Source organism: Grimontia celer, from assembly GCF_900055185.1.
In the GTDB taxonomy this organism is placed as follows: Bacteria; Pseudomonadota; Gammaproteobacteria; order Enterobacterales; family Vibrionaceae; genus Enterovibrio; species Enterovibrio celer.
On the sequence record NZ_FIZX01000001.1, the window covers coordinates 230,687 to 461,372 of the forward strand.

Genomic DNA, 230,686 nt, shown 5'->3' on the forward strand with positions numbered 1-230,686 from the left:
CAGGAACTGAAAGACACCTTCGGCGTGAAAATCATCACTGACGTTCATACCGAAGCTCAGGCGCAGCCAGTGTCTGAAGTGGTTGATGTTATCCAACTTCCAGCGTTCCTTGCTCGCCAAACCGATTTGGTTGAAGCGATGGCAAAAACCGGCGCAGTGATCAACGTGAAGAAGCCTCAGTTCATGAGTCCAGGTCAGGTAGGCAACATCGTTGATAAGTTCGCTGAGTGTGGCAACGAAAACATCATCCTGTGTGAGCGTGGATCATGCATGGGTTACGACAATCTGGTCGTCGATATGCTGGGCTTCGACGTGATGAAGAAGGCGAGCAATGGCAGCCCAATCATCTTTGACGTGACTCACTCACTGCAATGCCGCGACCCTCTGGGCGCTGCATCTGGCGGTCGTCGAGAGCAAACCGTTGATTTGGCGCGCGCTGGTCTAGGTACCAAGATTGCAGGCCTGTTCATTGAAGCGCACCCGGATCCGGACAACGCACGTTGTGATGGCCCTTCTGCGTTGCCTTTGGACAAGCTGGAGCCATTCCTGAAGCAAATGAAAGCACTGGACGATCTGGTGAAAAGCTTTGACGATCTGAACATCCGTTAAGGATTGACTGCCAGAGAGAAAAAGAAAGCCGGCGTATGCGCCGGCTTTTTCGTGTCTGCGATTGAGTGTCCGAAGGTTATAACCTGAATCTGGCCAGCTCGTCATTGAGCTGACGAGACAGGCTCGAAAGCGCCGTCGCCTGCTCTGTTGCATGATTGGCTTCGTCAGCCAGCTCATCCGACGCATTGCGCACGGCTTCTGTGTTGCGGGTGATTTCTGCCGTGACCAAAGATTGTTCTTCAGCGGCAGAGGCAATCTGAGTCGCCATGTCGCTAATTGTCGATACCGAAGTGGTGATTTGCGACAAACTATTGGTCGCAAAGTTAGCGTCTTCCACGCTGGTCGTCGCCAAATGACGGCTGTCTTCCATGATTTTCACTGCTGACTGGGTAGTGTTTTGCAGCGTTTCAATTGTTGCCTGAATTTCGCGGGTCGAGTTGTGTGTACGCTGGCTCAATACGCGGACTTCGTCGGCAACCACAGCAAAGCCTCTACCTTGTTCACCGGCGCGGGCCGCTTCAATCGCCGCATTCAGTGCCAGCAGGTTGGTTTGCTCGGCAATATCTTGAATCGTGGAAAGAATAGAGTTGATGCTCTGAGTGTGGGAGTCCAGCTCCGCTATCACGCTGGTGGCAGATTCCACTTCTGTCGACAGGTTACCGATTGATTGCTGGCTTTGGTTCACTTGAGTAGCACCTTCCTCTGAACAACCAACAGCTTGCTTGGAAAGTTCAGCGGTATTTTCTGCACTGCCTGCGATTTCTTGGGTTGCCGCCGCCATTTGGTTAATCGCCGTCGCCACCATATTGATTTCATCCTGCTGACCGCGGATGCGGGTGCTGCGGATATTCGCTTGTTCGGCGGCATGGGTTGCCTGCTCAGAGAGCGATTCACCGACACTCTTCAAGTGCGTCATCATGGTGTGCATGTTGGCAACGAAGGTGTTGAAGTTATGCGCCAGTTGGCCGACTTCGTCGTTGCTGTGTGGTGTCAGACGCTGGGTGAGATCAGCATCGCCGCTGGCAATCTCTTCCATGGCCTTTGACACACGAATGAGGTCTCGGAAAAGCACGTTCACCAACCACGCTGACAGTGCCAGCACGACAAGTGTCACAGCAAAGCTTGTCAGGATCAGGGTCGTGACTGCTGAGTTATGTGATGAAAGCTCCGTGTCCATATCCACTTCAATACCAATAATCCAATTGGCTTCCGGCAGCTCAGTAAAGAAGTAAGCCTTTTCCGTACCATTGAGAGAACTATTTAGCAGAGTACCTTGTGTCATGGCTTCGCGGACGTCTGTCATTGTCAGCGCGGCATTGTATTGTGTTAGCGGTTTGCCGTTCAGTGACGCATTGTTGTGGGCAATCAAGGTGCCATCTGCTGCGAACAGCATACCAAAGGCATTTTTCCCAAAATTGAATTGAGACAGGTCACCGACAATCTTGCGGAGACTGATGTCGCCGCCCAGTACACCGCTCAGCTTGCCATTTTGGTAGACAGGGGTTGCCAGCGTCACCATGGTTTCGCCAGTCAGGGCGTCGCGATACGGAGCGGTACAGATTGTTTTGTTCTCTCGCACTGCTTCGATGTACCAAGGACGCTGACGGGGATCGATATCAACGCTGGCGCCGTTTGCGAGTGCCAGTGAACCGTTAGTCTGAGCGAAAAAAGTCATCGCAAAGTCGCCGGAAACCTGAAGCATCGCCAGTGCATTAATTTCATCATCGTGGGGAAGCGTTTCCACATAGCCTTCCATCGCTACATCGTGGGCTTCCAACCAGTTGGCAAAGCCCACACGAGCGACTTGAGACATACTTTCTACGCGGTTTTCTAAGCCTCGATGAGTTTGGGTAGATAATTGGTTAGCAGCCAAGAAAGATAGAATAGTTGCCATCGCGACCACGGCGATAAGGCAGGTGCCTATCAGCTTCTGCTTGAGAGTCAGCGTCATGTTACATTCCTTGCATCGAACTCTTTGAAAAATAGAGGTGGGTTGTGCTGAGATTTTTTATTTTTCGCACAACATTCCGTATCGGCCTGATAAGAGGTTGCTTTAGAGGAAATGCGTAGTTTTTTACTGTCTTAAGCTAAGAAAATGTGAGTTTGCTTTAGCGGTGATTTTGGAGAGAAAAACAAATAGGAAAAGCGCACTGGATGGGCAGCTGACAGAAGAGTATTTTCACCTGTTACAAATTAGCTTGGACGTTTAGACGTCTATATGTTGACGCCCTATCGCTTTGGGATTACCCTGCGTTTCACTTCACAAAAAATATGCAACACAACATGACACAGAAGCAAACGAATATCGCGCCATCGGCGTTAGCACTTTTGCCCTTCGGGCTTTTCCTGTGCCTGTTTATAGGTACGGGCATTTACTTTTCGACTCAGAATGTCGATTTCGCCTTTTACCAACTTCCTGCACCGATAGCGGTGTTACCTGCCATCATGCTGGCCGTGCTGATGAGCAAAGAAAAGCTCAACAGTGCAATTGGTCAATTTATTGAAGGTGTTTCCCATCGCGACATTACCGCGATGTGTCTGATTTACTTGCTGGCGGGGGCTTTCTCAGCAGTAGCAAAAGCAACTGGCGGTGTGGATGCTACCGTCAACTTAGGTCTGGCCATTCTTCCTTCCAGCTTTATTTTGCCGGGCCTGTTTTTGATTTCTGCATTTATCGCAACAGCAATGGGCACCTCAATGGGCACCATTGCTGCGGTTGCCCCTGTGGCTTTGGGCATTGCTGACACGACAGGTATCGATGCGGCTCTGATGGCGGGTGTGGTGCTGAGCGGTGCGATGTTTGGTGACAATCTCTCTATTATTTCAGATACCACAATCGCCGCGACACGCTCTCAGGGCTGTCACATGAAAGACAAGTTCCGTGAGAACGTGAAAATTGCAGTACCTGCGGCTCTGGTGGCGCTGGTGATTTTCTTCTTTGCCAATGAAGTGACCCAAGCACCGGTCGCGGGTGAAATCGACTGGCTGGCAGTGTTGCCTTACCTGACCATTCTTGTATTGGCAGTATATGGCATGAATGTGTTTGTTGTTCTGACCATCGGCATCTTGTTTGCAGGTATTGTTGGCATGGCACAGACGGCTGATTACAGCGTGATGGCATTCAGTCAGGACATCTACAAAGGCTTTGGCAACATGCAGGAGATCTTCCTGTTATCGCTGCTGATTGGTGGTTTGGCCGAGCTGATGCGTCAGCAGGGCGGCTTGGCGTTTGTAACAGATAAACTGAGCAAACTGATCCTGTCCCGTGCCGATAAAGAGACTGACAAAGGCTCTCCTCGCGCAAGTGAAGCGGGTATTGCTGCGCTGGTCAGCATGACTAACCTGTGTACCGCGAACAACACCGTTGCAATTATCGTGGCTGGTGGCGTGGCAAAAGAGCTGGCTACCCAGCATGATGTTGAACCAAAACGCAGCGCCAGCTTACTGGATATCTTCTCTTGTGTGATTCAGGGCATTCTGCCTTACGGTGCGCAGGCGTTACTGCTTGGCTCTATTTTTGGGCTGTCTCCATTGAGTGTTGTGAGTCAGTCGTATTACTGCTTTTTACTGGCTGTATCGGCGGCATTCGCTATATTACGAAGCAGAAAACAGCAAGCTTAAGACACTTTCCTGAGTCGTCATACACCTCAATTGTGGTCGATTTGTCTGCAGTTGAGGTGTTATTCGGTGATCCATGCGTCACTTTGCCTCTACCTATCTTTGATACCCAAACGAACTATTTAAACTACCCTGTGAAAAAAGCGGTTTTGTGTTCGCGCTGACATCAATTCGGCGCGGCTTTCGCTTCGTAGTAATCACGAATAAAGGTATCACCATGAAAGAACGCCTCTCTCTAAAACTGGCCATTAGTGCTGCGTTACTTGCCTCAGTGGCAGGCTGTTCAACCACCACTGAAACAACGGAAGTTGTACCAGGTTGGCAACCAGATACCACTTACAAAGTGACCATTCTTCATACCAACGATAACCACGGTCGCTTTTGGCACAACCGCCACGGCGAGTACGGCATGGCTGCGCGTAAAACGCTGATCGATAATCTACGCGATGATGCCGAAGCTCAAGGTGCAGCAGTGCTGCTTCTGTCTGGTGGTGATATCAATACCGGTGTTCCTGAGTCTGATCTGCAAGATGCAGAACCCGACTTCAAAGGCATGACCATGATCGGCTATGACGCAATGGCTTTGGGTAACCATGAATTCGATAACCCGTTGGATGTGCTTGAGCAGCAAATGGAGTGGGCTGATTTCCCAATGTTGTCAGCAAACATCTATGACAAAGCCACTGGCGACCGTAAATATCAGGCTTACCAAATGTTTGAGCGCAACGGCCTGCGTATTGCGGTTATTGGTCTGACAACAGAAGACACCGCGAAAATCGGTAACCCTGAGTTCATCGGTGAGTTGGACTTCCGTGATCCTAAAGAAGAAGCGAAAAAGCTGATTGCTGAACTGGAAGAAACCGAGAACCCTGACATCATCATCGCTGCAACGCACATGGGCCACTACGAAGATGGCCGACGTGGTATCAATGCTCCCGGTGATGTGGCACTGGCTCGCTACCTGAATGGAGGCTCGCTGGACATGATTGTGGGTGGTCACTCACAAGAGCCTGTTTGTATGGAAGGCCCGAACATGTACAACAAGTCGTTCAAGCCGGGCGACGAGTGTAAGCCGGACAACCAAAACGGCACCTGGATTGTTCAGGCGCACGAGTGGGGCAAGTATGTAGGTAAAGCGGACTTTGAATTCCGCAACGGCGAGTTGAATCTGGTGTCTTACGACCTGATCCCTGTGAACCTTAAGAAGAAAATCAAGGTGAACGGTGAGAAGAAACGAGTCTTCATCCAGAACGAAATTCCTAAGGACAAAGCGCTTTATGACTTCCTGAAGCCTTATCAGGACAAAGGTCAGGAGCAACTGAACGTGAAAATTGCAGAAACCAATGGCCATCTGCAAGGTGATCGCAATGTTGTTCGCTTCCAGCAAACTAATCTGGGTCGTCTGATTGCAGCAGCGCACAAAGACCGTGCAAAAGCAGACTTCTCGGTAATGAACTCCGGTGGGGTCCGTGCCTCAATCGAAGAAGGTGACGTGACCTACAAAGATGTGTTGACGGTTCAGCCATTTGCGAACATGGTGACATACACCGACATGAGTGGTGCAGAAGTGCTGGATTACCTGAACGAAGTGGCAACCAAACCAGTTGACTCAGGTGCTTACGCACAGTTCTACGGCATCTCAATGACAGTGTCACCTGATGGCGTGAGTGATGTTGTGATTGGCGGTGAGCCGCTGGATGCAAACAAAACTTACCGCTTTACTGTACCTAGCTACAACGCAGCCGGCGGCGATGGTTACCCGAAACTGACTGACCACCCTGGCAACGTGAACACTGGCTTTGTGGATGCAGAAGTACTGAAGGATTACCTGGAGAAAAATTCTCCAATTGATGTGAACAAGTACGCGCCAAATGGCGAAATTACTTACAAGTAATCACATTATTCCCTCGCGAGGAAACTCGCGATAGAGACAACAAGGCACTGGTGACAGTGCCTTTTTTTGTGTCATTATCAGCGGGATAAAGCCCTGAACTCTTGATGGTTTATTTCAAGAGCAGAATCAGAGAGAAAGGATATGACACCGGCAATTACACTGGCGGAAAAATCAGGCATTCATTTTCACGTTCATAGTTATGAACATGACCCGAATAACACCAACTTCGGGTTAGAAGCGGCAAGTGTGATGGGGCAAGATCCGGCGCGCGTTTTTAAAACCCTGCTGTTTGCGATGAACGGAGACCCGAAAAAGCTGGCTGTTGCCATTGTGCCGGTTTCTGGTCAGTTGGATTTAAAAGCGGCGGCGAAAGCTGCGGGTGCAAAGAAAACCGAAATGGCGAATCCAACCATCGCAGAAAAGACGACAGGTTATGTCGTAGGTGGCATCAGTCCGCTAGGTCAAAAAAGGCGTTTACTGACGCTTTTGGATGATACGGCTCAAGCCTTTGAAACCATTTACGTCAGCGCGGGCAAACGTGGCCTTGAAATTGAACTTTCTCCCTCAGATTTACTCTCACTGACACAAGGAAAATTTGCCGCGATCGGCAAGGAGGGGTAGTTCATGCGCAAGAGTTGGTGGGTATTCGTTATGTTGGGTTTACCTCTGACGGCCTTTGCTGGAAAAGAACATTCTGCATTGATGGCATGCTACAAAGCATCTGAGACAAACGTTGAAGTCACTGCGTGCTTGGATAACCACTGGAAGGTGGCACAGGATGCATTGAACAAGACAGAAACCGCGCTTAGAGCACACTTTAAAAAGTTGGATGAAGTATCATCGGCGTCCGACGCGCTCCCCATTTTGACGAGCTCAATGGAAGGGTTCCAATACTGGCGTGAAAACCAATGTAAAATGGTGGAGGCGAGCTATGCCTCAGGCTCCGGCAGTGGGCAGGGATACCTTAACTGTATGATTGAACTGACGAATGAACAGATCATTCGCCTGAATAGCCTGATGGGCGTTAAAGGAGGCGCTAAGTGACATTTTCCGTGTGGCTTGGTCTGGCATTGGTGTGTATTTTAGGGGCAGTTTCCCCGGGACCGAGCCTTGTGGTGATGATGCGACACAGTCTGGCAGGAGGCCGCTTACACGGCATTGTTGCTGCTTGGTCACATGCGTTGGGTGTTGGTTTCTATGCGTTGCTAACACTTCTTGGTCTAGCCGTTATTCTCAAAGAATCCCCCACGCTTTTTACCGCTATCGCCTATGCGGGTGCCGCTTATCTTGCCTGGCTCGGCATTAAATCTCTACGCGCGAAAGGCGGAGTCGCAGCCAAACTGGAAAAAGGGGAAAAAACCACCCTATGGGAAGCGGCACGAGATGGCGCCATGATCTCCGTTCTCAATCCTAAACTGGCACTTTTCTTCCTTGCCCTGTTCAGTCAGTTTGTTGCCATCGGCACCGATACGTTCAGTCGTTCGGTGATTGTGATAACACCGTTTGCCATTGATGGCCTTTGGTACACCTTAGTGACCTTGGCGCTCTCGTCTCCGCTTATGCTGGAAAAACTGAAGCAAAAAGCGGTGCTCATTGATCGTCTGTGTGGCGTCGTGCTCATTGGCCTCGCAGTTCGGGTTGTAGTGACGCTATAGGTAGACAATATCCAGAACAAAAAACAGGAGCCGACGGCTCCTGTTTTCGTTTGGGTATAAGACATTAACTGCGGCGGTTGAGGTGTCGCTCCCGCGTCTCCAGTTTCTTTTCCTGACTCTTTTTAATCATCACATAGACTGCGCCGGTACCACCTTGATGACGCTGGGCTGAGTGGAAACATTGCACGTCAGTGATCTGTTCCAGCCACTGGCAGACATAGCTTTTCATCATAGCGGGAGGATTAGAGCGTTCGCCTTTTCCGTGCACAATGATCACCGTGCGAATGTCCATGCGTTGACATTGCTTTAGAAAGCGCAGGATTTCATCTCTAGCATCTTTCAGCGTGTATTTGTGCAGGTCCAGTCGGGCATGAATGTCATATTTACCCAGACGGAGTTTTCTGAACACACCATCCTGTACACCAGGACGCTTGAAAGCCACGATATCGTCAGGCTTAAGTATCTTGGCATAATCAATAGATAGATACTCTGGATCACCCTCAGAGAGGCTTTGAGCCGCAAGCTGACGCGCCAGCTGGGCTTCAGTCGGTTTGTGTGATTGTTGGGAGTTATCGACCGTATCGTGCTTGATAGGCGCGACGTCTGCCATCATCTCCCGAAATAAATCGAACTCGTTGTTGCCGTTCATAGTCGTAGCGGGTTGTTGGAGCATAGTTTGAGTATAACGGCAAACAATTCTGAGGTCTCGTAGGAAGTGAATAACGCAGTAGAGCAAAGAGTTACAACGGAAAATAATACGAAAAAGTCCCCTATGAATACGAGGTTTTGAATATTAGTCTGTGAGGAGTGATTCGATGGGATTTGCCGTCGAGCGGGGCGGCCTTCCGTACCCGACCCATCATGCGAAACGCATGAACATCCGCAGACCTAAAATGAAACAGATAAGAAAAAGCCCCGCATTGCTGCGAGGCTTCAAAGAGTGGTCGGTGAAGAGGGATTCGATGGGACTTGCCGTCGAGCGGGGCGGCCTTCCGTACCCGACCCATCATGCGGGACGCATGAACATCCGCAGACGTAAAATGAAACAGATAAGAAAAAGCCTCGCATTGCTGCGAGGCTTCGAAGAGTGGTCGGTGAAGAGGGATTCGAACCCCCGACCCTCTGGTCCCAAACCAGATGCGCTACCAAACTGCGCTATTCACCGAACATATATTTTGTATCTTGAGATTCCGTTTTTAGAGGGTGACCCTCTGGTCCGCTATTCTCAAGAGCCGGATGCGCCATCAAATTGCGCTATTCACCGACAATGTTGCTCAAGCTTATCGCTCAAGTCTTGATAAGTGGTCGGTGAAGAGGGATTCGAACCCCCGACCCTCTGGTCCCAAACCAGATGCGCTACCAAACTGCGCTATTCACCGAACATATGTTTTGTATCTTGAGATTTCGTTATTAGAGGGTGACCCTCTGGTCCGCTATTCTCAAGAGCCGGATGCGCCATCAAACTGCGCTATTCACCGACAATGTTGCTCAAGCTTATCGCTCAAGTCTTGAAAAGTGGTCGGTGAAGAGGGATTCGAACCCCCGACCCTCTGGTCCCAAACCAGATGCGCTACCAAACTGCGCTATTCACCGACAATGCTGATTCGCTGTGCGTCTCAGAGGTTGGTTATATTACTCATCCACGCTTAAGACTCAAGTGTTTTATCAGGATTTTTGCGTGGTACGAACCGTTCGCTCAAAGGATCACCAATCCCAAATAAATTGCGACAACACACACACTTGAATTATCACGTGCTACTAACACGAGCTTCACTTGATCTGGATCATCGTTGATTCTTTCACCAATTGGCAACCTAGTCTTAACGTTCACAGACATAGGAAGCACAAAAATGGAATTCTGGTTAGACCTACTTTTCGGCAACGCAATTGGCCTCTCCTCAATGATCGTCATTTTTGTTGCCTTGGGCATGATTAGCTTTATGGCTGGGTTCTTTGTCTACAAGGCGATGAAAGAGCCAGGAACACAATAATTCCCTTAAACCAGTTAAATTTAGACTTGGTTGCTTACGCCGAAGGCAGCAACGCACTTCGGCTTCTTTTTATTCCTCTAATAAGAGCAGCAATTCGCTGCTCTTATTGTTTGTAACAAACCTTCCAATTGTGCTCTTTTCCTCATCGTGTATGCGGTAAACTACTCCCAGATTCTGGCTTTACCGCAGTAAGGAAAAGGGTATGAGAAAGTCTATTGTCATCTGGTTTATTTTGTTGTTTCTGGTCTCAATGATTGTTACTCAGGTGCTGGTGAGCGGCTGATTGAGTCGATCATGGAATTGCCGGAATTTCGCAATCAACCTTTTTACCCTGCGTTAAGAGTTTTACGTCGAAACCGGCTTTTTCCAGCAGCGTCAGCACACCTTCTTTGCCGTAAAGATGCAGTGCTCCGACAACCATGACGTAATTTCCTTTGTTAAATCGCGATTTGTCAGTGAGCGCGTCCAGCCAGTTGTGGTTACGCTCATCTATAAGCTGACGCTCGAATTCTCCTGCGCCACTCATTACAGCCACCATTTCTTCCATTTTCGCACCGTCACCATACTGCCAAGCATCAATTAGGCAGGGCATAAACTCTTTGGAAAGTTCCCAGTAATCCAGGGTATCTGTCAGTAACTCCAAACCATCCTTGTTTGCATTGGCCAGTAAGTCGACTTGCTGCTGTACGGTCTCCAATGGGATTACAGGTACAGAATGCTTCTGACTTCGTGAGAGGAAGTAAAGGTCAATGCCCAGCAGTTGTTGGAGTTCCAACTGATTGATTTGGTAAAGCTGGAGTGCCATGGCTGCTTGCCAGGGAGGAAGATTAAGCAGCACGTTTGATAGTGTACCAGTCTCTGCTGCGATTTGCTCAAACGTCTCTTTCTGGGCGTCAGTCAGGTAAGAAGCTGAAGGTTTACCTTTGGGGATGGAAATCGATTTATCGTTAATGATGTCAGCTTCTACGATTAGCCCGTCGGCAGACTCAAAACGCTCGACCATGACACTGGGAAGAGGGTAAAACTCTGGTTTGCCGGCGTGCACGGAACCCATGATGGTAAAGAAAAGGTCACCTTTTTGCGCTTGCCAGACTTGAGGGGCGGCAAAAGATAACGTGCTAAAAAGTAGTGAAAAAAGCAGGGTAGTAATGCGGTACATGAAACCTCCATACTGTTGAAGAACCAGTATGGAGGCACAGGAATGAAATGTCAGTCTTTGTTGTGGCTGTTAAAGACGACAGTCATACCGCTTTTCGAGAAGCCAACGACATCATATGGGTCTTTCTGATCGCCATATTCCATGCCTGGAGAACCCACTGGCATGCCCGGTACTGCAAGACCAGCTAGCTTTGGTTTCTGCTCCAGGAAGGCTTTTACATCGCTTGCTGGGATGTGCCCTTCAAACAGGTAACCGTCGATAACAGTGGTGTGGCACGAAGCAAGCTCTGGCTTGATACCAAGCTTCATCTTAATTGGGTTCATGTTCACATGGTCTTCAGACTTCATTTCAAAGCCGTTATCTTCCATGTGCTTTACCCACTCTTTACAACAGCCGCAGTAAGGGGATTTGTAAGTGATGCCAGAAGCAGCGAATACGCTGGTGGACAGCAGTGCAAACGACAGTGCAGCAAGTTTAGATTTCATCATTTTCTCCTCGATGTTATCCCCGGACGATGAAACTAACCCGGGGAAATGCCTGTTGCTAAGTGGCAAAAGGCGTTAAATCACTCAAATAAAGCGGCAATTAGTTTTTCTTTTCCGCGAGCCAGAACCACCAGATAATGGCTCCTATCAGTCCCAATCCAATGAAATTAACCAGCATGGTTTTCTCCTTTGGGTGGCTTAAACCAGCGCAGTCGGTTGGCATTACTCACAACGGTAATTGACGACAATGCCATGGCTGCACCGGCAACAACTGGGCTCAGCAGTGCGCCGGTGAGGGGATATAGCACACCCGCCGCAATCGGAATACCCAGAGAATTGTAAACAAATGCACCAAAGAGGTTTTCCTTCATGTTTCGAAGGGTTGCTTTGGATAAGGTGAGGCCATCAGTGGCGGCATTGATTGAGTGACGCATCAACGTCATCTGGGCGCTTTCAATCGCAACATCGCTGCCGCTGCCTATGGCAATACCAACTTCAGCTTTGGCCAACGCTGGTGCATCATTGATGCCATCACCAATCATGGCGACTTTCTTTCCTTCGCTTTGCAGGCGAGTGATCACATTCGCTTTACCGTCTGGCAAAACCCCCGCAATCACATTCTCAACCCCTGCCAGCTTGGCAATGGCATTGGCAGTATCAGGGTGATCACCAGTGAGCATTACTACCTGATAGCCTAGAGCTTTAAGCCGTTTCACTGCGCTGGCAGAGTCTGAACGCAATGGGTCGCTGATGCCGATAAGACCGAGAAGCTCAGTGCGTGTTGCCAGATACACAGCGGTTTCCCCGCGATCCGCCTGCTGCTTGGCGGCATCTTGGCTTGTTTCCAGTGCGATCCCTTTTTCCTTCATCAATCGGGCGTTACCCAAGAAATAAGTGTCGCCATCAATATTGGCACTCAGACCTTTTCCTGGAATGCCTTCAAAGTTCGATACCGAAGCAAGGGCAATGTCTTTACTTTTCGCCGCCTCCAGCACTGCTTTTGCCAGTGGGTGCTCAGAGCCCTGTTCAAGGCTTGCAGCGATACGTAGCAATTCCTCATCGGGCAATGCAAGGCTGATAATCGACGTTACTTGCGGTTTGCCTTCGGTCAGTGTGCCGGTTTTATCCAAAACGACAGTGTCTACGGAAGCTGCATGTTGCAATGCCTCTGCATCACGAATAAGTACACCAAGCTCGGCCGCACGGCCAACGCCAGTAGTCACAGACATTGGCGTTGCCAAACCAAGCGCGCAAGGACAGGCGATGATCAGCACAGTGGTCGCGGTAACCAGCATAAAGCTGAGCTTCGGATCAGGGCCAAAGTTGTACCAGCCAAGTGCTGTCAGAATGGCAATGATCATGACGGTAGGAACGAAAATCGCCGAAATAGAATCCGCCATGCGCGCCAGCGCCGGTTTGCTGCTTTGTGCCTGACGAACCAACTGAATAATGCGTGACAGCATAGTGTCGCTACCGATACCGGTGGCTTTAAACAGCAGACTACCGTTTTGGTTCACGGTACCGGCATGCAGCGTTTCCCCTGCGGTTTTGCGAACGGCAAGCGGCTCGCCAGTCAGCATGGATTCATCGACAAAGCTCTCGCCGTCTTGAACCACACCATCAACCGGAATTTTTGAGCCAGGTTTCACGCGAAGCATCATGCCTGCTTGCACGGCAGCCAGAGGGACTTCTCGCTCCTGCCCATTCTCGACAACCAGCGCAGTTGGTGGTTGCAGGTCGAGTAAGCGATCAAGTGCTTTAGATGTCGAGGCCCGCGCTTTGGCTTCAATAGCGTGACCGAGCGTCACCAGGCCCAGAATCATGGCTGTGGCTTCAAAGTACACATGACGTGCCTGTGCAGGAAAAAGATCCGGCGCAAACACCACGGCAACAGAGTACAGCCAAGCCGAACCCGTACCCAAAGCGACTAAGGTATCCATGGTCGCGCGGTGATGGCGTGCGGCTTTCACTGCATTTACGAAGAAATGTTTACCCGCAGTACACAATAGTACAAAGGTTAACAGGCCAATGATGCCCCAGCCGATTTGGCTAGCGGTACTGTCAATGGTCATTGAGCCACCAAACAGTCCCCATGCCATCAAAGGTGCACCTAAGCCCAGAGATAACCAGGTGTGGCGTTTGTGCTCTGCCAACTGCTCTGAATGCATTGCTGCCTGGCGTTCACGGCGCGTCTCTTCGCTTTCACTGACTTCTGCGCCATAGCCTGCCGCTTCAACAGCTTTGATGATGGCATCGGTATCTGCGTCGCCCGACACCAGGGCAGTGCGTTCAGCAAGGTTCACGTTGACGCTAATGACTCCTTGCACGCTCTTAATTGCACCTTCAACGGAGGACACACAACTTGCGCAAGTCATGCCGGAGAGAATCAGTTGCTGGGAAGCACTTTCTGAAATTGGTAACTGCGGCGTTGAAGCCTCGTCTTTCGTTTCTTCAGGCTTCAATGCGGCTTCCGGGAGGATTGTTTCATCATCTTGTGTTGCTGCCACCTGATAGCCTGCCGTTTCGACAATGGCTGCCAATTCTTCTTTTGTTAATGCGCTTTTTATGGTGGCTTCGGTTTTACTCAAATCAGCGAGAAAAACCTTCGGGGAAGCTTCAAAAGCGGCTTTCAGTTTGGCAACACAACGTCCACAGCTTAGCCCAATCAGTGGCAATGTTGTCGTCGTTCCAGCTTGATAACCAAGCGACTCCACGGCATTGATAACCTCACGCAAAGGCGCATCAGCGTTGATAGTCAGGGAGGTGGTATCAACGTCCAGTATCGACACACCATCGATAGTTTCGACGGCATTTTTTACTTTGCGTGCACAGCCCATGCAGCTCAAACCGGACAAAGGAAGCGTAACAGGCGTCGCCGCTTCAGTACTTTGTTGAGTAATGTTCAATTCTGTATCTGTCATTTCGATACCTATAAATTTACTTGCAGTCCCACAGGCGGACTGGTCATAATCCACAGAATAAACCTTCCATCAACTGTAAGGTCAAGCGTGAAGTTCGGACCGAGGATCGTGGTATGAAAATAAATGAAATTGCCAAGGCGACTGGGCTTACTCCTAAGACAATTCGTTTCTACGAACAAAAGGGCATCATTAGCGAACCTGCACGTTTAGAGAATGGTTACCGCGCGTACGGCCAGCAACACATTAATGAGTTACAGATGATTCGCCGCTCGCGTTTGGTCGGCTTTAGTCTAGATGAATGTCAGGCCTTGCTGGATATGTCGCGTAACCCAAACCGCCGAAGTGCCGATGTGAAACAAAAGGCCTTGGAGAAAATCGCGGAGATCGACGACAAAATCAAAGAGCTTCAGGCGATGAAGAAATCACTAAAATCACTGGCTAGCACCTGCCCCGGCGATGACAGCGCCTGCTGCCCAATTATCGAGGCATTATCCTCTGATTCTGAGAGTTCTCCGATAGAAAATTGAAAACCTATGGAACGGCATACGGCTAACTTCGATCAAGATCTGTGTATTCAATTATTGCTCTCACTTTGTTATTGCGACGCTTGCACTTGGTGAGACCATGGCCCGCAGTATAAAAATAAGTGGGTTATTCGATGAAATTTCTAAAGTACATTGGTCTAGGTTTTCTCTCTTTGGTTGTGGTGCTCGCGGTGGCATTTTTCATACTGCCGCCTCCTGAAAAGCCTTCCCCATCCGGTGAACACGCCGTTGGTGTCACTGAGTTTGAAGTGACAGAAGGGGAGCGGTGGGTGTTGGTGACGGCTTGGTATCCTGCCGTGCTGTCAGAAGGGGAATCTCTTCCTTACATGGAGGCCTATCTGGCAGAAGCAATCGGCGAGCAGCAAGGGCTGCCGCCTGCGTTATTAGAAGATCCACGTCCTTCTCATGCTGTTATCAATGCCGCCGCCCTGCCGGGCGATCATCCTATTCTGTTGTTCAACCATGGTTTTGGCTCTCATGCTTACCAAAACCTGACACAAATGGAAGAGTTGGCGAGCCATGGTTATATCGTGTTGTCTATCAGCCACCCTGGTCATAGCCTAGTAACCCGTCGCATGAGCGGAGAGCTCATTCACCAGGATAATCCTTTGGATATGGACAACATCGCCATCTTAACGGGGGCGATGGATAAAGCTTCTGTCGATATGAGAGAGAGCGAATCGTTTCATGATTGGGCAAAGGCTGCGTCGGCGCTTGAACAAGGACAGTTTGTTGAGATGCCGAGCTTTGTGATCGAATGGGCGGCGAACAACATCGCCGTTCTGAATGCACAAGGTAGATTGGATACAGGCGTAATTGAAACGCCGTTGAAAGGCCATTTTGGCACTGATGCAATTGGCGTATTTGGTCACTCCTTTGGCGGCAGTGTAGCAGCTCACTTGGCCTACAACGATGCTCGTGTCAAAGCGGCCATGAGTTTAGACAGCTATATCTATGCCGCATCGTTGAGTGAATCACTGAATACGCCGCTATGTGTGGCGTATGGTGATTTAGCGACGGCTCCTTCCAATGAAAGCATGGCTTGGGTTAATCAGACTTTGCTCGAGGAGCATGCGCCAAAGGGCAGTTGCGAAGCGCTTTTCACAGGGGCGACGCATATGAACTTCTCTGACCTGAATCACTTGCCGGGTGTGTCGTTCATGGGGCTGACAGGTACTATTGATTCGTCCTTGATGCACAACGCATCTAACCAATTGTTACTGGGTTATTTCGGCCAGCACCTTACCGGTAAACGAACGTTGGGTGACATCAAAGGTGTTGACTTGGTGTTGTACTGAGGATTAACACACAGACACACAAAGGCCGCTTCTGGAAGCGGCCTTTTTTGTATTTAATATATTGATATTAGTAGAGTAAAGAGTAGAGTTGGCGACGATAACGGCTGGCCAGTTCATTGCCTTGCCCCAAAGCGGCGAGAATATCCATCATGGTCTTTTTCGCGTCGCCATCTGCAAAGTTCAGGTCTTTGCGCAGTAAGCCAATCAACAACTCCAATGCTTCTTCCTGACGATTAACCTGACTGTATTGGATAGCCAGTTCATAGGCGAGTTCTTTGTTCTCAGGATCCGCTTCAAATGCAGCTTGTAGCTCACGAATCTCTGGTGTGTCTGCTGCCTGTTTATGAAGTTCGACTTTTGCCATCAGCGCTTTGTATTGCGCATCTTGATCTTGCATCAACACTTTCGATAGCAGCGCTTCCGCATCATCAAATTGCTGCGCTTCAACGTAACACTCGGCGACTGCCAGTTTGTGCGCGCCAGTCTCACCCAAGGCAGATTCAACAGATTTTAGCAATGGCAGTGCTTCGGTGTGTTTGCCCTCGGCGATTAACGCCAGTGCTTGTTTAAAGGTCATTTCATCCTGGCTTGGAAGATGACGAACCAGCATTTCACGCACTGTGTCTTCAGTCTGTGGCCCTGCAATGCCATCGACAGGTTGGCCGTTGCTGAACAGAGCGATGGTAGGCAAAGCACGCACACCAAATTGTGAAGCCAGCATCTGCTGTTGCTCGCAGTTGAGCAAAGCCAGCGTAAATGCGCCTGCATATTCGTGTGCCAGTTTTTCCAGTGCCGGAACAATTTCAGTGCTCTCGGGGCTCATTTGTGCCCAAAAGTGGATGAGGACTGGAGTTTCAACCGAGCCTTCCAGGATTTGCTGAAAGTTCTGCTCGTTAAGTTCAACAATATAATTTGGTTGCATAGCGTCGCCTGAGCGTTAGAAGTTCTTTGCTGTAAAGGTGGGGGGGACGATATGAAAATTCAAGGCATTATCCGCTAAAGCGCCGATAAATATTGAATATTGCTGGATCAAATCACTGATCTTTATCGTGAGTCCAATAACGAAAAAGGCCACTGGATTTCCAGTGGCCTTCATTCTTTTGTGCTCGTCGATGTGAAACGCTGACTTAAAACACAAGCAAAATTGCCAGCGTTACACTCAAACAGAGCCAGTTCAATTGACTTAAGGACATAGTCCGGCTCCTTTTGGGGTATTTGTTCTTTTTGTATCCCTGTTCACGGCCTGATCCGACACGCATCACATCGAAGTGGAAGTTGGGGGCAGGTGTTTCACGGTACATGAGAGAGGTTAACGCGGTTTTGTGACAGAAAGATGAACATAGAAAGATAGTTTTGATGTCACGATTCTGAGAGCAACCGGGCAAAAACTGCCCGGTATGTTTCTTTCTGCGGCAGAGGTTGGGTTTTTATCCGCCCTTTGCAAGAATTTTATCGAGTGTTTTGGATGGAAGAAGTCGCTTACACCAAGCCATGTAATGGGTCGGCTTGGTCACACGGTAACGGACTTTAGGATCTTCTGCGGTCAGCGCGTGGATCAGAGGCGCGATGATCGACTCCGACGGCAGGGTGTATTTGTTGGTCGAGTTTTCGCTTTCCATGCGATCTTGCTGGGCGAGATAATCGCTTCTGAATCGGCTGTTTTCGATATCAATGAACCGGTAAAACGCTTCCAGTGCATTGGCTCGGAATCGGGTTTCTATCGGGCCAGGTTCGATTAAGCTGATTTTTACCGGTGAGCCTGCGAGTTCCAAACGTAAGGTATCTGTCCAGCCTTCGACCGCAAACTTACTGGCGTTGTAAGCGCCGCGGAATTTCAGTGCGACAAAACCCAGCACAGAGCTGTTTTGAACAATGCGGCCTTTGCCGTTAGCCATCATCATTGGGATCACAGCTTGGGTCAGCGTGTGCCAGCCAAAGAAGTTGGTCTCAAACTGCTTTCTCAAAGCGTCGGTGGGCAAATCTTCCAGCGCGCCAGGTTGGCCATAAGCGCCATTGTTAAAAAGCCCCATCAACTTTCCGTCCGTCATGACCCTGACTTCTTCCACAGCATTGAGAATGCTGTCGTTGTCAGCAAGGTCAAGGTGAATGCAGGTCAGTCCTTCCTCTCTCAGGCGCTCAACATCTTCTAATTTTCGGCATGATGCAATCACATCAAACCCTTGCTTTGCGAGGGCGTGGGCACAGACATAGCCGATGCCGGTTGAACATCCGGTCATCAATACTGCGTTTTTCATTCTTGTTTTATCCTTGCTCTTTGATGTGTGGCAGCATCTGCTCTGCCATAAATTCTGCAATCCAAGGCTGCGCGATGTCTTTAGGGTGCAGACCATCTGACATCATCCAGCCTTCGGTCAAAACCACCTTCTCCATGAAGAACGGAATGAGTGGAATTTGCATTTCTTTACTTAATTCCGGATAGATATCAGCAAAAGCCTTGCTGTATCTTTGACCATAGTTAGGTGGGATCTGGATCTGCATTAACATCACCTGCGCGCCATTTTCCTGGCTTAAACTGATCAATTCGGACAGGTTATTGCGTATCTGCTTGGGTGGGAATCCTCGCAGTCCATCGTTAGCACCCAGTTCAATTAGCACATAGTCAGGTGAATGCTGTTCAAGCAGGGCTGGTAGTCTGTCGAGACTGTTCCCAGAGGTATCGCCGGAAATGCTGGCATTGACGACGGAAGTGATCTTGCTGGTTTCCGTCAGCTTAGGTTCAATGAGGCTGGGCCAGCTTTTCTCAATCGCCATTTGGTAGCCGGCGCTGAGGCTATCGCCAAGTACAAGAAGCGTCTGCGCCGCGGCGCTATGACTGATAATCAAAAGACAAAAAGAAAGGATGCGAATCATGACAACTCCAGTGATCAGGGCCAGTAACGTCTCTAAAACAGTGACGACGAATGCACAGTCTCTGACCATTCTGCAGGATGTTTCCCTTCAGGTCGAGCAGGGCGAAAGTATTGCTTTAGTTGGGGTTTCCGGCGCAGGAAAATCCACGCTTATGACATTGCTTGCTGGTTTAGATACACCGTCGGCCGGCGAAATTGAGCTTTTGGGCAAGCCTTTAAGCCAGCTCGATGATGATGCGAGAGCAGCCCTTCGGGCCGAGTCTATCGGTTTCGTTTTCCAAAGTTTCCTGCTTGTACCTTCCCTGACCGCGCTGGAGAATGTGCTTCTTCCTTGTACCATTCGCGGTGATGATGAAGATGAAGAAAGGGCGCTGGAGCTTCTTACGTCGGTCGGGCTCAAAGGGCGTGAAACCCACTTACCTTCGCAGCTTTCTGGTGGTGAGCAACAACGCGTAGCGATTGCCCGCGCCTTTATGACCCGCCCAAATGTTCTGTTCGCAGACGAACCGACAGGTAATCTCGACCAGCACACCGCAGCAACGGTTATCGACCTGCTTTTCTCACTCAACCGTGACCACGGTACCACCCTGATCCTTGTTACTCATGACCCGGCACTGGCTGAGAAATGCCACCGTACTTTGCACCTTAACGCAGGCGAATTGGCGGGGGCAGCATGAGGAAAACTCTTGTTTGGCGCTGGGCTTGGCGCGAACTCTTCCACGGACAGCTTTGGCCTGTCGTTGCGGCATTGGCGCTGATTATTGCCTGTGTCTTCGCCCTTTCTGCACTGGCAGGGCGCATTGAATCCGTTCTCACCCAGCAAGGCCGTTCCATGCTGGCCGCTGACTTGGTGCTGCGAAGCAATCAGCCTCTGGCACCGCAAACACTGCAGAATTTTGACAGCATTGATGTCGAACGCTCTGACCAAACGCGCTTTGGCACCATGGCATTCAGCGACAATGAAATGCAGCTCATCAGCGTGAAAGCGGTAGAAAGTAACTACCCGCTCCGTGGCGCTTTGGAGCTGGAAAGTGCGGATGCGATGCAAGACAGCGTCAAACCTGGCGAACTTTGGCTGGAAGAACGTCTGTTCACGCTGCTAGATGTGGGCTTGGGAGACAAAGTCGATGTGGGTGATTTAACCCTGACAGTCAGCGGTAAAATCATTTCTGAGCCTGAGCTGTCCTTTAATCCGTTCAGCCAAATGCCGGCGGCGATGATGCACCTGAGCGATGTCTCTGCAGCAGGTGTCGTGCGTCCGGGAAGCCGGGTGAGTTATCGCTATTTCTTCCGTGGTGACAGCAGTGACCTTGAAGCAGTAAAGACCGCTTATACGCCGATCGACGGACAACGCTGGATCGATGAAAATACGGGGGATCGCACAGGAGACATGCTGGATAGGAGCCGCGGTTACCTCTCTTTAACCGTTGTGTTGGTCATCATCATGGCAGCGGCCACCTTACTCCTGACTTGTCAGCATTATGTAGATAGCCGCACCCAGACGCTTGCCATGGTGAAAAGCCTTGGTGCCCAGCGCAGTTGGGTGAGACGTTGGCTTGGTAGACAGCTTCTGATGCTGATGTTGATGGCAACTGTGCTTGGCTTGGGACTCGGTGCAGCGCTTGAATATCTGCTGCGGTTGCCGCTGGCAGATGTGCTGCCTTCACCCTTGCCGAGCTATGGTTATCTGCCCTGGGTGCTCGGTCCTATGGTGGCTTTATTGGTGGCACTTCCCGCATTGGGTATTCCACTGATCCGGTTGATTGAAGCGCCTGCCATGAGTGTGTTGCAGGAGCAAAGCGCAGTGCGCGCGAGGAAGAATCCTTGGAGTTGGTTGTTGGCAGCAGTGCCAATCCTTGCGCTGGTGGCATGGTCATACGATAACCGTTTGCTTTGGCTGGTATTGGCGGCCTTGGTGGTGATGCTCAGCCTTCTGGCGGCGATTGGCGTAATGGTGCTGAAAGTCGCGCAGAAACGCGTTAAACAGCCTGCATTCAAACTGGCGCTCAGTCGAATAACACGAAATCCGGCATCAAGTGGTGCGCAGCTTGGCGCGCTGGCAACGTCATTCATGCTGCTTTCGATTATCTGGTTGCTTCGTACTGATCTGCTTGATGATTGGCAGCAAACACTGCCACAAAATGCACCAAACGTGTTCGCGTTGAATATCGCGAAAAGTGAACTGGATGATTACGTTGGCAGGCTGGACACGAACAATTTGGAACGTTCGGAAGCCTATCCGATTATCCGAGGTCGTTTGGTTGGTCTGAATGGGCAGCGTTATGCTGAGCTTACGCCAGACAGGGAAGAGCGGGATGAAGCGCTTCGTCGTGAGCTCAATTTCACATGGCGCGACACCTTGCCAACCCATAACGAAGTGTTGGAAGGCTCATGGCCAAGCGATGGTGGAGTTTCAGTTGAATCTGGCATTGCAGAAAGGTTGGGACTTCGCCTTGGTGATGAGCTGACGTTTAACGTCAACAGTCAGGAATTTACGGCGGAAGTAAACTCGATTCGTGATGTGGAATGGCGCAACATGAAGCCCAACTTCTACTTCATTTTCGACCCGGCTTTAGTGGATAACTTACCTGCTAACTGGTTGGTCAGTTTCCGACTGGAAGACAGTCAGAGCGACATCCTCAATCAGCTTGGGCGTGACTACCAGACAGTGACATTGCTGGATCTACGCACCATGAGCGGAAGAATTCAGGTGATCCTCAAACAAGTGAGCCTGTCGCTGTCAGTATTGGCGGGGTTGGCGGTAGCCAGTGGTTTATTGCTCTTGCTGACACTGCTTCGAATCACCTTGGCCGAACGCCAGCGTGAAATCATGTTGTACCGAACGCTGGGGGCGAGTAAGAAACGCATCAACACCACGCTTTGGGCGGAATACGGCATTATGGCGCTGGTATCCGGCTGTATGGCTGTTGGTGGGGCAGAACTTGCGATGGCAGGTTTGTTGAAGTGGGGCGTTGAGCTACCGGTTCGCTTGCACCCTGAGGTCTGGCTGAGCTTGCCGACATTGGCTGTCGGACTGGTCTTCCTGACAGTAGCCTGGATGCTTCGGGGCTTGTTAGAACCGTTGAAGCGTTGATGGTTTCAGCGACCGAAAAGAGCACGCTTCATGCGTGCTCTTTTTTCATCGCTATTGCACCAAATTCTCCAGTGCAGGCTGGAGTGTTTGGTAAGAGAAGTTAAACCCGCTTTCCTGAAGGGCTACAGGTATCACTTTTTGGCTGTCTAGCAAGAGTTGAGATGCCTCACCCAAAGCCAGTTTTATGGCTATCTCTGGCGTGAAAAGAAAGTGTGGGCGTTGAAGGGCGGTTGCCAACGCCGAGCTGAATTCTTTATTGGTTACCGGTGTCGGTGCAGTGAAGTTGAAGTCTCCTTTCAAATCTTCACTGTTGAGCAAATGCACGATACCGCTAGTCATGTCGTCGATATGAATCCATGGAAAGAACTGTTGTCCTTTTCCAATCGGACCACCAAGCCCTAACTTATAAGGCAGCAACATCTTTTTGAGTGCACCACCTGTTGGGCTAAGAACAACGCCAGTCCGAAGAACACAGACTCGCGTAGAGCCGGTTGCTGATGCGCGTCGGGCAATTTTCTCCCAGTTTGCACAAACCAAGTGAGCGAAATCTGTGGAGTCAACCGTGAGTGACTCATCAATTTCTTTGTCTCCCTGATCGCTGTAATAGCCCACCGCAGAGCCGCTGATAAAGGTGTGCGGTGGTGAGTCGGATTCAAGGATTTTCTTTACGATTTGTTCTGTTATACCCCAGCGACTGGAGCAAATGAGTCCTTTCTGTTTTTCCGACCAGCGCTTGTCGACGATAGGCTCCCCAGCCAAATTAATAATGGCGTCTATGTCATCAAAGCTATCCAGTGCATCAAGAGATTCGATGTATTGAACACGACCGGGTAACAGTGACGCTGCTTTTTGAGCAGAACGCGTTAAAACGGTGATCTCATGGTCTTCCAGTTTATCGATGAGTGCCCGCCCGATAAGGCCAGTCCCGCCAGTAATCAGAATTTTCATAAAGCGCAATCTTCTTTCCAGAACCAAAGGGTATAGATTCAGTATGCATTCAAATGGTTAATTGATCAGCCTGATAGCGATCACGATGCTGAAATTCACAAAAACCTTGTTAGCTTTATCACCCTATAGACATTGTGGATTGGTAAATTTCTATACACTGGCTCAGGGTTAAATTGGCTATACCCAAACAACCTGAAGATGCAGGATTCAGCGAGATTGACTGGCGTTGTGATCGCGGCGTTCCTTTGCAGGTGTAGTCACCTCCATCAAAAAGGAACAACAAAGAGCACGGCGTCAGCCAACTCGCCCGGAGGGAGGGCTTCAATGCGCCCACTTCTTCGTTAAATTCCACGGAAATAGAACCACTATTCCTCGTGAAATTTGCCTTGAATTGAACGCATTGATGACCTCTGAATACGGGCATCTTCAGGCTATTTGGGTATAACACCTCACCAAAAAATCATCTGTTTGCTTTTATACAGTGCCGGACTTTTGGGTCGGGACATTTTCTCTGGAGAGAGTGTGAAGGGACTTACCGCATTGCTGACCTCAATGCTAGGGAGCTTGAAGGATCTACTTCCTATCATTCTTGTGATCGGCTTTTTTCAAATCATTGTTTTACAACAGCCTTTGCCTGATTCACTGTCCATCCTAATTGGACTGGTGTTGGTCGTGATGGGGCTGACTTTCTTTGTATTCGGTCTGGAAATGGGATTGTTTCCCATCGGCGAATCCATGGCGCACTCGCTGGCTCGAAAAGGCAGTGTTTTCTGGCTGGTGGTGTTTGCCTTTTTGCTGGGGTTTGGCACCACAATCGCTGAACCCGCTTTGACTGCAGTGGCTGCTGAAGCGGCTGAAGTCGCTGCGGAAGGCGGCATGATTGCGATGACCGAAGACGCGCAATCTTCCTATGCTAATGGACTTCGTATCACGGTCGCACTCTCGGTAGGATTTGCCATTGTGCTTGGTGTGCTGCGTATTCTGAAAGGCTGGCCCATTCATCGCATCATCATCGGCGGCTACATTCTGGTGGTGACCATGACGGCATTCGCGCCGCGCTACATCATTGGTATTGCCTATGACTCAGGTGGCGTGACGACATCGACCATCACTGTGCCTTTGGTGACAGCGTTAGGCGTTGGTCTTGCGACTGTGATTAAAGGACGCAACCCCATGGTAGATGGTTTTGGTCTGATAGCGTTTGCGTCGCTCTCGCCAATGATTTTCGTCATGGTGTACGGGATGGTGGCGACATGAATGTATTGTCCATGCTCATTCCGACCTTCATTGAGACCTTACTCTCGACCATTCGGGACGTGATTCCGATTGTCTGCATCATTTTCGGTTTTCAGTTTGCCGTGCTCAGAAAGCCGATAGTGAATTTGAAGAAAATCGTCTTTGGCTTTGTCTACGTGATTCTCGGTTTGTCGTTGTTCCTGATGGGATTGGAGATGGCGCTCTTCCCATTGGGTGAATCGATGGCTGTTCAGCTGACTGCGCCCGCTTTTTTGTTTGGCGAAGGAGAGAGCATTCCCGAGAACTTCTCCTGGAAGCACTATTACTGGGTTTACATTTTCGCCGCAGCCATTGGTTTCAGTACCACAGTTGCTGAGCCCTCATTGATTGCTGTTGCTATCAAAGCGGAGCAGGTCTCTGGTGGGGCAATCAGTGTGAATGGTTTACGTTTCTCTGTGGCTATTGGGGTAGCGATAGGAATTTCCCTTGGCTGTTATCGCATTGTCGCGGGCGACCCGATTCATTACTACATCATTGCCGGATACGTGGTGGTGGTGATTCAAACCTTCTATGCCCCGAAATTTATTGTGCCGCTGGCTTATGATTCCGGCGGTGTGACGACGTCGACGGTGACCGTACCTTTGGTTACCGCACTTGGTCTGGGACTGGCTTCAACGGTTCCGGGCAGAAGCCCTTTAATTGATGGTTTTGGCCTCATTGCCTTTGCCAGCCTGTTCCCGATGATTACTGTCATGGGATACGCGCAGTTAACAGAGTGGGCGGCGAAACGCAGCACCACCGAAGAAAATACGAGGGAATCATAATGCGATTCAAACTGATAGTAGCCTTCATTGAGGACTCCAAAACCGACGCGGTTTTGGATGCCGCCAGAACGGCTGGAGCCACAGGTGCGACGGTGATAAACAATGCGCGTGGGGAAGGGCTGACTAAGAAGAAAACCTTCTTTGGTCTGACACTGGATGTGCAGCGTGACGTCGTATTATTTTTGGTGGAAGAACATCTCGCCCGTTCAATCCTCGAAACCGTCAATGAGGTGGGAGAGTTTGATGCGACGTCTGGTAAAGGCATTGCGGTGCAGCTGGATGTGGAAGATGCCGTTGGGGTGGCGCATCAAGTGCAAGAATTAAGCAGCAAGATTGAGGATGAGTTATGAAAGTGACCAAAAGAGTCCGCGACGTCATGAAAGACGACTATGCGCTAATCGATGGCTTGACGACCGTAGCAGAAGCGATTCGTATTGCCCGAGATAAGGAAGTGAAGGCTCTGATCGTCAAAAAGCGCGATGAAGATGATGAATTTGGTTTGGTTTTGATGAATGACATTGCCAAGAAAGTACTGTCACAAAACCGCTCGCCAGAGCGTGTGAATATCTACGAAATCATGACCAAACCAGCTCTGCATGTGGCACCGGACATGAACGTTAAATATTGTGCTCGTCTGTTTGAGCGATTTGGTATCAGTCGTGCGCCAGTGATTGAAGGTGCTGAAGTACTGGGCGTAGTCAGCTACAACAGCATTGTGATGTACGGTATGCTGGCTGACTAAAATGTCAGCTGGCATACTCGTCAGAAGCGCAGGTTAACGGTCGACATGCCCCAGATCTCGGTCTGGATCGAATACATCGCGGACGCGTTGTTTCAGCACTTTTGCGTCAGGAAAGCCGCCATCCCGCTTGCGCTCCCAAATCAATTCGCCATTGCAGTGAATTTCAAACCTGCCACCTGTGTCTGGGTATAAGGTTAAACTCTCCACTTCCTCGCTAAAGGTGGAAAGCAACTCCTGAGACATCCAGGTTGCGCGCAACATCCAGTTGCACTGGCGGCAGTAATAAATCTCGATATTTACTTTGTTCATAACACGCCCCACAAAAGCTTGATACCAACAGCAAAGGTCAGCAGCTCAAACGCAATTTTTATCATCTTGTTGCTGTACTTGTCGGCGAGATACGCGCCGAGGTAACCACCCAAGATAGAACCTACCAGGAGTGCAGGGATCCACGGCCAGTAAATCTCTGCGCCGGCAATAGCCAGTGTTGCCGCACCCAATCCGTTCCAGAATATACCTACGCTCACCAAAGTCAGTGCGACAGCCTGCTTGTAATCGAAACCAAACCAGCGAACCAAAAACAGCGTGACGAACAGGCCTGTGCCTGCAGTGAGGGAGCCGTTCAGCAAGCCGATCGCGCTGAGCCCTAAGCAACCCAGAAGCATGCCCGTCGTCTCGCGGTGTTTTGGCTCTGCTTCCTGTCCGAGTGTTTTTCGCATCCGTGAGTAAACACCCAGCAAAATGATAAACCCGCCCAGTAACCCTTCGGCTAAAGGACCCGGCACAAAAAGAATGAGGTTGGCACCACCAATCACCCCGGCAGCACCAGCCAATGTCACGTAAAGGGTGAGTTTGCGGTCGAGGTTGCCACTACGCCAATGCTTGAGTGCCGCGCCCAGTCCAAGCGCTACAGAGGCCACTTTGTGGGTTGCCAGTGCAACAGAAAAGCCGAGACCGAGAAATAACAACAGGGGAAGTTGTAAAAGCCCCGCACCGCCGCCAGCCAAAGAGGCGAGGGTATTGGCAATCAGGGAGCCAATGAAAAGGCCAATGGTAGAGAGAAAGTCCATGTTCACTCAAGATCGATAGTATTGGGAAGGCAGTGTATCAGGTTGTTAGAGCCAACAGGCCCCAATAGATAGAAAAAGCCTGCGAAATTCACAGGCTTCTTAACGTCATTTAATGGGTATAGGTTGGCAAATTACCAGCCTTTTACCGCGCCGCCATCAAAGATTTCAGATGCTGCGTTGTACACTTCGTCAGTCTGGTAAGACTGAACGAATTGCTGAACGTTTTGTGCAGTTACATTGTTAGCACGGGCAACAATCAGGTTCACGTATGGAGACTCTTTGTCTTCAACGAAGATGCCGTCTTTCTCAGGTGACAGGTTGATTTCGCTAGCGAAAGTAGTGTTGATGATTGCCAGTGAAACATCTTCCAGAGAGCGCGGCAGTTGAGCGGCTTCCAGCTCAACGATTTTCAGGTTTTTAGGGTTCGCCGTGATATCCAGAACCGTTGCTTTCAGACCCGCTTCGTCTTTTACTTCAATCAGACCTTGTTGCTCAAGCAGTAGCAGTGAACGGCCAAGGTTGGTTGGGTCGTTTGGTACTGCGATCTGTGCGCCGTCTTCCAGTTGTTCAACAGAAGTCACTTTGGTTGAGTAACCTGCAATTGGATAAACCAGCGTGTTACCCGCGATTTCAAACTTGTAACCGCGGTCAGAAATCTGCTGGTCAAGGTATGGCTTGTGCTGGAATGCGTTTGCATCGATTGAGCCTTCATCCAGCGCGGCGTTTGGCGTGACGTAGTCTGAGAAAGTCACCAGTTCAACATCCAGGCCGTATTTCTCTTTCGCAACTTTTGCTGCGACTTCCGCCACTTGCTCTTCAGCACCAGCAATAACGCCAATTTTTACTTTCGTCAGATCAACGGTCTCTTCCTGACCACAACCGGTCAAAACCAGAGTAGAAGCGAGGCCAACAGCTGCAGCAATTTTCTTGAGTGTAAAAGTCATCACGTATCTCCTTAAAATTCAGAATTTCCATTTATCCGGATGGTGTCACCATCCGTTTTTTATCTGTGGTCAACCCGCTTTACGAAGTAGTCGCCGGCTGACTGAATCATTTGCACCAATATCACCAGCATCACTACGGTGATCAGCATGACGGTGCCGTCAAAACGTTGGTAGCCGTATCGGATACCTACATCACCCAGACCACCGCCGCCTACGGCACCTGCCATGGCGGAGTAGCTCACCAGCGTTACCAAGGTAATCGTCGCGCCGTTCAAAATGCCTGGCAGTGCTTCTGGCAGAAGGACTTTGCGGATAATTTGTAGTGGTGTCGCGCCCATCGCCTGAGCTGCCTCGACCAAGCCTGACGGCACTTCCAGCAGTGCACCTTCAACCAGACGGGCAATAAACGGAATTGCACCGACAGTGAGGGGGACAATCGCCGCACCTGTGCCGATGGAAGTACCCATGATGAAGCGGGTGAATGGGATAATGGCGACCAGCAAAATAATGAAAGGGATTGAGCGGCCAATATTGACGATGATGCCAATAGATTTGTTCAGTGCCGCGTTTTCTAACAAGCCGCGGGGCTTGGTGAGGTGCAGCAGCACACCCAAAGGAATACCAAACAGGAAACCAATTGCACCGGAGACAAAGACCATGGTCAGGGTCTGACCCAGTGCGTCAATCAACAGGCCAACAAGACGCTCGTTTTCTGCAAACCAGCCTGAAACGGCAGCGATATTAAGCGACATAGCCCAGCACCTCGATGTTGATGTTGTGATCTTTCAGGTAAGTCAGCGCGAGGTTGACGTTCTCTTCGTCGCCAAAGAATTCGGCCAGCATCAGGCCAAATTTCACGCCACCCGCATAGTCCATGTCAGAGCTCAGAATGCTGATGTCGATATTGAACTTTCGTGATACCTGGCTGATAAGCGGGGCATCGACACTGGCGCCAGTAAACTCAAGGCGAACCAGTGGCGGTAAATGACCTTCACTCTGAGGTTGCAGTCGTTCTTCGTAGTCCTGTGGAATGGAAAGATCCAGCGTTGCGCGGATAAAGGTGCGCGCCAGTTCTGTTTTCGGATGGGCAAAGATATCGCCCACAGGCCCTTTCTCTACCAACTCACCACCACCAATAATCGCCACTTCGTGACAGATGCGCTTCACTACGTCCATTTCGTGGGTGATCAACAAAATGGTCAAGCCCAGCTTCTGGTTGATGGTCTGCAATAGGTTCAGGATGGAGTGGGTCGTCGCCGGATCCAATGCGCTGGTGGCTTCGTCACACAGTAGAACTTTTGGATCGCTCGCCAATGCGCGCGCAATGGCTACACGCTGCTTTTGACCACCGCTGAGGTTAGAAGGATAACTCTGGTGTTTATCACTTAGGCCGACCAAATCCAGCAGCTCAGTCACTTTGTGTTGAATGTGTTGTTTGTCTTTGCCTGCCAATTCCAGAGGAAGTGCCACGTTGTCAAACACAGTGCGTGAGGAAAGCAGGTTGAAGTGCTGGAAAATCATGCCGATTTTCTGGCGTTCGCGGGTCAGTTCTGATTGAGACAAAGCGGTGAGCTCAACGCCGTCGACAACGACTTTCCCGGAGGTTGGGCGTTCCAGCAGGTTGACGATGCGGATCAGCGTACTTTTACCAGCACCTGATGCACCAATAACACCAAAAATTCTGCCCTGAGGAATCTGGAGGTCAATGTCTCGCAGGGCATGGATCGTCTGATCACCCTGTTTGAACTCCTTGTTAACCTGTTTTATTTCGATCATAGGCCTTCCTGGGCAAAAATCGTGTTAATAAAAAGTAAAAAAGATAGCGATTGTTATGGGGTTTTTGTGGCTATCTGGTGTTTGATGCTATTTATTGTCTCAAAATAAGTCAATAGATATTTTTACGTCTAGACGTCTAAACGTATATTGCAGGGCTAAGTGATTGATAAGGGATTTGAGAGTGGCTTGAGCTGGTAGGGAAGCAAAGACTATGAGATAGGAATACCCAAACTTTGCGGGTTTGTAACCTATTTTTTAACGTACCTCACATCAATCGCTCCCTTTTTGTACTGGCTCACTGCATCAATACACCTAGTGATATATATTGCGTCGTTTGTATTCACAGACGGGATGGGTATGTGAGGACGTCATTTAAACGAATGATGTTGTTGGCAAGCGCCTTAAGTTGGGTGCTGGTCTCACTGATGCCTGTGATAAATGCCCATGGCAGCAATGCTGGCGTCTGGGAAACACTCTGTACTATTAATGGCTTCAAGCTGGTTCAGGTTGAAGGGGAGGAAACCAGCGGTGAAGGAAAGCACCATGGAAAGCCTTGTCCGTTCAGCCACTTCTCTTTTAGTCATCACCTTACACTCACCACGACAGACACTCATACTCACGTAAAATTCGTGGGGAATCAGCACTACTCTTTATTGGCTCAAAGGGTAAGGTTTGAATCTCCCATCGCCCGTGCCCCACCTTTCTCAATCTCATAATCTCCAAGCTTTTATACATCGGCTTTTGATGAGGCTTGGAGTGTTCAAAAACAAAAACAATTAGGGCGCTAAGCCCACTGAGTAAAGTCATCTATAAAAATGCACTGCGTGTTTGCGGTGTGTTTGCTTATGAGAAAGGAAAACTAACCATGGTTAGTGAGAGCAAAACAGCGGCTGCGCCTGCCCAAAAAGCGCGATATTTCACTGCTTGGCGATGGCACTTCTATGCCGGACTTTTCGTTATTCCCTTTATGTTGATGCTGAGCGCTACCGGTCTTGTCATGCTGTTTGATGATGAGATTGAATCTGCCCGCTACGGAGACATGTTAACGGTCCAGGCCAGCGGACAAACGATGCAACCTTCTGAACAGCTCAATGCGGTTAACAAGGCGTTTCCAGAAGCAACGGTGACGCAATTTATTCCAGCGCGCACGGCAGATACTGTCAGCCGTTTTTCTATTCAATTGCCAAGCGGTGAAACCCGTTTTGCCTTAGTGAACCCTTATTCAGCGGAAGTCACGGGGACAATCGACCGCAGCGACAGTTGGTATGAACTGGCGAACAATATCCATGGCACTTTGTTGATTGGCGATTTAGGTGATCGGCTGATTGAGACCGCAGCAAGTTTTATGATTCTGCTTCTGGTGTCAGGGATTTACCTCTGGTGGCCGAAAGACGCGGCAAGCCGAGCCGGTTTTCTTAAGATTCGAACCGACAGCGGTTCGCGCCTTTTCATGCGGGATTTGCATGCCAATCTAGGTGGCGCGTTATCTGTGGTATTACTGCTGTTTGTATTGTCTGGTCTTGCCTGGGCAGGTATCTGGGGCGGAAAAATTGTTCAGCCTTGGGGAAGCTTCCCAGCTGAACGTTCTAAAAACGCGCCGGAATCAGTGATTACCCATAAGATGCTTAACCATGGCTCTGAAGAGGAAATGCCTTGGAACCTTGAGCAAACGCCAGTGCCAACCTCTCATCACGGTGGTCATGGCGCACCTGAACCCAACGTGGAGCGCAAGCACTCTGCGGATGTGAGCATCGATCAGGTTGTGACCATGGCTAAGGAAGTGGGTTTTACCCACTATAAGCTGAAGTTTCCGAAGTCGGATACTGGGGTATATACCTTGTCGGCGAACACCATGAGTGGGGATATCACCGACCCAACGCAAGACAGAACCATGCACATAGACCAATACAGTGGTGAAGTGTTAGCAGATATTACCTTTGCAGATTACAACTGGATGGCAAAAGCGATGGCTGCAGGCATTGCATTGCATCAGGGGGATATCAGCATCATCAATAAAGCGCTGAATGTATTTTTCTGTGTTGCCTTTATCGCCATATCTATCACAGGTGGTGTCATGTGGTGGAAGCGGCGCCCGAATGGTTCACGCAAACTGGGTGCGCCACCCGTTGTGGCAGGAAATGGTTTTTGGGTGGTTGGAGCGATAACCCTGATTGCAATCTGTTTGCTGTTCCCGCTTGCTGGCTTGTCAGTGGCTGCAATTTTATGCATCGATTGGCTTATCTTCCGACGCGTGCAGAGTTTGAAGCAAGCTTTCAGTTAACAAAATTGAGCCCCTGAGAATAGGGGCTTTTTTGTGCATTTTAAACAAGGTGAAAGCCCCAGAAACAGTGCGTGGTAGCACGCAATTAGGAGGCTACATAGGGAGTTATCTATCAGAAGGTTAAATAAAACCTGATCATTGTTTGACCGACTTCAAACTACCTTGTGATGAAGCTATTTGCCTAGGCTCATAATGAGTAAAGTTATTGCAACATCTCATTAACTGCATAGTTAGTGAGATAGCCACGGATTGAACAGGCAGCCTGCACCTATCTTTTGCAACTTTCCGCGTTGCCTGTTGTTACCGCCATTTCGAGCAAGGAGACTGAAATCATGTTGAAACGTCGTTCGTTCCTCGCCACCGCCGCAGTAGCACTCAGTGTGTTCATGGCCGGCTGTGGTGAGCAAAAGCAGGAAGCGGCAGCTGAAGCTGCACCCGCTGCGCAAGAAAAAGTAACCTGGAAAATGGTCACCACCTGGCCGAAGAACTTCCCTGGTTTGGGAACGGGCGCAAACAACCTTGCTGAGCTGATCACTGAAATGAGTGACGGTCGCCTGGAAGTAAAAGTGTACGGTGCCGGCGAACTGGTGGGTGCACTGGATGTGTTTGATGCAGTATCTCGTGGTACTGCCGAAATGGGTCATGGCGCTGGCTACTACTGGAAAGGTAAAGCGCCGGCAGGTCAATTTTTCGCAGCAGTACCATTTGGTCTGACCGCGCAGGAAATGAACGGCTGGATCTACAACGGTGGTGGTCTGGAACTGTGGGCGGAAGCTTACGAACCATTCGGCATCATCCCAATGCCAGCGGGTAACACTGGCGTACAAATGGGTGGTTGGTTCAACAAAGAAATCAACCAAATCAGTGACCTTGAAGGCCTGAAAATGCGTATCCCTGGTTTGGGCGGTGAGGTGCTGAAGCGTGTAGGCGGTACGCCTGTACTGCTGCCGGGCGGCGAAATCTTCCCATCTCTGCAATCTGGCGCGATTGACGCGACTGAGTGGGTAGGTCCATACAACGATTTGGCATTTGGTCTGCACAAAGCGGCGAAATACTACTACTACCCAGGATGGCACGAGCCAGGTACAACGCTGGAAGCGCTGATCAACAAGCAAGCATTCGAGAAGCTGCCTAAAGATCTGCAATCTATCGTTCTGGCGGCAACACGTGTAGCGAATGCCGACATGCTGGCTGAGTTCACTGCGCGCAACAACGCAGCGCTGGAAAGCCTGGTGAACGAGCACAAAGTAGAGCTCCGTCCGTACCCACAAGAAGTACTGACTCAACTGCAAGCAGTAGCTGATGAAGTGGTTGCTGAGCAGGCAGAAGTGGATGAAATCAGTAAGAAGGTTTACGACTCTTACAAATCATTCCGCGATCAGGCAATTGACTGGCATGCCATTTCTGAGCAAGCCATGCTGAACGCCCGTAATCCGCAATAATGTTGAACAGGCAGTGCCCCGGGCACTGCCTTTTTCAATACCCTCATAAAAACAAAAAGTAAGAGTTGTTGTATGGAAACCGCTTCTCCTTTTCTGATTTCCCTGATCAAAAGGATCAATCGATTCAGTGATTGGACGGGTCGCTTCGTTTCCTGGTTCGTGTTGGCAATTGTGCTTATCACCTTCGTGGTGGTTGTGATGCGTTATGTGTTTAACACGGGCTCAGTGTTTATGCAGGAGTCCGTTCTCTATTTTCATAATTACGTGATTATGCTTGGCGCAGCTTACGCGCTGTTGAAAGGTGCTCACGTACGCGTGGATATTTTCTATCGCCCAATGAGTGAAAAGAAAAAAGCCTTGGTTGACCTGTTTGGCTTTCTCTTTTTACTGCTACCAACCTGTGTGTTTATCTTTTATATCGCGTGGGATTATGTCTCCGCTTCGTGGGCTATTATGGAAGGCTCGCAGGAAGCAGGTGGTGTAGACGCACGTTATATCTTTAAAACCAGTATATTGCTGATGCCCGCGCTAGTGATCCTGCAGGGTATCGCGGAGTCATTGAGAGCCGTGTTAACCCTTACCGGCCACCAAGACTTGGCTAAGCAATTAGAAGATCACGATGAGGAGCACGCACTATGACCGAGTTCCTCGCACTGTTTCTATTCTTGTTTACCTTCGGCGTATTGCTGGTGGGTTATCCGGTGGCGTTTTCGCTAGGTGGCTCTGCATTGTTGTTTGCCTTCATTGGTTCGGCAACGGGAGCGTTTGACCCAGCTTTCCTTGAAGCTATTCCTAACCGTATCTCTGGCACGCTCTCCAATGAGCTGCTGGTGGCAATCCCGCTGTTCGTCTTTATGGGCGTGATGCTGGAGAAATCCAAAATCGCAGAAGACTTGCTCGATACCATGGGGCAGGTGTTTGGCGGCTTAGCGGGTGGATTGGGTATTTCGGTGACCATCGTCGGTATGCTGTTGGCAGCGAGTACCGGTATCGTTGGTGCGACCGTGGTAACCATGGGTTTGCTGTCTCTGCCTTCTATGATGAAGCGCGGCTATTGTCCTCGTATCGCGACGGGCACGATTTGTGCCTCAGGTACCTTGGGGCAGATCATCCCTCCATCTATCGTACTTGTACTGCTGGGAGATGTGATTTCCTCGGCATATCAGCAGGCGCAGCTTGATCAGGGTATTTACTCTCCGGAGAGTGTCACTGTTGGTGACTTGTTCCTCGGCGCGCTAATACCCGGCTTTGTGCTGGTGGGGCTGTACATTGTGTACTTGATTGGCGTTGCGATTTTCCAACCGCATCGAGTGCCGCCTATTCCAGAAGAAGATCGTAAGGTCAGCAAAGAGCTTTTTGTTCAGGTGTTGACCGTACTGATCCCGCCTGTGATGCTGATTGTATTGGTTCTTGGCTCAATTCTGACAGGGGTTGCAACACCCACAGAGGCGGCCTCTGTAGGTTCCGTTGGTGCAATTGTCCTTGCGGCCAGCAAGCGCATGTTTAACATCGCAATACTAAAAGAAGTCATGCGCACCACCACAGAAGTCACCGCTATGGTCTTTATGATCCTGATTGGTGCATCGCTGTTTGCGCTGGTGTTCCGTGGTTTTGGCGGTGACGATATTGTTCGCGACTTCCTCACCAGCTTGCCGGGTGGTGTGTTTGGCGCGATGCTTTTAGTTATGCTGGTGTTGTTCCTGCTGGGCTTCTTCCTGGACTTCATCGAAATCACCTTCGTGGTGATCCCGATTGTTGCGCCGATACTTCTGACCATGGGCGTTGACCCGGTATGGCTTGGCATCATGATTGCCCTTAACTTGCAGACGTCATTCCTGACACCGCCATTTGGTTTCTCGTTGTTCTACCTGCGTGGTGTAGCACCGGACTCCATTTCAACCATGGATATCTATCGTGGTGTGATGCCGTTTATAGCTATTCAGATTCTGGTGTTGATGATGCTGGCTTACTGGCCGTCACTGGCCACCTGGCTGCCGGATTTGGTTTACGGCTAAAAGTGAATCCCACAGTTTTAAAGGCCTCCAGAATCGGAGGCCTTTTTGTCTCAGCAATACCGCTTGACGCTAACCAAGACTCGGTTTCTACTACGCTTCTTTATGCTTGTTATGTCCGGAGATTAAGTGGCATCTGCAGTTGATATCGCCATGTTAGCGGTGTTTATTCCAACATTCTTTTTTGTATCGGTAACGCCCGGTATGTGCATGACCCTGGCAATGACGCTAGGCATGAGCATTGGTGTGCGCCGCAGCCTTCACATGATGTGGGGTGAGCTGATTGGTGTAGGTTTGGTCTCGCTGGCATCTGTTGCTGGTGTGGCGGCGATCATGCTCAATTACCCAGAGTTGTTTGCGATTCTGAAGTATCTGGGTGGCGCATATCTGTTTTACCTTGGTGTTCAGATGTGGCTATCTAAAGGGAAAATGGCAATTCCTCAGGACTTCACGTCAAACTCGGATACGTCTCCGCTGACTCTAGCGATGCAAGGCTTCGTGACTGCCATTGCCAACCCGAAAGGCTGGGCATTTATGATTTCGCTGTTGCCACCGTTTATTAACCCTTCACTTGCGTTGCCACCTCAGCTATCGGTGCTTATTGGAATCATCTTACTGACGGAGTTTGGTTGCCTGCTGCTTTATGCATCTGGTGGCCGTACGCTGCGTCACTTCCTGCAAAAAAGCGGTAATGTGCGAATGATGAACCGCATCGCGGGCTCATTGATGATGGGCGTAGGCGTTTGGTTGGCTGTGGGCTGATTATCCCGGTGGTCAGTCTTTGTAAGTCTCTGCGATCTTTATGAAGTCTGTTTGCATTTCAAACATGATATCGACTAACAGAGGGTCGAAGTGCGATCCTCTGCCTTCCCGAATAATGTCAAACGCTTCGTCATTGGTCATCGCTGCTTTATAAACACGTTTGCTGACCAAGGCGTCAAACACATCGGCGACAGCCATTAAACGTGCGCTGAGTGGGATATCTTCGCCTGACAACCCTTGTGGGTAGCCTGAACCATCCCACTTCTCATGGTGACCGTAAGCGATTTCCTTCGCCGCACTCAGGAACGGATAGTGCGCGCCGACTTCCTCTTCGGCTTTCACAATGGCGTCATAACCCAGCTTGGCGTGGGTTTTCATGATGTCGAACTCTTCGGCTGTCAGTTTGCCGGGTTTCAGCAAGATGGCGTCTGGAATACCCACTTTACCAATGTCATGAAGCGGCGCGGTTTTGAACACCATGGTGATGTATTCTGGCGTGACAATGTCAGGATATTTGCCACGCAGATAGAGTTGGTCTGCTATGATTTTCACATAGTACTGGGTGCGGACGATGTGATTACCGGTTTCCTGATCACGCGTCTCAGCAAGGCTTGCTAGCGCATTGATCGTCACATCCTGAATGACGCTAAGTTCCTCAACCCTGCGCTGAACTTCAGCCTCCAGAAATTCGTTTTGATCATGCAGAAAATCTTTCGATGCTTTGTTTTCAAGGTGGATACGAATGCGCGCCATAGTGATGGGCGGACTCAATGGTTTCTTGATGTAATCTGCCGCGCCGACAGAAAATCCGAACTCCTGGTCTTCGGCTTTTGATTTGGAAGTCAGGAAGATAACCGGAATATCGCCACCGCCTTTTTTGGCCTTGATCTGGCGACACACTTCGTAGCCGTCCATGCCCGGCATGACGACATCTAACAAAATTAAGTCGATGGAAAATTTTTCAACGATGGCAAGTGCGGTTTGGCCATTGGTAGCTGCTTTTACCTCGTAATCCTCTTTGAGCATTTCACTCACGAAGACAAGGTTCTCGGGAGTATCATCGACGACCAATATGGTTGCGCGCTTCTTTGAGTTGTTTTCCGGTGACACCATTAACGGGTTCCTGAATCACTTTCCACTTATTCAATCCTAGGTCTACTCTTAATAATGTTCCAATTGTGAGTCACATTATTTTAATTGAGACATGCAGTTACAGAGCGCCGAGGTGTGAAAGTAAAAGCACCTGTTTCGCGCCACATACGAGCAGACCAAAACCTATGAACAAAAGCAGTTTTTTGGGCGTAGAAGCGTTCAGCGGAAAGCTTTTCTCAGGACTTATCGCAAAGGCGGGCGGCGTGTTGAACACAGCACAAGCCCGCGCTTTCATTATGGCGGCTTCTACACTCTTGCCAAATTCCCTGAGGGCGGAAGAAGAGCATGGCTACTTGTCTTCTACCTCTCTGCCGCCAACTGGAGACGGAGTGAGCCTGTTGCCCCTTCTTACGGGCATTGTCCTCATACTCTTAGTGATTCTGGTCCGTGGGGCTGTCACCATCAAAGGCCTTCAAGCGCAAATAAAAGATCAACGGCAGCTAATCCGGCAGACAGAGAAAGACCTTTCTATCGCTAAACGTTCAGCGCGCGTGGCACATCAGGCGAAGAGAGACTTCCTGTCGAACATGTCCCACGAGCTCAGAACGCCTCTGAATGCGATTCTGGGAATGTCCCAACTTGCGATGGACAGTGGTCTTGAAGGGAAGCAGCAGCGCTATATTAAAAGGGTGATCAGTTCAGCAAATTCACTGCTTGATGCAGTGAATGACGTACTTGATTTCACCAATGTTAAAGCCGGAAACCTCCATATCGAATGGGTAGAGTGCAACCTGGAAACGATTCTGACGCCCGTTGCCGATGCATTAGGCGAACGCGCGCAGGAAAAGGATGTGCTGTTTTGCGTCAACCTTGATATGGCAATACCGAAAATTATCGATGCCGATTCGGTGCGTCTGACTCAAGTGCTGATGGCGCTGGGTGATAATGCTGTAAAATTCACTGAGGAAGGAGAAGTTACTCTCTCGGTGACGCTTGAGTCCTGTCGCGAATCTGACGTGAAAATCCGCTTTACCATCCGTGATACAGGCATCGGTATCCGCCGCAAAGAACTGGATTCGCTGTTTCAACCTTTCTCCCAGTCAGATACATCAACGTCGCGCGAGCATGGCGGTCGGGGCCTTGGGTTAACCCTTGCACGCGAATTGGTTTCGCTTATGGGGGGCGAGCTTCAGGCGGATAGTCGACTGGGTGATGGCAGTGTGTTCTCGTTCACCTTACCGTGTCAGTCAGGCCTTCGCGAAACGTCGAGACTCGGCGGAGCTTGGGCGAGGGCGTTGACCGCCAAGAGTGTCTTGATCGTGTCGCCAAATGCCACCCTGCGAAACAACATGAAAGAGCCTTTGGTTTTTGCGGGCGCAAATGTCAGCCAATGCCGTGATGTGAATGACATCGAACACAGCAAACATAGCATCGAACGAGGTGCCTACGAGCATGTGGTGGTAGATTGGGATTCCATCACGCCGGATATGAAATCCAGCATTTCGACCATTTTCAACAGCCTGTCGCGGGAGCAGTCTGTGCTTCTTCTGTGTGGGAAAAAACACTGTCTGGATATCCCGGATGCCAGACCGAACTTTGCCTTCAATTGGACCACCATGCCGGTGCTCCCTTCTAAATTTATGCGTGCTCTGACCGAAGAAGTACGCAAGATCAAACCCATAAAAAATGGGCGCTCTGAGTTACCAGAGCTAGAACTGGAAGACATCCCGGAAGAAGAAATCGCCATCATGGATAAGGTGGTGCTGCTGGTTGAAGATAACCTTATCAATCAGGAAGTCGCGCTGGGAGCTATGGAAACCCTGCCAGTGAGCGTGCTGGTGGCAGATAACGGTGCAGAAGCCATCGATATGGTGAAAGAGCATCATGTCGATATCATCCTGATGGACATGCAAATGCCAGTGGTCGACGGGGTAACGGCTACTCGGACTATTCGTCAGGAACTCGGCATGAAGTCCTTGCCAATACTTGCTATGACGGCGAATACCGACGCCCACGATGTGGCTGCTTGTCGCGAAGCTGGCATGAATGAGCATTTGGCGAAACCGATTAACTTTGAGTTGCTTCGTGCAAAGCTGATTGAATGGCTATCAAAAGATGCATCGGAAGAAGCGAAATCTGAGACACAGATTGAACAGACTGTGGTTCCATCACTTGCAGAACCAGAACCAGAACCAGAACCAGAACCAGAACCAGAACCAGAACCAGAACCAGAACCAGAACCAGAACCAGAACCAGAACCAGAACCAGAACCAGAACCAGAACCAGAAAAAGCCGAAGACACCACGGAAGTAGCGGCAGAGGCGGAAGAGGCAGATATTGAAACGACGACGGAAGTGGTCGATACCGTTGCCGAAACACCGGAATCAAAAGGGGAATCAACCGTTGATGCAGAAGCTGAGGACGCTGAACGGACCCGAAGGAGAGTCAACATGGAATACGACGATACAATGTTTGATCTGATGGTTGATAACGTACCCGGCATCAATCTTGGAGAAGGCGTGCAGCGATTAGGTGGCAACAAAGCCAAATACCTTAAAATTCTGTCGCTGTTTCTCACATCCCAGCAATCGGCAATGGAGCAATTGCTATCCGATGCTGACAACAGTGAGAAAGCCATTCTCGCACATTCCTGTAAAGGGGCAGGAAGTAATATTGGCGCGGATGAAATCGCCAAAATAGCTTCTGGGCTGGAGGATAAATATAACGCAGGCGAAGTCGTCACTGAAGCTGAAGTGAATGAGCTGAAAGACCTTATCACCGCGGCCATAGATAAGTTTGATGAAATCGCGTTGAGTGCCGCTTCGGTGGAAGTCGAGCCTGCCGTGCAGGAAGAAATTAAGCCACTGGATGCGTACCTTGTAGAACAAATCAATGCATTGCAGACTAGCCTGCAAGAGTTTGATATTGGTGTGCAGGATAAGCTTTCTTCGCTCTCGAAGGATCTTCCACAGTGGTGTAATCAACTCGACGAATTTAAACGCTTGCAAGAGTCTATCAATCAGTTCGACTTCCTGACTGCAGAGGAACATCTCAAGGCGCTGAAGAAGAAAACGGGATAAACATCTGTCAGCCCAAGGGAAACAAAAAAGCCGACGCGATTGCGTCGGCTTTTCTTCTAGAAGTCAGAGAGCTTATTCAGTTGCTGCTTCTGCATCTTCCGCTTGTTTTGCCTGAATCGCAGTCAGTGCAACGGTGTAAACGATATCGTCTACCAGTGCACCACGAGACAGGTCGTTAACAGGCTTGCGCATGCCTTGCAGCATTGGACCGATTGAAACCAGATCCGCTGAACGCTGTACCGCTTTGTAAGTGGTGTTACCGGTGTTCAGGTCTGGGAATACGAATACGGTCGCTTTACCTGCTACTGGAGAGTTTGGCGCTTTAGAAGCAGCCACGTTTTCCATGATAGCGGCGTCGTACTGCAGAGGGCCGTCGATCATAAGATCAGGACGTTTCTGCTGGGCAATCAGCGTTGCTTCACGTACTTTCTCAACGTCTGCACCCTGACCAGAAGTACCGGTAGAGTAAGAGATCATTGCTACGCGAGGCTCGATGCCGAATGCCGCTGCAGAATCTGCAGACTGAATAGCGATTTCAGCCAGTTGCTCAGCGTTTGGATCTGGGTTGATCGCACAGTCACCGTAAACCAGAACCTGGTCAGGCAGCAGCATGAAGAACACAGAAGACACCAAAGATGCGCTTGGCGCAGTTTTGATGATTTGCAGCGGTGGACGGATGGTGTTTGCTGTGGTGTGAACCGCACCAGATACCAGACCGTGTACTTCGTTCGCTTCCAACATCATAGTACCCAGTACTACGGTGTCTTCCAGTTGCTCACGCGCTACAACTTCGGTCATGCCTTTGTTCTTACGCAGCTCAACCAGACGTGCAACGTACTGCTCACGAACCGCTTCTGGGTCGATGATAGTTACACCAGAACCCAGAACCACGCCTTGCTGGTCAGCAACACGCTTGATTTCTTCTGGGTTACCCAGCAGCACACATTCCGCAATTTTACGCTCAGCACAGATGGCTGCCGCTTTAACGGTACGTGGCTCGTCACCTTCTGGCAGAACGATACGCTTAGCCGCTTTACGAGCCAGCTCAGTCAGCTGGTAACGGAATGCTGGTGGGCTCAGGCGACGTGCACGTGCAGCGCCTTCAGACAGAGACTCAATCCAGTTGCCGTCAACGTGTGCTGCAACGTGGTTTTGAACGAACTCTACACGCTCTTTATCGTCAGCTGGAACTTCCAGGCTGAAGCTTTGCAGGTTCAGAGACGTCTGCCAGGTGTTACCCGCAGTGGTGAACACTGGCAGGCCAGCTTGGAATGCGCGCTCGCATAGACCGTTCAGCTGTTCTGGGATGCTGTAACCGCCAGTCAGCAGCAGGGCACCGATTTCCAGACCATTCATCGCTGCCAGACACGCTGCAACGATAACGTCAGGACGGTCAGCAGAAGTCACCAGCAGAGAGCCTGCGCGGAAGTGTTCAACCATGTTAGGGATTGAACGCGCACAGAAAGTGATGCTCTTGATACGACGGGTGTTGATTTCACCTTCGTTGATAATTTCTGCATTCAGGTGCTTCGCCAGATCGCTCGCACGTGTTGCAATCAGATCGATGCTCCAAGGCACACAACCCAGAACGCGGATTGGGCTGGAGTTAAAGATCTCCATCACTTCAACATTGCTGCTTTTCGCTGCATTGTTGTCGTCGAAGATGTCAGACAGATCAGGACGGGTACGACCTTGCTCATCAACCGGTGCGCCGTGTTTGTTGATCACAACGCCTGCGATGTTTGAATTCTTGCTACCACCGAAGTTAGATACAGCAACTTCAATGCGCTCTTTCAGTTGCGCAGGGTTGTCAGTACCCGGAGTGGTGATGAACACGATTTCCGCATCCAGCGTTTTCGCGATTTCGTAGTTAACCTGGTTCGCGAAAGGATGGTTACGGGTAGGTACCAGACCTTCAATCAGCGCCACTTCTGCTTCAGCAGTTGCTTCTTTAAAGCGGGCGATGATTTCTTCCATCAGCACGTCAGTCTGATCGGTACGGATCAGCGCTTCAGCGTTTGCCATGGTCAGCGGCTCTGCCACTTTCATGTCGCTGTTTGCTTCGATGATGGTTGTTGTCAGGTCAGGCTGGTTATCGCCATGGCGAGGCTGGGCGATAGGCTTGAAAAATGAGACGCGAAGGCCCTTTTGTTCCATCGCACGCAGTACGCCCAGGCTAACGCTGGTCAGACCGACACCTGTGCCGATTGGAATGAGCATAATAGTACGGGACACGCTTGATTCCTCTTTACTATGTAGGGAGCAAAACCCACAGACGCGGGTTTTGTTAATAATTCAATTTGGCAGATAGTCAGATAACTTTGCCAAATTGAAACGGCTGACCACATTGATCAGCCGCATGTTTGCATCAAATGGCGATTAGATTTCAGCCAGACGTGCAGTGTCTTGTGCGATAACCAGCTCTTCGTTGGTAGAGATAACCATTGCTGGAACACGGCTGCTATCAGTAGTGATAACGCCTTCGCCGCCGAAGCGAGCTTTCAGGTTGCGCTCTTGGTCAACTTCAACACCCAGCAGAGCCAGACGGTTCAGAACCAGCTCACGGATTGGGCCAGAGTTCTCACCGATACCGCCAGTGAACACGATCGCGTCCAGACGGCCGTCCAGGCATGCAGTGTAGCTAGCAACGTATTTCGCCAGACGGTGACAGAACACGTCCATTGCGCGAGTTGCTTCTTCTTTCGCGCCGTAGTTGTCTTCAACGAAACGGCAGTCAGAAGTCACTTCGGTCAGACCCATCAGGCCAGACTCTTTGGTCAGCATGCTGTTGATTTGCTCAACGCTGTAACCCAGTGCATCGTGCAGGTGGAAGATGATTGCTGGATCCAGGTCACCTGAACGGGTACCCATTACCAGACCTTCAAGAGGAGTCATACCCATAGAAGTGTCTACAGATTTACCGTTCTTGATTGCACACACAGATGCGCCGTTACCCAGGTGACAGTTGATGATGTTCAGTTCTTCAACTGGCTTATCAAGCTGTGCAGCTGCTTCTTGAGCGATGAAGTAGTGGGAAGTACCGTGCATGCCGTAACGACGGATACCGTGCTCTTTGTACAGCTTGTATGGCAGCGCGTACAGGAACGCTTCTTCAGGCATAGTCTGGTGGAACGCAGTGTCGAATACCGCTACGTTTTTCAGAGTAGGGAATGCTGCTTTCGCCGCTTCAATACCTACCAGGTGCGCAGGGTTGTGAAGAGGTGCGAAGCTAGAAGCATCTTCGATACCTTTCAGTACTGAATCACAGATCAGTGCAGACTTAGTGAACTGCTCGCCGCCGTGAACAACACGGTGACCGATTGCGCCCAGGTTTTCAGCCAGTTCTGGTTTAGAAGCCAGAATGGTTTCAACGATGAAGCTCAGTGCTTCTTTGTGTGCAGCACCTTCGCCCAGTTGAGCTTCGTGTTTGCCGTCCAATTTCCACTTAATGCGTGCTTCTGGCAGGTGCAGACATTCAGCCAGACCTGACAGGTGCTCATCACCTGATTGTGCGTCGATGATTGCGAATTTCAGCGAAGAGCTGCCGCAGTTAAGAACAAGAACCAGCTTAGACATTTGAGACTACCTATTCGTGTAAAGTAGATGGTGTTTACTAATCGGAGAAGGATAGTTGATTAACGTCACACTAACCGTCCCAGAAAAACTTTTAGCAAAATTTGTCGCGGAATAGATACATCGCTCATCAGTCCTTTGATAGATACCCACTGAGCCGCGCCCATCCTTGTTTTGCGTCACATGACTGGCCAATTCGATTTTCTGTCACATCAGTGATTGATGTTCGAAGAATTCACGTATTGAACCTTATGACTCAACAAGGTTTGAGCTTCGAGGTGTGACTGCTTCACTTTCTGAAACAGTTTTTTGCCACACCGGTCAACATATCCGGGTACGCAACGAAAAACGCCAGACAGATTGTCCTACAGGCCCACCATCTTTGGTGATTTGTTGCGCTGCCGGTCATCCATTTGGCGTTTCAGTGGTTGCGAGATAATCAAATCCGAGCAACAATTGATTTAGGTCGGCTAAGTCTAGCGATACTTGCGCCAGATAACAAAAATTTTTGAGTCTTAATTGATTTGAATTAATGTTTATCAACTTTATTTTAAAGCTTGCAGCAAGTTTTTAGCCGATGATACAGAGACATCGCTTGAGAGGTATGCGCCATATGAGTAATAAATCAATGTGGAACGCGTTCCGTGATGGTCAGAAGTACATGACGGAATGGCCGGTTCGAAAAGAGCTGGCACCTATGTTCCCGGAAAACAGAGTAATCCGTGCAACCCAGTTTGCGATTAAAGTGATGCCTGCTGTTGCCGTCATCAGCGTTTTGATGCAAATGGCCTTCAATAACTACTCAGGTTTGCCGCAAGCCATGATCATGGCTTTGTTTGCACTGAGTTTGCCGCTACAAGGTATGTGGTGGCTGGGGAAACGCCGCGAAACACAACTGCCTCCTGCGCTGGCAGGTTGGTATCGCGAATTGCATGAGAAGATTGTCAGCGAAGGTGGGGCCGTGCAGCCAATGAAAAGCCGCCCACGGTACAAAGAGCTGGCTCAAACCCTGAACCGCGCATTTAAACAGCTAGATAAGTCCTCGCTGGAACGCTGGTTCTAACTTTGCCCGAAAGAAAAAACGCCTCGGCTTGCGCTGGGGCGTTTTTGTTTTTGTGTATTGTGCTTAGTTGGCATCCAATCGCGTGAAAGCTTGCTCGCTCGCGCTGATAAGCGTGGCTTCGTCAGCGATCCAACCTACGCCGTTTCGGGTGAGAAGGTGGTAAACACCATCCGGCATTTGAAAAATACCTTCAACGCCATCTTGGGTCTTTGTCAGGCTGCCAGCAGGTTTGCCATTACTATCAACGAATACCCAGTTGGTAGCGCCATGTTCCCAATACTCCTGTTGCATGACGATTACCTGCTGACGGCTTTCTCCCAACTTGGGCAAGGTAAAGCGCTGCCCAACCTCCAGTGTTTCAAGCAAGGACTCATCAAACTCGATGAAGTGCTCTTCGCTTAGCGACAAGACTGCCCCATAGTTCTCAAACACGGACTTGGCAGAAGATACAGGTTGCCAAAGGGTTATCTCAGCATCAAAAAACACCGGGGTGATTTCTTTTTGTGCTTGTGCGTTGCTGCTTGCTGGTGGAAGGGTCGCTACATCTGCCAGATATTCATCCACGGAGTCGGATTCTGGGGCCATGATGTGAATGCTGGCTGCTTCATGACTTTGTGTTGAAGAGGCAGCAGCAGAAACGGAATGTTCTGCTTCGTTTGCTGGTATCGATACACGCGAAGATTCAGGGACAGAGGCCCCCGAATCTTCAACGATAATGGCGACACTTTCATCAGGCGCGGCAGGCTCAAACAGCCTGATAGCGAAGAAAATCAGGGTTCCAGCCAGTGCCAGATAAATCAGTGACGTTTTCACTGAGCACCTTTCTCTACGTCAAGCTTGAAGGTCAACAGCTTGTTAAAGCCAGAGTGCCAACCGCGTGCACGGATGTTAAACAAGGTTTCATAATCACCAACAGGGAGTGTGGCATTGTCTTCTGGATGGTAAGAGACGCGTAACTGCCCGTAATTTGCACCATTGGAGCAATAAACACCATTGTTCATCACGCTCCAGCCACAGCCAACATAACGGGATGCGCGCAGTGTAACAGTGGCCGATTCTTTGGTTTTTTTGTTGATGGCAGGCACGTCCAGTGATGTCCAGGTGTTGAAGTGTCCGCTCCAAACCCTGCCGCTTGCATTACTTTGAACGTTACCTTCAGGCAAGTAATAGACCGAGCCGTTGACCGTGCTGTCATAGCGAATAGTTGTTGCAGCAGAAGATGCGGTGACGGTGCCTTCCAACGCTGAATCACTACCGACAAGGATATTGGCTTTCAGCGCAATGTCAGCGTTGTAGCTGTGATCATGCCAGCCTTTTGCTGCGAGAGAGAAATCGGCTTGATACAAGCCAGCAGGCGCAGCAGCGTTGTCGTTGGCATCAAACCAAACTTTTAAGCCGCCTTTGCTTGCATCCGGTGAACAGTAGACGCCATTGTTAATTTCACCCCAGCCACACCAAGTCTGACGTTGGGCACGGAGTTTGATGTTATGGGTTTGACCTGTCGTTTGGTTCACCATAGGCACGGAAAGTGCCGAAAAGCCTCTTGGGTAAACCCACTTGCGGGAGGTGGGGCCAGAAACATTGTTGCCAGCCAGATAATAGACAGTACCTTTTACCCGCGCTTCCACATCATTCAGAACCACATTCTCGGTTTCGGTCAATGTGCGGGTGCGGGTGATCGTGCTGATCTCCGGGTAGGTTTTCTTCATCCAGTCTTGATACGGCGCGACGCGGCCATGGCCTGACTGACGGCCATTCCATCCCGCCCACCATGAAGTGACCCCCACACCGACAAACTGGCCTTCACGCCATTGCCAGGTGGTGGAACCGCTATCACCTGGCGCACCAAACGCCCAGGCTTCTTCTGTGTTGGCTGGATTTCGCAGACAGCCACCAACATCGCGTGAAATATGCCCTAAACCATACGCACGGCCGCTGGACACTTTCCCAAGGCTAGGGGTGCCCTGAATACCGTAGCCTGCAAGCGTCATAGGTTTACCCACGTATTGATTGAAATCTGGTGCGTCAGCGATCACGGGTTGGGGAACTGCACCACCTTTCGCATTTATCGGTGAAGTGAGCAGAGGAGCCTTAACTATCGCAATGTCAGAGTGGCAGCCCGTGTAGCCGATAAAGTGGGTCGTCGCAGTGCCTGAAGCTATCAGCCTGCCGTCTCCGGTGCGAAAGGAGACATTCTGTCCGGTGTAGACTGACTCCTGAGCTTTGTTATCACCCTGCACACAGTGAGCGGCGGTGAGGATGACGGCTTTGTCTCCTTCATTACCCAGCCAGGTGGCAGTGCAAAGCGCGCCGCCTGCAATGATGCGGCCCACGGCGTCGAATCTTTGTTCACGCGAGATTTGATTTAAGTGGTCGTAAACTTTTCTGACGGTGGCTTGATCGTTTGAGAGTGAACCACCAAGTTCAATGAACTTGGCGTCACTGATACCAACAGCGAAAACCTGAGAGGAAAGGGTCGCCGCACCGAGTGAGAAAAAGAGTGCCTTAGATGTACTTGTGCTTACTGCTTCTATTAGTTTTTTCTTAATAAACATTATATTGCCTTGAGTGTCCCTACATTAAACAAGGCAATATTGGACGCAGTTAATCCACTTCGTATATTGAATAAAGTATGAAGTGTTTAGCTTCTAACTCGCGGTCAAGTTTTCACAACAAGCGCGTGTAAAACTAGCCTTCAATGAAGCGAGTGTCATGAAATTGAGGCAGATAAGTGTTGTCGAATGATTCAGCAACACAAGAGACTGACCTAATCGCAGGCGATATCCTTTCCTGAGTAACTGTGTCGCATCTCTTTCATTGCTGCATTCATTTCGTCGTCAGAGAGCCACTGAGGTGGCAGCGGATTGACCACTAACCGGAAATCTTTCACCTCTTTCCCTAGAGGCTGTTCTTCAGACTGAGGCGAAACAATAGCTACTTTTAACTCTGGATTTCTGGCGGTAATACGCGCCGCAATACCAAGTCCATTTTCAACGTGGAACGCACCGGCAATGTGCATGACTTTGTTATTTGGGTGTTTGGCCAGGTAGTTCACAATGCTCTCGGCCATGGTGTCGTCCCACGCCAATTGCGCCAGATACTGATTCTCGGTTTTTTCCTCATCGCCATGGAACATGGCAGCAAGGAATTTCTCTTTGTATGGTGAATCACCGTCGCTGAGTGTAGCTGCCACTAAACTGCGTTTTTCTGGTGTTAGCTGGTCTAGGTACCCTTTCCCTTCCTTGGCGATACAACGAACGATTTCAATCGGCGCATTAGATGCAATCACTGGGACCGAGTGGGCTTTGGCGTATTCCACCAATGGGCGATAACTACCTTCATAGTTTGACCATTTACTGGTATTGCTAAGGAGACTGTTTTCACCGAACTTGCCTGCGAGGTAATCATCAAGTACGGCCTGATCATTCCGCGTGAACTGCTCCATGGAGAGCGCGACATTTGGGTATGCTGAATTCAACATGGCGAGGAGTTGAGCTTGAAAGAGATGAACACCGGAGTGGGTGTGCCATTCGCCAACCAGAATAACATCAGCGTCTTTGACCTCTTTAGAGAAGGCTTCCAGTGTCAGAGGGGCGTTATCAGCCGTGGTGAGTTGATAATCATAGAGAGAACCTGAAAGCGGCTCGGATGACAATCCATGCAATTGTTGGCTGCATCCAGCGAGCAAGCTGCAGAGTAGCCATGTGCCTATTGATTTCTTCACCGTCATCGCTTTCCCGCCTGATTAAATTACACCTAAAACTCAAGACTTTAATTCTAGTTCCAAGTCAGCTCAACCGAGCAGCAGAATTTTCTGCAGCGACTAGAGTTTCAGACGGGAAAATTTTTTAAGAGGAGAGCAGTGCGTGCAAAAGCGTGTTTGGGTAACGGGTGGTAGTCGTGGAATTGGTTTTGCGTTGGCACAACACTTTGTGGAAGGTGGACACAAGGTATTGGTGATAGCCAAAAACGAGAACAGTCTGGATAGCGCGAGACAGCGCATTGAAGGGCAGAACCCCGAGGCTGACTTCGTATCTGTTCAGTTAGATTTCTCTGATGCTAAAGCGGTAGATAGCAAAGTGCAGAAACTGCTTCAAGAGTTCGGCACTCCAGACATTCTCGTCAGCAATGCGGGTATCTTGGCATTTGGGAACACGTCTGCCTCTGCATCGACCATTCATGATGTCTTTATGGTGAATGTGGTGTCATCGCTGGTTTTCACCAACAAGGTGGCAGAAGCTATGAAAGAAAAAGGCGCTGGGAGGATTTTCATTTTAGGGTCAACGGCAGGGATGACGCCCGTCAGCAAACTGGGTGTGTATTCAGCATCCAAGGCAGCAGTGGTGAGCTATGGCCAGAGTTTGTATGAAGAGATGCTTCCGCATGGTGTGGATGTGACCTGCTTATGCCCAAGTGTGGTGGATACAGATATGACGGATGATGGCCGAATAGACAAGATGCTGAAAATACAGCAGGAAGACATTGTGAAAGCAGTGGACTACATCATGTCATTGTCGCCGGGGTGCGCGGTGCCGTTACAGAAAATTGCCTGTAAGGTGATAGATTTAGAAAACCTTTGAAAAAGCCAGCACTGTCGCTGGCTTACCATTCAAATTAAGATATTTTGCGATACACCCGGAGCGTGAAATCAGCTTCACAGTCAAACTGCTCAGCATCTTTCAGAGTTTGCCATAGGCTTTCCGGTGCGCGCCAAGCGAAGGGTGTCATTTGCAACAGGGTGGTCGCATCGGCGCTGTTAAGCGTCATTGGGTAAGCGACGGTTTGCTCGGCTTCCAGTTCAAAACCCGGCAAATCTTCCACTGGCACATCATGCAAGCGCACTTCATCGTAAATGCCCGCTTTCAGTTGATAAAGGTGACGAGACCCCGGTGTGACTGTAACCACCACGCCGTTGTCTTTCACTGCACGCGCAAGCTCTTCGCCATTGCATGGCGCGTAGATGCGCACCACAGCATCCAGCTGGTTGTCCGCAAAAGGCAGGCGCTGGCTGGAAGCCACGAGAAAATCTACATTCGGGTAGCGTTTGGCACCATAGCGAACCATGACTTTGGAAATGTCGAGACCAAACACCTTGATGCCTGCCAGTTGATCCGCAAAGTAGCTGGTGTAATAACCTTCACCACAACCGATATCCAAAAGCTCCGCACTGTCTTTTCCAGCGAGCAGTGAGGTGAGCAATTTACTGACTGCATCTCGCATTGGCTGGTAATGACCACCATCCAGAAACTGGCGGCGAGCCTGCATCATCTCTTTGTTGTCACCCGGATCTTTTGAACGCTTATGCTGCACAGGGAGCAGGTTTACATAGCCTTCTTTCGCCAGATCGAACTGGTGATTGTTGGCGCATTTGTACGTGCGGTCAGAAAGGTTCAGCGGCTCTTGGCACAGCGGACAAAGATAAGATGACATAGCGAAGTTTCGACAAGGGTGAATGAGCGGCAAGGATACGGTGTGGGGCTGTAGGGTTCAAGCAAAGTAGCGATAATAGCGCGATAGAAGAGTGTAGATAGAGGATGTTTTTCTTCGCTACTTTTGGCTTAACAGGAATTTTCGAAGATCTCTTTCTACACGCATGACAAATAAAACAAACACCTTATCGCCTTCGTGCTTGTAAAAAACGCGGCAAGGATTCACAACAACTTCACGATAGCTGAGGTTTTCGAGTTCTGGTGGCGTGCGTCCTGACTCAGGGAATTCCTCTAATCGTTCAACACTAGCGAACACTGTCTGAACAAGGTGCTTTGCCGCTACGACGTTTTCAAGTGCGATGTATTCAGCGATATCATTGAGATCTGACAGCGCTGATTCCGTCCAGATTACTTCAGCCATTTCGACATCTTATCCTTGGCTTCTTGCTGGCTAACCGTTTTACCTTCAGCTAAAGCGCGCTCTCCCCGAGCAATTCCCTCAAGAATGGCTAAACGGTTCTGCATAAACTCGTAATCCTCAACGTCTACAAGGTAGGCTGACGGCTTACCGTGTTCTGTAATCAATACTGGCTCTTTTGTATCGTGAAGATCAGCAAGGATTTTGGTTGCTTGACGTTTAAGTGATGTAACAAGTTCGACTTTCATAACAGCAGCTCCGAAGTGATACTTTAGTGATACTATTCTATCGCATTGGGCATAGCAACCTGTGCTGAAAACAAAAACACCCGCTTAAGCGGGTGTTTCTAGTCAGCAAAGCAACAATCACTTCGCTTTGCGATTCGCTGCCCACACATACAACAGGTCGGTCGCGATCGTCGCTGCCGCCAGAGAGGTCAGGTCTGCATGGTCGTAGGCGGGTGCCACTTCCACCACATCCATACCAATCAGGTTGATGCCTTGCAGTGAGCGAATCACTTTCAAGATCTTGTCTGTGCTCAGACCGCCGCAAACCGGAGTGCCTGTACCCGGCGCGTAAGCGGGATCCAGACAGTCGATGTCGAAGGTCAGGTAAACCGGACGGTCGCCAACACGGGTTTTAATTGCCTCAACGATTTGTTCAACAGACCAATCATTCGCCGTCGCTGCATCTACCACCTGGAAGCCCAGCTCGTCGCTATGCTCAGTACGGATGCCGATCTGGATAGATGCATGTGGGTTAATTAGACCTTCTTTTGGCGCGGTGTAGAACATGGTGCCATGGTCGAACTCGCTGCCTTGATCGTAGGTGTCGGTGTGGGCATCAAAGTGAACCAGTGCCATTTCACCGAACTGCTTCGCGTGAGCGCGCAGCAGTGGCAGGGTCACGAAGTGGTCGCCGCCAAATGTCAGCAGGGTTTTGCCTTCTGCTAACAGGCTGGTGGCGTGCGCTTCCAGACGCTCACTCATGTTGCGTGCATCGCCACAATCAAACACCAAATCACCACAGTCAGCGATTTTGATTTCTTTGGTCAGGGAGAAATCCCAAGGCCATTTTTTGCTTTCCCAAGCCAAATTGGTAGATGCCTGACGAATCGCCCCCGGGCCCATGCGTGCGCCAGAGCGGCCCGTGGTTGCCATATCAAAAGGAACACCAGTGATCACCACGTCAGCGTCGCAACCTTGTGGGTTAAACACCAGTGGTTGGCGCAGGAAACCGAACGCGTTGGCGTACAGGGAGTAGTCTGGGTAGTTGGCCAATGTTGCCATTGATAAATCCTTGAAAAAGAGGCTGCCCGCGATGCAGGCAGCCGAAATCATTAACGGTTGTGGTGAATGTCTTCGAGGTAGGTGTAGCCTTTCAGGCCTTCAGAAAGCTCAGAAAGAATCGCGTCTTGCTCCTGCTCTGGCAGGGTTTTCACCATTTCTTCGTATTGGCTCAGGAACTCGTCTGCTTCCAAGTGCACGTAACGCAGCACATCACCCACGGTGTCGCCATGGTGAATAGATTCAATCTCGTATCCGCCATCTTTATTGCAGCGAACAACAGCAGAATCGGTATCACCGAACAGGTTGTGCATGTCGCCCAGAATTTCCTGATACGCACCCACAAGGAAGAAACCAATGCGGTATGGCGATTCATCGCTCCACGTTGGTACAGCCAACGTGCTTTCAATGCCTTGGCCTTCGACGTATTGCTCAACCGCACCGTCAGAGTCACAGGTGATATCCAGCAGCACAGCGCGGCTTTCCGGCTCTTTATCCAGCTTTGACAGCGGCAGGATAGGGAACACTTGCTCAATACCCCATGCATCCGGCAGTGACTGGAACAGGGAGAAGTTCACGAAGAACTTGTCTGCCAAGCGGCTGTTCAGCTCATCCAGTACCGGGCGGTGTGCGCGGTTTTTCTGGGACATCTTGCAAGACAGCTCGTAACAAATACGCAGGCTGATTTGTTCTGCCCAAGCGCGTTCGGCAAAGTTCACCAAGCCCATGGCAAACTGCATGTGCACTTCTGCCAGATCGTTCTGGTTATCGTGGTAAATCTCTACCAGCGAGCGCTGGTCAGTCGACTGGCTCAGGTCTTTGAATGAGCGCCACATGTTATGAAGGATCTGCGAAGCATCTTCTGCAGGCGCAAACACTTCCTCACGCTGGTAGCTTTCAACGCCCATTACGTCAGTGATCAGCACTGCGTGATGCGCAGTCAGGTTACGGCCTGACTCAGAGATAATGCGCGGCATCTTGATGTCGAAGGCTTTACACACATCCCCAATGGTGAACACGACATTGTTGGCGTACTCGCGCTGGCTGTAGTTCATCGAACAACTGCTTTGGCTGCGTGTGCCTTCGTAGTCGATTGCCAGACCGCCGCCCACGTCCAGCGTGGTGATTCCCGCACCCATTTGGTAGAGCTCAGCAAATACACGCGCCGCTTCGTTCACACCCGAGCGTACGTCGCGAATGTTGGCGATTTGCGAACCGAGGTGGAAATGCAGTAATTGCAGTGTATCCAGCATCTCCAGTTCACGCAGGCGGTTCATCACAGTCATTACCTGAGACGCAGACAGACCGAATTTAGACTTCTCGCCGCCGCTTGCCTGCCATTTACCTTTGCCCTGTGAAGCCAGACGCGCACGCAGCCCCAGGCGCGGTTTAACGCCCAGCGCTTTCGCTTCTGCCAGCACGGTATCCAGCTCAGAAAGCTTTTCCAACACGATGTACACTTCGTGGCCCAGCTTTTCGCCAATCAGTGCGAGACGGATATATTCGCGGTCTTTGTAGCCGTTACACACGATGACAGAGCTTGCCTGACGCGCCATGGCCAGAACAGCCATCAGTTCTGGCTTACTACCCGCTTCCAGACCCAGTTGACGTTCCTGGCTGGCGTATTGGCTTTTCAGGATTTCGCCAACCACTTCTTTTTGCTGGTTCACTTTAATCGGGTAAACCAGCAGGTATTCGCCTTCATAGCCATAGTCAGCAATGGCATCGTTGAAGTGGGTGCATAGGCTGTCTACACGGTGATGCAGGATCTCTGGGAAACGCACCAGCACAGGCAAAGAAGCGCCTTTGGCAATCAGTTCATCAGCCAGCGTTGAAAGCGCGATGTTGTTGTCCGGTTGTTGGGTATCCGGACGGGCAATCACCTCGCCTTGTGAATTAATATCGAAGTAACCCTGACCCCAGTAAGGCGTGTTGTAGACATCGCGGGCGTCATTGATAGACCAATCACTCATGTTCATTCCTCAGTGGTGATTGGGTACAGGAAACGCCGCTGACGGCAGATAATAGGTGGCCGTCACCGGTGCTGTGTACCAGATAAAAATAATGGGTAACGCTGGCAGACCTTACTCAGGCATCTGAAGCGACAGTTCGAAAAGCACAGTTTCTGCGCTACGTGTTCGCTTTAACGATGCCCGCTTCCTGCGTACATGAGTCGACAGGCTCTGGGGTTTGTTTTGCGGGTGGATGTTAGCTGCGGTGTCGCAAAGAGTACTCAGGCCTTCTGCCTGAACAGCGTGGTTTGCGATAGATTTCATTGCCATTCCTAAAAAGGGCGTGCTTACTGCTGCACGGTATGACAGAGAAAACGGCTGGTCTGCGTGGAAACTGCAACTTGAGGTTGTTCCAGCACATTGCAATCAATCTTGAGTTGCTCGACCTAGCCCGTATACACCTCGACGGCATCATCAAAACCGGTTGGGTGCGTGGCGATTAGACAACCGATTTAGCTTGGGCGCAAATAAATTAATTTGTCACTGACAATCAAAATTGTTTATCAATTCTCCCATCCAAGTGATGTGAGATAAGTTTAATTTAAACAGTGGGTTAGGGTAGGGTTTTAAATGCCGGAAAGCCGCTGAAAACAGCGGCTTTTGATTGAGGTTTTTTGAGCTTACGCGCCCACGATTTGACAAAGCTCGTTGCCACATAGGTGGTACTGACGAGGGCAGTTGCGCCATACCTGCAGCATGCGTTGGTATTTCGCCAGCATTGGCGTTTGGCTGTTGAAGTGGTGTGAACCCTTGTCGAATTGTGGGTACAAACCATCCACATCGGTCAGGAAGCGCACGTAGTTGACCAGATGCGCTTCAGTCGCGGCATCAAAGCCCCAGAACTGAAGGCGACGTGCATCAACATCACATTCGCAACGGGTGCCGTCTTCCAGCATGCGGTAAGATTCCTGAAGTGCGTGGTGCATCTCCATGATATCAACCACCTGGCGGCACAGATCCTCTGACATTTCGCCAAAGTCTTTATCCAATTCACGCATTTGCAGGGCATATCCGCGCTCTACAATAGTTTGTAGGCGACGATATTTTTCTGCATTTTGTGGATCAAGTTGGGACATTAGCGTGTATTGATTAGATAGGATAAGACGTTGAGCGTGTGTCATTTCCATAATAGTGGCCTCGAAAGATAAAAATTCTTCATCCAAACAGCCTCTTAGTTGTGATTTGAAGTGAGCAAGTTTGGCAATTCATGTGCCACAGATTAACAGTTGAAGCAGGCTACTTTTTTGATCTGGATACAGGTTAGTTACGCTTTTTTAACTTGAAAATTGCACCATTTTTGTAGCTCAAAGCCCAAGGATAACGGAGCAAGGATGATTTATTGGCAGGTGTTTGGTTGGACGTGTTTTCTGGTGTCGCTTTGGCTATGCCGGTCGCCGCTTGGTTGGCAGAAAATGCGCACGGAAAAGGACTACCAGCACTTGGTGTTTGCCAGCGGGATCATTCTCTTTTGTTTGTGGGCATTGAAGGCAGGGATCAGCGAAGGGTTGGATATCCACTTTCTGGGAATGACAGTGCTCACGCTGTGTCACGGCCCGAGAATCGCTATTTGGATTTCAGTGATTCCGTTGACCCTGATGGTAGGATTTGGCCTGCTGCCATTTGCTGATGTCGGGCTATACGCGTTTACCACGGCGGTGCTTCCAGCCTTGGTCAGCTATGCGGTTTTCCTGCTGTCCTACCGCTATCTCAGTCATCACCTGTTTATCTATATTTTCATCGCCGGTTTTCTTAATGCGGCGTTTACCATTGTGTTCCATCTTTGCACTGTGTCGACAGGGTATTGGGTGTCTGGCCTTCATGGCTGGGAGACAATTCTCGATAATTACCTGACACTGGCGCTGTTGATCTGGTTCCCCGAAGGGCTGCTCAACGGCATGGCTGTGACCTTGCTGGCAGTGTATCGCCCGCATTGGTTACGTACATTCTATGACAGGGAATACTTGTCGCCTGACAGGTGACAATCGGCGAATAAAGAAAAACCGGCGCGAGGCCGGTCTTCGTTAAATTCGTTCGAGATTAGTAAACCACTTTGTGGCCGTAACCTTCCAGAATTGCTTTCAGCGCTTCCATGGTTTCTTTCTTTGGTGGGCTGACATCTTTGAGTTCATACTCGTAGCCCAGCGCTTCCCATTTGTGCGCGCCAAGCTGGTGGTATGGCAGCATTTCCACTTTCTCGATGTTGTCCATGTCTCTGATGAACTCACCCAGACGGTGTGCAGATTCTTCATCGTCAGTGTAGCCTGGAACCACGACGTAACGAATCCAGGTTTTCTGGCCGCGCTGGTGCAGGTAACGTGCGAAATCCAGTGTACGACGGTTGGACACGCCAATCAGGTCTTTGTGGATGTCATCATTCATTTGTTTCAGGTCGAGCATCACAAGATCGGTAGCATCCAACACTTCATCAACCACGTCAGTGTGCTTGCGGATGTAACCATTGGTATCCAGACAGGTATGAATGCCTTCCGCTTTTGCTGCACGGAAGAAATCACGCACGAATTCAGGTTGAAGCATGGCTTCACCACCCGAAGCGGTCACACCGCCACCGGAGGCGTTGATGAAGTGACGGTAGGTCACCACTTCTTTCATGATTTCTTCGACGGTGACTTCTCGGCCATCGTCCAGATCCCACGTATCGCGGTTGTGGCAGTACTTGCAGCGCATCAGGCATCCTTGCATGAAAACGATAAATCGAATGCCAGGACCATCAACGGTTCCACAAGACTCAAAAGAGTGAATACGGCCAATCACCGACATGAGCATCTCCAAAACTACTGTAAAAAGTAAGGTGTTATTTTATTACAGAAACGTGGTGACCTAAAGGAAATATGACCCTGCGACGGCGATATGAGACGGGAAATTGTAAGGAAAGGAGAAAGGCGCGAAAACCGCGCCTAAAACGCTTATGCTAGAACAAAATTTAACCACCAAAGGTCAACAGGCCCTAGGGTTAGATTTCGATGGTATTGATGGCGATAGGGGGGCAAAGCGTGCGGCTTTCAAGCACAGATTCCCAGATATTCTGCCAGTCGTGCAGTTGGTCAGCCGGCATGGCTCTGGCGATGAAAAAGCCCTGTCCGTAGTCGCAACCCATATCGCGAAGCGAATGCCACACTTCAATGCACTCAATACCCTCCGCAACCGATGCCACGCCAATACGATTGGCGACCAAAGCACTTGCTTCCACCAAAGCGCAAGCCGTGCGGGAGCTCAGCATAGGAAGCACAAGATTCAGGCCGATTTTCAAAGAATCCAGCGGCAGGAACTCCACCTGTTGAAGGGTGCCGTAGCCAGAACCGAAATCATCAATCGCGATGCGAAATCCGTTGAGCAACAGCCGGGAAGCCGCTTCTTGCAATTGGGCAATCTGAGAAAAGTCCTCGGGTTCGTGCAACTCAAAATAAATCAGTTGGTTGAGGTTAGGGTACTGGTGACCCATTTCAATGATTTCATCGACAAAGTTAAGTTTGATGAGGTTGGTCACTGAAACATTAATGCCAACAGGATGACCATCCAGATATGTCTGGTTAGCGATAACGCTATTGATCACTGAGAAAGTGAGTTCCGCTTCCAGATTCAGGTTAGTAATTTGCGGGAGAAAGGATATCGGTGTCAGTGTTCCTCTGATGGGATGCTTCATTCGCTGCAATGCTTCGCAAGCCACCCATTCACCGGTATCAAAACGGACAATTGGTTGGAACCAGGTCTCGAACAGGTTGGCTTTCCATCCTTCCAGTACTTCGTCATCAGAAAGAGGAAGTAAATCCTGCGGGTAATCGGTGTCGTGTTCCTGCGCGAGCGTCAGGTAAAACTTGAGCAAGGGAATGGAAGCGGGCTTGGGCAACACACCCAGCACGTTGAGGCTCATGTTTTCACACATGCTTTTGACGGTATCCAACACTTTTTGCGAAGCGGCACTAGTGATGACGATACACCCCATAAATCCGCGTTCTGCAGCGTTGCTGAGGAGCTTGATGCCATCCATATCTGGCAGTTCTAAATCGCAGAAAATCAGATCAGGTTTTTCCTGGATTATTTTCTCCAATGCAGCGTTCCCGGATTCTGCAAAAACCAGCGAGTCGTCACCTGATATGAGTTGCATTAACTGCCCGGCAATCACATCTCGTTGGAAGGGATGGTCTTCCACTAGCAAGATATTCATGGCGTTCCCCTAAAGCGCACATGGTGGCATCGAACGGCGATGCGAAAGTTGTTGTGATAGAACAGCTTGCTTCCAGTATGGTCGTTAATTTTATGAGCGTCGACAGAACGTCATGCGGTTAGAGGGAGGGGCTAGAGCGCCATTTACTTTTGAAACAGGCATAAAAAAACACCTCCCGGAGGAGGTGTTTTTCAATTCAATGAATACTCAGATTACAGAGATTCAGTGAAAGTACGTGCGATAACGTCTTTCTGCTGTTCCGCAGTCAGAGAGTTAAAGCGAACTGCGTAACCCGATACACGGATAGTCAGCTGTGGGTACTTCTCTGGGTGCTTAACTGCGTCTTCCAGAGTGTCACGGTTCAGAACGTTAACGTTCAGGTGCTGACCGCCTTCGATACCAGACTCGTGGTGGAAGTAACCATCCATCAGACCAGCAAGGTTAGCTTTCTGCGTGTCACCGTCTTTACCCAGTGCGTTAGGCACGATAGAGAAAGTGTAAGAGATACCGTCTTTCGCGTGAGCGAATGGCAGTTTACCTACAGAAGTCAGAGATGCTACTGCACCTTTCTCGTCACGACCGTGCATTGGGTTTGCACCCGGTGCGAATGGCGCGCCTGCACGACGACCGTCTGGCGTGTTACCTGTCTTCTTACCGTACACAACGTTTGAAGTGATGGTCAGGATAGACTGAGTAGGTACTGCATCGCGGTAAGTTTTCAGCTTACGAATCTTGTTCATAAACTTCTCAACCATTTCACATGCGATGTCATCAACGCGTGAATCGTTGTTACCGAACTTCGGATAGTCGCCTTCGATTTCGAAGTCGATAGCGATGCCGTCTTCGTCACGAACTGGTTTCACTTTCGCGTACTTGATAGCAGACAGTGAGTCAGCTGCTACAGACAGACCAGCGATACCACAAGCCATAGTACGGTAAACGTCACGGTCCATCAGAGCCATCAGAGACGCTTCGTAGCTGTACTTGTCGTGTGAGTAGTGGATTGCGTTCAGCGCAGTGACGTACTGCTTCGCCAGCCAATCCATGAAGTTGTCCAGACCGTTCCAAACTTTATCGAAGTCCAGAACTTCGTCAGTCATTGGATCTTGCTTAGGACCAACCTGCATCTTCAGTTTTTCGTCAACACCGCCGTTGATTACGTACAGCAGCGTTTTCGCCAGGTTCGCACGTGCGCCGAAGAACTGCATGTGTTTACCAACAACCTGTGGAGATACACAACAAGCGATGGCGTAGTCATCGTTGTCGAAGTCTGGACGCATCAGGTCATCGTTTTCGTACTGGATAGAAGAAGTATCGATAGATACTTTCGCACAGAAACGCTTGAAGCCGTCAGGCAGTTGCTCAGACCACAGTACAGTGATGTTTGGCTCTGGGCTTGGACCCATAGTGTACAGGGTATTCAGGAAGCGGAAGTTAGTACGAGTTACCAGCGTACGACCGTCACAGCCCATACCACCCATAGATTCTGTTGCCCAGATTGGGTCACCAGAGAACAGCTCATCGTACTCTGGAGTACGCAGGAAGCGAACCATACGCAGCTTCATCACGAAGTGGTCGATGATTTCTTGCGCTTCAACTTCAGTGATCTTGCCTTCAGCGATGTCACGCTCAAGGTAAACGTCAAGGAACGTAGAAGTACGACCCAGTGACATTGCTGCACCGTTCTGAGACTTAACAGCCGCCAGGTAACCGAAGTACAGCCACTGAACCGCTTCTTGTGCGTTAGTCGCAGGACCAGAGATGTCGTAGCCGTATTTCGCAGCCATTTCTTTCATCTGGTTCAGAGCGCGGTATTGCTCTTGGATTTCTTCGCGAAGCTGCATGGTCATTTGCAGATCGTCGCCCGCTTCCAGTTTCTCTTGCAGAGAGTGGAATTGCTTCGCTTTGTCTTTCAGCAGGAAGTCTACACCGTACAGTGCTACGCGACGGTAGTCACCGATGATACGACCACGGCCGTATGCGTCAGGCAGACCAGTTAGAACACCAGACTTACGGCATTTCAGGATATCTGGGGTGTAGATATCGAAAACGCTTTGGTTGTGAGTCTTGCGGTACTCTGAGTAAATTTTTGAAACCATTGGGTCCAGCTCACGGCCGTAAGCCTTGCAAGAACCCTCGATCATGCGAACGCCGCCGTTTGGCATGATGGCACGTTTCAGAGGTGCTTCAGTTTGCAGACCAACGATCTTTTCCAGATCTTTGCTGATGTAGCCTGCGTCGTGAGCAGTAATGGTAGAGATTACAGAAGTGTCGAAGTCTACAGGCGCGTGAGTTGAGTTCTCAAGCTTGATGCCTTCCATCACTTTTTCCCAAAGCTTGTTAGTTGCTTCAGTACCTTCAGTTACCAGGAAAGACTCGTCGCCCTCGTAAGGGGTGTAGTTCTTCTGAATGAAGTCACGAACGTTAACTTCGTTCTGCCATTCGCCGTCAGCGAAACCTTCCCATGCTTTAGCAAATTGCTCAGACATGTTGTACCTACCTTTTTAGTAGAAGAAAACAAGTACTTAGCGACTTTGATGTCGCTCCACTGTTGAGCCAGTGGTAGTACACGATCATTAAAAAACTGTAAAAGCAAAAACGGTCTTTCAAAACGCGTTTGATTTTACGCTTTCTAGCCAAATTATGAATAGTAATTTGGGCAGCCAGTTAAGGCTGCCCAAACCGTCATTACATCAGAGCAGGGATACCGAACTGATCTTCAAGCATGCCAACCGCGAGCATAGCAACCAGACAGATAATCAATACTGAACCTGGAATCACGATACGGTCTACGAAAGACAGTTTTTTCGAACGCTCTTTGTCACCAATGAGACCATTGTTGTCGAGTAGCATTGCCAGCGCCCAAGCCAGTACTGGGTTAGCAACCATTGATGCGAAGATACAGATACCTGCTGATTGTGAATCCTTCGTTTCACGAACCATCTGAACACCTGCTTCAAGCAGTGGCAGGAATACACCTACCAGCAGCGCGATGCGCATTACCGGTGGCCATACTGCTACGTCCATTGGGAAACCAAGGATAGCGATGAACATCACCAAACAGCCCAGCAGAATCGCACCAGCAGGGATTGGACGCTTCGCAATCGCTGCAGGGATCATGTAAGTACCCCAAGAAGACGTGATGTTACCACCACCTACCGCAGTACCGACCATCTGGCGGATAGAACACATAGTCATTGTGTCATCCACGTCCATCAGCACTTTTTCGGTTTTCTTTGGATAGTTCAATTCTTGGAAGATACGGTGGCCCAGGAAGTCTGGAGACCACATGGCTACTGCCAGAATCGCAAATGGCAGAGAGGCGATGAAGTGCTGCAGATTTGGCAGACCCAACATCCAACCTTGCTCAGTGCTACCCCACCAGTAAACAGGGTTCAGGTTAGGCAGACCCATTTCAGTGGTGAAAGTCAGGTCGAAACCAGCGCCCAGCGCCAGTGCCGCAATCAGACCAGTGAACGCACAGGCAGGGATCGCCAACCAGCGTTTTCCGATGCGAGCCAGCAGAGCGTAAAGCACCACGTTCACGGCCAGAACCACCAGGCCAACATAACCCATGCTGCCTTTCGCGACGGTTGCAGACTCAAGGCCTTTTGCCCAAGTCTGAATGTCTGCGATTTGACTCATTGCACCGGTGAAACCGAGGAAGATAAGAAGACCGCCGGCAACCCCTTCACTGGTGAGGTTCACCAGTTTCGAGCCACCTTTGAAGTAACTCAGCATCAAGCCGAACATACCCAGCAGCAATGCAAGCGCAAGAGGGTGAGCACCAGCTAACGCAATGGTACCGATCAGTGGGATCATTGGACCATGGTTACCGGCAAGGTTAGCGCGTGGGTTGATAAAGCCAGAGGCAAGCACACAGAACAGCAGTGCAGGGATAAGCATCTCAACACGTGCTACTTCGATTGCGAACTCTTTGCCCAGATTGATGTGATCCCAAGCTTGGGTCAGGCCATCAGCCCAAGACATCATCACTGCTGAGTACATCGCGATAATGCCGATGGTACCCGCCAATGCAGGAACGAGGTCTTCGAGTTCGAAACGGAAATCACGGCCAGGGAGGTTTAGCTTCCAGCGGCGCGGGTTCATGATTTGAAGTTCGTGGTCCAGGTAATCTGAACGTGTCGCGAACTCTGAGGCAGGTCGGTGCTTAGCTTGATACTCGCTTTGCGCCTTATCGCCGATGTGCTCTGATGGAGCTTGAGTTGACATAAAGTCCTCTTCGTACAAAAGCAAACAGAACTGGTTACGCTCCCCGCGGGTTTTAGCTTTTATTCAGCAATGAACGCGCTGCTGATTGAGGTGAGGCCGGGAGCCAAAATTCGTTACAAACATACTAACAAACCTCCCCTAAGCAAATTTGATCTAAATCATTTTCGTGAAAATAAATTACAGGATTTGAAAGTAGGGAGAAACGAAAAACGCTATAAATGATAAGGATATTGTCGGTTTTGCCGAATTTATTATGATTTCTGAAATAAAATTACCAAAAGTGGTGCGGGAGATGTGCCACAAAAATGCACTAAATTGCAGTGAAATGGAGGGGTTAATCACTTTTTCCGCATGGTGTACTTGAAGAAACAGAAGAAGCCTGTGTCCGTTTCCCGGCGCAGGCTTCTTCAGTACAAAATCGTAAAAAGTTATTACGCAGCGTTGGCTTTTGCTTGTTGCAGCTTTTCGTAGGAGGCCAGAAGTTTTTGATGCGTACCAAATGAGGTCAAATCTGCACTTTCTAGCTCAAGGCCAAAGAAGCGGATGTCACCACAGATTGAGCTCCAAACCGCTTCGGTGATGCTTTCACCGTACACAAAACCAAATGCGCGACGGTATTCAGCGGCATCACGGGCTTCATCCTGAGCCAATTCGAGGCTTGCGATCAGGCAGCGCATGAACATGGTACGCTCCTGACTGTAGATGGTGGCATTGTATTCCAAACTCCAGGTCGCGAAATCCTGTGCTGTTTCCAAATCACCCATTGCCAGCGTCAGCAAACATTTCAGTTCGCCAATGGTGAGTGATTTCCAAGCGATACCTGTATCAGGCAGCACGCCCATTAATTCACATACCATGTAGCTGTCATCAAAGTCTGACATTTCCAGCACATCAAACAGAGACTCAACGGATTCATCACTGAAGCCCGTTGCGAGCAGCATGGACATAGCATCACGCAGATCGGTACCGCGGTTGTTATTACAAAGCTGTACTTCTTCAGGTGGGTAGATTTCAGACCAACCCGGCACAATCACTCGGCAACAGTTCACGCCAAGGTGGCTGTAATCGGCAATGTAGGCATCCGCACCTTCTGCATGAAGTTTACCGAGGAGCCAGGAGACTTCTTCTTCTGAAGTGCCTTCGAAGTTCCACTCAGTGAATTCATAATCTGGCGTGGATTTGAACATATCCCACGAGACTGTGCCTGATGAGTCGATAAAGTGGGTTTCGAGGTTGTGGTGGTCCGCCACGTCTTCATCATGGAAAGATGGCGCTTCGAAAACGTCCAGATCTTTCAGGCTGCGGCCTTGCAAAAGTTCTGTCACAGTGCGCTCGAAAGCCACCTGGAAGCGAGGGTGTGCGCCCCACGAGGTGAAGCAAGTGCCATTGTTGGGGTTAAACAATGTCACGCAAACAACCGGATACTGACCGCCCATGGAAGCGTCATAAACTGCAATCGGGAAACCTTCTGCCTGCATGGCTTCAATAGAAGCCTGAATAGTAGGGAAGCGAGCAATAACTTCTGCAGGAATTTCCGGCATGCTGATGCGCTCAGCAATGATGCGGTTTTTAATGGCACGCTCAAATACTTCAGACAGCGCCTGGCTGCGCGCTTCGGTCGCAGTATTACCCGCTGACATGCCGTTAGAGACATAGAGATTACCGACGATGTTCATTGGCACATAAACGGTCTGCTGGTCTTTCTGGCGGATAAACGGTAGCGCGCAAATCCCACGCTCTTCGTTACCGGATTGAAGATCGACCAGATCGCTCGCCATCAGGGTTTCTTCCTGATCGTAGAAGGCGCGCATGTCATTATCGAGCAGACCTTCCGGCAGCATGTCGTCATCGGTGAGAGGAAACCATTTCTCGTCTGGGTAATGAACGAAAGGTGCTTGTGCTATCTCTTCACCCAGATAGAAATCCGCATAGAAATAGTTGCATGAAAGACGCTCGAAATACTCCCCGAGCGCAGAGGCCAGAGCGGCTTTCTTGCTGGCGCCTTTTCCGTTGGTAAAGTTCATTGGTGCATCCACATCACGGATGTGAACTGACCAGACATTCGGTACAGGGTTAAGCCAGGAAACAGGCTCAACGTTGAAACCGGCAGCTGTCAATTTAGCTTCAAAGTTGTTGATGGACTCTTCGAGCGCAGCGTCTTTACCAGGGATATAGGTTTTCATGGAATTCTCAGTCTCTATATGAAGGCGCGGAGTATATACCCAAACAACCTGAATACGAGCATCTTCAAATTGCTTGGGTATACAGAGCCCGCCTCGGAAGATATGTTGCGTCCCTGCAAAAAATAGACGTTTTTACAGGCGCAGTGTGTCTAATCTAAGTTATATTCGAGATATCAAATCGTTATTGGCTGAGGGATATGAAACTTTTTGGCGTTGGCATACTTCTTTTCTGTGCGGGTTTACCGGCATATGCCAGTGATCCGGACTTTGCCCGTCATCTTAATCGTATCGAAACTCTTCTTTCTAACGATGATGTCGATAAAGCCGCTGATCTTGCAAAAGCGCTAGTTGCAGACAATGAGGAGCAAGAAGCCCTTCATCAACGTCTTCTCGGCTATATCTATTTGCATGAGGGCGACTACGACCGCGCCTATGTGGCGTACACCAAAGCGTTGGAATACCGGAAGTTGCCAGAAAGTTTAAGGCAAGACGTGCTGGGCGCGCTGGTGTCGCTCTCAATGAAACGCGGTAGACCTGAAGTCGCCATCCAATACGGCAAAACCTATCTCGATGAATTTCCGCCATTCCAGCCTGTCGAAAATCTCTACACAAGGGCGCTATTCAGTGAGCAAAAATATGGCGATGCCTTAACTCAGGCGAATGCCATTATTGCCCGTTACGGCAATGTGCCGGAGTTTATCTGGCAGATTAAACTTTTGAGTGAAGAGCAGCTGCAACAGCATCGTGCGTTGATTAACACCACACGAGTGATTCAGGACAAATATGGTCATGATGTTCGCTGGCAACGTAAAAAGGCGGCATCCTATGCAGCTTTGGGTGAGGTCCGTGCAGCGCTGAAAACCTTACAGGCGGAAGCCAAAGCAGGTGCTGAGCTGACAGAGGCGGATTACCTCAATATGTCTCAATACGCGAGTATGCTTGGGGATATCGATCAGGCCAAGCGCTTGTTGAACCAAGGCATCAGTTCAGAAGCGGTTACGATCAACCGCGACGTTCTGAAACGAAAGCTTCAGTACCATATTCAGGCTAAGGAATGGGCCGAAGCCTGGGAAGTGGTTTCTGTGCTGAACAAAGAACCAGAGCTTTATTTGGTTAAAGCACAAACACGAATCGCTTCCCAACTACAGCGATGGGACGATACGGTAAAGGTGGCACAACTCGGCATCGACATGGGTGGACATACAGACCCGTTCTTGTGGGAAATCCTCGGCTACAGCGCGATGAAAACCAACCAGCTGGAACTTGCACGTTCGGCCTACGAGCGCTTGAAGCTCCTTGAACCTAACGGTGACGCTGATGTGTGGCTTAAAACCCTGGATTTGATGGGTAAAGAGTAACGTATATCCGATAAAGAAAAGCCCGACTATTAGCTCGGGCTTTTCTGTTTATACTTAAAATTCAATGGGTTCCAGTTCCAAGAGCTGGATCAGCCTGGGCCTCTCTGTGTACCAAATGGGTGGAACATTAGGAGTGCCATCAATATGCTTTCTCCAGCCCTTGTAGCGGGTCGTGGTGAATTCAACGGTTTCCAGTTTATAGTAAAGCGGCACGGTAACTTGCTGTTCAGCAACAAGAAGGTGCAGTTTTCTGATAACCTCGCGCTGCTTCTGAGGCTCGGTTTGAAGCAGGAAATCCGCTAGCAACCCATCGATCTCATCATCTTTATAGTAGTGCTGAGCAAAGCGCGGAGAGGCTGGGGTTTGATAGGCGCTGTTAAACGCTGAGTTAAAATACTTGAACGGTGTTAGGCCGGAAAAGTAATTGGTGATGCTAAGGTCATAGTTCGCATCCGCCATCCGGGCTTCATACTCCGGAAAAGGTAAAACTTCCGTTTTTACACGAAGTCCCACTGCCGCGAACATCTCGGCAGCGACATTGGCGGCAGAGATAAAATCACTCCAACCGCTAGGAGCGATGACCCGCAGTGTCAGCGGCTCGCCGGAGGGCAATTCGCGGAATCTGTCACCATCAATATCTTCCAAACCCAGCTCATCAAGCAGGCGCGAAGCGGCCTTAGGATGAAAGCGAATGTAGTAAAGATGCTGCTCTGCTGCCGAATTCGGTACCCAGTCCTCAAATTTCGACTCCATACCACTGGCAAAAGCCGCTTTTTCACCCTGCCCAAAAACCGCCACATCAGTCAAAAGATCTCGGGCAAGGCTCATTGAGACGGCACGTCGAAAACGCACGTCCTGAATAACCTTGCGCATTTCGTCATTCGGATGTTTGAAGTTAAAGATGAGGCTGACGATGGTGGAGGGTTTGTGGTGATAATGGTAATCACGCGAATAGGAGGCGTAATTACGTTCAATATCTGGAATAAAGGCGCTCGCCCAGTCAAATTCTCCGTTACTTAGGCGGCTGATAAGCTCATCGTTACTTTTGACCTGAGGGTAGCGAATACAGTCAACCTTGAGCTTATCCTGTTGCCAGTAATAAGGGTTGCGGCATTGAACGATGTTGTTGCTGCTAAAGGCTTTTATGTCAGTGAAAGGGCCAGTGCCGACAGGCTGGGCATTAAGGTAAAAACGCTTGTCAGAAATATCTTCCCACTGGTGTTTGGGGACAATGATGGCGTCTTGCAAACGGTGGGCGATTTGGGCATTCGGACGGCTTAACGAGACGTATACCTCATTTTCATTACGTTTTTCGATGCGCTCAATCCAGTCACCGAGTGAATTGTAATCCAGTTTGGGCTCATTTTTGAGCAGCGTGAGACTGTACACCACATCGTCAGCGCTGAATGGCGTACCGTCTGACCACTTAATGTCGTCGCGAAGGGTAAGAAGAATGCCTTTCAGATCGGGGGATAAGGTGTAGCTTTTGGCTAGACGGAAATGTGCGACGCCCTCCTCAAAAACCATCAGGGGCTCGAAGATGAAGTCTCTCGTCGTCGCCAGTGTATCGGCGCGGAAAGGGTTGTAGTTTCTGACAAAGCCGTTCGACAGCTCGGGAATTATTGTAAGTGTATTGGTCGTGGCTGAGCTGGCGAAAGAGATGAGCGCGAAACACAGAGTCAGCAAGCGTGGCAACATAGCTCTCTCAATATTGATCTACAAGCAAATTTTTATCGAAATACACCCTACACTAACCACTTAAAACCATCAATCGATTCAAACTCTTGATAAAGCACTCATTGTGTTTAATTATGCATTGAAAATGACTTATTTTTTATTCACTTAAAGGTTAACAAATTGTTGCTGTTGAAACTGATGGATGTTATTTTCAGATAAACGAGCCTCAGTAGTGAAATGTGTTGTGGCACGGCAGAAAATGACAATTTACGCCATAGTTACGCTGAACTCGTACCACTCAGCCATATAAAAAAGAGTGCCTACACAAATTTGGAATAAAGGGTGGCACTCAAATTAAGCTCGGCGTGCAAACAGAAAGACAGGAGTCAAGCGCATGACGGAAGCAGTAGCGCTACAAGTCAAAGACCTTCATAAGACCTTTGGTCAACACGAAGTATTAAAAGGGATTTCACTGGACGCACACCGTGGCGATGTCATCTCTATTATCGGATCTTCCGGTTCAGGTAAAAGTACCTTCCTTCGCTGTATCAATTTGCTGGAAACCCCAACCGCAGGCGAGATTTGGGTCAACGGCGAACTCATCGAAATGAAAAATGGCCGCCATGGCGAAGCCGTCCCCGTCAGTGAGAAGCAAGTTCAACGTATTCGTTCGCGTTTGGCCATGGTATTTCAGGGGTTCAATCTGTGGTCGCACATGACTGTTCTTGAAAACGTCATTGAAGCACCGATACATGTTCTTGGTGTACCAAAAGCGGAAGCGATGGAGCGGGCAGAAGCCTTCCTGCAACGTGTTGGCCTGTGGGAACGGCGCGATTACTACCCAGGGCACCTTTCAGGCGGTCAACAACAGCGTGCAGCGATTGCGCGCGCTCTGGCGGTAGAGCCAGAAGTGCTGCTGTTTGATGAGCCGACCTCAGCGCTCGACCCGGAATTGGTGGGTGAAGTCCTCAATGTCATGAAAATCCTTGCTGAAGAAGGCCGCACCATGTTGGTCGTGACTCACGAAATGGCTTTCGCACGTGACGTTTCCAACCATGTGATGTTCTTACACCAAGGTTTAGTGGAAGAGCAGGGCGACCCAGCTAAGCTATTTACTAATCCTGAGTCGGAGCGATTACAACAGTTTATCTCTTCGATTTACTAAGCAAATTTTTAATACGAAAGCCCCAACGCGTTAAAACGCACAAGGCAGATGGCAAAGGAGTTACGCCATCTGGACAATATTTCCATAAGGAGACAGAAAGATGAAAAAATGGTTAGTTGCTGCTGCTGTTACGGCTGCACTGGGCGCGACAGCGGTTCAGGCAAAAGACTGGAAAGACGTACGCATCGCTGTGGATGTACCTTATGAACCATTCGAATACAAAGCACCAGACGGCACGCTGACTGGTTTCGAAGTGGATCTGGGTAACGCTGTATGTGAAAACGCGAAACTGAACTGTAGCTGGGTTATCCAAGCATGGGACGGCATCATTCCAGGTCTGCAAGCACGTAAGTACGACGTAATTTTCTCGTCAATGTCTATTACTGAAGAGCGTGCCAAGCAGGTACTGTTCTCAGAACCATACTACAACACCCCAAGTGGCTTCTTTGCGCCAAAAGGTTCAGCTCTGAACCCAGCAGATGTAGCATCACTCAAAGGTAAACGTATCGGCGTTCAGCGCGGTACCATCCAAGACAACTATGCGACTGATACTTTCGGCAAAGTAGCCGAAGTGAAGCGTTATACCACAGGTGATGATCTGGTTCTGGATCTGCAGGGTGGTCGTCTGGACATCGTTCTTATCGACTTCCCAGTAGGTGAATCTTCAATTCTGGGTGGTAAAGATGGTGACACCTTCGAAGCAGTGGGCGACAACGTTCAACTGGGTAACGGTGTAGCAGCAGCATTCCGTAAGCGTGATAAAGACCTGGCAGCGATCTTTAACAAGTCTCTGGCAGAAGTGAAAGCTGACGGTACGTATGACGAGATTCGTAAGAAGTATTTCGCCTACGATATCAAAATGTAATCCTGCTTCTTAGTTGGAACGATAGCTGTGTTGCTTGCGCGCGCTCACCCCAATCACATAGGAAACCTATGCTCATGGGGATTCAGGTGCTCGGCGCCTTGCTCTAGCTCCAACTAATTTGCAGGAACTCTGCTAGCTAGAACACATAGCAGATTCATCAGCCCTCTGATTTAGGGAGCTGATAAAGCTCTAGGGGGAGCGGGATTCGCTCCCTTTCGACTGATAAGCGAAAACTGAATACAAGATCCATAAAGCGGTAGTTTCGCTATCGGTTTATTCGTGCAGGAGGAAAGGATGTTAGATCTGCATGGTTATGGCCCTTCCATTTTCATGGGCGCAATATTAACCGTCGAATTGGCGGTGCTTTCTGCTGTGATTGCGGTGTTACTGGGATTGGTGACCGCATTAGCTCGTCTTTCTAAGAACCGTTTTGCCCGTGGTGTGGCGACGGTTTATTCCACCGTGGTTCGGGGTGTACCCGATCTGGTGTTGATGCTGCTGATTTTCTTCGGCGCACAAATCATGATGAACAACTTCTCCGACTGGCTTTACGAAAAGTACGACATCGATATGTTCTTCAATATCGATGAGTTCACAGCCGGTGTTTCGACGATTGGTTTTATCTTCGGTGCCTATATGGCTGAAACCTTCCGCGGTGCATTCCTGGCGGTTGACCGTGGTCAGTTGGAAGCAGGGACTGCATACGGCATGAGCCCTTGGATGATCTTCCGTCGCATCATGTTCCCGCAAATGATGCGCCATGCGCTTCCGGGGATAGGTAACAACTGGCTGGTGCTGGTGAAGACAACAGCACTGGTTTCAGTGATTGGTTTGGCGGACATGACGCGCCTTGCTAAAGAAGCCGCTGGTGCGGTTAACGAACCGTTCAAATTCTTTATTCCGGTAGCAATGGTCTACCTGCTGATCACCTCCATCTCTGAGCTTGGACTCAAGCGTTTGGAGCGTAAGTTCAGTGCTGGTGTAGTAAGAGGCTAAGGAGACACGGAATGTTAGAATCAATTTACGCTTACCTCGACCAAAACGATATCTTCACGTCGACCACCATTCTCCACTATTGGAGTGGTCTGACAGTGACAGTCCAATTGGTGTTTCTGTCCTTGGTGCTGGGTCTTATCCTTTCGGTACCACTGGCGGTAGCGAGAACCTCAAAGAACCCTTGGATTAACCGTCCGGTTTGGATTTACGTTTACATCTTCCGTGGCACACCGCTGCTTATCCAGCTTTACCTGATTTATTACGGTGTGGCGACCATTGAAGGTATTCAACAAAGTATGTTCTGGGCCGTTGTTGAAGATGCTTTCTATCCATGTCTGTTTGCTTTTGTGCTGAACACTGCGGCATACACAACGGAAATTCTGCGTGGTGCCATGGTAGCAACACCTGCGGGTGAAATCGAAGCAGGCAAGGCGTACGGCATGTCGCGCTTTACGATTCTGCGCCGCATCATCTTGCCATCTTCATTCCGTCGCGCACTGCCAGCCTACAGCAACGAAGTTATCTTCATGCTGCATGCAAGCTCGATTGCGTCAGTCGTGACTATCATCGACCTCACAGGCGCAGCAAGGGACATCTACGCACGTTTCTATGCGCCATTTGATGCTTTCCTGTTTGTGGCGGCTATCTACCTGTGTCTGACTTTCGCCATTGTTTATGGCTTTAAACGCCTAGAGCACCGCTGGCATCGACATTTGAGACCGTTGGAGTCGTAGTAAGAGCAGATCCTAGGAAGAGCAGGGTCCTAGGTCCTAGGGAAGAGCCAAAGCGCTCTGTGCAAAGTTCTAGATAATAAAAAACCGCCTATATCGGCGGTTTTTTACTTGCTCCAAAGCTTTTGCTCTTCCTAGGCCCTTTCTTTTCCTAGGACCTAGGTCCTTATCTACTTAAACTCCGCCCAGATCGGGGCGTGGTCGGAAGGTTTCTCGATACCACGCAGCTCGTAATCGATACCCGTATCCGTGCAGTCTGCTGCCAGTGAAGGGGTTGCCAGAATCACGTCGATTCGCAGGCCACGGTTGTCGTCAAAACCGCGGGAGCGGTAATCGAACCACGAGAATTTGTCGTCGACATCTGGGAACTGCTGGCGGAAGGTATCCACAAAGCCCCAGTTCATCAAGGTCGCCAGCATTTCGCGTTCTTCTGGCTGGAAGGAACACTTACCGGTTTTCAGCCAGCGCTTACGGTTCACTTCACCAATACCGATATCCAAATCAATCGGGCTGATGTTGATATCACCCATCACAATCAGTTTCTCGTCATTGCTGTGTGAGGTATTGAGATAGCTCATTAGATCTTTGTAGAACTTGCGCTTGGCAGGGTACTTGGTTTCGTGGGCGATGTTTTCACCCTGAGGGAAGTAACCGTTCAACACTGTCACTTCACTGCCATCAACATTTTTGAACGTTGCCATGATCATACGACGCTGCGCATCTTCCTCGTCGGTCGGAAAGCCTTTTTGCACTTTCAGTGGCTCTTGCTTACAGAGCATTGCAACCCCGTAATGCGCCTTTTGACCATGGAAATAGACTTTGTAGCCCATCGCTTCGACGTCTTCGACAGGAAAGGCTTCATCATGAACCTTGATTTCCTGTAGACCAATCACGTCGGGTTGGTGCTTTTCAATCAGCGCCTGAAGTTGGTGAAGGCGGGCGCGCAATCCATTGATATTAAAAGAAATGACTTTCATGCTGATTTACTTCTCTTTGTCTGAAGTCCGTTGAGTGCTGATCAGTTTATCTGAAATTACAACCGCTCGCAGAACATTAGTGTCTTATTAACGATGCAATTTCGTCCCATTAGTAAAGCGATATCTATTTATTGCAACTATGATTGTAAAGAAAAGAATCTTCGGACACTCAAGGTGTTATCTGTTTTTGAGCGAAGGGAGCGCAGATGATGAACACAGTTTCATTGGTGAAAGTGTCGGTGGCTTCACTGACAATGACTTTGGTAGCAGGGTGCAGTGAGTACGGCGATTTTACACAAGAACAAATTTGTCGGGCGAGTTTGGCTGCTATCAAAGGCAAAAGTCCTTCTATCATGATGGTTGATAAAAAGGTCGTAGAGCCAGAAACGGAAAAGGATGTTTTTCATATCTCCTACAAGCGGCCAGATGATGGCAAGAAATGGCATTATCGCTGCAAAATCGATAAAAAACGTGCGGTTTGGGCGCAAGGGAAAGACGGCCGTTGGCGCGATCAGGCGCAGGATCCCACTATCAGGTTCAAGATAGAAGGTGAAGATATCATGATCAATGAAACCTTCCCTGATGGCAGTACTGCCATGGATATTAGCTTCAGCATTTACATGCTCGGTGGTAAATCCTAACCTCTCCCCCTGATCCCGGTAGCAGTCCCGCCGGGGTCATTTTACTCTTGTTCCAATTTTTCGAACGACTCTGACGAAACCCTCCTGCCGACATCTCCTTATCCTTCTCATATACTCTTCTCAACAAAACAAGGAGATTGGATATGGGCAAATTAGTGGAAGGTGTTTGGCATGACGTCTGGTACGACACCAAATCATCTGGTGGTAAATTCGTGCGTGAGGATGCAGGTTTCCGCTCTTGGGTGACGGCAACCGGTGAAGCGGGTCCAACGGGAGAGAGTGGTTTTAAGGCTGAATCTGGCCGCTATCACCTGTACGTTTCGCTCGCTTGTCCATGGGCACACCGAACGCTGATTTTCCGTAAACTAAAAGGCCTTGAAGAGCACATTACCGTGTCTGTGGTGAGTCCAGACATGATGGAGAAAGGCTGGCAGTTTGATGAGCCTGAGTCACTCTATGGGTTTAACTACATGCATCAGGTTTATACCAAAGCAAAATCAGATTACACCGGACGCGTCACTGTGCCTGTGCTGTGGGATAAGAAAACCGAAACCATTGTCAGTAACGAATCGTCTGAAATCATCCGCATGCTCAACACGGCATTCAACGAGGTGACAGGTATCACGGAGGATTTTTACCCAGAAACGCTGCGTAGTGTGATTGATGAGTGGAACGATTATGTTTACCCAAATATCAACAACGGCGTGTACCGCTGTGGTTTTGCCACCACGCAAGAAGCTTATGAAGAAGCGTTCGACAATCTTTTTGCTGCATTGGACAAATTGGATGCGCATTTGGCGACCAACCGTTACTTGGCGGGCGATCAAATTACCGAGGCAGACTGGCGCGCCTTTACCACGTTGGTGCGTTTTGACCCGGTGTACGTGGGACATTTCAAATGTAACCGTCAGCAGATAGCCCAATATGAGCACATCTTCGGCTATTTGAAAGAGTTATATCAGGTCGCGGGTGTGGCAGAGACAGTGGATATGTACCACATCAAACGTCACTACTATTACAGCCACGCTAACATCAACCCAACCCGTGTTGTGCCAAAAGGCCCGGAGCAGGATTTGATGGCTCCGCATGGTCGCGAAAGCGTTTAGTTCGCAGAAAAGCAAAAAGCCAGCTCGATGAGCTGGCTTTTTTAATGATGGTGGTGGGAGAAGGATTCGAACCTTCGAAGGCGGAGCCGTCAGATTTACAGTCTGATCCCTTTGGCCACTCGGGAATCCCACCACGAGTTATTCTGATTGTGTGCTGCGCTGCGGAAATCAAAAGAACATCGCGACGAAGCTGAAAGATGGTGGTGGGAGAAGGATTCGAACCTTCGAAGGCGGAGCCGTCAGATTTACAGTCTGATCCCTTTGGCCACTCGGGAATCCCACCACGAGTTATTCTGATTGTGTGCTGCGCTGCGGAAATCAAAAGAACATCGCGACGAAGCTGAAAGATGGTGGTGGGAGAAGGATTCGAACCTTCGAAGGCGGAGCCGTCAGATTTACAGTCTGATCCCTTTGGCCACTCGGGAATCCCACCACGAGTTATTCTAGTTGTATGCTGCACCGCGGAAATCAAACGAACATCGCGATGAAGCGCAGTAAATGGTGGTGGGAGAAGGATTCGAACCTTCGAAGGCGGAGCCGTCAGATTTACAGTCTGATCCCTTTGGCCACTCGGGAATCCCACCACGCTGTGCGGGGCGCATATTATCAAACGAAGCATGTCTGTAAAGCACTTTTCTCGAAAATGCTGTGCGTTTGCTGGTTTTTTCGGCGTTGAAACAACCGATTGACAGGAAACCGGGAATTTTACCGAGTTTTGGGAATCCAACCGGGGTTTTATGAGGTACTCAGATGGAATTCAGAGTGCCTCTTTCCGCCAATTGCTTGTAGGCAAATCTTTTACTGAATTTACATTTCTTTACCGCACGCAGGATAGGCATAGAGTAGACTATCGCGAGTTGTTATTTACGGTTAATAAAATGAAAAATAAAGTCCTTTTCGCTGCCGTTGTGTTGCTTGGCTCCGCCGGATATTTTGCCTGGCAGGGTAAAACCGAAGCCGCAGACAAACCTTCAGCGCGTCCTGCAAGACCCGCTATTGCAGTCGCTACTGCCAAAGTTGAATCGCGCCCGGTTGCGCGAAGCCTCTCTTTGATTGGTAACCTAAAGTCCGAAAACTCTGTGGTGATTGCCCCTGAAGTGGCAGGCAAGATTGAAGCGGTTTACGTGAAAGCTGGCCAACAGGTGAAAGAAGGCGACCCGCTGCTGACTCTGGATACGGCCAAATCAGAAGCCGCAGTGGCCGAGGCGCAGGCATTCCACAAAGATGAGCTGCGTAAGCTGAGCGAGTTCTCCAAACTTCACAAGCGCGGTGCGCTGACCAAAACAGAACTGGACGCGCAACAAGCCAGTGTGGACGTTGCCAAAGCGCGTTTGGATGCTGCGAAAGCCGATCTGGATGATCGCTTCATCAAAGCGCCGTTCAGCGGCACTGTTGGTCTCGTGGATATCACCCGTGGCCAGCTAGTGTCAGTAGGCGAGTCGCTGCTGCATCTCGACGATCTTTCCCAAATGCAATTAGACGTGAATGTGCCTGAACAATACCTGTCTGAGCTCAGCAAAGACATCGAAGTCGTAGCTAATTCCAAAGCTTGGCGTAGCAAAACATTTGAAGGTCAACTCTCTGCCGTAGACTCACGCGTGAACAACGACTCCTTAAACCTGCGTGCGCGCATCGACATCAACAATGACGACCGTCTGCTACGCCCGGGTATGATGATGGAAGCGACCATGGGTTTTGCACCTATGGTGAGCGCGGTGATCCCTGTGCAGGCTATTGAGTACTCAGGCACCAAACGCTTTGTGTATTTGGTCGATGAAAAAGGTATTGCGCATCGCACAGAAGTCAAACTTGGTGCGCGTATCGACAACCTGGTGACCGTCGAAAATGGTCTCGAGATTGGCGATCGCATCGTGGTGCAAGGTCTGGTGAGTATGCGAGATGGCACCAAGGTGAATGATTTGACGGCGAAGGGTGAGGGCAAGTAAATGTGGCTCTCAGATGTCTCCGTTAAACGACCTGTTGTCGCGATTGTTCTGAGCCTGCTGCTCCTCGTTTTCGGTATCGTATCCTTCAGCAAGCTTGCCGTGCGTGAATATCCGGATATCGACAGCCCTGTCGTGTCTGTGATGACCCGTTATGCTGGGGCATCCGCCAGCATCATGGAAAGCCAGATCACCCAGGTGCTGGAAGATGAATTGTCTGGCATCAGTGGCATCGAAGAAATTACCTCTGTCAGCCGCAACGGCATGTCGCGTATTACTGTCGAGTTCAACATCGACTGGAATCTGACCGAAGGGGTCAGCGATGTTCGTGATGCAGTCGCACGGGCGCAGCGACGGCTGCCGGATGAAGCCGATGAACCGATAGTGTCCAAGTCCAACGGTTCTGGTGAAGCTTCCATTTACATCAACCTTGCATCACCGGAAATGGACCGCACTCAGCTCACCGAATACGCGCAGCGTGTGCTGGAAGACAAATTCAGCCTGTTGACGGGCGTGAGTTCGGTGGAGCTTTACGGCGCGCTGTACAAAGTGATGTATGTGCGACTCGACCCAGTGCTGATGGCAGGTCGTGGTGTCACAACCTCAGATATTACTTCGACGCTTCGCCGCGAAAACCTTGAAAGTCCGGGCGGTGAAATCCGCAACGATGTCACCAAGATGACCGTGCGTACAGAACGCTTGTATCAGACACCGGAAGATTTCGATTATCTGGTGGTTCGCACTGCTAACGATGGCAGCCCGATCTACCTCAAGGACGTCGCAGACGTTTATATTGGCTCCCAAAACGAAAACGCTACCTATAAAAACAACGGCGTGAATAACCTCAGCCTCGGTATTGTGCCGCAGTCTGATGCCAACCCATTGAACGTAGCCATTGCCGTTCGTGAACTGGTGGATGAGTTCCAGCCTTTCTTACCAGAAGGGGCGAAGCTTTGGGTCGACTATGACTCCACCGTCTTTATCGAACGTTCGATTGATGAGGTATACAGCACCCTGTTTGTCACAGGCGCGCTGGTGGTTCTGGTGCTCTACATCTTCATCGGTCAGGCGAGGGCGACGCTGATCCCGGCGGTAACGGTTCCGGTTTCCCTGATTTCTGCTTTTATCGCCGCTTACTTCTTTGGCTTCTCAATTAACCTGTTGACCTTGATGGCGCTGATTCTGGCTATCGGTCTGGTGGTCGACGACGCCATCGTGGTCGTGGAAAACATGTTCCACCACATTGAAAAGGGGGAAACCCCGCTGGTGGCGGCATTTAAAGGGACCCGCGAAGTTGGCTTTGCTGTGGTGGCGACCACTGCAGTACTGGTGATGGTATTCCTGCCAATTTCCTTTATGGAAGGTATGGTCGGCAAGCTGTTTACTGAGTTTTCTGTGCTGTTGGCGATGTCAGTGATTTTCTCATCAATCGTCGCACTGACGCTCACCCCAGTACTCGGCAGCAAAATTCTGAAAGCCAACGTGAAACGTGGCGCTTTTAACCGCATGGTCGATAACTTCTTTGAGAAGTTTGAGAACGGCTATCGCTCAGCGGTGACGATGGCAGTGAAAGCTCGCTTTGTTGCGCCACTGATCATCCTCGCCTGTATCGGCGGCAGTGCTTACTTAATGAAAAACCTGCCAGCGCAACTGGTTCCGCAGGAAGACCGCGGAGTCCTGATGGCGTTTGTGAAAGGGGCTGAAGGTACTGCATACAACCGTATGGTCGGTAACATGGAAGAGGTTGAACGTCGTTTGATGCCATTGGTAGAAAAAGGCCTTTTGACTTCTATCAGTATGCAGGCGCCAGCGTTTGGCGGAATGGCTGGCGACCAGACAGGTTTCGTAATTATGCAGCTCGAAGACTGGGATAACCGTGACCAGACTGCAGCACAAGCGCTGGGCGAAGTACGTAAAGCGCTGGGCGGTATCCCGGATATTTTCGTGCGCGCCTTTATGCCCGGTTTCCGTGGTGGTTCGAGCGAGCCTGTTCAGTTCATTCTAGGCGGCCCTGACTATCAGGAGTTGAACAAGTGGGCGCAAGTGTTGCTGGATGAAGCCAAAGCAAGCCCTATCCTTCAGGGCGCAGATCTGGATTACGCGGAAACCACGCCAGAGCTGCTAGTCAGCATTGATCGCAAGCGTGCGGCTGAACTGGGCATCAGTGCAGATGAAGTCTCCAACACCATGGAAATCATGCTGGGTGGCAAGAGCGAAACCACTTTTGTTGACCGTGGTGAAGAGTTCGACGTTTATCTACGTGGTGACGAAGCTCGTTTCAACAGTAAGGATGACATTAGCCAAATCTACATGCGCACCCGCAATGGCGATCTGGTGAGCCTTGATACCTTGGCAGACGTGGAAGAGGTGGCCTCTGCTCAAACGCTACGCCACTTCAATAAACAAAAGTCGATCACCTTAAAAGCCAACCTTGGCGATGGTTATACCCTGGGCAATGCGTTGGACTTTCTTGATGCTAAGGCGATTGAGTTGCTGCCAGCGGATATCACCATCAGTTATGCAGGTGAATCGGCAGAGTTTAAAGATAACCAAAGCAGCATTCTGATCGTATTCGGCTTGGCTCTGTTGGTGGCTTATCTGGTTCTGGCGGCGCAATTTGAAAGCTTTGTAAACCCGCTGGTGGTCATGTTGACAGTACCTATGGGTATCTTTGGTGGTTTTGTTGGCCTTTGGCTGACTAATCAGGGACTCAACATCTACTCGCAGATCGGCATGATCATGTTGATCGGTATGGTGACCAAAAACGGTATTCTTATCGTCGAATTTGCCAACCAGCTTCGTGACCGCGGCGAACCGTTTGAGAAAGCGATTATCGACGCTTCCGTGCGCCGTCTTCGCCCTATTATGATGACAGCATTTACCACCATTATCGGTGCTATCCCGCTGATCATTTCGACAGGGGCAGGCTACGAAAGCCGTGTGGCGGTAGGTACGGTCATTTTTGCAGGTATGGCATTTGCGACAGCGGTTACCCTATTCGTTATCCCAGCGATGTATCGCTTGTTGTCTGTTAAGACACATTCGCCGGGCTATGTGGAAGCACAGCTCAATGCTGAGCTTGAGAAATTCAAGCCACACCGTCCTGGTCATGGAGACTTTGAGCCGCACTGATGAATACAAAGGAAGAGCAGGCCCTAGAATCCTAGGTCTGCTCTTTTGTTTTCCAGCGTCCGTTGGTATGTTTTACAACCATAGACCTCGAATAAATAACGAAGATAAAGGAAGCCAGTCATGTCGGATAAACTGACCCAAGAACAACAAGATCAGTTGGATGCAGCAACGTTTCGTCGTTTCCTGTCTCATCTGGATAATCATAAAGAAGTGCAGAACATTGATCTGATGATCCTGGCTGACTTCTGTCGTAACTGTCTGGGCAAATGGTACAAAGCCGAAGCTGATAACGCTGGCATTGAAGTGAGTGACGAAGAAGCGCGTGAGCGCGTTTATGGTATGCCTTACAGCGAGTGGAAAGCCAACCACCAACTGCCGGCGACGGATGAGCAAATGGCGGCATTCAACGCACGCCAGAAAGCCAAAGAAGGTAAGTAAGCCTCGACCTAAAAGAGAAAAGCGCCGCTAGGGCGCTTTTTTTATGCAGTTTCGCCGGAAAGGTAGGCGAATGCATTACGGCTTAGTAACTGCGGATAGAGCTCTTTCAACACATCCATTTTGGGTGCAATTACGCGACGACAAAAGGGCTTTGCGGGATTACGCCAGAAGTAGTTCTGTTGGCGCGCTGGTGTAGGATAAAACGCCACCATAGGCGCAACTTGGGTGACCACAGGTTTCACATAATCAGAAGCGGCGCTTTCCAGTGCTTTCGAGCATTTGTCTATGTGCGCCGTATTGGTCGGATAGACTGCACTCGGGTAGCTTTCCCGAAATGAATGATTTGATGTGCAAGCGTGTGAGTCCAAATGCACACGAATCACATCCTCCAGCGAGATCTCTTCCTCATCGATACGGAATAATACCGCCTCAACATGCTTACGATCTTCCGTGACTAAAAATCCCTGTTCGACATTCGACACGCCTTTTAACGCGTTGAAGATGGCTTCCATGCACCAGTAACAAGTACCACTGACAGCAAGATACATATCGCCTCCCATTGAACAGAACAAAATAGGTATAGAGTAGAACCGGAGATAAGGCGTTATTCTTTCACGTAGGGTTATTAGGGGATAAGAAGAGATATAAAAATGCCTCCCACAGATGGAGAGGCATTAAGCATTTAGAGAGGTATTTTATTAGGCGCTTTTGCTATCCAGCGACGCCATCACGTTTTCTTTGTCTTCGAGGTAGCTGTCCAGACCTTTCTGGCGAAGGTCACAGGCAGGGCAATCGCCACAGCCTTTACCAATCACGCCGTTGTAGCAGGTTAAGGTATGGTCACGTACAAATTCCAGCTTGCCGTATTTGTCTGCCAGTGCCCAGGTCTCTGCCTTGTTCAACCACATCAGCGGCGTGCGGATTTCAAGCTCGCGATCCATCCCCAGAACCAATGACTTATTCATTGCCTGTACAAAGTCATTGCGGCAATCAGGGTAGCCAGAGAAGTCTGTTTCACACACACCGGTGATCACGGTTTGTGCGCCCAATTGATAGGCGTAAATCCCTGCCAGTGTCAGAAACAGAATATTGCGACCCGGCACGAAGGAGTTTGGCAGGCCATTTTCCTGAAGCTCGTGAGAAACCGGAATGTTGTCACGGGTCAGCGAACTGATCGCCAGTTCATTCAGCAGGCCAACGTCCATCACTTTGTGCGAAGTGGCACCCAGCGCGTTGGCAACGTCGCGCGCGACGTCGATTTCCTGCTTGTGGCGTTGGTTGTAGTCGAAGGTAATACAATGCACTTCGTCAAACTCAGACAACGCTTGGATTAAGCAGGTGGTTGAATCCTGTCCGCCACTAAAGACGACAACAGCTTTTTTCATGGCTACATCCTTTACCGGAAAGATGGTTTGTTGGAGCAGGAGTTTAGCTTAACTGTTTGTCGAGCTCTATGGCCGCGTGATAATTGCCTGTGTGTTCATACGCTGAGGAAGTAGTGAGAGTAGGTCTCATCCTTAACGTAACCCAAGGACTCATAAAGCCTTTGTGCGCCAGTGTTGTCCGGTGCAGTTTCCAGAGCCAACCCATTCGCACCTGTTTCAATCGCCAGTGCTTTAGCTTCGTCTAACAGTGCTTTCCCTATGCCTTTACCTCGCTGGGAGTCCAGCACAAATAGGTCATTTAGAATCCAGCTTTTAGTCGCGGAGACCGATGAGAAAGTAGGGTATAGCTGAGTGAATCCGACAGCATGTCCGGCTTCATCTCTGGCAATAAAAATGGTTGAATCCCGGTTTTCAAGGCGGGAATGAATGAAGCTGCACGCGAGGTCGATGTCACTTTCTTTACCATAGAACATACGGTAGAGGTTAAAAAGATAGGCGACGGCATTGACGTCTTCGAGTGTTGCTTTGGAGATGGTCATAACAAAAAGTGCTGGTGGAGGAATCAGCGTGCCAGAATGGCATGTGGAATCGATGAGGGTCAGTGCATTTACACCTTTGTTGAATGGCTTTCGAGAGAGATCCCGTCGGATTGAAAAATGAAAGCGCACCGAAGTGCGCTCTTACTCATGTTTATTTCAATCACCCTAACTTCTTAAGGTATTCCAGCGTTGGTGCAATATCACCAATGTTCGTGTTCACCCACTCTTCATTGAAATAGGTATCCAGATAGCGTTCGCCACTGTCGCAAAGCAGAGTGACGATAGACCCTTTTTCACCGCGTGATTGCATTTCTTCTGCCAGCATCAAAGCGCCATAAAGGTTGGTGCCTGTTGATGCCCCCGCTTTGCGGCCAAGAATGTTCTCCAGCCAATGCACCGTGCCAACACTGTCTACGTCTTTGATGGTTTCCATACGGTCAATCACGCCTGGGATGAAGCTTGGTTCAACGCGAGGGCGGCCGATGCCTTCGATTTTGCCGCCGCGATCCAGAGTCAGTGACTGATCGCCTGTTTTATAGAAATCATGGAAAACCGAGTTTTCTGGGTCAACCGCCATCAATTGTGTGTGTTGGCAACGGTAGCGGATGAAACGTCCAATGGTGGCTGAAGTACCGCCGGTGCCCGGGCTCATCACAATCCAGTTTGGCACAGGGTAACGCTCGTACTTCATCTGACTAAAAATGCTGTTGGCGATATTGTTGTTACTGCGCCAGTCGGTGGCGCGCTCAGCGTAGGTGAATTGGTCCATGTAGTGGCCATTCAGTTCCTGCGCAAGGCGGCGTGACTCTGCATAGATTTCGTCAGAGCGATCCACAAAGTGCGCTTCGCCGCCGTAGAACTGAATTTGTTCGATTTTCTTTTTCGCTGTCGTTCGCGGTACTACAGCGATAAAGCGAAGGCCAAGCAAGCGGGCGAAGTAAGCCTCAGAGATCGCGGTGCTGCCAGAGGACGATTCAATGATCGTGGTGTCTTCTTTGATCCAGCCGTTACACAAAGCGTAAAGGAAAAGGGAGCGTGCAAGGCGGTGTTTCAGGCTGCCTGTTGGATGGGTGCTTTCATCTTTCAGGTAGATGTCGATCTCCGGGAAGTACGGCAGATCCAGCTTGATCAGGTGGGTATCCGCTGAACGTTGGAAATCCGCTTCGATTTTACGAATTGCGTCGCAAACCCAGTGTGAGGAATTAGCAGGGACGTTTACTTCAGTCATCATTGGCTTACTTCATAATAATCAAGGTTATACCAACAATATAATCCTAGATGCGAAGTAAAGTTTTGCCATTTTTCGTCTAAATGTCGCTCGTTATAGAAATTTATTCTATCATTGGCATAGAAAAAGAAAATATTTCTCTCTACTGTCTTAAGAGGGGATTTTTTGCCTCTTATCGCGGAAATGGTAAAGCAGTCATGACAATTTCACTGGATAATGTAGATCGCCAATTGTTAGATTGGTTACAACGCGACGCGTCATTGTCGCTGTCAGATCTGGCCGAACGGGTAAACCTCACTACCACGCCTTGTTGGAAACGTCTCAAACGTCTTGAAGAAAGTGGCATCTTGCAAAAGCGTGTCGCCCTTCTAGACCCCGAAGCGTTGGGGCTCTCGTTCACGGCTTTTGTCCAAATAAAAACCTCAAACCACTCTGAAACCTGGTACCGCAAGTTTGCGGATGTCGTTACCCCATTTGCCGAAGTGATGGAATGCTATCGCATGGCGGGTGAATACGACTACATGTTAAAGGTGCAGGTGGCAGACATGGCGGCGTTTGACCGCTTCTATAAAAAGCTGGTGAACAGTATTGATGGCTTGACCAACGTGACGTCGACGTTCGCGATGGAGCCATTGAAATACACCACCGCGTTACCGCTCTAAAAAGACTCAGCATACAAAAGCTTGAGCAATAAAAGTCAGGCAAGTCAGAGACCTGAAAAGTAAGTTGGCTCGCGCAGGGGAGGATGAATGCGCATATTTTTGGAACTCGGGTGGTTTTTCCGAATGGCGTGGAAACGCTATGTCGGCGCCATTGTACTCTTATTTTTCGTCGCCGGTTTTGAACTGATCCCGCCGAAAGCCATTGGTTGGCTGGTGGACGGTGTCATGGCAGGCGATATCAGCAAAAACCAAATGTTTATTGCGCTTGGGGCGATCGTTGCGCTTTGGGTCGTGGTGTATTTCATGCGCGTTGTCTGGCGCGTGTGGCTGTTTGGCGCTGCGGCGCAACTCGGCACCGTGCTTCGAGACAAGCTCTATCAGCACTTTACCCGCCATGCGCCTCGCTTCTTTGAGCGCTACCGCACGGGCGATTTGATGGCGCGATCCACCAATGATGTGAAGGCCGTAGTGATGACGGCGGGCGAAGGCGTATTAACGCTGGCGGACTCGTTGATCATGGGGATTGCGGTGTTGATAGTCATGACCACCACCATCAGCTGGGAACTCACCCTGCTGGCGCTGGCACCTATGCCTGTGATGGCAATCATGGTGAACCGCTTTGGTCGACAACTCCACCATAGATTCAGTGCCTCACAGGAGGCATTTTCATCGCTGTCGGAAGAAACCCAATCGTCGCTCAATGGTATTCGGATGATCCGTGCGTTTGGGTTGGAGTCCCAGCAGGTTGACCGCTTTAACGCGGTAGCGGATGACACGGGCGAAAAGAACATGGCTGTTGCAAAAGTCGATGCCATGTTTGACCCAGTAATCTTCCTGACCATTGGCACCTCGTTTTTCTGCTCGATTGCAGGTGGTGGTTACATGGTGGCAAATGGCACCTTAACCTTGGGCGAGCTGACCGCATTTACCCTTTATCAAGGCTTGATGATCTGGCCGATGCTGGCCGTTGCCTGGTTGTTTAACATCATCGAACGCGGTTCGGCTGCGTGGAAGCGTATTAAAGAGTTACTGGAAGAAAAACCGGACTTGGTGGACGGCGAAAAAGCCTTACCTGTAGAACGTGAAACCCTAACTATTGCTATTGATCAGTTCACTTGGCGCGGTCATGACATTCCAGCGCTTCGAGATGTGAACGTTGAATTAGCACCCGGAAAAATGCTGGGTGTGGCGGGGCCAGTGGGCAGTGGTAAAACCACCATTCTGTCTTTGATGCTTCGCTTGGAAGACCCTGTTCAGGGTCGCGTAAGCTATGGCGGTACAGACCTTCGCGATTTCAAGCTGGGCGAGTGGCGCGGCAAGCTGGCGGTTGTTACGCAGGCACCGTTTTTGTTTTCCCGCAGCATTGCCGACAACATTGCGCTCGGTAAGCCAGACGCAACACGTGAAGAAATCCGTGAAGCGGCGAAGCTGGCTTGTATTGATGAAGACATCATGCAGTTCCCGGAAGGCTATGAAACGCTGGTGGGAGAAAAGGGTATTACGCTTTCCGGTGGTCAAAAGCAGCGGATTTCTATTGCCCGTGCTTTGTTGCTGGATGCGGAAATTCTGGTACTGGACGATGCCCTGTCAGCGGTGGATGGCCGCACTGAGCATCACATTCTGAAAAACCTTCACGACCGCGCACAGCACCAGACCACCGTGGTGATTGCACACCGTTTATCGGCGTTGGAATCGGCGGATGAGATCATCGTGTTGCAAAAAGGGCATATTGAGGAGCGTGGCACACACAAAGCCTTGGTGAATGCCAACGGCTGGTATGCCGAAATGCAGCGTTATCAGCAACTCGAACAAGCACTGGAGGGGGCGCTATGAGTAAACGTGAAACCCTAAAACGCCTTCTGAGTTATCTGCTCAATGACAAAGCCGGTTTTGCGGTGGCGGCTATTTTCCTGCTGTTTGCAGTGGTGGCTGATGTCAGCGGCCCGTGGTTGATTCGAATCTTCCTCGATGATTATGTCGCTCAGGATTACTATCCACCGAATGTTCTTTGGGGGTTGGCCTTGGCCTATATTGCGGTCACGGTACTCTCGGGTCTGTTGCACTACGCCTATGGCATCCGGTTTAGTCGTATCGCGATTGAAATCGTCCAAACCATTCGTAAGCGTGTGTATGCCAGCATCATCAACCAGCCGTTGTCGGCGTTTGATTATGTGCCAGCAGGTAAATTGGTCTCGCGCGTCACCAACGACACCGAATCGCTGAAAGAGCTTTACGTGCAAGTGGTCGCGAGTTTCCTGCAAGCGACAGCGCTGATCATCGCCATGCTGACGGCCATGTACTTATTGAGCCCGACACTCACGGTTGTGGTGGCGATTCTTATCCCTTCCGTGGTTTTGGTGATGTACTACTACCAACGCCGTTCGTCACCCGCTTACCGTGACTCGCGCGACTTGCTGACTGACATTAACAGTGTGATGAGTGAGTCGATTCAGGGGATGAGCCTGATTCAGTTGATGGGACAGGAGCAGCGTTTTTCAGAGCGCTTTGCTGATTTAACTGAGCAACACTTCAACACCGAAGTTCGCATCGTGAAAATCAACGGCATTTACCTGCGCCCGCTGATTGATTTGATGTCTGGTGTGGCACTGATCTCGCTGGCTGCGCTGTTTGGCTGGCACGGCAATGAGTTGATTGGTGTGGGCGTGCTTTACGCTTTTATCAGTTACCTGGGCCGAGTCACTGAGCCATTGATAGAACTGATGCAGCGTTTGTCTTTGCTGCAACAGGCGATCATGGCGGGCGAGCGCCTGTTCGAGCTGATGGATGCCAAACAACATGTCTATGGTGACGACGACCGCGCCATTGAGTCTGGCACCATTGATATCGAAGGGCTGAACTTCAGCTATGACAGTAAAACGCAGGTGCTGACCGATGTGAATGTCTCGGTCAAAGAAGGCGGCTTCTTAGCTTTGGTCGGGCATACGGGTAGTGGCAAAAGCACGCTGGCTTCTTTGCTGATGGGCTTTTATCCGGTGCAAAAGGGAGCATTGAAACTGGGTGGCAGAGAGCTCTCGACCCTGACCCAAAACGCGCTCCGCTCTGGCATTGCTATGGTACAGCAAGACCCGCATGTCCTCTCTGATACCTTCCGCGCCAATGTGAGCCTTGGCCGTGATATTTCAGATGAAGCGATTTGGCAGGCGTTGGAACAGGTCGATTTAGCGGACTATGTGAAGCAACTACCATCTGGTTTGGATACTGCGATTGGTACCGGCGATATTACGCTTTCCGCGGGTCAGAAGCAGCTTCTGGCGCTGGCTCGAGTGCTGGTGGATAAGCCGCGTATCCTGATTCTGGATGAAGCGACTGCCAACATTGACTCCGGCACCGAAGAGCGTGTGCAGCAAGCACTGGCAGCACTGCGAAATACCATGACCATTGTGGTGATCGCGCACCGTCTTTCGACCATTGCCGATGCGGACAACATTCTGGTGCTGCATCGTGGGCATGTGGAAGAGCAGGGTAATCATCAGCAGCTTTTGGCGAATAAAGGTCGTTACTGGCAGATGTACGAGCTGCAGCAAACCCGGGCACATCTGGAAGAGCTGGAGCAAATTGCCTGTGGTGAGACAGAAACGCACGAAGGTATTGCCTAAGCTAAAAGGTAGTTCAATGCCGGGCGGGGAGAGCATGGAAAGCATCATCGATATCTGGACATCTAATCCGACAGAAAAAGGGACTACCTATGTGGTGCCTGACGGTTGCCGTGATGTGATTGTGACAGAAATCGATGGTATGCAGCAGGTGCATGTCTCCTCGCTGTTTGAAGCCACTATTGATGTTGATATAACGCCAAACGCAAAAATGACAGGCTATCGCTTGGCACCGGGAACATGGGTGGACGAAAGCCAATTAATGGCCGCCACCGGAAAAGACATCGATGATCTTTTCGATAAGATTAATGCCTTTTCACGTCGCTGTAGCAATGTCGATGAGGCGCTTTTCAGCCTAGGCGAGCGGTTGGGTTCTGTGGCTGATATTTCACGTTCACTTGGTGTGAGTGAGCGAACCTTGCAAAGGCATCTGCTCAAACACAGCGGAAAATCTCCCCAATTCTGGTTGCAATTGGCAAGGGCAAGACAAAGTGCCCGTGCCATTGCCGAGGGTGCACCATTGATTGATACAGCCTTTGATTTTGGCTATGCCGATCAGGCGCACCTCAGCCGCGAAATTAAACGCTGGTTTGGCGTCACACCAAGTGAACTACTCCTCAGAAAAGATCTTACTGTACAGCTTTACGTTCCCGGTTATTGAAGGCCAAGGTTAACCTGCCACGGCGGTACAAATCTCTACCAGATACCCATTCAAATCGCGTACGTAAGCGGTGGTTTGTCCCCAGGGCATTTCTTCAACTTTCTGCACCAACTCCGCTCCTGTTTTCAGCGCATTGGCAAGGTTTCCCGCCACATCATCGGTCTCAAAGGCGATTTCAAAGTTGGGTGAATGCGGGTTTCCAGAACTTGGGTGTTTGCCGAGCGAAGTCATCAGCGCTAGTGATGAAAAAGAGAGTTTGGTGTCGCCGGTGTTCAGCTCGCCATAATCGCCGCTTTCATGCAGAAAGGCGCGTTCCAGTCCGAAGGCTTGTTCATAGAACGCCAATGTTTGTTCAACGTTTTCAACATACATAATCGTGTATCGAAATTTCATCATTTCCTCTCCTTGTTGTTGTTTTATCCATTCTGTCTTTTAGTGGAAAAGGTGTCTTGAAGATTTCCGACAGCCTAGAACGAAAGATATGCCTCGTAACTTTCAGTGTGATGAATGTCCCGAAATTTCAATGTATTGAGAGGTCAGTCGATAGTCATCATTTGGTCATTCCGGTGGAACATAAACGTCACCCGACAGAAACCGAACTGTCATTTTTTAGCCCTACCTTAGCCCCCGCTTTTTCTTTATTGGGCAAGAAAGCCCCTCAAATACAATAAGGTAGTAAGAAATGAAAAACGCAGCGTTAACCTCTGCAATGCTTATCGCACTGGCTTCAACTTCTTCTTTCGCGGCGACGGTATACGACAGCGAAGGCACGTATCTGAAAGTCGGTGGCCGTGCTGAAGCGCGCTTCAACGTTTCTGACAACAATGAGAGCGACACCAACAGCTCTTTTGAAGATAAATCCCGCGCGCGCTTTAACCTGAAAGGTAAAACAGAAATCACTGAAGGCCTCTACGGTTTTGGTAAATACGAAGCAGAGTTCAGCGACAGCGATAGCCTGAAAAACCGCTACATCTTCGCTGGTTTTGGTACGTCGGCCGGTGAGTTTTCTTACGGTAAGCAAGACTCTGCGCAGGTTCAGCTGACTGACATTACCGATGTGATGGCTACCTTTGGTGGTGACGCAGCAGATTTGGTTTCAGGCAACAAAGATAAGCGTGAGAATAACTTCCTGTATGCTGGCGAGTTCGATGCATTGTCTATTCAAGCCAACTACATTGCAGCAGATGAGAAAGACGCGGATAGCTATGGTATTTCTGCATTGTATGGCTTTGGCGTAGTGAGTCTGGGGGCGGGTTATGTGTCTCAGGATGCGGGTACAGACAGTGATGACCAAATTAACTTGGCAGCTGAATACTCACAAAACGGCTTCACGTTGGGCGCACTCTACACAGTGGGTTCAAAAAGCAACCAAGACTACACTGGCTATGAAGTAGCGGCACAATACAAAGCGACCAAGAAACTGAAGCTAGTAGCGGTATATAACTTCGGTGAGTACGACGACACCAATACCGAAGAAGCAAACAACTTTGCTGCTGAAGCGGTTTACAAATTCAACAGTAACTTCCGCGCTTACGCGGGCTACAAATTCGAAGGCCTTGATGGTCAAGATGACGAGCTGCAAGCCGGTATGCGTTACGACTTCTAAGTTAATCGCGTGAAAACAGAAAAGGCCAGCATTACGCTGGCCTTTGTTCATTCTGAGTTCTACATATTATGCCTTCGGGCTTTTCCGCATCAAACCTTCCTGAACTGCAGAAGCGACCAGTTCACCTTTCTGGTTATAAATCTCGCCACGCACCAAACCGCGTGAACCACTGGCTGATGGGCTATCAATCGCGAACAGTAGCCATTCATCCATACGAAATTCGCGGTGGAACCACATCGCATGGTCAATGGTGGCGACTTTCAACCCTGGCGTCATCAGGGTTACGCCATGAGGCTGCAATGCGGTGACCAAGAAGCCCCAGTCCGACGCGTAGGCCAGCAGATATTGGTGAACGCGCGGGTCGTCGACCATCTTGCCATTGGTTCGGATCCAAAGGTATTGCTTGGCTTCCTGTTTTTCAGGGGCAAGAGGGTTCACCACAACGGCCGGACGAACTTCAATCGGGCGGTCACCACCAAAGGTTTCAATCACCTTTTTCGGCAAATGCTGAGCGATAGAGTCGACCAGTTCTTTTTCTGACATCAAGCCTTCTGGTCCCGGCACTTGCGGCATGGCGAACTGGTGCTCATACCCTGGTTCATTCTTATGATAAGAAGCGGTCAGGTAGAAAATCGGTTTTCCGTACTGCACGGCTTTTACGCGACGGGTACTGAAGCTTTGACCATCACGCAAATTTTCTACGTCATAAACGATAGGTTTTTCTGGGTCGCCGGGGCGAAGGAAATAGCTGTGGAAGGAATGCACAAAACGGTCGCTCTCGACAGTGCCTTTGGCGGCAGAAAGTGCCTGACCAATCACCTGACCGCCATAAACCTGAGGCAAGCCAAGGTTTTCGCTCTGTCCACGATAAAGCCCTTCTTCAATCTGCTCGAGCTTAAGCAAAGCCAGCAGTTCTTCCAATTTCGTACTCATAATTCCTCTTTAAGCCAGTCTGACGTCATATTGTTGTTTGTTTTGACAGAAAAATGACAGATCGCTCTCATCATGTCGTTTATTTCGAACTTATTCAGCATGTATGCTCTCTAACCTTGCGAGGTGACATACATTACTCTGCCTTACGCGACAACCAGTGGATGTTGAAAGGTGTGATCTCAAATCCACAATTTCCCAATGGTTGAATATGCAACGGTGATAAACTTGTTGTTGGTTTTATCAGTATTTTAGACGCTTGCGTCACTTGGAGTTTTACCATGAAGAAGGCCTTTTTTGGATTTTTTGCTGCGTTGATGGCGTTAGCGTTCACCGCATGCACCGACATTATAAAGGACCAGGACATGGCAACAGTGACAGGTGAAGTTTACTACTTGCAGCGTATTGCCCTGCCGGATAACGCAAAACTGACAGTGACTCTGGCTGATGTTTCATTGGCTGACGCGCCAATGGATGTCATTAGCAGCCAGTCGTACATGACGGAAGGCCGTCAGGTTCCACTGCCATTCTCGCTGACTTATTCGCCTTCAGAGATTAAACCGGGTCACACCTACAACGTGAGCGCGCGCATTGAAGTCGATGGCGAACTGGTTTTCATCAGTGACACTGCTACTCATGTGATTAACGACCCAGCGAAAACTCAGACAGTAGAAGTGCAGGTGGTTAGCGCGGTGCGCTAAACGGCACTAAGCGGGTTCTCCATCCCACCTGAAACGGCGCAATGACACTGCGCCGTTTTCTTTAACTTCGACTCCATCATCCAACAGTTTCTCACGCTGTCTGACAAAGCTCTCTCCCTTGAGCGAAATCATCCCACTGGAATTGATCACCCTAAACCAAGGTAGTTTGGAATCCTTCGGTAGTGAGCCAAGAAGCTTGCCGACATGGCGTGCGTGACGGGGAAACCCTGCTAATTTTGCGACATCACCGTAAGTTGTTACTTTTCCTGGGGGTATTTGGATAAGTACTGCATAGATTTGGTCATCAAAATTGGGCATATTGAAACTGACGGAGAAATTATAATTAGAAACATCATACCTCACCTGACAACAAAAAGATTATCGCAGGAATGAGGTATCACTGTCGGCATGAAGCGCAGGAGGTGCTAAATGTGGTATGCGACGACGTTAATGATGACAGCAGCAGTCATGGTCATGGGTGCTGCACTCTCTTCTGCCTTTGCTGAAGGCGATATCCCCCTGCTTGCTTTCGTGATTCCCGCTCTCTTTTTTGCTGGTTCCGGCGGTGTCGCTGTATGGATTCTTGCACTTGGTTTGATTGGCTTCGGCGCCATGATGCCTTACCAACCTGTCGCCATTTCACTCAGCCTTTGGATGATCCTTCCCGCGCTGGTACTTATTACCGGAGAGCGTCGTAACTGGCAGGTCTCATTGCTGGTTATCTCAGTCGTTATTGCAATGGAATGTGGAGTGCTTGCCCTGCAAGGGGACGAGAAACTCGGCGGCGCCATCAGCTACACCTTAATGCAAATCTTCTGCGTCATCATGGTTTGGGTCGCGACCTACTTCTGGAAGCCGGTGAAGAAAATCAGCTGGTGGCCTGTGGCGCTGATTGTCGCGCTATTGGCAGGCGGACAAACCCAAGGTGCCATGTTCGCCTTCTGCGGCAGTATGCTGGTGCTGGCGCTCCAGGAGCTGCAACGCGTCGGTGGTGAACAGCGCGGGGATAAACTCTGCGTGATTCTGCCAGCCATTGCTGTGGTCTTCCCGCAATTCTCAGTGCCAAACCCGGTGTTTGTCGCTTGGTTGTTGTCTCTGACCATTGCTTGGCTCGGCGATTACCTTCTCCACACAGAAAACGAAGAAGAGTAGGGCGGGTAAATTCTCACCACTTGGTTGCTTAAAGCCAGATAACCCCTTGCATTGGGCGTAGCCATCCCACATAATGCGCTCGAACCAACGGTTTCTTTCTCAAGAGATTTTTGGTGTATCAAATCTATGGAGGCCCCCTTGGTCCTCCCGCAACACTAACTTGTGTACTGGGTCAGGTCCGGAAGGAAGCAGCCCGCGCTTGGGACGTGTGTGCCGGGATGTGGCTGAGGGGGCTTCCACCCATCTAGCGTGTTGAAAGTATCCCTCGCCTCTCCAAAACTCTTGTTTCGCAATCCGACATTCCTTGGGATCGTGTCAAATTACACGTAAACACTACCCAAAATGAAAACGCTCCACCTTACCCGTCAATTGCAACGTTGTACCCACAAACGCTTCGAGCTTTATGCCATTTCCCGCATCATCCATAAAGTGGATGATCTGGACGTGAAATTCATCACCCAACAGTACGTTTCAAGACCTGATGGTTTTGCGTTGACCGATCTCTATCTGCCCCAATTGCAGCTTCATGTTGAGATTGATGAAGGCTTTCACAAGCAGCAAATCGACGCCGACAAAATCCGCGAACTGGACATTGTTAGCGCCACTCAGCATGAGGTTTATCGCATTGATGCTTCCGTTTCGATAGAGGAAATCAACCAGCAGGTTGATGCGTTAGTCGCGACAATCAAAGCCGGAGTCGAACAACAAAAAGTGGAAGGGGTATTCGCGCCTTGGAACCCAGAATTCGAGCACTCTATTGAACGCTTTAAAACGCTGGGTTATGTCGATGTGAAAGATGATGTGGCATTCAGAACCAGCGTCGAAGTGTGCAACCTTTTCGGCCATAACTATGCCGGATTCCAGCGTTCATCAGCTTCTGTTCCGGGATACCCGAACCACAAACTCTGGTTCCCCAAGTTGTACCCAAATGGTGAGTGGTTCAATGAACTCAGTCAGGATGGAAAAGAAATTCTCGAATACAACATTGAGTCGACGGAAAAGCGTGCGACTGCGATAGAAAAAAGCCTCACTCAAGATACGACCATGATTGTATTTGCCCGTGTACGTAATGAAGTCGGACAAACCATGTACCGATTCCGCGGCGTGTTTGTGCAGGACTTTGAGAAAACCTCTGTAGAGGCGGGGTCTTATTGGAAACGTGTGGCGGAGAGGATCTGTATCGATTTCTAAATGTACTTTGAGCCGCAAACTTTTCTAGTTGCTTAAAGCCCAGATCAATTTTTTGACTGGACACCTGTGATAGCTTGAATCATCAAATAAGAGCTGTGCATTGCTGGAACAATGCACAGTACTGGGTTACTCCTATTTTTTGTTTGATTTATATACTTTAAGTAAGCCTGTGAGTGCTGTGAATACTCCAGCTATTGCCCAAAGTAGTTCAGTGAGTTCTATCATGTGGACTCCAACTTTAAAAAGCCTCACGTGCAAGCGTGGGGCTTTTTATTTTGACTCTATAGCTGTACAGCTTTGTTTTATCTATTCCTTTAGATGCGGTTATTAGGCAATTTAGAGTGGCTCGATACTTTGATTCAGATCATGGCCTGAGGGGATGCGATTTTTATCTGTTTCATTCTTATGCTTGAACTTCAATTAATGAAAAAAGGGATATTGATAAGTCTAACTCGTTACGCTCTATCCCCAACAGTGCACCGACTCGGAGTAACGACTAAAAACTGTGTAACCCATTGAAATTAAGTGTTTAGCTTGGCTTAGTGTGAGCACTGCATGTCCGAAAGGGAACACAATGTCATCAATTACACAGTCATCGCCCAGAGCCTCACGATGGGTTTTCTGGGGGACTTTGCTGCTTGTCGCTGGGTTATTGGTCGAAAGGTATGTCACGTTGTACGGTTTCACTCAAGTACCTGCGCGCGTTGTAGCGTGTGAGGGGAAATGGGTTGAAACGTCCCAGAGAACGTCGGGTGGCTATCGAAAAGATGTGGTGTATTATCCGGTTGCCGAAACCGAGAGTGGCATGAAAGCCCAAGGCAAAGTGCTGATGCCGACGCGTAATCTCTGTTCGCAAACCGTTGGCAATCGAATTGAAGTCTTGATTGACCCCAATAACCCTCAAAAAAAACGCATTTACAGCTTCATTCAGTTTTGGGCTATCTCTCTGTTCTTCGCGCTGTTTTTTCTTTGGTCTCTGATTGCGATCTTATCTCGCCGTGTCGCACCCGCAGCGGGCATCCTGATGTTGGGCTTTTTTGCCTGGCAAATTGCACAAGAAATGAATTATGTGGGTGGAGAGCCGATTGAACCAAATGCAGAAGAGCAGGGGGCAGCTCAACACCAACCTGGTATAGATGCGCAATCTTCACGAGCTCTTAATCGCTGCGTGTGGCAAGCAAAGCGAGAGCAAAACGTAGAATCGCGTAGCCAAATCACCAAACTGGTGTGCCAAGGTCAGAAGATCAAAGAACTCAGTGCCATTGAAGATTTGGTCTCACTGAAAGAGTTGTATCTGCAAAACAATCAGCTGGTTGACTTGCAAGGGCTGGCACCCTTTACCCAGTTAAAGGTGCTGAGTGTCGGTGGAAATAAAACGCTTCAGACGACATCAGGTATTGAACTCGCACCAAGCATTGAAGAGTTTTATGCAAACCGGACGGGATTGAAAGACCTAAAGGGCTTAGACAGTCTGCCCAATCTGCGCATTTTACAGGCCATCTTTAACGATATCCGTGACATTGCGGTACTTGGACGATCGCATCAGCTGCAAGAGCTTTATCTTTCGTACAATGACATTGCTGATCTGGCGCCTTTGGCGAATAAGCCTCATCTTGCAAAGCTACAAATAAGCGCAAACCAGTTTAAAGATATTTCGCCACTGTTTGGGAATCTCAATATGGTTCAAGTGCTGGCTAACAGTGAAAAAAATGTGCCTTGCGAGCAATTTCAGATACTTAAATCAAAGTTAAGTCCAAACGCAAAAGTGCATCTACCAGAGGGGTGTTAGGTGACACATCTTGAACCGCCAATTTTTTAAAAGTGCCTGTCCTTGGTTTTCAGTACTATTAGAGGCGGTGTTGTCGTATTTCCGCCTTAATATCTCCAAGCCAAAAACAGGCATTTAGCGCATAACTGTTTAATATACTTCGTAATTACTTGTCTTTTGTGATGTTTTTCAAACAATCCACAACGATCTTATTGTCGCTATCTGAGGCAACAGTATCGAGTGCATTGTTTAAATACTCAGTGAAGTGTTTTCCTACCTTTTCTTGAATGTCTCGGCCTCTACCTGTAAGAACGGTATACACACCACGTTTGTCTTTCGGACAGATATCTCGGATGGTAAAGCCGCCCTTTTCCAGCCTTTCCACAAGACGAGTGACCGAGCTTTGGTTTAATCCGAGGAGTTTGGCCAACTCCTGCATTCTTAATTCCGAGTTTTCAGATTCAGAGAGCAACGTCAATGCTCGGTAATCAGTCAAGCCGAGACCGTGCTCTCTTTGCAGCTCTTTCGCTATTTGGTTTTCAACGCTGTCGACAACTATTTTAACCCTTAGCCACAACATGCTTTGATACATTATATTGATATTCCTAAATAATATGAGGGAGTGTTTCGGGAGAAACCCACTTCTCCTTCAGTCATTAGCTTGTACATACATGCATGTATGTCAATCGGATTATACCAATAACGTAAATTTTGTGAACTGCACTGCACTATAAAACGAATTCCCATCCCAATCGCTACTCAATATTTCTGCGCTTTTACGTATGGTAAGAGATTTTTACCCGAGAGCCCAAGATTCCATACATTTGTTTTTTATGGCTTTTTAGCGTAACTCTCCACCCTCAATTTACATTTTAACCGACAGCTAATAACAATTTCGTCAATGTATTTGCATGTGCAAGCATGTTGACGTGATGTCACTTACTTAATAACATTGCTTGCACATGCAACAAAATTCAAAAGTGACTAGAGAAATGAAATTACGGACTTTAACAACGTCGATACGCTCGTGGGCTGAACAAAGACCAAATGACACAGCAGTAGTCGCAGATGATAAAAACTGGACTTATCAGGATTTAGTTTTACTGGCGAATGACTACAAATCCGAATTCGAAAACCTTCATCTCGCCGAACATTCGCCAGTCGCCGTTACGGCTAAAAAGACAGTGGACACCTTGGCACTCATGATCGCCCTTGGAGAACTCGGACACACGCCTTTGGTGGTTTCGCCTGACCTAGGAAGTGCGGTTAAGCCTGAAGTATTTTTATCTGCTGGAGTGGTTTATGAATTGAGCGCAGATCGTACTACTGGGCGTGCAAACATCTCAGTATCAACGATTCAAAATGAAAAAATTGATGCTGATTTAAACACTAAAATTTCAAAAGACTCGCCACTTATGCTCACAACATCTGGCACAACGGGTATACCAAAGGTTGTGTGTCTCAGTGAAATGGGGATTAGCGCGTTTTTCTCTTGGGCGAAGTCATTCTTTCACCTTGGTCATGGCAGCAAAGTACTGAGCTATGCACCTCTCAACTTTGACCTCAGTCTCTTTGACGTATGGGCCACATTATCAGCGGGTGGCGCGGTTATCTTTGTCGACCCCGCTAAGGCTACAAGTAGCGACTACCTGATTTCCCTTGTCCAGCGGACACAGCCAAACGTTATTCAAGGTGTCCCACTCCTATACAGCTTGCTTTGTGAAGGAAACGACCGACTCGGTGGTGGTGAACACGATGTTGACCATATCCTCGTGACGGGAGATGTCACACCAAAGTTATTGCGAAAACGTATGGCTGAGATGTATCCCGACTCCCAATTCCATAACGTTTATGGGTGCACAGAAACTAACGATTCGTTCGTCCACACATCGATGGCAAATGAGTTCTCTGATGTCGAAAGCTTGCCCCTTGGGAACCCAATTGAGGGATCGGTGCATCGCATCGTGGATAAAGATGGCGAGATCACGATGCATGGTGTGGGAGAGCTGCATACATCAACACCGTTTTTGGCTCAGGGATACACCAGCAACCAAAAAACGCTTTCAACATTTTATTGGGATGACGTTGAAAAGCGGCGTTATTACCGAACCGGTGACATGGTAAGTATCGGCACTGATGGCGTGATGACGTTGCAGGGTCGCTCCGACCACATTGTCAAAGTTCGTGGAGTACGGACGAATCTGCGCGACATTGAGTGCACCTTGGCTCAATCCAACCTCGTCGAAGAATCAATCGTATTTCCGGTAAATGACGAAGTGGAAGGCGTCATTCTTCATGCTGTCGTCAAAACCAACGAAGGACAAGAACCTAACGGTTTTACCCTTCGCTTGCACTGCTCCGAAAATTTACCACTAACGTCTGTGCCACGACGTTTCCATTTTTTAAACAACCCATTGCCTAGGACATCGACAGGTAAACCTGATCGACAGGCAATTATGAATTCCATCGAACTATAGGAGAAAAGAAATGAATTACTCACAAGAGATCAAAGCATATATCTGTGAAGAGCTTGCACCGGATGTTAGCCCAGAAATGCTTCCTAGTGATTGCAATTTACTCAAGTCGGGGGTTGTTGACAGCTTATCTCTCGTGCGGCTTGTGGCCTGGATCGAAGAAGAATATGACATCCCAACGGGTGAGCTAGATATTGCACCCGAAGACTTCAGCTCCGTAGACAGTATTAACGAGTTCATCCACAAGCATTCTTTGGAAATGGCTTAATCAATATTCCGAAAAAAAGCGCAGAAAACTATATTAAACAATTAGTTAAGGAAAACAGAGAAATGTTTACTCGTAATAAAGAAGAAGTGAAAGGCGTTAAGTGGGGTAATGGAGATAGCTTCCGAATGCTTACGGAGAAAGATGAGATGGGGTTTACGGTGTGTCACACCATCGTGAATGCTGGATCAGAATCCCGTTTGCAATACCGTCGCCATCTGGAAGCTTGTTATTGCATAAGTGGTAGCGGCCGTCTTCTGTCTGTCGATGGCGAAAAGTCGTATGACATTCGCCCGGGTATCATTTACGCCCTTGACCAAAATGACCCTCATATTCTCATTGCGAATGACGATGAAGATCTACAGCTCATCAGTGTGTTCAATCCGCCATTAAATGGTGATGAAAAACATTCATTGAGTACTGACGGTTTCTCTCAGTATTAAAGCCATTAGTGAATTTTTCTGGGGGAAATCAACTATGTACCTGAATGATAAAAAATTGGCCAAAGAAGCCTTAGCATCAATCGATGCCATTTCAGATGTTTTAAAAGCACCGAAGAATAGTGAGGGTGAGTTCCCTTACGACCGCTGGAAAGTGATTTGTGAGTCAGGACTCTTTAAACGTGCCGTAGACACGCAAATGCCAAAACGAGAGTCATTTCTCTCTACCATGTTCAGCTTGGAGTATCTGGGAGAATTATGTGTAGATGCAGGGTTGTCCTTTTCAATAGCAACACATTTAGCGAGCACCATCACTGCTTTAAATAAGTTCGGCTCAAGTGACCTTAAAGAGCGTTACATGGAAAAACTGCTTGAGGGTCGCATCATAGGCGCTCACGCGATTAGTGAACCTGGTGCTGGATCTGACGCACTGAGTATGACGACGACCGCAACTGAATCCGGTGATAGCTACATACTTAACGGTCATAAGGCGTTTGTTACCAACGGTTCGATCGCGGATGTCATTGTTGTTTATGCGAAGACAAGTGACAGTTCTGCAGCTGACTGTGTATCGGCTTTCCTTGTAGATACGCGTTCAGAGGGGGTTGAACTTGGCCCAACTATGGAGACCGTTGGCCTACATACTTCTCCTCTTTGCGAACTTAAATTAACAAATTGTCGTGTGCCTAAAACGCATATGGTCGGTCGAAAGGGTGCAGGATTCTTTGTGCTGTCCCACGTCATGCAAAGAGAAATTCTTTTTGCCTTCATCATCAGCATTGGCGAGATGAAACGTCGCCTTAAACGTTCGGTGGACTACGCGTCAACTCGACACCAGTTCGGTACCCCACTTGGTGGATTCCAATCGGTCTCAAATCGTATTGCGGATATGAAAATCAGTTATGAGTTGAGCCGAAACTGGCTATATCACGTTGCTGAAAAAATGATCGCAAATAAAGACGTAACCAGCGATGTTGCCATTGCCAAGGTGTTCATCAGTGAGAGCGCTTTAGAGACTTCAATCAACGCTCTCCATATTCACGGCGGATATGGCTACGTTTCCAAAAATGGTTTAGGCGAAGAGGTTTGTAATGCCCTTGCAGGACCTATCTATTCAGGTACGAACGATATTCAACGCGGTCGCATTGCAGCCATGTTGGGGGTCGCATCTAAGAGTAAACCTCGTAAGCCAGCCCAGCTTGTATCAACAAACTCAGAGTCTAATGAAGTTTTAGATTCAGATCATACAAATGTTAAGGCCTTTGTCGAAGCAGCTTTGGGAGATGCACCTCTTAGTGAGCGCGATATTGCAGTAAAGCTTTATTACGCCGTGAGAGACAAAATTGCATATGAAGTTTTCGACACTGACATAAGTCCAAATGGTCTGCGAGCAAGTTCAATTGTTAAATCGAAAAAAGGATTCTGTCTTCACAAAGCTATTCTCTTCGCTACAGCTTGCCGCACAAAAGGCATTGACTGTCGACTCGTTGCCAACCGCGTGAATAACCATATATCGACACCGGAGCTGCAAAACCTCGTCGGTGGAGAAGTTTTCTTGCACTGGTACAACGAAGTCAAAGTTGACGGGAAGTGGCTGAAAGTCTCACCTGTATTCAATAAGTTGCTATGTCGATTGTATGCCATAGAGCCTCTTGAGTTTGATGGTAAATCAGATGCGATTGCACAACCTTATAAAGACGATAGCGAAATGAACTATCTCGGCTCTCCGGAGATCTTTGAGAACCCGACGCCAGTAGAGTTGATCAAACTTGTTAATACCTATCACCCCAAAATGATCACTCCGAGCGGAAAAGTCCCGAAAGTCATTTCCAGACCCACCGCACTCTGATCTCACACTGATAGGAACGCATTATGAAGAAAACAATTGATATTTATACCGATCTTGTGTGCCCGTATTGCCTGTTGGCAGAGCACGCGATTCGAGACCTCATTAAAGATGAAGACGTCAGCATTCGTTGGCGCCCATTCGAGTTAAGGCCCCATCCAGTTGCGACGCTTCGCCCAGAAGACCCTTATCTCCCCGACATTTGGGAACGTTCAGTCTATCCAACGGCAGAAAAACTGGGAGTGTCAATGAAGCTACCTACAATTTCGCCACAACCGAGAACGGACAAAGCGTTTCAGGTTTTTGCCATGGCGGAAGAGCAAGGTAAAGGGCATGAATTCAACATTGCCGCAATGGAAGCCTTCTTCCAACAAGACAGAGACATTGGAGACACAGATGTGCTTGTTGAGATTGCGTCAGATGTCGGCCTTAACAAAGGAGAGGTGCGTACTGCTTTGGACGAAGGCATTTATCTGCCCACCCACCAAAATGCTCAACGTCATGCTGTTGAGGAAGCAAAGATCAGAAGCGTCCCAACAATCATTGTTGGAGAGCACAAGTTTACCGGAGTACCTAACCCGGATGAGTTCAAGAAAGCCCTTAATGGGCTCTAATTCAAAAACGAAATTTAAATAAATCATTGTAATAAAACGATAAATCAGGAGAAAGCAAAATGTTAAGTTGGTTATATCTAGGAACTGCCGTCATCTTCGAAGTTGCTGTAGCTATTTCTGCAGGTAATGCGAAAGGTTTTACACGTCCAGGATGGACGGCTGCAACGTTAATTAGTGGCGCAATCGCAACATTCTTTTTAAGCCTTGCCTTACTCGATTTTGATGTGGGTGTTGGCTATTCAATTTGGACATCCACTGCCGGCGTGGGGATCGTCATTTTAGGCGCAATGTTCTTCAACGAACGACTCAACGCTAAAAAGCTACTTGGTATTGCACTCGTTATTGGCGGTGTGATTGGGCTGCGCATGAGCGGTGCAGCGTAAGACAAAAAACAAAAAATTCAACTTTTATAAGGATATAACGATGACTTCTTCAACTAAGAAATCCAGCAATACTCATGCATGGCTAATGCTCATTCTGGCAGGGATCTTTGAAATAGGTTATGCGCTAAGTGTGGGCGGTAGCGAAGCGTTTACCGTTCTCAGTTGGTCTATTTCAGCAGTGATTTTCTTCCTCTTAACCCTTTATTGCCTGAGTGTGAGCCTTAAAACCATTGATGTTGGTATCGGTTACGCCGTTTGGGCCGGGATTGGAGCAATTGGTGCATCTATATTTGGTGCGTTTGTCTTCGATCAGATGCTAACCCTCGCGCAGGCTTTCTGGCTCGCCGTGATTATCCTTGGGGTGATTTGGCTAAAACTGTCCAGTAGTGAAAAGTTGCAAGAAACTGAACACAAACTGGCTACTCGTTAATGTGAAATCATCTTTGGCAGGCTCTGAATGAAAGGAGCCTGCCGTTTGGTTGGCTCTCAGGAGAAAAACAATGTGTAAGAACCACGCCATCATAGATCAGCGTATGAGTGAAGTTGTCGAATTCTCGAAAGAGCATGTCAATGCTGGTGGTATCCCATTTACGGCCTTTGTCGTTAATGACAAGGGTGAGATATTGGGCCGGGGTGTTAATAGGGTACTGGAGAACAATGACCCCACAGCGCATGCAGAAGTTGAAGCTATCCGAGACGCGTGCAAAAACACTAACAAGCCACATCTTCGAGGTATGACATTAATCGCCTCAGGTGAACCTTGTGCCATGTGCTACTTGAACGCGCTATATTCGGGCATTGGCAAGGTACTTTTTGCTGCTGACGCTAACGAAGCAGCCGTGCATGGCTTCGACTACCGCAGCACCTATTCAATGTTGGCCGACTTCCCAACCCGATGGCCAATACTCATCAATAAACATGAAACTAAAGGCGCATTGGAGCCTTTCAAAATTTTATTAGAAAAGAGGACTCTAGGATGAGTGAGCAAGTTAAAATCAAGGATGATGTAAAACGTTTATTCAAACCTGATGGCTGGAACAGGACGATTCGAATTGGAGTGGTTGTTCCTCATGCAGATGTTGGCCCAGAAGTTGAAATCCAAGCTATGGCATCAAGCGATATTACTGTACATGCCAGCCGGATTTTCTTCTCTGCTATGCGAGCCGGAGGTGAAATGGACGAAAAGATTCCTCACGCTCCGGTGACGTCCTTCGTTGAAGCACCATACCTGGATGATGCAGTAGAATCTCTCTGCGCCTCTCCTCTTGACGTAGTCGGGCTTGCCTTTACTAGCTCGGCATACAAGCATGGCCCCGATGGAGAGCGGGCTTTGATAGAGCGATTAAAAAGCGTGTCGCGAGAGATACCAATTGTTTCGACATGTCTTTCTGCAGAACGAGCATTTGCAAAACTGGGCACCAAAAAGTTAGCGATGATCAACCCAGCTTGGTTTGATGAAGATCTCGTAAACCAAGGAGCGGACTATTTTACTAAAGCTGGTTTTGAAGTGGTTCACCAAAGCTCCTGCGGTATCCCTAGTGGGCAAAAGTTCGTTACACCAGAAGCCTTGTATAACTGGATTGAAAAAGCGGTAAAAGAGTCGGGAGCTGATACTGTTTTTGTTGGTGGCAATGGGCAACGCTCTGTTGGGGTTATCGAAGCCGTTGAAGAAACACTCGGTATCTCAATGGTAACAGGCAACCAACTCATTCTATGGGATTCTCTGCGCTCTATTGGTGCTGACACCAAGATCTCAGGATATGGCCGCCTTTTTGACTAGCAAGAAAACTACCATGTCTTGTTTGGCAATATCTCCTTGGATGCTGCCTGTTAAAAAGTCTAACTAAGCAAAGCGTCTAGATGCTCCAACAAGGCTCGCAGTTCAACTAATGAGCATCGATGTCTCACTTGATGACATGCTGTATTTTTGGTTGCTGAGTTGCTTAGAAAAAATCCCCTCGCGTTTCCGCTGAGGGGATTTTTTGTTGGGGCAATCATGCAGCCTTACTTTGCTTTTCGCTGCTCTGCCTTCTTCGCCAGCTTTTCATTTCTGCGCTGGGTAATGATTTGGTCTGCTTCGCCGCCAACGTGAATTTCGCCGCGCGCTCTAGATAGCTGCACTTGCTTTTCACGTTCACGGAAACGGGCTTTTTGCTCGTCGGTATGTTTGTCGATGCACTTAGGGCAACTGACGCCTTGCTCGAACGCTTCAGACTGCATGTCTTCTTCGGTGATAGGCAAACGGCAGGCGTTACACATGGCGTAACCGCTTTTTTCAAGCTGATGGTTTACTGCCACTCGGCCATCAAATACGTAGCAATCGCCTTCCCATAAGCTCTCTTCCTGTGGCACTTCTTCCAGGTATTTCAGAATACCGCCTTCCAGATGGTAAACCTCTTCAAAGCCTTGCTCTTTCATGTAAGCGGTCGACTTTTCACAGCGAATCCCGCCTGTACAGAACATGGCGACCTTCTTGTGTTTGGACGGGTCCATATTTTGGGCGACGTATTCCGGAAACTCGCGGAAGGTGTCGGTTTTTGGGTTAGCCGCGTTCTTGAAGGTGCCGATTTCGATTTCGTAATCGTTGCGGGTGTCCACCACAAACACTTCCGGATCAGAAATCAGATCGTTCCAGTCTTCAGGCTTCACATAGGTCCCGACCACATGGCGTGGGTCGATGCCTTCTACACCCAAAGTGACGATCTCTTTCTTAAGTTTCACCTTGGTGCGGTTGAATGGCTGGTTTTCGTCGAATGACTCTTTGTAGACGGTATCAGCAAGGCGAGGGTCTTTCTTAAGCCATGCCAACAGGGTGTCGATACCTTCGCGTGTGGAGGCGACGGTGCCGTTAATCCCCTCGTTCGCCAGCAGTAAGGTGCCGCGAATTTCATTTTTCTCCATTAGCGCCTTCAATGGCTCACGGAGTTCCACATAATCTTCAAGGCGCACAAATTTGTACAGTGCGCATACAACGTATTGATTCATTTTATCTTCCATTTAGCGGGCTGGAGCGTAAATCCAGAGCTTCCTTAGTTAGGCGATTGAAGTATAGCGAAGCAAGATAAGGCTAAATACGGATAGAAAGTGTGGTTACATGGTTCTCCGTGAGTGTTCGGGAATCATTTGCCTTCATCAGTCACCAAACGCGCTGGCAGTTTTAGCGTGTATTTATCTGATACGAGGACACATAAATGTCTGCTTCAATGCTCAGCTGTTCGCCTGACTCCTCAAGCTTTGCCTCCACATTCTCAAATGCATTCTCGCCGCCGAAGGCTTTGGTCAGCTTTGAGTAACGGTTAGTGGAAGAGAACAGTACGTGAGCGAGTTGCTCGGCGGTCACTTCCAAACTAACGGTCTCTTTTTTCACGGCCAGTTCATTGAATTGCTGAACATCACTGAAGTTGATGGCGTGGTCATAGTCAGACGGGCTCGCTTGCATCTTGATACCGAGTGATTCCATGACTGGGTTTAAATGCACTTCAAAATCGTAGACCACCACCCAGGCTTTCTGGCGACAAACCCGCTTGAGCTCTTGAACCAAAGCATCGGACTTTGCATAAGAGAGTGAACCTGCAAACGTCACTATATCGACAGATTTCTCTTCAAGAGGAAGGTTTTCGCCCGAGCCCACACAGTAGCGAATGAGTTCTGTTGGTTCAGCCTGTCCAATCATAGACTCGCTAGGGTCGATACCAATGACGGATTCGCAATGACGACTTAAGGCAACGGATGACACGCCAGTCCCACAGCCGATATCCAATCCGCATGCGAATAGTTGGCTCTCAGGTAAGGCAGTTTTCAGAATGAGTTGGTGCAGAGGCGGTCTGTAAGCCGCGTAGTGTTTGGAAATGTTGTCGTTGTATTGGTCACTCATTTGCGGCTCCACATTGTTTTCTTGTAATCGGATATAGGTAGGAATTTCCATGCGTTCATTAAGAGCTGCCAAGGGAGATGCTGCCATAGATTTCGAATACTCAGTATCAACAACTTGCTTGAGTTCTTCATAGCTGACGCCGAAAAAACGCGCGGCTTTCATCAATCCATTGAGGTAATGACGCTTTTCTATTTTCCGCTGCGAGTCTGTTTGATGAATGTGGTAGTAGCTTGAAAACTCACGACTGAGATAAGTGAAAAATGCTGCCTTTTCCATGTGTAACGCTCTGATTTTACTATCTGGCAAGATTGTATTTTCAAACCAAAAACGCAGATAGAAAAAGCGGATGAAAAGGTGGCTATCTCCACAGATATTTAGCGCAACTCTAAATCAAAAGACAAAGCCTGACGTGGCGCATTGTTATTGTGCTGAGTCTATATCCTCATCGATTTTTCTGAAGGACAAGAAAATGGGCTTTTCACTTTCCTGGGTGGCGGTTAAAACCGAAAACCAAGATGCAGTATTGGAAACGTTAGGATTCGCGGCAACGACAGAGACTGACGAGTATTTTGAATCAGACTTGGCAGGTGTTGTTTTGCGGGATGATTGGTATCTGGTGGTTGGGCAAGGGTCGAACAACCTCATCATTGCCAAAGAGTCGCTGGCTGACCTTTCTCGCATCGGCATGGTCATCGCCTGTTCGGTAGAGGAGCATGTCATGGTGTCTTCTGCTGAGTGTTGGTTCGCTGGTGAGAAGCGTTGGCAGGTGACGCATAATGCGCAGGAAAGCCTCATGAACCTGACAGCAGAAGGGCAATTACCCGCGAGATTTGAGACGTTGAAAGCGCAGTATCTGGCCGATCAAGAAGAAGATAGTGGAGAGTCGGCTGATGTCGACCATGTTTTTGAAGTCCCATTGGCCTTAGCCAGCACGCTAGTGGGTTTCAAACATGATGAAGATTGCAGCGACGTGTTTGCCGCTGGTCTGCCTGTGGTGCTTTCGGGCAGCCATGAGTCAGAAGCGACTTTCACTTTTGAAATCAAAAAGCCATGGTGGAAGTTTTGGTGATAGCTTCCTCAATCTTGGCATGATTTTTATGCGTTTTTCTGGCAATTGGATGATGCTGCTTGATTGGTTTTCACCCGAAACCGGAGCGTGCTCGGTCTAAACGGTGTTTGCACTCGAAGCATAGGGTTGCGCAGTGTAGACTGCTCGCAGAACTGACCCGATGACATGAGGCACATGATGCAAGCATCTTCGCAAGCTAAGAATGCGTACTTGAACACACTCCAAACGGTTTTTGGCTTTGAGAGCTTACGCGGTGGTCAGCAGAATGTGGTCGAAAGGGTATTAGCGGGGCATTCCTGTGCCGCAATCTTTCCAACAGGTTCGGGAAAATCTCTCTGTTACCAGCTTCCTGCGCTTCATCTTCCTCACCTGACTTTGGTGATTTCTCCGCTACTTGCGCTGATGAAAGACCAGCTCGATTTTCTGGGCGGAAAGGGCATTGCTGCCGCCTCGATTGATTCTTCCCTGACTTATGACGAATCGCGCGAAGTGATGCGTTCGGTGAAAGCAGGTGAAACCAAAATCCTGATGATTTCCGTCGAGCGTTTGAAGAACGAGCGTTTCCGTCAGTTTATTTCCTCGGTGCCGATTTCTCTGCTGGTGGTGGACGAAGCGCACTGTATTTCAGAATGGGGGCATAACTTCCGCCCTGATTACCTGAAGCTGCCGGCTTACCGCACCCAGCTCAATATTCCTCAAGTATTGCTTCTCACCGCGACGGCAACGCCGCAGGTTATCGAAGACATGCGCAATAAGTTCGGCATCGCCCCTGAGAATGTCGAGGTAACGGGTTTTTATCGTCAGAATCTGGATCTCAACGTGCTTCCTTGTGCGGAAGAGCAAAAAGACGAGGCGTTACTTAGCTTGATGCAGAGCGTGGCGCTTCCTCAGCCCACTATTGTTTACGTCACCTTGCAGCAAACCGCCGAGAGTGTGGCAAGTAAACTCAGAGCCGCTGGCGTCGCCTCGCAGGCTTACCACGCTGGCATGGCGAGTGATGATCGCCAGCGCATTCAAAACGCTTTTATGCGTGGAGAAATCAACTGCATTGTGGCGACGATTGCATTCGGCATGGGCGTAGATAAAGCAGATATACGTGCGGTGATTCACTACGATTTGCCGAAATCGGTGGAGAACTACAGTCAGGAAATCGGTCGGGCAGGGCGTGATGGCTTGCCGTCGGTCTGTTCTGTACTGGCCAACCGCGAGTCGGTCAGTGTCTTGGAAAACTTTGTGTATGGTGACACACCGGATTTGATCGCTATTCGCACCGTGATTGATGAGATTGGCTCGACACCTGCGGGTAGACCATGGGAAGTGATGCTGACCCGCCTTTCCAAAGAATCCAATGTGCGCCAATTGCCACTCAAAACCTTGCTGGTTTACCTCGAGCTTGCTGGCATCATCGAGCCGCAGTTCAGTTACTTCGCCGATTACCGCTTCAAAATGCTGGTGGAACCTGAGCAGGTATTGAACCAGTTTGAAGGCGAGAGAAGACAATTTGTTGAAGCGATTTTCCAATGTTCACCAAAATCCCGCACCTGGCATAGCGTGGACTTTGATGCGCTTTGGCAGGGCTACAGCGCGGAAAGAAAGCGTGCTGTTACTGCGCTGGATTACTTCGCTGACAAAGGCTGGATTGAGCTTGAAAGCAAGCAGATGATGGACGTTTACCGCGTTACTCAGCTTGAGGCGTGTCAGGGCGAGAAAGCAGCGCAGTTGAGCGAGCAGATGCATCAACTTTTCCTCACCAAAGAAGCGTCGGAAATCAACCGCGTGGAAGCCATGCTGTCGCTGTTTGAAACTGACACCTGTTTGAGTCATCGCTTGGCAGCGTATTTTGCTGACCAACATGCGCCAGCGCAGTGTGGGCATTGCTCTGTGTGTCGTGGCAATGTTGCATTGTTACCAAAAGCCAGTGCTCAGGCAGAGCTGGCTGCTGCTGAGTTGCAGCGTCTGATCCAGCCTTTGCTTGACGCCGCTGCGAAAGACGGCACACAAGTCTCGGCAGAGGCGGCGACAAGGTTCCTGTGTGGCATTGCAACGCCACTGACCGGACGTTTACGCGCCGGAAAAATGGAAGGGTTCGGCAAGCTGGCTGCGTATCCGTTTGCTCAGGTGAAAGCGCAGGTTTCAGCGATAGGTGATTAACCCGTTTGGAGGTGCGCCGAATCTGGCTTAAATGGTATGATTCGGCCAATAATTCGGGAAATAGCGCCCGCTACGGAGTCAACATGGCAAAACTATCCCTACAAGAGCAGATGCTTCAAGCTGGTCTTATCGACAAAAAGAAAATGAAGAAGGCTGGTAAGAGCTCGAAGAAATCGCGCACGCTGGCAAAAGAAGCCAAAGCCGCCGTTGAAGAAAAGCGCGCTGCGCAGGTGGCGCAAGATCAGGAGCTGAACCGTCAGAAGCAGCAGGAAGCCGAGAAAAAGGCGATTGCAGCGCAGGTGAAGCAACTGGTTGAGATGAACAAGATTGACCGCAAAGACGGCGATATTGGCTACAACTTTACTGACGGCACGCTGGTGAAGAAGATTTATGTCGACAAAGCGACCCAAGACCAACTGGTGAATGGTCGTTTGGCGATTGCCCGCGACGGTGAAGGTTATGCGATTGTCCCTGGTGTGGTGGCGGACAAAATTGTTCAGCGAGATGAAAACACTATCGTGCTGAATAACACGGTGGATGAGCAGGCGATGGACGAAGACGATCCATACGCAGACTTCAAGATCCCTGATGATCTGATGTGGTAAGCACAGTCTGTTGATTAGAAAAGAAAAAGCCCTGTCTCCGGACAGGGCTTTTTGCTTTTATACCAATCACAGTAGGTAGCAGATACTTACTACGATTGGTATTAGCTGGTGGCTTCCGCAGGCCGTTTTTTCTTGCGGTTTCTCGGGTGATTCACCGGCACAGCGGACAGCAGTGTTTGGGTGTATTCATGTTGCGGATCGGCATACAGCGCTTTTGCGTTTCCGTATTCCACCATGTTGCCGAAATACATCACCGCGACGTTATCCGACACCTGACGCACCACAGAAAGGTCGTGGGAGATGAATATCATCGCCAGGTTCATTTCCTGTTGCAGCTCTAATAGCAGGTTCAGGATTTGCGCCTGCACAGATACATCCAGTGCGGAGACGGATTCATCACAAATCAGTAGCTTGGGCTTCAACGCAATCGCTCTGGCAATGCCGATACGCTGGCGCTGACCGCCGGAAAACTCATGGGGATAACGGCTGGCGGCTTCTACTGGCAAGCCAACTTTTACTAAGAGTTCCTCTACCCACTGTTTACGCTCTGCGCGGGTGCCGATGTTATGGATCTCGAAAGGCTCTTCCAGAATCATGCCCACGGTGTGGCGCTGATTAAGGGATTCCAGCGGATCCTGAAACACGATTTGCATCTCTTTACGAAGCGGACGCATCGCACGCGGGCTGAGGTCTGTGATGTCTTTGCCTTCAAAGAATATCTTTCCACCTGTTGGCTCATAAAGCTTTAGGATGGTGCGCCCAAGGGTGCTTTTTCCACAGCCAGATTCGCCGACCAAACCTAGGGTTTCGCCACGTTTCACGCTGAAGGAAACGCCATCCACCGCTTTGATGGTGTAGCCCTTTTTGAAAATACCTTTGCCGGAAACGAAGTGTTTGCAAAGGTTGTCGATTCTTAGCAACTCTTCCATGTTTAACCTCGAAATTCCGGAAACAGCGCAGGGTCGATCTCAGGGATATCGATCAACTGCTTGGGTTCGGTGGTCAAATCCGGCATCAGGCCGAGTAAGCGCTTGGTATACGGGTGCTGAGGATTATCAAACAGATCGAAAACGTCTGCATTTTCAACGATTTTCCCACCATACATCACCGCCACGTCGTCACAGATTTCCGCGACTACGCCCAAATCGTGGGTGATGAATATCATCGCCATACCGGTTTCTTCCTGCAGGTCATTCATCAGGTCGAGAATGGAGGCTTGAACGGTCACATCCAGCGCAGTCGTTGGCTCGTCACAGATCAGAATATCGGGTCTGCAGGCCAATGCCATCGCAATCATCACACGTTGTCGCATGCCGCCAGAAAGGTTATGCGGGTATTCATTGAGCCGCTTTTCCGGCATTGGAATTTTGACTTTTTCCAGCATTTCAAGGGCGGCAGCCTGTTGCGCTTTCTTGCTCATCTCCGGGTTGTGGAGCGCCAGCACTTCGGTCAGCTGCTTGCCAATGGAATGCACCGGATTCAGTGCGGTCATGGGATCCTGAAATATCATGGAAATCCGGTTACCGCGCATTTGGTACATTTCTTCCGGCGGCAGGCTGACTAAGTCGGTGCCACGATAGAGGATCTCGCCGGCGGTGACCTGCCCATAAGGCTTGGGCAGCAAGCCCATGATGGACATGGCAGTGACGCTTTTACCACTGCCTGATTCACCGACCAAACCTAGGGTTCTGCCTCCCATGACATCGAAATTCACGCCGTGGAGAATTTTCACCACGCCGTCATCGGTGGTGAATTCTGTTTCTAATCCGCGGACGCTGAGAACCGGTTCCGTCATCTTTCCTGCCTTATCGCTTGTAGCGATCGTCAATCACTGTCACGGGTTCAAATGCTTTGCCATCGTCCATGGCTTTGAGCGTTTCTTTTTTCACATCTGAATCAATCCAGAAGGTGCTCAAGCCATAAATGCGGCCAACGGTGAACAGATAATCCATTCTTTTCTGCATTGGGTTTTCCGGGTACTGCATCCAGCGCCAGTAGCCTTGACGACTCCACGGCAGGATGTAGCTAGGAACGACGACAGACGCATCTTGGATAATGCGTTGGATTTCATGAGCCAATTGCTGTTTTTTGGTCAGGTCAAACTCAGATCGGTATTGGGTGATCAATTCATCCAGCTCTGGTGTGCTGAAGTTATTGAAGTTATTGGTTTGCGGCTTATTCGCGTTATCAGAGTGGAAGTATTCCCAGTATCCAGGGATCTCTTTTGCACTCATGTTGATGAAGGCTAATTGGTGCTTTTTCTCCGACATGTATTTGAAGCCGGTAGCGCCATCAATCAATTTGAGTTGGAAATCGAGTCCGGCCAGTTTCGCTTGCTCTTTGAGATAAGCCATGCGTGGTGTCCAGGATGGGTATGGGTAGACCAATTCGAAAGACAGGCGCTCTCCTTTGTCGTTGACGCGCACCCCGTCGCCACCCACGCTGTCAAAGCCAGCTTTCGAAAAGTGGGAAATCGCTAACTCCGCATCGAAGGCAGGCGGCGTTGCTCCTTCCCAAGAGTATTTTCCGTTACCTGATCCTGTGGCGTGTGGCTTACGGGAATAGTCTCCGCGGATCAGCTTTTCAATCAAACCGTCCATGTCGGTGGCATGCATGATGCCGCGACGGATATTGATGTCACCCAATAGCGGTTGAGCGGTGTTGAGCCACAATCCCCCTGCACCTTGAGGTACTTCGTTAAAGCCCCAGAAACGATGAACATAGCCTTTTTGGTAGACTTCGCCATCTGTCTTTTCATGCCATACTTCTGGCAAGGTCAGCTCGAATACATCCAGCTTGCCTTTTTCAAAATGTTGGCGGGCCAGATCCTGGTCTCTGATCACTGTGAAGCGAATTTTGTCGACGTTATAGCGGTTCTGATAGTACTTGTTTTCGTAACCCCACCAATCGTCACCGACGTGTTTCAGCGTCAGGCTCTTACCCTTCTTAATCTTGTCGACAAAGTATGGGCTTGCTGTCGGCTCTGCTTTGAAGTTGTATTTACGGACATAGTTATCGTCCATACCGTCGCCGTTTTTGTCTTTCCCTCGGCTGAAAAAGTGCGCTGGCTTGGGGTTCAGGCCACTGACTGTCAGCATTAACTCTTCCTGGTTTTTCTCTTCTACCGTACTAACGGCAAGAGTGTGGTCGTCGATTTTCACTACTTCGGCAATGGTGTTAGTGAAGTAGTCGTTGTAGTAGGGCGCAACAATGTCTTTGGAACGGTAGAACGTGAGCATAAATTCGAAGTCGCTTGCCGTGATGGCTTTGCCGTCGTTCCACATTGCGTCTGGATTGAGTTTGAAATAGACCGTTTTGTTGTCGCCAGCAAATGCCCATTCGGTGGCAATGTCAGGTATCCAGTTCAAGGTGTCAGGGTGGCGTGTGACCAGTCCCGGCACTTCATCGAGGAAGTAAGTGCGTAAGCCTGAGTTTGAGTCTGGCCCCACGGTGCGAAGCGTGAGGGGGAAGCTGGCGAGGTGAGTGCGCAATGTCCCGCCACGCTTGGCTTGGTCAGACGCAAATACCGGATCGTCCCAGTTTGTCTGCCAGTCAAGGTTGGCAGGAAGTTCGGCGGCTTGCGCGGTGAAAGCGAGTGCGCTTAAAGCGGCGAGTGTGGTCAATTTAAACATGGTCACTTCCTTGTCAGACATAACGGGTGAATTTTTTCGGGTCGAATGCAGCGCGAACCGCATCGCCAATAAATGTCACCATGGTCAGCACCAGCACAGTGGCGGTGACCACTGAGGTAACAATCCATGGGCTGTCGAGATTCGATTTACCTTGCTGTAATAGCTCGCCCCAGCTCGGTGTTGGTGGCGCAAGGCCAAGGCCGAGGTAATCCAAAGCCGTCAGCGCGGTAATGTTCGCCACAATGGTAAAGGGTGCCAGAGTGATCACCATGACCATGGTATTGGGCAGAATGTGTTTCAGCAGAATACGTGTAGTAGATGCGCCGAGTGCTCTCGCGGCCATCACGTATTCTCTTGCGGATTCTTTGTAGGTCATGGTCCGCATGTACCAGGTTATCCCCATCCAGCCGAATATGACGTTGATGGCGACAAAGAGGGTAAAGGTGGGCTTGGTAATAGAGACCAATATCATGATGACGTAGAGGAATGGGATCATCGACCAGACCTCAATAAAGCGCTGGCTGATAAGGTCAAACTTGCCGCCAAAAAAGCCCATGGCACAACCAATCACGGTACCAATCGCAAAACAGATGGTCATGGTAGTGAGGGCGTACATCATGGCAATGCGGAAGCCATAGAACAGACGTGCTAACACGTCACGGCCAATCACATCGGTGCCGAGGTAGTGCTGTGATTCAATGCTTGGTGCGTAAGGTGGGAATTCACCCTCGATAAAATCCTGCTCATAAGGGTTCCAAGGCACCAACGGCATGATCACGAAGTTGCCTTTATCTTCTTCTTCAAACAGGGCTTGAAGCTCACGGTAGTTGGCTTCGCTTTGGTAATCCTGTCCAAACTCTGTGCCGAGGCGAACATCGCTCACCACAGGGAAGAACAGCTCGCCGTTGTAGCGCACCATCAGGGCTTTGCTGTTAATGAAAAACTCGGCAAAGAGGGAAAGCAGCAACAGGGTAGACAGGACAATGAAAGACCAGTAACCCGGTTTGATTTCCTTGAAGCGTTTGATCTTCTTTTGTGTCAGTGGGCTGAGAGTCATCATCATTCACCAAACCTTACTCGTGGGTCCACGAGTGCCACACAGATATCTGAAACGATGTTACCCACCAGCAGCATGGCGGCGTTCAGTGCCACAATGGCCATGACTACCGGATAATCCCTTTCCATGATCGCTTCATAGCCAAGCAGACCAATGCCGTCGATGTTGAACACCACTTCGATCAGGAAGGAGCCCGTCAGGAAGAACAACAGCGAGTTGCCGAAATGGCTCGCCAGAGGAATTAAACTGTTCTGCATCGCGTGTTTGCGCACCGCATCTTTAAAAGGCAGACCCTTGGCAATGGCGGTGCGGATGTAGTCAGCGGAGAGGTTCTCCATCAGGTTGTTCTTCATGGTGATGGTCAGGGTGGCGAAATCACCGATGATGTAACAAATCAGTGGCAGCACGGCATGCCAGAGCACGTCTTTGATCATCTCGCCTTTGGACTCTAAATCGTCAAAGTCATCAGAGGTAAACCCGCCCATGGGGAACCAGTCGAGATGGAAGGAGAAAACACTCAATAGCAGGATGCCGACCACATAGCCCGGAAGGGCATAGCCGACGAAAATCAACACGGAAGAAGCGTTGTCAAAGGCGGTGTTGTGCTTAACGGCTTTGTAGTAGCCGAGAGGGATAGAGACCAAATAGGCAATCAGGAAAGTCATGCCGCCGTAAAACATGGAGACGGGGAGGCGCTCGATAATCATATCCAGCACAGGCTCGTAGTAGCGGGTAGATTCGCCAAAATCGAGCACCAACAGGCGGTTCAGCCACTCCCAATATGCTTCCATCACCGGCTTGTCGAGACCATAGAAGGCGTTCAGCTCTTCCAGCTGATATTCATCCAGCGAGGAGTTGTCCTGAAAGCTCTGTGTTTGCGCCGACCCTTCCTCCATAAATTGGGATTGGGCGAGCATTCGCTCAACCGGCCCACCCGGTACAAATCGGGTGATGGCAAAGATCACCAATGTGATGCCAAGAAATGTGGGAACGACGAGCAATAACCGTCGCAGTAAATACGCTAACACAGACTGACTCTCTCCCTGTCTACTAAGGTCACTTGACCTTCTCGCCCGAAAATGATGGCAAATCATTAAAATTCAGGGTGATATTTTCAGACAACCCTACTTTTCCCTGAAGAATTGTCGATTATTGAAATCCTGAAAGTGAATTGTGTTACTACTTTGTGATGATTTCACTGCCCAAGAGACTTATTGCGAATTAACTCAAAAATTCACTTTAGGGTTCAGGCTACGCCAACAAAGGGTTTGACACTATCTTCTTGAACATTATCTGGGCATTTTATGCATTAAATATGAGATATAAAATTGGATGAAATTTCCCCTTGAAAAAGTAAGTAAATGGAGAGATTATCCGCGCCCTCCCTGTTCACACTAAGTGCTATTAACCATGAACTTTACTCAGTTTGACTCTCTGCCGCCGCCGCAGATCGCGGAGCGTGCTGCAGAAATTGGTGTAGCGAAAGCAACCAAAGACCCGTTCAAATCGTTCCTTCTGGCGATATCTGCCGGTATTCATATCGGTATTGCATTCATTTTCTATACGACAGTAACCACAGGTGCTGGTGACATGCCTTGGGGTATGACACGCTTTGTTGGTGGTCTGGCATTCAGTCTGGGGTTAATCCTGGTGATCATTACCGGTGGCGAGCTATTCACGAGTTCGGTACTCACTTTGGTGGCGCGAGCCAGTGGTAAGATTACCTGGGGCGCGTTGTTTAAGAACTGGCTGGTGGTTTACGGTGGCAACCTGATTGGTGCGATACTACTGGTGATCTGTATGTTAATCGCTCAGCAATACATGTTCGGCAACGGGCAGGTGGGCATTAACGCCATGAACATCGCGCAGCACAAATTGCACCATGGCTTTTTCCAGGCCGTTGCACTCGGCATTATGTGTAACGTGCTGGTGTGTATCGCGGTATGGATGACTTACTCAGGCCGTACCCTGACTGACAAGATTCTGGTGATGATTCTGCCGGTGGCGATGTTTGTGTCTGCAGGCTTTGAGCACTGCATTGCGAACATGTTTCAAGTGCCGATGGCGATTGGTATCAAGTACTTTGCGCCAGAGTCTTTCTGGGTAATGACAGGCATGAACGTGGCAGACTTTGCGGATCTGACCTTCACCAATTTCTTCATCAACAATCTGGTGCCAGTGACTTTGGGTAACATCATAGGCGGTGGCTTGTTTGTTGGCATGTGGTATTGGATGATTTACCTGCGAGATTGAGTTTCTGCTCGCTAAGCCAAGTTCTAGTAAGGCCGTAGGTGAAAACCTCCGGCCTTTTTATTGCTGACATTTTTCTGTGAGAAATACTTGGAGTGCTTTCACAGCGGGGCTGAGTAATCGCCTGTCTGCACACATCAGATTGAGCGGCGCATGTTGTCCTTTCCAATCCGGACAAACATGCACCAAGTCTCCGCTGTCTAACAGCGGCTTGATGTCCAACTTGGATTTATAGGCAATGCCATGTCCGGCCAACGCCCAGCGGGTGACGGCTTCACCGTCGTCTGAGGTTCTGTTTCCTTTCACTCCAACGCTCGCATAAACGTCATCTTTCCAAAACGGCCACTGGCTTTGAATGGTTTCACCGACCATAAACCGTAAGCATTGATGATGCTTCAAATCTTCCGGAGAGTCTGGCTTGCCGTGCTGCTCTAAATACGCTGGCGAAGCACAGAGTACGCGGCAATTCTCGCTGTAGATGGGAAGCGCAATCAAGCTCGAATCAGGCGGTTCACCGTATCTCAGCGCCAAATCAACCGGTTGGTTATAGATGTTGGCGATGCGATCAGAGAGTTGCAGGCGAATTTCTATTTCAGGGTGGATAGCCATAAATTCATCCATCCAACCCAGCAAGGCATTTCTGCCCAGATCCGAGGGTGCAGAGAGCATCAAGGTTCCCCTGATCACTGACGCGCCTGAGCGAATGGCCTCCGCAGAATCTTCAATAAGGGCAACTGCCTGCTCGCAGTGTTTGAGGAAGGCTTCACCGTCTTGCGTAAGGCGAAGGTGCCGTGTCGAGCGCACAAACAGTGGCGCACCAATTTCTGCTTCCAATCGTTTTACCGCCGCGCTGGTGGCGGCTGGGGTCATGTCCATCTGCCTTGCAACTTCTGACAGGCTGCCATGACGGGCGGTTTCCATAAATATTCGAAAGTCCTGAAGTGTTCTCATTTTCAAAAATAATTTTAAAGAGGTTAAAGAGCAGGCTAGTTTTTCAATTCCAATAGGTCAAATAAGCTTTTTCCTACCAATGAGCAGAGAGGGAAAAGCATGAAGGACATAACGACGACCTGGCAGTTTGACCACCTGAGTGTGTTTAGCCGCGAAGAGGACGAGACACTGCTGAAACTGGCAACTGTATTGGGTTTGCATCAAGGAAAGCGTCCGGCTTTCCCGTTTCCGGGCCGCTGGTTTTATCAAGGGAAAGACGCCTTGCTGCATGTGGTGGATGTGGAAGATGAAGCGCAGGTGAAGCTCAATCATGTGGCGTTTCGTTCTGAGATTCCCGCGAACCGTTTGATGGCAAAGCTTGATGCGGCGGGTTTTGACTTCACGCTTGCCCGGGTACCGGAAGAAGGCGTGGTTCAGGTGTTTCTTGCTGTCGGCACCTTACTGATCGAACTCGATGTGCCTGATACCGACATGCCGGAGGACATTCCAGTTGTCCGCTCTGCCAATCAACTGAAACATTGAAAGGAGAAAGACAATGACCTTGTTTGACGATTACTTAACAGGTGGATTATCGCTGAAAAACCGGATAGTGATGGCACCAATGACCCGCTGTCGCACCACGCAGCCCGGCAATATCCCGAATGCTATGATGGCAGATTACTATGCGCAGCGAGCAGGCGCGGGGCTTATCATCACCGAAGCGACGCAGATTTCTCCGCAAGGGCAGGGCTACAGTTTTACGCCGGGCATTCACACCGCCAAACAGATTGAAGGCTGGCGATTAGTGACGGATGCGGTTCATCAAAAGGGAGGGAAAATATTCCTGCAGCTTTGGCATGTGGGAAGAATGTCCCATGAAAGCTTTCACCATGGCGAGCCACCGGTTGCGCCTTCTTCAATCAAGCCAGATGCGCAGGTCTGGGTTGCCGACGAAAACGGGCAGGGAAGTATGGTGGATTGCCCAAGGCCTAGAGCATTGGAAATTGATGAGATTGGGAAAATTGTTGAGGATTATAGAAAAGCCGCAGCTAATGCGATGAAAGCTGGATTTGATGGGGTCGAAATCCATGCAGCCAACGGGTACTTGCTGGATCAGTTTCTGCGCTCTACCTCAAATATCCGAAACGATATATACGGCGGCAGCATTGAAAACCGTGCGCGATTGCTTCTGGAAGTGGTTGAGGCAGTGAGTGATGAAGTAGGTGCAAGCCGTGTTGGTGTGCGTTTGGCACCTTTTATCACCGCACGTGGCATGCATTGTCCTGACATTATTAACACGATTCTGTATGTGGCGGGTGAGGTGGACGATCTGAATGTGGCTTACCTTCACTTGTCCGAAGCAGATTGGGATGATGCGCCTCAGGTGTCTGAAGGGTTTCGTCAACAGCTTCGAACTCGTTACAAACGCTCTGTGATCGTGGCAGGGAAATACGATCAAATCCGGGCAACGGAGATCGTGAATAAAGGGTATGCGGATCTGGTGGCATTTGGACGTCCGTTTATTGCCAACCCTGATTTTCCGATGCGGCTCCAGCAAGGTTGGAGACTGGCGGAGTTTGATTCCACGACCCTGTTTGGGGGGAGTGAAAAAGGATACGTGGATTACCCCAACTACAGTCAATAAATACGACCAATAAACGGACGGGTTTTGATGGCGCTTCAACAGTTGTATGGAGAACATGAAGCGCCTTTCAAATGACAGTTAGTTAGTGCTGCTGTCATCCTTTACCTGACACTCTGGGGCTTCAGAACCTTCCGAGCAGTCAGTCGCGGTGTCGCTGGCGAGTGCCAAGCCTGAGAAAAATACTGCGAAGGTTAACATCAGTGTTTTGAACATAGTCATTTCTCTATCTCCTATTTCCATTGGAGTTATTAATTGGGTGTTTGCTGCAGCAGTTGTTCCAAGCCACCTCGTTAATATGGCGTCTTGGTAAGTACACTTTGGTTCATAACCCGCTGAGTTTTGTTAGCGTTCGGTAATGGTTGTGTTAGGCAGGCTTTTTGTCTGAAATCTTGTACGAATGGTGATAAAACCAAAGAAGCTCCGTAAAGGAGCTTCTTTGGTATCAATCAGTTGGCAGGATATTGGGGTTTCAGGTCTCAATGGACACATCATCAAGGGGCTTGCTACAACAGCTGAGAATGTAGCCTTCTTCAATTTCTTCATCGCTGATCCCGCCGTTGTGCTCCATATTGACATTCCCTGACAGTAACCTCACTTTGCACGAACCGCAGATCCCCATGCCGCAGGCTTTGGGAATTTGTACGCCCAGCTTGGTACTGGCAGCATGCACCGTTTCGTTTTCGGTCACCGTGACAGACATGCCTTCATCAATAAACTCCACACAGAACCCGGCTTGCGGCAACTCATCCGCAATTTGCGCCAGTTCTGCAGACTCTTCTGCATCTTCAATGGCTTCCGGTGGCGTCTCACCAAAGCTTTCTTCGTGGTAACGCGACATGTCGTAGCCGATGTCTTTAAGCATGGCGCGCACGGCTCTCATATAAGGCTCGGGGCCACAACAGTAGACTTCGCGCTGAAGGACATCCGGTGCAATGAGCTCGAGTATTTGCTGGGTCAGAAAGCCGCGATAGCCGTGCCAGCTTTCGCCGATGTCGTAGCGTTCACAGATGATGCTGAGCTCGAAATTGTCGATACGTGACGCTATCAGTTCGAGCTCTTTCTTGAAGATGATGTCTTTTGGGGTTTGAGCGCTATGGACAAATTTCATGTCGACCAAACTGTTGGTGTCGTACCACCACCTTGCCATCGACATGACAGGCGTAATGCCAACGCCGCCAGAAAGGAATAGCGCTTTGTCGGTAGAGAAATCGATGCAGTTGAAATTGCCAACCGGACCATGAACGGCAATCTCATCTTCTACCCGAAGGTTGTCGTGAAGCCAGTTAGAGACCAACCCATTTTTGACCCGTTTCACCGTAATCGAAAAGCTGTACGGAACAGAAGGAGAGGACGACATGGTATAGCTGCGCATCACTTGCTCGCCACCAATCTCCAGCTCCAAGGTCACAAACTGGCCGGGTTTGAAGAAAAACATGATGGGTGTCTGGCTCATAAAGCAGAAAGTTTTTACATCATGTGTTTCCTGAATCACCTTTACGCATCGCACAACATGACGGCCATTTGCCCAGGTCTGCGTATTGACCGGGTTCAGGCTGTCTTCGGGTAAGGGTTCCAGTTCGTTCATAGTGATTTTCCCTGAGATTTTTCGCGGTTTCCTGCTGCGATTGTGGGGTGGATTCAGGGTTTTAGATTACACAGGCACGACATACACATACCTGAATACACCACCCTGACGTACCCCCAATTTTCCACTGGTTCTAACCCAGATTTTCTTTCATGCGCTCGCAGTACCAATTGACGAAGTTGATCACCCCGAATTCATAGGTTTTGGAATAGGGCCCCGGTTGATAGCCCATGGAATTTACGCCCAGCTGGTTATTTTCAGACAAGGTTCTGTCCTGTGCATTGGTCGCATCCCAGACATGGCGGAGATTTTCAGGATCATAATCGACGCCTTCGACAGCATCTTTGTGCACCAACCAGCGGGTGATTACTTTGGTTTCCTGTGGGCTGATTGGCAGGATCTGAAACGCGATGTGATGATCGCCCATACCATGGTTCCAAGAATTTGGCAGGTGAAGAATGCGTAGTGCGCCAAGATCCGGTGAGGTGATACGGCCGAGGAGCTTTTTACTGGCAGCCTGACCATCCATCGTCATGGAGTGGGTACCCTCTTTAAGCGGGGTACGGACAATGCGGTTACGGTTGTCATAACGCATTTGGTATTGATAAGGGATATCCATGCCAGACCAGAAATTTTGCTGCTTCTCGACTAACGCTTTGAACTCTGGTGTGGCGCGGGGATCATTGTTGTCGTCCCATTCTAACAACGAGTTCAGGAGCTCCGGGTGGGAGCCATCGCAGTGATAGCATTCGCGGTTGTTTTCCACCACCAGTTTCCAATTGGCTTTTTCGATGATTTCGCTTTGTACCGCAACTTTTGAATTGTAGAGATCGTGCGGTTCCAGGTAGTACTCCATGTCTTTCACGAAGTCTTCAATAGGTGGCGCTGTTTCGGCCAGACAAACAAAGATATAGCCGCCAGCAACCTGACAATGTACAGACGCCAATCCGTGGGTGGATCGATCAAAGCTCTCATCCATGTCCTGGCCGTTGTAGACCAGTGAACCGTCCAAATCGTAAGCCCATTGGTGATACGGACAGACGAGTTTGGGTGTTTTGCCTTTAGCGGCCAGACATATCTTAGAGCCGCGGTGACGACAGGTATTATGGAAAGCACGGATTTCGTCTTTGTTATCGCGCAGGATGATGACAGGGCTCAGACCAATATCGACCGTGATGTAGCTGCCGCGTTTTGGCAGCTCACAACTCATGCCAGCGAAAATCCATTCTTTGTGAAAGATCTCTTCCATATCTAGCTGGAACAGGGCTTCGCTGTTGTAAAATGGCTGCTCCAACGTGTGGTCGGGGATACGTCTTTCCAGCATGGTTTTCACGGCGTTGCGGTCAATAAGCGCATTATCAATGCGTTGTGCGGGCACTTTAGTCATCTTCTTTCCCTAGTGAAGTACCAGTCATATCGAGGCTCTCTTGAACGTTAGTCCAAGCAATTAGCATCCAACCCGCCCATACCGCAGTCAGCAGTTTGCTCGGGTATACCTGCATAATGACCCTGTTTCTATGTGGGAAATTATTTAATTACGACTTCGGGATTGCTTGTATACGACCAAGAAGGAACAGACCGCGGCGTCACTGGTCATCGCTAAGAAATTGGCATGAGAATTGGTGAGGATACTGAGGTTTGACTATATCAATCGAAATAAATTGGCCATTTTATGCAATTGATTTTATTTAATTCTAGTGGGTGAAAATAGAGTTAGTTTTCGAAACTACTATTGTAATAGCTGTTATGTAAGTCGAATATCTTGTCGCATTTATACAAACAATGTCGCTGACTTTTACATTAAAAATAAATTTATCAATTAGATTTTCAAATAACGAGAGCGAGATCTATGTTAATGAATTGTTATATTTTTGAATCTACCTTACGCTGAGCGAAACCAATACAAAAGGGTGGTTTAAAATGAAAAAAACGATAGCAATGCTCTCACTTTCAACAGCAGCTCTTTCTTTTTCAGCAACAGCCGCCATAGGCCAGCATCCTGTCGTGCTGGTTCATGGCTTGCAACCCTCTCAACTCGCCGCCAGGCCTGGTCCAGCAGAGGTTAGTGCTGATGGTGAACACTACTGGGAGCAGTATTGGAACAGTCGTGCAGATGTGCGTATCGACTGGCCTTCCCACGAACGTGTAGCCGGGAAAATTGCCAGTGACTATGCATGGCCGAAATTAAAACAACTTGCGCAAAGTAATACTTGTGTCAACGGATGTATTTTTGTTACGCACTCTACCGGTGACCTGGTTACACGCTATATTTTAGATAATCAAGAAAATTGGCTTTTAAACGAAGGCTTACCACCGTTAAATATTATTTCTACGTTTGACTTTGCGGGTGCAGGCGGTGGCTCTGAACTGGCAGACATGGCAGTAAATATTGCTGAAGGTGGTGGTGTTTTAAACACAACCTTACAATTTGCTATATCACTTTGGTTGGGTGAAATGCCAAACAGCAGCAACACTGGCGTGTTAAATGACCTGAAAGTGGCAAACGCTCGACAAATCGCGCCTTTCCCGGATGGCAGGGTTCCCCGCATTCGTTTCACCGGTGATTCGAGCGAGTATCTTGGTGTGACATCGCCATTTTTACCGGGTCATGATGATGGTGTTGTCGCATCGCATTCGACCTGTGGTTCAAGCACTGTGGGCAATTTCAGCAGTTGTTCCCGCACTGTCGCCTATGATGGCAAGGTGGCGAGTCAATCCCGCGGTGTATCGAGCTTTATGCCGCAGCACTATCCGATGCTGATGGGCAGTGGCTACACCCATGGTGGGGTGATCGGCGATGTTCACCAAGGAAAAGTGACTGCAGCGAACAGTCGTGTGTCTTTAGGAGATGGCACGCAGGTTTCTGTCAGCACGTCCGACTCCTGGTCATGGTGGGGATGGGCGTACTATCGTTACGTGAACGGATCGGATGATCAAACCATGTCAGAGTTGGTGTCTAACCTGCGATAAGTGATAACCGGAGGAGCAAGTCTCCTCCGGGACTGATTTCCGCTCTGCATTGGGTGGTGTTTAACAAGGAAGAGTCAATGAGAAAAGCGGGTACGGTGCTGATAACCTTGGCACTCGCAGGAATGGGTGTTTGGCTACTTGGAGATACGGGAACAGAAACGCCCGCGCAGGACCCTGCTACGATGGTGCCCGAGAAAGAGACGGCGTCTTCATCAGAATCAGAGCCGCAACCGTTGCCCCTTGCCAAGCAAATTGAGCCTGAACCAATGCCAGATGAACCCTTGCCGGTGATGGAGATTCCGGAAGCGATGACCGCGCAGTTTTCTATGGTGGCACAAACCTTCGAGCAAGAACTGTATTATCCGCCTTATTCCCAACCTATCCTGTCGTCAGACAGCCCTTATCTGACCCCAAACCGTTTTGCTGAAGTGGAAATGCCGGTTCTTGATGGGAAGGAGTCTGCTGTCTTGTCTCTTGATAAATATCGCTTTTTCTACCCAGAGGCTGTGCCTTTTAAAGTGAAAAGCTCACTTGCTGTGCTTGGTATGCGTTACTCGTTATTGGACATTGGCAGTCGTGAAGAAGTCGCAAGTGGAAGCAGTGAAAATGCTGATGGGGAAATGCAGCCTGATGAGTCGACATCTTCACAGCTAAGGCTGAAGGTCACTGTGCGCTTTGAAGGTGGCAGTGATGTGTTAACGGCTGACATTAGCTATGCCAATCCTGTAGCTTTTGTCATGGGAGCTGAGCCTACGTACACCCAACAAGCCGACTGGATGATACCTGTTACCATCGATGCCAAAAAAGCCGGGCTTTACCGTCTTCGCGCCAACTTATATCGAGAAGATGGTACGCCTGTTGCCGTCCTGACGGAAAAGCAAAAGCTGGGTGAAGGGCAGGGTGAGATCGTATTGAAAGCTCATCAATCCGTTTTCTCGGGTGAAAGCGGAGCGTATTCGTTAAAGGATATTCAGTTGGAACGAATGTCTGGTCGACCAGGTGAAAAAACACAGTATGGTGTCAGTAAGGTTGGACAGATAGATTTGGGTGAATTGGATGCCGATACCTTGAGTGATGTACCATACCAACCTTCTGAGCAAGAGCGTCAGCAACTTCGATTCTTAAAACACCTAGCTGGTGAAGCCTGATCATAAAGGCTTTGTTCGTTATTTCATTTCCTGATCTTTCTGCCTCACATCAAAAAATTGAGTATTAACTCTAGTTTTTCTATGACACTTCTCTTTCCCTTGTGATATACATCGCAAATCATTTGTAATGCCCACTTTTTCCGACTTAAAAACTGTCGGTGAATTGCTCTTAATCAATTGAAGCACGTCTTTTCGGCGTATGATGCGCGGAAAAAAGTGGACAAGCATCTTCCGCAATCCTGCGGCCTCTCATCTTTAATCAACAAGGTTTTCGAGCATGAAACGCAATGGGCGAGATTTGGTTTACTACCTGACGCTGGTGTGTGTGCCGATGTTTTTTGCTGTGTTGCTAGGGCTATATCTCTCTAAGTTATCCATTGATAAGCATGTGGATGATTTTGGCGTGATATACCTGAAGACGCTTGAGCGCAAAATTGAATCCCTGACCAATCAGGCTAGGGTGATCATGAGCGATGCCTCCAATTGTGACTCCATTAAAAGCCGTTTGGAAATCTGGCCGAGCGTCCATGACTTTGTCACAGTGCAAAACGGTCAGATCATGTGTCAATCAGATACCGTGTTTGATTGGGTAGCTCCTTCACTTTTGACCGCAGATCTGATTCCAGGTATCCATAGCTATCCTAAAGCGGGCAGCGCCGGTAAAGAGCGCGTATTAGTTGTTGTGTCTCAGGATAAGGTAAATCCTGCATCTCGTGGCATGGCGGTGGTGTCTTTAGACGAGTTTATCGCCTACATGGATATCTCAGACTCGCTGCAATACGAAAAGCTGGCTGTCTGGATTGGTGATAAATGTCTGTTCAACAGAAGCCAGTACAACCCCGAAAACATGCATTATTTTAAGTCGCAGCGTTTTCATGTCGAGTTAGGTGTTGAGCCAGCCGATAACTATGTTCGCTACTCTATGCTGATGTTTGCGCTGTCGAGTATTCCCCTGGGACTACTGATTTCCCTGTTTATCCATTTGGTGATCATGCGTTTGAAACCGCGCTACTCGCTGGTGGAGGAGATTAAGTCAGGTCTTAAGCGCGGCGAGTTTTACTTGGTGTATCAACCTGTCTACGACGCTTTGGGAGAGTTGTACGGATTTGAAGCGTTGGCACGTTGGCAGCACCCGAAAATGGGGGCTGTGGGGCCGGACATTTTTATTCCCGCCATTGAGCAAAATCAGCTTGGCATTGAGTTTACCCACTATGTTTTTGCGCGAGCAGCGCAGGATATGGCGCTACTAAATACTGACAAAACATATCATCTGGGTATCAATGTGCCGCCTGAATTTATGATGTGCCCGAATTTTGAAAGCACGCTGTCGAGCTTGATGAAGACCTTCGAGGATTTGCCAGTGGCTATCACTTTGGAGGTTACCGAACGACAGCTTCTGGACGAGGCGGCGATTGAACAGATCGACATTGCTCGCCGGCTTGGTGTGGAAGTGGCGATCGATGATTTTGGCGTTGGACATACCTCGCTGTCCATGCTTCAACGTCTGAATATCGACTACTTAAAAATCGATAAATGTTTTGTTGATACCGTTGGGGTAGATTCAGTCAATGCGCCGGTGCTGGAATCTATCATTGAGCTCGCACACCGCCTGAATATCGCTATCGTGGCGGAAGGTGTCGAGAACGTAAAACAGGTCGATTTTCTCAATCAGCGTGGGTGTCAGTACCAGCAGGGCTATTTCTATGCCAAGCCACTGACAATGAATGACCTGCTTGAGCGTTACCAATAAGCTGACAACGACCTAACTTCATTGAATCCTGCATTTTTAGGTATATAACCGTGCAACGCCGCGTTGCACGGGCATATCACAGATCTCAATCCGACAAAATTCATGGGTGATCAGGCGAATATCCACTACGCTTAAAATGACTTCGTAAACATAAGGATAGGGATTTGGTTGCCGCACTTCGATTAATCGAAAATCCAGCGTTGGTGAGTTGCCACTCGGAACTGACTGGCTCGGATATTTTGTGGTGCGACTTGCTCCAGGATGAACGCTTTTCGCAGGAAATCCGTAAACTTAGCCAATATGTGGTGGATTACCGCGCCAACCTGAAAAACCATCTCGACCAAAAGCTTTCAGAACCTCATCTGTTCCTGCTTTGTAGCCGCGAGAAAGTGCGTTTCAATATATTCAAACGCCCTCGCTACAATTTCCTGACCAAAAAAACCACGTTCCACTTTCTGGTTGGCAAAGAACAACGCAAAGTTTCGGCGGCTGTGAAGCTGGGCGACCACTTTTTCGAAAACACGCCGCACCCTAAAGTCCTGCTTGAACCAAAGTTTGTTACCTTACTGACAAGCAAAAACGAAGACGTCACGCTCTCTGTTCATGATTTCCTGTTCGGAACGGGTATTGATATTAATGTGGAAAGCAAAGTCGTGGCGAGCGGCAGCTCACCTTCACCTTATTGGGAGGGCGCTCAATCTCTGGTTTCCGCACTGAGTAATGAAGCATCAAGACATATGTCTTCTGATACCGATTTGCTGGTGTATCTGGGAGAATTTGATTGCAACGTGTTAGCTATCAGGGATGACCATGAAGTCGAGCCAGAAAGCCTTGGCATGCAAAACGATGACGGCGCAAAAACGCTGGCTTTGATGCTAGCCCGCGCGTACAGCATTTACTTTCTTGGTGAGAGTGAGAACAAGGCGGCGCTGCGAAGTGCTTATGGCAACTTGCTGCGTTATATGAGAAACCGCAATCTGGTTCGGATAGCGGTTACCCACTTCTATGAGTTTGATAGCGAGTACTTACATCTCGGCTCAGAAGGTAGAGAATATTCACCGAACCATGAGTTTGTTATCACCCTTGAAGACGGCGTTATGCATATCGATGGCGAGCCGTTTCAACCCAGCCTGACGTAACCCGAACCTTCCAACTTATGTTCTGTCAGCCAAACTGCGGCTGATACTCCTGCAACGTTTTTTCCAACATCGCCACACCTAACGGTAAGTTCGCTTCGCCACCGAGTCTTTGGATGGTCGACCCTAAAGCGTGGATAGTACGGAAGATATTATGCACGCGGCATTGCTCGCCCATTTGCCCGATTCGAACAATGTTCAGACCAAATGAACCTGAAATCTCTACTTTAAAATCTCGTGAAATCGCCGCCAGAATCTCTTTCTGGTTTAACCCTTCCGGCACATTGATGCCTACGACAGAATTCAGTCGCGAGGCTTTGTCGGCATAAAGGGAAAGCCCAAGGCCTTGAATGCCAGCCTGAAGAGCAAGGGAGCATTTTAGGTGGCGGTCAAAGCGCTTTTCTAAGGTTTCATCGCAAATCAGTCGAAGCGCCTCATGAATGGCCATAATGCCAGAAACCGGTGCGGTGTAATGGTAGGAACTTTGGTACCAGAATTTGTCAGCCAGCTTGGCATCAAGACACCAGTGACGAAGAGTGTCTTCCCGTGTGGTAATTTTGTCCCAGGCTAGCTCAGAGAAGGCCACCAGAGAAACGCCAGGAATGCAGCTCAAACCTTTCTGGCCACCCGTGATGACGGCATCCACTCCCCATTCATCCATGTTAAGTGGCATGGTGCTGAGGGTACAGACAGCGTCAACAATCACCAGACATCCTGCTGCTTGTGCTGCACGACAGATTTCCGGCAGCGCGCCATTACAAACAGTATTGGAGGTTTCACCCTGAACGATAGTGAGTACTTTTGGCTGTATTTCGGCGATCGCTTTGGCGATCTCCTCAGGGTTCGCTGCTTGCCCTTCAACGATGGTATAGCGGGTGACTTCTCCACCTACGCGCTCAGACATTTCCGCCAAACGGCCGCTGAAAAAACCATTGCTGACAGACAGCACCCTGTCACCTGGCGCAACCAGATTAGCGACCGCCATTTCCATCGCCGCCGACCCCGGGCCTGCAACACCGAGAATGTGTGAAGACTCGGTCTGGAATACATAGCGTGACATAGATTTAACCTGCTCGATGATGCGTGACATAGTTTCACCAAGGTGGTTAATCACAATACCGTTGGCAGCGGCGACTTTGGCAGGAATTGGTACAGGGCCAGCGCCCATCATCAATAAAGGTTCTTCGGGAAGGATGGTATCCAGTGATTCGACGATGGGGGCAGATATGCGCACGTATAACTCCTGTATTGATTCTGTGCTTGGGCGACTTCCTGTCGGAGGCGTTACTTGTAAGGTCATAGTCGCACAGCGACACTGGGATTTCCATGTGCATAGCGGGACAACCCGTCGCATTTCTGCACTACTTAGGCGGAAGGGTTTCGACGAAACTCAGTGCGAGCGAAATCCAGTCATCTAAAGCTTGGCTGTCGACGTGTTCAGCATCGACAAACAACAGCCCAGACATTTTTCTTCCCCCTTGAACCATGACTTCTGCGCCGGGATTTTCGAGAGCAATATCTTCGTTTTCTTTGCCGACACGGAACATGAAGCGGCCTTTATCAGCACCGCCAATCATATTACCGTGATGAAGAAAGCAGACTCCGCCCATCATATGTTTTTCCGTGATGCCTTTGACGTTGGATGTAGCGTCCCGGAATCGTTGGGTTAGCTGTTCATCGTAAGCCATATATTTTCCTCGAAGGTTTTCGCCTTAGAGCGCTCGGTAAAACAGAAAAACAGATGGGATAATCATGGCTGAAAAAGTCAGTATCATCCCTACAGCACGGCCATTAGTCGCTCCGGAAGGGGTAAATACCAATGTGTGGTAGTGAATAAGTCGTCCTGCCACGATTGCAATGGCAGCGGCAATTACCCAGATTTGTGCCATTCCTAACGCCTCAGCCAAGGTAATAGCGAAAAGGGTGATGGGGACGGTTTCGGTATTGTTGCCGTGACCTCGTAGCTTTTGCATCAGATTTTGGTCTTGGCCCCAACCAAAGTTGATGCCAGTGGCAAGTCGCCTAAGCCCTACTGCGATGGTCATCGGGATTTGCAGTACAACACAGACCGCAATTAAAAGTGGCGCAATGGTTAGATGTTCCAACTGAACCTCCGAATTTTAGGCATATAAATCCACTTCGCAGGCTTGCTGCGAAGCAGGTTTGCAATAAAAAGGAATGAACTTAGAACTTCATTTCTATGAGTTCGGAGACTTCCATCGTTCCTCCGATGCCAAGGAACGGACACGCCTTTGCGGCTTGCAGTGCCTCTTCCATGGTATCGACTTCAATAATGGTGTAACCGGACATGCCAATTTGGCTTCCTTCACTGATAGAGCCGTCCGGAGCGACGCAAATAGTGCCTTTCATCGGATTGGCTGGGCTAACGGCTTTGCTGCCAAGCTCTTTTAACCATGTCTGATATTCGGCGAAATGCTTTTGGCCTTCTTCCGGTGTGGCGGGCGGGTTGCCGCCGAGATAAGTCATCACATACTTAGGCATATCATTTCCCTCTGTCTTTGTTCTTGGTATCAGGATCCCTGCTGAATAGAAGCTCATCCTTCTTGGGCGTTGTATTTGATTAGCGCCATTTTGGCACCTTGCAGATCTTTGAAAATAGCAATCCTCCCAACTCCCGGAATATCTGAAGGCGGCATCAGTTCTGTTGCGCCGAGCGACACGGCTTTTTCGAGTCGGCTATCTACGTCATCTACCGTGATGTAAACCAGCCAGCCAGGCTCAAGATCCGGGAAAGGCTTAAATCCTCCGACGCCACCGCCATTGATTGAGATAATCGGATAAACCACATCACCTTCCATTGGGTGATCCATGATTTCCCAGCCAAGCACTTGTTGATAAAACGCTTTTGCTTCGTGGTGTTGCGGGCCGCAGTGTTCAATCCAGCTTGGTGCGCCATGGGTTTGCTGTGCGTTGCTCATTTTGTCGTCCTTTTTGTTGAGTGTCTCTTAATAGGACGAACAACAAATCTCCCACCGGACATCAGTGCTGACTTTTTTCTGAATTATTTTTTCGACTTCTCTAACTGATTGATTTCTCTTTCTATGTAAGCTTTTTCCCAATCATGCTGTGCCAGAATTTGCGCTGCTCTGAATGCCTCTACTGCACTTTCTGATTTTCCCGCCATCTTTAACAGATGGGCGCGGGTGGCATGGAAATATTGATAACGTGCGAGTGGCTTTTGCAGTGGCTGAATCTCCTCAAGTGCTTGATGTGCACTGTTGACATGAGCGGTTGCCACGGCGCGGTTTAGCGCGACCACAGGCGTGGGGTGTTGGCGGTATAGCGCGTCATAGAGGTGGAGGATGTCTTCCCAATCAGTGTCTTCTGGATTTCTTGCAATGCTATGTGCCCCAGAAATGCAGGCTTGAAGGCGATAATAACCCGCAGGAGCGCGTGTTGAGGCTTTGGCGAGTATCCCAGTGGCTTCGGAAATCATGCCTTGGTCCCAGAGGGTTCTGTCCTGTTCATCAAGAGGGACCGGTTCATCTCCTCGAAAGCGGGCGTCACGACGGGATTGGCCATAAAGCATCAAAGCGAGAAGACTTTGGATTTCTGTGTCGTCGGGGATGAGTTCGACAAGCTGCCGTGTCAAAGAGATGGCTTCATCGCTGAAGCTAAGTTGGTTTTTCTGTGGAGATGAAGCCGAGTTGTAGCCTTCGGTAAATAGCAGATACAACATGCTTTTTACCGAGTCGAGACGCTTGAGGTCAAGAAAAGGTGTGTCTGTAGTGAGGGCTAACTGACTAACTGTTTGCTTCGCACGAGACAGTCGCTTTTCCATTGCTGATTCTGAAATAAGAAAAGCCCGAGCAAGTGATGAGGATGGAATGCCAGCCAGTATGTTAAGTGCCAGACTGATTTGCTGTGGCTTTGCAAGCAAGGGGGCAGAGCAGACAAAAAAAAGCCGCAGTATATCGTTGTTATAGAGAAGGTCGGGATGTTCGTTTGAGTCGCCATTCGTGTCATTTTCAAAGCTCCCTTCGCGGCTCAGCTTGCGGAAGTTATCGATAACACTGTTTTTAGCCGCGACAAAAAGCCAAGTCTCGGGATTGTTCGGTATTCCGTTTTCCTGCCAGGCTGGATAGGCGCGGGTAATGGCTTCTTGTAGGGCATCTTCTGCCAAGGAAAAATCGCCAAATCGGCGAACCAAAGCGCCGAGCACTTTGGGACGCGCCCGACGATAAATCATCCCAACCTTGGCGTGAAAGTCCATGATTTAATTACGGCACCATCCCACCGGACGGACTTCTATCTTGTGGTGTTGCAAAGGCAGTGATGCTGCGTAGGCAATGGCATCGCCTTCTGTTTCACAGTCAAGCAGGTATAGCCCCAGAAATTGCTCCTTGGTTTCAGCAAAAGGGCCATCAGTGACCAGCGGTTTGCCTTCATCATCCGCAGACACAGTTTTGGCAGTGTCTGTCCAGTCTAGCCGCGCAGAAGCTATGAACTGGTCTTTTTCTACTGTTGTTTCCTGAAGGACATGGTGAAGCTTGAGCATCTCCATTTCCTGCTCATCACTGAGTTGCTTGTTGTCGTCTTCCGTACCGTAAATCAGCAGCGCAAATTTCATGTTAACTCCTCGTTTTCCCTGAGATTAAGTGTAGTATCTGGGCGGGTAAAATCTGTCTGAACTCTGGGATGGTATATGGTAAGCATCTCGACACTTATGGTCTCCATAATGGGACATGTAACTGGTTGCGCAAGGTTTACACTGTGTTACGCATTCCACCCAAAACATCAATTTGTTTACGCGTTGTTTGCGCGCGGGTGGAGACAGTTTCATGTTTCGGAGGCTCGATGTTTGAGACCTGGCTCGACATAGCAGTGGGCTCACTGTGGGGATTCTGGCTCGCGATGTATCTCGATAGGTATTACAGTCGGCAGGTCGCGGCGATTAACCTGTGCGTGTTTGTTTTTTGGGGAAGAAGCTTCAAGGCAAACCGGTATCTGGCAACCTTCATCAATATTCTATTGGTGGCGACTTTCTTGTTATCAGCGTCGGCGCTGATCGGCAGCTTAGTAGAATTCTGGGGTTTGTTCGTTGTGGCTTGGTGTCTGGGACTGGCGGTATATGCTTTATGCTTTTCACTGCCCAAACCTGTCTCTCGCCGCCGCGATACAACGTAAACTTGTGCTAAGTATGCCTGCCAATACGTGTCACGCGTTCAATTGATCTGCAATCGCGCTGATTTGTGCGTTTTACCCTTGACCCGATAAGGGTTTTCCCTGATAACGCAAGTTGACGAAATTATTTTGATTTATTGCTGATTATGGATACCGATCTACTACGCACGTTCTTGGAAGTGAACAAGACCCGCCACTTTGGTAAGGCGGCGACCAACCTGTATTTGACGCAGTCTGCTGTCAGCTTCCGCATCCGCCAGTTGGAAATCAAACTGGGTACGCCTGTGTTTACCCGTAAACGCGGCGATTTGCGCTTAACTGCGGCAGGTGAGCGGTTTGTACCTTACGCGGAAAGTATTTTGCAGACGTGGGGAAGGGCGCGTCAGGATGTAGCGTTAACCGGTAGCTATCAGCAGCAACTCACGGTAGGTGCAACCTCGCTGATCTGGGAAATGGACAGCTGCAGCGACTGGTTAGAGCAGGTGGAATCCAGCCAACCTGATTGGGCGCTGCGTACTGAATCCTTGAATCGCCAACAAATCTCTACTGCATTGCTTGAGAAACAAGTGGATGTGGTACTGACCAGCGAACCTCCTAAATTGGCGGATCTGCAGCAACACCGTATTACCTCATTTGATTTGCTGTTGGTTTCCAGCGAGCCGGATCAGGACATGGAATCTATTGGCGAACTGTCGATGGTTTATCTGGACTGGGGAACGCGCTTTGGCTTGGAACACAGTCGCATCATGGCGTTGCAGCGTACCCCCATTTTGCACAGCCATGCCTGTCAGCCAGCGCTTAAATTTCTGTTAAACCGCGGTGGTGTTGGCTTTTTGCCTTCGACGGTTGCTGAGCCTTGGATTGAAGCAGGTGCTCTTCATGTGGTGAAAGAGAGCCCGGCGATGGCAAATGAACTCTACTTGGTTTGGCTTTCTACCAGTGACAAGCACGAAGACATTGAAGCGCTGGTGACAAGCCTTGAAAGAGAAATGTAAATCAATTTCCCGGTGTTAATGTTACCGGGCTCTACTATTGTCAGACTGCATTATTAATACTTTTTTTTAACCGTTAAAATACTTGGGTTGGAAACTATCCAACTCGGGTGTTTTATTTGGGAGAACTAGATGTATTTTGCGAAGGCGTGCAAGTCTATTGCGTTGTTACTGAGTTTTATTTTCCACTCAGTGTCTTACGCAGACTCGGTAGCGAGTTACCCTGAAGGTTGGGAAGACTGGCCCGTGGTGAAGGAGTCGCTGACCCTGCCTGCAGATACGGTCCTTCCTCCAGATACTTCTCTCTTTATTCAGGAAGCCGTCCGCTCCTACTCTTGGATTAATGATGGGCAGGGCTCACCACTGACCATCCGCGTCAATCCAGAAAAGCTGGAACAATACAAAACCCATGGCCCATATACAGACGGCCCTACCGTCGTTGCAGTGTCTGAGGTGCAGGGCATTATCTGGGTGACGGAACATTTCAGCGGTTTGCCCATGTATGGCAGTTACAACCGTCAGGGTGAAGACATTGCCAGCACGCATCCTACGCTTGAACCAGAATTTTGTGCCCGTTGCCATGATACTTACAAAGATATCTGCATTAATGGCACCTGTACTGAGCCGGTTCTCTCTCCTTATGAATAACTCCTCAGCCGGTTTCGGAAAGGAGGTTTAGATGCTGAAACGGTTTACGATCAATCAGCTGCTCTTTGTCTCTCACCTGATGCTGGTGATTATTCTGATTGCGGGGATGAGCTACTCACGTTATCAAAGTGAGTGGGAGTCCCGTGTTAATCATGAAGCAGCACTGATTGAACAGTCAGTGCTGCCGCTGATGCGTGAGATTTCAGCCGCTGTGGCTGGGCGAAACTATACTGCCCTCACAATGCCTTCCCATAAGGATACCCTCAGAAGTATCGAATCCCTTCTGTTGTTGGACGTTGAAGGGACGTCTGATTATCAAGATAAGAAGGTGTGTGTTCGCTATTTTCGGGAAACCGGGGACATTTGGCGTATTGATGTGTCTGACGAGGAGCTTGAGCAGTCTCGCCTTAACCGCGATAACCTTGCCAGCCAAGTAGACGCCGATGGTTTGAGCGATGTCACCAAACGCAAGCTGGCATTCTTGCTGAAAAAAGCGGAAGAAGATCTGGCAGCGCTCGAACTTGGTAAAGCCCGCACGCAGGAGTTTGCGGCCCCTTGGCCATTGAGACCGAATTCTGCCAAGTATGAACTCTTGCCTGAATACGGTGTGGTGGCGGTGCAACTGCCTTTATATAACAAAAATGGTGGCATGGTTTACGCCGTTTTTGATGCCTCTCGCCTGTTCTCTTTGAAGAACGAAATTTACCTCACCATTGCCATTGAAGCGTCGGTTGCCTTGCTAATTTCATTATTGCTGATTGTTGGGGTGACCCATTGGTTAGTCGCGCCGCTGAGAAGACTCGCTGAGCAGATGGACAAGGATATCGAGAAGCTAAATATTGCGGATATGGATGAGGTTAACCGCAATGATGAAATTGGTGTCCTTGCCCGAGGTCTGCATAGACTGACCCGCAAAACGCAGTCCCAGTTAAAACAGCTTAAACATCTTTCCGATACCGATGCCCTAACCGGATTGAGCGGCAGGCATAATTATGAAGACCGTGCTGTCGCACTCTACAAAGCGACCCAAAGACAAGGCGCTTACTTTGGGGCGATCGTGTGTGATATCGATTTCTTTAAACGTTACAACGACACGTTTGGCCATGGTAAAGGAGATGAAGTCATCAAGAAGATCGCGGATGTGCTTCTAAGCAACACCCGCAACAACGATCTTTGTTTCCGTATTGGTGGCGAGGAGTTTGTTGTGTTGTTGAAAGTGTATGAGGCTGAAAATCTGCAGTATATTGCCGAACGTATGCGAAGTGAAGTCGAAGCATTGGCGATCCCCCATGTGACTGAAAGGGGGATTGTGACGCTTTCCATTGGTGCGGTAATGGTGCCGCCTCAAGCTAAGGCGTGGACTTACCCAGACATCTTTGATTTTGCTGATAAGCAGCTTTACGCGGCAAAACATGGCGGTCGCAATCGCACCATTTTCAAAGAAATCGGCAGAGACGAGCTACCTCCGGAAAGAGAGCATTGCAACGATACTTCCATAGAGGCTGTTGATTAGAGAAGACCTGTTCCAGATTTGAATCCGGGCGTTCAACCGTATATACCCAAACAACCTGAATCCTGCATCTTCAGGTTGTTTGGGTATAGTAATCCATACTTATTGGTGTATTGGCAGGGAAGTAGTGCCCTTTCTATCATCTGCTTCGAACCTAAAATCCCCCCATATTTTTGACGCTTTCGACAGGAAATTGGCGTTCAAAAAAATTACCAAAATAAATGTTTCTAAAAGAGAATACACGGTTGGCAAATGTTGATCTAAGTCTCATAATGCGCGCAATTTCATCAAGCAGACTCAGGTTTAAGCGACAGATGTCACTAAAAAACATCTCTATCAGATATCAAATTCTGATCCCCATCTTTATTTTGGTTCTTAGCACTTTCGCAGTGATGTTCTTTGCCAAAAGCGAAGTCGAATCTGCGGTTTACAACGTCAGTAATACTGCCCGTCAGGCAGCCTCCGACAAAGATCGCGTGTCTAAACTGGCAGACATTGCATGGGCAATGCGTGTTGAGGCGATTTACGGCATTTACGATTCACAGCGAACCAAGCAAATGGCTGACAATGTCGCCAAACTGGGTAATGAAGCGCTGACGATTTCACGCGAAATGGCGAAAACCAATGCCCTTCGTGACTTGGCGCTGAACGTAGAAAAGAGCGTAAGCCAATACATGCGTTACACTCACGCGCAAGCGCAGCCAACCATCGAATCCTATTTCAACCAGCAAATCGCAGCGCCACGCTACAACGCGATGGTGAATGAATACCGCGAGCTGGGTGCAGATATGATGAAAGACATCACTTCGCTGTCTTCATTCATCAACCCGTTAGTAGAGCAAGATCTGAAAATGTCTGACGACAATGCAGACCAGATGATGGTGACTATTGGACTTGTGATGGGCGGCGCATTAACACTGGCGATGCTGTTTGGCTGGTGGCTGTCAGGTGTGATTGTGAAACCTTTGGAAGAGCTTCAGGACGTGATGCGTCGCCTGGCGACGGGTGATCTGAATGTTCAGGCGAATGATGATGGTGAAAACGAGCTGGCGCGTTTAGGTCGTGACACCAACCAAACTATCAGCCAACTGCGTCACACGGTGACAACGCTGTTTAGCATCAGTGATGAAGTCGCAGCAGCTTCAACAGAACTTGCAGCAGTAATGAATCAGTCCGCGGTGAACGCGCAGCAAGAACAGGCTGAAATTGAGCAAGTTGCCTCTGCGGTCACTGAGCTTTCCAGCACAGCAGACAACGTATCAGATAACGCTGTGAATGCTGACCATGCAGCACGTCAGACTGATGAGTTGGCTGCGCAAGGCTTGTCTGTGTTCGAGCAGAGCACGCAAGCCGCTGTTCAAATGGCAGAATCGATTGAAAACACCGCCAGTGTTGTGACCACATTGCGCGAACAGTCTGAACGTATCAGTCATGTGGTCGAAGTGATCCGTGGTATTTCCGAGCAGACAAACCTGCTGGCACTTAACGCTGCAATTGAAGCGGCGCGTGCGGGTCATTCTGGCCGTGGCTTTGCGGTGGTGGCAGATGAAGTACGTATGTTGGCAGCGCGCACTGAAGCGTCAACCAAAGAGATCCAGGAAATTATCGAAGGCCTGCAGGTTCAGGCGTCGCAAGCGGGTGACAGCATGGGAACGTGCATGGATGTTCTGGCTCGCACACAAGAGCTTAGTCAGCAGGCAAACGATGCCCTAAACGGCATTACCCAGTCTGTGGCACAAATTACCGACATGAATACGCTCGTTGCGACCGCAGCAGAACAACAGTCTGCCGTGACCCAGGACATCAACCGTAACATCACGAATATGTCTGGTATCATTACCCAAAATGTTACGGGTATCAGTCAGAGTGCATCGGCGAGTCAGGAACTGTCTCAGCTGGCTGAAAGCCAGAAGCAGGAACTTGCCTTCTTCCGCGTTTAAGCGCCGGATTTAAGCCATTTCAGAAACCGCCTTTCGGGGCGGTTTTCTTTTCTCCCCCTCCCATAAACTGTTGCAATTCGTCACCTACGATCTATTATTGATAATAATTCTCATTATCAAAAGTAAAGCAATGACAGGATTACTTTCACGACTCTTCGCACCAGTATCAAAAGGGCATTTGTGGGCGATTAAAAAACGTCGTCTTTTGGCGCCTGTAATGTTACTTGCATTGGTCTTTGCTGAACCAACACGCGCAGTGACTATTTCTGTATTAGCTGATGCGTTTTGGCAGGTCGCTGCTTACGTCGCCGCGACATTGGCATTGTTCCACTATTTGACAGACAAGTTCGATCGTCAGGGTGCTTGGTTGTCGCGTTTAGCGAAGCGGAAAAACCTTCAGGTGGTGTTTTCAGCTGCAATGGGTGCTCTACCCGGATGTGGAGGGGCTATTGTTGTTATTACCCAGTTTGTGCGTGGTCACCTCAGTTTTGGCAGTGTTGTCGCTGTACTAACGGCCACCATGGGCGATGCGGCTTTTCTGCTTCTGGCAACGAGGCCGTCAGATGGCGTATTTATGATTGGTTTGGGTTTTGCTGTGGGTGTGGTTTCCGGACAAATCGTTGATGCGCTGCATCGTGATGGCTTCATGCGCCCTAAAAACCTCTCATCAAAATTACCTGCTTGTGCCAATCAATCAGACTGTCAAACGCATATCAGTGTGCAGGGCCGATTCTGGCAGTGGTTACTGATCCCCTCATTGGTGATGGCACTGCTTGGCTCAATGCAATTTGATACTGATACTTTGCTTCATTTACCTGCAGGGGCATCTGAATGGGCTGGAGCGGCACTGGCGATCATGACAGTGACATTCTGGGCATTGGCGCGGGAGGCGGAGAATTATGAGTCTTTGGTGGGAGAAGATCCCAAAGACAGTGCGTCCCATCTTTTCCAGCGTGTCGCTCAGGACACCAACTTTGTCACGGTCTGGGTGATTGCAGCCTTTCTGGTGTTCGAGCTTTGTGTGCTTTGGCTGGGGTTGGATCTCACGGAACTCTTTTCTGGTTGGGGAGCCCTGATTCCCTTGATGGGGGTTATAGTGGGTCTTCTTCCTGGATGTGGTCCCCAGATTTTGGTCACCAGCTTGTACATTAGTGGCGCAATACCCATTTCGGCGCAAATAGGAAATGCTATCTCCAATGATGGCGATGCACTTTTCCCGGCGATAGCCCTGGCGCCAAAAGCAGCCATTGTGGCAACTCTTTACTCCTCTGTACCCGCTTTAATCGCCGCCTATAGCTACTTCTGGCTGGTAGAAAGCTAATCCTTATTTGGGTATATACCTTCCACGGCGCTTTTCCGTTTCCAGGAGGAGCCTCGTGTTAGGTGTGCCTAACATTGTTAATAGGATTGATGACTTTTTGAACAGTCGCAGGCCATTGCGCTGCTTAAATACTGAACCAATAGTTGTTTATTTTGTTAATTAAATGTTTTTTGGATTGAAAATTTAGTCTCCAATGTGTGACGCGTCGCATAAAAGTGACTTGATGTTGTAAAAAGGGAATGTATTTAGTTGGGATTCCGCTGCTAATCTCGTCCGGCTTGATTGTGAAGAGCACGTTAACCAATCAGATTAAAGTTCGGTTCAATTGGTTCCGTAGAAACGATTCTAAGCCTTATGGCACTTCGTATTCTTCAGTTCAATATAAATCACCAGTTTAATCTCCTTGGCGTTATGTTTTGAAAAGGAGTTTTCAATGATGAATGCGGAAACTAACAAGATGTCTCTGACAACCCGTGTCCTACTTGGCATGGTGCTGGGTATTGTGACCGGTTTTGCTATTCGTTTTCTGTTTGGCGAAGAGGGTTTCGTCAACGAATACATCGTCAATGGCCTGTTTGATGTTGGTGGCCAAATCTTTGTAGCCAGTTTGAAGATGCTGGTTGTTCCATTGGTCTTTGTCTCGTTGGTGTGCGGTACCAGCGCACTGAAAGATATCGCGACTCTCGGCCGTTTGGGTGGCAAAACCCTGATGTTCTACTTGGGTACCACGGCATTGGCGATCACCTTGGCGATGAGCCTTGCGCTGTTGTTTGGTCCGGGTAAAGGTGCTGACCTTTCTGCTGCATCGTCTTTCCAAGCTTCTGAAGCCCCTTCTTTGGGCGATGTGATTGTGGGCATGTTTCCAACCAACCCTATCAGCTCAATGGCGGAAGGTAACACGCTGCAAATCATCATTTTTGCACTGTTGTTTGGTATTGCGATAAGTGCATCCGGCAAACCGGGCGAACGGGTCGCAGCATTCTTCCGCGATTTGAACGAAGTGATCCTGAAGCTGGTTGCGCTGCTGATGAACCTCGCACCATTCGGTGTGTTCTGTTTGATGGCGAAACTGTTTACGACATTGGGTTTGTCTGCGATTGTCAGTTTGGCGGAATACTTCTTCGTGTTGGCAGGTGGTTTGGTGCTGCATGCACTGGTGACCTACACCACGCTACTTAAGGTATTCAGCGGCCTGAGTCCGGTAACATTCTTGAAGAAGATGGAAGATGCCATCATGTTTGCGTTCTCTACCGCTTCTTCAAATGCGACCATTCCTGTGTCGATGGAAACCACTACCCGTCGTATGGGAGCAGATAACAAGATTGCTTCATTCACTATCCCACTGGGCGCGACCATTAATATGGACGGCACGGCGATGATGCAGGGTGTGGCGACAGTGTTTATCGCGCAGGCGTTCAACGTTGACCTGACGATGATGGATTACATGACGGTTATCCTGACGGCAACGCTGGCGTCCATCGGTACCGCGGGTGTACCAGGTGTAGGTCTGGTGATGCTGGCCATGGTATTGAACCAAGTGGGTCTGCCGCTGGAAGGTATTGCACTGATCATGGGTGTGGACCGTCTGTTGGATATGATTCGCACAGCGGTGAACATCACTGGTGACTGTGCGGTGACCTGTATCGTAGCGAAGAGCGAAGACGCGCTGGATGAGAAACGCTTCAATGACATGAAGGCGGCGGAAGAAGACGAGAAGATCGTATTCAGACCTCACGCACAGTAAATCTTCATCGGTTAAGAAAAACGCCAGCTTGTCTGGCGTTTTTTGATCTCTCGTCTTCCCATAACGTAATCCATACTGTTGAAAAATTGCAGAAATGGCAGCAGACCAATGACTCAAATCCATACCCTCAGACTCATTCTCAGCGACCAGCTCAATGCCAGCCATTCCTGGTATAGCGAACGTGATGATGGCGTGTTGTACTTGATGGCAGAGCTTCGTCAGGAAACAGATTATGTTCCCCATCATGTTCAGAAGATCTGTGCCTTTTTCGCTGCAATGGAAGGGTTTGCTCAGGCATTGGAAAAAGCGGGTCATCATGTGCTGCACATGACGCTGGACGAAACCCAATCCTTTGACTCGCTGGACGCACTGCTAAAAGCACTAATCGATAAACACAGTATCGCGCGTTTTGAATATCAGCTTCCGGATGAGTACCGCTTGCGCGAACAGCTTCGCCTATTTGGTGATTCTTTAGATATTGAGGCCTGTGCGGCAGGTTGCGAGCATTTTCTGGTACCTGATGATGCCTTGAACCAACATTTCACTACGGGGAAACACCACCTGATGGAGTCTTTTTACCGCAAAATGCGCAAGCAGTTTGACGTGATGATGGAAGATGACAAACCGGAAGGGGGAAAGTGGAATTACGACAAAGATAACCGGGCTAAACTGAGCACCTCCGAACTTGAATGCGTCCCTGAGCCATTAGTTTTTGCCAATGATGTTTCAGACATTCTCGAGCGTTTGGAGCGCCATGGTGTGAAAACCATTGGGGTTGCTAGCTCGCAACTTCTCTGGCCTGTCACACGCAGACAATCGCTGGAACTGCTCGATTATTTCTGTCAGTACCTGTTGCCAAAATTTGGCAGCTTTCAGGACGCCATGACATCCGATAGTCCACACCGTTGGAGTCTTTATCACTCCCGTCTTTCCTTTGCGCTAAACAGTAAAATGCTTCATCCCATGCAGGTCATTCACGCTGCTATTCGTGCCTATCGCCAGCCCGAATCCGGGATTAGCATTAATCAGATAGAGGGCTTTGTCAGACAAATCTTAGGCTGGCGCGAATTTGTCAGAGGGCTTTACTGGGTGAATATGCCGGACTATTCAACAATGAACGCATTGGGTGGCACGCGGAAGTTACCGGAATTCTTTTGGACGGGCGAGACCAAGATGCAATGCCTGAAACAGGCTATCCAGCAATCGCTCGATTACGGCTACGCGCATCACATCCAACGCTTGATGGTTACCGGTAACTTCACGCTCCTCACGGGCATTGCGCCGGAAGAAGTTGATGCCTGGTATCTGGGGATCTATGTCGATGCGATTGAATGGGTGGAACTGCCAAATGTCCGGGGAATGGCATTGTTTGCTGACGGCGGGCTATTTGCGACCAAGCCTTACAGTGCGAGCGGAAACTACATCAACAAGATGAGCGACTACTGCACCAGCTGCCATTATAAAGTGAAAGAAAAAGTGGGTGAGGGCGCCTGTCCTCTGAATAGCCTTTATTGGCATTTTATGGAGCGGCATCGTGCCCGAATTGCTGTGAATCCGCGTGCTGGTATGGTCTATCGTGGGTGGGACAGCAAATCTGATCAAGAGAGGGATTTGGTGCTTGAACAAGCTGAACACTATTTAAACGCTCTCGATAATCTATAACTGGTTAATTTATATTGATATTTAAATCTCAATAATTGGCTTGATGAATGATTGTGCCTGTGGGTATTTCATTGGGTGTTAATATCGAAAAAACATGCTGATACGACAAGTTATTTTTGTTTTACCTCACTCACGTAAACGGTGATAGTTTGCGTTTATTCAGGCAATTTGGCCTGGATGTTGTGAATGTAAAATGGAGTTGTCGTTGTGAGTGATAAAAGCCACGATGAATTAATGTCACCGGATGGTGCGGTGACGCCTATCGATACTGACTATCAAGTAGGTCAGGATAATATCGCCCTGAAAATCGGTCCGCTGGGTCTTGATATCCATAACCGCGTGTTTTTGGTTTCAGGCGGTATGATTGCACTGTTCGTGTTAGTCACTCTGCTGTTTCGTAACTCTGTTGGACCTCTGTTCAACGAAATGCGCAACACCCTCACTGCCCAGATGGACTGGTTTTTCATTGGCGCAGGTAACCTTTTCGTTATTCTCTGTCTGATCCTTATTTTCAGCCCATTGGGACGCGTGCGTCTGGGTGGTACTGAAGCGACGCCTGACTACACCTACGTGGGTTGGTTCTCCATGCTGTTTGCTGCGGGTATGGGTATCGGTCTGATGTTCTACGGCGTGTCTGAACCACTTTCACACTATGCATCTTCTTTTGGCGGTGTGGTTGAGGTAAACGGCGTCCGTACCGACTGGGCACCACTGGGTGGTGCAGTAGGTGACATGACCGCTGCAAAAGACCTGGGCATGGCTGCGACGATTTATCACTGGGGCCTACACCCATGGGCAATCTACGCTTTGCTGGCTTTGTCTCTGGCGTTGTTCTCATTCAACAAAGGTCTTCCGCTGACTATCCGCTCCGTGTTCTATCCCATCTTTGGTGAACGCATCTGGGGATGGCCGGGCCATATCATTGATATCACTGCGGTGGTGGCAACCTTATTTGGTTTGGCTACGTCACTGGGCTTTGGTGCGTCGCAGGCGGCTGCGGGTCTGGATTTCCTGTTCAACATTCCAAGCGGTATTACCACTCAGGTTATCCTGATCATCGGTATCACGGGTTTGGCACTGATGTCTGTCGTGGCGGGTTTGGATTCCGGTGTGAAGCGCCTGTCTGAGTTCAACATGGCGATGGCGACCTTGCTGATGGTGTTTGTGATTGTGGTGGGTCCAACCCTGTCAATCTTCACCAACCTCGGTACCAACATGGTGGCGTACTTTGAGAACCTGCCAGCACTGTCGAATCCATTTGGCCGTGAAGATGCTAACTATTCACAAGGCTGGACTGCGTTCTACTGGGCGTGGTGGATGTCTTGGTCACCATTCGTGGGTATGTTTATCGCACGAGTTTCGCGTGGTCGCACCGTTCGTGAATTCATCATCTGTGTACTGCTGATCCCAACCTCAGTATGTGTGCTTTGGATGACGGCATTTGGTACCACAGCGATTGAGCAGCTTCAGGATGGCTACCGCGCGGTGGTCGATGCGGATCTGCCGCTTCAACTGTTCAACATGTTGGATGGCCTGCCTCTGTCGAGCATTACCTCTCTGCTGGGTATCATTCTGGTTGTGGTGTTCTTTGTCACCTCTTCAGACTCAGGTTCACTGGTTATCGATACCATTTCTGCTGGCGGTAAGGTAGATGCGCCCGTTCCACAACGCATCTTCTGGTGTTCGTTTGTTGGTTTGGTGGCAATTTCGCTGTTGCTGGGTGGCGGCCTTGGTGCACTACAAGCAATGGTGGTGTCGACTGGCTTGCCATTCTGTATCGTACTGCTGATGTGTGCGTTCTCCCTGGTGAAGGGGTTGATGTCTGAGCCACGCAAGTAAGCTAAAAAATAAATCCGGGTTTGCGCCCGGATTTTTCTTTTTTTATGCAAAATCCCAAACACAAAACGTAATTGACACATTGGTCGAAACTGGATCCAGCGCGGCGCATTTGCGTAATTCCCCCACCTTATGCAGGGATAGAAATAGAGGGTTAGTGCGCGAATCCGATGTTTAGAGCTCAATGGTTATTTGCGTTGGCTGTCTGCCCGATTAACACGATATTGTGATTAATTATTGCGCAATTACAGCAATTAATTCGACTCATTTCTCACTATTGAAGCATTGAACACTAAGGATATGTTAGAGTGTTTAGGTCATTAGACCTTAAGTTAGTGAGCGTTCAATATGCCTGATAATAGAAAGCCTCGTTTTCTGTTATTTCACCCTGCATATTCAACGCCATTGACTGCTTAACTCGCTAAACGGATTAAGGAGTTTACTGTGAGCGATAAAAGTCATGAAGAGTTGATGAAACCGGATGGTGACGTCAACCCCATAGACACAGATTATCAGGTTGGGCAGGACAACATTGCCATGAAGATCGGGCCGTTGGGCCTGGATATTCACAACCGTGTTTTCCTGATCTCCGGCCTTGCGGTCGTTCTATTTGTCTTCGTTACCCTTGCCTTCCAAAAAGATGTCGCCCCAGTTTTTGGTGAGATTCGAAGCTGGTTGACGTCAAATCTGGATTGGTTCTTCCTGTCAGCAGGCGATATTTTCGTGATTGTCTGTTTGGTGCTTGTGGTCAGCCCTCTGGGTAAAGTGCGGTTGGGTGGTACAGAAGCAACACCGGATTACACCTATGCTGGTTGGTTCTCCATGCTATTTGCCGCCGGTATGGGCATTGGCCTGATGTTCTACGGTGTATCAGAGCCACTTTCACACTATGCATCTGCATTTGGCGGTACTTCGGTCGAAAATGGCGTGCGTACTGACTGGGCTCCGCTCGGAGCGGCAGCCGGTGATGCGGCAGCCGCGAAAGATTTGGCGATGGCGGCCACCATTTATCACTGGGGTCTCCATCCTTGGGCGATTTATGCGATTTTGGCATTAGGCTTGGCGCTATTCTCATTTAACAAAGGCTTGCCTCTAACCATGCGCTCTGTGTTCTATCCGTTGTTCGGTGAGCGCGTATGGGGTTGGGTTGGTCACGTGATTGATATCCTAGCCGTAGTGGCCACTCTGTTTGGTTTAGCAACTTCACTTGGCTTTGGTGCGTCTCAGGCTGCGGCAGGTCTTAATTTCCTGTTTGGTGTCCCACTGGGCACTACCACAGAAATTGTGCTCGTGATCTTTATTACCGGACTGGCGTTGGTGTCTGTCATGGCGGGTCTGGATGCAGGTGTGAAGCGCTTGTCTGAAATCAACATGATGCTGGCAATCGCACTGCTTCTTTTCGTGATTGTGATGGGCCCAACGCTGGCGATTGTCACTGGTTTCTTTGGCAATATCGCGTCATACGTTGAACACCTACCCGCGCTGGCGAATCCGTTTGGGCGGGAAGACGCTAACTTCTCGCAAGGTTGGACGGCATTCTACTGGGCATGGTGGATTTCATGGTCCCCATTCGTCGGTATGTTTATTGCGCGTGTTTCACGCGGTCGCTCGGTACGTGAATTTATCGTCTGCGTACTGCTGATCCCTTCACTGGCGTGTGTGCTTTGGATGACCGCATTCGGCGGAACTGCTATTAGCCAACTGGTGAACGATGGCTATACCGCAGTCACCGAAGCAGCGCTTCCGCTGCAGCTGTTCGCGATGCTGGATGCATTGCCATTGGCGTCGATTACATCATTTATCGGTATCGTTCTGGTGGTGGTTTTCTTTGTGACCTCATCAGATTCCGGTTCGCTGGTTATCGATACTATCGCTGCTGGTGGTAAGGTAGATGCACCTGTACCACAGCGAGTTTTCTGGTGTACGTTTGAAGGGTTGGTTGCCATTGTGCTTCTGCTGGGTGGCGGTCTCGTTGCCTTGCAGGCGATGGCGGTCTCAACCGGATTCCCGTTCACCATAGTATTGTTGGTTGCCTGTGTCTCGGTCATCAAAGGCTTGATGTCTGAACCGAGAAGCTAGGTGATTCAATAGCTAACTGAAACGGGGCAGACACTCAACGTCTGCCCCGTTTTGTCTGGTTTGTAGTTAGAGTGATTCGAATAAGAACGCTCACTGAGAGATTGAGAAGTAATGGAAGCGGAACAAATAGAAATCGCAGCGTTTCTCAAACAACATGCCCCGTTTGATGAACTGCCTGAAGAGGAAGTGGACGAAGTTGCCAAGCAGGTAGAAATCTCCTATTTCCGTGCAGATACCCAGATTTACGAATACGGCCAGCCGATTCAGGACCTGTGTATTGTCAGAAGTGGTGTGGTTGAAATTTATCGCCGTAAAGGGGAGCTATTCAACCGTTTGTCTGAAGGAGGAACCTTTGGGCAATGGGGTTTGATGATGAATCGCCGCGTTCGTTTTCCGGCCAAGGCGATAGAAGATAGTCTGGTCTATTTCATTCCCGATACGGTTTTTGATGATCTCAGTGAACGTTTCGAAGCTTTCTCTGATTTTATGGAAGTGGAAGACGGGACCCGTTTACGTCAGGCAGTGGAGAGCCATCGTGAGAGCAATGACCTCACCACCTCCAAAGTGACCAACTTGATTCTGCGCGACCCAGTCACTGTCGATTGTGAATCTTCCGTGCGTCATGCTGCGCAAATCATGACCGATGAAGGTGTTTCTTCACTGCTGGTGATGACCGTAGAAGAGGACGATGAAGGTGTTGATCAGGAGCGCATTGCGGGCATTATTACCGACCGCGATTTGCGTTCCCGCGTAGTTGCGCCGGGCCTGGCCTATGACACGCCGATCACCGAGATTCTGACTCCGCAAATTATTACGCTTGATCACAATGCCTATGTGTTCGAAGCCATGCTCACCATGCTTCGTAACAACCTGCATCACTTACCCATCATGAAGAACCAGAAGCCAGTGGGTGTGGTCGCGTTGTCGGATATCGTGCGTTACGAATCCCAAAGCAGCCTGGTTATCGTAAATAGTATCTTCCGTCAGCAAACAGTCGACGATCTGGCGGCTTTGTCCAAAGATGTGCCAGCCTGTTTCTCCCGCATGGTTTCAGAGGACGCCAACTCGCATATGATTGGTTCTGCGATGGCGGTGATAGGCAGGAGTTTCAAGCAGCGCCTTCTTGAACTGTATGAAGAAGAGTACGGCCCACCACCTGTGGGTTATTGTTTCCTTGCGCTAGGTTCTATGGCGCGCGACGAACAACTGATTGTCACCGATCAGGACAACGCGCTGATTCTGGATGACAAATACGACCCTGCGGAACATGAAGAATACTTCGTAAACTTGGCAAAGTTCGTGAGTGATGGCCTTGCGCAATGTGGTTACAGCTATTGTACCGGTAACATCATGGCGACCAACCCGGAGTGGCGTAAGACCCGTGCCGAGTGGGAAGAAACGTTCGCAGACTGGATTGATCAGCCAAACCCTCAGTCATTACTGAACAGCAATATCTTCTTCGATCTGGATGGCGTTTACGGCGCGACGAACTGGGCGGAAACGCTAAAGGCTTTCGTCTCTCGCCGTGCAAAACGAAACAACCGCTTCCTTGCATGCATGGCCCGCAATGCTCTGAACCGCACGCCACCACTAGGCTTCTTTAAAAGCTTTGTGATGGAGCAGGATGGTCGCCACAAGAACTCAATGAATCTGAAACGTCGTGGTACTGCGCCGTTGGCAGACCTGATCCGTGTTCACGCGTTGGCTGTGGGCTCACGCTCCCAGAACTCATTTGAACGTCTGGATGACATTATTGAAGCGGGCATTTTGCCAAAAGGGCGTGGTGAAGATATTCGCGATGCGATGGAATTCATTTCCATGGTTCGTATTCGCCATCAGGCCATTGATGTCGAGCAGGAGATTGAGCCGGATAACAATATTGAGCCGGAAAACCTGTCTGAATTTGAGCGCCGCAACCTCAAGGATGCATTCCAGATCATGAGTAACGCGCAGAAGTTCCTAAAGTATCGTTACCAGCCTAACCGCAGTAATTAGGGGAACGCTGTGTTAATTCTTGAACCTAAAAACGGTGCAAAAGATTTCAAGGCGGGTCCTGACTGGTCAACACTCAATGAGCGATTGAAGCAAAAAGCCAAGGTACCTCTGCTGAAGCGTTTTTATGAGGCGGGTGTAGTTAATGGAGAGACCCCGGTATCGGATGTGGAGTTCGTCGCACTGGATCTGGAAACCACAGGGTTGGATCCCAGCAAAAACGATATTGTCAGCATCGGTTTGGTGCCGTTTACACTTAACCGTATCCATTGCCGCGAAGCCAAACATTGGATTGTGAAACCGAGAAAACCGCTCGAAGATGACTCTGTGGTTTTCCATGGCATTACCCACTCAGACGTGAGTGATGCGCCGGACTTACGCCGCATTCTGGAAGAGGTATTAGCTTCTCTGGAAGGGAAGATTGTGGTGGTGCATTACCGCCGTATTGAACGCGACTTTATTGAAGCAGCAGTCAAAAGCCGGCTTGGTGAAACCTTGTTGTTTCCGGTGGTAGATACTCTGGAGATTGAATCCTGGTATTACCGCAAACCTTCCCAGAAATTCTGGTCATGTTTGCTGAAAAAACCGCTGACGTCTATCCGTCTTGCTGACAGTCGTCGACGTTACAACCTGCCTTTCTATCAAGGGCATAATGCGCTCACTGATGCCATAGCGACCGCCGAGTTGCTTCAGGCACAAATTGCGCATCGATTTGGCCGTGATTACCCCATCAAGGCGCTGTGGCGTTAAATCTCAGCGACTGAAATCAACGATATTGGCCTAAGTTCACGTTTTTAGGATTCAAAACGCTGCAACTGGGCCGATTTTTTTAGTGCATTGCACACTGTGTTACAGTCAAAGGGTGCGCTGTTATCAGCATAAATTCGCTGCCGACAAAGGATGGCAAGATGATTGAAGACAACAAAGTCGTAAAAATCGACTACACCGTAAAAGACGAAGAAGGACAGCTGATTGATACATCGGAAGGCAAAGATCCTTTAGCGTATCTGCACGGTGCAGGAAATATTATTCCTGGTCTGGAGAAAGCATTGGCAGGTCGTGCAGAGGGCGAAGAGTTTTCTGTTCAAATCCAACCAGATGATGCATATGGTCAGCGCAATGAAGCTTTGATTCAAGTGGTTGAGCGCGGCGTTTTCCAAGGTGTTGAACAACTGGATGTGGGCATGGTTTTCAACGCTCAGGGTCCACAGGGAAATATCCAGGTGACCATTATCGCCATTGAAGGCGACGAAGTGACTATTGACGGTAACCACCCATTGGCGGGTGTCGTACTCCAATTTGAAGGCGTTATCCGTGAAGTGCGTGATGCAACAGCCGAAGAAATCGAGCACGGCCACGTTCACTAATTACTGAAAAGTGAAGAGAAAAAGCGAGCTTAAGAGCTCGCTTTTTTGTTCGCGGAGTCTATTGCTCTAATAAGGTTTGAAGTAAGAAGGCATCATCAAAATGCCGTTCTCCAATAAAGGCGATCGCATGCTGGCCATACTGTCGCATCGCTCCGGGTGAACGCACACCGAAAGGCCATAGGAACCAGCGTTCGCCCCGTAGGCTTTCATTCAAAATGCCATACTCATCAAAAGGCGTGTGATTGTTTCCCTGACTGTCAGAGAGTACTAGTGTTTCACCGAGTGCCGCTGCTTGGAGCTCGATATCCGGCGCGATGTTATCGATAACATGAACTGCGTTTATCATGTGCTCTTCGGCCGTCAGGCTGATTTCAAAACGGCCCTCGTCCGTGTTGGGGAATAGATAGTTTTGGATTGGTTTTTCATCATTACGCTCTAAAAACCGAAGTGTTGGACTCAATGCATACACCATGTGATAACAGCCACACTGGTGAATGGAGTCCAGAATGAGCGGTTTGCCATCTTCCCCCAACGTAATACGGATGTTTACCGCATCAAACTCTCCAGCATAGGGGTCTAAAGCACTTTTGGCGGTTCTTGCGGGAAACCACAGAGCATAGTTGAGTTGTGGCAACACTTTCCCATGAAAACGCGTATAGGTGACTGCGCGATAGAGCACAGGCTTTTGGGTATCGATAAATACCCGACTTTCAAAAGCCAGCGTACCGGGAATATCGTCCACTGATAAGGTCTCTACCAAGAAGAACGGTGAAAAGCGATCCAGTAGCGCTGCAGACTCAGAGTCAGTCAGCAAAGGCCAATTTAAGGATGAGTATTTGCTCGCTTCTGATAGCAATTTGGCAACTTCACGCTGTGCCATAGGTGAGGGGGCTTCACCATAACGGAAAGGTTGTGTCAGCGTTCTACCAAAATCCGTCTTTATGCGCTCCTGCTCCTCTTCAATCTGCCCTTCTGCGACAAGACTGGCGACTGGATAAACACCCAATATGCGCTTCCAATGCTCGTAAGCTGTCGGAACGGCAGGAGGGTTTTTCTCTAGCTCACTCCAGAATTTCGGATTTTCAATGCTCTCCTCCACCAGTTGCTTCTGACACTGCATCATCAGATTATTCTCTGCGGCGCTGGTGGGAACGAGTGTCAATGCCGTCTCCAACTGGACTTTTCCTTTCTGTGCGACGTAAGCGAGCCACTGCCCCTTCGCAGGCGCATCACTTAGCTCATTGACAAAGGAAGTACTGAAACGGTTAAAAGCCAGATGGGGAAAGCGGCCATCCTGATGGTAAGGCAGTTTGAAATCACGTTCATGCTCTACTTTCTTGTAATAAGCAGAGAGGCGGCTTTCGCACACCGCTTCATTTTGGCTGAAAAGGCTAGGTTGGTGAGGCGTAATACACCCGACTAACAATGTTGCCAATAGTAAGAAAAAGAACCGAGATCTCAGCATTGTGCCCTATCTATAAGTTACTGTTCGGGGTGTATAACAGTGTCGGTACAAAGGATAATAAATGAAAACCGAGAAGCAAAAAATGCTAAGTGGTGAGCTTTATCGCGCGAGTGATGAAGAGCTGGTGGCAGACAAAATGCGTTGTCGCGAAGCGATGCGTCGCTTTAACCAAAGTGTGCCGGAAAGTGATGAATGGAAAACCGCCAAGCGCGATTTGTTACCGAATGCGCCTGAGTCTGTGTATATCGAGCCGCCATTTTTCTGCGATTATGGTATTCATGTGACCTTCGGTGAGAACGTCTTCATGAACTTCAACTGTACTATTTTAGATGTCGCCCCTGTCACTATCGGTAATCGTGTGATGATGGCAAATAACGTACAGTTATTAACAGCAACACATCCTTTGGATGTTCAGCGCCGTGTTTATGATTTGGTTGAGTACGGTTTGCCCATCACTATCGGTGACAATGCTTGGCTAGGTGGCGGTGTGATTGTGTTGCCAGGGGTAACGATTGGCAAGAACTGCGTCATTGGCGCGGGCAGTGTGGTGACAAAAGATATTCCAGACAACACGATTGCTGTCGGTAACCCGGCCAAAGTGGTGCGTGATCTGACTGCTGAAGAGATCGCCGAGCGAGGTTAAGTTAACGATTCCAACTCTGTGAGCACGTCAATCGCATATTGATTGGTGCTTCCACAAATATCCCGGTCAGCTTTGAATTGCCCACACACGGCAGGGCGCTCAGGCTGGCCGAAAATCTTACAAAGATTCTCTTCATTCAGTTGGATACAGCGAACTCCGGCAGGTTTGCCGTTTGGCATACCTGGAATAGGCGAAGAAATGCTCGGCGCGATGCAGCAAGCACCACAGCCTAAACGACAGCTTACAGCGGTATCAGTCATCTCTCAGCCTTAATGAACAGGTTATTTGGTTATAATCCAATCGTGGGCGCGCACAGTATCACTCACTCTGGGTAAACGCAAAGTGTTGATGGTAATCGCCCATAAGCCCTTGATTGACAGTCGCTGAACGCAAGGATTTCGGCTTGCGCTTGCAGTTTCTGCTCTGGGTGGTATAACGAGCGCCTTTATCAAGATTGACTGGCAGGAACGGGTAAGTATGACAACGCCTTTCTGGGAACAAAAAACACTGACTGAAATGACTGACGCAGAGTGGGAATCGCTGTGCGACGGTTGCGGTAAGTGCTGTCTTCATAAACTGATCGATGAAGACACAGAGGAGTTGTACTACACCAACATCGCTTGCAGCCTGCTGGATGATAAAACTTGTTCGTGTAAAGACTACCCGAACCGCTTTAGCTATGATGAAGACTGCCTGAAGCTTTCCCGCGAGAAGATTGAAGAGTTCTATTGGCTGCCGGATACCTGTGCTTACCGTTTGCTGGCAGAAGATAAACCACTTCCAGCCTGGCACCCACTCATTACCGGGTCAAAAGACGCCATGCATGCCGCGAACGAATCAGTACGCGAGAAAGTGGTCTATGAAATCGACGTGATTGACTGGGAAGACCACATCATCAATCATCCTAGCCGTCGAGGTTAACTCCTGTGAAGTTGACCCTTGGACCAATGGAGGGTGTGCTTGACCCTCTGATGCGTCAAATGCTGACAGAGATTAATCCTTACGATCTCTGCGTGACCGAATTTGTCCGTGTCGTTGACGCGAAACTGCCTCCCCGCGTCTACTACAAGCTAAGTCCTGAGCTGGAAAACGGCGGTAAAACGTCTTCCGGCACCCCCGTGCGCGTGCAACTGTTAGGTCAGTCTCCGCAATACATGGGTGAAAACGCCGCACTGGTGGCGGAACTTGGTTCATCTGGTGTTGATATTAACTTTGGATGCCCATCCAAGACGGTCAACGGCAACAAAGGTGGCGCGGCTCTTCTGAAAGAGCCTGAGCTGATGTATCAGGTGGTGAAAGCAGTGCGTGATGCTGTGCCTTCCGATCAAGTCGTGAGTGCCAAAGTGCGTCTGGGTTTTGACGATGTTTCAGCCTATCGCGAAATCGCGGATGCGGTGCAATCTGGCGGCGCGAATGAAATTGTTGTTCATGGCCGCAGCAAGGCAGATGCTTACAAGGCGGGGACTATTCGCTGGGATTTGATTGGCGATTTGGCAAAGAACTTGTCGATTCCAGTGATTGCCAATGGTGATATTTGGTGTCGAGATGACGCGCTAAAATGTGCGGAAGTGTCGGGTTGTGAAACCTTAATGGTTTGCCGTGGTGCGCTGAATATGCCAAACCTCGCGGCTCATGTTAAAACCGGTACCGCACCGATGTCTTGGCATCAAGTTTTGAACCTTTTAGTGCGCTATTCAGAATTTGAAATCCGTGGTGATAAGGGGATGTACTACCCGAACCGCGTAAAACAATGGTTCCGTTATCTGCAGGCGGAGTACCCAGAGGCGAAAGAGCTGTTTGTGCGCATTCGCCAGCTTAAAGACAAACAACAAATTCTGGGTGAAATCATCAATACGCTTAACAATGTCGAGCGTCAGACTCCTGTTGAGAGCTTTGCTTAGGCAAAAATCGATTTCAAAAAACATTAAGGCAGACTTCGGTCTGCCTTTTCTCTTTGGATTCTCTGTTCCGAAATCTAGTACTGATTCAACACCCGGCCCGGCAAAATACGGTAATCGATACGTCCAGGCCAGTTCTGTTCGGACAGCGCTGATATCATGGCTCGTGCAACACGCACCGCTTCTACAGGCTCAAAATCTGCCAGAGGGCCAGCAAGAAATGGGTTCAGCAGCGGCATGATTCGCTGCAGGAATTGCTCATCCTTTCTTGGCTCTTCACGCTCGCCAACTAACGGGCCGGGACGTGCCACTAAAAGGCGTTCATACCCCATCTCTGAAAGTGCACGCTCCATTTTACCTTTGCAGCGCAGGTAATGGGATGGTGACCAAGGGTGAGCCAACAAACTGGAAACTACAGCCAGATGTTTCACACCGACCACTGCCATCATACGCGCTACTTTGACCACAAGGTGGTAATCCACCTCTTCTAGTGCCGCTTTCGAGCCTGCCTGCTTCTTGGTTGTACCTAAAGAAATATACCCTTGAAGTGGCACTGGCCACTGAGGTTGCCAGTGAGTAACTGAAAGGTCAGGACTTTGATGGACAATGATTTTTTCAGACACCACAGCAACGGGACGTCGCGTTACAACGTGGATATGGGAGACATCGGGGTCCCCCAGTAATTGATGTAATAACTCGTCACCTACCAAGCCGGTCGCACCGGCGATAATGACACTTCGAGACGATGGCACTGACAGAAAGTCCTCTTAAATCAATTGCGGCTAGACTACCACGGTTTGAGCAAAATGATTCAACGCCTTAGACCAATTATTCGATTTGTCGCGTAGTTCTGCCGTCTAAAAAATGACCTTGTTTTCATAAGGAGAAGTCGAAAATCAGCGGTGACGGGCGTTTTGGGTTATGATCCGTTTTTTACATCATTAGAGAACCACAATGACGTCGATGGTCGAATTACAAAGTGGCTGGGAAGGTATGCCAGCCACTTTTATTGAAGGTGCGCTTTTGGCTGCGAACCTGTCTCCAGCACCTCTGGATCCTGAAAATAGCTGGATGCCTGTTTTGCTTACTGGCGGCATGGACGAAGACGATGTGGAGCCAATGACCTCTGAGCAGAAAAAGGCGGTGATGCTGCGATTTGAGCAGCAGTATGTGGCGCTGATGAAGCACACTTACGAACTGCCTGCAGAGTTGTCACTCGACGCATCACGTAATGAAAACCATCAGGCTTTTGCCGAGGGTTTTCTCGCGGTTTGGCCGCATATTGAACCAGCTTGGCAGGAAATCAAAGTGTCTGATGGTAGCCGACGCATGCTTTCGGCACTGATGACCACCATGCTGTTCTTGCATGACGAACAAGGCACACTGGATCAGATGAAAGAAGCAGGGCTGGCAGCATTGCCATCACCGGAAAAGTACTACCAGCAACTGCCTTTGATGATTAACGAAGTGGCACTTGCTGCCGATGAGGTGCAGCAAGGTTCTGGTGCTCGTGCGGTGAACCCTTATAAGTCGGTTGGTCGTAACGATCCTTGTCCTTGCGGCAGCGGAAAGAAATTCAAAAAGTGCTGTAGTAAGTGATGATGAGCGCTCCGATATTGGTCGTCGCTGGTGTGCTCACTGACGGAGATAAGATTCTAATTACCCAGCGCTTTGATAATGAAGGCGGCCTCTGGGAGTTTCCCGGTGGCAAAGTGGAACAGGGCGAAAGTGAACCTGGCGCCTTGGTCAGAGAGCTTTGGGAAGAGTTGGGTATAAAAGTGAAGGTTGGAGAGTATCTGACCGAAACGCTTCACCACTACCCAGCCAAATCGATTCTATTGAAAAGCTATCGATGCGAGCTGGTTGAAGGCGATATTGCGTTACATTGCCACCAGGCAAAGGCTTGGATAACCCCATCAGAGTCGGATGCTTATACCTTCAGCGATGCCGACAAACCTTTGGTTGAATTGCTGAAAAATAAATAACAAAAATCCCAGCCTTGGCTGGGATTCTTTATGATCCTATCGACGCAATGGCGTCAACTAGAAAAGGCGGCGCTCGCGCTTACCGAACAGCTGAGACAACACAACAACCGCCAACACAACCAGCATGGCTGCGAAAATCACGACAAGCCATTGAGGCATAGACAGTGTCAGGAATTGCCAAACAATCTTGCTGCAATCGCCGCTTGCTTCAAACATCCAAGGAACCCACTGGTTCAACGGTGCCCAAGAAGGGAAAGAAACAAAGATATCGCAGGTCGCACCAAACAGATCGTTTGGATCCGGGAACTGGTAGCCGACATGCTCAATGGAAAGTTTAAGACCCCAACCTGCCGCAACACCCCAGGCAATCAGTCCTGACCAACGTACCAGTGGGTTCTTCGGAGCAATCATACCGATGAGACCAGCACCAACCACACCCAACATGGCGACACGCTCATAGATACACATGACACAAGGCGCCAAGTCCATCACGTGTTGGAAAAACAGCGCGCAGCCTTCGAGGATTAAACCCGACAGCATCAGCAAAAACCAAGCGCCACGCCCACGGGATATTTCGTTGAAATACGACAACATAAAATACGAATCCGTTGTAAAAGACAAAGCCCCACCGAAGGCGGGACTTTGTTATTCAAAGATGTAACAGGTTGAAAAGCAACCTTTAGTGACCAGTACTCACTGCACCAGCCGCTTCAACGGTGCCAAGTGTGATCCAACCCGCTTCATAGAACCATTCCGTCATTGGAAGCAGCAGCAATTCGATACCTGCGAGACCTACCAAGCCCATCACGACGGTGTATGGCAGTGCCATGTAAACCATCTTCCCGTACGACAAGCGCAGGAGCGGAGCCAGCGTTGATGTCAGCAGGAACAGGAACGCCGCCTGACCGTTTGGTGTTGCCACCGACGGAAGGTTGGTACCGGTATTGATTGCGACAGCGAGAAGCTCGAATTGTTCACGAGTAATGATGCCGTCCATCAGTGCCGCTTTTACTTCGTTGATGTAAACCGTACCAACGAATACGTTATCTGACACCATGGAGAGCAAACCGTTCGCTATGTAGAACATGGTGAGCTGTGCACCACCTTCCAGTTGCAGAACGGCACTGATGACAGGAGTAAACAGGCCTTGGTCGACGATAACAGCAACCACTGAGAAGAAAACCGCCAACAGTGCAGTAAACGGCAGAGCCTCTTCGAAAGCTTTACCAATATGGTGCTCGTCAATAACGCCAGTGAAAGAGGTCGCCAGAATGATAACGCTCAAGCCAATCAAGCCAACCGCAGCCAGGTGCATTGCCAGCGCAATCACCAGCCAAACTGCAATGATTGCCTGAACAACAAGCTTTGCCACATCGTAGTTAGTGCGCTTAGCACGTTCAGCGTTGTTAAACTCAACCAGGATTTGGCGAACGTTTTCAGGCAGTTTTGCACCGTAATCAAACAGGCCAAACTTTTCGACAAATGCACAGGTCGCCAAGCCACAGAACAGAACCGGCAAGGTAACAGGCAACATTCGAACAATGAACTCACCAAATTGCCAACCTGCTTTCTCAGCGATGATCAGGTTTTGAGGCTCACCAACCATGGTCATTACACCACCCAGTGCGGTACCGACACCAGCATGCATCAGCAAGCTGCGCAGGAAAGCACGGTAGTTCTCAAGGTCATCACGGCTTAGGTCATCGCGAACAGACTCGTCTGAGGTATGGTCATGGTTGGATTGGAAGTCTTTACCTGAAGCAACACGGTGGTAGATGGAGTAGAAACCAACAGCCACACTGATCACCACGGCAATCACTGTCAGCGCATCAAGGAATGCAGAAAGTAATGCGGCTGCAGAACAGAAAGCCAGAGATAACAGTGTTTTCGACTGAATACCGAGCAGGATTTTGGTAAAGATGAACAGCAGTAGCTGCTTCATGAAGTAGATACCCGCCACCATAAAGATCAGGAGCAGTAGTACTTCGAAGTTGGCAACCAGTTCGTGCTTGACGGTTGCCGGGCTCGTCATGCCGATGGCAACTGCTTCAATAGCCAGCAAGCCGCCTGGCTGGAGTGGGTAACATTTAAGCGCCATCGCCAGAGTGAAAATAAATTCCACTACAAGCAACCAACCCGCGATAAACGGATCGATAGCGAAAACAATTGGGTTGATAATCAAGAACGCAATAATCGCCGCTTTGTACCAGTCGGGCGCCTTACCGAGAAAGTTCTTGATGAAAGCATTCCTTAGCGTAATGGCCATGTTTATGTCTCTGTTTCTTATATAAGCAAGTATCTTTGGAGGCTTGAAATGAAGATGTAAACGCTCTGTTGCGAAAGGGGGCGGCAAAATTACATAATTTCAAATTTTGTTGAAATGACTGGAATCTGACCCTTAAACGCCGATAAATCGACGAAAAGCACCGCTGAAACCTATCGCATAGGCAAACTCGGAGCACACAATACAGCGACTTTTCAAACAGTCAACAATCCTTTGCATGTTAATTAAATTACTGGAGTATGTTACGAAAAAACGCGACTCCAACCCTGGAGTTTTGAAATATCCTGTAACATTTGGGCGCCGTTATTCTATGCATGGGACTGGTTGTATACAGTGATGGTGATCAAGGATAACGCGCAGCAGAAAACAATCGTCTTTCTTTTCATCAATGCCGTGTGTGAAGAGTTGGAAAAATTGGTAGCTGGTCAGTTTTTGTGGTTTAAAACGCACATAAAAGTGCATGTTGTGGTTATGAAACCAGATAAGGCCGCTGTTCAAGTTAGATGAAAATTTAATTAACTGTGATGTACGCCCGTCAAATCGCGGTCAAATGGGCGCAAACGATACCCTTGATAGGTTTCTAGGTTGTGATGATAAGTGGTATGATGAGTTATTAATCAAGATAAGAAGCAACTTGGAAACAACACTAAATGGTTATTAAGGCGGATAGCCCGGCAACTTTTGCTGAGAAATATATTATCGAGAGCATTTGGAATAATCATTTTCCTCAAGGCTCAATTCTTCCCGCAGAGCGCGAGTTGTCAGAACTGATTGGTGTCACACGTACTACCCTTCGAGAGGTGCTTCAGCGCCTGGCTCGTGACGGCTGGCTGACCATCCAACATGGAAAGCCAACACGTGTGAATGACTACATGAATACCTCTGGTCTCAACATCCTTGATACGCTAGTCACCCTAGAAGGTGAAGATGTTCATGGCGTGTTGGAAAACCTACTGTCAGCGCGTACTGACATCAGTGGCGTTTACATGCGTTACGCAGTGAAAAACGACCCACAAGTATGTGCCGACCTGATTGAAAAAGTGATTGGCCGTTGTGAGGCATTGCTGGCGAGCGATAGCTTTGCAAGCTTCATTGAAGCTGCTGAAGAGAAAGATGCGATTCAGCAGGATGTGAAGAAAATTTACGATACCTTCGGCAAAACTGATTTGGAAACCTGTGAAGCGGTTTGCCGCGGTCGCGCATTCAACCACTTCGACTACATGCTGTTCCAAGGCATGGCGCAACGCTCAGGGAACAAAGTTTACGTATTGACCATGAACGGCATGCGTAAAATCTACTCCCGTGTTGGTGGCTACTACTTCATGGACAAGCGTGCTTGTGAGCTGGCGATTCAGTTCTATCGCGATTTGCTGGTTATCACCAATGAAGGCCGTCATTTGGACGTGGCTGACCGTATTAAGCAATATGGCCGTGAGAGTGGTGCGATTTGGTTCTCTAACCGTGACACGATTGCAAAATTGATGGAGCAGGAAGAAGCGTAATTTCCCTCCTCTCTAAAAAGAAAAACCGCCAGCAAGGGCGGTTTTTTTGTGCCTGTTGGCTTAGCTTCCCGGTATCAGGTCGGGGTCAAACTGTGGGCGCTTTGGGCACGTAGAAACAATCTTGCTCTTACCGTCCGGAAGCTCTTCTTCCAGAACGACTTCAAAACCCCATAAACGGTGAACATGCTTGAGCACTTCTTCGTAGGAATCGTTCAGCGGGATGCGGTTATGTGGCACGTAACGCAAGGTCAGCGAGCGGTTGCCACGTAAATCTACATCGAACACCTGAATATTGGGTTCGTGGTTACTGAGGTTGTATTGTGCCGACAGCTTCTCTCGGATCTGGCGGTAACCTTCCTCATTGTGGATGCTTGTCACTTCAATGAAGTTTTGTCTGTCGTCGTCATTGATGGCGAAGAACTTCATGTCCCGCATCACTTTTGGAGACAGGAACTGGCTGATAAAGCTCTCGTCTTTAAAGTTCTGCATCGCGAAGTGTAGGGTTTCGAGCCAGTCACTGCCGGCAATTTCCGGGAACCAGTATTTGTCTTCATCCGTTGGGTCTTCACAAATACGCCGGATATCCTGGAACATAGCAAAACCCAGCGCATAAGGGTTGATGCCACTGTAAAAACGGCTGTTGTATGGAGGCTGTGCAACCACATTGGTGTGGCTATGTAGGAACTCCATAATGAAACGGTCAGTCACCAGACCTTCATCATAAAGATGATTGAGAATGGTGTAGTGCCAGAACGTAGCCCAGCCTTCGTTCATCACCTGCGTTTGCTTTTGCGGGTAGAAATACTGGCTGACTTTTCTGACGATGCGTATCACTTCACGCTGCCAAGACTCTAACAGTGGTGCGTGCTTCTCAAAGAAGTAGAGGATATTTTCCTGTGGCTCTGAGGGGAACCGATCGACGGTTTTTTCACGTACTTTTTCACTGGTTGGAATGGTGCGCCACAACGCGTTCACTTGGCTTTGCAGGTAATCTTCGCGAGACTTTTGACGCGCAACTTCCTCTGCAATCGAAATCTTCTGCGGGCGTTTATAGCGGTCTACACCGTAGTTCATCAGCGCATGACAGGAGTCGAGCAGCTTTTCGACTTCATCGACGCCGTATTTCTCTTCACATTCGCTGATGTAGTTTTTAGCAAACAGCAGATAGTCGATAATCGAGCCTGCGTCTGTCCAGGTTTGGAACAGGTAATTGCCTTTGAAAAACGAGTTGTGTCCGTAACAGGCATGCGCCATAACCAGAGCCTGCATCGTGATGGTGTTTTCTTCCATCAGGTAGGCGATACAAGGGTCGGAGTTAATCACGATTTCATAGGCAAGACCCATGTGGCCATGCTTATAACCGCGCTCAGTCTCGATGAATTTTTTACCGAAAGACCAGTGGTTATAGTTGATAGGCATACCTACGCTGGAGTAGGCGTCCATCATTTGTTCGGCAGTGATGATTTCAATTTGGTTCACATAGGTGTCGAGGCGATAGTGTGCTGCCACACGTTTGATTTCTGTGTGGTAGCTTTCTAGCAGCTCAAACGTCCAGTCAGGACCATCACTGAGCGTCTTCTTTTTCTTTTTTGCTGCGACTGCCATAGCGTCCTCCTTGGATCTCTATCCCGGAAAAAGAGGTGAGGGATTAGCTCACCTGTTTCTTAAACAACTCCCGGAAGACTGGGAAAATGTCGTCGGCAGAACGAATATTCTGCATGGCGAAGTTTTCGTAACTTTCTGCCACCGCTTCATACTCGCGCCACAGTGTTTGGTGGGCTCGACGGGTGATTTCAATGTACGCGTAGTAGCGTGTGACTGGTAGCAGTTGTCTTTCCAACAACTCACGACAGCCTGGTGAATCATCCGCCCAGTTGTCACCATCTGATGCTTGTGCGGCGTAGATATTCCACTCGTTAGACGGATAACGCTCTTTCACGATGTCGTTCATCAGTCGAAGCGCACTGGATACGATAGTGCCACCCGTTTCCTGTGAGTAGAAAAACTCATGCTCGTCCACTTCCTTAGCCTGCGTGTGGTGTCGGATGAACACCACTTCCACGTTCTTGTAGGTTCGGGTGAGGAAGAGATAAAGCAAAATATAGAAGCGTTTGGCGATGTCTTTTGTGGCCTGGTCCATCGAACCTGACACATCCATCAAGCAGAACATCACCGCTTGGCTGCTAGGCTGTGGACGCTTCTCGTAGTTTTTGTATCGTAGGTCGAAGGTATCGATGAAAGGGACTGCAGCGATCTTCGCCTTCAGCTCATCAATTTCTTCCTGGATACGTTTCTCTTCGAGTGGCTGTCCTGGCTCAGTGCTTTTCAGCGCTTCAAGTTCTGCTTCCAGTTCACGAAGCTTGCGTCGTTTCCCTGCTGACATTGCAGTACGGCGTGCCAGAGAGTTTTGAAGCGAGCGCACAATCGCAATGTTGGCGGGAACACCGGTTGCTTTAAAACCAGAACGGTGAGTTTTCCATTCAACCAGCTTGTTCATCTGATTCTTTTGAAGGTTTGGTAGTTCCAGATCTTCGAACAGTAGATCCAGATATTCGTCTTTCGAAATCTGGAATACAAAATCGTCCTGGCCTTCACCATCTGGACTTGCCTGACCTTCGCCAGCGCCGCCACCTTGCCCACCGCCTGGTGGACGCTCTATGCGGTCGCCGGGGATAAATTGGTCGTTGCCAGGGTGGACAGCATCACGCTGTCCGCCTTTGCCTTGTCGGAATACTGGCTCTCGAATGTCTCGGGAAGGGATAGTGACGCTTTCGCCACTATCCACATCAGTGATGGAACGTTTATTCACGGCATCAGCAATAGACTCTTTAATCTGTCGCTTGTGACGTCGCAGGAAACGCTGACGGTTCACCGTGCTTTTGTTTTTCCCGTTGAGCCTTCGATCAATAAAATGCGCCATAAGCCCCCCGTAATTTCAATACATCCCTAGACAGACTTACGAGGATTTACGCACACGCAAGTACCACTCAGAAAGCAAGCGAACTTGTTTGCGGGTATATCCTTTTTCCATCATACGGGCGACAAAGTCGTCGTGTTTCTTCTGTTCTTCGGTCGACGTTTTCGCATTGAAGGAAATTACCGGCAGCAGCTCTTCGGTGTTCGAGAACATTTTCTTCTCGATAACGGTGCGAAGTTTCTCGTAGCTGGTCCAAACCGGGTTCTTACCTTCATTGTTTGCACGTGCACGAAGGACAAAGTTCACGATTTCATTACGGAAGTCTTTAGGATTACTGATACCTGCAGGCTTCTCGATTTTCTCCAGTTCACTGTTGAGCGCAGAGCGGTCAAACAGTTGCCCGGTATCTGGATCACGGTACTCTTGATCCTGAATCCAGAAGTCTGCATAGGTCACGTAACGGTCAAAGATATTCTGACCGTACTCAGAGTAAGACTCGAGGTAGGCAGTCTGAATTTCCTTGCCGATAAACTCGACGTACTTAGGAATCAGGTAGCCCTTCAGGTTTTCCAGATACTTCTCGGCTATTTCCTGCGGGAACTGCTCACGCTCAATTTGCTGTTCAAGCACGTAGAACAGATGAACAGGGTTCGCGGCCACTTCGGAATGATCAAAGTTGAACACGCGGGAAAGGATCTTGAACGCGAAGCGGGTAGACAGACCGTTCATGCCTTCGTCGACGCCTGCATAATCGCGGTATTCCTGATAAGACTTGGCTTTTGGATCTGTGTCTTTCAGTGTTTCACCGTCATAAACACGCATTTTGGAGAAGATGCTGGAATTTTCCGGCTCTTTCAAGCGAGAGAGCACGCTAAAGCGGGCGAGGATGTCGAGCGTGCTTGGTGAACAAGGCGCGTTCGACAGCTCACTGCTTTCCAACAGTTTGTCGTAGATTTTGATCTCTTCAGAGACACGCAGACAGTAAGGCACTTTCACGATGTAAACACGGTCAAGGAATGCCTCGTTGTTTTTGTTATTGCGGAAGGTCTGCCACTCAGACTCATTCGAGTGAGCGAGGATCATGCCATCAAACGGCAGGGCAGACAGACCTTCAGTACCGTTGTAGTTACCTTCCTGCGTCGCTGTGAGGAGCGGGTGAAGCACTTTGATAGGTGCCTTGAACATCTCGACGAATTCCATCAGACCCTGGTTCGCTTTACACAACGCACCTGAGTAGCTGTAGGCATCTGGGTCGTCTTGAGCAAAGTGCTCAAGCTGGCGGATATCGACTTTACCGACCAGTGAAGAGATGTCTTGGTTGTTTTCATCACCTGGTTCTGTTTTCGCAACAGCCACCTGGTCCAGGATAGATGGACGAACTTTGACAACCTTAAATTTAGTAATGTCACCGCCGAATTCATGCAGACGCTTGGCAATCCAAGGCGACATGATGGTGCGAAGGTAACGTTGAGGAACGCCGTATTCGCTTTCCAGTAAGGCGCCGTCTTCCGCAGCGTCGAACAGACAGAATGGGTGGTCGTTAGTTGGGCTTCTCTCACCGTTAGCAGTTAGTACGTAGACCGGTACTTTCTGCATGAGGCTTTTGAGTTTTTCAGCCAGAGAGGACTTACCGCCGCCGACTGGGCCAAGTAGGTAAAGAATCTGTTTGCGTTCTTCCAACCCTTGAGCGGCGTGTTTGAGGTAGGAAACAATCTGCTCGATGGCATCTTCCATGCCATAGAAATCTTCGAAAGTTTTGTAGCGAGAGATTACGCGGTTTGAGAAAAGTCGGCTCAAGCGAGGATCGAGCGCGGTGTCGATCATTTCAGGTTCGCCTATGGCCATTAACAGCCTTTCAGCCGCGTTTGCGTATGCGCTGCGGTCTTCCCGGCAAAGGTCCAGAAACTCTTGAAGGCTCAGCTCTTCGTCTTTTGCTTCTTCGTAGCGCTGACGATAGTGGTCGAAAATACTCATGGTCCTGCCCCCTAAAATCGTGCTGTTATCAATTAGAAAGGATATCGGCGCAGTTGCTTTCATATCCTCACTCTTTTAAGACTAGTAGCAACTGATCAATTTGCTTGGTTGAATTGCTTGTTTTTTCAATATTTTTCCCTTTTGTGATAAGGCTTTGTATTCAGCCCATCACGATCTGAATGTGTGAATATCTCTACTCAACCGTATATACACAGGGAATTCTTCTATCGATCCCTTCCCAATAGAGAATTCTCACCAACGAGACGCCTTTTTGTGGGTTTCTAACTTCCGTCACACTTAAGACTTCCCAAACTTTGCATTTCGCCACGTTTGGCTAGGTATCCTGACGGACTCTATCAACTTGCATTGCACGTGCCAGAAAACGAAAAAGCCGGAACACTAAGGTTCCGGCTTTGATGAAATCACTGTAAGTTAACGATTTATTTACAAATCACTTCCGTTGAAAGCGTATGTTTTTCGCCTGGCTGCAGCGTCACGCTTCTGTCGTACACAGCGGATTCTGCACAAACCATGGTCAAAAATCCGTCGTTTTCCATATCAGCCATGCCTTCGGCAAGTGCTTGCCATGGGTTCCAGACTACCACACCATTGTTACCTGAGTTCTCTACAGTGATACGACGCTGGTTGGCTGCATCGTCGATGACAACAGCCTTAGCTGCCTGGGTGTAGATTCGGTCTACTTCGCCTTCGAACTTCGCTGTACCCGAGCTTGGCTTGCGCTCGCCTGCTTCAATGTACTCGTTACCGAGCTCCGACACTGAGGTTTGGTGGATATCACCAATGTTGAAGTAGGTGTGGAGCGCACCTCCGATTTGCATTGCTCGCTCGCCGGTGTTGGCCGAAACCAAACTGACTTTGAGTGTGTCGCCGACTTCCATCAGAATTTCCGCATGGAATGCATGAGGCCAAATGGCGCGGGTTTCAGCATTGTCTGACAACGTCAGGCTGATGATCACGCCTTCTTCGTTTTCGCGATGCTCGTTGAGTGCCCATTCGCTGGTGCGCGCAAATCCGTGTGAAGGCTCTGCAGCTTTACCAAACCAAGGCCAGCAGACAGGTATACCACCACGAATGGCTTTGTTACCGGTAAAATCCGCTTTCTCACTCATCCAGATGGTTTCTTTTTTGCCGGTTGGCGTGAAGCTGAGCACGTGACCGCCAAAGAGTGAAACAGCGGCAGTGGCTTTTGGATGAATAACACGAACAACTTTAATACCGTCCAGTTCGCAGACGGTGACATAGTCAGAGAGAACAGCAAGGGTAGGGAGCTGCTTTACGTCCATGAAGGTGCCTTTTGAAAATTAGCTACAAAAATTCAGGTACAAAAAAGGCGGCCATCAGCCGCCTTTTTGTCACTCATGCCTTATCGGCAATCCGGAATGATTACTTAGAGATGTGAGCAATCAGGTCCAGAACTTTGTTTGAGTAACCGATTTCGTTGTCGTACCAAGATACAACTTTAACGAATTTGTCAGTCAGAGCAACACCAGCTTTCGCGTCGAATACTGAAGTTTGAACTTCACCGATGAAGTCTTGAGAAACAACTTCGTCTTCAGTGTAACCCAGAACGCCAGCCATCTCGCCTTCTGAAGCAGCTTTCATTGCCGCACAGATTTCAGCGTAAGTAGCAGCTTCTTTCAGGTTAACAGTCAGGTCAACAACAGAAACGTTTGCAGTTGGTACGCGGAAAGCCATACCAGTCAGTTTGCCGTTCAGTTCTGGAAGAACTACGCCAACTGCTTTAGCAGCACCAGTTGATGATGGGATGATGTTCTGAGAAGCACCACGACCGCCACGCCAGTCTTTCGCAGAAGGACCGTCAACAGTTTTCTGAGTTGCAGTAGTCGCGTGAACAGTAGTCATCAGGCCAGACTCGATGCCCCACTTGTCGTTCAGTACTTTCGCGATTGGCGCAAGACAGTTAGTAGTACAAGAAGCGTTAGAAACGATGTCTTGACCTGCGTAAGTCTCTTGGTTAACACCCATAACGAACATTGGAGTTGCGTCTTTAGATGGACCAGTCAGAACAACTTTCTTCGCACCAGCAGTGATGTGCTGACGAGCAGTTTCGTCAGTCAGGAAGATACCAGTAGCTTCAGCAACAACGTCAACGCCTACTGCGTCCCACTGAAGTTCAGTTGGGTTACGCTCAGCTGTTACACGTACAGTCTTACCGTTAACAACCAGGTTACCGTCTACAACTTCAACAGTACCGTTGAAGCGACCGTGAGTTGAATCGTACTTCAGCATGTACGCCATGTAGTCAACGTCGATCAGGTCGTTGATTGCTACAACTTCGATGTCGTTACGCTCAACAGATGCACGGAAAACGAAACGGCCGATACGGCCAAAACCGTTAATACCTACTTTGATAGTCATTATGTTGCTCCACAACTTAATATCTAGTGAAAGGAAATTGGTAGTAAAATTACAGAATCGGTACCACCCATGCAAGCAAAAAACCCATCTAAATTGCTTAAAGTCAAAAATTAGTACGGATTATTTTTACATCGCCCAAACAATATTTGAATGTGCTACAAAATATTTGAAATATTCCCGTAAAATACCCTAGCTTGATATTTGTACAACGCCATCTGTCATACTCTTTAGGGCGCATATCTGCTTCGCTAAACAAGTATGGTGACAATATGCTGTTCGGTAAGTGCGAAAACTGAGAATCGAAAACGAGTTTGTTTGCGCTGGGCGTAAGCCATTGTTGGTGAGATAAAAGTCATCAAGCCACTGAAGCTGTGACCTGACGGGCGAAGCTTATTATCCGGGGTGGTACTTAAGGTGATAAGCAGGTAAAAAATCTTTTGCCAATTTCCGGCCTGCCGGAAAGTGAAATTTCCCGCACAAGAGGAAGTCATGACATCAGATAATAAGTGGAAAGCGTCTCTGTCTGAAGAGGCATATAAGGTCTGTCGGTTGGGACATACAGAAGCACCATATACTGGTGCTTTATTACACAATCATAAGAAAGGAACATATCACTGCGTCTGCTGTGATGCTCTTTTATTTGATTCGAGTACAAAATTTGACTCTGGATGCGGCTGGCCAAGCTTTGATTTAGCGGTAGAAGGTGCTGTTCGTTATCTGGAAGACCAAAGCCATGGAATGGTGAGAACAGAGATACGTTGCTCAGCGTGCGATAGCCACCTAGGTCATGTGTTTGATGATGGGCCGACAGAAACAGGGCAGCGCTACTGCGTGAATTCAGTGTCGATGACTTTTGCTGAGCAGAACGACGAAAGCAAAAGTTGAAATTCACTGGGTATCAGAAAACAAAAAAGTGCGCTCCCAGCGCACTTTTCGGTTTTAAGAGGTGGCAATTATCAGGTCGGGTCACCCAATGTCGCAAGTTGCATCAGTAGCCCTTTTTCAAAATCCCCATCTTCGATTTCAGACGCAATATCTTTTGCAATGTCAGCAATAGTCGCACGTCTTGAATCTGCCATTGGGTACAGCAGTTTAAGTTGAGCCTCTTTAGCAATTGGCAGCCCCAGTTCTCCGCCTACCAGTGCCCACATGTAGGCTTCATCGAGCTTTCCTATTGAGTGGTTAGCTGTTGCGAGAGATTTAACCACATCTGGAATTGCCTTTTCACGGGTATCACCAGCACGGCCATCATAGTAGGAGAGGGCTTTCAACAGCAGTTTGATCGTGTGTTCTTTGTCTTTATCGACATAGTAAGTGGCCAGGCCCAACTGTAGCTCTGGTGTATCCAAATACTCGGTTTCCTCCAGTTTGAGGAATTGCTCCAGCGCTTCATTGTCACCCTGTGTCCAGCGATAGTAGATGATGGAAGGCTGATAAGAAGACTTCAACTTCTGCTCAATGCTGTCAATGGTGTCATAGGCGTGGAACAACGCTTCTGTTCGCAGCGTCTTTTTCGATTTCAACGTCGTGGTTTCGATCTGTGCGGCAAGCTCCATACACTTGGCGTATTTCTTGGTGAGCAGCAACTCATCGAATTTATTCAGGTCTGAATCTTTTTTGATGACGTCGTAACGCTTCCAAATTAGATCGGTGCGCTCATGACGGCATTGGCCGTCGCGGACATTAAGCTTTTGGCAGATCTGAGGGTAATTTTCACAAAGCTGGGCGGTGCTGCGGTTGCTTTCGAAACAACCCGCAACAAAAAGTGGGGTGATAGCGGCGAGTGCCAGCTTCATCGGACTATTCAGCAAGCCTTTCTTCATCGTATGCGTGGCTCTTTCTGTCTCTATTGATACACAAATGACTTATAACATAAACGCTACCTTTCAGTTTATGTTCATTTCGCGAGTTTTGCGTGAGTCCACAGAGATAAAAAAGACCAGCACAGTGGCTGGCCTTTTATCAGAGCGTGTTTTTCCTACACAATATCGGTACCGAGATAGGTAATGTTTTCAGCATCAGTCCAAATAGTCACCTGATCATCACTGTAGATATCAGTGAAGACATACGCCTGTAAATCAGCGGCTTGAGCGGCAGTCAGTCCCATTTTCTCGAGCATTGCCGGTGTAATGTCAGCATTAGACGTGCCAGTTGCTTCGTACTGCCATTGAACGCCAGTGAGATTCAGCGTGTCGTCGCCTTCACCAAGCCATGCCACAAATCCTTGCCAATCATCACGCGTTGTGGTGTCTGACTGCGCGTCAATTTCGTGGATGTTGATGGTAACCGTCTGATCGCCAGCACCACCAATGGCGGCTTCAATACCCGCGATGATGTTACCAGTAACACCTGGCATTGTTTGGTAGGCCTCGCCAGTAAAATCGGCGTGCACTGAACCAGAAATTTTCAGAACATCAAAGCCTGTTGCCGCATCATAGATGTGTTTGTTTATTACTCTGCCACTGGGTAGTGTCAGCGTCTGGCCCTGGAAGTCATCGAGGTCAAAAATCAGTATGTCTGTATTTGTTCCTCCATTGAGGAGATCTTCACCTTCCTGACCGTCGAGCAGGTTGTCGAAACTGCCCCACCCGGCAAAAATGTAGTCATTACCTTCGCCACCCAGCAGGGTATTACTACCTAAGTTGCCGTAAACAGTATCGTCACCATCTCCACCATCGAGATAGTCATTACCGCCATTGCCGCGAAGGAAGTCGTTGCCATCTTCACCATAGATGGTGTCGTTACCTGCGTTACCACGGAGATCATCATCGTCTGCGGCACCATAAATTTCGTCGTCGCCAGAGCCGCCAAAGATCAGATCTTCGCCATCGTCACCGTTAATGTAATCATCGCCTTGGTCGCCACGAATAGTGTCGTTGCCGGCATCACCCCAGATTTCATCGTTTCCGCTTCCACCGCGGATGTAGTCATCGCCGTCCTGCCCGAAGACCAAGTCGTTGTCGCCGCCGGCGAGGATAGTGTCATCACCTCGGCCACCATAAAGGGTATCGTCACCGGCACCGCCTTCAAGTTTGTCAGTGCCATTCTGACCTTGGAGGATGTCGTTGCCGTTTCCGCCATGCAGGTGGTCGTCGTCGTTTCCACCCCACAGCGTATCGTTTCCATCACCGCCAGAGAGGATATCGTTGCCATCTGCGCCGACGAGAAAGTCATTACCGCCTTCGCCATAGAGACGATCGTCACCTTCGTATCCGTAGAGGTTGTCATTTCCGTGCGTGCTGGTGTCACTATCGATTTCTTCAACAGCAATGGTGACGTCAGCAGATGAAATGTTGGTGTCAACATCATTGAGATCGAATGGACGCCACTCAAAGCCAGACAACTCGGTTGAAGGCATGGTAAAGAAGACGAGTTTGGCACCGCCCGGAACATTGATATCAATAGCCGACCCACGTTCTGCAAGGCTAACGTAATCAACAATAATGTCGCGGCTGATCACTGCGCCTGTAGCGTCCAGGATCGCATACCCCAGGCTTTTCTCTTCACCAGAAGGAAAATTAAACTGTGACAAAGTGACTGTCACCAGCGTCTCTTCTTGTAGCGCGTAAGAACCATCGGTATCAGGAGACAAGGCGGTGATTTCAGACTCTGAAGAATCACCGTACACCGCGTCGTTACCCTCATAGCCACGCAGTGTATCGTTTCCCAGTAGACCATATATTTGGTCGTCGTCGGTGGTACCGACCAGATTGTTATTTGTGTTATCGCCAGAAATGGATGCCATAAGGCGTACCTTGATCGAAAAGTATTATTCTAGAGACCACAGGTACAGCGTCGTGGACTCAGTGTATTAAACGGGCGGGACAGATTTCACGACATGGTGTCTGGTTTTTTGTTCAATTGGTTTTAGTGAAACCAGTTTCTGTTGGCCGAGCGTCGTCACATAAAGTGGCAAAAGGTCAGGGATCTCTCAAGCCGTGAGGTGCGTATTCAGATTAAAATCAGTAGTATTGCGGGCGTAGCAGAATTGAAATAGGCACTAAAGTGCCATGAAGGATTGAGTCTTGGTATGAGAAAATGCTGAGTCCAAATCCTTTGTTGTGTTTTCTGCCAACTAGTCGTTGTACTTTAGCGGTTTAGCTTACTTTGAACCCTGAAAATGCATTCATAAATGGGTTTCATTTCGCATCGTAGCTCAGCGCTCTGTTGTATTGGCTTTCGAGTGCATAGGAACAAAAAGGAATTACCATGGATATTGAGCAGTTACTGTCCACTATTACGCCAGAGGCTTTTGAGCGTTTGCTGTACGCTGTTGAAACAGGGAAGTGGCCTGAAGGTACACCTTTGACGCCTGAGCAGCGCGACAATGCCATGCAGGTGGTGATGCTTTATCAATCCCGCCACAACACTGACCCGCAGCACATGTCAGTTGCCGCTGGTGGTGATATCACGATGAAGTCGAAAGCACAGCTTAAAAGAGAATTTGCACCGGACCAGGAAACCATCGTTCAAACCAAGTTGAACGAAGAATAAAAAACGCCGACAGTATGTCGGCGTTTTTCTTTGTGTCATACAGAGCACACTATCAGAAAATATCTGTACCAGCCTGAGTGATGTTTTCTGCATCTGTCCAAACCGTGATTTGCGCATCACTGAAATCGAATGAGAACACATAGGCTTTCAGGGTACTTGCTTCGTCTGCAGTCAGTCCCATTTGTTGGATCATCGCGGGAGTGAGCTCCGCATTTGGTGTGGCGTCGGCTTCATAAGTCCAGTTTGGCCCGGCAAAGTTAAGCGTATCCTCGCCGCCACCAAGGTGCGCGACGAATCCATCCCAATCGCCCAGTTCAGTGTCATCAGATTGCGCCAGAATTGAAAACTCTTTTATCGTTACTGTCTGGTCGCCATCATCACCAACGACAGCTTCAACGCCGGCAATAACATTGCCTTTGACCGTGCTGTCTGACTGATAGGCTGCACCAGTGAAGTCGACATGTGCATCGCCGGAGACTTCCAGCACGTCGAAGCCTGTTGCGGCATTGTAGACTTGCTCATTCACAATGCGCCCATTTGACAGGGTCTTAGTTTCACCAGCAAAGTCTTGAATGTCGAAAACAAAGGTGTCAGAGCCAATACCACCCGTGTACGTATCGACACCTTCACCGCCATCCAGTCGGTTATTGGTGCCATTACCAGCATAAAGCTTATCATTGCCAGTTCCACCGAGAAGGGTATTGCTACCGGCATTGCCGAATAGCTTGTCATTGCCTGCGCCGCCATCGAGCGTATCGTTGCCTGCTTTGCCGTAAAGTACGTCGTCGCCTTCACCACCGTAAACAGTATCGTTGCCCTGACCACCGCGAATATCGTCTGCGCCTTCATCGCCGTAGAGGGTGTCATCGCCTTTTCCGCCAAAGATTTGATCGTCACCTTCGCCGCCGTGCACGATGTCAGCGTCATCACCGGCATAAATCTTGTCATTGCCGGTACCACCATCAATGGTGTCTTTGTCGCTGACTTCTTTTTCAGCGGTGACTTTGACAGTGAACACCGTGTCGTTGAAGTCTTTGTCACCTAAGCCGCGCAGATCTTCCCAAGCGGAACGATCGCCCGAGTTTCTTTCGTGGTCGAGGACGCCAGTATTTTCCGTTGCTTGAGAAACAAACACGTCGCTGGTCGCTGAGCCCTGTGACACTGTCGGCGTTCCGTCTAACGTTAGCGTGACTTCGCCTTTGTTGAAACCAGCGCGGTCACCATCTGGAATGAGGAACAGACCAATTTTTACACCGCCCATGGTGTCAATATCGATATTCAGCGAAGAGACATGTTTAACATTGTCAGCGACGATAACAGCGCGAATTACGTTTCCGTCGCTGTCCAGAATGTAATAGCCCAAACTGTTGTTGTAAGCCGCGCTGTGGCTGAAGCTGCTCAGGTCAAGGCGAACTTTTTCAGTGCCCGATACATCGAAAGTGGCATCAGAGCCACGTTCAATCTGAACGGTTTCTTTACCGAGGCGACCACCATAAATGACATCGTCACCTGCACCACCGTTGATGGTATCGTCGCCTTCATCGCCATAAATGATGTCGTTGTCTGGCAGCTTGATGAGTGACTGAGTCACCTTGATTTTGAATGTGGTGTCATTGAAATCGTTGTCGCCGCCACCCCATAGATCTTCCCACTTGCTGGTGGTGCCACTTTCACGCTCGTGATCAATGCCGTCACCGTTTTCACTCTTTTGGGAAGTGTATACGGTTGCAGAGTTTGAACCTTGAGTGACTGTCGCTGAGCTGGTAGAGAGATCCAGTTCGACGTCGCCTTTGTCAAAACCCTTGCGGTCACCATCAGGGATAAGGAAAAGTCCCAGCTTTGCGCCGCCTTCAGTTGCAATGTCGTCAAGATTGATTGAGCTGACGTTTTTTACGTTGTCTGCGACGATAACCGCCTTCAGCACATTGCCGTTGTCATCAAGAACGTAGTAGCCAAGGCTATTGTTGTAGGCAGCACTATGGGTGAAGTGTGAAAAGTCGATCGAGACATTATCACCCCCACTGATGTCAAAAGTGCCATCTGAAGAGCGTGAGAGAGAGGCGTCGCCAGTAAAACCGGAACTGCCACCGCCATTGAGGGTATCGTTACCCGCACCACCCCTGATAGTGTCATTACCTTCATAACCGAAGATAGTGTCGTTACCACTGGTGCCGTTTAAATTGTCATTTGCATAGGTGCCGGTAAACGTTGCCATCGTACTACTCCCTGACGTTAAGTCCCTTCTTATTTAGACTTTGCTACTGAGGTGTAAATTTATTTAACAGTGTCAGTACACTATTCAACTACGCACTAATCTCAAGACAACACTCTGGCTTTCAGTTGAATATCAGGGGAGGGAATGAAGAGATTCGGTTTGGAAGACCAGAAAAGTATGATGGCCGCGTGCTTGGAAGCATGATCCCAAAACAAGAAGGCCAGCTTTCGCTGGCCTCTTTATGCTGAACGCCTTTTTAGGCAATTAATGCGATAGCTCACCGCGCAAATCTTGTTGCAGTTGGGTGCGGATGGCATCCATTGGTAAGTCTTGGCTCAGCAAGAAATGGAGTTTGGCCAGTGCCGCTTCCGGCGTCATATCGTAGCCACTCAGAACACCAGCTTCAGCCAGCGCACAGCCCGTTGCATAACCACCCATGTTCACTTTGCCCGCAAGGCATTGAGTGAGATTCAACACAACAACGCCACGATCCGATGCTTCGCGAAGAAGGCCCAGCAGTTCTTGGTTCTGTGGAGCATTACCCACACCAAAGGTCAGCAGGATCATCGCATTCACTGGTTGTTTCAGTGCATTACGGATGACTTCTGGGGAAATACCCGGGTACATCATGATAATGGCAACAGGCTGTTCGGTAATCGTGTGAACCTTGAAAGCACCTTCAGGCTTCTTATCAATTTCTGCACCGTGAAGCTGGATGTTAATACCCGCTTCTAACAGAGGCGGCAGGTTTGGCGACGTAAAGGCGTTGAAGCCATCAGCATGAGACTTGGTGCTGCGGTTACCGCGCAGAAGTTGGTTGTTGAAGAACAAGGTCACTTCATTGATTGGGTAATTCGCAGCGATATGCAATGCATTCAGCAGATTCGCCTGACCGTCAGAGCGAAGCTCCGCCAGCGGGATTTGTGATCCTGTCACTATGACGGGTTTATCCAGGTTCTCCAGCATAAAAGAGAGCGCGGAAGCGGTGTAAGCCATGGTGTCTGTACCATGGAGAATCACAAAGCCATCGTATTTGTCATAGTTATCACGAATGTCGTCCGCAATGCGCTGCCACTCCGCAGGGGTCATGTCGGCGGAATCGATGAGTGGGCTGTATTCGTGAATCGTGAATTCTGGCATCTCTGGGCGATGGAATTCCGGCATTTGTTTGAGTTGTTGTTGCATAAAACCAGACACGGGAATATAGCCCTGCTCTGATTTCAGCATGCCGATTGTGCCGCCAGTGTAGGCGATATAAATGTGTTTTCTTTCCATCTTCACAACTTAAATGTAGCCGAGGTAGTGGGCGCATTATACGGAGTGGGTGCACGAAAAAAACCCCCGGACTTAGCCGGGGGTGATCGAGAGGTCTCAGTTTTCGTAATAACTGCAATTTGGGCAGAGCGCATATTGCCCGTTTGGATCATTGAAGTTATTCAGGTTGTTTATCTCGGTAACGGCGTGGTTAGCAAACTGTTGAACTGCGTCCGGCAATTTTACCGTTTCCGTCAGGCCCAGTGTCACCATTGCCTGGTTCATGAACTCGTAGATGAACTGCTGCGCTGGCGTCAAAGGTTCTTCCATCCAGTTCAGTGAATAATCCGTCACCTGAGCCAGCTCGGCCGCTGCTACAATCGCATCATCAAAGTCGCCCATTTGGTCAACCAAGCCACGTTTCATCGCATCGTAACCCGTCCATACACGGCCTTGAGCTACTTGATCAACGTCTTCCAGAGAAAGGTTGCGTTGGCTCGCTACCAAGCCAATAAAGCGCTGGTAACCGTTTTCGATGCCAAGCTGCATGATGTTGCTGATTTCTTCCGGTAACGCACGTGTCACGCCTACGCCGGCAAACGGCGTGGTACCGATACCGTCGTTATAAACGCCGTATTTCGCCAACACGTCTTCGAAGGTGGTCAGAATACCGAAGATACCGATAGAACCTGTGATAGTTGTTGGCTGCGCCAAAATGCGGTCAGCACTTGAGGAGATCCAGTAACCACCGGATGCAGCCACGCTAGACATGGATACAACGACAGGCTTGCCTGCCTGCTTGAGCGCATCCACTTCATTTCGGATCACTTCTGATGCAAAGGCGCTTCCGCCAGGGCTGTCTACACGCAAAACCACTGCTTTAATTGCATCGTTCAGGCGTGCATCACGAAGAAGTGCAGCGGTGGTATCACCACCGATAGTGCCTTCAGATTCAAAGCCATCAACGATTGCACCGCTTGCGACAACAACGGCGATTTGGTCTGCCTTAGGCAATTCAAAATTCAGCGGCGCGTAATCGTAGAAGCTTACATAGTTGAAACTGTCTTCTCCATCGCTTCCAAACACTTCTGCCAAACGGGTGCGGATTTGCTGACGGGTCATCAGCTCATCGACCAGGCCCATGTTGTAGGCTAATTTCGCGAAATCACCGTTTGCTGCCTTGAGGTTGGCAATGAGGGTGTTGGCATCCGGTGAAAGTGTTGAAACCTCAATGTTCCGGTTGGAAGCAATGTCATCGACAAAAGCGCCCCAAAGCTGATTCAGCCAAACAGAGTTTGCCTCGCGCGCTTCCTCAGACATGTCCGTACGGGTGTAAGGTTCAACGAATGATTTGTAAGTCCCGACGCGGAAAACGTGCGTGGTGATATCGAGGTTTTCCAACAAATCTTTGAAGTAAAGGTTATAGGTGCCGTAGCCACGTAACAGCACTGCGCCGTCCGGTGCCATAAAAATCTCATCGGCATAGCTTGCGAGGTAATACTGGCTTTGATTGTAGTGTCCGCCAATGGCAACCACAGGCTTGCCAGTCGCTTTAAACTCGTTGATCGCTTTAGCGATGTAACGGAGTTTGGTCAGGCTGGTTTCTGACATATCAGAAAGGCTCAGCACCATGCCATTGATTTTGTCGTCTTTCGCTCCGGCGCGAATTTGCTCAACGATATCGTAAAGCACGTTTTCAAACTGCATTTGTTGGCCGAAAAGATTGCGTGTCGCGAAATCATAAGGGTCAACGCGACGCTGTTTTTCAACGATTGGCCCAGAAATATCAACCAGAAGTGCTCGCTCTGGTTGCTCAACCGGTTTGGTTGGCGCGTCGTGTTCCATAGTGAAGAGGAAGTAAATCCCAACCAACATGGCGATAAACAGAATATTCAGAATCAACTGACGGGCAAAACTGAGTGCTTTCCAACACCACTTCAGCAGCGTGCCGATAAATTTAAAAAGCGTTTTCATTTGGTTATCCAGCTTCTTTTATTGCTGTTAATCGTAACGAATCCTACCCAATTAGAATAGTGGTGATTAATGTTGTAAAAATGTAAACAAACGTTTGAAACTTTTGTTTGAGTGGCTTATCTTGGTCTGACCAGAACTAATAATAACCATGGAAGCGCATCATGAATTCGCCGTACCCACACCTACTCGCGCCGTTGGATCTTGGCTTTACGCAGTTGAAAAACCGCGTACTCATGGGATCTATGCATACTGGATTGGAAGAATCGAATGACGGGTTTAAGAAGCTCGCCGCCTTCTACGCCGAAAGGGCAAAAGGTGGTGTCGGCCTGATTGTAACAGGTGGCTTTTCCCCGAACTTCCGTGGTCGACTTCACCCTTTGAGTGCGCAATTCAGCAGCGGTCGAGCAGCCCGTGCGCACCGTACAATCACCGATGCAGTGCACGAAAATGGTGGAAAAATTGCCCTCCAACTTCTTCACGCTGGCCGTTACGCGATGCATCCTTTCGCACTGAGTGCGTCTGATATGCGCTCGCCTATTTCTAAATTCGCGCCTTCTGCCATGAGCGAACGCCAAATCCTGAATACCATCAAAGACTTTGGAAAGAGTGCGGAACTTGCCCGTGAAGCGGGTTATGACGGCGTTGAAATCATGGGTTCAGAAGGGTACCTGATTAATCAGTTCATCTGTGCGCGTTCGAATACCCGCTATGACCGCTGGGGTGGCAACTACGAGAACCGTATCCGTCTGGCTGTGGAGGTGGTGAAAGCAGTGCGCGAACGTGCAGGCCGCGACTTTATTATCATTTTCCGTCTTTCGATGCTGGATCTGGTCGAGCAGGGCAGTACGCATGATGAAGTGGTAGAGCTTGCCAAGGCGCTGGAAAAAGCGGGTGTGACCATCATTAACACCGGTATTGGCTGGCACGAGGCCCGAGTGCCGACTATTGCGACTCAGGTGCCTCGCGCTGCGTTTGCATGGGTGACGGAGCGCCTCAAAGGCGAGGTGAGCGTTCCGCTGGTTACTTGTAACCGTATCAATACGCCGGAAGTGGCTGAAAACATTCTCGCTTCCGGTCAGGCGGACATGGTTTCCATGGCGCGTCCATTTCTGGCCGATGCCGAATTTGTGGCGAAAGCTGAGCAAGATCGCTCAGACGATATCAACACCTGTATTGCCTGTAATCAGGCTTGTCTTGACCATGTCTTTAAAGGTAAACGCGCAAGCTGTTTGGTGAACCCTCAGGCGTGTTACGAAACCGAGCTGGTGGTGACACCTGCTACCAACAAACGCCGTGTTGCGGTTATCGGTGGTGGTATGGCAGGCATGTCTTTCGCTACGACAGCCGCTGAGCGTGGATTTGAGGTGGTATTGTTTGAGAAGCGCGATACCCTTGGCGGCCAATTCAATTTGGCAATGCAAATTCCCGGTAAGGAAGAATTCAAAGAATCTATCCGTTACTTCACCCGTAAAGTGGAGCAATCCGGCATTGAAGTGCGTCTGAATACCGAAGTTGATGCAGAACTTTTGAAAGACTTCGATGAAGTCGTGGTGGCGACTGGCGTTAAACCCCGCATCCCGGCGATCCAAGGTATCGACCATCCAAAAGCCATTGATTACCAGACTTTCATCCGTGAGCAACCTGAGCTGGGTGGACGTGTTGCCATTGTCGGTGCCGGTGGTATCGGCATTGATGTCGCTACCATGATTACTGAGCCAGAAAATCACACGCTGGATGATTGGTTAAAAGACTGGGGTATCGACAAAACTATCTCTTATGAAGGTGGTCTACACCCGCAACCTCACTATGTCGCGCAGCGTCAGGTTTGGTTGTTGCAACGCAGAGCAGGGCGTGTTGGTAAAGGCCCTGGCAAAACAACTGGCTGGATCCACAAGAAGACGCTTGAGAAACGCGGCGTAGAATTGCTGGGTGGGGTGGCATACGAGAAGATTGACGATGCTGGTTTGCACATCACGCTTGAAGGTCAGCACCATATTCTGCCAGCGGATCATGTGATTGTTTGTGCCGGTCAGGAATCGGTCAACGGATTGGTTTCGACTCTGGAAGAGCAAGGCATCAAAGCCCATGTGATTGGGGGTGCGGAACATGCTGGAGAACTGGACGCCAAGCGTGCGATTCGTCAGGGCGTTAAGTTGGCTATCTCACTCTAGGCAGTTACTCTGCTCTATTGCTATGAAAAACCACAAAACCCGAGTGGAGTCGACCCTCGGGTTTTGTGTTATTTTGAGGAAGTGATTTTCTAACTCTTTTCGGGACGACATATGGACGCGATAACTCTTCTTACCCAGCGCCGCTCAATTCCTCGTTTACTGGCTCCTGCTCCGGATGGCGAAGCTCTGGACAACATGCTGGTAGCTGGCCTTAGAGCACCTGACCACGGCGCTCTGACGCCATGGGAGTTTGTGGTTGCAACGGGAGAAGGTCTGGATAAGCTTTCTGCCATTTTGAAAAGCGCGGCAGAATCTGACAAAGAAGAAGAGGCCGTGGTTGAGAAAGCGACCAAATCTCCTTATCGTGCACCTATGGTTATCACCGTGATTGCCCGTACCAAGCAACATGATAAAGTGCCAGTGATTGAACAGCATATTTCTGCTGGCTGCGCGGCACAGGCGATGCAAATGGCAGCTGTTGCGCAGGGCTTCCAAGGCTTCTGGCGCACAGGTAAGTGGGCATACCATCCTGTTGTTCGTGAAGCGTTCAATGTGTCAGGTGATGACGAAATTGTTGGTTTTCTCTATGTTGGTACGCCAGATTGCGCGCCTGCTGGTGTACCAAAGCGTGATACCGAAAAATACGTAACGTACCTGTAAAACCTGACTTTGCTCCATTTGACAATTAACTGGATGTATATCCAGTTAATTGTTGTTAACTTCTCTGAATTTCGATAAATTGTGGGTTCATCGTTCGAGACTTCCCACGATATGACCAGACTTTTCATTGCTGAAAAACCCAGCCTAGGTCGCGCAATTGTCGCAGCCCTTCCCAAGCCCCATAAGAATCACGAAGGCTATGTTGTTGCCGGAAATGGCGATACGGTGACATGGTGTATCGGTCATTTGCTTGAGCAAGCAGAGCCAGAAGCCTATGACGAAAAGTACAAGACCTGGCGACTCGACGATCTTCCTATTCTTCCGCATCAGTGGATTCTAAAACCGCGCAAGTCTGCCGCCAAACAACTAGGTGTGGTGAAAAAGCTGCTCAAGCAGTTTGACGATATCGTGCATGCGGGCGATCCGGATCGTGAAGGTCAGTTGCTGGTGGATGAAGTGTTTAGTCACGCCAAGCTTTCCGAAGCCAAGAAAAAGCGAATCCAGCGTCTTCTGATCAATGATCTCAATACCTCAGCAGTGAAAAAGGCATTATCAGCCCTACGCAGCAATATGGATTTTGTTCCGCTTTCAGTGTCAGCACTGGCGCGTTCAAGAGCAGATTGGCTGTACGGTATGAACATGTCCCGCGCCTACACCTTGCTTGGAAAGCAGGCGGGGTACCAAGGCGTGCTTTCTGTCGGTCGCGTGCAAACACCGGTGCTGGGGCTGGTGGTCCGCCGTGATCGCGAAATTGAAGCGTTTATTCCCAAGCCTTTCTATCAATTGGATGCGGTCATCCCTTATCAAGGTACGGACATTCTGGCACGTTGGCAGCCGAGTGAAGCCTGCCAGCCATGGCAGGATGAAGAAGGGCGGGTATTAGCGAGGAATCTGGTCGAAAACGTCGCGCGTCGTATTGAAGGTCAGCCTGCAACGGTGACCAAATCAGAGCGCAAGACAACCAAACAATCACCACCGTTACCTTACAGTCTGTCTGCGCTGCAAATTGATGCGGCCAAGCGTTTTAATATGAGCGCCGCCGATGTACTGGCCTGTTGTCAGGCCTTGTACGAGAAGCATAAGGTGATTACCTATCCGCGCTCTGATTGCCGCTATCTCCCTAAAGGCCATTTCAAAGAAGCACAAAGCGTCTCTACCGCGATAGCGAAAACGACTGATGCGTTATTGACGGCGGTCAACAATGCCAACCTGTCGTTGAAATCGAAAGCTTGGAATGACAGTAAGGTTGAAGCTCACCACGCGATTATTCCTACGTCGAAAAGCAGCAGTGCATTGAGTGGGCGTGAGCGTGATGTGTATGAGCTGATTGCCCGCCAATACCTGATGCAGTTCTATCCTGCCGCAGAGTACGCCGAAGCCAAACTGGACTTCGAGATAGCGGGAGGACTTTTCATCGCAAAAGGGAAAAAGCTGATGTCTCCAGGATGGCGAGCACTGCTGTCCAGAGATAAGTCAGCGCAGAACGAAGATATCGAAAGTTTGGTACCTCCGCTGGATAAAGGGACTGTACTGACCTGTGCCCGTGGCAATATCAAAGATTGTATGACAGAGCCTCCGCGCTATTTTACGGAAGCAACGCTGTTACAAGCCATGACAGGGATAGCACGGTTTGTGAAAGACCCATCGCTTAAGAAAATCCTTCGAGATACCGACGGGTTGGGAACAGAAGCAACCCGGGCTGGGATTCTAGATTTGCTGTTCAAACGCAGTCTGCTCTCTCGGGAAGGAAAGCAAATCCGCTCTACCGCATCTGGAAAAGGTTTGATTGATGCTCTGCCAGAGAAAGCTGCATATCCGGATATGACTGCGCAATGGGAGCGTCAGTTGCACGATATGGCAGAGAAGAAAGGTGCCTATCAACCCTTTATGACGGCGTTGGAATCAGAGTTGAATGTGTTAATGCAAACCGTCAGACAAGGGCCTGTGCCGGACAGTCTTCGCTCTCTGCCAGCACAGCCTAGCCGGTTCAAGAAAGGAAGATGTGGGAAAAGTAGGGCACCTGCCAAGAAGCGCCGTTACAAAACAAAAGCCTGATTTTTTCCTGCGTTCTTCGCCTCATAAAGGGCAACATCCGCATCAATAAACAACTGTTGCTGGTTGTTCGGCTTTTCTGGAATGGTTGTTTTGCCTCCCGCACTGATGGTAACTATCGGCGCGACTGGCGAATCACCATGCGGAATTTCTAGTTTTCGCACGGCCTCCAGCGCACGGTTAGCAACAGAGATAGCGTTCTCGCGGTTGCTCCCCGGTAGAAGGAAGACAAACTCTTCTCCACCAAATCTGGCCAATAGCGCGCCTGCACGTCTTTCAACTTGGCTAAGGGCTTCTGCAACTTGGGTTAAGCATTGGTCACCCAGAGCATGGCCATATTTGTCGTTGTACTGCTTAAAATGGTCAATATCGACAATCAGGATCGAGAGAGGAGTTTGATAACGAAGGGCGCGACGCCATTCTTCTTCTAATCTTTCGTCCAGCATTCGACGGTTCGGTACCTGAGTTAAGCTGTCTTCGCGGGAAATCTGGTTCAGGCGTTTATTGGCTTCTTCAAGTTGAGCCGTGCGCTCTGCCACACGATGCTCCAGTGAGAGGTTTAGGGCTTTGAGATCGTCCTGTGCGCGACGCTGGATCAGGTGCTGTGACATGGTCACACCAAGGAGCTTTAAAAGCTCGCTGTGATAACTTTTCAGCGGCGTTCCGGAGAGTAGATTGTCACAAGCTATCCAACCAATCGGCTCATCACCATCCCACAGTGAAATGGTGGCATTCCAACCCGTACCAACGACTTTGTTGTCATGATAGAGTTCACAGCCTTCATTGATGGTGATGTGACGTCTCTTATCAAGTGTGGTTTTGGCATGGTAATGCTCATGAATCGCCGTGCAATACCATTGCTCATTGGTAACGGTTCCGTTGATATCTGTCCCATAGGTCCCGCGCAACAAACCAGTGTGGCTGTTGAGAAGGAAAATCGCCATGCGGTCAAAATCGAGTGCATGAATACACTCATAAACCGCAGTATGAAGCATGTTATCAAGCGAATGGGCGTGCCAGAGTCGTAACGAAATTTTATGTAGGATATGGAGTTGTTCTAAAAGTCCTTTTTGTGAGCAGACTTCTTGGACCAGTTTCTTTTCGGTATTTTTATGTTTGGCTTGTTCGCAAGCCAGTAACTGATGCTGCAAGTGGCTGTCTAGCGCGCCTGAAATCAACAGTGCCAACATGTTTTTAGCATGGGCATCATCAAGGATTTCTTCGTTTGTCGAAATGACCAGACAACCTAATATCTCACCACGCATATTCAGCGGAACCATCAAATAATGTTGGTCGCTGTAATACTTGTGATCGTCGGCAGTGAGAAGCTTCTGAAGAAGAGATTGCGTTGATTCTTTCACTTCAATCGAAGGTAAGGTGAGTTCGTATTGGTCACCTTGAATCTCGGCAAGTTGCTTCCAGTCTGAGTTTTGCTCACACTTCAGCAAGATTTGACAGCGAGTGTCGCTGGCAAGGGAGTTGAGCGTTTGGCCCAACGCAGAACAGAATGCTTCCAGGTTTTCTTGCGGACAAATCGCTTCGCCTGCTTTCAGGCAGAATGCGTAATCCAAAGCAATCATGCCCATGACTCCCTTTACTGACTACTGACGAAAAATGTGATTTTGGTTCTAATCTTTAGACGACCAGTATGACAGTAATTGTTATTAGCAATGTCTAATTTTCCTTCATCTTCGACAGACTTCACAACGGAGTTTAATAGCGTGTGATGTGGGTGATGAGTTTGTTCCGCATAAGGTTATTTAGTTGATATTTCGGTAAAAAACGCTGGGGTATTGTTAGCTCAAATAAGCAAACACAACTCCGGCTAGCGTCATTAAAAACAGAAACCATTTCAGGAGCTTCGGATCCGCTTTGATGGCGAACTTCACAGCTAGCCATGCGCCAAACATAGAGCCAAACGCAAGCAGCAAGCCGGGCAACCAAAGAATCAAATCTTGCCAAATAAAAATGGCGAGAGAAACGGAAGTAAAAGCGAGGGTGCAGACCAGTTTGAGGGCATTGCCGCGCACGAGATCGTATCTTAAGGTACCGCAAAGCGCCGCGATCAATACAAACCCCACACCTGCTTGTACAAACCCGCCATAAAAACCTGCAATGCCAAGTCCAACCCAGGATGCAGGCGTATCTTTCACTTTTCTTGCAAGCTCACCCTCTTCGGGCATGACTGCCTGGGGTTTTACCAGCATGATAAAAGCCATCAATAGCATGGTGCCGAGGAGAAGGGGTTTGATAATAGAAGAAGGAAGCCATGCCGCAGCACCTGCACCTACGGCGCCGCCTATCAGGGTTGGAATAAGAATGGGGAGCAAATCATGGTTATCCAGACGTTTGTGGTGACGAAATCCGGCAACCCCGGAGAGACTTTGCATTAGGACGCCAACACGGTTAGTTGCGTTAGCCACTTCAGCTGGCATGCCGAGAACAATGAGTGCAGGGATGGTGAGGTTTGAACCGCCGCCAGCAAGGGTATTGATAATGCCTGCAACAAAACCAAGCACGATCAACAGTGCGCCAAACCCGATAGAGACGTCCATTTCGCTATCCAGATAATTTAAATAGGGAAATGAATATTAACGAAGAAAGTTGGAACGAAAAAGCCCGCAGCTAAAAAGCTGCGGGCTTGAATAGATGGTCGGTCTGAGAGGATTTGAACCTCCGACCCCTGACACCCCATGACAGTGCGCTACCAAGCTGCGCTACAGACCGACACAATAGATTCATGGTACGAACACAGTATTTGACTGTCAATCGTCTTTCTTTATTAAATCCGCGAAATTCAATCATTTGGCTAAAAATAAGCCACCTTGTCGGTGGCTATATTTTAATTTTCTTCTGGATGGTAGAAGCGTTTGAGCTCGTGCATCACCTGCATCAGAACAGACAACTGTGGTTTGCCTTCAGGCTGTAGCTTGTAATTACTGTCATACACGCGGTAGTTACCAAATTTATCCACCACCGTGGTTTTATCGGGTTGAACCACAACGATGTCACGGCTATCGCCGGCAATTACCCATTTTCTCGGTTTGTCAGAAAGCTCGAATAAGTTCATACCGCTGGTGTAATTGGTTGATGGGCTGTCAACAGCCAGCATAGATTCCATCAGTGTTGGGACGATATCGAGGTGAGAACTGTAAACATCCACTTCACGTGGTCCCTGGTTTGGCCAATGCACCACAAGTGGTACCTGTAGTTGGTACTTACTGTAGTTAGTGTTTGCTCCCCAGCTATTGGAGCCAGTTTCGTTAAACTCTGTGCCATGGTTGGAAGTAATAATCACAACTGTGTTGTCGAGCTGGCCATTTTCTTCCAAGGTATCGAACATCTCGCCCAACAGAGTATCGACGTAATATGCCGCGTTGTTGTAACTGTTTTTCAGTACCAGCGATGTTTGTTCGCCCACACTTGCCATATCGTTGTCGAGTGATGGCTGGAATGGACGTTCGTAGTCGCCACCCTGTTCATAGTCGGTGACGCTTTTGAGTTCTAGATAGGCAAACCAAGGCTGAGTGACGCTGCCTTCCTTGATCCAGCTATCGAGATTATCTGCGGCAATGTGGTCAGCCACCCAGGTTTCTGAAGCCTGTACCTTGGACGCTTGTTCCAAGTGTTTGCCGAAAACACTTTGGTAATAAATTGGATTTTCAAAGTTATCTGCACTGAACAACCCAAAGCGGTAGTTGCGCTTTTCCAGCGTATCAATAACCAGTGGGCTCAAGCCTTCGGTGCGGGCGCTTTGTGCATAGCTGCCAGGTAAGCCATAGAACAGTCCGAAAATGCCAGCCATCGCATCATTGCTGGTGCTGTAATGGTGCGAGAACTTCAGGTTGTTATTAGCAAACTGGTTCAGATTAGGCATTACTACTGGGTCTAACATATCAGCGCGCAGGCTTTCTACCATCACCACCAAAAGGTTCGGATTGAACTTTTGCGCATCAGCTGCGAAAGAGAGTTTCTCCAGTGGGTAGCGGATGACTTCACTTTCCTGATCACCAATGGCGTCTTTCCGGCGCTGGTATTCCTGACGATCAAGCAGGCCATATTTCTCCATGAAGGTTTTCGCCGTCATCGGATAGGAAACTGGGAAATTAGATCGTTGGGCCGTGACCGGGCTGTAAAGGAAAGCATCTGCCCAGATATGGATCAGATGACTGCCGATAAAGCAGATTGCGAACACACTGGCAATCGGCACACCAACGCGCTTGCGCGAAAGCTTACGAAGTTTTCGCCAGACCCATTCGGAAATAATGAGTTCCAGCAGGAAGATAGCGGGCACGACCACAAACAGATATTGCCAGTGGGCGTTCATGTCTGTTTTTTCGCCACTGAGGAGCAACTCCCACACCAATGGATTCAGGTGTAAGTGCATCGTCTCGTAGGCGTAGATGTCCAACAGCAGGACAGTCATGCCTGCCGTGGCCACCAGAACAGCAAAGAGCCTCATTAACCGTTGTGAAGGGATAATGAAGCTTGCTGGGAAGATAACCAGAATATAGAGAGCGAAAACCAGAAAACCGAAGTGACCAATCCATGTCAGCAGTTGATAGGTTTGACCTAGCAAAGTTTCTGGCCAGCCTGACTGAGCGATATAGCGAGTACCCAGCAACATGGCTGCGATAATGTTGAAAAAGCTGAACCAGTGCCCCCAGCTCACGAGCTGGGACACTTTATCCCTGTAGGTGTTTCCGCTGTCTACCATATATGGTCAATTCTTCTCTTTATTCTACTGCGCGTCATTCTTTTAAACGCGGCTTATTACTCTGTATCGATAGAAGACAGCAGAGCTTGAGCAAATTTTTCAGCGATCACTTTACGCTGAGCTGCTGGCAAGTTGTTGTTAATGATGTTGGTTGCAATATTACCAACAACCATCAACGACAGGTCAGTAGATACTTTGTGCTTTTCAAGAACATTGACCACATCGCTCAGGATCTGTTCAACGTTTTTATCTTGATATTTAGAAGTAACAGGCATAGAAACTCTTGTCTTGTGTCAGGAGAAGCCGCGTATAATACCCCACACTCTAGTCCGACGAAAAATGTTTTCAATTATGAGCCTCACGCTTTCAAACGTTATTCTTCATCAAATCAAAAAAGAGGGTGAAGACACGCTGGTTGTTCAACTGAGAGATCAACTGTTAACTCATTCACCTTCCACGGAAAATCTTATCAGCGAAATCCATCGTGTGTATAACGCGAAAGCTGGAAAAGGCTTCGGTCAATTTGCTGAAGAAAGTGAGTTTTGTGGGTGGTTGAAAGCCAGCCGCAAGCAAGAAATGGACTTTTTGGCGTTTTCTTCCCAGTCTGCCGAGCGCCTCAAGACCGAATTGTCGAAGTATCCTTTTGCTGATGAAGGTGTTCTGGTCATTGCGGAGTATCGTTCTCTGGCAACAGAATATCTCTTCATTGGATTGTTAGAATCCAAATCGAGCATGAAAGTCACGGATGACCTGGAAATCAGCAGTACTGATTACCTGGACGTTGCCAAGATGGATATCGCTGCACGTATTGATCTCTCTACCTGGGAGAGCGACGCAGAATCCAATCGTTACCTGACTTATGTTAAAGGTCGCGTAGGGCGCAAAGTCGCAGACTTTTTCCTGGATTTTATGCAGGCAGAAGTGGGCATGGACTCTAAACAGCAAAACTTGGTATTGATGCAAGCGGTCGAGGATTACTGTGCAGATTCGCGCCTCGACAAAGAAGAAAAACAACAGTACCGCAAGCAGGTTTACGATTACTGTAATGGCCAACTGCAATCTGGCGATGAAGTGGTGGTAAAAGAGCTGGCAGGTGAACTGCCACAGAACGATCAGGGTGTAGATTTCTATCAGTTTGCTTCTGAGCAGGGTTATGAGCTGGAAGAAAGTTTCCCAGCCGATCGCACTTCTATGCGTAAGTTGACTAAGTTTGTTGGCGGTGGCGGCGGTCTATCTATTAACTTTGATAGCATGCTGTTGGGCGAGCGCATTTTTTACGATCAGGACACTGACACTCTGACAATCAAAGGTACACCACCCAACCTTAGAGACCAGCTGACGCGCCGTCTGAACGTTGACGAGTAGATCACGAGCAACGCCATGGAATGATATATGCTATTTCATGGCGTCTTCTCAACTAGACAAGTTTGCAGTCATTGTTTGCAAACTAAGACAAATTGCCTAAGTTATAAGAAACTATCGTAAATTCTTGAGACAATGCTCTTTCGCTCCCGCTATTCGGAACCGCATTGCCAGACAAAGGACTGACTGTGACACCACTGCCCGAAATGCTTCAGTTAAATAAATCCTCATTACTTTCAGGCAATGCACGCATCAGCCAGAATTGGTTGCCCCTTCTTCTTTGGATCGGCTTTGGTATCTCTGCGGTATATGCCTTGATTTCCTATTCCGATATGAATCATACCCGCGAGCATGCTGGGCATGTGGTTAAGCTGAACAACGCAGCGCAACAGTTGAGGCAGACGGTGTCGGCTTCAATGATTAACCAGAAAAATGAACTCGTTCAGTTGGAAAAAGAGGTCCAGCATTTCCGCTATTTGTTGCTTCGTACAAAATCTCACACCATCGAAGACAGCTGGGATGATATTCAAAGCACGCTTTTGGAAGCCGATGCCTTTGTCGAAGACGTCGATAACTTACTTGCATCTATTTATTCGATATCTGCAGTGACCAAACAGTTAAAGCAACTGCATGATGATGCGAGGCAACCTGAACTAAAGCGCTTAGTACAAGGGATCAGCAGCTATTTACTGTTTGAGTTGCATGGCCTCAATGATTCTGATCAGCGCAACCGTATCGCGCGTTTTAATGGCTATGTAGGACAGCTAGAGTCTGAGTTTTCCAAGATGCCGGAAGGCATGACACGTAGCGAACTGTTTGCGCTGTATACAGGTTTGGAGCGGTTGAATCGCCAGCTTGAAAGTGTGGATGCGGTAATTAATCACAAATTTGTGCGCTCGATAACCCAACTTCAAAGCTATTGGACAACCCGAACTTTGTTGCTTCTCGACCAGACAATGACAGCCATGTTCATCGGCTTTGGTTTTCTTGTCGGTTTGATTTTCCTTTCCTCACGAAAAGACGCTGAAAGCGAAAACCATCCAAAACATGCCACTGCCAATAAAACGAAAGCAGAGAGCAAGCCGCAAGAGGGGGCGGGCGTTTTTAAATTTAAAGAACCTGATGAACCTCTTTTTGAAGCCTCTGTATTGAAAGAGCAGCTGGAAGATGACGAAGAAGCCATCGAATCTGTGTTAACTATGTTCGTGGCTGAACACCAAAATGACGGGCAAATGCTCAGAAAACACGTTGAGTCAAAAGAGATTGCCCGCGCCCGCACGCTAATTCACAACATCAAGGGCGTTTCTGGCAACATTGGTGCTTCTGCGCTTCAAGCATTCTGTACCCAATCGGATTTGCGCCTTCGAAATGGTGAGATGATTGACGAAAACGAAGTTAAGCAGTTCGAAAAGTTGTTGAGTGTGAGCATTCAGGCTGTTTTAAAAGAGATAGAAAAATCTCACCGAACCACCGCATCTTGAGGATTCAGCGTGTTTACAAAGGACGTACCCTGGTACAAAACAATGAGCTTCAAAGCCCTTTGGATACTGGGGATGATGCTCGCAGTAGTCGTGGTGACTATCGTTTATGTGCTTGATACCACGGGTAACAGCATGGTGCGTGACAGTGCCAACCAACGTGTAGAAGCGCAGGTCGAAACCGTGGCTCAGAGTCTGGGACAGCTTTCCAATAGCGTCGGTACCATCGCCCTTTCCCTTGCCAACTCGCTTTCGTTACAAGATACAGATGCCGATATAGAACAGAAGCTGGCGAGCATGTTCCGAAACCCCAATATCCGGGAAATGGTTGCCAGTGGCGGCTTTTGGCCTGAACCCTACGTATACAACGCGAATTTGGTGAAATCATCGGTCTTCATCGCTATTGAGGAAGATGGCTCATACCGCCGCATCAATGATTACAATGAAATCGATGCTACGCCTTACCAGCTTTCTGAATGGTATGCCCCTGCGAGATATGCGAAAGATAAAGCATACTGGTCTCGAGCATACATAGACCCTTATACCAACGAGCCTATGGTGACCTGTACAGTGCCAATCTTCAAAGAAGATGAGTTCGTTGGGGTTGTTACCATCGATGTCAGACTGGAGCGATTACAGGCGTTTCTGACACGAAGTGGAGAAAAGCTCGGCGGTTACATGCTGATGTTTGACAGGGGAGGTGCGATGATGTCTTTCCCAGACGCGAAATATGCGGACGACCCTTCCTTAACCCCTTTACCAAGCGCAAAAGAAATAGCGACCGCTGAACCCGAGTTTGCTGAATTGGCGCTAGTGATCAGTCAGGCTACGCAAGGTGAGCGTTTACTTCGCCAAAGCAATCCTAATGTTATGGATTTAGCGAAGGCCATTGTCGCATCATCTCCAGAAATTGATCTGGGCTACGCAGTGTCGGTCGCTTCGGATCTGATGCCAAACCTTTCTGTATTCCGCAGCACAGAGCGACTGTTTATTCACCGATTGGAAACCGATCCAATTCTCAATGAGACCACGCTCGTGTTTGGGCGTACTTTGCCTGATACAAACTGGACGCTTGTCGGTGCATTGCCTGAGCGCCTGCTTTTGGTGGAAGCAACGCAACTGAAAAACGACCTTTTCTTCGCGATGGCGTTGGTCGCGATTGTGCTGGTTTGCATCACGTATGTTTCGATTCATTTCCAGATCGTTCGCCCAATGGCTAGAGTGCGGAATGCGCTTGTTCAGCAAAAAGGCGGTGCGCCTTTTGCACCGATTGATTACCCAGAGAAGGACGAGCTGGGCATGTTGGTTTCAGAGTTTAATCAGCTTAGTTCAAACCTTGTTGAAACCCGTGAAAGAGCCATAGAGGCCGCTCGGGCGAAACAACTCTTCCTTGCCAACATCAGCCATGAAATCCGTACACCGATGAATGGGATACTCGGAGCGGCATCTTTAATGCAAGATGAACCTATGTCTGGTAAGCAGGCTGAATACTTGTCAGTGATCGCTCACTCTTCCCGCGGTTTGATGTCACTGATCAACAATATTCTCGATTTCAGCAAGATGGAATCCAATCATCTTAAGCTGGAAGAAGCGCCTTTTGATCTTGAAAAGCTGGGTCGGTATGTGCGTGATTTAATGCTGCCGACCATCAACAACAAACCTCAGCTTGTGTTTGAATTCAGTTATCAGGATGCCTGCCCCCGTCGGTTCTTAGGTGATGCACACCGTATTGAGCAGATAATGCTCAACCTTGTTTCTAACGCGCTGAAGTTTACAGAAAACGGGGTTGTTCGCCTCAGTGTTTCAATGCGTAAGGAAAATGGTGGATACACTGGTGTCTGCATCCGTGTGAAAGATACAGGTGTCGGAATCTCTCCAGAAAAACATCAGGTTATTTTTGATGAGTTTCAGCAGGCTGATACCTCGACCACGCGTAAATTTGGTGGTTCAGGGTTAGGGCTTGCTATCACCAAGCAACTCATCGACCTGATGGGAGGAGGTATCTCTCTATACAGCGAACCAGGCCGCGGCGCTGAGTTCGAAGTTTTCCTGCCACTCCAGATAGAGAAAGATGGGGCGGATGTGAAGGGTAGGGAGTTGTTGAAGCAACACAATGGCGCTTTTAGTGGCAAACATTGTTTATTGGTGGAAGACAATGCCATCAACTTGATGATTGCAGAGAAGATGCTGGCTAAATTTGGCTTTACGGTGGACAAAGCGACAGATGGTATGGCGGCTGTCGATAAGGCGACCTTGCAGGGCTACGATGTGATCTTCATGGATATTCAAATGCCACTGATGGATGGATTGGAAGCGACACGCCAAATTCGCTCCACCAATAACTTCAACCAGCACACACCGATTGTTGCGATGACAGCCAACGTGTTGAAGGACGACATTTGGCGCTGCATCAGCAATGGTATGCAGGGACATATTGGTAAACCACTGCGTGAAAATGACATTTATGTCGCCTGCGCGAAGGTGTTATCCGCAGAAATTGAGGCTTGAGCTGATAGGGCAGAACCCTTCGGGCAGCGTTTGTGGGGACTTTCTGCTGCGTTATCGGCTTCTCATGTAGGCCAGCTACACGTCGAAGCCTCTGCCTTGCATAAAATCCCCACAAACTGCTGCAAAAACCATCACCAACGGTCAACAGGCCCTAGTGTAAACCCGGTGGCTTCTTTACCAAATCTTGATCTTGGTCAAAGGAATTTAAACGCCGCTGAGCAAAATAGCGCGGCTATGAAAATTCAACCGACAACGTCCGCGCCTAAACGCCAGCCTTTGTGGCTTGTCCGCGCGATGACGACGCTTTATTGCAAGCACATTCACCGCGGCAGCCAGCTCTGCCAGCAATGTTCAGACTTGATTGCGTTCGAGACACAGCGTTCAGAGCAATGTTGTCGCGATAGTGGCACTTTGTCATGCCGTGAGTGCCAGAGGCAGTGTTATCCAGACGCCAAGCGTTTGGAGATTAACCACATCATCCGTTGGGCAGAACCCAAAGCCAGATGGCGCAAGCCTATTTGGATTGCGAAACGCTACGTGGGTTCACTACTGAGTTAACTTTTCGGCTTTTGACATCGCCAGACGTCCTTTCACGTTTGGCGATGACTATCAATCCACTCGCACTTTTAAAGGATGATCGCGATTTTCCCGCGCGTCTTTCCAGAACTACTTTGCGCATAACCCAACTGAAAGTCTTCAAGTCTCAAGGACTTTGATACATGTACACTCAGTTTCCCGGACGTCATAAGCTCTGATGCATGGAGAAGATGTTCACCACTACCTTGAACAAATACGAAAGCAGTGTTGACCCCGGCTTTTTTGGCAGCTTCCTCTGTTTCGGGCAACAATCCACTAATGCTGACCAGTTTCCCTCCGCACTTAATCACCCTGATGGCGTTTACCTGTTCCTCGCCGTAAAGAGATTCTAAAACAAGATCTACGGGCTTATTTAGAAGGGCCTCAACAGAGTTTTGGGTTTGATAGTCAATGACTTCATCTGCACCGAGTGAGGTGACAAACCCGCGGTTTTTCTTTGATGTCATCACTGTGACATGAGCTCCGACTGATTTGGCGATCTGAATGGCAATATGCCCAACACCACCCGCTCCCTGTTGGATGAGCAAGCGCTGGCCTTGGCGGAGCTTACCTTCGACGATCAATGCCTGATATGCGGTCAGGAACACCATGGGTATAGCACCTGCGTCTTGATCGCTGATTTCATCAGGGATGTGTGCAAGTTGGAATTGATTCACTAAACAGTACTCTGCAAATGCTCCATCAATACCAATTTCTTTCATCGCAAATACCCGATCTCCCGGTTGGAATTTTTCAACTTCTTCACCAGCCGAGATGACTTCTCCCGCTAAATCGCTGCCCATGGTCAAAGGAAATGGTTGTTGAACCAAAAAACCCAGCATGCCATTTCCGATTTTGACATCGACAGGGTTAATTGATGATGCCTTCACTTTGACCAGAACCTCATTGGCTGCAGGCTGAGGGCAGGCGATATCTTTGATCGAAATTTTTCCAACATCTTCCATTCTGATTGCTTTCATTGCGTCTCTCCTTTTGGGTGGAGAAACAACGATATTCATTTCCATTTTGGACTTAAATAACGGGAATTGAACAAGTTATTTTCTAAATTGGAAAAGGTGTGTTGGGATGGCGTTTCGCCATAACTTTAGATAAGGACATCTATGGATACATTAACGGCAATGCGTTACTTCGCGAAGGTCGCACGGGTAGGCAGTTTTTCCAAAGTCGCAGAGGAACTGCATACCTCGCCTTCCAACGTGAGCAAGCACGTCGCCTTCCTGGAAAATAAGTTGAATGCGCGGCTACTACAAAGGACGACCAGAGTGACAACCATTACCATGGCGGGGGAGCAGTATTTAAAGCACTGTGAAGCAATACTTGAGCAAGTAGGCGTCGCTGAACGCGAAGTGTTGGAACAGCAAGGCAGGGTCTCCGGTGAGCTGCGTGTTAGCCTTCCCAGTCTCTTTGGTGATGCTGGTGTTGCGGCGCTGATGGCAGAATTTCTCGAAGCGTATCCAGATGTAGATTTGGCGATCTACATTAATGATAGGTTTGTGGATCTCATCGATGAAGGGTTTGACCTGTGTGTCCGCGCCAGTTCAGTACAGCCGGATTCCAGTTTGATCTATAGAGCCATTGGAAAGACGAGGGTCGACTTGGTTGGGACCGTTGAATACTTTGAAAGAAACGGTCGACCAAGCCAGGTTTCTGACCTGAACAATCACACGTTGATCGTTCACCGAAATGCAGGAAACAGCAGTGTCGCTTTTACCAAGGATGGTGTTGTGGAGCGGGCTAAAATTCGCAAGCGGGTCAGAGTGAATAGCACCCCCTTTGTTCGTGATTTGGTTGCTGAAGGTTTAGGACTCGCATTTCTGCCAAGGTTGGCTACACACTCTAACCCCGGGTTTTGCGCTGTATTAGACGAATTTGAACCTGAATATCTTACCCTGAGCGTCGTTTATCCTGAGAGGCAACACACACCACTAAAAGTGTATCGGTTTATTGAAGTACTAACCTCTTGGTTTGAACGTCAACAGCAAACTGGGCAACTTAATTGAGCCTACCTTTCTCTCAGTTTTAAACGTCGAATGGGTGGAATATTACCCATTTGTCTCACGACATATCTCACTTTTGTTTTATTGTTGTTAATTATTTGTTTTCATCTGAATGCTTTTCTTTTTCCTCAACTAGACCTTAAAAAGCAAATGCTCCCAATGTTGTGTTTGGGACATAACGACACAAGGAATGAGAGGAAAAGCTATGAAAAAGCTAACGACGATGTTTTCAGTGTTGGCGCTCTGCGCGGGTATGAGCGCGGGTGTTCAAGCGGCACCGGATACCATCAAGTTTTCACATGTGGTGGCTGAAAATACGCCAAAAGGCCAAATGGCGCTGAAGTTCCGCGATCTGGTTGCAGAGCGTATCGGTGACAAATATGTGGTTGAGGTTTACCCAAACTCTCAGCTTTTCGGCGACGGTAAAGAAATGGAAGCGCTGCTGCTTGGAGATGTTCAATTTATTGCTCCTTCTCTCTCCAAGTTCTCTAAATACACCAAAAAACTGCAGGTGTACGATCTGCCGTTCCTGTTTAAGGACATGGAAGCGGTTGATCGTTTCCAGCAAAGCTCTGCCGGTCAGGCGCTGCTCTCCTCTGTGAACAGCAAAGGTCTGATTGGTCTTGGCTATCTACACAACGGTTTGAAGCAACTGTCTGCAAATGACCCATTGCGTGTGCCAGCTGATGCTGACGGTAAGAAATTCCGCATCATGAGCTCAGACGTTTTGGCTGCACAGTTTGAAGCGGTAGAAGCGGTGCCGCTGAAGAAACCATTCTCTGAAGTCTTTACTCTGCTGCAAACCCGTGCGATTGATGGTCAGGAAAACACTTGGTCAAACATCTACTCCAAGAAATTCTTCGAAGTGCAGCCATACATCACTGAATCTAATCACGGCGTGCTGGACTACATGGTGACGACCTCCATGGAGTTTTGGAATGATTTGCCGGATGGTGACCGAGCAGTGCTGAAAAAAGCTCTGGACGAAGCGGTTGCACACGGTAATGCCATTGCCAACGATAAAGCCATGAAAGACCGCCAGAACATTCTGGATTCAGGCCGCAGCCAAATCATCACGCTGACAGACGCTGAGCGTCAGCAGTGGGTTGAAGTGATGAAGCCTGTCTGGGACCAATTCCAGGAAGAAATCGGTCCAGAGGTGATTGAAGCCGCAGTCGCTTCTAACCAGTAAATGTTGTAGCCCGGCCAAGGATCAGGGTCGGGCTTTTTAATATCGGAGTTTCAAATGGTTAAGTTGTTACACCGTTTCGAAGAGGGTGCAATTGGCCTGCTTCTGGTGACAATGACACTGCTGGTGTTTTTTGAAGTGATTCTTCGCTTCTTTTTCAACGAGGGTTTGCTCTGGGCTCAGGAGCTGACGCTCTATCTATCTGCGTGGTTAGTTCTGATGGGCGCATCCTGGGGATTGCGTGAAGGTGCGCATATCGGTGTGGATGCGGCTATCAAACATCTTCCGCCTAACAAACAAAAAGCGGTGACGCTGTTCGCGCTTGCGCTCTGTTTAGTTTATTGCGGCCTGTTTATTTATGGCTCTTGGATCTATCTCAGCAAGATGAAAATGATTGGCATTGAAATGGAAGACATGCCGATTGAGAAATGGAAAGCCATGTCGTGCTTGATTCTGGGTTTTGGTCTGCTGACGTTAAGGGTTCTGACCATTGGCTATGAAGTTCTGACGGGAACCCGAGCTGGTTTTGGACTGGTAGATGAAGCCAAAGAGAGCATGCATCTCGCTGAAGAAGTCACGAAGGAAATGGAAAGCCGGGAGGAGCAAAACAAATGACCATCGCCGTATTATTTGGGTTGCTGTTTCTCTGCATGTTCATGGGCATGCCAATCGCGATTGCGTTGGGTTTGTCGAGCGTTGCAACCATTTTGATGTTTTCTAATGATTCGCTAGCCTCTATCGCATTAAAGCTGTTTGAGGCAACCAGTGAGCATTACACCTTATTGGCTATTCCTTTCTTTATCCTGTCTTCTGCGTTCTTATCGACGGGCGGCGTTGCGCGCAGACTGATTAACTTTGCGATTGATTCTGTCGGTCATATCCGTGGTGGCCTCGCAATGGCCTCTGTCATGGCTTGTATGCTGTTTGCGGCGGTATCAGGCAGCTCTCCTGCCACGGTGGCGGCCATTGGCTCAATCGTCATCGTAGGTATGGTGAAAGCCGGTTATCCAAAAGCGTTCGCAGCAGGTGTTATTGCCAATGCGGGAACGTTGGGGATTTTGATCCCACCTTCGATCGTGATGCTTGTATACGCGGCTGCGACCGAAGTGTCGGCGTCTCGTATGTTTATGGCAGGCTTTATACCCGGTCTGATGATGGGCGGTATCTTGATGATTGCAATATATATTGTTGCGCGTATCAAAGGGTTGCCTTCACAGCCATTTCCCGGTGTTGGTGCGCTGACACGATCAGGACTTCATGCTCTTGGCGGCCTGATGTTGATCATCATCGTATTGGGTTCGATTTACGGAGGCGTCGCCAGTCCAACGGAAGCAGCTTCTGTAGCCGCTGTTTATGCTTGGTTGGTGAGTGTGTGGGGCTACCGAGATATTGGCCCGCTTAAAAACACACCTTGGCGCAAAGAAGGCGAAGGTAGCATTTCCATGTTGCTGCGAAACTTTGCGGCGCTGCCTCTGGTGATGGTGAAATCTTTCACGGACAAGGAAGTGAACCATGTGGTACGTGATGCGGCGAAAGTCAGCATTATGCTGCTATTCATCATCGCTAACGCTATGTTGTTTGCTCATGTGCTAACGACAGAACGTATTCCCCACACCATTGCAGAATCTATTATCGCCTGGGGCTTACCGGCTTGGGGTTTCCTGATTGTGGTCAACATTCTGTTGCTGATTGCGGGTAACTTCATGGAGCCTTCAGCCATCTTGCTGATCATGGCACCTATCCTGTTCCCAATTGCCACTCAGTTGGGCATTGACCCTATCCATCTTGGCATCATTATGGTGGTGAATATGGAGATCGGAATGCTGACGCCACCTGTTGGACTGAACTTGTTTGTGACGGCGGGTATCACTGGAGAAAGCATGGGCTGGGCAATCAAGGCTGCTCTACCTTGGTTAGGTCTGTTGCTGTTCTTCCTGATATTGATCACCTACATTCCGCAAATATCGCTGTTCCTGCCGGATTATCTCGATTCGCTCAGGGGCTATAAATCCTGACAATCGATACCATATGAAAAGGGGCGTTAACGCCCCTTTCTTCTTTTCAGAATTTGTTGTTTCTAAAACGCGTATCAGCCTGCAAGTTTGGTGATCACACGCTTAAGCAGTTCGATACGTGGTGCGATAGACTCCAGTACCAGATATTCTTCGTCGCTGTGGAAACCCGCGCCAATTGGGCCCAGACCATCCAGCGTAGGAACACCCAGCACTGCGGTCAGGTTGGCATCTGAACCGCCGCCGACCGCTTGCCAGGTAATGTTCATGCCCAGTTCACGGCCGGTTTCCTCAACCATTGCCATCAGGCTTTCCGTTTTTTCGTTTGGCACCATAGAAGGCTTGTAAGCTTGGCGATCAAGTTCAACCGACACGCCTTCAATAAAAGGTGTTTCAGTCAGAGTTCGGATTTTCTGGTCGACATCGGCGTACTCATCGTTATCCCAGAAACGGACGTCGACAACCACTTCAGCATGTTCAGGAACAATGTTGGCACCTGCGCCGCCGTTAACGACGCCAACGTTCAGTGTGGTACCAGATTCAAAATTGGTCATCGCATTGATAGCCAGAATCCAGTGCGCCATTTCTGAAATCGCGCTGCGGCCGTTTTGCGGTTCGTTACCAGCGTGAGCGGCTTTGCCTTTGAAGGTCAATTTGTAGCGCGCCATGCCTTTACGTGCTTTTACCAACGAGCCATCAGCGCGGGCAGCTTCTGCAACCAGCACGGTGCGCGCATCTTTCGCGACCGACTTGAGCCAGGCTTCAGAGTGCAGGGAGCCGATTTCCTCGTCAGGGTTCATGCACACGCAAATCGATATCTTGTCGAGCACCGTCTTATCGAGAATCCGAAGCGCATAAACCACATTGAGCAAACCGGATTTCATGTCAGATACGCCTGGGCCATAAGCGCGTTGTTCATCAACACTCATTGGGCGTGCTGCTGCAGTTCCAACAGGGAATACCGTATCCATGTGGCCAATCAGCATCAGATCGATCACGTCGCTTTCTGGCTTGTTGCGGATTTCCAGGCCAGAGCCCGCTTTGCCGCAATCAACGCGTTTGATATTCCAGCCGCCCATTTCTTCGTATTTTGCGGCCATCATGTCAGCCACTTTTTCGATGCCTTCGACCGTTAAAGTGCCGCAATCCAGATTGATCAGTGGGCGCAGTTCTTCCAGATACGCGTTCAAATCAAAACTCATAAAATCTCCCGCTTTCTTAAGGTCAACAGACCCTGGGGGTAAAAGACTCAAATGAAAAAGGCACAACGAATGCTGTGCCTGAAAAGTGGTTAAACCAGAATGTTCATCACGAACATTGCGCCGAATGCGTTGATCACAGAGATGAAAATCATCACCGGAATATAGCGGCCTTCAGTACCGATAGGACCCAAAATACGGCCGAGGTACTGAACCTGTGAACCCATCAGATAGATAGCCGGTGCCAGAATCGCGATGTGTTCGCCGTTCAGGATACCTTGGTCGAACAGGGTGATAACCACACCCACAGCGCCGCCCATCGACATCCATGCACCAATCAGCACCGCTGCAGCTTCACCCGGAAGGCCAAAAATAGCCATGATTGGTGAGAACACGGTTCCCATGGCATCCAGCGCACCGGTAATTTGCAACGCTTTGATGATCACGAAGGCCATCAGAACGTTTGGCACGGTAGACATGGTCGCAATGTTCCAGCCTTTCTTTGCGCCATCAACGAAAATGTCAGTTACCATCGGCTTCTTTGCAACGCTCATTATGCTTTCTCCTCGGTCATCGTTTGTTCTGCTTTGTCTTCTTTGCCTTCAGTGATGTTCAAGTAAACGCGGAACAAGTTTGCACCAATGATTTTGAAGATGAACATCACGCCGACAGCCAGACCAATGGAAGAGGTGACGGCCATAGAGCCATCAGCCAGCGTTAAGGTGAAGAGCACGGCACCGGAAGAGAAAAAGTTAACGATGGTGGCACCCGCAGAGAACTGGAACATGGTGAAGATATCGGTCTCTCGCTTGGTGAGCTGACCTTCATCTTTGAGCTGACGGGTCATGGCTGCCCCCGCATCAGTGCTTTGCAGTGATGCGATCAGTGCGAGACCAGTATTGCCGGGAATATTCATCAACGGACGTAGAAGAGGGGTTAATAGTTTACGTGCCGCGTCCAGCGCACCGTAGTGCTCCAGAACGTTAATCATGCCGAGCGCAAACATCACGGTTGGGATCAGCGTCAGGGCAAATAGGAAACCGTCACGCGCACCGCTACCACCTTTACCGCGTAGAGACGTGGTCGCTGCTTCAACGCCTTCAGCGGTTTCATTCACATCGTAAACCACACTACCGAATGAGCCGTTCAGCGTGGTGAAATCAAAGATGCCATACCATTGGTTGGATTGAAGCAGACCCGAAAAGAATACGACGGCAAAGGCGAGGGCAATGTAGCTGCCGACGGTGACTTTGCGCGTCTGTTGCGCAGGAGTAGACATAGTGTTTCCCCAAAAATTTTAAATAAAAGAACAAATTGATTTTGCTTATGCTGCAGTGGGGAAAGTTGACGGGAATCAATCCGTGCTACAGAAACTGAAGGTTGCTGGTGGTTTTGCAGTGATATGAGATCTAGGTCTTATTTTGGTGTTGCTGACCTGTTCCAAAGGCGTTATCGATAGATTTCTGTTTTGGAAAAACATTCATCATCGATATGAAATGTGGTGGAAAAAATGTTTTACATGGGTAATGAAAAGTAAAAGAGGCGCATGGGAAGGCGCCTCTTTAAATCACATCGAATCAGGCTTTCTGCGCAACTGCGTCGAGAGTGTCAGTTTGTGCTACTTCTGACACTTCAGTTGTTGGTGGGCAACGATCAACGAACCAACCCATGTAAGAAGTCAGAATAGTGACGACAATGCACACGAAGCTCAACCACATGAACGGCGCGTAGGAAAGCGTCGCTACACCCAGAATACTTGCCATGTAGATACCGTTGTCGCTCCAAGGCACCATACCCGAAGTCAGCGTACCACCGAATTCGGCGTTTCTGGATAGGTTTTTACGTTGGTAGCCAAGGCGATCGTAGTTTTTGGCGCAGATTTTAGGGGTCAGGATCAGTGAGACGTACATGGCTGAGCCAAAGACGTTACCAAGGAACGCAGTGCCGATAGTCGACGTTGCCAGACTGCCCGCGGACTCAACCTTGCGCTCGAAAAGCTTGGCGATAGTCTCGAGTACTCCAACTTTATCAAGCAGGCCACCGAAGCCTAGACCGAACACTATCACCGCTACAGAGCCCAGCATGGATTCCATACCGCCACGGTTCAAAATCGCATCAATGAAAGAAACGCCGGATTCTATCGAGTAAGGTGCCCAAGCGGTGTTCATTGCTGCCAGTGGGTTCATGTCTTGAACCACGATGGCCCAGACAACACCCAGCACAGAACCCAGAGAAATTACTGGGAATGAGGGCAGGCGCATCGCCAGCAATACCAACACAATAGCCACAGGTACGAAGCTCAGTGGGGTGATCACGAACTGTTGTTCCATCGCTACGATTACGTCATTGACTTGCGCCATGTCAACGTTGCCCGCGTAATGCAGACCCAGCGCTGTAAAGAGAACACCCGTGATGATGTAGCTAATCAGGGCGATTGGGAGCATGCCTTTAATGTGTTCAACAATTTCCACGCCGGACATTGAGGAAGCGAGGATTACGGAATCAGAAAGCGGTGACAGCTTATCGCCAAAGTAACAGCCTGAAAGTACAGCTCCGGCAGTCACGGGGGCGGGAACGCCCAAGCCCTGTCCAATACCCATCATCGCGATACCAGCGGTACCCGCAGCGCCCCAGGAGGTGCCGGTTGCCAATGCAGTCAGCGAGCAGATAATCATGGTCGCGGCGAGGAAAATAGAAGGGTGAATCGCCTTTAAACCGTAGTAAATGATAGTGGGAACGATACCGCCAGCTATCCAGGTACCGACCAGAGCGCCAACTGCCAACAAGATCAAAACCGCGCCGAGACCATTGGCTATGCCTTGGGTGGCTGCTTGTTCTAATTCTTTGTAGCTGTGTCCCAGCTTAATGCCGAGTCCGATGATCACGAACCAGCCGATGTAGAGCGCAAGCTGGATAGGCAGGTCTAGTTGTGCTGTAAAAGAAAACGCCATTAACAGGAACAGACCTAGCGCTGCGAATACTTGGAATACAGAAGGAAGTCGCACCGGGTGTCTTTGCATAGTTCAAACCTTTCGTTTTGTTTTTAGCCCGTCAACTGTCACTGTTGATCGATATCCGTATTGGGCTGATCAATGCTGCCTTCCTGTTGGCGGCGCCTACTTTATCGAATCGGCTAAGAATAGGTGAACAAGTATTTCGTTTTATGTGAGCTTTGAACTGAGTAGGTTGTTTTTACTGGTTTAAATGATGATTTTTGTGCTTTAAATGTTATGGAAAGTTTGGTTTTTATGTTGGGGTGCTGTTTATTTGAAGTGTGAATAAATGTTTCGTGATTGGATTTAATTTTACTAATGCTTAATTTTTCGGCATTTAAGACTAATTAAAATGTTTTTAGTGGTTTTGTTATCTTCCGTGGATGGGCGGTTTTTTGGGAGATTGTATTTTATCCAAGTAATGCAGACTCATTACTCCCTCATTTCTATTTTTCCAACTAAGTCTTGTTGTACGGCGCAAATGCCTTGATATGTGTCCAGCTCATGGGCAAAAAGATGCAGTTTTTGCTTGTTATTTGAGTCGTTAATTTTCAAGATAGGGGCAAAGCTTTAATAACATGGAGTGTGAGTGGGAATGAAAAGAGTAGGTTTAGTCGGCTGGCGCGGTATGGTTGGATCTGTACTGATGCAGCGCATGGTAGAAGAAGGTGATTTCGATGTTATCGAGCCAGTATTCTACAGTACCTCTCAAGTAGGCATCCCTGCGCCGAACTACGGCAAAGATGCAGGCATGCTGCAAGATGCATTTGATATCGAAAGCCTGAAAACGCTGGATATCGTGATCACCTGTCAGGGTGGCAGCTACACCGAGGCGGTATATCCAAAACTGCTGGCGGCTGGCTGGAAAGGTTTCTGGATTGATGCAGCTTCTACGTTGCGTATGAAAGATGACGCGATCATCACGCTGGATCCAGTGAACTTCAAACAAATTCAAGAAGGCATTCACAAAGGTACTAAAGCCTATGTGGGTGGTAACTGTACTGTCAGCCTGATGCTCATGGCAGTGGGTGGCCTTTACCAGGAAGGTCTGGTTGAGTGGATGACAGCGCAAACGTACCAAGCAGCATCGGGTGCTGGCGCGAAAAACATGCGTGAGCTTATCTCCCAGATGGGAACCATCAACGACGCTGTCAGCATGGACTTGGCAAACCCTGCGACATCTATTCTGGATATCGATCGCAAGGTTGCTGAAACCATGCGTTCAGGTGATTTCCCAACGTCTGAGTTCGGCGCACCGCTGGCGGGTTCACTGATCCCTTGGATTGACGTGAAACGTGAGAACGGTCAGAGCAAAGAAGAGTGGAAAGGGACGGTTGAGACCAACAAGATCCTTGGCATTCAAGACAGCCCAGTACCTATCGATGGTACTTGTGTGCGTATCGGTGCGATGCGCTGTCACAGCCAGGCGCTCACACTGAAGCTGAAGAAAGATGTGCCAATGGATGAAATTGAAAGCATCATCGCGTCACACAACGATTGGGTGAAAGTGATCCCGAACGAGCGTGACATCACGGTGCAAGAGCTTTCTCCAACCAAAGTGACCGGTACACTGTCTGTTCCTGTTGGCCGTCTGCGTAAGATGGCAATGGGCAACGACTTCCTCAATGCATTCACCGTGGGTGACCAATTGCTTTGGGGTGCAGCTGAGCCGCTGCGCCGTACACTGCGCATCATCCTTTCTGAAGTGGCGTAAACGCGACTTTTAGATTGAACAAAAGCCGCTGACTACAGCGGCTTTTTTTTACCCCTAGTAAACACACAAAAAAATACCCCGCCGAGGCGAGGTATCTATCAATCTTAAACGTTTAACTTGGAATTAAGCAGCCAGATTCTGTGCTACGAATTCCCAGTTAACCAGTGCCCAGAACGCATTCATGTAGTCTGGGCGCAGGTTACGGTAATCGATGTAGTAAGCGTGTTCCCACAGGTCAACAGTCAGCAGTGGAGTTACACCGTCTTCAGTCAGTGGAGTCGCTGCGTTTGAAGTGTTAACGATATCCAGAGAACCGTCAGCTTTCTTCACCAGCCAAGTCCAAGAAGAACCGAAGTTGTTGATTGCTGAATCAGTGAACTTCGCTTTGAATTCTTCGAAAGAACCGAAAGATTTAGCGATTGCGTCTGCAACATCACCAGTAGGCTCGCCGCCACCATTTGGGCTCAGGCAGTGCCAGTAGAAAGTGTGGTTCCAGATTTGCGCTGCGTTGTTGAAAACACCGCCAGTAGAAGTCTTAACGATCTCTTCCAGAGATTTGTTCTCAAGCTCAGTACCTTCGATCAGGCCGTTTAGCTTAACAACGTAAGTGTTGTGGTGTTTACCGTGGTGGAATTCCAGAGTCTCTTGAGAGATGTGTGGCTCAAGCGCGTTTTTCTCGTAAGGAAGAGCTGGTAGTTGAAATGCCATTACTCGATTCTCCATGATAGGCGGGGTCGCCCCCTGACATTATTGCTTCCTGTAGATTTGTCGTACACTCTAGGTAGTACCCATAAGTGAACGAATCTACTTATAGACCGACTGCGAAACAGTTTAGCAAGTTTTTACTTTATTAAAAGAATAATTTTAAAAAAAGCGGCGGAATTTGACCCTAGAGATTTTAGGCGTTTTTTTCCATCGCTAACACAGTTAGAATCGTTGTCATCATCACACTTGGTGTTCGAGGAAGTAATGGAAACTATTGATAAAATCAAACAGCAGATTGAAGAGAACGCAATCCTGCTTTACATGAAAGGCTCGCCGAAGCTGCCTAGCTGTGGCTTTTCTTCTCAGGCTAGCCAAGCGCTGATGGCGTGTGGTGAGAAATTTGCGTACGTCGATATCCTGCAAAACCCGGATATCCGCGCTGAGCTGCCAATCTACGCACAGTGGCCAACTTTCCCACAACTGTGGATTGATGGTGAACTGATCGGCGGTTGTGACATTATCCTGGAAATGTTCCAGAAGGGTGAGCTCCAGCCTTTGATCAAAAACGCAGCGACACGCCGCGACGCAGAAGAAAACAGCTAAATGTTTTCCTTCTCATAAAAAAAGCCGCTGAAAAAACAGCGGCTTTTTTGTATTTGTCACTCTGGTTACAGCGTCATCGCTGCAATCCAACCAAACGCAATCAGTGGCAGGTTGTAGTGGATAAAGGTCGGAACCACGGTATCCCAGATGTGCTCGTGTTGGCCATCGGCGTTCAGACCTGAAGTTGGGCCCAAGGTTGAATCTGAAGCAGGCGAGCCAGCATCACCCAAGGCCGCTGCAGTACCTACCAAGGCGATAGTTGCCATCGGTGAAAAACCAAACGCCAACGCCAGTGGCACGTAAATGGTGGCAATAATCGGAATCGTTGAGAACGAAGAACCGATACCCATAGTGACCAGAAGGCCAACAACCAGCATCAATAGTGCTGCCAGTGGTTTGTTGTCACCAATAGTGGATGCCAGAGAAGCAACCAGTGTTTCTACACCGCCTGTCGCTTTCATCACTGCCGCAAAACCTGCTGCAGAAATCATGATAAAGCCTATCATCGCCATCATGTGAACGCCGCGGGTGAACACGTCTTGCGTGTCTTTCCACTTAATCACACCACCAAAGGTAAACACCATAAAGCCAGCCAGTGCACCGACAATCATAGAGCCAGTGGTGAGCTGAACACCCAGTGCAGCCGCGATAGCGATCACCGCAACGACAATATTCTGGGGTTTGAACTCAGCTTTTTCCGGCTCTGCAGCTAGGATCTTTTCTTCCGAATAGTGGCGAGGCTTGCGGTAGCTGATAAAGGCAGCAATCAACACACCAAACAACATACCAGCCGCTGGTAGCAACATGGCTTGAGGCACCTGACTGCCCACGACATCCAAGCCGTTGTCGTGCAAATTCTTCAGCAGAATGTTGTTCAGGAAAATGCCGCCGAAACCTACTGGCAACACCATATAAGGAGTGATCAAACCAAAGGTCAGCACACAGGCCACCAATCGACGGTCAAGGTTGAGCTTGGCAAACACATGCAGCAAAGGTGGAATCACAATAGGGATAAATGCGATGTGTACGGGAATCACGTTTTGAGACGAGATTGCCAACAGGCCAAGCGCCACAAGCACCATATACTTCAGTGCCGCAGAAGCATTTTGGCTTTCTTTACCGTTTAGCTTTTTCACAACGGATTGCGCAAGAAGATCCGTGATACCTGAGCGGCTAATCGCTACTGCAAAGGTACCCAACATAGCGTAACTCAGTGCGATGGTTGCACCACCACCTAAGCCACCTTCAAACGCAGAAATGGTTTCGGACAGTGTTAGACCACTGACCATGCCGCCCAAGACGGCACTAAATGTTAGCGCAACCACCACGTTGACTCTTAAAAGTGCCAACGCCAGCATCACGCAAACAGCAATAACAACTGGATTCATTACTTCCTATCCCTACAAATACCCAACGGGGCAAAATCTATCCCAAAAAGACGAAGATCACAGTTTGCTGATATTTTTTACGTTGTCGAGGGGAATTTGAAAGGAATTGGCTTGGAGAGAAAAAAGGCCAGCGGGTGCTGGCCTTTCAGGAGGGTTATTCTAGAACAGAAGCATTGCTGACTGTGAAATCTTCAGCAACACCGCTCAGGAACTGCACCAATTGACCTTGCATCTCTGCTGTATGGCCAGCATCGCTAAGATCCTCTTTTTGTGGTGCAATTACAGAGCTGTGCTCTCCAACATCGCTGAACTTGGTAAAGTTTCGTCCATTGCTGGTGGTTTGCGATGCACTATCTACCACAGTCAAACTGAGCACTGTAGCGAGTGGTACTGTTCCTGCGAATGGAGCAGTCGCTACTGAGTTTGGCACTGTGTCGTCATCTTTCACCTGCTGCATGTAGATCGGCAAACCGTTTAATACGTTGGTGTCGGTGTAGTCTTCAAGACCTACAAGGTTGAATGGGTCTACGGTATCCAAGACGGTTTGTGCAGCATACGCAAATTGGTTAAGCACGCTTTCTTTTTCTGCATCTGGTACACCAGCAGTTACCGTATCAGAGATCAACTGACCGAATGAACCCGAGGCAATCAAAAGATTCACGATTTGACCACCAGTGTTTGCCGCTGCAATTCGAGAAAACTTGAACAATGCATCGGCATCGCTATTGTCCGTGTCGTCATCACTCAGAGTATTGTTCGCTGTTGCGACTGTACCAAAACCCGTGATGCCACCCAGTGAATGACCGAATAACGAAGGGTTGGTTGCTGTGGTATCGCCAAGTGTCGCGAGTGGTGTATTAGCAAATAAACCAGACGCTTGAGAAATGGTGACTGATGCACGCAGACCGACATTATCCAGGACGCTTTGGCGCAGGTTATCCCGTCCTACAGGTAAGTAGGTCAGGTTGAGATAATTTGTAGGATCAACATTCGCCGAGCGAGTTGCATCGAGGCTACGTTCGCCGTGAATAGGTTGGTCTATGGCCAAAACAGCAAGGTTTTTCCCCACACCTTGCGCACCATTGATTAGGTTTGCAGCGAAGGCATAGGCATTCTCTTTCGCTGAGGTGATACCGTGTTGATAGATCACTAATTCCAAAGCGCCGGTAGGTGTTGTTGGTGTGAACAGGATGAACGGCACATCATCCAGAGATTTAACCTGAGGAACAGGGCTGTATCTGGTGATGATACGCTCTGAATCCAGTTGTGCTCCAGCACTGTTTTCTAGTGTTAAACCAACAAGTTTTAGTTGCTCTGTAGTGTCGTCAGTTAGCTTTGAAACATCAATTCCTGCTTCTACCAACTGTTGGGTGACCGTGCCCGCTTCGCTGCTATCACCTAATGCATTGGAAATGATTGCAAGGCTCGGCATTCCGGACTCGAACGGCGTGCTATTCCACGTCGAAGCACCTTTTTCCAGGAAGTAAGGCAGCTTCACGGTTCCTTTCGTTACAGTGACTGTGTTAGCAGCATAGGAGCCAACGAGCAAAGGTGTTGCTGTTCCATTCGGGTCAATGTAGGTGGCAAAGTTCGAATCAGCTTGAATGGCTGCGGCGTAGTCTTGGCCTGAAGCGGGCACAGACATCAGATAAGCCTGAGACATGTCTACATTGTTGGGATTTGCAGAACCTTTCCACACTGCATTGAAATTACCCGCATCAGCACCAGTGGCAATCGCACCTTTCGTTGCGTACAAAGTGTCACCAACAGATTGGGTTGAGAACCAAGAACTGTAAACGATGTCTTCAGGTTGAACACCTAAAGCAGAAAAGATGGTGTTAATCCCTTGAGTTACGGCACTTGCTGGTTTTAATGAATCTACAACCGTTGGATTGGTTTGAGATATCAAGGTAGCGTACGAGCTTGTCATGCCTACGGCATCACCATTGGCATCAGTAAATGCATTGGTGATCGCAAACGCATATTCAGATGAAGCTTCAAGTGGTTGTGTAAAAATCACAACTGCGGTATCTGAATCCGCGCTCGTCAAAACGTTGAAGTCCACACCGAGCTGAAGAACGCGTTCAACGCTTGGGTTTTCTGAAGTAAGGCCCTCAGTGAGCTTCACGATGTTAATGCCTGTCGTGGCAAAACCGTCGGCCAAGCCTGCCCCTTTGAATGACAAGATCATTGGCATAGAGACTGACCAGCCATCCATAGTACCCATAGCCGCTGCGGGGTTAGAGAGGGCGTTGTTACCTCCTGTCGGAATATCCAATGTTCCGTCAGTTTGGTTCATCAATATGAAGCTAGGCCCTGGGACATTGGATCCAGCTCCGGCAAGTTGGAAGTCTACTTGCGTTGGTGATTTCAGGCTTTCCTGAATGTATTCTTCGTAACTATTGTTGGTTGTTCCGCCACTTAATTCAGCGTCGCCACCACAAGCGGCTACGCCCAAAGCGGATGCTACAGCAAGCACAACGAGCTTTTTGTTCACAATTAGTCCTTTATACATCTTTAAGTCTCCTGCAATTGTGCTTAGAACGTGTAGTTGGCTTGAAGTGCGCCAATATATGCTGCACCTTTTGAGTCAAATTCTCGTTCTCCGATCCGTGTGCTCTCGGTAAATGTGCCTGACTTACTCGCAATGTAAGTGACGCCAGCATCAAATGTGAGCGAGGGAGAGTAGCGGTAAGTTGCACCAGCGGAGTACCAATATCTGTCCGAGTCCGGGATGCTTAGAGTGGATTTGCCAGCTTTCTCGTCATAGGCAAATCCTGCACGAAGTGTCCACGTATCAGAGATGTCATACGTTGTACCAATCGACCAACGGAATACACTTTTGTAGTCTTCATCTTTCTGGAAACACACACCTTGAACGTCGTCTGCGGCACATTCACTTCCGGTTGCTCTAAGTTCAGTAAATGAGCTCCATTGGCTCCACATCATGCTGTAATGAACGGCTAGATCATCACGTACCTGATGGAAGCCGGACAGCTCTGCAATTGCAGGAAGAGGGACGGACAAATTACCAGTCACCTTATTTCCAACCGTCCCTGTCACCGAGCCTCGATGGTCTGTGAAATCGCCTTCAAAATCGAGTTCAACTTCTGAGCGGTAAGCAACGCCGAATCGGTTATTCTCATCGAGTTCAAATAGCGCGCCGACATTCCAACCAAATCCCCACGTGTCGCCTTCCATACTGATCAATTTGTCACTGGCAGTGAAGGAGTCACCAAACAGGGGAGCAGTACCGCCAAGGTGGCGGTTCAATTCAGCGATGGCGTACACAATGTTTGCACCAACACCCAAGCTCAATTGGTCATTGACTCGGTATGCGATTGAAGGGTTTAGATTGACGCTTGCAAGAGAAGTGTCACCGGCAGCATCACCTACTTGGAAAGCATCAGGGTAATCCGTAGCAACACCGTAGACGGTATAAAGACCAACACCCCAAGCCCATTTATCGTTGATAGGGCTGACGTAATAAGAGGCAGGAACAAGTTGCATAGGGGCAACGTCAGACGCTTTTTGACCACTAGTGGTGTCAGTGACGTCAATTTCGGGATTAACGATATGTATAGCACCGGATGCTTGGCTTTCTTTAAAAAGTGTCATTTGAGCGGGGTTTCTACCAATGACCGATGCATTATCTGCGATAGCAGCGTCACCAGCATAAGCTCTGCCTAATCCGCTGGCAGAATGTTCTGAGACTTGAAAACCCGCACTCCAAGCACTTGGGGCGGTGAGAGCAATGGCAACCGCAAGGGCGCTTCTTGATAGTTTTTTTGACATACAGCCTCTCGTCCAAATTGAGTAGTTGGTCAATAATTAACCAAAATCCAATTATTTCAATAAGTTGGAAAAACGTTGCAGCCTATAGCAATTTATTATGACTACTGGTCGGATCTTTACGGTGATTAATATGTCATGACATGCAGTGATGTTAAATAGGTGTTAAATGTGTCGTGAGTGTCTGAATTTTCGGTATTTTATGCCTAGTTTTAAAACTCTCGTTTTAAGTAAATACACTAATATGGATTATCATTTTCTGAAGTGCCTGTATTAACTCATTAATGAATGGACACAACATGGTGGGATTTTGAGCGAGCGTTTGAATTTGAGTAGAAAACTGAAGAGAATCAAGTCACGCCTGTTACAGTGGAATTTCACTTTTGTGACGGGAAACAAAAAAGCCGATTGCAAAGAACCGGCTTTTTCTCTTTTGTGAAACAGATGCTTAGAAGGAGTAGTTTGCACCCAATGCGAAGATGTAAGCGTCACCGCCAGCGGTAAACTCATAAGTTGCTGAGTTATTGCCAGGAAGAGCTTCAACCTCCGTTCCTTTTACATCGTCACCATTCAGGTAGGCAAAACCTGCATCGATAGACCAATTGCTGCCTGAGTCATAGGTTGCACCAAGCGAGTACCAATGACGTTCTGTATCAGGAATGCTAAGAGTACGGTGTGAATCAGGAACTGGGCTCTCATCTATCGCATAGCCTGCGCGAAGCGTCCAGTTGTTGTTCAGGAAGTAGGTCGCACCGATAGCGTAGCGCCAGCTGTCTTCCCACTTCTCATCTTTTTGAAGACATACACCCGGTTCAATACCAAGTCGAGAGCAGTCAGCCGCTGATGATGTTGCTCTAAGCTCTTGGAAGCTGCTCCATCCAATACGCATGACGCTGTAGTGAAGCGCCCACTGGTCGAATCCATGGTATCCAGAGAACTCGAAAATGTCAGGTAAGTTCAGTTCCAATTCACCAGGGACTGTTTGTCCTGTTTTGCCCACAAATGCGGTTGATGAGCCACGGTAATCGCCCTCGAGCGTGATGTCGACGGCCGAGCGGTATCCAACACCCAATCGGTTGTTTTCATCAAACTCCCAAAGGCCACCCACATTCCAGCCAAAGCCCCAGCCATCACCGGCAAGATATGCTAGCTCATCAGACGGAGAAGATGCGCCTAGGCTGGTGTAAAGCCCACCATACTGTCTCTTCAATTCAGCGTCTGCGTAAATTGCGTTTACACCAAGCCCTAGGCTTAGCTGTTCTGAAACTTTATAAGCAAAGTTACCCGCGAAATTGATGGTGACTAGCTCAGTTTGTCCGCCAATAGCTGCACCTACTGAATCGGTTGGATACTCCGTTGAAAGGCCAAAGTTTGAAAATACTGAGACGCCCCAAGCCATTTTGTCATTGATAGGATCGACATAGTGCGCGTATGGGACAATTGCATCCGGCGCTACGTCGCTATGTTCTGATGTGGTGTTTGGAACAGCTGAACCTGGATTTCCGTTTAGTGAGTCAACGGATGCATCCACATCCGGCTGGATAAACGAAAGACCACCCGAAACCTGTGCGGAATCGAACATTGTCATTGCTGCCGGGTTACGGGCAGCGACCGCGGCATTGTCAGCGATTGCTGCTTCACCGGCAAATGCGCGACCTAAACCGCTTGCGGAATGTTCACTGATTTGGAAACCAGCGCCGTGGGCCTGGAATGTGGCCAGCGCAATGGCTGTTGAGATTAGGGTACGTTGAGTAAAACGTTTCATTTGGTATTGCCTCTCTGTCACTGCCTTTTATTGTTTTCGTCTTCGACGTTGAGCACTCGAGTGTTTTCGGCGCAGGTGTCGAATCGTTCTAAGACAGTATAAGTAGCAAATTGCCAAATGTTGTAGTTTTGTTATCAATAGTTTGCGCGAGATCTAGACCCTAAAATTATGGTTGTTGAGAGTAATTTCAGACTTTTGTTTAAAACGCTTGATTTGATTGACAAAAAAAACGGCGGAATGCCTTTAAATTTATGCTATTCCGCCGTTTTTAATGTTCGTGATTGGATGCTTATTCGCTAGTACTCTGTTCGGATTTTTCTTCCGCTGAGAAAATCGGCCAGCCGCCCAATTTCTTCCATTTGTTAACGATCTCACAGAATAGTTCGGCAGTTCGCTCTGTATCGTAGAGGGCAGAGTGTGCTTCACGGTTATCGAAAGGGATACCGGCGGTTTGGCAGGCTTTTGCCAGCACAGTTTGCCCAAAGGCCAATCCACTCAGTGCTGCAGTGTCGAAAGTGGCAAACGGATGGAATGGATTACGCTTGAGGTGACTGCGTTCAGACGCTGCCATCACGAAGCTGTGGTCGAAGTTTGCGTTGTGCGCGACCATGATCGACCGTTGGCAACCCGCGGCTTTTTGTTCTTTGCGGATCAGCTTGAAGATCTCTTTCAACGCATGCTCCTCTTCTACCGCACCACGCAGGGGGCTGAAAGGGTCCTTAATGCCGTTGAATTCCAGCGCTTCTTTCACAAGGTTTGCGCCTTCGAACGGTGAAACATGAAAGTGAATCGTTTTATCGGGAGAGAGCCAACCGTCTTCGTCCATTTTTAATGTGACAGCGCAGATTTCCAACAGGGCGTCTGTTTGGGCATTAAACCCTGCGGTTTCAACATCGATAACAACAGGAAAATAGCCACGAAATCTTGCTTTAAGCGTATTTAGGTTGGTTTCTTGGGTCATGCTTCGGGTAACTTGTGAAAATGAGGCGTGCATTATGTCAGAAGCTGGCCGGATTTTCATTTTCTAGTTTTGGCGCGAGCGATTAAAATAAGGCTAAAGATACGCGCCTGCCTTCCGATAAGGTAAGCAATACCATTTCACTTAGTCAGAGGAAATGCCATAGTATGAAGAAAGCCTCGCTGTTGACATTATGTATTGCTGCAAGCCTTGCACCACTCTCGGTGTCAGCGAGTAAGTTTTACGGAGCGAAGCCGACGGAATCTGTCTGGAAGGTGACGGTGGATACGCCAATTGAGTGTCGTATCGAACATATGGTTCCCAATTACGGCATGGCGACATTTACTTCCCGTGCCAGCAAGAAAATCAATCTGGATTTTGAGTTGGAGATGCGTCGTCCGATGGGTGAAACGCAAAATGTCTCCTTAATATCAATGCCTCCGGTTTGGTTTGCTGGTGAGCCCGCAGAATATATCGATCGCCTACGTTTCTATAAGCAGTTCAATGGCTATGTCGATGGGCAAACTGCCTGGAGTATGCTGTCAGAGCTGGAGAATGGTCGTTACCCGACTTTTAGCTTCAAGGAATGGCAAAGTAGGGGAAAGCGTGTAGATATTGCGCTGTCTTCGGTTTCTTTCCAACAGCCATACAACGAATTCAGCAGTTGTGTGGCGCGTTTACTTCCATACTCTTTTGAAGATATCGCGTTTACTGTGCTTCATTACAATGAGAATGGTGATGATCTGAATAAAGCGTCTATGTCGAGACTGGCGCAAATTGCCGAGTTTGTTCGTTACAGCCCAGATATCGATTTGGTATTGATGGCGACGTATACCGATGGGCGTGGCGCGAAAGCGGCTAACCAGAGAATGTCTGAAGTTCGCGCTGAAAAACTCGAAGAGTATTTTATGTCCTTGGGCCTGCCGAAAGACAGAATTCAGGTAGAAGCTTACGGTGAGCGTCGTCCGATTGCAGAAAACGAAAGCCCAATCGGCAGAAACAAGAACCGCCGTGTTGTGATATCTCTTGGCCGAACGATTATCTAATCTGAAAAAATGCACGCGAATTCATAAAGAAAGCCCCGCTCGTTGTAGCGGGGCTTTCTTTTTACGCGGTCTCTGGCTCTTTCTCGGGTTTAGGTGTGATGATAGCTATCAAGGCCTCTTCGTTAACATCATCATGCTGCTCTTTGGGCAGGAACTGCTCTGCATAGTGGAGGTAGATTTTCTCTTCTATGAAAAGTCTGAACAGTTGCTCATCGATGTGCTTGTCCTTCGCCATGAAAGCGAGAATTTTGAGAGCTTCACTGAGCGTTTTGGCTTTCTTGTAAGGTCGATCGCTAGCGGTCAGAGCTTCGAAAATATCCGCGACCGCCATAATTCGAGCATCGACTGAGAGAGAGTTTTCATCCAGTCCGTAAGGGTAGCCTTTACCATCAAGCTTCTCGTGGTGACCACCCGCAATTTCCGGTACACGCTTAAGGTGTTCAGGATAGGGCAGTTTCCGGAGCATGTTGATAGTCTGGATGATATGGTCGTTAATGATGAAGCGTTCCTCATCCGTAAGAGTACCGCGCTGAACAGAAAGGTTATAGAGTTCGCCGCGATTGTATTGGAGCTGTGGCACCGGTAGTTTGAATTCCCAGTCCTTAAAGGTTCTAAGCTGTTGTGGAAGCCAAGGAATTTTCTGATCGACGGTGTCGGAAAGCACATGCTCTTTACATGGCAACATGAAACTACCACGTGCAGTGCGTCTCGCTTCTTCTTCCCACGAGAGGCCCTGAATATCGTCAATGGTGCGCATCCAAGTGCGCTCTGCAATTTTCTCCAGTTTGGCGATGTTGCTGGCATCCATAAATTCACCGCCTTCGTTGCACTTGGCGACAAAGGCAAACTCATGGTCGAGCGCTTTATGTTCTTCAGCTAACCAGGCATCAAGCTCTGCCTCGTTTTCACCTTCCAGACGTCTTTGCCAGTAAGTGATCTCGGCATCGCGTTTCAGCACTTCAAATCGGGTGCGAACTTCGTGGATACGGTTATAAATTGTCTCGAGCTTAGTGGCTTTGTCCACGACAAACTCTGGTGTGGTGACCTTGCCGCAATCGTGTAGCCAAGCAGCAAAGTAAAGTGCTTCGCGTGATTGGTTATTTAACGTGAAGTCTGGGAAGCGTTTTTTGTCCTTACTGGCCGCTTCAGCGAGCATAAAAGTGAGTTCAGGAACACGCTGACAGTGACCGCCAGTGTATGGGGATTTGGTATCGATGGCTGATGCCATCATCTCAATGAAAGACTTAAACAGATGTTTCTGCGCTGCCACACGATCCCAGTTTTCCTTGATGAGCGAAGCGAAACCAAGGAACTGTCGGATATATTCGAGCTTTTCTTCTTGATCGCTTCCCGGAGAGGTTTCAAAGCCCATCAGTACATAGCCAACGCATTCCTGCTCTCGGTTATAGAGCGGGACCAACCATCCATGCTTTAATGACTTTGGCAATAATCCGCGCTCAATATCTGTTGAGGATGGTTTGAAACTGAAGAAATGTTGTCCTTGTAACGCTCTCTCCATTGCCGGTGAATCCGCGAGCAGTTTTCGCAAATCGACCAGTTTCCCCTCTGTCTGAAGAGGATACTGAGCGGTGAGTGTCAGTTTCTCTCTATCATCCGCTGAGTTTGTCCAGAGCATCACATAATCGGCCCCGGAAGTTTGCTGACAGTGAAGTGCGACATCAGCCATGAGTGAATCGAAATTCGAACTGTTGGAAACGCGATGAAGGGTTTGCAGGAAGTTCTGTATGGTGTCAGACATCATATGAACGGATTCTGAGAGTTCTCTGACTTCGACGATTTGAGAAGTCGGCGTCGATACGCTGGAGAAATCGAGTCGACGGATTTTCTGGGTCTCTTCAACCAGCACTCTCAGTGGGCTGGCAATACGCTTAGACGCCCAAAGTACCATCAGGGTACCAATCAGAAGGCCAAAGATGCTGATGGTGATTTGGTTGTTTCTTGCCTCAAGAGCACTCTTAATCATCAACCGTTCTGGAATGGCTTTGGCCAACCATAGCCCGCGTTCACCGCCAAAACTGATCCTGACTAAATTCAGTGACCATTTCTCACCGTTGTGAAGAATGGTAGTGTTTGATTCCTCCCAATCGCTAGTCTTAAAAAGGTGATTAAACGGTGATGCTGACATCGCTTCCAGATACATTCGCTGGTTTACACCTGAGGATGTGCCTGGGAGAAATCCGGTGTGGGCGAAAACGCTTTTGTGGTCGTCCAAAAGCATCAATTGAGTTTCTTCGGTATCAACGAGCGAGTAAAGAAACTTGTTCAGTGAATCGAGCGTGATATCTACTGCGAGAACGCCGTCAATCTTTGCAAATTTGCGAGTGAGCGTGATACCCATGCGTTGTATGAAAAGATAGAAGTACGGGTCTGTGACATGAATGCTGCCATCTTCAGGAGCGGCTTTGTACCAAGGGCGTTGAGTGGGTTGATAGCTGATTAAGTCGGTGTCGATTCGAATGTTTTTTAGATTGTCGTTGTAATGAGTCCGGATCTGGTGACCTGCTTTGCTGTTGATATCCACCATGATGTGACTGTCTTCTGGGGTGGAAAACTGTTCTTTCATAAAGTCGGGCTTAGTTGATCGTATGAAGGCCGAACTTTCATTGGGATATCCAACATAGACGGATAACACATCAGGATTTCGCTCAAGAATAGCGTTAATACTCGATAGCCAGTCATCATCATAAGAAGAATAGAGACTATGACCGAAGTCTGAGTTTGCCAGCGCGTCCATGGCTGTAAGCACGGGTGATGTCAGTTTTTGAAAGGAAAGCTTAATGCGTTCTGCGTTTTGCGATGTCCGCTCTGCAGCAAGCTGTTGATTGAGTTCTTTCGAGTTCTGGTAACTCAATACAATGAGGAGAACTGAAAGCAGAGATACAACAATGAAAAAGATACCTGCGATATGTATTTGAAGGGTATAGCGGCGCCCTGCCATGATAATCCATTATCTTATTTATGAGACACTGAATTAAGACTATCAGACAGCGGAGCGTTACAAATTTTTTTGATGAAGCCTTTGAATTAAGTCACGAATATTTATCGCAATGAAATAAGTAGTACGACGGAATATCGGCGATCAATGTGATGCTCTCTCTTCAACTGACTTTTTAGGGAAGACAATTTCCAATAGAGAGTTTTCATCGACCTCGTCATGTTGGCTTTCTGGAAGAAAATCTTGCGCGTACTTCAGATAGATTTGCTGTTCAATGAATATCCTGAACAAACGGGCATCAACATGTTTGTCTTTTGCCATGAAAGCGAGAATTTTGAGTGCTTCACTCAGCTTTTTCGCTTTCTTGTACGGTCTATCGCTGGCTGTAAGCGCTTCGAAGATATCAGCGATGGCCATGATTCTTGCGTCTACCGGAAGGTTGGCATCTGAAAGACCAAGTGGATAGCCTTTACCGTCTAATTTCTCGTGGTGACCGCCAGCGATTTCCGGAATCCGCTTCAGATGTTCCGGGTAAGGTAGTTTCTGTAGCATGATGATGGTTTGAATAATGTGGTCATTAATCGCAAAGCGTTCTTCTTCTGTTAGTGTTCCCCTTGCAACAGCAAGATTATACAGTTCACCTTGGTCAAAACGGTGTTCGGGAACCTGAATGTTAAATTGCCAGTCTTTAAATTTAGCTTGCTGTTGAGGTGTCCAGAAAATCTTGTGGTCATCACGGTTATCCAACAGCTTTTCCTGACAGGGGAGTGGTGATGAAGTGCGGCGTTTTCGACGTATTTCTTCTTCCCATGAAAGCCCCAGAGAATCGTCTATCGTGCGTGTCCAGGTGCGTTCGCCGATGCGGGTGATTTTCTCTACGCTCTCTTTATCCAAAAACTCACCACCAATATTGGCGTTTGCGATATAAGCAAATTCATCATCAAGTTGCTGTTTAATCTCTGCCATATCACGCTTCGCTTCTTCGGTGTCTTTTCCTTCGCTAATGGCCTTCCAACAATCGATTTCCGCATCCCGTTTGATCACCTCAAACCGCATACGAATCTCATGGATCCGGTTGTAGATGGTTTCGAGTTTGGTCGCTTTGTCGACCACATACTCAGGTGTAGTGACTTTGCCACAGTCATGAAGCCACGCTGCAAAATAGAGGGCTTCGCGCGATTTTTCATCGAGCGTGAAGTCAGCGAAATCTTTGTCATCTTTGTCTGCGGCCTCAGCCAGCATAAAGGTCAACTCAGGTACACGCTGGCAGTGCCCACCAGTATAAGGGGATTTTGTATCAATCGCGGATGCAAACATTTCGACAAAGGATTTAAACAGGTTCTTTTGCGCGGTGATGTGATCCCAACTTTCCTTGATAAGAGAGGCGAAGCCCAGGAACTCTTGAATAAAGCTAAGCTTTTCTTCCTGTTCCGGAGAGATGGTGTGGTTAAAGCCGATAAACACGAAACCGACGCGTTCGTCTTCACGGTTATGAAGTGGTAATACCCAAGCTCTGACTAATTCATCAGGCAAGTGGCCTTTAACGGAAGGGTGCTCCTGTGGCGTGAATGTGAAGAAGTTATGGTTATCCAACGCCTTAGCCATTTGAGGAAGATCCAGCAGGAGTTGATTGAAATCCATGTCGGTTTCTTTTGTAGCTTCTGGGTGATGCGCAGCGAGAGAAAGCTGGGTTCGATCATCCATGTCGGCAGCCCACATCAAGACATAGTCTGCGTCTGCCGTTTTGTGGCAATGAGTGACCATGTCTGTCAGTAGCGACTCAAAGTGTGGGTTGTTGGTGACACTATGGAGTGTGTCGAGAAAGTCACCAATCGTTTCTGACATCATGCTGATTGAATCGGAAAGTTCCCGCACTTCGACAATGTTGGAGTCGGGTGTTTTTACACCGTGAAAATCGAGATTCCGGATCTTCTGAGTAGTGGCATGTAGCTGCTTCAGTGGTGTGGCAATTTTGGCCGCTGCCCACATGACCAACACAGTACCGAGCCCCAAAACGGCGAAGGTGATAATGATTTGATTATTGCGGGCCTCAATAGCGCTGCCAATCAAGGATTGTTCAGGGATCGCTTTAGCAAGCCAAAGCGCTTTGTCGTTACCAACAGTAATTTTGACTAAATTCATCCGCCAAGCTTCTTCTTCAAAGAAGACAGTATCTGCCACCTCAGAAAGATTATTTTTGTCTAACAAGGAGCTGAGAGGAGATTGACGTGCAGCCTTAACGTAAGCGTCTTGTGTTGAATTTAATGGTAAATCATCGGCGATACCACTTTGGGCGAGAATGGTTTTGTTGTCATCAAACAGCATCATTTTCGCATCGCCGGAATGCGGTAGAGACTCTAAAAATTCGTTGATGGAAGACAGTGTGATATCCGCAGCCAGCACACCACCGTTTGCTGGGATACGCTTGGAAATAGTGATCCCCATTCGTTTTATAAACAGATAGAAGTAGGGATCTGTGATAAATATGTCGCCGTTCATTGGCGTGTCTTTGTACCAAGGACGAGTTGTAGGCTTGTACGAGATGGTATTGCTTACTTCGCCAATGTAGTTGAGCTTTTCGTCGTAAAAAGTGCGTACTTGAGCGCCGCTACTTTGGTTGATATCCACCATGATGTGGGAGTTTTGTGGCGTGGAAAACTGTTCACGCATAAACGCGGGTCTGGTGGAGCGGATAAAAGCAGAACTCTCGTCTTCGTATCCAACATAGATGGAAAGTACGTCGGGTGTGACTTCCATAATCGCATTGACGGAAGCTAGCCAGTCCTCATCATTTGACGCTTCCAGATCGTGCCCGTAGTTTGACGCTGCTAGCGTTTCAAGGGCGGCTAGAACGGGAACGATTTTCTTTTGGAAAGCGAGTTTGACCTGCTCGGCATTTTGCGCGGTTCTCTCAAGAGCTAACTGTTCATTGAGCGCCTTTGAGTTTTGGTAACTCAATATAATCAGAAGGATCGAAAGCGAAGATACAACAATAAAAAAGATACCGGCGATATGTATCTGAAGGGTATTATTTTTACCAAACATACTTGGGAGTCTTATTGTTGAGACGATAAATAAAGCCTAACAGAAATTTTGGAAAGCGAAGGGCAGAGGGAAATAGCTGGTTGAGAGTGTGAAGATAAGAGGGTGGGTTGCTATCCGAAAGGTATTATCCGCGCCAAGTAGTCTGGCGCGGACCTCGATCAATTAGTTACCTAAACCCGCAGATGCGTTCTTGTTTTGAATAAGCTCGATTTTGTAGCCGTCTGGGTCTTCAACAAATGCGATCTCAGTGGTGCCGCCTTTTACAGGACCTGGCTCACGGGTGATGTTTGCGCCCGCTTCACGCAGTTTGTCACAAGTCGCGTAGATATCGTCTACACCAATTGCAATGTGGCCAAAAGCAGAGCCGTGCTCATACTCAGACGTGCCCCAGTTATAGGTCAGCTCAATCACTGCGCCCTGTGATTCATCACCGTAGCCAACAAAAGCCAGTGTGTACTCGTACTGCTCATTTTCGCTTTTACGCAAAAGCTGCATACCCATCACGTCGGTATAGAAGGCAATTGAACGATCCAAATCGCCAACGCGGATCATGGTATGTAGAATACGACCAGTGCTCATGACATTCTCCTTAATTGTATTGTCGCGCCCAGTTTACCAACAAAATTTTCGTAACCCCAAGAGCCTTAAGTAAACAGATCCTTCGAAGGTTTCAGCGATATTGTGACTGTTCCAACTCACGGAAGAGCCAGTTTCGAAATGCTTCAATGCGCGGAAGCCTTGAAGATGCGCCGTCATACAACAAACTAAACTGCATGCCGGGCGTGAGCCCAATATCAAAAGGTTTGACCAGAAGACCTTGATCGATAAGCGCTTTCGACAAACTTTCTGTTCCCAGACATACACCGTGACCTGCAATTACTGCATTGAGCGCCATATCGAATGTAGGTACTTCCATCCATCTCAGCGCGCTGTTGTCGAACTTCACACCGGCTTTTTCAAACCACTTTGACCAAACTATCTCTTTAGAATTCACGCCATGTATCAACCAACACCGTTTGAGCTTTTCCGGAGAATCAAACTGTATAGAACGGGCAAGTTCGGCGGAGCAAAGCGGGTAAACTTCCTCTTGGTAAAGATGTTCGCAACGAATGCTGCCTGCTGTGTCATTCTCTGTGATTTTGCCCTGCCGGATTGCGAGATCAATATCGCTGTGTAGGATCGCCACCCGTTTTATATCGCTATGTATGCGAATCGTGATGGTGGGGTTTTCCAACGTGAATCGCCATAGTCTTGGCATTAACCACAGAGATGCGAATGAGGGCGGGACGGTGACGGTCAACACGCCTTCCAGAGGTTCAGTCTGAATACGGTTTAAACCGACGATGATCTTTTCAAACCCTTCGGTAATTGGGGCAAGCAGTTGATGGCCTTTATCGGTGAGCTGCATTTCCCGTCCATTTCTGAAAAACAGCTTACAGCCCAGGTTATCTTCCAGCCCCCTCAGTTGTTGGCTGACGGCTGCCTGGGTCACATTCAACTCTTTTGCTGCTGCGCTGTAGCTTTTCAGTCTCGCGGCAGCTTCAAAGTAACGGAGTGCACTGAGATAGCGAAGTTGCTTGTCCATAAGTTCAGCTTATATCTGGTGTCAGATTTCATCGTTCGTGTTGAGTACAAAATACTAACAAAATGACATTAAACCATAACAACAGAGAACGAATGATGCGACCGTCAGCAAAGAGGGCTAGAAATATGATTATAGAAAAAATGCTTAAAATAATTGGGTTAGGAAGTGATTTTAGGGAACGTAAAGTCGTGATTAAGAGCGACGGAATGAACTGCCACTTGAAGAAAGATATTGGAATCCATGATCCGCAATGCGGTCATGGTAGCAATCAAAACTATCAGAAATATTTATAAAGAAGGCTGCCAATGGCAGCCTTCTTTTTATTCATCTGGGTAAATCTTTTCTTTGAATTCGCAGAGGTCTTCAATAATACAACTGCCACAACGCGGTTTGCGAGCCACACAAGTGTAGCGGCCGTGTAGAATAAGCCAATGGTGAACATCGACCTTGAATTCCTTTGGCACGACTTTCAGTAGCTTTTCTTCTACCTGATCGACGTTTTTCCCCATCGCAAACTTGGTGCGGTTTGATACGCGAAAAATATGAGTGTCTACCGCAATGGTTGGCCAACCAAAGGCCGTGTTGAGAACCACATTGGCTGTCTTTCTTCCCACGCCTGGCAGAGCTTCCAGTGCTTCGCGGTTTTCAGGCACTTCACCACCGTGTTGTTCAACGATGATGCGACAGGTCTTGATGACATTTTCTGCCTTGGAATTAAACAGGCCAATGGTTTTGATGTATTCCTTTACGCCATCAACCCCAAGGTCTAACAACGCCTGCGGCGTATTAGCCACCGGATAGAGTTTATCCGTCGCCTTGTTCACGCTTACATCCGTTGCCTGCGCCGAGAGCAATACCGCAATCAGCAACTCAAACGGTGTGCTCCAGTTCAGTTCAGTTTCCGGGTGAGGGTTTTCTGCTCTTAATCGCTCCAGTATCTGAACACGTTTTTCGTTATTCATTGCTCATCCATTGAATGCTTAACTTTTAATCTGTGGACGTGATTCGAACGCGTTCGATCACGGCTTTCTCTTTTGGTTGTTTCTTCGCTTGTTTTTCGTCAATCACGTTCTTTATAGCGATGAGGAAACCTACAGCCAGGAAAGCACCCGGCGGCAGCATCGCCAATAGGAATGGGCTATCAAACTGGAACACTTCTATACGAAGTCCCGCAGCCCAATCACCAAGCAGTCGGTCAGCACCGTCAAACAAAGTACCATTGCCCAGTACTTCGCGAATAGCACCCAATACGACCAGAGCCGCAGTCATGCCCATGCCCATCCAGAAGCCATCCAACACCGAAGGTAATGGCGTATTCTTGGAGGCGAACGCCTCTGCGCGGCCGATGATGATGCAGTTGGTCACGATCAGTGGAATAAAGATACCCAGTGACTGATAAAGGCCGAATGCATAGGCGTTCATCAGTAGCTGAACACAGGTTACCAGTGACGCGATGATCATAACGAAGATGGGAATACGCACTTCTTTTGGTACATATTCGCGCACCAGTGAAACGGTCAGGTTCGAGCCCACCAGAACCAGCAGCGTTGCGATGCCAAGCCCTAATGCGTTGGTTACAGTCGCGGAAACTGCAAGCAGGGGACAAAGACCCAGAAGCTGCACCAGCGCAGGGTTATTGGCCCACATTCCGTTTGTCATTAACTCTTTATTCTGGCTCATGATGCAGCTCCACAATTCAGAGGTTGGCGGACAATAGTGTCTTTGTTCTGCAAGGCATACCAAGCAGCATTTCTCGCGGCGCTAACGACGGCACGCGGTGTGATGGTGGCACCGGTGAACTGGTCAAACTGACCGCCATCTTTGTAAACCGCCCAACGCTTATCGTCTTCACTTTCAATATTTTTACCATTGAAAGACAGCACCCAATCAGAGACATTCAGATCGATTTTATCGCCAAGACCCGGGGTTTCGTTGTGGCTCAGCACGCGAACACCGAGCACAGTGTTATTGGTATCGACGCCAACCAAGACTTTGATGGCGCCGTTATAACCGTCCGGTGCAATGGCTTCAACTGCCATGGCTGTCGGCTCACCGTTTTTGGTGGCAATGTAGATTGGCACTGGTTCATTGGTACCAAGGTTTGGGCTGGTCACCAAAGTACAGGTTTTCGCCAACGCATTGTCATGCATGTCTTCTGGGATTACTTGATTTAGCACCCTTAAAAGCTGGATACGTTGCTGCTCTGCGATAGTGTCTTTCGTCAGTGTATTGGTGACGGCGACTAAGCCCGTTGAAAGCAGTGCCGCCAGCGCTAGGATTGCGCCATTATTTCGCATCGCGCGGATCATTTGCTTTCCTTCCTGTAACCGTAAGTGGTTGGTTTGGTGTAGTAGTCAATCAGGGGTACGCACATGTTTGCGATAAGCACGGCAAACGCTACGCCATCTGGGAAGCCGCCAAAGGTACGGATCAAATAAACCAACGCGCCGATCATTGCACCAAAGATCAGTCGGCCTCGCGTAGTGGTTGAAGCAGAAACTGGGTCAGTGGCAATGAAGAACGCACCCAACATGGTGGCACCGGAGAACAGGTGCATCAATGGCGAAGCCACGCCATCTGGGCTGATGGCATAACCTACCAAGCTGAACACAAAAAGAGATGCCAGCATTGCAACAGGGATTTGCCACTGGATAATCTTCTTCTTCAGCAGAATAAGACCGCCAGCAAGGAAGGCGACATTCACCCAGCCCCAACCGATACCTGCAAAACTGCCAAATACTGACTTCTCAACCGCCTCAGAGACGGTTTCACCGGCCAGCAAAGAGGTCTTAATGGTATCCAACGGCGTCGCCATTGTTGAACCATCCACGGCAATACGCAGTTGGTTCACGCTAAAGCCATCAGTGGTGAGGCCAGTAAAGATAGCGGCGAAGCTGTCAGTAAAGCCAAGTGGCTGAACCAACAATTCAGTTGGTGGCAGCCAGGTGGTCATTTGAACCGGGAAGGAAATCAGCAGGACGACATAAGCGACCATGGCAGGGTTAAACAGGTTTTGACCCAGCCCACCATAGAGATGTTTAGCAATGACGATGGCGAAGAGTATACCGATAATCACAATCCACCATGGTGCGAACGGTGGAATGGCGATACCCAGAAGCACACCCGTCAGCAGGGCAGAGTGGTCTTTAAGATAGCGTTTAAAAGGGCGGCCGCGAAGAGCTAAAACAGCTGCCTCTGCAGCCACCGCAGTCAGTGCTGCCATGACTACCTGCAGTAAAACACCCCAACCGAAAAAGTAACAAAGCGCAGCGATGCCGGGCAAAGTACACAGTATCACTGTCATCATGATGTCGCTGGTGCTCTTGCGACTATGGCTATGTGGGCTACTGGCGATAAAAAAGGCCACGATTACTCTTCCTCGTTCTTATTCTTCATTTGCGCTGCCTTTCTCGCTTTTGCGCGCGCAATGGCAGCAGCGACCGCTGCTTTCTTGGGATCTTCTTCAACGGGAGTGTCTTCCGAAGGTGCTGGCTCATCTGAGAGTGCTTCCGCCTCTGCCTGTTGTGCGGCCTTGCGTGCTTTAGCGCGCGCAATGGCAGCAGCAACTGCGGCTTTCTTCGGATCGTCTTCAGCGGGAGTTTCTTCTACTGGAGCAGCCTCAGAAGCAGTCGTTTCAGCTTCCGCCTGTTGTGCTGCTTTGCGTGCTTTTGCACGGGCAATGGCAGCAGCAACCGCTGCTTTCTTGGGATCTTCCTCAACGGGAACTTCTTCTACCGGATCAGCATCAACAGCAGGCGCTTCAGCTTCCGCCTGTTGTGCGGCTTTGCGTGCTTTTGCACGGGCGATAGCAGCAGCGACAGCGGCTTTCTTGGGATCGTTTTCAGCGGGAGCTTCTTCTACCGGCGCAGCTTCAACAGTAGGTGCTTCAGCGTCTACCTGTTGTGCGACTTTGCGTGCTTTTGCACGGGCGATAGCAGCAGCGACAGCGGCTTTCTTGGGATCGTCTTCAACAGGTGCTTTTTCTGCTGATGCTGATTCAGCAGCAGGTGTTCCTGCTTCAGCCTGTTGCGTTTCTTTACGTGCTTTGGCTCGGGCAATGGCAGCAGCAACTGCGGCTTTCTTCGGATCTTCTACAGCGGCGCTTTTAGAAGCGGGTTCAGACTCGCTTTGCTGAGCCGCTTTACGTGCTTTAGCGCGGGCTATCGCTGCCGCAACAGCGTCTTTCTTATCGTCTGCTGCGTTTACAGTTTCGGATTCCGACGCCTTTTGTGCTTTACGTTCACGCGCCTGACGCTTGCGCTCTTCGCGCAGCTTCGCCATTTCACTGTTGTCTGGCTCTGCCTGACCTTGTGCGGCAGCCTCTGCCTGTTTGGCTTTTGCTTTGGCAATAGCAGCAGCCACAGCTGGCTTCATTGCCGTAGCTGCTGATTCATTTCCTGATTTGGCTTTCACACGTGCAATGGCAGCAGCAATCGCATCACCATCGCCGGATTTCGCCATCGCTTTACGACGGTTTTCCGCGGCTTGCTTGTGGCGCTCTTCACGCGCTTTTTTGTCACGCTCCATACGCGCTTTTTTGGCTTCGAAACGCTCTTTAGCGCGCTCGGCGGCTTGCTGCTCCGCATCGCGCGCGCGGATTTCAGATTTAGCCTGACGATAGTATTGCACCAGTGGAATTTCACTTGGGCAGACGAAGGCACAAGCACCACATTCGATACAATCGAACAGGTTATACTCTTCGCACTTGTCGTAATCCTGATCTTTGGCGTACCACTGAAGTTGTTGTGGCAGCAGCGAAGCAGGACAGGCTTCTGCACAGGCGCTGCATCGGATGCAGGCCATCTCGCCATCTGACGGCGCAATTTCACGACGTGAAGGCACTAACACACAGTTAGTGACCTTGGTGACGGGCACATTAGGGTGCGGAATGGTGTAGCCCATCATCGGGCCGCCAATTATTACGCGTTCTACTTTTTTGTCCGCTTCATAGCCGTGCTTATCAAGCAAGAAACTGACAGGCGTGCCAAGTAGCGCCCAACGGTTGCGTTGTTCTTTCAACGTGGTACCTGTCAGGGTGACGACACGTTCAATCAGCGGCTCGCCATCAATGACAGCGCGTTTAATGGCGAAGACTGTACCGACGTTTTGCATCATCACGCCGATTGCGGCAGGGATGGATTTTGCAGGTACTTCCTTACCGGTGATGAGTTTGATGAGCTGCTTTTCACCACCAGACGGGTATTTGGTCGGAACTACCTGAACGACAATGTCAGGTTTACCCTGTATCGCCAATTTCAGGGCGTCAATCGCTTCTGGTTTGTTGTCTTCCAGCGCCATGACGGTGAGTTTCGGGCTCACGATATGTTGAAGGATCTCAATACCCTGAACAATTTCATCTGCGCGTTCTTGCATCAAACGGTCATCAGCGGTGATGTAAGGCTCACATTCAGCACCGTTGATGATCAGAATTTCTGTGCGTGCATGACCCGTTTGTAGCTTGCGGGCTGCTGGGAAACCTGCGCCACCCATGCCCGCGATACCCATCATGCGGACATGATCGATCAACGCCTCGTCAGAGACTTCGCGGAAATCAGGCAGTGCGTTTTTCTCGCCCCAGATGTCTTCGAAATCTGGCTTGATCACAATGCAGCTATCGGTAAGGCCAGATGCGTGTGCGATGGTACGCGGCTCAATGGCAACCACTTCACCGGAAGTTGGTGCATGAACCGGACAGCATTGCAGAACGTCTGACTTGGTAAGAGGTTGCCCTTTCAGTACCTTATCACCAACATTGACCAACAGTTGGCCTGCTGTGCCAATGTGCTGTTTGGTTGGCAACACAATTTCATTTGGGATATCGGCAGGCAAGATGGAAGTTTCGCTCGACTGGCGTTTGTTTTCTGGTGGGTGAATACCACCGTGAAAATCCCAGACATGTCCCTGGTTGATCTCTTCGATTAGGGTGATCATGCTTGCTTGACCCCTTTATCTTCATCAACAGAAAGTTGAACAACCGGAATTTGGTCAAGTTGCCATTTCCAGGTTTCAGGCGTGGTTTGAACAGGGATCATTTCAATACAGTCAGTCGGGCAAGGTGCGACACAGAGGTCACATCCGGTGCATTCATCTTTGATAATGGTGTGCATGGCTTTGGTGCTGCCAATGATGGCATCCACCGGACAAGCCTGAATACATTTGGTACAGCCAATACAGTCGTCTTCGTGAATGAAGGCGACTTTTTTTACGCTCTTTTCTTCATCGTGTGCAGATTCTGTGGCTTCCACCCCCATAAGGTCAGCAAGCTTCTCAATAGTCGGCTGACCACCTGGAGGGCATTTATTTATGGCATCACCATTGGCAATGGCTTCTGCATAAGGACGACACCCGGGGTAACCACATTGTCCGCACTGTGTTTGCGGAAGGATGGAGTCAATCTGATCGACGATCGGATCCGCTTCGACTTTAAAACGCACAGAAGCAAAGCCCAGCAAGATACCGAACACAGCTGCGAGGACAGCGATAGCAATAATCGCAATCAAAATTCCAGTCATTACAGTTTCACCAACCCTGTAAAGCCCATAAATGCCAATGACATCAGTCCAGCAGTGATCATAGCAATCGACGCACCGCGGAATGGCTGAGGAACGTCAGCCGCGGCAATACGCTCGCGCATCGCCGCAAACAAAATCAATACGAGGGAGAAGCCAGCAGCAGCGCCAAAGCCATAAATAATGGATTCGATAAAGTTGTGGCGCTCATTGATATTCAGCAGTGCGACACCCAACACGGCGCAGTTTGTTGTGATTAGCGGCAGGAAGATACCCAGCAGACGGTAAAGCGTTGGGCTGGTTTTATGCACGACCATTTCAGTGAATTGCACGACGACCGCAATCACTAAGATAAAACTCAGTGTTCGCAGGTATTCAAGGCCCAATGGAGCCAAAATATAAGTCTCGACCAGGTAAGCACTCACTGATGCGAGTGTCAGTACGAACGTGGTCGCAAGCCCCATCCCAATAGCGGTTTCAAGTTTTTTGGACACGCCCATAAATGGGCACAGGCCAAGGAACTTAACCAGCACAAAGTTGTTTACTAGGACGGTGCCGACAAGAAGCAATAAATACTCAGTCATGCCATTCTTCGAAAATTTTAAAGAGATCTTTGTATTATCGGCCTTTGAAGCGCCTATAACAACAGATAGGAGAAAGGGTTTTTCATCAAAATTGCTACAGCGGACAAACTTTGCCCGGATCTGGGCGATTGCTTACAGTCCAGATAATAGCTAGTAACAATTCCTGTGCGTCATATCCACAAAACAAATACAAAAAAACCCAGCGCTAGGCTGGGTTTTAGAAAGTGGCTCCCCCTGCAAGACTTGAACTTGCGACATACGGATTAACAGTCCGCCGTTCTACCGACTGAACTAAGGGGGAACAGATTTTGTGATTCACCGCCGTAGCGATGTATCTAGTGTGGCTTCCCTGATGGACTTGCAACGGGGCCGCCTAGGTCAGCGACATATCGCGAAGCGACAATCCTGACGGCTAACTCGTTCTTAAACAAGTTAATGAAAAGTGGCTCCCCCTGCTGGACTTGAACCAGCGACATACGGATTAACAGTCCGCCGTTCTACCGACTGAACTAAGGGGGAACAGATTTTGTGATTCACCGCCATGGCGATGCATCGAAAGTGGCTCCCCTGTAAGACTTAACGGGGCCGCCTAGGCTTGCGACAAATCGCGAAGCGATACTTCGACAAACCGATGACTCGTTCGAAAACCAATCACCTAAAAAGTGGCTCCCCCTGCAAGACTTGAACTTGCGACATACGGATTAACAGTCCGCCGTTCTACCGACTGAACTAAGGGGGAACAGATTTTTGTGATTCACCGCCGTGGCGATGCATCGAAAGTGGCTCCCCTGTAAGACTTAACGGGGCCGCCTAGGCTTGCGACAAATCGCGAAGCGATACCTCGACAAACCGATGACTCGTTCGGAAACAAATCACCTAAAAAGTGGCTCCCCCTGCAAGACTTGAACTTGCGACATACGGATTAACAGTCCGCCGTTCTACCGACTGAACTAAGGGGGAATTGCTCAAAGCGGGGCGAATCTTAGCTATCGCCCTGTGGGCTGTCAACCACCGAAAACGCACATTTTGAGGAATTTAAATCATCTGCTTAATGTGCGATCAAGATTGGCTGATTTTTTGTTCTGTGGGCTTTGTATGTTGCAAGTAAAGGCTTGGATCTCTGTCTATTTAAAAATTTTCAGCCGTCTTCACTACACCTCTAACAGGCGATGTATTTGCTTATGTCATTGCGCTTCGGATAAAGGCTTTACTTAGATTGAACAAAACTTAAACAACACTGGAGTCGGATGTGTCTGCCTACTGGCTCAAGTGCGTAAGATGGCAACGAGATCCGGCAAATTGATAGTGTGATATAGCTCTCATAAGTGCTTTTCGTGTGCGATCAGTCGATTTACTGGTGAATATGGGAAAAAGGGTTTGACATTTTGGAACACTTTTCTGGTTTGTGCTCGCGAGGGTTACCCACAAATTCTGTGGATAAGTATGTTAATCAACACCTTTATCCCCATTAGATCTCATTATTGAGTATTCCATAGTGAAGTAAAATTAAACGACGCGGCGTAAAAAGCTTTAAATACAAAGTGATTGAGTAAATTTTGCCCAGTTGATCTTGATAAAGTGATAATTTTAAGTTGTACACACTAAGTAGGTTCTTTATTTTCTTCCTCAGTACGCACAATCTTGCCTCTTATTTGCCTGTTGAAGACAAATAAGACAAGCTGAAAGGGCAGGGAACGAGCAAAAAAGGAATAAATTGTGGAAGCGCTACCTAAACTGGACCTAAAAGGAAAAATTAGTGAGATTGAATGGCAACGTCGTGTAGATCTTGCCGCATGTTATCGTCTCGTCGCCCATATGGGTTGGGACGACCTTATCTATACGCATCTCTCTTTGCGCATACCTGATACCGATACTTATCTGGTGAATGCCTTTGGTGTAGCGTTTGACGAAGTCACCGCGTCGAACCTAGTAAAAGTCGATTTGGATGGAAATATCCTCGATGACACCCCCTTTACGATTAACCCTGCTGGTTTCACCATTCACAGTGCCATCCATGAAGTACGTTCGGATGCACACTGTGTGATCCATCTGCATACCAATGAAACCATTGCAGTCGCGAGCCAAAAAGAAGGTTTATTGCCGCTTAGCCAGTATTCGATGTTTTCATTGCCTTCGCTTTCTTATCACGGCTACGAAGGGCTTGCGGTGAATGCAGATGAGCGTAAGCGATTACAGGAAGATCTTGGTAACACCAATCATATGTTACTGGTTAACCATGGTGGCTTAACCTTAGGCCCAACCGTGGGTGACGCCTTTATGCGTTTCTACGATATGCAGCGCGCTTGCGAAGTTCAGTTAATGTTGCAGGCAGCAGGCAAAGAAGCCGTTTCTGTGCCTCAGCTTATTCAGGACAATATTTTTGCTCAGGCAAATGTTGTTCATTCTGGTGCGACAGGCGGGCAACTTGCTTGGCCATCACTTCTTCGAAAAGCTTGGCGCATTGACCCAAGCTTTATGGAATAAAGACAAAATAAAAAGACGATTTGGAGTACATGGATGAAAGTCACGTCAGTCGAAGTTTTCGATATTCATTGCCCGGAAAGACCTCCTTGGAACCCGGTATTTGTGCGTATTCACACTGATGAAGGGATCAGTGGTGTCGGTGAGGCGGGTCTTGCTTACGATTTGGGGCACAGCGCAGCCGCAAACATGATTAAAGAAATGGCCGAAGCATTCTTAATTGGCCATGACCCATTCCAGACCGAAATGCTGTGGTCACGCATGCTGCGAGAGAGTTTCTGGGGATTAGGTGGTGGTCCTGTCGTCTATGCTGCGATGAGTGCGATTGATACGGCGCTTTGGGACATTAAAGGAAAGGCAC

The 230,686-nt window shown here is 49.0% G+C and carries 203 protein-coding genes, 12 tRNA genes and 1 other RNA gene (2 of these 216 cut by a window edge); 102 read left to right on the plus strand and 114 right to left on the minus strand.

Annotated elements, in window-relative coordinates:
* Nucleotides 1-609: the 3' portion of a 3-deoxy-8-phosphooctulonate synthase gene (kdsA, locus tag GCE9029_RS01075; protein ID WP_062660664.1), read on the plus strand. It extends 246 nt beyond the left edge of the window; the window shows 609 of its 855 coding nt (coding positions 247-855); the start codon falls outside the window, past its left edge; it ends in the stop codon at nucleotides 607-609.
* A 76-nt stretch (nucleotides 610-685) separates the two neighbouring features.
* Here kdsA and GCE9029_RS01080 read toward each other — a convergent pair whose 3' ends face one another.
* Complete coding sequence (locus GCE9029_RS01080) at nucleotides 686-2,560, minus strand: methyl-accepting chemotaxis protein (protein WP_062660665.1); 1,875 nt, start codon at nucleotides 2,558-2,560, stop codon at nucleotides 686-688.
* 320 nt (nucleotides 2,561-2,880) lie between these two features.
* Between GCE9029_RS01080 and GCE9029_RS01085 the strand changes: the two genes are divergently transcribed.
* The 5 genes from GCE9029_RS01085 to GCE9029_RS01105 all read left to right on the plus strand — a co-directional run bounded on the left by GCE9029_RS01085 (nucleotide 2,881) and on the right by GCE9029_RS01105 (nucleotide 7,776).
* The gene (locus GCE9029_RS01085) at nucleotides 2,881-4,230 is read left to right on the plus strand and encodes a Na+/H+ antiporter NhaC family protein (RefSeq protein WP_438356852.1); all 1,350 of its coding nucleotides are present in this window, start codon (nucleotides 2,881-2,883) and stop codon (nucleotides 4,228-4,230) included.
* Nucleotides 4,231-4,444: 214 nt separating this feature from the next.
* Complete coding sequence (gene ushA / locus GCE9029_RS01090) at nucleotides 4,445-6,121, plus strand: bifunctional UDP-sugar hydrolase/5'-nucleotidase UshA (protein WP_062663078.1); 1,677 nt, start codon at nucleotides 4,445-4,447, stop codon at nucleotides 6,119-6,121.
* A 141-nt stretch (nucleotides 6,122-6,262) separates the two neighbouring features.
* Nucleotides 6,263-6,742: a Cys-tRNA(Pro) deacylase gene (ybaK, locus tag GCE9029_RS01095; RefSeq protein WP_062660667.1), complete on the plus strand. Its 480-nt coding sequence runs from the start codon at nucleotides 6,263-6,265 to the stop codon at nucleotides 6,740-6,742.
* 3 nt (nucleotides 6,743-6,745) lie between these two features.
* The gene (locus GCE9029_RS01100; RefSeq protein WP_062660668.1) at nucleotides 6,746-7,165 is read left to right on the plus strand and encodes a lysozyme inhibitor LprI family protein; all 420 of its coding nucleotides are present in this window, start codon (nucleotides 6,746-6,748) and stop codon (nucleotides 7,163-7,165) included.
* Nucleotides 7,162-7,776 (plus strand): LysE family translocator, encoded by a 615-nt coding sequence (locus GCE9029_RS01105; protein WP_062660669.1) that lies wholly within the window; start codon nucleotides 7,162-7,164, stop codon nucleotides 7,774-7,776. Before GCE9029_RS01100 ends, GCE9029_RS01105 begins: the two co-directional genes overlap by 4 nt.
* Nucleotides 7,777-7,840: 64 nt before the next feature.
* Here GCE9029_RS01105 and smrA read toward each other — a convergent pair whose 3' ends face one another.
* The 4 genes from smrA to GCE9029_RS01125 all read right to left on the minus strand — a co-directional run bounded on the left by smrA (nucleotide 7,841) and on the right by GCE9029_RS01125 (nucleotide 9,369).
* Nucleotides 7,841-8,425 carry a DNA endonuclease SmrA gene (smrA, locus tag GCE9029_RS01110; protein ID WP_082804240.1) on the minus strand — a complete coding sequence of 195 codons (585 nt, stop codon included), beginning with the start codon at nucleotides 8,423-8,425 and terminating at the stop codon, nucleotides 7,841-7,843.
* A 439-nt stretch (nucleotides 8,426-8,864) separates the two neighbouring features.
* Nucleotides 8,865-8,941: transfer RNA gene (locus tag GCE9029_RS01115), tRNA-Pro, on the minus strand.
* Nucleotides 8,942-9,078: 137 nt separating this feature from the next.
* A tRNA-Pro gene (locus tag GCE9029_RS01120) sits at nucleotides 9,079-9,155 on the minus strand.
* 137 nt (nucleotides 9,156-9,292) lie between these two features.
* A tRNA-Pro gene (locus GCE9029_RS01125) sits at nucleotides 9,293-9,369 on the minus strand.
* 257 nt (nucleotides 9,370-9,626) lie between these two features.
* Here GCE9029_RS01125 and GCE9029_RS25720 point away from each other — a divergent pair.
* On the plus strand, nucleotides 9,627-9,767 hold the full coding sequence (locus GCE9029_RS25720) for a DUF3149 domain-containing protein (RefSeq protein WP_002541291.1): 141 nt from the start codon (nucleotides 9,627-9,629) through the stop codon (nucleotides 9,765-9,767).
* A 292-nt stretch (nucleotides 9,768-10,059) separates the two neighbouring features.
* Here the strand turns inward: GCE9029_RS25720 and GCE9029_RS01130 are convergent, their stop codons facing one another.
* From GCE9029_RS01130 to GCE9029_RS01140, 3 genes are all read right to left on the minus strand, one after another.
* A complete protein-coding gene (locus tag GCE9029_RS01130; RefSeq protein WP_062660671.1) occupies nucleotides 10,060-10,926 on the minus strand; it encodes a TraB/GumN family protein in 867 nt (288 codons plus the stop codon).
* A 50-nt stretch (nucleotides 10,927-10,976) separates the two neighbouring features.
* On the minus strand, nucleotides 10,977-11,411 hold the full coding sequence (locus GCE9029_RS01135) for a DUF411 domain-containing protein (protein WP_062660672.1): 435 nt from the start codon (nucleotides 11,409-11,411) through the stop codon (nucleotides 10,977-10,979).
* A 167-nt stretch (nucleotides 11,412-11,578) separates the two neighbouring features.
* On the minus strand, nucleotides 11,579-14,332 hold the full coding sequence (locus GCE9029_RS01140) for a cation transporter (RefSeq protein ID WP_062663079.1): 2,754 nt from the start codon (nucleotides 14,330-14,332) through the stop codon (nucleotides 11,579-11,581).
* A 113-nt stretch (nucleotides 14,333-14,445) separates the two neighbouring features.
* Here GCE9029_RS01140 and cueR point away from each other — a divergent pair, with 113 nt between their 5' ends.
* Both cueR and GCE9029_RS01150 read left to right on the plus strand, forming a co-directional pair.
* The gene (gene cueR / locus GCE9029_RS01145; protein ID WP_062660673.1) at nucleotides 14,446-14,859 is read left to right on the plus strand and encodes a Cu(I)-responsive transcriptional regulator; all 414 of its coding nucleotides are present in this window, start codon (nucleotides 14,446-14,448) and stop codon (nucleotides 14,857-14,859) included.
* A 131-nt stretch (nucleotides 14,860-14,990) separates the two neighbouring features.
* Nucleotides 14,991-16,175, plus strand: coding sequence for an alpha/beta hydrolase family protein (locus GCE9029_RS01150; protein WP_062660674.1), 1,185 nt, complete (start codon nucleotides 14,991-14,993; stop codon nucleotides 16,173-16,175).
* 67 nt (nucleotides 16,176-16,242) lie between these two features.
* On the opposite strand, the gene GCE9029_RS01155 is transcribed toward GCE9029_RS01150, so the two are convergent.
* The 3 genes from GCE9029_RS01155 to tesA form a co-directional block, all read right to left on the minus strand.
* On the minus strand, nucleotides 16,243-17,097 hold the full coding sequence (locus GCE9029_RS01155; RefSeq protein WP_062660675.1) for a thioredoxin family protein: 855 nt from the start codon (nucleotides 17,095-17,097) through the stop codon (nucleotides 16,243-16,245).
* A 505-nt stretch (nucleotides 17,098-17,602) separates the two neighbouring features.
* Complete coding sequence (locus GCE9029_RS01160; protein ID WP_062660676.1) at nucleotides 17,603-18,430, minus strand: SDR family oxidoreductase; 828 nt, start codon at nucleotides 18,428-18,430, stop codon at nucleotides 17,603-17,605.
* Nucleotides 18,431-18,437: 7 nt separating this feature from the next.
* Nucleotides 18,438-19,046, minus strand: coding sequence for a multifunctional acyl-CoA thioesterase I/protease I/lysophospholipase L1 (gene tesA / locus GCE9029_RS01165; protein WP_046307243.1), 609 nt, complete (start codon nucleotides 19,044-19,046; stop codon nucleotides 18,438-18,440).
* Between tesA and GCE9029_RS01170 the strand changes: the two genes are divergently transcribed.
* Together GCE9029_RS01170 and GCE9029_RS01175 are read left to right on the plus strand one after the other, a co-directional pair.
* Nucleotides 19,045-19,722: an ABC transporter ATP-binding protein gene (locus tag GCE9029_RS01170; RefSeq protein WP_062660677.1), complete on the plus strand. Its 678-nt coding sequence runs from the start codon at nucleotides 19,045-19,047 to the stop codon at nucleotides 19,720-19,722. The genes tesA and GCE9029_RS01170 overlap by 2 nt on opposite strands.
* A complete protein-coding gene (locus tag GCE9029_RS01175) occupies nucleotides 19,719-22,139 on the plus strand; it encodes an ABC transporter permease (protein WP_062660678.1) in 2,421 nt (806 codons plus the stop codon). The genes GCE9029_RS01170 and GCE9029_RS01175 overlap by 4 nt, the downstream gene beginning before the upstream one ends.
* Nucleotides 22,140-22,190: 51 nt before the next feature.
* Here the strand turns inward: GCE9029_RS01175 and GCE9029_RS01180 are convergent, their stop codons facing one another.
* Entirely contained in the window at nucleotides 22,191-23,087 is an 897-nt protein-coding gene (locus GCE9029_RS01180; RefSeq protein WP_062660679.1) for a TIGR01777 family oxidoreductase, read from the minus strand.
* Nucleotides 23,088-23,609: 522 nt separating this feature from the next.
* Between GCE9029_RS01180 and GCE9029_RS01185 the strand changes: the two genes are divergently transcribed.
* The 4 genes from GCE9029_RS01185 to GCE9029_RS01200 are packed head-to-tail and all read left to right on the plus strand — an operon-like array spanning nucleotide 23,610 to nucleotide 25,889.
* Nucleotides 23,610-24,344, plus strand: a complete 735-nt coding sequence (locus GCE9029_RS01185; protein ID WP_062660680.1) for a DUF1538 domain-containing protein — start codon at nucleotides 23,610-23,612, stop codon at nucleotides 24,342-24,344.
* Entirely contained in the window at nucleotides 24,341-25,147 is an 807-nt protein-coding gene (locus GCE9029_RS01190) for a DUF1538 domain-containing protein (RefSeq protein WP_062660681.1), read from the plus strand. Before GCE9029_RS01185 ends, GCE9029_RS01190 begins: the two co-directional genes overlap by 4 nt.
* Nucleotides 25,147-25,497, plus strand: a complete 351-nt coding sequence (locus tag GCE9029_RS01195) for a P-II family nitrogen regulator (protein ID WP_062660682.1) — start codon at nucleotides 25,147-25,149, stop codon at nucleotides 25,495-25,497. The genes GCE9029_RS01190 and GCE9029_RS01195 overlap by 1 nt, the downstream gene beginning before the upstream one ends.
* Nucleotides 25,494-25,889, plus strand: coding sequence for a CBS domain-containing protein (locus tag GCE9029_RS01200; RefSeq protein WP_062660683.1), 396 nt, complete (start codon nucleotides 25,494-25,496; stop codon nucleotides 25,887-25,889). The genes GCE9029_RS01195 and GCE9029_RS01200 overlap by 4 nt, the downstream gene beginning before the upstream one ends.
* 33 nt (nucleotides 25,890-25,922) lie before the next feature.
* Here the strand turns inward: GCE9029_RS01200 and GCE9029_RS01205 are convergent, their stop codons facing one another.
* From GCE9029_RS01205 to metN, 5 genes are all read right to left on the minus strand, one after another.
* On the minus strand, nucleotides 25,923-26,198 hold the full coding sequence (locus tag GCE9029_RS01205; RefSeq protein WP_062660684.1) for an Rdx family protein: 276 nt from the start codon (nucleotides 26,196-26,198) through the stop codon (nucleotides 25,923-25,925).
* Nucleotides 26,195-26,959 carry a sulfite exporter TauE/SafE family protein gene (locus tag GCE9029_RS01210; RefSeq protein WP_062660685.1) on the minus strand — a complete coding sequence of 255 codons (765 nt, stop codon included), beginning with the start codon at nucleotides 26,957-26,959 and terminating at the stop codon, nucleotides 26,195-26,197. The genes GCE9029_RS01205 and GCE9029_RS01210 overlap by 4 nt, the downstream gene beginning before the upstream one ends.
* Nucleotides 26,960-27,090: 131 nt before the next feature.
* Nucleotides 27,091-27,903 (minus strand): MetQ/NlpA family lipoprotein, encoded by an 813-nt coding sequence (locus tag GCE9029_RS01215; RefSeq protein ID WP_002541309.1) that lies wholly within the window; start codon nucleotides 27,901-27,903, stop codon nucleotides 27,091-27,093.
* 59 nt (nucleotides 27,904-27,962) lie between these two features.
* On the minus strand, nucleotides 27,963-28,655 hold the full coding sequence (locus tag GCE9029_RS01220) for a methionine ABC transporter permease (RefSeq protein ID WP_002541310.1): 693 nt from the start codon (nucleotides 28,653-28,655) through the stop codon (nucleotides 27,963-27,965).
* Nucleotides 28,645-29,679 carry a methionine ABC transporter ATP-binding protein MetN gene (gene metN, locus GCE9029_RS01225; protein WP_062660686.1) on the minus strand — a complete coding sequence of 345 codons (1,035 nt, stop codon included), beginning with the start codon at nucleotides 29,677-29,679 and terminating at the stop codon, nucleotides 28,645-28,647. Before metN ends, GCE9029_RS01220 begins: the two co-directional genes overlap by 11 nt.
* A gap of 380 nt (nucleotides 29,680-30,059) precedes the next feature.
* Here metN and GCE9029_RS25725 point away from each other — a divergent pair, with 380 nt between their 5' ends.
* The 6 genes from GCE9029_RS25725 to GCE9029_RS01250 all read left to right on the plus strand — a co-directional run bounded on the left by GCE9029_RS25725 (nucleotide 30,060) and on the right by GCE9029_RS01250 (nucleotide 36,176).
* Nucleotides 30,060-30,395 (plus strand): hypothetical protein, encoded by a 336-nt coding sequence (locus GCE9029_RS25725; RefSeq protein ID WP_082804241.1) that lies wholly within the window; start codon nucleotides 30,060-30,062, stop codon nucleotides 30,393-30,395.
* Between the two features lie 149 nt (nucleotides 30,396-30,544).
* On the plus strand, nucleotides 30,545-31,960 hold the full coding sequence (locus GCE9029_RS01230) for a PepSY-associated TM helix domain-containing protein (protein WP_062660687.1): 1,416 nt from the start codon (nucleotides 30,545-30,547) through the stop codon (nucleotides 31,958-31,960).
* Nucleotides 31,961-32,292: 332 nt separating this feature from the next.
* Nucleotides 32,293-33,402, plus strand: a complete 1,110-nt coding sequence (locus GCE9029_RS01235) for a TRAP transporter substrate-binding protein (RefSeq protein ID WP_062660688.1) — start codon at nucleotides 32,293-32,295, stop codon at nucleotides 33,400-33,402.
* Nucleotides 33,403-33,474: 72 nt separating this feature from the next.
* Complete coding sequence (locus GCE9029_RS01240) at nucleotides 33,475-34,041, plus strand: TRAP transporter small permease subunit (RefSeq protein ID WP_062660689.1); 567 nt, start codon at nucleotides 33,475-33,477, stop codon at nucleotides 34,039-34,041.
* Entirely contained in the window at nucleotides 34,038-35,417 is a 1,380-nt protein-coding gene (locus GCE9029_RS01245; protein ID WP_062660690.1) for a TRAP transporter large permease, read from the plus strand. The genes GCE9029_RS01240 and GCE9029_RS01245 overlap by 4 nt, the downstream gene beginning before the upstream one ends.
* A gap of 150 nt (nucleotides 35,418-35,567) precedes the next feature.
* On the plus strand, nucleotides 35,568-36,176 hold the full coding sequence (locus GCE9029_RS01250; protein WP_197475337.1) for a LysE family translocator: 609 nt from the start codon (nucleotides 35,568-35,570) through the stop codon (nucleotides 36,174-36,176).
* A 12-nt stretch (nucleotides 36,177-36,188) separates the two neighbouring features.
* Here the strand turns inward: GCE9029_RS01250 and GCE9029_RS01255 are convergent, their stop codons facing one another.
* Nucleotides 36,189-37,289, minus strand: a complete 1,101-nt coding sequence (locus GCE9029_RS01255; RefSeq protein WP_062660692.1) for a response regulator — start codon at nucleotides 37,287-37,289, stop codon at nucleotides 36,189-36,191.
* 275 nt (nucleotides 37,290-37,564) lie between these two features.
* On the opposite strand from GCE9029_RS01255, the gene GCE9029_RS01260 reads away from it, so the two are divergent.
* Nucleotides 37,565-40,348 carry a hybrid sensor histidine kinase/response regulator gene (locus tag GCE9029_RS01260; protein WP_062663080.1) on the plus strand — a complete coding sequence of 928 codons (2,784 nt, stop codon included), beginning with the start codon at nucleotides 37,565-37,567 and terminating at the stop codon, nucleotides 40,346-40,348.
* A gap of 72 nt (nucleotides 40,349-40,420) precedes the next feature.
* On the opposite strand, the gene pta is transcribed toward GCE9029_RS01260, so the two are convergent.
* The gene (gene pta / locus GCE9029_RS01265) at nucleotides 40,421-42,568 is read right to left on the minus strand and encodes a phosphate acetyltransferase (protein WP_062660693.1); all 2,148 of its coding nucleotides are present in this window, start codon (nucleotides 42,566-42,568) and stop codon (nucleotides 40,421-40,423) included.
* A 159-nt stretch (nucleotides 42,569-42,727) separates the two neighbouring features.
* Nucleotides 42,728-43,924, minus strand: coding sequence for an acetate kinase (locus GCE9029_RS01270; RefSeq protein WP_002540979.1), 1,197 nt, complete (start codon nucleotides 43,922-43,924; stop codon nucleotides 42,728-42,730).
* A gap of 610 nt (nucleotides 43,925-44,534) precedes the next feature.
* Between GCE9029_RS01270 and yfbV the strand changes: the two genes are divergently transcribed.
* The gene (gene yfbV / locus GCE9029_RS01275; RefSeq protein WP_039850371.1) at nucleotides 44,535-44,984 is read left to right on the plus strand and encodes a terminus macrodomain insulation protein YfbV; all 450 of its coding nucleotides are present in this window, start codon (nucleotides 44,535-44,537) and stop codon (nucleotides 44,982-44,984) included.
* 63 nt (nucleotides 44,985-45,047) lie between these two features.
* On the opposite strand, the gene GCE9029_RS01280 is transcribed toward yfbV, so the two are convergent.
* The 3 genes from GCE9029_RS01280 to GCE9029_RS01290 form a co-directional block, all read right to left on the minus strand.
* Nucleotides 45,048-45,797, minus strand: coding sequence for a protease inhibitor BamI-like protein (locus GCE9029_RS01280; protein ID WP_062660694.1), 750 nt, complete (start codon nucleotides 45,795-45,797; stop codon nucleotides 45,048-45,050).
* Nucleotides 45,794-47,539 carry a trypsin-like peptidase domain-containing protein gene (locus GCE9029_RS01285; RefSeq protein ID WP_157487756.1) on the minus strand — a complete coding sequence of 582 codons (1,746 nt, stop codon included), beginning with the start codon at nucleotides 47,537-47,539 and terminating at the stop codon, nucleotides 45,794-45,796. Before GCE9029_RS01285 ends, GCE9029_RS01280 begins: the two co-directional genes overlap by 4 nt.
* Nucleotides 47,540-47,751: 212 nt before the next feature.
* Entirely contained in the window at nucleotides 47,752-48,714 is a 963-nt protein-coding gene (locus GCE9029_RS01290; protein WP_062660695.1) for a ChaN family lipoprotein, read from the minus strand.
* Nucleotides 48,715-48,850: 136 nt separating this feature from the next.
* On the opposite strand from GCE9029_RS01290, the gene GCE9029_RS01295 reads away from it, so the two are divergent.
* The gene (locus tag GCE9029_RS01295) at nucleotides 48,851-49,564 is read left to right on the plus strand and encodes an SDR family NAD(P)-dependent oxidoreductase (RefSeq protein ID WP_062660696.1); all 714 of its coding nucleotides are present in this window, start codon (nucleotides 48,851-48,853) and stop codon (nucleotides 49,562-49,564) included.
* Between the two features lie 34 nt (nucleotides 49,565-49,598).
* Here GCE9029_RS01295 and rlmA read toward each other — a convergent pair whose 3' ends face one another.
* The 6 genes from rlmA to GCE9029_RS01325 all read right to left on the minus strand — a co-directional run bounded on the left by rlmA (nucleotide 49,599) and on the right by GCE9029_RS01325 (nucleotide 54,393).
* The gene (gene rlmA, locus GCE9029_RS01300) at nucleotides 49,599-50,414 is read right to left on the minus strand and encodes a 23S rRNA (guanine(745)-N(1))-methyltransferase (RefSeq protein WP_062660697.1); all 816 of its coding nucleotides are present in this window, start codon (nucleotides 50,412-50,414) and stop codon (nucleotides 49,599-49,601) included.
* A gap of 117 nt (nucleotides 50,415-50,531) precedes the next feature.
* The gene (locus tag GCE9029_RS01305; protein WP_062660698.1) at nucleotides 50,532-50,834 is read right to left on the minus strand and encodes a type II toxin-antitoxin system RelE/ParE family toxin; all 303 of its coding nucleotides are present in this window, start codon (nucleotides 50,832-50,834) and stop codon (nucleotides 50,532-50,534) included.
* Complete coding sequence (locus GCE9029_RS01310; protein WP_046307015.1) at nucleotides 50,822-51,079, minus strand: type II toxin-antitoxin system Phd/YefM family antitoxin; 258 nt, start codon at nucleotides 51,077-51,079, stop codon at nucleotides 50,822-50,824. Before GCE9029_RS01310 ends, GCE9029_RS01305 begins: the two co-directional genes overlap by 13 nt.
* 117 nt (nucleotides 51,080-51,196) lie before the next feature.
* The gene (gene speB, locus GCE9029_RS01315) at nucleotides 51,197-52,120 is read right to left on the minus strand and encodes an agmatinase (RefSeq protein ID WP_062660699.1); all 924 of its coding nucleotides are present in this window, start codon (nucleotides 52,118-52,120) and stop codon (nucleotides 51,197-51,199) included.
* Between the two features lie 50 nt (nucleotides 52,121-52,170).
* A complete protein-coding gene (gene speA, locus GCE9029_RS01320; protein ID WP_062660700.1) occupies nucleotides 52,171-54,090 on the minus strand; it encodes a biosynthetic arginine decarboxylase in 1,920 nt (639 codons plus the stop codon).
* Between the two features lie 111 nt (nucleotides 54,091-54,201).
* Entirely contained in the window at nucleotides 54,202-54,393 is a 192-nt protein-coding gene (locus GCE9029_RS01325) for a hypothetical protein (RefSeq protein WP_062660701.1), read from the minus strand.
* Nucleotides 54,394-54,431: 38 nt separating this feature from the next.
* On the opposite strand from GCE9029_RS01325, the gene GCE9029_RS26260 reads away from it, so the two are divergent.
* Nucleotides 54,432-54,572: a hypothetical protein gene (locus tag GCE9029_RS26260; RefSeq protein WP_157487757.1), complete on the plus strand. Its 141-nt coding sequence runs from the start codon at nucleotides 54,432-54,434 to the stop codon at nucleotides 54,570-54,572.
* Between the two features lie 177 nt (nucleotides 54,573-54,749).
* Here the strand turns inward: GCE9029_RS26260 and GCE9029_RS01330 are convergent, their stop codons facing one another.
* Entirely contained in the window at nucleotides 54,750-55,256 is a 507-nt protein-coding gene (locus GCE9029_RS01330) for a YfbU family protein (RefSeq protein ID WP_062663082.1), read from the minus strand.
* Nucleotides 55,257-55,460: 204 nt separating this feature from the next.
* On the opposite strand from GCE9029_RS01330, the gene GCE9029_RS01335 reads away from it, so the two are divergent.
* Nucleotides 55,461-56,108: an energy-coupling factor ABC transporter permease gene (locus tag GCE9029_RS01335; protein ID WP_062660702.1), complete on the plus strand. Its 648-nt coding sequence runs from the start codon at nucleotides 55,461-55,463 to the stop codon at nucleotides 56,106-56,108.
* A 58-nt stretch (nucleotides 56,109-56,166) separates the two neighbouring features.
* Here the strand turns inward: GCE9029_RS01335 and pflA are convergent, their stop codons facing one another.
* The 5 genes from pflA to ycaO all read right to left on the minus strand — a co-directional run bounded on the left by pflA (nucleotide 56,167) and on the right by ycaO (nucleotide 64,728).
* Nucleotides 56,167-56,907 (minus strand): pyruvate formate lyase 1-activating protein, encoded by a 741-nt coding sequence (gene pflA / locus GCE9029_RS01340; protein ID WP_062660703.1) that lies wholly within the window; start codon nucleotides 56,905-56,907, stop codon nucleotides 56,167-56,169.
* Between the two features lie 193 nt (nucleotides 56,908-57,100).
* Nucleotides 57,101-58,312 carry an EAL domain-containing response regulator gene (locus tag GCE9029_RS01345; protein WP_062660704.1) on the minus strand — a complete coding sequence of 404 codons (1,212 nt, stop codon included), beginning with the start codon at nucleotides 58,310-58,312 and terminating at the stop codon, nucleotides 57,101-57,103.
* Nucleotides 58,313-58,524: 212 nt separating this feature from the next.
* Nucleotides 58,525-60,801 (minus strand): formate C-acetyltransferase, encoded by a 2,277-nt coding sequence (gene pflB / locus GCE9029_RS01350; protein WP_062660705.1) that lies wholly within the window; start codon nucleotides 60,799-60,801, stop codon nucleotides 58,525-58,527.
* A 199-nt stretch (nucleotides 60,802-61,000) separates the two neighbouring features.
* Nucleotides 61,001-62,545, minus strand: coding sequence for a DUF3360 family protein (locus GCE9029_RS01355; protein WP_062660706.1), 1,545 nt, complete (start codon nucleotides 62,543-62,545; stop codon nucleotides 61,001-61,003).
* A 431-nt stretch (nucleotides 62,546-62,976) separates the two neighbouring features.
* Complete coding sequence (gene ycaO / locus GCE9029_RS01360; RefSeq protein WP_062660707.1) at nucleotides 62,977-64,728, minus strand: 30S ribosomal protein S12 methylthiotransferase accessory factor YcaO; 1,752 nt, start codon at nucleotides 64,726-64,728, stop codon at nucleotides 62,977-62,979.
* A 197-nt stretch (nucleotides 64,729-64,925) separates the two neighbouring features.
* Here ycaO and GCE9029_RS01365 point away from each other — a divergent pair, with 197 nt between their 5' ends.
* Complete coding sequence (locus tag GCE9029_RS01365) at nucleotides 64,926-66,086, plus strand: tetratricopeptide repeat protein (RefSeq protein ID WP_062660708.1); 1,161 nt, start codon at nucleotides 64,926-64,928, stop codon at nucleotides 66,084-66,086.
* 54 nt (nucleotides 66,087-66,140) lie between these two features.
* On the opposite strand, the gene GCE9029_RS01370 is transcribed toward GCE9029_RS01365, so the two are convergent.
* Nucleotides 66,141-67,784 carry an ABC transporter substrate-binding protein gene (locus tag GCE9029_RS01370; protein WP_062660709.1) on the minus strand — a complete coding sequence of 548 codons (1,644 nt, stop codon included), beginning with the start codon at nucleotides 67,782-67,784 and terminating at the stop codon, nucleotides 66,141-66,143.
* A 373-nt stretch (nucleotides 67,785-68,157) separates the two neighbouring features.
* Between GCE9029_RS01370 and GCE9029_RS01375 the strand changes: the two genes are divergently transcribed.
* The 4 genes from GCE9029_RS01375 to GCE9029_RS01390 all read left to right on the plus strand — a co-directional run bounded on the left by GCE9029_RS01375 (nucleotide 68,158) and on the right by GCE9029_RS01390 (nucleotide 71,523).
* The gene (locus GCE9029_RS01375) at nucleotides 68,158-68,928 is read left to right on the plus strand and encodes an ABC transporter ATP-binding protein (protein ID WP_062660710.1); all 771 of its coding nucleotides are present in this window, start codon (nucleotides 68,158-68,160) and stop codon (nucleotides 68,926-68,928) included.
* Between the two features lie 100 nt (nucleotides 68,929-69,028).
* Nucleotides 69,029-69,793 (plus strand): transporter substrate-binding domain-containing protein, encoded by a 765-nt coding sequence (locus GCE9029_RS01380; RefSeq protein ID WP_062660711.1) that lies wholly within the window; start codon nucleotides 69,029-69,031, stop codon nucleotides 69,791-69,793.
* Nucleotides 69,794-70,087: 294 nt separating this feature from the next.
* On the plus strand, nucleotides 70,088-70,789 hold the full coding sequence (locus tag GCE9029_RS01385) for an ABC transporter permease (RefSeq protein ID WP_062660712.1): 702 nt from the start codon (nucleotides 70,088-70,090) through the stop codon (nucleotides 70,787-70,789).
* An 11-nt stretch (nucleotides 70,790-70,800) separates the two neighbouring features.
* Entirely contained in the window at nucleotides 70,801-71,523 is a 723-nt protein-coding gene (locus GCE9029_RS01390; RefSeq protein WP_062660713.1) for an ABC transporter permease, read from the plus strand.
* A gap of 167 nt (nucleotides 71,524-71,690) precedes the next feature.
* Here GCE9029_RS01390 and xthA read toward each other — a convergent pair whose 3' ends face one another.
* Nucleotides 71,691-72,497, minus strand: coding sequence for an exodeoxyribonuclease III (xthA, locus tag GCE9029_RS01395; RefSeq protein WP_062660714.1), 807 nt, complete (start codon nucleotides 72,495-72,497; stop codon nucleotides 71,691-71,693).
* Nucleotides 72,498-72,703: 206 nt separating this feature from the next.
* Between xthA and GCE9029_RS01400 the strand changes: the two genes are divergently transcribed.
* Complete coding sequence (locus tag GCE9029_RS01400; protein WP_231870012.1) at nucleotides 72,704-73,138, plus strand: hypothetical protein; 435 nt, start codon at nucleotides 72,704-72,706, stop codon at nucleotides 73,136-73,138.
* A 143-nt stretch (nucleotides 73,139-73,281) separates the two neighbouring features.
* Nucleotides 73,282-74,244 carry a glutathione S-transferase family protein gene (locus tag GCE9029_RS01405; RefSeq protein WP_062660715.1) on the plus strand — a complete coding sequence of 321 codons (963 nt, stop codon included), beginning with the start codon at nucleotides 73,282-73,284 and terminating at the stop codon, nucleotides 74,242-74,244.
* A gap of 48 nt (nucleotides 74,245-74,292) precedes the next feature.
* Here the strand turns inward: GCE9029_RS01405 and GCE9029_RS01410 are convergent.
* The 4 genes from GCE9029_RS01410 to GCE9029_RS01425 all read right to left on the minus strand — a co-directional run bounded on the left by GCE9029_RS01410 (nucleotide 74,293) and on the right by GCE9029_RS01425 (nucleotide 74,828).
* Nucleotides 74,293-74,377: transfer RNA gene (locus tag GCE9029_RS01410), tRNA-Tyr, on the minus strand.
* A 65-nt stretch (nucleotides 74,378-74,442) separates the two neighbouring features.
* A tRNA-Tyr gene (locus GCE9029_RS01415) sits at nucleotides 74,443-74,527 on the minus strand.
* Nucleotides 74,528-74,592: 65 nt separating this feature from the next.
* Nucleotides 74,593-74,677 (minus strand) — tRNA-Tyr (locus GCE9029_RS01420).
* A 66-nt stretch (nucleotides 74,678-74,743) separates the two neighbouring features.
* A tRNA-Tyr gene (locus tag GCE9029_RS01425) sits at nucleotides 74,744-74,828 on the minus strand.
* A gap of 294 nt (nucleotides 74,829-75,122) precedes the next feature.
* Here GCE9029_RS01425 and GCE9029_RS01430 point away from each other — a divergent pair.
* From GCE9029_RS01430 to GCE9029_RS01440, 3 genes are all read left to right on the plus strand, one after another.
* The gene (locus tag GCE9029_RS01430) at nucleotides 75,123-76,190 is read left to right on the plus strand and encodes an efflux RND transporter periplasmic adaptor subunit (RefSeq protein WP_062660716.1); all 1,068 of its coding nucleotides are present in this window, start codon (nucleotides 75,123-75,125) and stop codon (nucleotides 76,188-76,190) included.
* Nucleotides 76,191-79,319 (plus strand): multidrug efflux RND transporter permease subunit, encoded by a 3,129-nt coding sequence (locus GCE9029_RS01435; RefSeq protein WP_062660717.1) that lies wholly within the window; start codon nucleotides 76,191-76,193, stop codon nucleotides 79,317-79,319. It begins immediately after the preceding gene.
* A gap of 120 nt (nucleotides 79,320-79,439) precedes the next feature.
* Complete coding sequence (locus GCE9029_RS01440; protein WP_062660718.1) at nucleotides 79,440-79,757, plus strand: DUF1244 domain-containing protein; 318 nt, start codon at nucleotides 79,440-79,442, stop codon at nucleotides 79,755-79,757.
* Between the two features lie 41 nt (nucleotides 79,758-79,798).
* Here GCE9029_RS01440 and GCE9029_RS01445 read toward each other — a convergent pair whose 3' ends face one another.
* The 4 genes from GCE9029_RS01445 to GCE9029_RS01460 all read right to left on the minus strand — a co-directional run bounded on the left by GCE9029_RS01445 (nucleotide 79,799) and on the right by GCE9029_RS01460 (nucleotide 82,912).
* The gene (locus GCE9029_RS01445) at nucleotides 79,799-80,305 is read right to left on the minus strand and encodes a peptide-methionine (S)-S-oxide reductase (RefSeq protein ID WP_062660719.1); all 507 of its coding nucleotides are present in this window, start codon (nucleotides 80,303-80,305) and stop codon (nucleotides 79,799-79,801) included.
* A gap of 150 nt (nucleotides 80,306-80,455) precedes the next feature.
* Nucleotides 80,456-81,142: a 7-cyano-7-deazaguanine synthase QueC gene (queC, locus tag GCE9029_RS01450; protein WP_062660720.1), complete on the minus strand. Its 687-nt coding sequence runs from the start codon at nucleotides 81,140-81,142 to the stop codon at nucleotides 80,456-80,458.
* 95 nt (nucleotides 81,143-81,237) lie between these two features.
* Nucleotides 81,238-81,681, minus strand: a complete 444-nt coding sequence (locus GCE9029_RS01455; protein ID WP_062663084.1) for a GNAT family N-acetyltransferase — start codon at nucleotides 81,679-81,681, stop codon at nucleotides 81,238-81,240.
* A gap of 160 nt (nucleotides 81,682-81,841) precedes the next feature.
* Nucleotides 81,842-82,912, minus strand: a complete 1,071-nt coding sequence (locus GCE9029_RS01460) for a PLP-dependent cysteine synthase family protein (protein WP_062660721.1) — start codon at nucleotides 82,910-82,912, stop codon at nucleotides 81,842-81,844.
* Nucleotides 82,913-83,106: 194 nt separating this feature from the next.
* Here GCE9029_RS01460 and GCE9029_RS01465 point away from each other — a divergent pair, with 194 nt between their 5' ends.
* From GCE9029_RS01465 to GCE9029_RS01480, 4 genes are all read left to right on the plus strand, one after another.
* Complete coding sequence (locus GCE9029_RS01465; protein ID WP_062660722.1) at nucleotides 83,107-83,571, plus strand: Lrp/AsnC family transcriptional regulator; 465 nt, start codon at nucleotides 83,107-83,109, stop codon at nucleotides 83,569-83,571.
* 87 nt (nucleotides 83,572-83,658) lie between these two features.
* A complete protein-coding gene (locus tag GCE9029_RS01470) occupies nucleotides 83,659-85,404 on the plus strand; it encodes a SmdA family multidrug ABC transporter permease/ATP-binding protein (RefSeq protein WP_062660723.1) in 1,746 nt (581 codons plus the stop codon).
* Entirely contained in the window at nucleotides 85,401-87,188 is a 1,788-nt protein-coding gene (locus tag GCE9029_RS01475; RefSeq protein WP_062660724.1) for an ABC transporter transmembrane domain-containing protein, read from the plus strand. The genes GCE9029_RS01470 and GCE9029_RS01475 overlap by 4 nt, the downstream gene beginning before the upstream one ends.
* 34 nt (nucleotides 87,189-87,222) lie before the next feature.
* Complete coding sequence (locus tag GCE9029_RS01480; RefSeq protein ID WP_062663085.1) at nucleotides 87,223-87,846, plus strand: helix-turn-helix domain-containing protein; 624 nt, start codon at nucleotides 87,223-87,225, stop codon at nucleotides 87,844-87,846.
* Between the two features lie 9 nt (nucleotides 87,847-87,855).
* Here GCE9029_RS01480 and GCE9029_RS01485 read toward each other — a convergent pair whose 3' ends face one another.
* Nucleotides 87,856-88,242, minus strand: coding sequence for a VOC family protein (locus tag GCE9029_RS01485; protein ID WP_231870013.1), 387 nt, complete (start codon nucleotides 88,240-88,242; stop codon nucleotides 87,856-87,858).
* Nucleotides 88,243-88,528: 286 nt separating this feature from the next.
* Between GCE9029_RS01485 and GCE9029_RS01490 the strand changes: the two genes are divergently transcribed.
* Nucleotides 88,529-89,452 carry a porin gene (locus GCE9029_RS01490; RefSeq protein ID WP_062660725.1) on the plus strand — a complete coding sequence of 308 codons (924 nt, stop codon included), beginning with the start codon at nucleotides 88,529-88,531 and terminating at the stop codon, nucleotides 89,450-89,452.
* Nucleotides 89,453-89,518: 66 nt separating this feature from the next.
* Here the strand turns inward: GCE9029_RS01490 and tesB are convergent, their stop codons facing one another.
* Nucleotides 89,519-90,385 carry an acyl-CoA thioesterase II gene (gene tesB / locus GCE9029_RS01495; RefSeq protein ID WP_062660726.1) on the minus strand — a complete coding sequence of 289 codons (867 nt, stop codon included), beginning with the start codon at nucleotides 90,383-90,385 and terminating at the stop codon, nucleotides 89,519-89,521.
* Between the two features lie 278 nt (nucleotides 90,386-90,663).
* On the opposite strand from tesB, the gene GCE9029_RS01500 reads away from it, so the two are divergent.
* A complete protein-coding gene (locus tag GCE9029_RS01500) occupies nucleotides 90,664-91,083 on the plus strand; it encodes a YbaY family lipoprotein (protein ID WP_062660727.1) in 420 nt (139 codons plus the stop codon).
* Nucleotides 91,084-91,089: 6 nt separating this feature from the next.
* On the opposite strand, the gene GCE9029_RS01505 is transcribed toward GCE9029_RS01500, so the two are convergent.
* Nucleotides 91,090-91,401, minus strand: coding sequence for an MGMT family protein (locus GCE9029_RS01505; protein ID WP_002540942.1), 312 nt, complete (start codon nucleotides 91,399-91,401; stop codon nucleotides 91,090-91,092).
* Between the two features lie 111 nt (nucleotides 91,402-91,512).
* Between GCE9029_RS01505 and GCE9029_RS01510 the strand changes: the two genes are divergently transcribed.
* The 4 genes from GCE9029_RS01510 to GCE9029_RS01525 all read left to right on the plus strand — a co-directional run bounded on the left by GCE9029_RS01510 (nucleotide 91,513) and on the right by GCE9029_RS01525 (nucleotide 95,215).
* On the plus strand, nucleotides 91,513-92,235 hold the full coding sequence (locus GCE9029_RS01510) for a VP0952 family biofilm-associated protein (RefSeq protein WP_062660728.1): 723 nt from the start codon (nucleotides 91,513-91,515) through the stop codon (nucleotides 92,233-92,235).
* A 136-nt stretch (nucleotides 92,236-92,371) separates the two neighbouring features.
* Nucleotides 92,372-92,468: signal recognition particle sRNA small type (gene ffs / locus GCE9029_RS01515), an RNA gene on the plus strand.
* Nucleotides 92,469-92,577: 109 nt separating this feature from the next.
* Nucleotides 92,578-93,426, plus strand: coding sequence for an AbaSI family restriction endonuclease (locus GCE9029_RS01520; RefSeq protein ID WP_062660729.1), 849 nt, complete (start codon nucleotides 92,578-92,580; stop codon nucleotides 93,424-93,426).
* A 574-nt stretch (nucleotides 93,427-94,000) separates the two neighbouring features.
* Nucleotides 94,001-95,215, plus strand: coding sequence for a leucine-rich repeat domain-containing protein (locus GCE9029_RS01525; RefSeq protein WP_082804242.1), 1,215 nt, complete (start codon nucleotides 94,001-94,003; stop codon nucleotides 95,213-95,215).
* 145 nt (nucleotides 95,216-95,360) lie between these two features.
* Here GCE9029_RS01525 and GCE9029_RS01530 read toward each other — a convergent pair whose 3' ends face one another.
* On the minus strand, nucleotides 95,361-95,786 hold the full coding sequence (locus tag GCE9029_RS01530) for a MarR family winged helix-turn-helix transcriptional regulator (RefSeq protein ID WP_062660731.1): 426 nt from the start codon (nucleotides 95,784-95,786) through the stop codon (nucleotides 95,361-95,363).
* Nucleotides 95,787-96,156: 370 nt separating this feature from the next.
* On the opposite strand from GCE9029_RS01530, the gene GCE9029_RS01535 reads away from it, so the two are divergent.
* The 9 genes from GCE9029_RS01535 (at nucleotide 96,157) to GCE9029_RS01575 (ending at nucleotide 102,996) form a co-directional block, all read left to right on the plus strand.
* Nucleotides 96,157-97,671, plus strand: coding sequence for an AMP-binding protein (locus GCE9029_RS01535; protein WP_082804243.1), 1,515 nt, complete (start codon nucleotides 96,157-96,159; stop codon nucleotides 97,669-97,671).
* Nucleotides 97,672-97,681: 10 nt separating this feature from the next.
* Nucleotides 97,682-97,936 carry an acyl carrier protein gene (locus GCE9029_RS01540; RefSeq protein WP_062660733.1) on the plus strand — a complete coding sequence of 85 codons (255 nt, stop codon included), beginning with the start codon at nucleotides 97,682-97,684 and terminating at the stop codon, nucleotides 97,934-97,936.
* Between the two features lie 62 nt (nucleotides 97,937-97,998).
* Complete coding sequence (locus tag GCE9029_RS01545) at nucleotides 97,999-98,376, plus strand: ectoine synthase (protein WP_062660734.1); 378 nt, start codon at nucleotides 97,999-98,001, stop codon at nucleotides 98,374-98,376.
* Between the two features lie 34 nt (nucleotides 98,377-98,410).
* Nucleotides 98,411-100,222 (plus strand): acyl-CoA dehydrogenase family protein, encoded by a 1,812-nt coding sequence (locus GCE9029_RS01550; RefSeq protein WP_062660735.1) that lies wholly within the window; start codon nucleotides 98,411-98,413, stop codon nucleotides 100,220-100,222.
* Nucleotides 100,223-100,245: 23 nt separating this feature from the next.
* Entirely contained in the window at nucleotides 100,246-100,833 is a 588-nt protein-coding gene (locus GCE9029_RS01555; RefSeq protein ID WP_062660736.1) for a DsbA family oxidoreductase, read from the plus strand.
* A gap of 59 nt (nucleotides 100,834-100,892) precedes the next feature.
* Nucleotides 100,893-101,216, plus strand: coding sequence for a DMT family transporter (locus GCE9029_RS01560; RefSeq protein ID WP_062660737.1), 324 nt, complete (start codon nucleotides 100,893-100,895; stop codon nucleotides 101,214-101,216).
* A 40-nt stretch (nucleotides 101,217-101,256) separates the two neighbouring features.
* Nucleotides 101,257-101,646: a DMT family transporter gene (locus GCE9029_RS01565; RefSeq protein WP_062660738.1), complete on the plus strand. Its 390-nt coding sequence runs from the start codon at nucleotides 101,257-101,259 to the stop codon at nucleotides 101,644-101,646.
* Nucleotides 101,647-101,716: 70 nt separating this feature from the next.
* Nucleotides 101,717-102,196, plus strand: coding sequence for a nucleoside deaminase (locus GCE9029_RS01570; protein ID WP_062660739.1), 480 nt, complete (start codon nucleotides 101,717-101,719; stop codon nucleotides 102,194-102,196).
* A complete protein-coding gene (locus GCE9029_RS01575) occupies nucleotides 102,193-102,996 on the plus strand; it encodes a maleate cis-trans isomerase family protein (RefSeq protein WP_062660740.1) in 804 nt (267 codons plus the stop codon). The genes GCE9029_RS01570 and GCE9029_RS01575 overlap by 4 nt, the downstream gene beginning before the upstream one ends.
* A 224-nt stretch (nucleotides 102,997-103,220) precedes the next feature.
* On the opposite strand, the gene trhO is transcribed toward GCE9029_RS01575, so the two are convergent.
* Nucleotides 103,221-104,201, minus strand: a complete 981-nt coding sequence (trhO, locus tag GCE9029_RS01580; protein WP_062663087.1) for an oxygen-dependent tRNA uridine(34) hydroxylase TrhO — start codon at nucleotides 104,199-104,201, stop codon at nucleotides 103,221-103,223.
* A 172-nt stretch (nucleotides 104,202-104,373) separates the two neighbouring features.
* Nucleotides 104,374-105,366, minus strand: coding sequence for a class I SAM-dependent methyltransferase (locus GCE9029_RS01585; protein WP_231870014.1), 993 nt, complete (start codon nucleotides 105,364-105,366; stop codon nucleotides 104,374-104,376).
* A gap of 193 nt (nucleotides 105,367-105,559) precedes the next feature.
* On the opposite strand from GCE9029_RS01585, the gene GCE9029_RS01590 reads away from it, so the two are divergent.
* The 3 genes from GCE9029_RS01590 (at nucleotide 105,560) to GCE9029_RS01600 (ending at nucleotide 108,915) form a co-directional block, all read left to right on the plus strand.
* Complete coding sequence (locus tag GCE9029_RS01590) at nucleotides 105,560-106,159, plus strand: hypothetical protein (RefSeq protein WP_062660741.1); 600 nt, start codon at nucleotides 105,560-105,562, stop codon at nucleotides 106,157-106,159.
* Between the two features lie 174 nt (nucleotides 106,160-106,333).
* Nucleotides 106,334-108,310, plus strand: coding sequence for a RecQ family ATP-dependent DNA helicase (locus GCE9029_RS01595; protein ID WP_082804244.1), 1,977 nt, complete (start codon nucleotides 106,334-106,336; stop codon nucleotides 108,308-108,310).
* Nucleotides 108,311-108,393: 83 nt separating this feature from the next.
* Nucleotides 108,394-108,915 carry a DUF2058 domain-containing protein gene (locus GCE9029_RS01600; protein WP_002540911.1) on the plus strand — a complete coding sequence of 174 codons (522 nt, stop codon included), beginning with the start codon at nucleotides 108,394-108,396 and terminating at the stop codon, nucleotides 108,913-108,915.
* Between the two features lie 101 nt (nucleotides 108,916-109,016).
* Here GCE9029_RS01600 and GCE9029_RS01605 read toward each other — a convergent pair whose 3' ends face one another.
* From GCE9029_RS01605 to GCE9029_RS01625, 5 genes are read right to left on the minus strand one after another with little or no spacing between them, the layout of a single operon-like run.
* On the minus strand, nucleotides 109,017-109,844 hold the full coding sequence (locus tag GCE9029_RS01605) for an ABC transporter ATP-binding protein (RefSeq protein WP_082804245.1): 828 nt from the start codon (nucleotides 109,842-109,844) through the stop codon (nucleotides 109,017-109,019).
* Between the two features lie 2 nt (nucleotides 109,845-109,846).
* A complete protein-coding gene (locus GCE9029_RS01610) occupies nucleotides 109,847-110,710 on the minus strand; it encodes an ABC transporter ATP-binding protein (protein ID WP_082804246.1) in 864 nt (287 codons plus the stop codon).
* 10 nt (nucleotides 110,711-110,720) lie between these two features.
* Nucleotides 110,721-112,547, minus strand: coding sequence for an extracellular solute-binding protein (locus tag GCE9029_RS01615; protein ID WP_062660743.1), 1,827 nt, complete (start codon nucleotides 112,545-112,547; stop codon nucleotides 110,721-110,723).
* Between the two features lie 13 nt (nucleotides 112,548-112,560).
* Nucleotides 112,561-113,607, minus strand: coding sequence for an ABC transporter permease (locus GCE9029_RS01620; RefSeq protein WP_062663089.1), 1,047 nt, complete (start codon nucleotides 113,605-113,607; stop codon nucleotides 112,561-112,563).
* A complete protein-coding gene (locus GCE9029_RS01625; protein WP_063856835.1) occupies nucleotides 113,607-114,632 on the minus strand; it encodes an ABC transporter permease subunit in 1,026 nt (341 codons plus the stop codon). Before GCE9029_RS01625 ends, GCE9029_RS01620 begins: the two co-directional genes overlap by 1 nt.
* A 382-nt stretch (nucleotides 114,633-115,014) precedes the next feature.
* Here GCE9029_RS01625 and focA point away from each other — a divergent pair, with 382 nt between their 5' ends.
* Nucleotides 115,015-115,857, plus strand: a complete 843-nt coding sequence (gene focA / locus GCE9029_RS01630; RefSeq protein ID WP_062663090.1) for a formate transporter FocA — start codon at nucleotides 115,015-115,017, stop codon at nucleotides 115,855-115,857.
* Nucleotides 115,858-115,914: 57 nt separating this feature from the next.
* Here the strand turns inward: focA and GCE9029_RS01635 are convergent, their stop codons facing one another.
* Nucleotides 115,915-116,805 carry a LysR family transcriptional regulator gene (locus tag GCE9029_RS01635; protein WP_062660745.1) on the minus strand — a complete coding sequence of 297 codons (891 nt, stop codon included), beginning with the start codon at nucleotides 116,803-116,805 and terminating at the stop codon, nucleotides 115,915-115,917.
* Nucleotides 116,806-116,904: 99 nt separating this feature from the next.
* Here GCE9029_RS01635 and GCE9029_RS01640 point away from each other — a divergent pair, with 99 nt between their 5' ends.
* On the plus strand, nucleotides 116,905-117,327 hold the full coding sequence (locus tag GCE9029_RS01640; protein WP_062660746.1) for a VOC family protein: 423 nt from the start codon (nucleotides 116,905-116,907) through the stop codon (nucleotides 117,325-117,327).
* Between the two features lie 13 nt (nucleotides 117,328-117,340).
* Nucleotides 117,341-118,429, plus strand: coding sequence for an alkene reductase (locus GCE9029_RS01645; RefSeq protein ID WP_062660747.1), 1,089 nt, complete (start codon nucleotides 117,341-117,343; stop codon nucleotides 118,427-118,429).
* A 78-nt stretch (nucleotides 118,430-118,507) separates the two neighbouring features.
* On the opposite strand, the gene GCE9029_RS26475 is transcribed toward GCE9029_RS01645, so the two are convergent.
* From GCE9029_RS26475 to GCE9029_RS26895, 4 genes are all read right to left on the minus strand, one after another.
* Nucleotides 118,508-118,648, minus strand: a complete 141-nt coding sequence (locus tag GCE9029_RS26475) for a hypothetical protein (RefSeq protein WP_002540901.1) — start codon at nucleotides 118,646-118,648, stop codon at nucleotides 118,508-118,510.
* 250 nt (nucleotides 118,649-118,898) lie between these two features.
* Entirely contained in the window at nucleotides 118,899-120,014 is a 1,116-nt protein-coding gene (gene gbcB, locus GCE9029_RS01650) for a glycine betaine monooxygenase reductase subunit (RefSeq protein WP_062660748.1), read from the minus strand.
* Between the two features lie 133 nt (nucleotides 120,015-120,147).
* The gene (gbca, locus tag GCE9029_RS01655) at nucleotides 120,148-121,401 is read right to left on the minus strand and encodes a glycine betaine monooxygenase oxygenase subunit (protein WP_062660749.1); all 1,254 of its coding nucleotides are present in this window, start codon (nucleotides 121,399-121,401) and stop codon (nucleotides 120,148-120,150) included.
* The gene (locus GCE9029_RS26895) at nucleotides 121,394-121,516 is read right to left on the minus strand and encodes a hypothetical protein (protein ID WP_269449260.1); all 123 of its coding nucleotides are present in this window, start codon (nucleotides 121,514-121,516) and stop codon (nucleotides 121,394-121,396) included. Before GCE9029_RS26895 ends, gbca begins: the two co-directional genes overlap by 8 nt.
* 418 nt (nucleotides 121,517-121,934) lie before the next feature.
* On the opposite strand from GCE9029_RS26895, the gene GCE9029_RS01660 reads away from it, so the two are divergent.
* The 4 genes from GCE9029_RS01660 to GCE9029_RS01680 all read left to right on the plus strand — a co-directional run bounded on the left by GCE9029_RS01660 (nucleotide 121,935) and on the right by GCE9029_RS01680 (nucleotide 127,021).
* Nucleotides 121,935-122,984 (plus strand): hypothetical protein, encoded by a 1,050-nt coding sequence (locus tag GCE9029_RS01660; RefSeq protein ID WP_062660750.1) that lies wholly within the window; start codon nucleotides 121,935-121,937, stop codon nucleotides 122,982-122,984.
* 77 nt (nucleotides 122,985-123,061) lie between these two features.
* The gene (locus tag GCE9029_RS01665) at nucleotides 123,062-124,132 is read left to right on the plus strand and encodes a hypothetical protein (protein WP_062660751.1); all 1,071 of its coding nucleotides are present in this window, start codon (nucleotides 123,062-123,064) and stop codon (nucleotides 124,130-124,132) included.
* Nucleotides 124,133-124,409: 277 nt separating this feature from the next.
* On the plus strand, nucleotides 124,410-125,882 hold the full coding sequence (locus tag GCE9029_RS01675; protein ID WP_062660753.1) for an EAL domain-containing protein: 1,473 nt from the start codon (nucleotides 124,410-124,412) through the stop codon (nucleotides 125,880-125,882).
* A 164-nt stretch (nucleotides 125,883-126,046) separates the two neighbouring features.
* Entirely contained in the window at nucleotides 126,047-127,021 is a 975-nt protein-coding gene (locus GCE9029_RS01680; protein ID WP_062660754.1) for a hypothetical protein, read from the plus strand.
* A gap of 25 nt (nucleotides 127,022-127,046) precedes the next feature.
* On the opposite strand, the gene GCE9029_RS01685 is transcribed toward GCE9029_RS01680, so the two are convergent.
* The 7 genes from GCE9029_RS01685 to GCE9029_RS01715 all read right to left on the minus strand — a co-directional run bounded on the left by GCE9029_RS01685 (nucleotide 127,047) and on the right by GCE9029_RS01715 (nucleotide 131,609).
* On the minus strand, nucleotides 127,047-128,252 hold the full coding sequence (locus GCE9029_RS01685) for a pyridoxal-phosphate-dependent aminotransferase family protein (protein ID WP_062660755.1): 1,206 nt from the start codon (nucleotides 128,250-128,252) through the stop codon (nucleotides 127,047-127,049).
* A 127-nt stretch (nucleotides 128,253-128,379) separates the two neighbouring features.
* On the minus strand, nucleotides 128,380-128,706 hold the full coding sequence (locus tag GCE9029_RS01690) for a TfoX/Sxy family protein (protein ID WP_062660756.1): 327 nt from the start codon (nucleotides 128,704-128,706) through the stop codon (nucleotides 128,380-128,382).
* 24 nt (nucleotides 128,707-128,730) lie between these two features.
* Nucleotides 128,731-129,123: an MAPEG family protein gene (locus GCE9029_RS01695; RefSeq protein ID WP_062660757.1), complete on the minus strand. Its 393-nt coding sequence runs from the start codon at nucleotides 129,121-129,123 to the stop codon at nucleotides 128,731-128,733.
* Between the two features lie 79 nt (nucleotides 129,124-129,202).
* A complete protein-coding gene (locus GCE9029_RS01700) occupies nucleotides 129,203-129,520 on the minus strand; it encodes a YciI family protein (RefSeq protein ID WP_062660758.1) in 318 nt (105 codons plus the stop codon).
* A gap of 53 nt (nucleotides 129,521-129,573) precedes the next feature.
* Nucleotides 129,574-129,957: a VOC family protein gene (locus GCE9029_RS01705; RefSeq protein ID WP_062660759.1), complete on the minus strand. Its 384-nt coding sequence runs from the start codon at nucleotides 129,955-129,957 to the stop codon at nucleotides 129,574-129,576.
* Between the two features lie 83 nt (nucleotides 129,958-130,040).
* A complete protein-coding gene (locus GCE9029_RS01710; RefSeq protein WP_231870016.1) occupies nucleotides 130,041-131,228 on the minus strand; it encodes an RNA polymerase sigma factor in 1,188 nt (395 codons plus the stop codon).
* 27 nt (nucleotides 131,229-131,255) lie between these two features.
* Nucleotides 131,256-131,609 (minus strand): YciI family protein, encoded by a 354-nt coding sequence (locus GCE9029_RS01715; RefSeq protein ID WP_062660761.1) that lies wholly within the window; start codon nucleotides 131,607-131,609, stop codon nucleotides 131,256-131,258.
* A gap of 227 nt (nucleotides 131,610-131,836) precedes the next feature.
* Between GCE9029_RS01715 and GCE9029_RS01720 the strand changes: the two genes are divergently transcribed.
* The 13 genes from GCE9029_RS01720 (at nucleotide 131,837) to GCE9029_RS01780 (ending at nucleotide 149,254) form a co-directional block, all read left to right on the plus strand.
* Nucleotides 131,837-132,166 (plus strand): hypothetical protein, encoded by a 330-nt coding sequence (locus GCE9029_RS01720; protein ID WP_062660762.1) that lies wholly within the window; start codon nucleotides 131,837-131,839, stop codon nucleotides 132,164-132,166.
* A gap of 143 nt (nucleotides 132,167-132,309) precedes the next feature.
* The gene (gene hdfR / locus GCE9029_RS01725; protein WP_062660763.1) at nucleotides 132,310-133,158 is read left to right on the plus strand and encodes an HTH-type transcriptional regulator HdfR; all 849 of its coding nucleotides are present in this window, start codon (nucleotides 132,310-132,312) and stop codon (nucleotides 133,156-133,158) included.
* A gap of 129 nt (nucleotides 133,159-133,287) precedes the next feature.
* Nucleotides 133,288-133,803, plus strand: coding sequence for a hypothetical protein (locus GCE9029_RS01730; RefSeq protein ID WP_062660764.1), 516 nt, complete (start codon nucleotides 133,288-133,290; stop codon nucleotides 133,801-133,803).
* Nucleotides 133,804-133,834: 31 nt separating this feature from the next.
* Nucleotides 133,835-135,316, plus strand: coding sequence for a GGDEF domain-containing protein (locus GCE9029_RS01735; protein WP_062660765.1), 1,482 nt, complete (start codon nucleotides 133,835-133,837; stop codon nucleotides 135,314-135,316).
* A 311-nt stretch (nucleotides 135,317-135,627) separates the two neighbouring features.
* Nucleotides 135,628-137,253 (plus strand): methyl-accepting chemotaxis protein, encoded by a 1,626-nt coding sequence (locus GCE9029_RS01740; protein ID WP_062660766.1) that lies wholly within the window; start codon nucleotides 135,628-135,630, stop codon nucleotides 137,251-137,253.
* A 130-nt stretch (nucleotides 137,254-137,383) separates the two neighbouring features.
* On the plus strand, nucleotides 137,384-138,574 hold the full coding sequence (locus tag GCE9029_RS01745) for a putative manganese transporter (protein ID WP_062660767.1): 1,191 nt from the start codon (nucleotides 137,384-137,386) through the stop codon (nucleotides 138,572-138,574).
* Nucleotides 138,575-139,010: 436 nt separating this feature from the next.
* Entirely contained in the window at nucleotides 139,011-140,318 is a 1,308-nt protein-coding gene (locus GCE9029_RS01750) for a dicarboxylate/amino acid:cation symporter (protein ID WP_062663091.1), read from the plus strand.
* Nucleotides 140,319-140,426: 108 nt separating this feature from the next.
* Nucleotides 140,427-141,980 carry a cryptochrome/photolyase family protein gene (locus GCE9029_RS01755; protein ID WP_062660768.1) on the plus strand — a complete coding sequence of 518 codons (1,554 nt, stop codon included), beginning with the start codon at nucleotides 140,427-140,429 and terminating at the stop codon, nucleotides 141,978-141,980.
* A gap of 207 nt (nucleotides 141,981-142,187) precedes the next feature.
* A complete protein-coding gene (locus GCE9029_RS01760; protein ID WP_062660769.1) occupies nucleotides 142,188-143,819 on the plus strand; it encodes a BCCT family transporter in 1,632 nt (543 codons plus the stop codon).
* 441 nt (nucleotides 143,820-144,260) lie between these two features.
* Nucleotides 144,261-145,895 (plus strand): BCCT family transporter, encoded by a 1,635-nt coding sequence (locus GCE9029_RS01765; protein WP_062660770.1) that lies wholly within the window; start codon nucleotides 144,261-144,263, stop codon nucleotides 145,893-145,895.
* A 111-nt stretch (nucleotides 145,896-146,006) separates the two neighbouring features.
* Nucleotides 146,007-147,890: a DUF294 nucleotidyltransferase-like domain-containing protein gene (locus tag GCE9029_RS01770; RefSeq protein WP_062660771.1), complete on the plus strand. Its 1,884-nt coding sequence runs from the start codon at nucleotides 146,007-146,009 to the stop codon at nucleotides 147,888-147,890.
* Nucleotides 147,891-147,899: 9 nt separating this feature from the next.
* Nucleotides 147,900-148,637, plus strand: coding sequence for a 3'-5' exonuclease (locus tag GCE9029_RS01775; RefSeq protein ID WP_062660772.1), 738 nt, complete (start codon nucleotides 147,900-147,902; stop codon nucleotides 148,635-148,637).
* Nucleotides 148,638-148,795: 158 nt separating this feature from the next.
* Nucleotides 148,796-149,254, plus strand: coding sequence for an FKBP-type peptidyl-prolyl cis-trans isomerase (locus tag GCE9029_RS01780; protein WP_062660773.1), 459 nt, complete (start codon nucleotides 148,796-148,798; stop codon nucleotides 149,252-149,254).
* Nucleotides 149,255-149,312: 58 nt separating this feature from the next.
* Here GCE9029_RS01780 and GCE9029_RS01785 read toward each other — a convergent pair whose 3' ends face one another.
* On the minus strand, nucleotides 149,313-150,719 hold the full coding sequence (locus GCE9029_RS01785; RefSeq protein WP_063856837.1) for a hypothetical protein: 1,407 nt from the start codon (nucleotides 150,717-150,719) through the stop codon (nucleotides 149,313-149,315).
* Nucleotides 150,720-150,780: 61 nt separating this feature from the next.
* Between GCE9029_RS01785 and GCE9029_RS01790 the strand changes: the two genes are divergently transcribed.
* Nucleotides 150,781-151,362: a sugar O-acetyltransferase gene (locus GCE9029_RS01790; RefSeq protein ID WP_062660774.1), complete on the plus strand. Its 582-nt coding sequence runs from the start codon at nucleotides 150,781-150,783 to the stop codon at nucleotides 151,360-151,362.
* Here the strand turns inward: GCE9029_RS01790 and GCE9029_RS01795 are convergent.
* Nucleotides 151,359-151,622 carry a YkgJ family cysteine cluster protein gene (locus GCE9029_RS01795; RefSeq protein WP_002541050.1) on the minus strand — a complete coding sequence of 88 codons (264 nt, stop codon included), beginning with the start codon at nucleotides 151,620-151,622 and terminating at the stop codon, nucleotides 151,359-151,361. The genes GCE9029_RS01790 and GCE9029_RS01795 overlap by 4 nt on opposite strands.
* Before the next feature lie 217 nt (nucleotides 151,623-151,839).
* Here GCE9029_RS01795 and GCE9029_RS01800 point away from each other — a divergent pair, with 217 nt between their 5' ends.
* Entirely contained in the window at nucleotides 151,840-152,283 is a 444-nt protein-coding gene (locus tag GCE9029_RS01800) for a YcgN family cysteine cluster protein (protein ID WP_062660775.1), read from the plus strand.
* Nucleotides 152,284-152,288: 5 nt separating this feature from the next.
* Nucleotides 152,289-153,263 (plus strand): tRNA dihydrouridine(16) synthase DusC, encoded by a 975-nt coding sequence (gene dusC / locus GCE9029_RS01805; protein ID WP_062660776.1) that lies wholly within the window; start codon nucleotides 152,289-152,291, stop codon nucleotides 153,261-153,263.
* Between the two features lie 74 nt (nucleotides 153,264-153,337).
* Here the strand turns inward: dusC and GCE9029_RS01810 are convergent, their stop codons facing one another.
* Nucleotides 153,338-154,012, minus strand: coding sequence for a Rossmann-fold NAD(P)-binding domain-containing protein (locus tag GCE9029_RS01810; protein ID WP_062660777.1), 675 nt, complete (start codon nucleotides 154,010-154,012; stop codon nucleotides 153,338-153,340).
* Nucleotides 154,013-154,214: 202 nt separating this feature from the next.
* On the opposite strand from GCE9029_RS01810, the gene GCE9029_RS01815 reads away from it, so the two are divergent.
* Nucleotides 154,215-154,859, plus strand: coding sequence for a YecA/YgfB family protein (locus GCE9029_RS01815; protein ID WP_062660778.1), 645 nt, complete (start codon nucleotides 154,215-154,217; stop codon nucleotides 154,857-154,859).
* A complete protein-coding gene (locus tag GCE9029_RS01820) occupies nucleotides 154,859-155,245 on the plus strand; it encodes a (deoxy)nucleoside triphosphate pyrophosphohydrolase (RefSeq protein WP_062660779.1) in 387 nt (128 codons plus the stop codon). The genes GCE9029_RS01815 and GCE9029_RS01820 overlap by 1 nt, the downstream gene beginning before the upstream one ends.
* 57 nt (nucleotides 155,246-155,302) lie before the next feature.
* Here the strand turns inward: GCE9029_RS01820 and dsbB are convergent, their stop codons facing one another.
* Both dsbB and nhaB read right to left on the minus strand, forming a co-directional pair.
* Nucleotides 155,303-155,839 carry a disulfide bond formation protein DsbB gene (dsbB, locus tag GCE9029_RS01825; RefSeq protein ID WP_062660780.1) on the minus strand — a complete coding sequence of 179 codons (537 nt, stop codon included), beginning with the start codon at nucleotides 155,837-155,839 and terminating at the stop codon, nucleotides 155,303-155,305.
* Between the two features lie 85 nt (nucleotides 155,840-155,924).
* A complete protein-coding gene (gene nhaB / locus GCE9029_RS01830) occupies nucleotides 155,925-157,511 on the minus strand; it encodes a Na(+)/H(+) antiporter NhaB (protein WP_002541059.1) in 1,587 nt (528 codons plus the stop codon).
* A gap of 668 nt (nucleotides 157,512-158,179) precedes the next feature.
* Here nhaB and fadR point away from each other — a divergent pair.
* Nucleotides 158,180-159,031: a fatty acid metabolism transcriptional regulator FadR gene (fadR, locus tag GCE9029_RS01835; protein ID WP_062660781.1), complete on the plus strand. Its 852-nt coding sequence runs from the start codon at nucleotides 158,180-158,182 to the stop codon at nucleotides 159,029-159,031.
* A gap of 60 nt (nucleotides 159,032-159,091) precedes the next feature.
* On the opposite strand, the gene GCE9029_RS01840 is transcribed toward fadR, so the two are convergent.
* The 5 genes from GCE9029_RS01840 to gap form a co-directional block, all read right to left on the minus strand.
* Entirely contained in the window at nucleotides 159,092-160,636 is a 1,545-nt protein-coding gene (locus tag GCE9029_RS01840; protein WP_062660782.1) for a SpoVR family protein, read from the minus strand.
* Between the two features lie 43 nt (nucleotides 160,637-160,679).
* Complete coding sequence (locus GCE9029_RS01845; RefSeq protein ID WP_062660783.1) at nucleotides 160,680-161,951, minus strand: YeaH/YhbH family protein; 1,272 nt, start codon at nucleotides 161,949-161,951, stop codon at nucleotides 160,680-160,682.
* A 36-nt stretch (nucleotides 161,952-161,987) separates the two neighbouring features.
* Entirely contained in the window at nucleotides 161,988-163,922 is a 1,935-nt protein-coding gene (locus tag GCE9029_RS01850) for a PrkA family serine protein kinase (RefSeq protein WP_062663093.1), read from the minus strand.
* Between the two features lie 440 nt (nucleotides 163,923-164,362).
* A complete protein-coding gene (locus GCE9029_RS01855; RefSeq protein ID WP_062660784.1) occupies nucleotides 164,363-165,226 on the minus strand; it encodes a D-hexose-6-phosphate mutarotase in 864 nt (287 codons plus the stop codon).
* Between the two features lie 100 nt (nucleotides 165,227-165,326).
* Nucleotides 165,327-166,322 carry a type I glyceraldehyde-3-phosphate dehydrogenase gene (gene gap / locus GCE9029_RS01860; protein ID WP_062660785.1) on the minus strand — a complete coding sequence of 332 codons (996 nt, stop codon included), beginning with the start codon at nucleotides 166,320-166,322 and terminating at the stop codon, nucleotides 165,327-165,329.
* Nucleotides 166,323-166,811: 489 nt separating this feature from the next.
* Here gap and msrB point away from each other — a divergent pair, with 489 nt between their 5' ends.
* Nucleotides 166,812-167,207: a peptide-methionine (R)-S-oxide reductase MsrB gene (gene msrB, locus GCE9029_RS01870; RefSeq protein ID WP_062660787.1), complete on the plus strand. Its 396-nt coding sequence runs from the start codon at nucleotides 166,812-166,814 to the stop codon at nucleotides 167,205-167,207.
* Nucleotides 167,208-167,278: 71 nt separating this feature from the next.
* On the opposite strand, the gene GCE9029_RS01875 is transcribed toward msrB, so the two are convergent.
* Together GCE9029_RS01875 and GCE9029_RS26900 are read right to left on the minus strand one after the other, a co-directional pair.
* Nucleotides 167,279-168,145 carry a DUF2989 domain-containing protein gene (locus GCE9029_RS01875; RefSeq protein ID WP_062660788.1) on the minus strand — a complete coding sequence of 289 codons (867 nt, stop codon included), beginning with the start codon at nucleotides 168,143-168,145 and terminating at the stop codon, nucleotides 167,279-167,281.
* Nucleotides 168,146-168,300: 155 nt separating this feature from the next.
* Nucleotides 168,301-170,067 carry a calcium-binding protein gene (locus tag GCE9029_RS26900; protein WP_062660789.1) on the minus strand — a complete coding sequence of 589 codons (1,767 nt, stop codon included), beginning with the start codon at nucleotides 170,065-170,067 and terminating at the stop codon, nucleotides 168,301-168,303.
* Between the two features lie 464 nt (nucleotides 170,068-170,531).
* Here GCE9029_RS26900 and GCE9029_RS01885 point away from each other — a divergent pair, with 464 nt between their 5' ends.
* The gene (locus tag GCE9029_RS01885) at nucleotides 170,532-170,816 is read left to right on the plus strand and encodes a YeaC family protein (protein ID WP_062660790.1); all 285 of its coding nucleotides are present in this window, start codon (nucleotides 170,532-170,534) and stop codon (nucleotides 170,814-170,816) included.
* A 52-nt stretch (nucleotides 170,817-170,868) separates the two neighbouring features.
* Here GCE9029_RS01885 and GCE9029_RS26905 read toward each other — a convergent pair whose 3' ends face one another.
* From GCE9029_RS26905 to sppA, 3 genes are all read right to left on the minus strand, one after another.
* Entirely contained in the window at nucleotides 170,869-173,031 is a 2,163-nt protein-coding gene (locus tag GCE9029_RS26905; RefSeq protein ID WP_082804248.1) for a calcium-binding protein, read from the minus strand.
* Between the two features lie 264 nt (nucleotides 173,032-173,295).
* Nucleotides 173,296-174,306: an asparaginase gene (gene ansA / locus GCE9029_RS01895; RefSeq protein ID WP_062660791.1), complete on the minus strand. Its 1,011-nt coding sequence runs from the start codon at nucleotides 174,304-174,306 to the stop codon at nucleotides 173,296-173,298.
* 96 nt (nucleotides 174,307-174,402) lie between these two features.
* Complete coding sequence (gene sppA / locus GCE9029_RS01900) at nucleotides 174,403-176,259, minus strand: signal peptide peptidase SppA (protein ID WP_062660792.1); 1,857 nt, start codon at nucleotides 176,257-176,259, stop codon at nucleotides 174,403-174,405.
* 161 nt (nucleotides 176,260-176,420) lie between these two features.
* Here sppA and GCE9029_RS01905 point away from each other — a divergent pair, with 161 nt between their 5' ends.
* The 3 genes from GCE9029_RS01905 (at nucleotide 176,421) to GCE9029_RS01915 (ending at nucleotide 181,145) form a co-directional block, all read left to right on the plus strand.
* A complete protein-coding gene (locus GCE9029_RS01905) occupies nucleotides 176,421-178,430 on the plus strand; it encodes an NADPH-dependent 2,4-dienoyl-CoA reductase (protein WP_062660793.1) in 2,010 nt (669 codons plus the stop codon).
* A 111-nt stretch (nucleotides 178,431-178,541) separates the two neighbouring features.
* On the plus strand, nucleotides 178,542-179,090 hold the full coding sequence (locus tag GCE9029_RS01910) for an NAD(P)H nitroreductase (protein WP_062660794.1): 549 nt from the start codon (nucleotides 178,542-178,544) through the stop codon (nucleotides 179,088-179,090).
* Between the two features lie 111 nt (nucleotides 179,091-179,201).
* Nucleotides 179,202-181,145: a DNA topoisomerase III gene (locus tag GCE9029_RS01915; protein ID WP_062660795.1), complete on the plus strand. Its 1,944-nt coding sequence runs from the start codon at nucleotides 179,202-179,204 to the stop codon at nucleotides 181,143-181,145.
* Here the strand turns inward: GCE9029_RS01915 and GCE9029_RS01920 are convergent.
* The 5 genes from GCE9029_RS01920 to GCE9029_RS01940 all read right to left on the minus strand — a co-directional run bounded on the left by GCE9029_RS01920 (nucleotide 181,127) and on the right by GCE9029_RS01940 (nucleotide 186,134).
* The gene (locus GCE9029_RS01920) at nucleotides 181,127-182,722 is read right to left on the minus strand and encodes a GGDEF domain-containing protein (RefSeq protein ID WP_062660796.1); all 1,596 of its coding nucleotides are present in this window, start codon (nucleotides 182,720-182,722) and stop codon (nucleotides 181,127-181,129) included. The genes GCE9029_RS01915 and GCE9029_RS01920 overlap by 19 nt on opposite strands.
* Nucleotides 182,723-182,938: 216 nt before the next feature.
* Nucleotides 182,939-183,697 (minus strand): sulfite exporter TauE/SafE family protein, encoded by a 759-nt coding sequence (locus GCE9029_RS01925; RefSeq protein WP_062660797.1) that lies wholly within the window; start codon nucleotides 183,695-183,697, stop codon nucleotides 182,939-182,941.
* A 95-nt stretch (nucleotides 183,698-183,792) separates the two neighbouring features.
* Nucleotides 183,793-183,869: transfer RNA gene (locus GCE9029_RS01930), tRNA-Pro, on the minus strand.
* A gap of 115 nt (nucleotides 183,870-183,984) precedes the next feature.
* The gene (locus tag GCE9029_RS01935) at nucleotides 183,985-185,859 is read right to left on the minus strand and encodes a DUF3413 domain-containing protein (RefSeq protein ID WP_062660798.1); all 1,875 of its coding nucleotides are present in this window, start codon (nucleotides 185,857-185,859) and stop codon (nucleotides 183,985-183,987) included.
* Nucleotides 185,860-185,915: 56 nt separating this feature from the next.
* Nucleotides 185,916-186,134 carry a DUF1414 domain-containing protein gene (locus GCE9029_RS01940; RefSeq protein WP_062660799.1) on the minus strand — a complete coding sequence of 73 codons (219 nt, stop codon included), beginning with the start codon at nucleotides 186,132-186,134 and terminating at the stop codon, nucleotides 185,916-185,918.
* Between the two features lie 76 nt (nucleotides 186,135-186,210).
* Between GCE9029_RS01940 and yejK the strand changes: the two genes are divergently transcribed.
* From yejK to GCE9029_RS01960, 4 genes are all read left to right on the plus strand, one after another.
* Nucleotides 186,211-187,224, plus strand: coding sequence for a nucleoid-associated protein YejK (gene yejK, locus GCE9029_RS01945; RefSeq protein WP_062660800.1), 1,014 nt, complete (start codon nucleotides 186,211-186,213; stop codon nucleotides 187,222-187,224).
* 164 nt (nucleotides 187,225-187,388) lie between these two features.
* Entirely contained in the window at nucleotides 187,389-188,702 is a 1,314-nt protein-coding gene (locus tag GCE9029_RS01950; RefSeq protein WP_231870017.1) for an Hpt domain-containing protein, read from the plus strand.
* Between the two features lie 42 nt (nucleotides 188,703-188,744).
* Entirely contained in the window at nucleotides 188,745-191,207 is a 2,463-nt protein-coding gene (locus tag GCE9029_RS01955) for a hybrid sensor histidine kinase/response regulator (protein ID WP_062660801.1), read from the plus strand.
* A 234-nt stretch (nucleotides 191,208-191,441) separates the two neighbouring features.
* Nucleotides 191,442-191,765, plus strand: coding sequence for a nitrous oxide-stimulated promoter family protein (locus GCE9029_RS01960; protein ID WP_062660802.1), 324 nt, complete (start codon nucleotides 191,442-191,444; stop codon nucleotides 191,763-191,765).
* Nucleotides 191,766-191,833: 68 nt separating this feature from the next.
* On the opposite strand, the gene GCE9029_RS01965 is transcribed toward GCE9029_RS01960, so the two are convergent.
* Complete coding sequence (locus GCE9029_RS01965) at nucleotides 191,834-192,763, minus strand: NADP-dependent oxidoreductase (protein ID WP_062660803.1); 930 nt, start codon at nucleotides 192,761-192,763, stop codon at nucleotides 191,834-191,836.
* Between the two features lie 141 nt (nucleotides 192,764-192,904).
* Here GCE9029_RS01965 and GCE9029_RS01970 point away from each other — a divergent pair, with 141 nt between their 5' ends.
* The 4 genes from GCE9029_RS01970 (at nucleotide 192,905) to GCE9029_RS01985 (ending at nucleotide 197,005) form a co-directional block, all read left to right on the plus strand.
* Complete coding sequence (locus tag GCE9029_RS01970) at nucleotides 192,905-193,804, plus strand: LysR family transcriptional regulator (protein ID WP_062660804.1); 900 nt, start codon at nucleotides 192,905-192,907, stop codon at nucleotides 193,802-193,804.
* A 202-nt stretch (nucleotides 193,805-194,006) separates the two neighbouring features.
* Entirely contained in the window at nucleotides 194,007-194,993 is a 987-nt protein-coding gene (locus tag GCE9029_RS01975) for a TRAP transporter substrate-binding protein (RefSeq protein ID WP_062660805.1), read from the plus strand.
* Between the two features lie 54 nt (nucleotides 194,994-195,047).
* A complete protein-coding gene (locus GCE9029_RS01980) occupies nucleotides 195,048-195,605 on the plus strand; it encodes a TRAP transporter small permease (protein ID WP_062660806.1) in 558 nt (185 codons plus the stop codon).
* Nucleotides 195,602-197,005: a TRAP transporter large permease gene (locus GCE9029_RS01985; RefSeq protein WP_062660807.1), complete on the plus strand. Its 1,404-nt coding sequence runs from the start codon at nucleotides 195,602-195,604 to the stop codon at nucleotides 197,003-197,005. The genes GCE9029_RS01980 and GCE9029_RS01985 overlap by 4 nt, the downstream gene beginning before the upstream one ends.
* A 74-nt stretch (nucleotides 197,006-197,079) precedes the next feature.
* On the opposite strand, the gene GCE9029_RS01990 is transcribed toward GCE9029_RS01985, so the two are convergent.
* The 4 genes from GCE9029_RS01990 to nhaC form a co-directional block, all read right to left on the minus strand.
* The gene (locus tag GCE9029_RS01990) at nucleotides 197,080-198,204 is read right to left on the minus strand and encodes a M20 family metallopeptidase (protein ID WP_062660808.1); all 1,125 of its coding nucleotides are present in this window, start codon (nucleotides 198,202-198,204) and stop codon (nucleotides 197,080-197,082) included.
* A gap of 89 nt (nucleotides 198,205-198,293) precedes the next feature.
* Complete coding sequence (locus tag GCE9029_RS01995) at nucleotides 198,294-198,755, minus strand: YjiG family protein (RefSeq protein WP_062660809.1); 462 nt, start codon at nucleotides 198,753-198,755, stop codon at nucleotides 198,294-198,296.
* Nucleotides 198,755-199,480: a nucleoside recognition domain-containing protein gene (locus GCE9029_RS02000; protein WP_062660810.1), complete on the minus strand. Its 726-nt coding sequence runs from the start codon at nucleotides 199,478-199,480 to the stop codon at nucleotides 198,755-198,757. Before GCE9029_RS02000 ends, GCE9029_RS01995 begins: the two co-directional genes overlap by 1 nt.
* A 298-nt stretch (nucleotides 199,481-199,778) precedes the next feature.
* Nucleotides 199,779-201,221 (minus strand): Na+/H+ antiporter NhaC, encoded by a 1,443-nt coding sequence (gene nhaC, locus GCE9029_RS02005; protein ID WP_062660811.1) that lies wholly within the window; start codon nucleotides 201,219-201,221, stop codon nucleotides 199,779-199,781.
* A gap of 568 nt (nucleotides 201,222-201,789) precedes the next feature.
* Here nhaC and asd point away from each other — a divergent pair.
* Nucleotides 201,790-202,908, plus strand: coding sequence for an aspartate-semialdehyde dehydrogenase (asd, locus tag GCE9029_RS02010; protein ID WP_039850385.1), 1,119 nt, complete (start codon nucleotides 201,790-201,792; stop codon nucleotides 202,906-202,908).
* A gap of 123 nt (nucleotides 202,909-203,031) precedes the next feature.
* On the opposite strand, the gene sodB is transcribed toward asd, so the two are convergent.
* Nucleotides 203,032-203,616, minus strand: a complete 585-nt coding sequence (gene sodB / locus GCE9029_RS02015) for a superoxide dismutase [Fe] (protein WP_002541102.1) — start codon at nucleotides 203,614-203,616, stop codon at nucleotides 203,032-203,034.
* A gap of 261 nt (nucleotides 203,617-203,877) precedes the next feature.
* Here sodB and GCE9029_RS02020 point away from each other — a divergent pair, with 261 nt between their 5' ends.
* Nucleotides 203,878-204,216 (plus strand): Grx4 family monothiol glutaredoxin, encoded by a 339-nt coding sequence (locus tag GCE9029_RS02020; protein ID WP_046302831.1) that lies wholly within the window; start codon nucleotides 203,878-203,880, stop codon nucleotides 204,214-204,216.
* 65 nt (nucleotides 204,217-204,281) lie between these two features.
* On the opposite strand, the gene GCE9029_RS02025 is transcribed toward GCE9029_RS02020, so the two are convergent.
* The 5 genes from GCE9029_RS02025 to rnt all read right to left on the minus strand — a co-directional run bounded on the left by GCE9029_RS02025 (nucleotide 204,282) and on the right by rnt (nucleotide 212,122).
* The gene (locus GCE9029_RS02025; protein WP_062660812.1) at nucleotides 204,282-205,604 is read right to left on the minus strand and encodes a Na+/H+ antiporter family protein; all 1,323 of its coding nucleotides are present in this window, start codon (nucleotides 205,602-205,604) and stop codon (nucleotides 204,282-204,284) included.
* Between the two features lie 154 nt (nucleotides 205,605-205,758).
* Complete coding sequence (locus GCE9029_RS02030) at nucleotides 205,759-208,119, minus strand: VolA/Pla-1 family phospholipase (protein WP_062660813.1); 2,361 nt, start codon at nucleotides 208,117-208,119, stop codon at nucleotides 205,759-205,761.
* A gap of 23 nt (nucleotides 208,120-208,142) precedes the next feature.
* Entirely contained in the window at nucleotides 208,143-209,399 is a 1,257-nt protein-coding gene (locus tag GCE9029_RS02035) for an outer membrane protein transport protein (RefSeq protein WP_062660814.1), read from the minus strand.
* A 445-nt stretch (nucleotides 209,400-209,844) separates the two neighbouring features.
* Complete coding sequence (locus GCE9029_RS02040; protein ID WP_062660815.1) at nucleotides 209,845-211,161, minus strand: porin; 1,317 nt, start codon at nucleotides 211,159-211,161, stop codon at nucleotides 209,845-209,847.
* 289 nt (nucleotides 211,162-211,450) lie between these two features.
* Nucleotides 211,451-212,122 carry a ribonuclease T gene (gene rnt, locus GCE9029_RS02045; RefSeq protein WP_062663096.1) on the minus strand — a complete coding sequence of 224 codons (672 nt, stop codon included), beginning with the start codon at nucleotides 212,120-212,122 and terminating at the stop codon, nucleotides 211,451-211,453.
* 164 nt (nucleotides 212,123-212,286) lie between these two features.
* On the opposite strand from rnt, the gene motY reads away from it, so the two are divergent.
* Complete coding sequence (gene motY / locus GCE9029_RS02050; protein ID WP_062660816.1) at nucleotides 212,287-213,165, plus strand: flagellar protein MotY; 879 nt, start codon at nucleotides 212,287-212,289, stop codon at nucleotides 213,163-213,165.
* A 61-nt stretch (nucleotides 213,166-213,226) separates the two neighbouring features.
* Here the strand turns inward: motY and GCE9029_RS02055 are convergent, their stop codons facing one another.
* The 15 genes from GCE9029_RS02055 to GCE9029_RS02125 form a co-directional block, all read right to left on the minus strand.
* Nucleotides 213,227-216,124, minus strand: coding sequence for an HD domain-containing phosphohydrolase (locus GCE9029_RS02055; RefSeq protein ID WP_062660817.1), 2,898 nt, complete (start codon nucleotides 216,122-216,124; stop codon nucleotides 213,227-213,229).
* A 141-nt stretch (nucleotides 216,125-216,265) separates the two neighbouring features.
* The gene (locus GCE9029_RS02060) at nucleotides 216,266-219,166 is read right to left on the minus strand and encodes an HD domain-containing phosphohydrolase (RefSeq protein ID WP_062660818.1); all 2,901 of its coding nucleotides are present in this window, start codon (nucleotides 219,164-219,166) and stop codon (nucleotides 216,266-216,268) included.
* A gap of 162 nt (nucleotides 219,167-219,328) precedes the next feature.
* Nucleotides 219,329-219,745: a lactoylglutathione lyase gene (gloA, locus tag GCE9029_RS02065; protein WP_062660819.1), complete on the minus strand. Its 417-nt coding sequence runs from the start codon at nucleotides 219,743-219,745 to the stop codon at nucleotides 219,329-219,331.
* A gap of 91 nt (nucleotides 219,746-219,836) precedes the next feature.
* Nucleotides 219,837-220,751, minus strand: coding sequence for a LysR substrate-binding domain-containing protein (locus GCE9029_RS02070; RefSeq protein ID WP_062660820.1), 915 nt, complete (start codon nucleotides 220,749-220,751; stop codon nucleotides 219,837-219,839).
* A gap of 320 nt (nucleotides 220,752-221,071) precedes the next feature.
* On the minus strand, nucleotides 221,072-221,713 hold the full coding sequence (gene nth / locus GCE9029_RS02075) for an endonuclease III (RefSeq protein WP_002541119.1): 642 nt from the start codon (nucleotides 221,711-221,713) through the stop codon (nucleotides 221,072-221,074).
* 25 nt (nucleotides 221,714-221,738) lie between these two features.
* Nucleotides 221,739-222,431, minus strand: a complete 693-nt coding sequence (locus GCE9029_RS02080; RefSeq protein ID WP_002541120.1) for an electron transport complex subunit E — start codon at nucleotides 222,429-222,431, stop codon at nucleotides 221,739-221,741.
* On the minus strand, nucleotides 222,428-223,060 hold the full coding sequence (gene rsxG / locus GCE9029_RS02085; RefSeq protein ID WP_062660821.1) for an electron transport complex subunit RsxG: 633 nt from the start codon (nucleotides 223,058-223,060) through the stop codon (nucleotides 222,428-222,430). Before rsxG ends, GCE9029_RS02080 begins: the two co-directional genes overlap by 4 nt.
* On the minus strand, nucleotides 223,057-224,118 hold the full coding sequence (rsxD, locus tag GCE9029_RS02090) for an electron transport complex subunit RsxD (RefSeq protein ID WP_062660822.1): 1,062 nt from the start codon (nucleotides 224,116-224,118) through the stop codon (nucleotides 223,057-223,059). The genes rsxG and rsxD overlap by 4 nt, the downstream gene beginning before the upstream one ends.
* Nucleotides 224,119-224,120: 2 nt before the next feature.
* Nucleotides 224,121-226,682, minus strand: a complete 2,562-nt coding sequence (gene rsxC / locus GCE9029_RS02095; RefSeq protein WP_062660823.1) for an electron transport complex subunit RsxC — start codon at nucleotides 226,680-226,682, stop codon at nucleotides 224,121-224,123.
* A complete protein-coding gene (gene rsxB / locus GCE9029_RS02100; protein ID WP_046302845.1) occupies nucleotides 226,679-227,263 on the minus strand; it encodes an electron transport complex subunit RsxB in 585 nt (194 codons plus the stop codon). Before rsxB ends, rsxC begins: the two co-directional genes overlap by 4 nt.
* Complete coding sequence (rsxA, locus tag GCE9029_RS02105) at nucleotides 227,263-227,844, minus strand: electron transport complex subunit RsxA (RefSeq protein WP_002541126.1); 582 nt, start codon at nucleotides 227,842-227,844, stop codon at nucleotides 227,263-227,265. Before rsxA ends, rsxB begins: the two co-directional genes overlap by 1 nt.
* 225 nt (nucleotides 227,845-228,069) lie before the next feature.
* A tRNA-Asn gene (locus GCE9029_RS02110) sits at nucleotides 228,070-228,145 on the minus strand.
* Between the two features lie 142 nt (nucleotides 228,146-228,287).
* Nucleotides 228,288-228,363, minus strand: a tRNA-Asn gene (locus GCE9029_RS02115).
* Between the two features lie 144 nt (nucleotides 228,364-228,507).
* A tRNA-Asn gene (locus tag GCE9029_RS02120) sits at nucleotides 228,508-228,583 on the minus strand.
* Nucleotides 228,584-228,728: 145 nt separating this feature from the next.
* Nucleotides 228,729-228,804 (minus strand) — tRNA-Asn (locus tag GCE9029_RS02125).
* 756 nt (nucleotides 228,805-229,560) lie between these two features.
* Here GCE9029_RS02125 and GCE9029_RS02130 point away from each other — a divergent pair.
* Together GCE9029_RS02130 and GCE9029_RS02135 are read left to right on the plus strand one after the other, a co-directional pair.
* Complete coding sequence (locus GCE9029_RS02130; protein WP_062660824.1) at nucleotides 229,561-230,328, plus strand: class II aldolase/adducin family protein; 768 nt, start codon at nucleotides 229,561-229,563, stop codon at nucleotides 230,326-230,328.
* Between the two features lie 33 nt (nucleotides 230,329-230,361).
* A protein-coding gene (locus GCE9029_RS02135) for a mandelate racemase/muconate lactonizing enzyme family protein (protein ID WP_002541964.1) crosses the window boundary here: on the plus strand, nucleotides 230,362-230,686 show its beginning. The gene runs 851 nt beyond the window's last position; the window shows 325 of its 1,176 coding nt (coding positions 1-325); its start codon is at nucleotides 230,362-230,364; its stop codon lies beyond the right edge, outside the window.

Bases quoted from the DNA above. Each gene is read 5' to 3' on its own strand.
- GCE9029_RS02000 (WP_062660810.1), bottom strand. From the start codon at position 199,480: ATGTCTACTCCTGCGCAACAGACGCGCAAAGTCACCGTCGGCAGCTAC.
- GCE9029_RS02020 (WP_046302831.1), top strand. From the start codon at position 203,878: ATGGAAACTATTGATAAAATCAAACAGCAGATTGAAGAGAACGCAATC.
- GCE9029_RS01150 (WP_062660674.1), top strand. From the start codon at position 14,991: ATGAAATTTCTAAAGTACATTGGTCTAGGTTTTCTCTCTTTGGTTGTG.
- GCE9029_RS26895 (WP_269449260.1), bottom strand. From the start codon at position 121,516: ATGCAGGTATACCCGAGCAAACTGCTGACTGCGGTATGGGCGGGTTGG.
- ycaO (WP_062660707.1), bottom strand. From the start codon at position 64,728: ATGAAAACCTATATCCCTGGTAAAGACGCTGCGCTCGAAGAGTCCATC.
- GCE9029_RS01675 (WP_062660753.1), top strand. From the start codon at position 124,410: ATGAAACGCAATGGGCGAGATTTGGTTTACTACCTGACGCTGGTGTGT.
- GCE9029_RS01605 (WP_082804245.1), bottom strand. From the start codon at position 109,844: ATGGAAGAGTTGCTAAGAATCGACAACCTTTGCAAACACTTCGTTTCC.
- GCE9029_RS01560 (WP_062660737.1), top strand. From the start codon at position 100,893: ATGTTAAGTTGGTTATATCTAGGAACTGCCGTCATCTTCGAAGTTGCT.
- GCE9029_RS01260 (WP_062663080.1), top strand. From the start codon at position 37,565: ATGGCGGCTTCTACACTCTTGCCAAATTCCCTGAGGGCGGAAGAAGAG.
- trhO (WP_062663087.1), bottom strand. From the start codon at position 104,201: ATGAATCAATACGTTGTATGCGCACTGTACAAATTTGTGCGCCTTGAA.
- GCE9029_RS01375 (WP_062660710.1), top strand. From the start codon at position 68,158: ATGACGGAAGCAGTAGCGCTACAAGTCAAAGACCTTCATAAGACCTTT.
- GCE9029_RS02035 (WP_062660814.1), bottom strand. From the start codon at position 209,399: ATGTCAAAAAAACTATCAAGAAGCGCCCTTGCGGTTGCCATTGCTCTC.
- gbcB (WP_062660748.1), bottom strand. From the start codon at position 120,014: ATGAACGAACTGGAACCCTTACCCGAAGACAGCCTGAACCCGGTCAAT.
- GCE9029_RS02055 (WP_062660817.1), bottom strand. From the start codon at position 216,124: ATGGCAGGGCGCCGCTATACCCTTCAAATACATATCGCAGGTATCTTT.
- GCE9029_RS01355 (WP_062660706.1), bottom strand. From the start codon at position 62,545: ATGTCAACTCAAGCTCCATCAGAGCACATCGGCGATAAGGCGCAAAGC.
- GCE9029_RS01485 (WP_231870013.1), bottom strand. From the start codon at position 88,242: ATGATGAAATTTCGATACACGATTATGTATGTTGAAAACGTTGAACAA.
- GCE9029_RS01440 (WP_062660718.1), top strand. From the start codon at position 79,440: ATGTCGGATAAACTGACCCAAGAACAACAAGATCAGTTGGATGCAGCA.
- GCE9029_RS01435 (WP_062660717.1), top strand. From the start codon at position 76,191: ATGTGGCTCTCAGATGTCTCCGTTAAACGACCTGTTGTCGCGATTGTT.
- GCE9029_RS01405 (WP_062660715.1), top strand. From the start codon at position 73,282: ATGGGCAAATTAGTGGAAGGTGTTTGGCATGACGTCTGGTACGACACC.
- GCE9029_RS01595 (WP_082804244.1), top strand. From the start codon at position 106,334: ATGATGCAAGCATCTTCGCAAGCTAAGAATGCGTACTTGAACACACTC.
- GCE9029_RS01575 (WP_062660740.1), top strand. From the start codon at position 102,193: ATGAGTGAGCAAGTTAAAATCAAGGATGATGTAAAACGTTTATTCAAA.
- ybaK (WP_062660667.1), top strand. From the start codon at position 6,263: ATGACACCGGCAATTACACTGGCGGAAAAATCAGGCATTCATTTTCAC.
- GCE9029_RS01960 (WP_062660802.1), top strand. From the start codon at position 191,442: ATGAAAATTCAACCGACAACGTCCGCGCCTAAACGCCAGCCTTTGTGG.
- GCE9029_RS01325 (WP_062660701.1), bottom strand. From the start codon at position 54,393: ATGAAATCTATCGCAAACCACGCTGTTCAGGCAGAAGGCCTGAGTACT.
- GCE9029_RS01970 (WP_062660804.1), top strand. From the start codon at position 192,905: ATGGATACATTAACGGCAATGCGTTACTTCGCGAAGGTCGCACGGGTA.
- GCE9029_RS01155 (WP_062660675.1), bottom strand. From the start codon at position 17,097: ATGCAACCAAATTATATTGTTGAACTTAACGAGCAGAACTTTCAGCAA.
- cueR (WP_062660673.1), top strand. From the start codon at position 14,446: ATGAAAATAAATGAAATTGCCAAGGCGACTGGGCTTACTCCTAAGACA.
- speB (WP_062660699.1), bottom strand. From the start codon at position 52,120: ATGGCAACATTGGCCAACTACCCAGACTACTCCCTGTACGCCAACGCG.
- GCE9029_RS01815 (WP_062660778.1), top strand. From the start codon at position 154,215: ATGACGTCGATGGTCGAATTACAAAGTGGCTGGGAAGGTATGCCAGCC.
- GCE9029_RS01135 (WP_062660672.1), bottom strand. From the start codon at position 11,411: ATGAAATCTAAACTTGCTGCACTGTCGTTTGCACTGCTGTCCACCAGC.
- GCE9029_RS01430 (WP_062660716.1), top strand. From the start codon at position 75,123: ATGAAAAATAAAGTCCTTTTCGCTGCCGTTGTGTTGCTTGGCTCCGCC.
- GCE9029_RS01085 (WP_438356852.1), top strand. From the start codon at position 2,881: ATGCAACACAACATGACACAGAAGCAAACGAATATCGCGCCATCGGCG.
- GCE9029_RS02030 (WP_062660813.1), bottom strand. From the start codon at position 208,119: ATGTATAAAGGACTAATTGTGAACAAAAAGCTCGTTGTGCTTGCTGTA.
- GCE9029_RS01720 (WP_062660762.1), top strand. From the start codon at position 131,837: ATGTTTGAGACCTGGCTCGACATAGCAGTGGGCTCACTGTGGGGATTC.
- GCE9029_RS26260 (WP_157487757.1), top strand. From the start codon at position 54,432: ATGACAGAGAAAACGGCTGGTCTGCGTGGAAACTGCAACTTGAGGTTG.
- GCE9029_RS01270 (WP_002540979.1), bottom strand. From the start codon at position 43,924: ATGTCTAAGCTGGTTCTTGTTCTTAACTGCGGCAGCTCTTCGCTGAAA.
- pflA (WP_062660703.1), bottom strand. From the start codon at position 56,907: ATGTCGGTGATTGGCCGTATTCACTCTTTTGAGTCTTGTGGAACCGTT.
- GCE9029_RS01915 (WP_062660795.1), top strand. From the start codon at position 179,202: ATGACCAGACTTTTCATTGCTGAAAAACCCAGCCTAGGTCGCGCAATT.
- GCE9029_RS01380 (WP_062660711.1), top strand. From the start codon at position 69,029: ATGAAAAAATGGTTAGTTGCTGCTGCTGTTACGGCTGCACTGGGCGCG.
- xthA (WP_062660714.1), bottom strand. From the start codon at position 72,497: ATGAAAGTCATTTCTTTTAATATCAATGGATTGCGCGCCCGCCTTCAC.
- sodB (WP_002541102.1), bottom strand. From the start codon at position 203,616: ATGGCATTTCAACTACCAGCTCTTCCTTACGAGAAAAACGCGCTTGAG.
- GCE9029_RS01795 (WP_002541050.1), bottom strand. From the start codon at position 151,622: ATGACTGATACCGCTGTAAGCTGTCGTTTAGGCTGTGGTGCTTGCTGC.
- GCE9029_RS01205 (WP_062660684.1), bottom strand. From the start codon at position 26,198: ATGAACAAAGTAAATATCGAGATTTATTACTGCCGCCAGTGCAACTGG.
- GCE9029_RS01290 (WP_062660695.1), bottom strand. From the start codon at position 48,714: ATGACGGTGAAGAAATCAATAGGCACATGGCTACTCTGCAGCTTGCTC.
- GCE9029_RS01130 (WP_062660671.1), bottom strand. From the start codon at position 10,926: ATGTACCGCATTACTACCCTGCTTTTTTCACTACTTTTTAGCACGTTA.
- GCE9029_RS01635 (WP_062660745.1), bottom strand. From the start codon at position 116,805: ATGAGAACACTTCAGGACTTTCGAATATTTATGGAAACCGCCCGTCAT.
- GCE9029_RS01660 (WP_062660750.1), top strand. From the start codon at position 121,935: ATGAAAAAAACGATAGCAATGCTCTCACTTTCAACAGCAGCTCTTTCT.
- sppA (WP_062660792.1), bottom strand. From the start codon at position 176,259: ATGAAAACGCTTTTTAAATTTATCGGCACGCTGCTGAAGTGGTGTTGG.
- pta (WP_062660693.1), bottom strand. From the start codon at position 42,568: ATGCTCATTCCAATCGGCACAGGTGTCGGTCTGACCAGCGTTAGCCTG.
- gbca (WP_062660749.1), bottom strand. From the start codon at position 121,401: ATGACTAAAGTGCCCGCACAACGCATTGATAATGCGCTTATTGACCGC.
- hdfR (WP_062660763.1), top strand. From the start codon at position 132,310: ATGGATACCGATCTACTACGCACGTTCTTGGAAGTGAACAAGACCCGC.
- GCE9029_RS01475 (WP_062660724.1), top strand. From the start codon at position 85,401: ATGAGTAAACGTGAAACCCTAAAACGCCTTCTGAGTTATCTGCTCAAT.
- GCE9029_RS02070 (WP_062660820.1), bottom strand. From the start codon at position 220,751: ATGGACAAGCAACTTCGCTATCTCAGTGCACTCCGTTACTTTGAAGCT.
- rsxA (WP_002541126.1), bottom strand. From the start codon at position 227,844: ATGACTGAGTATTTATTGCTTCTTGTCGGCACCGTCCTAGTAAACAAC.
- GCE9029_RS01190 (WP_062660681.1), top strand. From the start codon at position 24,341: ATGAATGTATTGTCCATGCTCATTCCGACCTTCATTGAGACCTTACTC.
- GCE9029_RS02025 (WP_062660812.1), bottom strand. From the start codon at position 205,604: ATGAATCCAGTTGTTATTGCTGTTTGCGTGATGCTGGCGTTGGCACTT.
- queC (WP_062660720.1), bottom strand. From the start codon at position 81,142: ATGAAAAAAGCTGTTGTCGTCTTTAGTGGCGGACAGGATTCAACCACC.
- GCE9029_RS01455 (WP_062663084.1), bottom strand. From the start codon at position 81,681: ATGACCATCTCCAAAGCAACACTCGAAGACGTCAATGCCGTCGCCTAT.
- GCE9029_RS01840 (WP_062660782.1), bottom strand. From the start codon at position 160,636: ATGGCAGTCGCAGCAAAAAAGAAAAAGAAGACGCTCAGTGATGGTCCT.
- GCE9029_RS01505 (WP_002540942.1), bottom strand. From the start codon at position 91,401: ATGCCCAATTTTGATGACCAAATCTATGCAGTACTTATCCAAATACCC.
- GCE9029_RS01390 (WP_062660713.1), top strand. From the start codon at position 70,801: ATGTTAGAATCAATTTACGCTTACCTCGACCAAAACGATATCTTCACG.
- GCE9029_RS01285 (WP_157487756.1), bottom strand. From the start codon at position 47,539: ATGTTTATTAAGAAAAAACTAATAGAAGCAGTAAGCACAAGTACATCT.
- GCE9029_RS01215 (WP_002541309.1), bottom strand. From the start codon at position 27,903: ATGACTTTTACACTCAAGAAAATTGCTGCAGCTGTTGGCCTCGCTTCT.
- GCE9029_RS01790 (WP_062660774.1), top strand. From the start codon at position 150,781: ATGAAAACCGAGAAGCAAAAAATGCTAAGTGGTGAGCTTTATCGCGCG.
- GCE9029_RS01645 (WP_062660747.1), top strand. From the start codon at position 117,341: ATGACCTTGTTTGACGATTACTTAACAGGTGGATTATCGCTGAAAAAC.
- GCE9029_RS26905 (WP_082804248.1), bottom strand. From the start codon at position 173,031: ATGGCAACGTTTACCGGCACCTATGCAAATGACAATTTAAACGGCACC.
- GCE9029_RS01370 (WP_062660709.1), bottom strand. From the start codon at position 67,784: ATGTTGCCACGCTTGCTGACTCTGTGTTTCGCGCTCATCTCTTTCGCC.
- GCE9029_RS01590 (WP_062660741.1), top strand. From the start codon at position 105,560: ATGGGCTTTTCACTTTCCTGGGTGGCGGTTAAAACCGAAAACCAAGAT.
- tesB (WP_062660726.1), bottom strand. From the start codon at position 90,385: ATGAGTACGAAATTGGAAGAACTGCTGGCTTTGCTTAAGCTCGAGCAG.
- GCE9029_RS01510 (WP_062660728.1), top strand. From the start codon at position 91,513: ATGTGGTATGCGACGACGTTAATGATGACAGCAGCAGTCATGGTCATG.
- GCE9029_RS01545 (WP_062660734.1), top strand. From the start codon at position 97,999: ATGTTTACTCGTAATAAAGAAGAAGTGAAAGGCGTTAAGTGGGGTAAT.
- GCE9029_RS01330 (WP_062663082.1), bottom strand. From the start codon at position 55,256: ATGGAAATGACACACGCTCAACGTCTTATCCTATCTAATCAATACACG.
- GCE9029_RS01985 (WP_062660807.1), top strand. From the start codon at position 195,602: ATGACCATCGCCGTATTATTTGGGTTGCTGTTTCTCTGCATGTTCATG.
- smrA (WP_082804240.1), bottom strand. From the start codon at position 8,425: ATGAACGGCAACAACGAGTTCGATTTATTTCGGGAGATGATGGCAGAC.
- GCE9029_RS01585 (WP_231870014.1), bottom strand. From the start codon at position 105,366: ATGGAAAAGGCAGCATTTTTCACTTATCTCAGTCGTGAGTTTTCAAGC.
- GCE9029_RS01195 (WP_062660682.1), top strand. From the start codon at position 25,147: ATGCGATTCAAACTGATAGTAGCCTTCATTGAGGACTCCAAAACCGAC.
- GCE9029_RS01690 (WP_062660756.1), bottom strand. From the start codon at position 128,706: ATGGCTTACGATGAACAGCTAACCCAACGATTCCGGGACGCTACATCC.
- GCE9029_RS01160 (WP_062660676.1), bottom strand. From the start codon at position 18,430: ATGAAAAACGCAGTATTGATGACCGGATGTTCAACCGGCATCGGCTAT.
- GCE9029_RS01520 (WP_062660729.1), top strand. From the start codon at position 92,578: ATGAAAACGCTCCACCTTACCCGTCAATTGCAACGTTGTACCCACAAA.
- GCE9029_RS01885 (WP_062660790.1), top strand. From the start codon at position 170,532: ATGGATATTGAGCAGTTACTGTCCACTATTACGCCAGAGGCTTTTGAG.
- GCE9029_RS01460 (WP_062660721.1), bottom strand. From the start codon at position 82,912: ATGATGACTGAAGTAAACGTCCCTGCTAATTCCTCACACTGGGTTTGC.
- GCE9029_RS01620 (WP_062663089.1), bottom strand. From the start codon at position 113,607: ATGATGACTCTCAGCCCACTGACACAAAAGAAGATCAAACGCTTCAAG.
- GCE9029_RS01920 (WP_062660796.1), bottom strand. From the start codon at position 182,722: ATGATTGCTTTGGATTACGCATTCTGCCTGAAAGCAGGCGAAGCGATT.
- GCE9029_RS01140 (WP_062663079.1), bottom strand. From the start codon at position 14,332: ATGACAGATACAGAATTGAACATTACTCAACAAAGTACTGAAGCGGCG.
- GCE9029_RS01955 (WP_062660801.1), top strand. From the start codon at position 188,745: ATGAGCTTCAAAGCCCTTTGGATACTGGGGATGATGCTCGCAGTAGTC.
- GCE9029_RS01570 (WP_062660739.1), top strand. From the start codon at position 101,717: ATGTGTAAGAACCACGCCATCATAGATCAGCGTATGAGTGAAGTTGTC.
- GCE9029_RS01080 (WP_062660665.1), bottom strand. From the start codon at position 2,560: ATGACGCTGACTCTCAAGCAGAAGCTGATAGGCACCTGCCTTATCGCC.
- GCE9029_RS01940 (WP_062660799.1), bottom strand. From the start codon at position 186,134: ATGCCTGTTACTTCTAAATATCAAGATAAAAACGTTGAACAGATCCTG.
- GCE9029_RS01910 (WP_062660794.1), top strand. From the start codon at position 178,542: ATGGACGCGATAACTCTTCTTACCCAGCGCCGCTCAATTCCTCGTTTA.
- GCE9029_RS01480 (WP_062663085.1), top strand. From the start codon at position 87,223: ATGGAAAGCATCATCGATATCTGGACATCTAATCCGACAGAAAAAGGG.
- GCE9029_RS01100 (WP_062660668.1), top strand. From the start codon at position 6,746: ATGCGCAAGAGTTGGTGGGTATTCGTTATGTTGGGTTTACCTCTGACG.
- GCE9029_RS01385 (WP_062660712.1), top strand. From the start codon at position 70,088: ATGTTAGATCTGCATGGTTATGGCCCTTCCATTTTCATGGGCGCAATA.
- GCE9029_RS01780 (WP_062660773.1), top strand. From the start codon at position 148,796: ATGATTGAAGACAACAAAGTCGTAAAAATCGACTACACCGTAAAAGAC.
- GCE9029_RS01525 (WP_082804242.1), top strand. From the start codon at position 94,001: ATGTCATCAATTACACAGTCATCGCCCAGAGCCTCACGATGGGTTTTC.
- motY (WP_062660816.1), top strand. From the start codon at position 212,287: ATGAAGAAAGCCTCGCTGTTGACATTATGTATTGCTGCAAGCCTTGCA.
- ushA (WP_062663078.1), top strand. From the start codon at position 4,445: ATGAAAGAACGCCTCTCTCTAAAACTGGCCATTAGTGCTGCGTTACTT.
- ansA (WP_062660791.1), bottom strand. From the start codon at position 174,306: ATGGAAAGAAAACACATTTATATCGCCTACACTGGCGGCACAATCGGC.
- GCE9029_RS01540 (WP_062660733.1), top strand. From the start codon at position 97,682: ATGAATTACTCACAAGAGATCAAAGCATATATCTGTGAAGAGCTTGCA.
- GCE9029_RS01490 (WP_062660725.1), top strand. From the start codon at position 88,529: ATGAAAAACGCAGCGTTAACCTCTGCAATGCTTATCGCACTGGCTTCA.
- rsxG (WP_062660821.1), bottom strand. From the start codon at position 223,060: ATGATCCGCGCGATGCGAAATAATGGCGCAATCCTAGCGCTGGCGGCA.
- nhaB (WP_002541059.1), bottom strand. From the start codon at position 157,511: ATGGCCATTACGCTAAGGAATGCTTTCATCAAGAACTTTCTCGGTAAG.
- fadR (WP_062660781.1), top strand. From the start codon at position 158,180: ATGGTTATTAAGGCGGATAGCCCGGCAACTTTTGCTGAGAAATATATT.
- dsbB (WP_062660780.1), bottom strand. From the start codon at position 155,839: ATGTTGTCGTATTTCAACGAAATATCCCGTGGGCGTGGCGCTTGGTTT.
- GCE9029_RS01530 (WP_062660731.1), bottom strand. From the start codon at position 95,786: ATGTATCAAAGCATGTTGTGGCTAAGGGTTAAAATAGTTGTCGACAGC.
- yejK (WP_062660800.1), top strand. From the start codon at position 186,211: ATGAGCCTCACGCTTTCAAACGTTATTCTTCATCAAATCAAAAAAGAG.
- GCE9029_RS01935 (WP_062660798.1), bottom strand. From the start codon at position 185,859: ATGGTAGACAGCGGAAACACCTACAGGGATAAAGTGTCCCAGCTCGTG.
- GCE9029_RS01220 (WP_002541310.1), bottom strand. From the start codon at position 28,655: ATGTCGCTTAATATCGCTGCCGTTTCAGGCTGGTTTGCAGAAAACGAG.
- tesA (WP_046307243.1), bottom strand. From the start codon at position 19,046: ATGATTCGCATCCTTTCTTTTTGTCTTTTGATTATCAGTCATAGCGCC.
- GCE9029_RS01470 (WP_062660723.1), top strand. From the start codon at position 83,659: ATGCGCATATTTTTGGAACTCGGGTGGTTTTTCCGAATGGCGTGGAAA.
- gap (WP_062660785.1), bottom strand. From the start codon at position 166,322: ATGACTATCAAAGTAGGTATTAACGGTTTTGGCCGTATCGGCCGTTTC.
- rnt (WP_062663096.1), bottom strand. From the start codon at position 212,122: ATGACCCAAGAAACCAACCTAAATACGCTTAAAGCAAGATTTCGTGGC.
- GCE9029_RS01445 (WP_062660719.1), bottom strand. From the start codon at position 80,305: ATGTATCTTGCTGTCAGTGGTACTTGTTACTGGTGCATGGAAGCCATC.
- GCE9029_RS01550 (WP_062660735.1), top strand. From the start codon at position 98,411: ATGTACCTGAATGATAAAAAATTGGCCAAAGAAGCCTTAGCATCAATC.
- GCE9029_RS01250 (WP_197475337.1), top strand. From the start codon at position 35,568: ATGTTAGCGGTGTTTATTCCAACATTCTTTTTTGTATCGGTAACGCCC.
- GCE9029_RS01875 (WP_062660788.1), bottom strand. From the start codon at position 168,145: ATGAAGAAAGGCTTGCTGAATAGTCCGATGAAGCTGGCACTCGCCGCT.
- GCE9029_RS25725 (WP_082804241.1), top strand. From the start codon at position 30,060: ATGATGTTGTTGGCAAGCGCCTTAAGTTGGGTGCTGGTCTCACTGATG.
- GCE9029_RS01750 (WP_062663091.1), top strand. From the start codon at position 139,011: ATGAATGCGGAAACTAACAAGATGTCTCTGACAACCCGTGTCCTACTT.
- GCE9029_RS01710 (WP_231870016.1), bottom strand. From the start codon at position 131,228: ATGATTTATCGTCGGGCGCGTCCCAAAGTGCTCGGCGCTTTGGTTCGC.
- nhaC (WP_062660811.1), bottom strand. From the start codon at position 201,221: ATGCAAAGACACCCGGTGCGACTTCCTTCTGTATTCCAAGTATTCGCA.
- GCE9029_RS01665 (WP_062660751.1), top strand. From the start codon at position 123,062: ATGAGAAAAGCGGGTACGGTGCTGATAACCTTGGCACTCGCAGGAATG.
- GCE9029_RS01850 (WP_062663093.1), bottom strand. From the start codon at position 163,922: ATGAGTATTTTCGACCACTATCGTCAGCGCTACGAAGAAGCAAAAGAC.
- rlmA (WP_062660697.1), bottom strand. From the start codon at position 50,414: ATGTCATCTTATCTTTGTCCGCTGTGCCAAGAGCCGCTGAACCTTTCT.
- GCE9029_RS01855 (WP_062660784.1), bottom strand. From the start codon at position 165,226: ATGGACGTAAAGCAGCTCCCTACCCTTGCTGTTCTCTCTGACTATGTC.
- GCE9029_RS01705 (WP_062660759.1), bottom strand. From the start codon at position 129,957: ATGAGCAACGCACAGCAAACCCATGGCGCACCAAGCTGGATTGAACAC.
- GCE9029_RS01535 (WP_082804243.1), top strand. From the start codon at position 96,157: ATGCAACAAAATTCAAAAGTGACTAGAGAAATGAAATTACGGACTTTA.
- nth (WP_002541119.1), bottom strand. From the start codon at position 221,713: ATGAATAACGAAAAACGTGTTCAGATACTGGAGCGATTAAGAGCAGAA.
- GCE9029_RS01245 (WP_062660690.1), top strand. From the start codon at position 34,038: ATGACCGAGTTCCTCGCACTGTTTCTATTCTTGTTTACCTTCGGCGTA.
- GCE9029_RS01965 (WP_062660803.1), bottom strand. From the start codon at position 192,763: ATGAAAGCAATCAGAATGGAAGATGTTGGAAAAATTTCGATCAAAGAT.
- GCE9029_RS01240 (WP_062660689.1), top strand. From the start codon at position 33,475: ATGGAAACCGCTTCTCCTTTTCTGATTTCCCTGATCAAAAGGATCAAT.
- GCE9029_RS01465 (WP_062660722.1), top strand. From the start codon at position 83,107: ATGACAATTTCACTGGATAATGTAGATCGCCAATTGTTAGATTGGTTA.
- GCE9029_RS01990 (WP_062660808.1), bottom strand. From the start codon at position 198,204: ATGAGTTTTGATTTGAACGCGTATCTGGAAGAACTGCGCCCACTGATC.
- GCE9029_RS01770 (WP_062660771.1), top strand. From the start codon at position 146,007: ATGGAAGCGGAACAAATAGAAATCGCAGCGTTTCTCAAACAACATGCC.
- msrB (WP_062660787.1), top strand. From the start codon at position 166,812: ATGACATCAGATAATAAGTGGAAAGCGTCTCTGTCTGAAGAGGCATAT.
- GCE9029_RS01305 (WP_062660698.1), bottom strand. From the start codon at position 50,834: ATGGCTGAAGTAATCTGGACGGAATCAGCGCTGTCAGATCTCAATGAT.
- speA (WP_062660700.1), bottom strand. From the start codon at position 54,090: ATGAGTGATTGGTCTATCAATGACGCCCGCGATGTCTACAACACGCCT.
- GCE9029_RS02080 (WP_002541120.1), bottom strand. From the start codon at position 222,431: ATGAGCCAGAATAAAGAGTTAATGACAAACGGAATGTGGGCCAATAAC.
- GCE9029_RS01230 (WP_062660687.1), top strand. From the start codon at position 30,545: ATGGTTAGTGAGAGCAAAACAGCGGCTGCGCCTGCCCAAAAAGCGCGA.
- rsxC (WP_062660823.1), bottom strand. From the start codon at position 226,682: ATGATCACCCTAATCGAAGAGATCAACCAGGGACATGTCTGGGATTTT.
- GCE9029_RS01345 (WP_062660704.1), bottom strand. From the start codon at position 58,312: ATGAATATCTTGCTAGTGGAAGACCATCCCTTCCAACGAGATGTGATT.
- GCE9029_RS01975 (WP_062660805.1), top strand. From the start codon at position 194,007: ATGAAAAAGCTAACGACGATGTTTTCAGTGTTGGCGCTCTGCGCGGGT.
- GCE9029_RS01745 (WP_062660767.1), top strand. From the start codon at position 137,384: ATGACAGGATTACTTTCACGACTCTTCGCACCAGTATCAAAAGGGCAT.
- GCE9029_RS01740 (WP_062660766.1), top strand. From the start codon at position 135,628: ATGTCACTAAAAAACATCTCTATCAGATATCAAATTCTGATCCCCATC.
- gloA (WP_062660819.1), bottom strand. From the start codon at position 219,745: ATGAGCACTGGTCGTATTCTACATACCATGATCCGCGTTGGCGATTTG.
- GCE9029_RS01905 (WP_062660793.1), top strand. From the start codon at position 176,421: ATGAATTCGCCGTACCCACACCTACTCGCGCCGTTGGATCTTGGCTTT.
- metN (WP_062660686.1), bottom strand. From the start codon at position 29,679: ATGATCGAAATAAAACAGGTTAACAAGGAGTTCAAACAGGGTGATCAG.
- GCE9029_RS01400 (WP_231870012.1), top strand. From the start codon at position 72,704: ATGATGAACACAGTTTCATTGGTGAAAGTGTCGGTGGCTTCACTGACA.
- pflB (WP_062660705.1), bottom strand. From the start codon at position 60,801: ATGTCTGAGCAATTTGCTAAAGCATGGGAAGGTTTCGCTGACGGCGAA.
- GCE9029_RS01600 (WP_002540911.1), top strand. From the start codon at position 108,394: ATGGCAAAACTATCCCTACAAGAGCAGATGCTTCAAGCTGGTCTTATC.
- GCE9029_RS01365 (WP_062660708.1), top strand. From the start codon at position 64,926: ATGAAACTTTTTGGCGTTGGCATACTTCTTTTCTGTGCGGGTTTACCG.
- GCE9029_RS01500 (WP_062660727.1), top strand. From the start codon at position 90,664: ATGAAGAAGGCCTTTTTTGGATTTTTTGCTGCGTTGATGGCGTTAGCG.
- GCE9029_RS26900 (WP_062660789.1), bottom strand. From the start codon at position 170,067: ATGGCATCCATTTCTGGCGATAACACAAATAACAATCTGGTCGGTACC.
- GCE9029_RS01820 (WP_062660779.1), top strand. From the start codon at position 154,859: ATGATGAGCGCTCCGATATTGGTCGTCGCTGGTGTGCTCACTGACGGA.
- GCE9029_RS01995 (WP_062660809.1), bottom strand. From the start codon at position 198,755: ATGAGCGTTGCAAAGAAGCCGATGGTAACTGACATTTTCGTTGATGGC.
- GCE9029_RS01170 (WP_062660677.1), top strand. From the start codon at position 19,045: ATGACAACTCCAGTGATCAGGGCCAGTAACGTCTCTAAAACAGTGACG.
- GCE9029_RS01255 (WP_062660692.1), bottom strand. From the start codon at position 37,289: ATGGTGTCACCGGAAAACAACTCAAAGAAGCGCGCAACCATATTGGTC.
- GCE9029_RS01310 (WP_046307015.1), bottom strand. From the start codon at position 51,079: ATGAAAGTCGAACTTGTTACATCACTTAAACGTCAAGCAACCAAAATC.
- GCE9029_RS01610 (WP_082804246.1), bottom strand. From the start codon at position 110,710: ATGACGGAACCGGTTCTCAGCGTCCGCGGATTAGAAACAGAATTCACC.
- GCE9029_RS02040 (WP_062660815.1), bottom strand. From the start codon at position 211,161: ATGAAACGTTTTACTCAACGTACCCTAATCTCAACAGCCATTGCGCTG.
- GCE9029_RS01175 (WP_062660678.1), top strand. From the start codon at position 19,719: ATGAGGAAAACTCTTGTTTGGCGCTGGGCTTGGCGCGAACTCTTCCAC.
- focA (WP_062663090.1), top strand. From the start codon at position 115,015: ATGAACTTTACTCAGTTTGACTCTCTGCCGCCGCCGCAGATCGCGGAG.
- GCE9029_RS01615 (WP_062660743.1), bottom strand. From the start codon at position 112,547: ATGTTTAAATTGACCACACTCGCCGCTTTAAGCGCACTCGCTTTCACC.
- GCE9029_RS01700 (WP_062660758.1), bottom strand. From the start codon at position 129,520: ATGCCTAAGTATGTGATGACTTATCTCGGCGGCAACCCGCCCGCCACA.
- GCE9029_RS01335 (WP_062660702.1), top strand. From the start codon at position 55,461: ATGATTTATTGGCAGGTGTTTGGTTGGACGTGTTTTCTGGTGTCGCTT.
- GCE9029_RS01735 (WP_062660765.1), top strand. From the start codon at position 133,835: ATGCTGAAACGGTTTACGATCAATCAGCTGCTCTTTGTCTCTCACCTG.
- GCE9029_RS26475 (WP_002540901.1), bottom strand. From the start codon at position 118,648: ATGACTATGTTCAAAACACTGATGTTAACCTTCGCAGTATTTTTCTCA.
- GCE9029_RS01845 (WP_062660783.1), bottom strand. From the start codon at position 161,951: ATGGCGCATTTTATTGATCGAAGGCTCAACGGGAAAAACAAAAGCACG.
- GCE9029_RS01755 (WP_062660768.1), top strand. From the start codon at position 140,427: ATGACTCAAATCCATACCCTCAGACTCATTCTCAGCGACCAGCTCAAT.
- GCE9029_RS01925 (WP_062660797.1), bottom strand. From the start codon at position 183,697: ATGGACGTCTCTATCGGGTTTGGCGCACTGTTGATCGTGCTTGGTTTT.
- GCE9029_RS01235 (WP_062660688.1), top strand. From the start codon at position 32,293: ATGTTGAAACGTCGTTCGTTCCTCGCCACCGCCGCAGTAGCACTCAGT.
- GCE9029_RS01200 (WP_062660683.1), top strand. From the start codon at position 25,494: ATGAAAGTGACCAAAAGAGTCCGCGACGTCATGAAAGACGACTATGCG.
- GCE9029_RS01210 (WP_062660685.1), bottom strand. From the start codon at position 26,959: ATGGACTTTCTCTCTACCATTGGCCTTTTCATTGGCTCCCTGATTGCC.
- GCE9029_RS01980 (WP_062660806.1), top strand. From the start codon at position 195,048: ATGGTTAAGTTGTTACACCGTTTCGAAGAGGGTGCAATTGGCCTGCTT.
- asd (WP_039850385.1), top strand. From the start codon at position 201,790: ATGAAAAGAGTAGGTTTAGTCGGCTGGCGCGGTATGGTTGGATCTGTA.
- GCE9029_RS25720 (WP_002541291.1), top strand. From the start codon at position 9,627: ATGGAATTCTGGTTAGACCTACTTTTCGGCAACGCAATTGGCCTCTCC.
- GCE9029_RS01800 (WP_062660775.1), top strand. From the start codon at position 151,840: ATGACAACGCCTTTCTGGGAACAAAAAACACTGACTGAAATGACTGAC.
- GCE9029_RS01640 (WP_062660746.1), top strand. From the start codon at position 116,905: ATGAAGGACATAACGACGACCTGGCAGTTTGACCACCTGAGTGTGTTT.
- GCE9029_RS01730 (WP_062660764.1), top strand. From the start codon at position 133,288: ATGTATTTTGCGAAGGCGTGCAAGTCTATTGCGTTGTTACTGAGTTTT.
- GCE9029_RS01715 (WP_062660761.1), bottom strand. From the start codon at position 131,609: ATGAAATTTGCGCTGCTGATTTACGGTACGGAAGACGACAACAAGCAA.
- rsxB (WP_046302845.1), bottom strand. From the start codon at position 227,263: ATGACTGGAATTTTGATTGCGATTATTGCTATCGCTGTCCTCGCAGCT.
- GCE9029_RS01565 (WP_062660738.1), top strand. From the start codon at position 101,257: ATGACTTCTTCAACTAAGAAATCCAGCAATACTCATGCATGGCTAATG.
- GCE9029_RS01555 (WP_062660736.1), top strand. From the start codon at position 100,246: ATGAAGAAAACAATTGATATTTATACCGATCTTGTGTGCCCGTATTGC.
- GCE9029_RS01180 (WP_062660679.1), bottom strand. From the start codon at position 23,087: ATGAAAATTCTGATTACTGGCGGGACTGGCCTTATCGGGCGGGCACTC.
- yfbV (WP_039850371.1), top strand. From the start codon at position 44,535: ATGAGTAATAAATCAATGTGGAACGCGTTCCGTGATGGTCAGAAGTAC.
- GCE9029_RS02060 (WP_062660818.1), bottom strand. From the start codon at position 219,166: ATGTTTGGTAAAAATAATACCCTTCAGATACATATCGCCGGTATCTTT.
- GCE9029_RS01785 (WP_063856837.1), bottom strand. From the start codon at position 150,719: ATGCTGAGATCTCGGTTCTTTTTCTTACTATTGGCAACATTGTTAGTC.